The following is a 230,686-nucleotide window of genomic DNA, read 5'->3' as shown; positions in this document are numbered from 1 at the left end:
GGCGAGTGCCAGAAAACGCGCAAACCAGACATATCGCCTCGACTTCGGAAACACCAGCACCATCCGACCACCGGGCCGATTCCGTCTGACCTTGGTCCTCTTGCGAGATTTTCAGTAACTCGTCGAAAACAGGTACTCACCGCTGTTTGCGGTGAGTACCTGCCCTTTTTGGTGCCTGCATGCCATTCGACCAGCTCAAATACCGTTTGTGTTATTTGTGGCTAAAGTTTCCAAAGAACGCTTGAGTGTCGTACGGTACAACTGGCACTTTTTGGGGAAGAAGTGTCGCAGACAGGCTGATGTTGTTCGACGCGTACTTGTCGGTTGCCTCGTTCTCGAGGTGTCGACGGTGGCGTTCGTACGGCACGTCCAGGTCGACGAGCAGCTCTCGGGCTGTGAGCGACCCGTGCTTGGTCTGCGCATTCCCTCCCCGCACGGATCGGCGACCCAGCGGGCCGTGGCGTTACACGCGAGGGAGAGTTATTTGTGAGGCAAGTAACACGTGGCGGCGAGTCCCGTCGTGGTCCTTCCCGTAAATCGATGCGCCTGGCGCAACTGGTCATCGGATTCGGCGTCGTCGGATCCCTGATCGTCGGGACGCCGGCCATGTCCTCGGCCGTACCGCCACCGCCGCCGAATCCGAGTGACTCGGATATCGCCGCGGCAGATTCGCAGGTCTCGTCGAGCGTCGGCACCGTCAGCGCGCTCATCAATCAAGTCGCATCGGCAAACGAACAGTTGTCGGCACTCGACAACGAAGTTGCGATCAAGCGTGAAGACGTCAACAAGACTCTCGTGGATCTGCAGAACGCTCGCGGCGCCGCAGACTCCGCAGCGCAGGCCGTCGGAGTCACGAAACAAGCTCTGAAGGACGCGTCGGCGCAGATCGAGGTCGCTCAGACGGACTTCGACAAGTACGCACGCTCGAGCTACGTCAAGGGCACCAATACTGCGTCGATCTCGTCGTTCCTCGACGCCAAGGGTCCTGGCGACGTTCTCGACCGCGCGCAGGTCCTCAAGCTTCTCGCCAATACGCAGAGTGCAGTGCTCGACGGTCTCCAGCGAGCACGTACCGAGCAGGCGAACAAGGATTCCGCGACCCGCCAGGCCAAGCAGCAGGCCGATGCCGCCGCCGAGGTCGCCGCGCAGCTGAAGGATCTGGCGGAGCAAGCGATTCAGATCGCGCGCAACGCTCTCGATCAGCAGGTAGCCAAGAAGGCCGCGATCGAAGCCGAGCGCAACTCTGCCCAGGCTCAGCTCGACGCCGCCCGCAACGCCGTCGCCGGCTTGCAGGGTCAACGCCAGGCATACGCGACCTGGGACGAACAGCGCCGTGCCGAGGAAGCTCATCAGAAGGCTCTCGAAGCCGCTGCCAAGGAAGCGGCCGCTCAGGCCGCCGCCCGTGCCGCAGCCGACCAGGCAGCCAAGGATCGAGCTGCCGCACTGGCAGCGGCCCAGCGTCCGCACACCGCGGTCGAAGACCCGACTCCGACCGTCATACCGGACGACGACGACACCTGGACTGACGAAGAAACAGGGACCGACGAGGAAACAGGCACGGACGAAGAGACCGGCACCGACGAGGAAACGGTCACGACGCCCAAGCCCACCACCCCGAAGCCGACGACGCCGAAACCCACCACTCCGAAGCCTTCCGTTACCGGAAGCGCTGCAATCGAATCCGTCATCGACCGCGGAATGTCTCAGCTAGGCGTGCAGTATGCCTGGGGCGGCGGCGACGAGAACGGACCGACGCGAGGCATCCGTGACGGCGGCGTCGCTGACAGTTACGGCGACTTCAACAAGGTCGGGTTCGACTGCTCCGGCTTGATGATTTATGCCTTTGCCGGCATCGGGATCTCGCTGCCGCACTACACCGGCTACCAGTACACCGCAGGCACTCAGGTTCCGTCTTCGGAGATGAAGCGCGGCGACATGATCTTCTACGGCCCCAACGCCAGCCAACACGTGGCGCTCTACCTCGGTAACGGTCAGATGCTCGAGGCACCACAATCCGGTTCGAGTGTCATGGTCTCACCGGTTCGGTGGGGCGGAATGACGCCGTACGCCGTCCGTCTTGTGTCCTGACCGTCAGAGGAAATGCCGCTGACACCCGCATTGTCAGGGAAGTATCAAGTTCCCGACGTGGTGTTACGGCATCGAGCGCAACTACCTGGAATAGTTGACGGGGAACACGTTACTGTCGGTACTTTTCTAGGTGAAAGCGATGGATTCTTGGTGACCTCACGTGAAGATTCGGTCGGAACGGTCGACGTAAGCAAGGCGAGTGGAAGTGCGGACGGAGCAGCACCTTCCCTGGCAGCCGACGTTCAGACCTTGGAACGAGCGATTTACGAGGTCAAGCGAGTCATCGTCGGGCAGGACCGGCTTGTCGAGCGCATTCTCGTCGGACTTCTCGCCAAGGGGCACGTCCTCCTCGAAGGCGTACCCGGTGTCGCCAAGACGCTGGCCGTCGAGACTTTCGCGAAGGTCGTCGGCGGTTCGTTCTCCCGCGTCCAGTTCACCCCGGACTTGGTGCCCACCGACCTGATCGGCACGCGCATCTACCGTCAGGGCCGCGAGGAGTTCGACACCGAACTCGGCCCCGTCGTCGCCAACTTCGTGTTGGCCGACGAAATCAACCGTGCCCCGGCCAAGGTGCAGTCCGCGCTCCTCGAGGTGATGGCAGAACGCCACGTCTCGATCGGTGGCAAGCGGTACCACATGCCCGATCCGTTCCTGGTGATGGCGACGCAGAACCCCATCGAGAACGAGGGCGTCTATCCGCTCCCCGAAGCGCAGCGCGACCGCTTCCTGTTCAAGATCCTCGTCGATTACCCGACAGTGGAGGAAGAACGCGAAATCGTCTACCGGATGGGCGTCGCGGCTCCGGAGCCGCACCAGATCCTCGGTCCGGAGGAGTTGGTCAGGCTCCAACGCGTCGCCAGCAACGTCTTCGTTCACCACGCGCTCGTCGATTACGTTGTCCGGGTCATCGCCGCTACGCGTACGCCGCGTGAGGTCGGACTCGAGGACGTCGCAGGTTGGATCGCGTACGGCGCCTCACCCCGCGCGACGCTCGGCATCATCGCCGCGTCGCGGGCTCTCGCTCTCGTCCGCGGGCGCGACTACGTAGTGCCGCAGGACGTCATCGAGGTGATCCCGGACGTGTTGCGTCACCGCCTCGTTCTTTCCTACGACGCCATGGCCGACGAGGTGACTCCCGACGCCGTCATCGCCCGGGTGCTGCAGACCGTCGGACTGCCGCAGATCGCCGCGCGGCCGGTTCCTACCGTTCCCGGTCCGCCCCAGCAGGGCGCACCGCAAGCACCGCAGTTCAACGCACCGGGCACAGCTAACCCACAGGGCACAGCTAATCCGCAGGGCAACGGCGCGCCGATCGCGACCGCTGAGACGATGAGTCGCCCGCAGTGACCGAAGGCCGCGACGGTGGCCAGGCGACACCCGCCGGATCCACCGGTTCTCCGCCGTCGTTCCGATCCGGCGAGCTCAGCGACCCGAAACTCACCGCTGCGCTGCGCACCCTCGAGCTGACGGTTCGCCGCCGCCTCGACGGTGTGCTGCACGGCGATCATCTCGGCCTGATTCCCGGTCCGGGTTCGGAGCCGGGAGATGCCCGCGAGTATCAGCCGGGCGACGACGTGCGGCAGATGGACTGGTCCGTCACCGCACGGACGACGCACCCACACGTGCGTCAAACGGTCGCAGATCGTGAGCTCGAGACGTGGCTCGTCATCGACTTGTCCGCAAGTCTCGACTTCGGGACCGCCGGATGCGAGAAGCGCGACCTGGTCGTCGCCGCAGCCGCGGCGATCACTCACCTGACCAGTTCGGGCGGTAACCGCGTCGGCGCCATCATCTCGACCGGCGCACAGACAACTCGAATTCCGGCCCGCGGTGGGCGAATTCACGCACAGGCGATGCTCCGCAAGATCGCGACGACTCCGCACGCGCCGGACGGGGTACGCGGTGATCTGGTCGGCGCGATCGAAGCGCTCAGACGCCCACAGCGTCGGCGCGGACTCGCGGTCGTCATCAGCGACTTCCTCGGACCGATCGACTGGGAACGCTCGCTGCGCGCCATTTCAGGACGGCACGACGTGCTCGGTGTGGAAGTGGTCGATCCGCGAGACCTCGAACTGCCCGACGTGGGCGACGTGGTGCTCCACGATCCCGAGTCCGGCCGGACCAGAGAATTCACCACGACGCCGCAACTGCGCGCCGACTTCGCCAGAGTCGCCGCCGAGCACCGCGTCGAGGTCAGGCAAGCTCTACGTCGTTGCGGCGCACCGCTCATGTCCCTGCACACCGATCGGGACTGGATCGCCGACGTCGTGAGATTCATCTCGGCACGCCGACACAGTTATGGTGCCGGCGCCGGAACTGGGGGCGTTCGTTCGTGAGTCTTTCTCAATTCACCGCACCGTGGTGGCTGCTGTTCCTCGCTGTCATCGCCGCGTTGGTGGTCGGTTACGTACTCGTGCAGAAGCAGCGAGCCAAGCACACACTTCGGTTCACGAACTTCGCACTGTTGGAGAAGGTCGCGCCTTCGCGGCCCGGGCGGTGGCGTCATATTCCGGCGATTCTGATGGTCATCGCATTGGTGTTCTTCACCGTCGCCCTTGCCGGTCCGACGGCAGACAAGAAGGTCCCGCGAAACCGCGCCACGGTGATCCTCGTGATCGACGTGTCGCTGTCGATGCAGGCCACCGACGTCGAGCCGACGCGATTGGCAGCAGCGCAGGAAGCTGCGAAGTCGTTCGCCGACGGTCTGACTCCCGGCATCAACCTCGGGTTGGTCGCATTTGCCGGAACGGCTTCGGTTCTGGTGTCGCCCACCACGAATCGTGACGCGACGAAGGTCGCCATCGACAACCTCAAGCTCAGTGAGCGAACGGCGACGGGCGAAGCGATCTTCACCTCGTTGCAGTCGATCGACACGCTGTCGGCTGTTCTCGGCGGCAGCGACCAGGCGCCACCGGCGCGAATCGTGTTGCTGTCCGACGGTAAGCAGACCGTTCCCGAGAGCTCGGACGATCCGCGGGGCGGATTCACTGCTGCCCGTCAGGCCAAGGACAAGGGCGTTCCGATCTCGACCATTTCCTTCGGAACGACATACGGGCGAGTCGAGATCGAAGGAGACCGAATCCCCGTCCCGGTCGACGACGCGTCATTGAAGGAGATCGCCAACCTTTCCGGCGGAAGTTTCTTCACGGCATCGAGCCTCGAAGAACTGCGCCAGGTGTACGACACGCTCGAAGAGCAGATCGGTTTCGAGACGACACGAGGAGACGCGAGTCGACCGTGGTTGGTCCTCGGCGTCGTGTTCGCGACCGCTGGTCTGACGATTGCCCTGGTACGCAGGCAGCGTCTGCCCTGATCGAGAGCAGTTCCGAATTGTCCAAATACCGCTGGTACGCGGCCCGCAGAGAATTGATAGGTTGATCGCCATGTCTACCCCTCCCACGACAGTGGTTTCCGAACGGACCGTCACCACACCTCGCTCGGTGCTCGTCACCGGCGGTAACCGCGGAATCGGCTTGGCCGTCGCTCAGCGGCTCGCCGCAGACGGCCACAAGGTAGCCGTCACGCACCGCGGTTCCGGTGTCCCCGAAGGGTTGTTCGGCGTCGTGTGCGACGTCACCGACACCGAGTCGATCGACCGTGCGTTCAAAGAGGTCGAAGCGCACCAGGGGCCGGTCGAGGTCATCGTCGCCAATGCCGGCGTCACCGACGACACACTGATCATGCGAATGAGCGAAGAGCAGTTCACGAGCGTCGTCGACGCGAACCTCACCGGTACGTTCCGCCTCTCGAAGCGTGCGACCCGGTCGATGCTGCGCGCGCGTTTCGGACGGTTCATCTTCCTCGGCTCTGTGGTGGGTCTGGCAGGACAAGCCGGCCAGGTCAACTACGCCGCGTCCAAAGCAGGCATCGTCGGTATCGCTCGTTCCCTGACAAGGGAACTCGGCTCACGTTCGATCACCGCCAACGTCGTCGCTCCCGGGTTCATCGAGACCGACATGACGGCAGCACTGGGCGACGACGTCAAGGACAAGGCCACCGAGTTCATCCCGTTGCAGCGGACCGGAAAGCCGGAAGATGTTGCAGCAGTTGTCAGTTTCCTCGCCTCCGACGATTCGGCCTACGTCTCGGGTGCGGTCATCCCCGTCGACGGTGGACTCGGCATGGGGCACTGACCCGCTTTTCGTACACACACCTTTCTCGTACGTCTGAAATCAGGAGGACATCTCATGGGCGGCTTGCTCGAGGGTAAGACCATTCTTGTCACCGGCATCATCACCGATTCGTCGATCGCGTTCCACGTGGCCAAGGTCGCGCAGGAGCAGGGCGCGAAGGTACTGATCACCGGATTCGATCGTCTGCGCCTCATCGACCGCATCGCCCAGCGCCTGCCGCAGCCCGTGCCGCCGGCAATCTCGCTCAACGTCCAGAGCTCGGAGGATCTCGCCTCTCTCGCCGAGCGTGTGCGCGAGCTGGCTCCCGAGGGTATCGACGGCGTCGTCCACTCGATCGGCTTCGCTCCCCGCTCCTGCCTGGGAAGCCCGTTCATGGACGCGCCGTGGGAAGACGTGGCGGTCGCACTCGAGGTGTCCGCCTACTCGTACAGCGCACTGGCCAAGGCCTTGCTGCCGGTGCTCAACGACAACGCGTCCATCGTCGGAATGGACTTCGATCCGGCACGCGCAATGCCCTTCTACAACTGGATGGGTGTCTCCAAGGCAACCCTCGAGGCCGTCAATCGGTACGTGGCCAAAGAGGTCGGCGTCCGCGGCATCCGCTCGAACCTGGTGTCCTCCGGCCCGATCAAGACCCTGGCCGCCAAGGCCATTGCCGGCGACAGCACCGGTCCGGGCGCGGAGTTGGACAAGCTGAACACCGCATGGGACGGTGCTGCGCCCATCGGCTGGGACGTCGACGATCGCGAGCCGGTCGCCAAAACGGTCTGCACCGTTCTCTCGGATTGGTTGCCCGGCACGACCGCGTCGATCATCTACGTCGACGGCGGCTTCCACGCGATGGTCGGCTAGTAGCACCCCTTCTACTACGCAGGTGAGTACCCGGGTGACTCCCGCCGAACGGCATCGCGCAAGATTGAACTCATGACCGTAAGTATGGACATGCAGTTCGATGCTCTTCTCGTTTTGTCGTTCGGCGGTCCCGAAAAACCCGAAGACGTACGGCCGTTCCTCGAAAACGTCACGCGCGGTAGGGGAGTGCCACCGGAGCGGCTCGACGCTGTCGTCGAGCACTACATGCATTTCGGTGGAGTTTCGCCCATCAACGCGCTCAACCGAGACCTGATCGAACGGGTCGAAGGTGAGCTGGCAGCAGCCGGCGTGGATTTGCCCGTGTACTTCGGCAACCGCAACTGGCACCCGATGGTCGAAGACACCGTTGCCAAGATGCGCGAGGACGGTGTCCGCAACGCCGCCGTGTTCGCCACGTCGGCGTGGGGTGGTTACTCCGGATGTCGGCAGTACCACGAGGACATCGCCCGTGCCCGTGAGGCGGTCGGTGACGGCGCACCGACGCTGACAAAACTTCGCCAGTACTACGACCATCCGCTGGTCGTCGGCGCGTTCGCCGACGGCGTGCGCGCGGCCCGCGCAGAGTTGCCCGAAGCGACTCGCGATACTGCGCGCCTGGTGTTCACCGCGCATTCGGTACCGAGTGCCGCAGACCGCAATGCAGGGCCGCCGGCAGAGGGCGGAAACCTCTACAGTCGACAGGTCGCCGAGGCAGCGAAGTTGGTTGCCGAGGCCGTCGGCGTCGAGGATTTCGATCTGGTGTGGCAGTCGCGATCAGGCCCGCCGCAGGTTCCGTGGTTGGACCCCGACATCTGTGATCACCTGGATACGTTGTCCGCCAAGGATGTTCGCGCCGTGATCGTGTGCCCCGTCGGTTTCGTCTCCGATCACCTCGAAGTGGTGTGGGACCTGGACACCGAGGCCAAGGACAAGGCAGCCGAACTCGGGATGGATTTCGTTCGGGCAGCAACGCCCGGCCGCGATCAGCGTTTCGCGCAGCTGGTGCCCACGCTCGTTCGGGAACTGGCCGAGGCCGAGCAGCCACTGCGACTGGGGGTCGAGCCGCTGCTCGGCTCGACCACCAACGGTCTCTCGTGTGCAGTCAATTGCTGCGCGGCCGTTCAGCGTCCCCGCTGACCGTCCGACGCTCAGGTGTTCGGATGCTTGAGCTTTCCGCAGGGCCCGGGAACGGTGGACGTGCTGCGCGAGGTGAGAAGCGTCTCGACGATCTGTCGATCCTCGGGGCTCAGTGACGGGTCGATGTAGTTGAGTTCGGGCGCGCCCAGTTCGCGGACTCGCCCGGCGAGGGTCGCGACAAACGAGACGCGTTCTTCGTCGTCGTCGTTGACGTCGTGGATCTGCAGCACCGACACCGGAAACTTGCGCAGCGTCACAGGCAGGAAGCGGGCGCCGAGCACATGGTCGACGTTGAATCCCGCCCACTGCCCCTGGTTGGCCTCCACGCATTCGGCATCGGAGTGAATTGCGCTCTCGCCGATGTACTTACGTGCGGGCAGCATCTTCTTGGGGGCAAGTTCGGATGCGCCCTGCTGAAGGACGGGAAAGTCGCCGTCCGAGTACAACCAGGGCTGGTTGGCCATCTTGATCAACCGACCGGCGTCCAGATCCGGGAGATAGCGAGACTTGAGGAGAAACGCGACGCTGTCGACCGAGATGCCCAGCAGTTCTGCGGCCTTCTGTCGGCTCATCGCGAACGTCGGGGCATTCTTCGGGGCGATCTGGATCAAATTGACCATGCGAACTCCTGTAAGTGTTCAATTGTTGCGGGCTTGGTACAGCTGACATGACAATTCGCCGATTATCAACCTCTAGCTGATTTCCGACTTGTAGATGAGTCGGTTGTCACCATCCGAGTTCACGCAACCGGGGATCTCCGATCCCGAAGTGGTGGCCGATTTCGTGGATCACTGTTCGGCGAACTTGCTCGATCACCTCGTCTTCGGTGCTGCAGATCGCACAGATGGCCCTGCGGTAGATCGTGATGCGATCGGGAAGGACGCCGGCGTACGTGGTGGTTCTCTTGGTCAGTGGGATGCCCTGATACAGCCCGAGTAGCCCCGGTCGTCCACCTTCGAGTTGAGTTGAACGGTCACTGCGACATTGGCCATCTCCGCACCCAATTTCGGTGGCAGGCTGTCGAGCGCCCGCTTGACCATGTCCTCGAACTGGCTGTCGTCCACGTCGATCATCTGCCCATTGTGCGTGCGGGGGCGGGATCCGGGTGTGTCCATGTGGAAACAGTGCAGCTTACGGCTATGTTCATTGCGTGGCCGAAGACCTCTATCACCGTTACGAATTCACATTCATCGTTCATATGCTGACAGTCTCGCAAGAGCAGGCGATCGAAGAGAGCTTGGGCGGAAGGGTCGAGGACCGACGCGGGCTGCAGCTGCTGACGCTCACCTCGGAAGGTATGCGAGCGGCGACAACGGCTATCACCGTGGTGGACCAGTTGGTGGCTGCAGGCGTGCGTCCCCAGCGGACACATCCCGATCTGGTGTCACGTCAGGACATTGCCGACCGTGCGGGGGTGACGCGGCAAGCTGTCGGGCAGTGGGTGCGAGGGGTCCGGCAGGCGGCTACGCCTTTCCCGATTCCGTACAACTCGGTTGCCGGGGGGATCTGGTTCTGGGGCGACGTCCTGGATTGGTTGCGCCGTCAGGGGTACAGCCAGGACACCGGTTTGCGCTACCCGACGCTGGATGAACATATTCGCATCGACCGCCATATCGCGATCAATCACAAGACTGTGGGTTGATCGATCAAACGGTTTGCTTGAAAATAGCTATTGAAACAAACCGACGGTAGGTATAAAGTCCCTAAATACCTCAATCAATCTATCGGTGCGTCGGTCCTGCTCTGGGGGGAGTCTGGTCTGCGCTGCAGATACCCGAGCATGCGAGCAGGAATTCATGGTTTCGACCCCCGAAGTACGACCGATGCCCAAATCGGCCGCGCTCACGACTTCTGTGGCTATTTCCAGCGATGTAGCAACGGCTAAGCTACGTGAAGGTGTATCGGGCAGGGGCCGTCTGCGAGCGGCGACGGCGGCGCTGTTCCGGCGCTCACGCCCACGTACGACCTTCGCGCCACCGTTGAGCGTGCTTCTTCTCGTCACCTCCGACAACGGTCTCTCGCAGCGGGCCGGTCTTGTTCTTCGCGAGGCGGGACACCAAGTCCGTACAGCCGTCGTCGCCGACGCGGACGCAGTGCTGGCCGCGACTTCTTCGGGAGATTTTGACCTCGTCATCTGCCCGTTCTTGAAAGCCTATGTCCCGGAATCTGTTTGGCAGCGGTGGACAACGATCATCATCCATCCCGGCCCGCCCGGAGATCGCGGGCCGTCGTCGCTGGACTGGGCGATAACGGATGGCGAACCGATCTGGGGTGTCACGGCATTGCAGGCCGCTGAGGAACTCGATGCCGGGCCGGTGTGGGCGTGGCGGACGTTCGAACTCCGGAACGGGGCAACCAAATCCTCGGTATACAACGAGGAAGTCACCGACGCGGCGATGGAGTGCATTACGGAGGTCGTCGAACATTTCCGTACTCCTGACTTCCAGGCGATCCCATCGGACCTAGTTGCGCGGCCCGTGGCTTCGACCCGATCGAGGCCCAGCATGAAACAGGCCGATCGCGTTTTCAGCTGGGAGCAAGACGCGTCGAGCATCGTCCGCGCCGTCAACGCCGCCGACGGGTTTCCCGGCGTCGCCGTTCAGTTGGGGCTCGACCGGGTCTACGTCTACGACGCTCACCTCGATACCCACGTCGATGCAGCGCCCGGCACCATCGTCGAGTACTTCCACCAGGCAATACGTGTTGCCACCGGTGCGGGCTCCGTTTGGATCGGACATGCGCGGCTCGTCGGCGCCGGCAATGTCAAACTTCCGTCGACCGCGGTCGTACGTCCGGACGTGTTCGTTCCACAGGTCTGGGAGAGTCGTTACCCCGAGACCGACTATCACCGCGACGGCGAAATCGGATATATCTCGTTCCGCTTCTACAACGGTGCGATGAGTACGAAGCAATGCGCGCGACTGGCCTCCAGGCTCCGCTGGGCGATCGCGCAGGACACCAAGATCCTTGTCCTGACGGGTGACTACGACAGATTCAGCAACGGTATCCACCTCAACGTCATCGAGGCCGCGTCGGATCAAGCCGGAGAAGCGTGGGCCAACATCAAAGCCATCAACGAGATCGCGAAAGCGATCGTCACCTGTACGGAACAGGTTGTGGTGGCGGCATTCACAGGCAACGCCGGTGCCGGCGGGGTCATGCTCCCGCTTGGAGCCGACGTAGTCGTGGCCAGGGACGGTGTGGTTCTCAATCCTCATTACGCCACGATGGGCCTGTTCGGCTCGGAACTGCACACGTACACACTTCCGGCTCGGGTCGGCGAGCAGCAGGCCCGCAGTCTGCTGGCCGAGTGCAGTGCGATAGGCATCCGTCGAGCCTTGGACATCGGACTTGTCGACGCGATCGGCCCCAGGCGGCCGGATCTGTTCGAGGCGTGGTTGCGCGAGGTCGCCACCGACTTGCTCGAAGGAGATCGGCTGGAATCGATGCTGGAGCGCAAACGTCTTCGACTGGAACGTGATCCGGTGGAGCCCTACGAGGAGCGTGAGCTCGACGAGATGAAGATCGACATGTTCGGTGACCGCAACGGGTTTGCCGAGAAACGCCGGAACTTCGTGCTCAAGCTCTGATCGACACGCTGTTCGCCGACGCGACACGGGCAGTGCGAACAACGTCCCACAGTCGTCGCAGCAGGTCGTCACGCCTCTGCGCAGTGGACACGCTCGGGGCCTGGTTGGTCGATACCGACGCAGCCACGGTGAGAATGGCTGCCACGTTGTCGGCTGTGTCGATCACCTGTAGATGGCGAGGTGACAGTGTCGACGGCCAGCGGTGTCCGGCCTGTGCCTGCAGGGCTTCGGCGACCAGCGTACGAGCGTCGTTTCCAGGCATTCCGGTGGCTACGGCCGGAAGCCCGCCGAGCACCTCGGCTGCGTCCCGAACAGCTTGGCGCAGTTCGTATTCGGCTTCGCGGAGTCCGATCGATTCGGCGCTGCCCGCCACAGTGGGAATGGAGAAGACCGTCCATCGCAGGACGTCCGGGCCTTCCTTCGACGGCACGAGTCCGACTCCGGGCTTGCCGACGGCGCCGATCTGTATCCCTTCACCCGTTGCGATCGCAGCGCGCGCGAACTCGGTCCCGGTGGGCAGACCACGTACATCACCGGCCGTGGGAAGGACCAGGCGGACCTCGGCAGCCTCCGAGCGCGCGATTCTGAGCAGGGTGGGCACACCGGAAGCCGTGACTCCCGGCCACTCGAGATCGTGGCGGACCGCGGTTTCCGCATCGGCGGCGCCGATCAGGTGCATCGGTGCCCACGCGGCAAGGGCGTCGATGACGTCGTCCGGCGCAGCGTCGCCGGCGAGCCATGACGCTGCCCACACGGTGAGGGTTGCGCTGGGAGAACTCATGACCGTGAAGTTTAGTTCGGCGTGGCGACATGCGCGGCCCCGGCGTTGTGACCTAGCGTGATCCGGCGTGAGCGGTGGCAACGGATACGGTGACATTTTTGCGGGTCATACCCGCAAACAGAAGCGCGTGACGCCTGAAGTCGCGGCCGAGCGTGATCTTGTCGTCGAGGATGCGGCGACGGGATTCTGCGGTGCGGTAGTCGGTTTCGAGCGCACGTACGACGGCGATTTCGTGCGGCTCGAGGACGGTCGTTCCCGAACGCGGTTGTTCGCGATGCGCGAGGCGGCCTTCCTCATCGACGGCGCACCGGTCACCCTCGTACGCCCGGCCCCCAAGCCCGTGTCCACCAAACCCGCACGGTCGGCTTCGGGTTCGACGCGAGTCGAAGGCTTACGCGCCCGCACGGCACTGCCCAGCCGGATCTGGGTGGAGGGAGTACACGATGCTGCCCTCGTCGAGCGGGTGTGGGGTCACGATCTTCGCGTCGAAGGTGTTGTCGTCGAACATCTCGAAGGACTCGACAATCTGGGGGAGCGGCTTGCCGAATTCGGGCCTGGTCCCGGCCGCCGCGTCGGGGTCCTGGTCGACCACCTGGTCACCGGTTCCAAGGAAACCCAACTGACTCAGGGCCTCGGCCCGGACGTGTTGGTGACCGGGCACCCGTACATCGACGTGTGGGAGGCCGTTCGTCCCAAATCTGTCGGAATCGCCTCCTGGCCGAAGATTCCACGCGGCGAGGATTGGAAGACGGGAATCTGCCGCGAACTGGGCTGGGGGACACCTCAGGAGGGCTGGCGGCGGGTCTACAACTCGGTCGAGAGCTTCCGCGATCTGGAAGCTCCTTTGATCGGTGCAGTCGAACAACTTGTCGATTTCGTTACCGAGCCGAACTGACGTAGCGGCGGCCTGGGTCACACATTCTGGTTAGATGGTGTTGTGGCTGCACTTATTTGGCTGATCGGAGCACTGGTGCTCGCCGGGGCCGAAGCGCTGGTGGGGGATTTCTTCCTGCTGATGCTCGCCGGTGGGGCGCTCGCTACTGCCGGTGTCAGTGCTGTCACCGACTTCCCGGTGTGGGTCGACGCCGTCATGTTCGGAGTGTTCTCCGCCGCCCTCGTCCTGGGCGTGCGACCGATCATGTTGCGTCGCTTCGGTAGTCCGCCGCCGACCCCGACCGGAATACAGGCACTCGAAGGTAAGCACGCTCTGGTTCTGGAAGAAGTGGGCGAGCATTCCGGGCAGGTCAAGTTGGACGGCGAGGTGTGGACTGCCAGGCCGTACGACACCACCGAGGTGTACCCGCCGGGCACCAAGGTGACGGTGATGGAAATCAACGGCGCAACAGCAGTCGTCTGGAGGGGACCTTAATGGCAGCACTCATAGTGCTCGGTGTGTTGGTGCTATTCGTGATCTTGGTGGTCGCGAAGTCGGTAGCACTGGTACCGCAGGCAGAAGCCGCGGTGATCGAGCGGCTCGGTAGGTATTCGAAGACGGTGTCCGGGCAGCTCACGTTCTTGATCCCGTTCGCCGATCGTGTGCGCGCCAAGGTGGATCTTCGTGAGCGTGTGGTCTCCTTCCCACCGCAGCCGGTGATCACCCAGGACAACCTGACACTGTCCATCGACACGGTGGTGTACTTCCAGGTCACCAATCCGCAAGCTGCGGTGTACGAGATCAGCAACTACATCGCTGCCGTCGAGCAGTTGGCGACCACCACGCTGCGAAACGTCGTCGGTGGAATGACCCTCGAAGAGACGCTTACCTCGCGTGATTCCATCAACGGTCAGCTTCGTGGTGTCCTCGACGAGGCGACGGGTCGCTGGGGCCTGCGAGTGGCCCGCGTCGAGCTCAAGAGCATCGATCCGCCGCCCTCGATCCAGGAGTCGATGGAAAAGCAGATGAAGGCGGACCGCGAGAAGCGCGCGATGATTCTGACGGCTGAAGGTCACCGCGAATCCGCTATCAAGACCGCCGAGGGTGCCAAGCAGAGCCAGATTCTTTCTGCCGAGGGAAACAAGCAGGCCTCGATCCTCAACGCCGAGGGTGAGCGTCAGTCCCAGATCCTTCGTGCTCAAGGTGACCGCGCGGCCAAGTACTTGCAGGCTCAAGGCGAGGCCAAGGCCATCGAGAAGGTTTTTGCTGCAATCAAGTCCGGTAAGCCGACTCCGGAATTGCTTGCCTACCAGTATCTTCAGACGTTGCCGCAGATGGCGCAAGGCGATGCGAACAAGGTGTGGCTCGTACCCAGCGACTTCGGTGACGCGCTGAAGGGATTTGCCAAAACGCTTGGCGCGCAAGGGCAGGATGGCGTTTTCCGGTACGAGCCGCCGGCCGCCGAAGAGAATCTTCCCAATCCTGAGGACGATTCAGCCGAGGTGGCGGAGTGGTTCGAGACCAAATCCGATCCGGCTATCGCGGAAGCAGTGCGCGCTGCTGAAGTTGCTGCACGTACTCCCGTCGAAGACCCGGCAGCTGCGGTCAGGCACCGCCGTGAAAGTGCGCCCGAGCAGCCCGGATTCGTAGATCCCGCGCTGCCGCCGCAGAGTGAAAATCCTTGGCCCGGTCAGCTACCGCTGCCGTCCGAACGCGAAGAATTCCAGCAGAAGTACCCCTACCAGGATCAGCCGCCGGAGGGCGGCCAGCGCCAGTAGACGCCTCTCGTAGCGAACGTTGATCGGGACGGGCACTCATCACCTACGTGATGAGTGCCCGACCCGTTCCGCATACGGCGATCGCCCAGAGGACACTGACGAAGGTTCCCATGATGAACTGCTCGGACGCGTGCGGTTCACGAAGTTCCGGGTACCGCGCGAGCCCCTTGACTGCCAAGACGATCGCGATCCCCTCCGGCCAGGTTGCAAGAATCGACGCCGCCACCGCAAGCCGTTCGAGGATGCCGATCACACGTCCGCCCCGAAGAGGTCCGGCGTCCGGTGCCGGGCTCCCGTCCGGTTGGCGACGAGCGATCTTGAAGGTGGCAAGTACCAACGGTGCACCGGCCGTGGCGGCGGCAAGTACGCACAGGACAAGCGTCGCCCCGAGAGCGAAACCGGTGACCGGGGTCGTTCGGGTCGATGCCAGTGCGGCAACACCCAGCGCCGGAAGAGCCACCACGGACGACGCCCATTCGGGGACTTCCAGTCGACCACGACTGAGCGGTCCCAGTGCCGCTGCAACTGCTGGTGCCGCGGCGGCGACGGCGAGCGCGATCAACGCCAGAACGACCATGTATTCGAGCCCCCTGCTGTGTCGACGAGTTTGTACCGGTGCGAGCGTGAGCAGTCTAGGGCTGGAGTCTGACCAAAAGTCGTTCTGCGAGTCTGCGCCCGGCGAGTTCTGCGTGCCACCCGGCTGTCAGGAGTCGCTTGGACATGGCCTGTTTGGTGATTCCGAGGTGGGCCGCCGCGCTGACCTGAGTGAGTCCGCTGTCCATCAGGGCGATGGCTTCGCGTCCGTCCTTCGTCTGTCTCGTGACGATCGTTCCGAGCAAGGTGAACGCGGCATCGACATCTGCGGCGAGTTCGTCGCGTGAGCTGTCCGCCGGCGCCTGTTCGACGGCAATTCTGGCCGGAGCTCGCTTGGCTCGCTCGACGGCGATCCGAGCAGCTTCGAATGCCGGTCCGCGTCCGGCCCGGGTCTGCCGTGGGAGAGGCTGCTCGACGGGACCGATCCCGATCCCGACACTCCAGTGCTCGCGCCGAATCAGCTCGAGTGCGACGAGGACGAGTAGCGCCGGATCGTCGGTCACCGCTTGAATCTCGTCGCCCGCTGTGCGCTCGAACGGCCGCAGGAGCCTGCAATCGGCCATGTCGTCGATGATGTCCCCGACGCGGTCGACATCCCGTCGGCTACCTCGCTGATCCACCGTCAGTACAAACATTAGTCAATGCTAGATAGTTGACTTTCAATAGTCAATCGTTTTGGGTTGACTCAATCAAATCAACCTCTTGGGGTTGACCGTTGTCAACGATGGTTTCGCCCGGTGAAGGCTGACGGCGAGCGTCGAACACCAGACCGGCGATGCCGATCGCAATGCAGATCCCGGACAGAATCAGGAGACGAGGATCGGCTTCGCCGGAGAGTGCATCGCCCAGAACGACAATCCCAACAGTGCCGGGCAAGATGCCGACGACGGTGGCAAGGATGTAGGGCACGATCCGGATCGACGAAATGCCGCAGCAGTAGTTCACCACCGAGAAGGGGACAAACGCGATCAAGCGCAGAGAGCCGACGGCCAGCCACCCCCGCTTTTCGATCCGCTCGTCCACCCGCCGGATCGTCGGACTCGAAATCCGTTGCCACACGACGTCGCGGCCGATCGCGCGGACAAGGTAGAGGGCCAGAACGGCGCTCACAGTCGTTGCCGCCACAGTAAGGGCGATGCCGGTTGCCGAGCCGAAGAGAACCCCAGCGCTGAGCGTGAAGACGGTGCGCGGGAACGGCGCGACGGTGACTATCGAATGAACCAGGAAGAACACGAGGGGAAACGCCGGGCCAACCGAGTCCGCCCACTCGCGTACCTGAGACACCGTGGGATGTGGGGCGAGGAGGGCTGCGAGGAACAAAGCGAGCACTACCAGGACTATTGCGATCAATCTTCGGTCCAGCAGGCGTCCCATCACAGGTCACAAGGCTACCTGCGAACGGTGAACCAGGCCGACTGCCGACCCGCAATCGCGAGTCGAACATCGCCACGGGGCAGCAAAGCGACGTGCTCCAGGCGACAATGAAACGGCGCTGTGACGAAAACCACTAGGCTTTCGGAGCGGCCTTCACCTGCAGTCCCGGCCAGTGAAACGAACTCGCGGGTAACCCGCAAACATGCTGAACAATCGCTAGGTAAGGGCCGGTTACACGTGCACGAACGACCGAATCCGCACGTCGCCCGGCCGGTCGGAAAGTGGCCACGAACAGCCCTGTGAAGAACATGACGTGATCCTCACGATATCTGGGCTCAACCGCGGGTTAGCATCACAGAACTAACGAACAAATCCGATTATCGGTAAAGCGCTCACGCAAAAAATGAGAGGGAGCGGACACAGTGTCATTAGCTTCAGAAGCCGAGGCTGTCGAGCAGGCGTACGCGGAGTGGCAGCGCTCCGTAGCCGGTGTGCTCGCCAAGTCCCGCAGAGTCGACGCGGCAGAACTGGGCCCCGAGCCACAGAAACTGCTCGAAACCGTCACCTACGACGGTGTCACTGTCGCACCGCTCTACAGCCCACGCGACGAGCGTCCCGAGCAGAGCTTGCCGGGCACTTTTCCGTACGTGCGTGGCGTCGACGCTCACCGTGATGTCAATGCCGGTTGGTTGGTTTCCGCTGCATTCGGAACCGCCTCGGCGGCCGAGACCAATCGCGCCATCCTGGACGCCCTCGAAAACGGAGTCAGCGCACTCTGGTTGAAGGTGGGCGCCGACGGCGTTCCGGTCACCGACCTCGCCGCTGCGCTCGAGGGCGTGCTTCTCGACCTCGCACCGCTCACGCTCGATGCAGGCGCAGCGACAAACGATGCAGCCCGAGCACTCTTCTCACTCCTCGATGCACGCAGCGAAGCCGGCGACGGTGTCAGCGATCGCAGCAGTATCCGAGTTCACCTCGGTGCAGCACCGCTGACCAGTTCGTTCTCCGGCGCAGCCGACGTCGAACTTGCAGGCGCAGTCGAGTTGGCCGCCCTCGCCGCCGCTCGTGCGGAAACCGTGCACGCGATCACCGTCGACGGCACGGCCTTTCACAATGCGGGTGCCGGGGATGCCGAAGAACTCGGAGCCGCAATCGCCGCCGGCCTCGAGTACCTCCGTGCACTCACCGCCCAGAGCGGCCTGACCATCGGTGCTGCGTTGTCGCAGTTGGCTTTCCGCTACGCGGCAACCGACGATCAGTTCCAGACCATCGCGAAGTTCCGCGCCGCACGTCTCGTATGGGCACGCATCGCCCAGGTCTGCGGAGCTTCCGATTTCGGTGGAGCGCCGCAGCACGCAGTCACCTCCGCCGCGATGATGGCTCAGCGTGATCCCTGGGTGAACATGCTGCGCACGACCCTCGCCGCATTCGGCGCCGGCGTCGGCGGAGCAGATGCAGTGACTGTTCTTCCGTTCGACGTCGCCCTGGTCGACGGCACCCTCGGTGTCAGCAAGTCCTTCTCCTCGCGCATCGCGCGCAACACACAGCTGCTCCTGCTCGAGGAGTCGCACCTGGGCCGTGTCCTCGATCCGTCGGCCGGGTCTTGGTACGTCGAGGACCTGACACAGCAGATCGCCGCCACCGCGTGGGAGTTCTTCCAGGAAATCGAAGCAGCCGGCGGATATCTGGCGGCACTCGAAGCGGGAATCGTCTCCGGTCGCATCGCCGCTACCAAGGCCAAGCGCGACTCCGACATCGCACACCGCAAGACCACGGTCACCGGTGTCAACGAGTTCCCGAACCTCGGCGAAACGCCGCTGTCCGCCGAAGCCGTCGAGCCCGGCCAGTCCGTCGCCCGCTACGCAGCTGCATTCGAAGCGCTTCGTGACCGTTCGGACGCGTTCCTCGCCGCCGGCGGCGCCCGTCCCACTGCGCTTCTCGCGCCGCTGGGCTCGGTTGCAGAACACAACGTGCGCACCACGTTTGCGTCCAACCTGCTCGCTTCGGGTGGTATCGACGCAGTCAACCCCGGCCCGCTCGAGGTGGGCGCCGAAGCCATCTCCGCTGCAGTCAAGGCTTCCGGTGCCACCGTCGCCGTGCTGTGCGGCACGGACAAGCGCTACGGCGAGAGCGCCGCAGCGGCCGTCGCCGAACTTCGCGCCGCCGGCATCACCAAGGTGCTGCTCGCAGGACCGGAAAAGGCAGTCGCCGACGCGACCGGCGATTCTCGCCCGGACGGATTCCTCACCGCCCGCATCGACGCAGTGTCGGCTCTGACCGAACTGCTCGACTTCATCGAGACGGGAAGCTCCAAGTGACGACACGAGAGGTCAAGCACGTGATCGGCAGTTTCGCCGAGGTCCCACTCGAGGACCCGCAGTCTCCGGCACCCACACCGCCGTCGGTCGAGCAGGCCCAGGCGCTCATCGAAGACGGCGCCAACGCCAACAACTACGCCGCCGAGCAGGTTGTCTGGTCCACCCCCGAAGGCATCGACGTCAAGCCGGTGTACACCGGTGCGGACCGCACGGCCGCCGCCGAGTCGGGTTACCCGCTCGACAGCTTCCCGGGCGCAGCGCCGTTCCTGCGTGGTCCGTACCCGACCATGTACGTGAACCAGCCGTGGACCATTCGCCAGTACGCCGGATTCTCCACTGCCGCGGAGTCGAATGCGTTCTACCGTCGTAACCTGGCGGCCGGTCAGAAGGGCCTCTCGGTCGCCTTCGACCTCGCCACACACCGCGGCTACGACTCCGATCATCCTCGCGTTGCCGGTGACGTCGGAATGGCCGGTGTCGCAATCGATTCCATCCTCGACATGCGTCAGCTCTTCGACGGAATCGACCTCTCGCAGGTGTCGGTCTCGATGACGATGAACGGCGCCGTGCTGCCGATTCTCGCGCTGTACGTCGCTGCGGCAGGCGAGCAAGGTGTCACTCCGGACAAGCTGGCCGGAACGATCCAGAACGACATCCTCAAAGAGTTCATGGTTCGTAACACCTACATCTATCCGCCGAAGCCCTCGATGCGGATCATCTCGGACATCTTCGCGTACTCCAGCGCGGAAATGCCGAAGTACAACTCCATCTCGATCTCGGGCTACCACATCCAGGAAGCCGGAGCGACGGCCGATCTGGAACTGGCGTACACCCTCGCCGACGGCGTCGAGTACATCCGCGCCGGCCTCGACGCCGGTATGGACATCGACAAGTTCGCACCTCGCCTGTCCTTCTTCTGGGCCATCGGCATGAACTTCTTCATGGAGGTCGCCAAGCTCCGCGCCGGACGCCTCCTGTGGGCCGAGCTTGTTGCCAAGTTCGATCCCAAGAGCGCGAAGTCTCTCTCGCTGCGTACCCACTCGCAGACCTCCGGCTGGTCCCTGACCGCGCAGGACGTCTTCAACAACGTTCCGCGTACCTGCGTCGAAGCCATGGCTGCCACCCAGGGCCACACTCAGTCCTTGCACACCAACGCACTCGACGAAGCGATCGCATTGCCGACGGACTTCTCCGCCCGCATCGCCCGTAACACCCAGTTGCTGCTGCAGCAGGAATCCGGCACCGTGCGTCCCATCGACCCGTGGGGTGGCTCGTACTACGTCGAGTGGCTCACCAACGAACTCGCCAACCGGGCTCGTAAGCACATCGAAGAGGTCGAGGAAGCCGGCGGAATGGCTCAGGCCATCAACGAAGGCATCCCGAAGCTGCGCATCGAGGAAGCTGCCGCCCGCACCCAGGCACGCATCGACTCCGGTCGGCAGCCGCTCGTCGGCGTCAACAAGTACGTTCCCGACGAGGTCGACACCATCGAAGTTCTCAAGGTCGAGAACTCCAAGGTCCGCAAGGAACAGCTCGAGAAGTTGGTTCGTCTTCGCGCGGAACGTGATCCGGAAGCCGTCGAGGCCGCACTGGCGAACCTCACTCGCGCTGCCGCATCCACCGAAGGCGGCATGGAGAACAACCTCCTCGCCCTCGCTGTCGTCGCCGCCCGCGCGATGGCTACCGTCGGCGAGATTTCCGACGCCCTCGAAAAGGTGTACGGACGCCACCAGGCCGAGATCCGCACCATCAGTGGTGTGTACCGCGACGAGGCAGGAACGGTGAGCAACATCAGCAAGGCGATGGAACTGGTCGAGAAGTTCGCCGAGGACGAGGGACGTCGTCCCCGCATCCTCGTCGCGAAGATGGGCCAGGACGGTCACGACCGTGGCCAGAAGGTCATCTCCACGGCCTTCGCGGACATCGGATTCGACGTCGACGTCGGACCGCTGTTCCAGACCCCCGAAGAGGTCGCCAATCAGGCGGCCGACAACGACGTCCACGTAGTCGGTGTGTCGTCGTTGGCCGCCGGTCACCTGACCTTGGTGCCGGCGCTGCGGGAGGCTCTGGCTGCGGCCGGTCGTCCCGACATCATGATCGTCGTCGGCGGCGTCATTCCGCCCGGTGACTTCGACGAACTCTACGAGGCCGGCGCTGCTGCCATCTTCCCGCCCGGCACCGTCATCGCCGACGCTGCCAGCGGATTGTTGGAGAAGCTCTCCGCCCAACTGGGTCACGACAACAGCTGAGAAGGGGGTCACTGAAGATGGCACGTCAGCCCATCGACATTGATTCCCTCGCCGAGGCGGTGCGCGGAAATCAGCGTGCCGGCCTCGCTCGGGCGATCACCCTCGTCGAGTCCACCCGCGACGACCACCGGGCCCTCGCGCAGCAACTTCTACTGAAGTTGCTGCCGGAGGCCGGGGGAGCGCACCGGATCGGCATCACCGGCGTTCCCGGCGTCGGCAAGTCGACCTTCATCGACGCGCTCGGAATGTACTTGCTGGGCAAGGGACATCGGGTTGCGGTGTTGGCGGTCGATCCGTCGTCCACCCGCACCGGCGGCTCGATTCTCGGCGACAAGACACGCATGGCTCGGCTCACCGTCGAACCGAATGCGTACATCCGGCCGTCACCGACGTCCGGCACGCTCGGTGGTGTTGCCAAGGCAACCCGCGAGACCATCGTGCTTCTCGAAGCTGCCGGTTTCGACGTCATCCTGGTGGAAACGGTGGGTGTCGGCCAGTCCGAAGTCACTGTTGCCAACATGGTGGACTGCTTCACGTTCCTGACCCTCGCTCGTACCGGTGATCAGCTCCAGGGCATCAAGAAGGGTGTCCTCGAGCTCGCAGATCTGGTGGCGGTCAACAAGGCCGATGGCAAGCATGAGCGCGAGGCAAAGGGCGCTGCCCGCGAATTGGCGGGTGCGCTTCGCCTGATCTACCCGCACGACGCCATCTGGAAGCCGCCCGTCATCACGATGAGCGGTCTCGAAGGTGTCGGGCTGGACGAGTTCTGGGGAACTGTCACCAAACACCGTGAGGTGCTCACCGAAGCGGGACAGTTCGAGGAGAAGCGTCGCAAGCAACAGGTCGATTGGACCTGGACGATGGTCAACGATCAGCTGCTACGCAGGCTCTCGAGCAACGATCGGGTGCGTGCGATCCGGGCCGACGTCGAGCAGAGCGTGCGTGACGGTTCGCTGACGGCAGCGTTGGCGGCGGGGCGAATTCTCGACGCGTTCGACGGAAGCAACTAGCGCGGAAAGAACAAAATCCCGGGTATCCGAGCGCGGATACCCGGGATTTCTTCTGTGACGAGCTATCGTTCGCGTTTGACTGCAGGCTCGGTGAGTTCGGTCTCGACAGCGAGTTCGACTCCTGTGAAATCGCCTTCTGCCTCGGCCGGGGTGAGCGTGGACCGCTTCCACGCGTAGAACAGCAGCGCTGCCCACGCGCCGAGAATGGTCAGGTAACCGGCCACTGTGACCGCCCCGGTGATGTCGAAGGATTTGAACAGCTTCTGTGCGTTGGTCAACACGATGACGCCGCCCACCGCCGTTCCGAGCAACGTTGCAGGTACGCGGCTGACCAGCCACGCCGCGAACGGAGCTGCGATGACACCGCCGAGCGCGAGACCGGCGACAACGAGGAGGTTTCCCGCCGACTCACGTCCCAATCCGACAAGGAATCCCAGCGACGCGGCTGACGCGACCAGAAACTCCGAGGCGCTGACCGAGCCGATCACGGTGCGCGGCGCGGTCTTTCCTCGTGAGAGCAGCGTGCTGGTGGTGATCGGACCCCAACCACCACCGCCGGATGCATCGATGAAACCACCGAACAGGCCGAGTGGGGACAGGAAACGTGCAGTGTGCGGGGTGGTATGAGCGTCCGCGACGGCCGGTGGGCGGACCGAAAAGCGTAGTGCCACATAGATACCGATGGCCAGCAGGATCGTCGCCGTGATGGGTACTGCCGCTTCGGTGGACAGACCCGAGAGCACAGTTGCGCCGATGAATGCACCGACTGCGCCGGGCACACCGAGCTTGGCGACGAGCTTCCAGTCGATGTTCTTGAACTTCCAATGCGACACACCCGAAGCGAGGGTGGTGCCGACCTCGGCCAGGTGAACAGCGGCGCTGGCCTGAGCCGGACCGAGGCCACCGATCATCAACAGAGTGGTTGCGGTGACACCGAAGGCCATACCGAGGGCGCCGTCGACGAGCTGGGCGCCGACGCCGACAAGGGTGAACAAAAGAAGGTTGAACATGAGAACACAGACTCCGAGCGAAGAAGCGACAAAGTCAGGGGTGCAGGCAGCGAGAATCGCCGCTCAGCAACACGCCTGATCGAAGCATGCGCTACGACGAGTGGGCCAGAACGCCATCAATCCGAGCGCAAATGCCGGGGAGGCATCGTGGCTGGAAATCTGCACGTCAGGTCCTTTGTTCTCGTTCGTTGGTGTTCTGTCCATGCGAGCATAGCCGGTGCCCGGCTCGGTCAACCCACGACGCGGGCGTAATTTCCCACTCGGTGGACAAGTCGATCGAAGAATTCCGCCGGATCGGTGCTGACCGCGATATCCGCGTTGGGCTCACGCTGCCAGTGCCCGACCCAGTCCGCGACCGTCGTTCCGATCAGCAGTGGACTCTCGGTTTCGACATCTACCGTTGCCGGCTTCAGCGTCGCCAAGCTCGGATCGAGCGCGACGGCAGCAGCGAAGGGATCATGCATGTGAGCAAGAAATCCCTGGTCGTATTCACGATGGAATTCCATGTAGAACCGGATTGCGTCGGACATATGCCTGATCACGCTGTTGGACGCGGAACTGCGGACGTCGGGACCGTCGTCAGGCGAGATGATCTCTTCCGGGGTGCTCCCGGCAGCTTCGGCGAGCCGACGCACATGTTCGGGGAACATCTCGATGGATTCGGTGACGTTGAGGCCGCAGATGATCGGGCGCCGGTGCGCGGGTACGACGGAGAACGCGTCGAACACCTCCTTGGCGGCGTGCGGATCCACCGAGACGTTCCACTCCGCGGTCGGCGTCGTGTTGCCCGGATAGTTGAACGACCCACCCATCACTACCAGTCGCTTCAGCAGAGACGGCAGATCGGGTTCACGTCTGATCGCCAAGGCCAGGTTGGTGAGCGGCCCCGTCACCAGCCCGGTGAGTTGTCCGGGGTACTCCCGGACGAGATCCACCCAGAGGTCGGTGGCGGTTCGGACCGAGCGCTTGCGACCCGAATCGGGGAGGACCGCATGGCCGATTCCTTGCGGACCGTGAGTCTCCTCGGTGGTGCGCAACGGTATGACCAATGGCTCGCGGGCGCCGAGTGCAACCTCGATGTCCGGGGCGCCGCAGAGCGCAAGCCAGTTCAAGTTGTTGGCCGCGACCTGTTCCACCGGAACGTTGCCGGCGGTGCTCGCAATCCCCAGTATCTCGGCTTCGGGGCTGGCAAGGAGATAGAGAAGCGCCAACGAGTCGTCGATACCGGTGTCGACGTCGACGATGAGTTTCTGCATGTCACTCATCGGTGGCCACCAGGATCGTCGGGGAATGCAGGACGGGGAAGTTCACCGACCGAGCGATGAAGCACTTCGTGTGTGCGGGGCCGTGAAGCTCCTGGGCCTTCTCGACCATCGACGCCTCCGCGACCAACACCGTCGGATTCAACGTCACTTCGATGAACTGGCCGCCGCCATCGGATTCCTCGATCAAGCTGCCGACCGGCTGATCGCTGTAGTCGAGAACGACGACCCCAGCGGCAGCTGCCAGCCCGAGGTACCAGAGCATGTGGCACTGGGCGAGGGAGGCAACGAGCAGTTCCTCGGGGTTCCATCGCTGCGCGTCACCGCGGAACGAGGGATCGGAGCTGCCGAGAAGTTCCGGCTTTCCGACCGCGGATATTGCATGATTGCGCGAATATCCCTGCGTGCTGGACGTTCCGGTTCCCAGATCGCCCGTCCACTGAAGGTCGAGTGTGTAGGTATGTGACTTCACAGGTCCATCTTGCCCTGAATGTGCCGGTCCCTCAGTGTGCCCACTCCGCGCGATCCGATCCCCACGGATGGGCTGGTTCGGGGTAGTCCTCGAACTCTGCCAGCGCGGGTCGTGCGGTGGTCACGTCGGCATGGTTGACAACAACATTCAGGCCGGGAGCGGTCGGTAGACCGGGATGGACGGTTCGGCCGGGTGCGTCGAGAAGACGGGCGCCGGTGCTGGCCAATGACACGTCGACATCGCGGCCACGGCCGTCCTGCGAGCGCAGCGTCAACGCGTCGAGGATCCCCGCTGCCAAGAAGTATCCGGTCGAGTGGTCGAGTGCCTGCGCCGGAAGCGCACCAGGGTTCTCACCGCCCTCGAGGAACGAGATACCGGATGCGGCCTGCACGATGCTGTCGAAGCCGCGGCGATTCGCCCACGGACCTTCCCATCCCCATGCGCTGACGCGCCCGTGAATCAGGTGGGCGGGAAGATCCTGCCCGATGAGGGCTTCGAGTGCACCCGGCCGGTAGCCGGTGACCAGTACGTCTGCGGTTTCGAGGAGTTCTCGGAACGCTGTCGCTCCGGCCGAGGACTTCAGGTCGAGAAGCGCCGACCGCTTGCCCTGTCCACTGTCAAGGTGCTGCCATCCGATCTCGGGGATCGCCGGGGGATCGATCCGCAGAACGTCAGCGCCGACCAACGCCAGGGCACGCGTCGCGACCGGACCGGCGATGACGCGGGTCAGGTCGAGAACGCGTGGGCGCGTCGGATGCGTGCGGGGTTTTCCCTCGTCGCGTGCTCGGATGGATACCAGAGGCGCAGACCTCGCAGCTGCGCACTGCTCACTCAGGCGCCACTCGGTCTCGGTACGAACACGGACCGCGATGGCTCCGATCTCGGCGGCCTGCTGCTCGATCTCGATGGCGCTGAGTTCGGATATCCGTTGCGCCACTGCATCTTTGGGTGATCCATGATCGAGCTCGAGGACGGCGAGGAGGCGGTCGCGATGGTGCGGATAGTTGCCGTGCGTGCGGACCCAACCGTCGCGGGCGGCAAAGAACCCCGAGTGCTCGGAGAACCCGTTGATCGGCTCGCCGCCGATCCGGAACAGTCGATCGCTCGAGAAGGAGGCGGCGATGCGCTCGGGATCGAGGGTCCAGTGTCCGTCGCCCGGGCCGGTTGACCGATGAATCGCCGAGGCGAACGCCGCTACCGAGCCCGCAGCGAGGTCGAACACCGGCAAGTGCGCCGCAAGGAAACCCGCCGAGTCCGGGCATTCGATGTGCCCGCGTCGGTCGTCGGTGTGCACCCCGACGTCACGCTGGTATTCGTCGAGATAGAACCCGTACCCGTGATCCATGCGACGCCTTTCGGCAGTTCAGTAGCCGAGAAGCTCCCGGCACTTCTCTGCCAGCGTATCGCGGAGCGGCGCAGCACGATCCGCCAACTGTTGTTGCTGACGCACGTATTCGGCGCGGCCCGCGGGAGTTTCGATACGAATGGGGGAGTACCCGTACTCGGCAAGGTCGTATGGGCTCGCGCACATGTCGAGTTCACGGGCCAGGAGCGCGTGTTCGAAGCACCGCATCACCAGGTCGGAATCGACGAGTGGCAACAACTTGAAACTCCACTTGTACAGATCCATACCGGCGTGCAGGCAGCCCGGCTGTTCGTGATCGATCTGAGTTTCGCGTGCAAGCGGGAGCGAGTTCTTGGGGGCCGCGTCCGGTGTGAAGAACCGGAACGCGTCGTAGTGCGTGCATTTGAGTGGCAGGGATTCGACGACCGCGTCGGTACCGGCGAACCCGAGTCGCAGCGGCACCGACTGGTGACGGATTGCGTCCTCGCCGCCGCGATAGACCATCGCCCATTCGTGGAGGCCGAAGCAACCCAGCACAGCGGGCCGCGCAGACGTCTGATTCAACAGATTCCACACGAATTCGACTGTGTGACGCCGACGCTCCAGCACTGAGGCCTCGACCGTCGCGGTACCCGAATCGTCGACGCGGTAGCCGGAGAAGGCTGCGTATTCGGCGGCGTTCTCGAGCGCGACTCCGTACCCGGGGTGCCAGCGGCGCAGTTGAGCGGGTTTGAAGTTGTAGTACGTGAAGAGGAAGTCGTGCACCGGGTGAGAGATACCGGCGCTACGACGCGCTCGGTGCGGCTCGACGAGCTTCTCCACCTCCTCGAGGTGAAGCGCCCGCCGAGCCGTCCACTCGCTCTGCGCGAGTGCGAGTGAATGCACCGAACGTGTCATCGATCAGCTGTTTCTTTGTCCGGGAACAGCATCCGTGCCGCGGTGCGTGCCGTCGCGGACCGTTCCGACGTACTCCTCGAGGAGATCCTCGAGCGCGACGATACCGATCACCACTCCGTCAGCGTCCGTGACAGCGCCGAGGTGCGAGCTGGCCCGACGAAGGCCGGCCAACGCTTCGGCCAGCGGTGTGTTGAGCGGAACGATGGGCAGCGGCCGGATATCCGACGTCGGAACGACGGTGTCCGGTCCAGCGGCCTCGTCGAGCACCTCGTCGAGCACGTCCTTGAGGTGCACGTACCCAGCCAGCGATCCGTCGCTCGCTCGCACCGGGTAACGCGAGTATCCGGTCTCGATGACCGCACGCTCGATCTCACCCAGTGTTGTTCCCGACGGTGTGAGGGGAATGGTCCGCACCTTGTCGAGAGTGATCAGGACCTCGGAGACGGTCCGATCGGTCGATTCGAGTGCCTGCTTCAACCGCCGGTGTTCTTCGGCGTCGATCAGACCTTCGGATCGCGATTCACCGATCATCGCGGACAACTCCACCGCCGAGACCGTGACGTCGAGTTCGTCCTTGGGTTCGACGCGCAGAAGCTTGAGCACTCCGTTCGCGCACAGGTTGTAGAACGCGATGATCGGGCGAGCGATCTTGATGAACGCCAGATGCACGGGAACGAGCAGCATGGCCGTCTTCTCGGGGCCGGCCAACGCGATGTTCTTGGGCACCATCTCGCCGAGCAGGATGTGCAGCACGACGACGAGCGACAGCGCGATGGCAAACGAGATCGGGTGCAGCAATCCGTCGGGCAGGCCGACGGCTTCCATCGGCACCTCGAGGAGGTGCGCAATGGCGGGCTCGGCGACCTTACCGAGGAGGATCGAGCAGATCGTGATGCCCAGCTGAGCCGCCGCAAGCATGAGCGAGAGGTTCTCACCGGCCTTGATGACTGTGAGCGCCCGCTTCTTGCCTTGCGCGACCAGTGCTTCGAGACGGTCACGTCGTGCGGAGATCAGTGCGAACTCTGCACCGACGAAGAATGCATTGCCGGCGAGCAGCACGACGGTGAGGAGTACACCGAAGAGGTTATTCATCGTCGGACTCCTTCTTGCTGTCGTCTGCGGATTCGGGTTCGACGTAAGCGGGGACCGGCGTGATGGTCACCCGGTCGATACGGCGGCCGTCCATGCCGGTCACTCGTGCGATCCACTTTCCGCGCGAATCACCGGACGAGTCGACGTCGGGCAATTCCACCTCGTCACCCTCGTCGGGGATGCGGCCCAGTTCGGTGAGCACCAACCCACCGAGCGTGTCGTAGTCGCCTTCGGGAGCGGTGTACCCGGTAGCCGAAGTGACCTCGTCGATGCGAAGGAGACCGGAGCACGACCATCCGTCGCCGACGCGCTGCACGTCGAGTTCGGGTTCGTCGTGTTCGTCGCGCACATCGCCGACGATTTCCTCGATGAGGTCTTCCATCGTGACGATGCCGGCAGTTCCGCCGTACTCGTCGACGACGAGCGCAACCTGCATACCGTCGGAGCGGATTCGCTCCATGACGGTGTCTCCGTCCAGGCTCGACGGCACGACGGGAACACGTTGAGCCAGACTGTCGACGCGCGTCGTGCGCCGACGTTCGGCCGGAACGGTGAACGCGTGCTTGATGTGTACGACGCCGACCGTGTCGTCGAGATCGCCGCGAACGACCGGGAAGCGCGAATAGCCGGTCCGCGACGCCGTCACGATCAGGTCTGCGACGGTGTCCGAAAGTTCCAGCGATTCGATCTTCACTCGCGGAGTCATCAGCTCTTCTGCCGTGCGGTCACCGAACTGCAGTGAACGGTCGACGAGCATCGCCGTGCCCTTGTCGATGGACCCGCGCTGCGCGGACGTCCGCACGAGGGACCCGAGTTCCTGCGGTGATCGCGCGGAGCGCAATTCCTCCGCGGGTTCGATGCCCAGGCGTCGCACGATCCAGTTGGCGGTTCCGTTGAGGCCGTTGATGGCCCACCGGAAGATCAGCGAGAACCCTGCTTGCAGGCCCGCAGTCGCGCGGGCGGTGGGCATCGGCTTGGAGATTGCGAGGTTCTTCGGTACGAGCTCACCGAAGATCATGGAGAACGAGGTCGCGATCACGAGCGCCAAGATCAAAGACGTTGTCGAGGCCGCGGATTCACTGAGCCCGACGGCCTTCGTGACCGGTGTGATGAACCGTGCCAGGACCGGCTCGGCCAGGTAACCGGTGATCAGGGTTGTGATCGTGATGCCCAGCTGAGCGCCGGAGAGCTGGAACGAAAGAGTCTTGTGCGCGTGTTGAACCTGCCGCGAGCGTCGGTCGCCGCCACGAGCAGCTTCGTCGACGGTGCTGCGTTCGAGCGCGGTCAGTGAGAATTCGGCCGCCACGAAGAGGGCGGTGCCTGCAGTCAGCGCGATGAAGCCGACCAGGCTGAGAATGGTGAAAACGATGTCCATGTGTCATCGCCACCTGAGATGTGCACGGGGGCCGCCGGGTTTGTCTCCCGGCTCGCTAGAGGAGCCCTCCGAACCGGCGGAATCAGAAGATTCCTCGGATAATACGACGGGTGTAGCGCCGGGTAAGTGTGTGGGTGCCTCGGGCACCGGGTTCCTTTCGTCAGAGCCGAGTAGTTCTCGGCAGTAGCGGGCTCGGTCGGGTCGCCGAAGGGCACCCGACCGAGTTTTGTTTTCTGTTTACGGATCCAATGATACCGGCGGGTGCCCGGGAGTAGGGACCCGAGCACCCGCCGACAGTCACAGAACGTGGTTCACCAACCAGACGGAAGCGGCCGTCCTTCGGCAAATCCGGCGGCGGACTGCACGCCCAGAACGGCCTTCTCGTGCAGCTCCTCGAGAGAGCGCGCACCCGCGTACGTGCAGGTACTGCGCACGCCGGAACAGATCTGATCGATCAGGTCCTCGACTCCAGGGCGCTCGGGATCGAGACGCATCCGCGAACTGGAGATGCCTTCCTCGAACAATCCCTTACGGGCGCGATCGAAAGCCGTTTCGGTGGCTGTGCGAGCGGCAACAGCGCGCTTGGAGGCCATACCGAAGCTCTCCTTGTACGCGTTGCCCGCCTGATCGACTTTGAGATCGCCGGGGGACTCGTATGTGCCGGCGAACCACGAGCCGATCATGACGTTCGACGCGCCCGCCGCGAGGGCGAGTGCAACGTCGCGGGGGTGTCGAACGCCGCCGTCGGCCCAGACGTGCTTGCCGAGCTCACGTGCCGCTGCAGCACATTCCGCGACGGCCGAGAACTGCGGGCGTCCGACGCCGGTCATCATGCGAGTCGTGCACATGGCTCCGGGCCCGACGCCGACCTTGACGATGTCCGCGCCTGCGGCGATCAGATCACGGGTTCCCTGTGCGGAGACCACGTTGCCTGCAACCAACGGGACGCCGAGATCGAGCGCCTTGAGGGTGGTGAGCGCATCGATCATTCTCTGCTGGTGACCGTGAGCCGTGTCCACGACGATCACGTCTGCACCGGCGTCGACGAGAGCCTTGGCCTTGGCGCCCACGTCACCGTTCACACCGACCGCCGCAGCGACCCGGAGTGCGCCGCGCTCGTCGACTGCGGGGTCGTAGATGCCGGCACGAATCGCGCCGGTGCGGGTGAGGACGCCGGCAAGAGTCCCGTCTTCGTTGACGATGACCGCCAGCGGATCGTGCTTGGTTTCGAGCAGTTCGAAGACCTCACGCGGTGTGGCGGTGACCGGGGCCGTGACGAAGTCGGTGATCGCGACGGTACGGAGGCGAGTGAACCGATCGACATCCGCGCAGGCAGCCTCGGTGACGACACCGAGAGGCTTACCGTCCTCGACCACCACGACCGCGCCGTGAGCGCGCTTGGGAAGCAGCGCCAGCGCATCGGAGACGGCGTCGTCCGGACTCAGCGTGACCGGCGTATCGGCGACGAGGTGGCGGCTCTTGACGAACGCCACGGTCTCGGCGACAGCGTCGGTGGGGACGTCCTGCGGAATGATGACCAGTCCGCCGCGGCGGGCGACAGTCTCCGCCATGCGGCGGCCGGCGACTGCGGTCATATTGGCGACCACGACGGGAATGGTCGTTCCGGATCCGTCGGAAGAATTGAGATCGACGTCGAACCGAGAGGTGACCTCGGTCCGGTTAGGGACGAGGAAGACGTCGTCGTAGGTCAGGTCGTATGGGGGGCGTTGCCCTTCGAGGAACTGCACGTTTCACGAGCCTACCGTCGATTCCGCCGTAGCGCCCTCGGTATCGCGCGCTTGTGAGCGGGAGAGGGCGATCGTGGTCATGATCATGACGGCGACGGCGCACCCGATGAGAGCAATTCCGGGACCGTCGACGCGGAGGCGTTCGTCGAGCACTGTCATCCCCAGGAAGATGGCCGCGATCGGCTCGCCGATCGTCAGGGCGGGTAGCGACGCCGACAGCGGCCCGACCTGGAACGCGCGCTGTTGCAGGTAGACCCCGATTGCGCCCGAGGCGATCAGCGCCCACGTCTGCCATGCCGAAATCACCCCGACGACGCCGTGGCCGAGTAGGTCGGTGACGTACTTGGTGAATGCGACGGCGACGCCGTAGAAGATGCCTGCCGCAGAGCCGAGAAGCAGTGCGCGCCAGCCGCCGTCGAGTTTGGACAAGCCGCCGACAGTTGCGGCCACGGCCACTGCGACCGTAATCGTCAGGGGCACAGCCCAATCCGACCATGGAGCATTGCTGTCTCCCTCGGTGGGATCGCCGACGACGAGGAAGATCGCCAAGGAAATCGCGAGCATGATCGCCAGTGACCACGCGGAACGGGTGATGCGGATTCCCGAGAATTTGGCCGAGAGAGGCAGCGCGAACAGCAACGAGGTCACGATCAGCGGCTGCACCACCAACACCGAACCCAACGACAGTGCAACGGCCTGCATGACGTACCCGCCGCCGTCACCGATCAGCCCGGCCCACCACCGAGGACTGCGAATCAACGACGCCACCAACGCCTCGCCCTCGGGAACCGCGGACGCCGCCCGTTGCTGAGCGACCGAAGCGCACGCGAAGAGCAGTGCAGCGAGAAGTGCGCAGAGAACCGAGATCAGTGGAAGATCACCCATTCCCTCAGTGTGCGCGCTTGCCCGCCCGATTTCCGGCAGACGGCTTTCCTGCGCCGGGTGCGCCGCGACGCGGGGTCAAGCCCTTGGACGCCAGACGCTCCGAACGGGTCGGGACCGGAGTGCCGTCCGCACGGATCTTCTTCACACTCTTCGGATCGGTGACGCGCCGCGAGGAGGCGGCGCGCTTGTCGCCGTCCTTCTTCATCCGGCCTCCGGCAGCGGTCCGGCCTGCAGTGTCGTGTTCCTGACGGCCACGCTTGGCGGTGTGCTTGACGGCAACCGTCGTATCGGGAGCCTCGACCGGAATTCCCGTCGGCTCCATCGCACCGGTGATGCGCGTGAGTTCAAGATCGTCAGGACGAACCCGCACACCGTGAACCTTGATGCCTGCCTGCTTGGTCAACTTCTCGACCGAATCACGTTCTTCGTCGGTGACGATGGTGACGACGACGCCTGATTCCCCGGCGCGTGCCGTCCGGCCGGCCCGGTGCAGGTAGTCCTTCGCCTCGGCCGGGGGATCGACGTGAACGACGAGCGTCACGTCGTCGACATGGATTCCGCGCGCGGCGACATCGGTGGCGACCAGGACCGGTGTTGTCCCGTCGGAGAACGACGCGAGGGTCTTGGTCCGATTGTTCTGCGTCTTGCCGCCGTGCAGAGCCCCGGCCGAGACGCCGATCAAATGCAGTTGCTGCGCAAGACGATCCACACCGTGCTTGGTCTTGACGAACATGATGGTCCGCCCCGCGCGCGAAGCGATATGTGCGACAACGGATCTCTTGTCGTCGCGGTCGACGAAAAGCAGGTGATGCTCCATGGTCGAGACGGTCGCAACCGGGGGAGCAGTCGAGTGCGACGCCGGATTGCGCAGGTAACCCGCGACCAGATCGTCGACCTTGCCGTCGAGTGTCGCCGAGAAGAGAAGACGCTGACCGTCTTTCGGAGTCGTGTCGAGAATATTCGCAACCTCGTCGATGAAACCCATGTCTGCCATGTGGTCGGCTTCGTCGATGGTCGTGATCACGACGTCGTCGAGAATCACCGACTTCTGGTCGAGTAGGTCGAGTAGGCGCCCGGGGGTCGCGATCAGCAGATCGACGCCGCGGGCAAGGATGTCGGCCTGACGCTTGATCGGAACGCCCCCGACCGCATTTGCCACACGCAAACCGATCTCGGTAGCGGCGTCGTCGAGTGCCTTGTGGATCTGGATCGCCAGCTCACGGGTGGGAGCGAGCACCAAACCGCGCGGACGATTCCGCTTGCTCGCCCCACCCTTGAGGCGCACCAGCATCGGAAGCCCGAAGGCCAGAGTCTTTCCGGAACCCGTCGCACCGCGCCCGAGTACATCCCGACCGGAAAGAACATCGGGGATGGTTGCCGACTGAATGGGGAAGGGGGCATCGATGCCGCTTCGGCGCAACGCGTGCACCATCACGGCGGGGATTCCGAGGTCGACGAACGAACGCCCTTCGGTCGAGGTGGGCGAGTCGATCGTCGATTCCTGCATTTGTCCAGGCTACCGGGTATCGGTAGACGCAGATGACCGCATCTACCGATACCCGCTGTGAATCAGGCCTCGATTTCGCTGCGGTCACCGCTCCACAGTGTGTGGAACTTGCCCGGCTTGTCGATGCGCTCGTAGGTGTGCGCGCCGAAGAAGTCGCGCTGACCCTGAGTCAGGGCGGCCGGCAGACGCTCCGCGCGGAGACCGTCGTAGTACGACAGCGAGGACGCGAACGCAGGTACCGGAATGCCGAGCATCGTCGCGGTGGCGACCACGCGGCGCCAGCTGTCGATGCCTGCCTCGATGGCCTCGCGGAAGTACGGCGCCAGAATCAAGCTCGGCAGGCTCGGATCCGCGTCGAACGCGTCCTTGATGCGGTTGAGGAACTGCGCACGGATGATGCAGCCACCGCGCCAGATCGTCGCCAGGTCGGCAGGCTTGAGGTTCCAGTCGTACTCGGCGCTGCCGGCAGCGATCTGATCGAAGCCCTGCGCGTACGCCACGATCTTCGACGCGTACAGCGCGGCCTGGATGTCGGCGGCGAACTGCTCGGCGTCAGCAGGCTTGTCGCCGAGAGAGCCGGCAGCCAGACCCTGCGCCTGAGCTGCAGCGCGCTGATTGCGGCTACCGGACAGTGCGCGAGCAAACACGGCTTCGGCGATACCGGTGACCGGCACGCCCAGATCCAGAGCGGACTTGACCGTCCAGCGGCCCGTGCCCTTCTGCTCGGCAGCGTCGACGATGACGTCGACCAAAGGCTTGCCCGTCTCGGCGTCGACCTGGCGGAGCACCTCGGCGGTGATCTCGATCAGGTAGGACTCGAGGGTGCCCTTGTTCCACTCGGTGAAGACGTCGGCAACCTGACCGGCGTCGTAGCCCAGAGCGTCGCGGAAGAGGTTGTACGCCTCGCCGATGAGCTGCATGTCGGCGTACTCGATGCCGTTGTGCACCATCTTGACGAAGTGACCGCTGCCGTCGGGGCCGATGTGCGTGCAGCACGGGGTGCCGTCGACGTGAGCGGAGATGGACTCGAGAAGCGGGCCGAGAGCCTCGTAGGACTCCTTCGGGCCGCCCGGCATGATCGACGGACCGTTGAGTGCGCCTTCTTCGCCACCGGAGATACCGGCGCCGACGAAGTGCAGTCCGCGGGCGCGGATCGCCGCTTCACGACGGATCGTGTCGGTGTAGAGCGAGTTGCCACCGTCGATGATGATGTCGCCGGGCTCCATGGCGTTTGCGAGCTCTTCGATGACAGCATCGGTCGGGGCGCCGGCCTTGACCATGATCAGGACGCGTCGCGGCTTCTGAAGTGCGGCAACAAACTCCTCGACGGTCTCGGTGCGCACGAAATCGCCCTCGGAACCATGCTCGGCGATCAGGGCATCGGTCTTCGCGATGCTGCGGTTGTGCAGGGCAACGGTGTGACCGTGGCGGGCGAAATTGCGGGCAATATTCGAACCCATGACGGCCAGGCCGGTGACGCCGATCTGAGCTCGGGGTGATTCGGTGCTAGTGGTTGACATGCTTACAGCTTTCCCTCTCGGTCCGCGGCTGTGAAATCCTGCGCTGTGCGCAGCCGAAAACGGTGCGGCCGCGACGCGCGTGAACATCAGACCGTGCATACAAAACACGGATGCAGATCACTTTAATTGCAGTGACCTGCATCCGTCTCGATACAGCTTCGGGCACAGCCGGAAGGTTCTCAGTGTTCAGTTGTCGAGCCGCAGCTCAGCGCAGGTATTACCGCTGATCGCGCTTCGGGCCGTCGAATCCGTCATAGCTACGACGGTCGGTACGGCTGCGGAAGCCGCCACCGCTGGTCGAGGCTGCACGGTTGTCGCCGCCTTCGCGGTTTCCCTGGTATCCACCGGAGGAGCGGTTGCCCTGGTAGCCGGTCGAGGGGCGGCTGTCGCGGTCTCCGTAGGACGGACGGCTGTCACGGTTGCCCTGGTATCCACCACCGGAAGAGCGGTTGCCCTGGTATCCGCCGCGGCTCTCGCCGTCACGGTTGCCCTGGTAACCACCCGAAGAGCGGTTTCCTTGGTAGCCGGTCGAGGGGCGGCTGTCGCGGTCTCCGTAGGACGGACGGCTGTCACGGTTGCCCTGGTAACCACCGCTGGAGCGATCACCCCGGTATCCACCGGAAGAGCGGTTGCCCTGGTATCCGCCGCGGCTCTCGCCGTCGCGGCTTCCCTGGTAGCCACCCGAAGAGCGGTTTCCTTGGTAGCCGGTCGAGGGGCGGCTGTCGCGGTTGCCCTGGTAACCACCACTGGAGCGATCACCCTGGTATCCGCCGCGGCTCTCGCCGTCGCGGTTGCCCTGGTAGCCACCCGAAGAACGGTTGCCTTGGTATCCACCGGACGAGCGGTTGCCCTGGTATCCGCCACGGCTTCCACCACGATCACCGAAGGAACGCTCGCCACGAGAAGAGCTCTCGCGCAACGGTTCTCCGGTCGGCTTCTTGGCGCCGGTGATGCGAGCGAGTTCAGCAGAACCCGGGGTGACGGCAACGGCTGCGGCATTGACGCCGGCCATACCGGTCAGACGCTTGAACTGACGCTTCTGGTTGGGCAGCACGATGGCGACAACGGTGCCCTTCTCGCCGGCGCGAGCGGTACGACCAGCGCGGTGCAGGTAGTCCTTGTGGTCGGCCGGGGGATCGACGTGAACGACGAGGTCGATGCCGTCGACGTGGATTCCGCGTGCTGCGACGTCCGTTGCGACGAGGACCGGTGTGCGGCCGTTCTTGAAACGCTCGAGGACGCGGGTGCGCTGGTTCTGTGCCTTGCCGCCGTGAAGCGACTCGGCAGCGATGCCGACTGCGCGGAGGCGGTCGGTGATTCCCTCGCAACCGAGCTTGGTGCGGGCGAACATGATGGTGCGTCCGTCGCGGGCACCGATCTCGGCGAGGACTGAATCCTTCTGTCCACGATCGACGAGGAGGACGTAGTGCTCCATCGTGTCGACGCTTGCGCGGCCGTCTTCGGTGGAGTGGGTGACGTGGTTGGCCAGGAACTGACGAACCAGCGACTGGACCTCACGGTCGAGGGTTGCCGAGAACAGCAGACGCTGTCCGTCTGCGGGGGTCTCACCGAGGATCGAGCGAACCTCGGGCAGGAAGCCCATGTCCGCCATCTGATCGGCTTCGTCGAGTGCGGTGATTTCCACCGAGTCGAGGATGCAGGTGCCCTGACGCAGGTGGTCGCCGAGACGACCCGGCGTTGCGACGAGGACGTCTACGCCGCGTCGGAGCTGATCGACCTGCTTGGCGAACGGCGTTCCACCGACAGCGGGACGAACCGTGAGTCCGAGTGCGCCGGCGTAGGAGTTGAGGGAGTCGACCACCTGGAAAGCAAGCTCACGGGTGGGGACGAGCACGAGTGCGCGGGGACGCTTGGCGGCCGGGCGATCTTCGTGGCGTGAGAGGCGGGTCAGCATCGGCAGGCCGAAGGCGAGGGTCTTGCCCGATCCGGTCTGTGCGCGGCCGAGAACGTTGGTTCCGGCGAGCGCGTCCGGGATGGACTGCGCCTGGATGGGGGACGGGACGGTGATGGAGTTGCGCGCCAATGCGGCAACAAGCTGCTCGGGCAGGCCGATCTCGGCGAAGGTGATACCCGGCTCGGTGGCGACTGCTTCTTCGGCAGCGGGGGTATTGACGGTGGGGTCTTCGATGTTCTCGGAAGACGACATTTGGACAGCGTTGGTCACGCGGAAACCTCTCCGGACTACGGGCACGTCGCGGAGCGGAAGAAGCCATGCTGAAATACACGACACAGTTCGCAAAGGGACGAGCCAGGGCACATGTCACCTGGCAATCCGAACGCATACTGCGGGGAATTGGGCTGTGTGCCGTTATATGTTGACGGACCACGATGGTGGCCGTGGTCCACTCTACGCCACCGGGGACACCGAAGTCAGGTAGCCCCGCCTGTGACCTGCACTACTACACGGGGTTGCGCAGGTCAAGACTCAGTATGCGTTGAAAAGCAGTCGAAGTTCGGTGAGCCAGGGCACAGCCACCGCAACCGTGGGAACCACGAGAATCGCGACCGCCCCGAGGTACGCAAAAACTGCGATGCGGGGATCTGCGTCGTCGGCCGAGAGGCGTTGCACTCGGATGAGCGTCGACGGCCCGCCCGCTGCCATTGCCCCGCGGGGTGCCGTCGATCCGGCACACGCGACAAGCGCCCGCGCGAGGGGAGTGGGACCGGTAGCCCGCACGGCTGAATCGTCGGCGAGCAACTCCACCAGTAGCTGCACCGATCCCAGGGCCGACTTGCTACGAACGAAACGGGGGAACGCGTGGTTGACGGCAGTGAAAGCCTCGAGGACCAGATCGTGACGAGCTCGCAGGTGGGAACGCTCGTGCGTCAGGATGGCTTTGACCTCGGCATGATCGAGGTTCTGCAGAGTGCCTTGACTGAGAACCACGCGTTGACGCAGACCTGGCAGGCAGTATGCGATCGGTTCGTCGACGTCCAGTACCCGCAGATCGGGTGTGCGTTCCACCGACGCGGGCATGGCGCAGTCGTCGAGAAGGTCCACCAACACGCGGTGACGTGCACGGCGACGTCGGGTTCTCACAGCGACCTGGATGATCGAGAAGATCAGCTTCGCGCCGATCAGAAGCGTCAGGGCAAAAACAACCACGTACAGAATCCACAGCGGGAGCCCGAGTGCATCGATTTCGGCGGTCGGGGCCGTCGTCGGCCTACCGTCAGTGCCGGGAACGAGCAGCTGGCTGGCAATGGCCAGGCCCGAGCTGAATGCCGACAGCACCGCAGCAATTGCGACGGCTTGCCACAGAACCAACGCCGCGCGTGGAGCGCGGTAAGGCCACGTGGAGCGGCTCAGGAGTGCGGGAACCGGACCGGCCAGCAACAAGGCAAGCAGTCCGAAAACCAGTGCAGTAGTGGCGTTCATGTCCTACACATCATGCACGACGAAATCAGTTCGGCCTAGAAATTCCGGGCTGCGCAGCCTTTTTCGCGGACTCGCGCACCTCGAGGGCAGCGAGCGCCTCGCGGAGAGCATCGGCTTCGTCAGCATTGACCTGTCCCACGAAGTGGACGAGCGCCGCAGCGCGACCGCCGGACTCCGGAGCCTGGGCCAGCGCGTCGACCATCAGACTCGCGACCAGTTCTTCGCGCTTATTGACGGGAAGATAGCGATGTGCGCGATCGTCACGCTGCTGAATCACCAGATGCTTCTTCGCCAGGCGCTGCAGAACGGTCATCACCGTCGTGTACGCCAATTCGCGATGCGTCGCGAGTGCTTCATGCACCTGTCGCACAGTTTGCGGTTCCGATGTGGACCACAAATGATCCATCACCGCGCGTTCGAGTTCACCTAGACCTGCCATTCTTCGATTCTACGGACTTCCACGACGAAATACGTACTACTGGTAGTAGTAACCACCTCGGTGGGGGTGTGGTATTGGCCATAGTGATCTGCGTGACGGTTACGGTGGTGTGAGACGACGAAAGTCCCGACAATGACGATGCCCGATAATTGCAAGCCAACAGTCGATCCGCAGAAAGTAGCCGCACGTAGATGACGATCGACAGTTCGCCGGGCACCGAAGAATCGACATCACGGGCGCGGGTAGTCACGCAGAAAGCTGCCGGCATCATCCGTTTCGGCATTCGCGACGCACCGTTGACGGTCGTTCTACTTCTCACCATGTGGATCGTGGGTGCCGCAACCGGCAGCCTCGTTCACGGACCGTCCCGCGATCTCGAGCACACGATCGGTGCCGGAATGGGCTCGATCCAGCACGGCCGCATCTGGACTCCGCTCACGTCCGTGCTGTGGGCAGGAAACCTGCTCGGGTACCTCGGCGCGACCGTACTCCTGATCGCAGTCGCCGCACCCCTCGAACGCCGAATGGGAACGATCAAGCTTGCGATCGCCGGCGCAAGCACTCAAATCTTGGGAGTCCTGCTCGGGCTCGGCTGGGCGTCGTTTGCGAAGGTGTTCGATTCCAGTTGGGGATTCCGCCTCCACGTGGGCTCCGCGGTCGGAGCCAGTGCATGGATCGTCGGCGCTGCGATGGCCGCCAGCTCGAACATGGGCACCCTGTGGCGCCGTCGCATTCGCGTCGGAACTTTGGCGTTGACGATCACTTTGGCCTTGTTCAGTGGTCAGCTGCAAGACGTCATCCGATTCTTTGCCGCTGTGGTGGGTTTGGTGATCGGTCAGTGGATCGTCGGACGATCGGCGCGCGGTGAGCGCATCGCCGGGACACAGCGAGAGGGTCGCGTCCTGGTCGCCATCGTCGTCGCGGCGAGTGCGATCGGCCCGATGATCGCCGCATTGTCCCCGCAGGCGGTCGGCCCACTCGCGGTCCTCCGTGACCTCTTCCGCGGAGTTCCCTGGACTGTCGCCGAGGTTCGAGAACTGTGCGAGGAGTCCTCGTCGGATCCGGACTGCCGACGAGGACTCCTCGAGCTCAGACTCTCCGGTATCGGCCCGACTCTGCTCTCGCTGATGCCGTCGATCTTCGTTCTCGTGTTGAGTGACGGGCTCCGTCGTGGCCGCAGATTCGCCTGGATTGCGACAGTGTGTGCTCAGCTAGTCCTACTCGTCCTCTCGATCGGGAACTTCGTCATCAGGTTCGTCGACGCCGTCGACAGTGACAGCTTGTTCTACGGAATCAGCGATCCGAACGTGTACCGAACTCTGGTGCCGTTCCTGACACCGCTCTTCGTACTGATCCTGCTGATCGCGACACGTCGATACTTCGACGTCGCGGCCCCGGCCAAGACATACCGACGTCTCGGTGCTGCGATCGTGACCTTGCTCGCGGTCCTCGCCGTGATCTACGTCGGCGGCGGAATGCTCGCCAGGCACGGGTTCGATCGCGAGCCAACCGTAACGATGTTGCTCGCGGACTTCCCTCAGCGCCTTGTACCGCCCGTGTACCTGCAGTTGATCGATCCGCGTCTGCTTCCCGTGGACATCGAGTCGACGTTGCTCTTCGAGTGGACCGGCGTCGTGTTCTGGGGCGTCGCCGCCGTGTTGGTGTTCGTGAGTTTCCTCAAGCCGGTCAAGACCGCCGATCCCAAAGCCGCCGAACGAGCGCGATCCATGTTGATCGCCGGTACCGGCAGCCCGTTGTCCTGGATGACGACGTGGAAGGGAAACACATACTGGTTCAGCGCGGACGGTTCGAGTTACGTCGCGTATCGCGTCATCGCCGGTGTTGCTCTCACAACCGGTGATCCGGTCGGTCCTCCAGATCGCATGCGCACGGCGATCGAGGAGTTTGCCGAGTTCGCGTCGTCGAACGGTTGGATTCCCTGCTTCTATTCAGTGACCGACGACGCCCGAAGCATCACTGATTCCATGGGCTGGAGCGGCCTGCAGGTCGCCGAGGAAACCGTGCTCGACCTCGGACAGGTCGCGTTCACAGGAAAGCGGTTCCAGGATGTGCGAACAGCACTGAACCGGGCGAAGAAGTCCGGGATCACGGCCGAGTGGATTTCCTTCCCTCATGCACCTCTCGCGATCAAGGATCAGATAGTTGCGATCTCGGAGGAATGGGTGGCGGACAAGGGGATGCCCGAGATGGGATTCACCCTCGGCGGACTCGACGAGGTCGACGACGAACAAGTGCGGTGCCTGATCGCCGTCGACGAGGATCGCACCGTGCACGGTGTCACGTCGTGGCTACCGGTGTACCGCGACGGCAAAGTCGTCGGGTGGACACTCGACTTCATGAGGCGACGCTCCGAAGGATTCCGTCCCGCGATGGAGTTCCTCATCGCCTCCGCTGCACTGAAATTGGAGGAGGAGGGCGTCGAGTTCCTCAGTCTGTCCGGTGCACCGTTGGCAACAATCGCCGGTGACTCCGAGAGGAATGCGAACGAACCGGAGGCCACGACTTTCTCGGCGATGATGGACAGCGTGCTCGACCTACTCGGTCGCACCCTGGAACCGGTGTACGGATTTCGTTCGCTGTTGGCCTTCAAATCGAAGTTCCAGCCGCGGTACGTGCCGATGCACATGACCTTCGCCGATCCAGCCGCGTTGCCGAGCATCGGGAACGCGGTCGGACGGGCGTACCTGCCGACCGTGACGATCGGTCAAGGATTCAAACTTGTTCGGACGATTCTGGGTCGCTGATTCGCGATCGTCACGCAGGCTTTGCCGGCCCGCCGACGGCGCCGAACACGTGCCGGGTTCCGATCGGAACGATCAGCGGCCGATCCGAGACGGGATCGTCGATGACCGCAGCTTCGAGACCGAACACCTCGAGCAGAAGTTCCGCGGAAATGATGTCCTTGGGGACACCAGAAGCGACGACGGCGCCGTCGCGCATCACGATCAGATGATCGCTGTATCTGACCGCGAGATTGAGGTCGTGCAGAACCATCACCACGGTGCGCCCCATTTCCTCGTGGAGTTGATCCACCAGGTCGAGGACTTCCATCGAGTGCGCGAGGTCCAGATAGGTAGTCGGTTCGTCGAGAAGCAGAATGTCGGTTCCCTGGGCGAGAGCCATCGAGATCCAGGCCCGCTGGCGCTGACCGCCGGACAATTGATCGACGGGTCGATCGGCGAGATCCGAGACACCGGTCAGCTCCAGCGCTTCGGCGACCTCGCCCTCGTCGTCCGCAGACCACTGCCTGATCCACGACTGGTGCGGGTGGCGCCCACGTGAGACCAGATCGGCGACCGTGAGTCCTTCGGGCGCAACCGGAGTCTGGGGGAGCATTCCGAGCACCCGTGCGACTTCCTTGGTCTTCATCGAACTGATCGCCTTGCCGTCCAGGACGACCGATCCGCCCTTGGGCTTGAGCAGACGACCGAGCGCACGCAGGAGCGTCGACTTGCCGCAACCGTTGGGGCCGATGACCGTCGTGATCACGCCGGTAGGGATCTCGAGATCGAGTCCGTCGACGATGATGCGGTCCCCGTACCCGAGCGTCAGGTTCTTGGCGACGAGACGCGAAGGAGTATCGGTGGACTGGGCGATGGTGGTCATGCTGTGACCTTCCGATTGTTACGAACCAACAGGTAGAGCAGGAACGGACCACCCAGTGCGGAAGTCACGATTCCGACGGGGAGTTCCACAGGCAGAATTGTTCGAGCGATGACGTCGCTGCCGACCACCAGTACAGCACCGGTCAGCGCGGACGCCACGATGGGCGGGCCGGCAGAGCGCACCAGACGCATGGCGACCTGTGGCGCAGCCAGGGCGACAAAGCCGACCGGACCTGCTGCGGCGGTTGCGATGGCGGCCAGCGCCACGGCGGAGAGCAACAGTTTGGCCTGCGATGATTGCAAGCGAACACCGAGAGAGGTGGCGTTGTCGTCGCCCAACCGCAGCGCTCCCATGGTGAACGAAGCGATCACCGCGTAGCCGCCGACTACCGCGACAGCGATGGCTACCGGCCACATCTGATTCCAGGTGGCACCGTTGAGCGAACCGTTGAGCCACACCTGTGCGCGGGAAGCATCGTTGATGTCCGCCGAGATGAGAAGCCATCCCGTCGCTGCCACGAGCATGGCGTTGATGCCGATGCCGATCAGGATGAGGCGGAACCCCTCGACGCCCTTGCGCCACGCCAAGGCGTAGATCACCACTGCTGTCAGTAGGCCGCCGCAGAGTGCAGCCAACGGAATCCCCAGTGTGGCAAGCAGTCCCACGAACGAGCCACCCCCGCCGAGTACGATGAGTGCCACTGCGGCGGCACTCGATCCAGCCGTGATTCCGAGGATGTCGGGGCTGGCGAGGGCGTTGCGAGCGATCGTCTGGGTGACCGCACCGGCAATGCCGAGTGCCATACCGATGAAGAGCGCGGTGAGCGACCGAGGAAGTCGAAGGTCGAAGACGATCAGGTTCTGTGTCTTGCTGCCATTGCCGAGCAGGACCGAAATGACATCGGGGATCGAGATCGGATAGTCGCCGCGTCCGATGTTGATGCAGAGCAGAAGGAAGAGTGCGACCGCGAGCGCAATGCACACCGACACCGCGAGTGGACGGTAGACCAGCGAGAATCCACCGATACGAATCGACTTACGTGAGGGGACGGTCCGGGGGAGTACCCGGAGTTCTTGCTTGAGCGTCACAGACTTGCCAACTTTCTGCGGCGTACGAGAGCGATGAAGAACGGGGCGCCGAACAGGGCCAGGATGATGCCGACCTGCAACTCGCCGGGGCGCACGACTACGCGGCCGATGATGTCCGCGGTGATCAACATGACCGCGCCGAGCAAGCCCGCGTACGGGACCAGCCAGCGGTAGTCGGGTCCGGTGATGGCCCGGGCCACGTGGGGGACCACCAATCCGATGAACGCGATAGGTCCACACGCTGCGGTCGCGGCGCCGGTCAGCAGGGTGATCGCGATGATGCCGAGTGTGCGACTGAACGCGATGTTCGTTCCCAACGCTTTTGCGACGTCTTCACCCAGGCTGAGGACATTGAGACCAGGCGTACTCGCCAGGGCGATGACCAAACCGAGTATCAGGAAGGGGAGGACCTGCCAGAGAACGTCGAACCCGCGACCGGACACCGACCCGACTACCCAGAAACGGTAGGCGTCCAGACTGGTCTGGTCGAGGATGATCACGGCATTGGTCATGGCTTGCAGGAAGAACGCGACGGCTGCGCCCGCCAGAGCCAAACTCAGAGGACTCGCGCCGCCGTTTCCGATGGAGGACAAGCCGAAGACGACGATGCTGGCGACGAACGATCCTGCAAACGCGAACCAGAGGTACTGACTCGGTGCGGTGAAGCCGAAGAGATAGATCGCCATGACTACGAAGAAAGCCGCGCCGGCGTTGAGGCCGAGTAGTCCGGCATCTGCCAACGGGTTACGCGTGTGTCCCTGAATCAGGGCGCCGGCGATACCGAGTGCGATGCCGACGACAAGACCCAGGATGGTCCGCGGAGCGCGCAACGTTCGCACGATGATGTCCGTCTGGGTGCCGTCCGAACTGAAGATGGCGTGGAAGATCTCGGCAAACGTCAGGGGACGTGCGCCCACCGCGATGCTCGCGAGCATGACGAGCGCGAGAAGAACCGTGAGCACCGCGAGACCGATCAGCCGGCGTCGACGAGTTGCCCCGACGCTGTTGTCGCGCGCGAGTTCCTCGAACCCTTCTTCGCGCGCCGTGCTTTCACGGACCACCTCGATCCCGGTTCGATCGAACGGCCTGCGCAGAGCCCGGCGAACACCGATGGGCTGCTTTGTCTTCGCGTCACGCGTGACCAGACCTACCCATCCCTGTCCCGAGGTCCGGCCTGTGGCACCTTCGCGGAATCCCAGGTTCCACACGAGGAGACCAACGGCAATGGCTATTGCCGTCCCACCGAATACTGCGCGGTCGGCTTCGCCGCCACCGTTCTCGTCTCGGAGCGACTGAACGACGTACCAGCCGACGAGCAACGGAAGCAGGAACACCCCCGCGTCGAAAATCCCAGCTAGAACACGCATTCGGACAGGAGCCGGGCCGCGCGGCACTATGCGCCGTCCGTACGTCTCGCTGGGTCCTCGGGGATGTCCGTTCCCGAGCGGTTTGATCATCGTCACTGGCGGTTCGAGCTCCTGGTCTTTGTGCGCAGGGAATTCGCATCTTAGGTTACGGAACCCTATGTGGGTGTGCTCCCTGCGGGGCAAGTTCCTGTGAATATGCGGTGCCCAGCGTCACAGTTCTTTACTCTTGAATTATGGTGAGGCTAACCTACATTAAGAACCACAAGACAACTTCGGCCGATTGGAGTGCACGGTGACAATCACCTTGACCACCCAGCATGCGGATGTTCGTGAATTCGAACTCCGGTCGAACGCATTGAGCCGCACCAGCGTTCGCCTACGAGCACTCAACCCTGACTACCCGCGCGTCTACGCGGTTGCCGCCATGTCAGGTGAAGGCAAACGGCGTTGGTGGCAGTTGAGTGAAGGCTTGTGCGGGGATCGGGTGCATCAGATGTTCGCCCGCTCGCTCCAGGATCTCGACAGTGCCGAAGCTGCGGCGATACAGGTCGCAACATCACTGATTCACGCTGTGGTCGGCAGGGTTGCCGCATCGATCGTCTCCGAAGGTGCCGCTTGGGATCCAGGCCTCGAGAACCTGTTCATCCACATGGACAGCGACGGCGGTATCGACTGGGCCGGGGTGATCGACGAAACTCTACGAGTTGCGCCGAACGGACGGGAGTCCGGCAGTGACGGCGTCGTCGACATGCCGTGCGAAGAAGCGCTCCTCGTCTGGACCGCGCACCGTTGCCTGACCTCGCTACGGGCGATCTACGACGCCGTCTCCAGGTGTGCGCCCGTCGACCAGTTCAGATTCTGGGGCTTGGTAGGGGAGTCGATCCTGGGCGCAGCGGCATATGTCCCCATCTTGGCCGGCGGGGGCGAATCAGCCGCTCAGCGCCGCGGGCAGGGGCTGCTGGACGCTTTTGTCGCCGCCGGACTGCCCGTGCGTGCACGCCGCAAGGTCTCGCTGCGTCCTCGTTGGAACCAGTTCGACGAAGGGCTTGCTAAATTAGGTCAGCCTTGCCTATGATTGTGGAACACCACGCGGAGAGTTACACCCCGCGAGAGTGACGAAACTGCCGGACCGCGCCGGAGTCCTGAGGGCTGCAGAGACTCCCGGTCCTTCCCACGGCGGGTTTCACATCGAATGATGTGAAACCCGCCGGTTCTTTTTCCAGACCTGATTCCAAGCTCGAGTTACCTCTCGTGTAATCAGGTAGGGAGTGGCAGCCACACCGGCGCCAGAGAATCACAGATGGAGATGGCATGGTCGACACTGCTGAGACCGCAGAGATGATGAAACGGCTCGGAACGGGCTTCGACGCCACCATCGGCCTGGAATACACCGAACTGAGCCCAGATCGCGTGCGGGCGCAATGGACCGTCAAGCCCACGCTGCACCAGCCCGCCGGGATACAGCACGGGGGTGTGTACTGCTCGGTGGTGGAGTCTCTCGCCAGCGTCGGTGGCACCGTGTGGCTGGGCGAGCGAGGACACGTGGTCGGAGTCAACAACAACACCGACTTCCTGCGCGCAACGCGGGAGGGCACTCTCACCGCTGAAGCCACCCCGATTCATCGCGGACGCACCCAGCAACTCTGGGAAGTTCGCATCACCGACGAGAACGACCGACTCGTTTCCAAGGGACAGGTTCGCCTCGCGAACATCACCGAGGTGGCGAAGATCGGAAACTGACCACGCGGCAGTCGATCGAATGACGGAGGGCGGCTGCGGAGTTGAACTCCACAGCCGCCCTCCGCCGGTCACTCAGGTGTTGATCAGCCGGCGGCCTTCTGCTGCTTGCCGGCAGCCTTCTTGGCTTCGCCATTCGAAGCGCTGCCGGACTCCGTCGCTTCCTTGTTTTTCTTCTCCAATTCGCCCATCGCGTTTCGCGCGAAGACCTGCTGCTCGGTGGACGCCATCTGAGCACGGCCACGCCCGAAGAACGTCACCGCCCACGACAACAGCGTCGAGGCACGGGAACGGAATCCGACGAGGTAGAGGAGGTGAATTGCCAGCCAGGCAACCCACCCGATGAAGCCGCTGATCTCGAGCTTGCCCACCTTGGCTACCGCGCTGAAGCGCGAGATCGTTGCCATACTGCCCTTGTCGAAGTACTTGAACGGAACTCGTTCCGACGGTGACTTGCCGTCCAGTGACGCTTTGATCTGCTTGGCCGCGTACTTGCCACCCTGCATGGCAACCTGAGCCAATCCGGGCAGCTTGTCGAGCGACATCATGTCGCCGATGACAAAGACGTTGGGGTGCCCGGGCAGAGACAAGTCGGGATTGACCATGACGCGGCCGGCGCGGTCGGTTTCTCCGCCGCTCTGTTCTGCGAGCTGCTTGCCGAGGGGGCTGGCCTGCACGCCGGCGGACCACACCTTGCACTGCGACTCGATACGGCGAAGCGTGCCGTCCTTCTCCTTGATGATCAGACCGTCGTTGTCCACGTCGGTGACCATCGCGTCGAGCTGGATCTCGACGCCGAGCTTCTCGAGCGTCTCGGCAGCCTTGCGGCTGAGCTTCCCGCCGTACACGGGCAACACGGCAGGGGCGCCGTCGAGGAGCACGACGCGCGCTTCACGAGGATCGATCTTGCGGAACGCGCCGTCCAGCGTTCGACGGGAAAGCTCGGCGATCTGCCCGGCCAACTCCACGCCGGTGGGGCCGGCGCCGACAACGACGAAGGTGAGCAAGCGCGCACGCTCGGCGGGATCGTCCGACAGTTCGGCCTGTTCGAAGGCCCCAAGGATTCGTCCGCGCAGTTCGAGGGCGTCGTCGATCGTTTTCATTCCGGGGGCGAACTCCGCGAACTGGTCGTTGCCGAAGTACGACTGACCGGCACCGGCTGCCACGATCAGACTGTCGAACGGCGTAACAGTGACGCGTTCGAGCAGGCGCGAGGTCACGGTCTGATTCTCGAGATCAATGGTCTCGACCTCACCGAGCAGTACCTGTGCGTTCTTCTGCTTGCGCAGCACCAATCTCGTGGCGGGAGCGATGTCACCGACCGAGAGGATGCCGGTCGCAACCTGATAGAGGAGCGGCTGAAACAGATGGTGGGTTGTACGCGCGATCATCGTGATGTCGGCATCGGCTTTTTTGAGAGCCTGAGTGCCGAACAATCCTCCGAAGCCGGAACCGATCACCACTACGCGGTGGCGGTGCGGTTCAACCGACTGGATGCTCATTCCGTACTCCTCGAGTTCTAGGCGACAGTCCTACGGTAGTCCCACCGCGGCCGAGCTTCTCTGCGAGCAGTCCGACGCGCGCCGGTGTGTCCGAATCGATCAAGCGGCCTCGAGGGTGATCACTCCCGAGGTGATCGGCTTGGCCGGACCCCGGGGTGATCACCACTTTGTCGAGGTGTCAGCTACTGGCGGACGGACAAGATGAACAGTGCGATGCACCCGCCGACGAAAACCAGGATCGACAGGGCCACCGAGGCATACCCGACACCCACTCCAATTGCTGCCCAGTCCATGTGCCCAACCTCTCTTACGGTGCAATCCGGGATTCAGATCACATCTGCCTAGAGACATCACACCTCATCTGTCCCAACTTTCGAAACCCGGCACGCCCAACCGTTGACATGCAAGTAAATGCTTGCATATTGTGAAGTTGTGAACGACCGGATGAATGCAGCCTTCAAAGCACTGGCCGATCCCACACGAAGGCTTCTCCTGGACCGCTTGTTCGTAGCCAACGGTCAGTCGCTCGGCGAGCTGTGCGACAGCCTCGACATGAGTCGGCAAGCTGTCACTCAACACCTCACCATGCTCGAGGACGCCAATCTGATCAGCACGGTCCGACAGGGGAGGGCAAAGCTTCACTATCTCAATCCCGTTGCGCTCGAGGAGATTCGAGAGCGGTGGATCAACAAGTTCGAGGTACCGCGCCTTCGTGCGCTCAGTACCGTCAAAAGAATTGCGGAGGAAGCCATGACCGACAAGCCCAGTTTTGTGTACGTCACCTACATTGCGAGCACGGCGGACAACGTCTGGAAAGCGCTCACCGACGCACAGGCCACCGCAGAGTATTGGGGACACAGCAACGTCTCCGACTGGCAGCCGGGATCGACCTGGGAGCACCGCCGGATCGACGGTTCGAACATTGCCGATGTAGTCGGCACCGTAGTCGAGAGCAACCCTCCGTCGAGGTTGGTCACCACCTGGGCTGATCCGAACGGCGAACCGGGCGTCGACATCTCTCGGGTGAGTTTCGACATCGAAGCCTTCGGCGCGATCGTGCGACTGACCGTCAAGCACACCGATTTGGCGGACGAATCGGCTCGCATGGAGGTGGCCGGTGGATGGTCGGCGGTGTTGTCGAACCTGAAGTCCTACCTCGAAACCGGAAGCACTCTTCCGGTGGCGCCGTGGGAGATGCCGGCCGGCTGACGGTGATGGAACAGGACAAACGTGCTCCCTGTGCTGGAGGGAATTGTCGTACTCCCGTCCGAATTGCCGGCCCAGTCCAGTCTCAACTTCGCATAAGAACCAAATTTCGGCGGGTTCAGTCTGTAAAGTTGCCGGAAGGATGCTAGCGTTTTGCCCGACATCGAGTGAGGACGACCTCGTCTCGGACGCATGGGAGAAACGCTATGGGCGGCGACGCTTTTCAGAATGTTCCAGTTGATCGACGCAAGTTCGTCAAGACAGTTCTAGCGGCCTCGGCGGTAACTGTGCCAGTCGTGACGTCGATCAGCCTCGGTGGTGCGGCGCCGGCCTTCGCAGCCGGTGACACGCCGAATCTTTCCGGAGCGCCAAGTCGTGGCCAGCAGAATCCGAATCAACCAGGCGGCGAGCAACCAGGCGGGAATCAACCCGGTGGTAATACTCCGGGAGGGAATCAGCCGGGCGGAAACGAGCCGGGCAATCCCGGATCATCGGGAAGTTCGGGATCGTCAGGAAGTTCGGGTAGTTCCGGGAGTTCGGGACCGTCCGGAAGTTCCACAGGTTCCGGATCAACCGGTAGCTCGTCAGGTTCGGGTGGAACGACGACCGCCAAACCCACCGGGCCGACAGCGCCGACGGAGCCGACCGTCCCGACTGTGCCAACCGTACCGACGGTGCCGACCACTCGCACCGAGCCGACCTTCCCGACCCCTCCGACCCAGCCGACAAATCCCACGGAACCTACGTAGCCGACACGACGCGACTGGTTCCGAGGGGGAACACCGACGATGACAGAGTTCGACGTCGCGCTACACCGCGCTCTGAAGAAGTTTCAGAGCGCGGGGTCAGTTCAGGTGAAGGAGACTCCGCCACACGGAGAACCGGCCGATCTGACTGTCGCGATCGCGACCTACGACGATTTCGACGGCGCGTACTTCACGATCCACTCGATCCTGGTCCATCATCGCGAGGTTCTGGACAGAGTCGAATTCGTCTTGTTGGACAACAACCCCGAGGGGTTGCCGGCGCCGATGCTCGAATCGTTTGCGGGGTATATCGATCGGTTCCGCTACGTTCCGTTCACCGACGTTCGATCGACTGCGGTGCGGGACGTCCTGTTCCGCAAGGCAACAGGAAAGTACGTCCTGGTCCTCGACTCCCACGTGATCTTGGCACCGGGATCGTTGTCGGCGTTGCTGGCGTATTTCGATGCGGACCCGGAAACCGACGATCTGATCCAGGGACCGATGCTCTCCCAGGATTCCTCGCACATCGCGGCCACCCACATGGACCCCAAGTGGCGCAACGGGATGTTCGGCTCGTGGGGAGTTGATCCGCGAGCGAAGCAACACCCTGACGTGCCTTTCGAGATCGTCATGCAGGGCCTCGGCTCATTTGCCTGCAGGCGTGAGGCATGGCCGGGATTGAACTCGCACTTCACCGGATTCGGCGGTGAAGAGGGATACATCCACGAGAAGTTCCGGATCAACGGCGGAAAGGTCGTCTGCCTTCCGACATTTGGTTGGCACCATCGATTCGAGCGCCCGGCCGGTGTCCCGTATCGAATAAACTGGGAAGATCGTGTTCACAATTACCTGCTCGGTTGGAGTGAGGTCGGATGGGATCTCGACTCACTCCATCGTCAGTTCTCCAGGTACCTCGGTGATTCGTATCCCGAGATTCGTCGCCGTGCCGAGCTGAGCGTCCAGCGACCCGAGTTGGTCTTCGGTGGGGTGGTCGTTCTCAGCGACGACGGCCGAGTCGCTCCGTGGCGTTCATGCCTGGCGGAGGGCGAGTCGATCGAACTGACCGTTCACCGTGCCATTCCGGCGGAGGACGACGGTCCGGATGGGTGGAGGACGGTCTCTGCGTTCGTCGCCGGACTCGACAAGGCAATTCTGCTGGGCTGGAAGTCGGTGGTTTTTCTGGACGAGGCGCGCGTGATCGAACCCGCGGTTATGTACAAGCTACGGAACATCGTCGACGACCTCCCCGCCGAAGCCGATACGGCTGTCATCCACGCACACGGCGAAGATCTGGTCGGAGCTGCACTGATTGTTCGCGCGGCGACATACGGAACTTTGCGAGACGAACTCTCACGAAGGATCAACGGACCCGTGCCGTCCGACTTCTCACTGGCGGCTTATCTGCTCGAGCGAGGCGCAGTCGACGTTGTGCTCGATCGCCCACTGTCGCCTGTCCGAGTAGGGGGAGAACCCAACCCCGTTGTCGAGGATTCTCAGTCGGACCTCGGTGTTGCCGTCGTGAATCTCGATCTTGACATCGACAGATGGAAAGCGTCCTGGCATAGATTCATTCGCTTACCGCGCGTAACAGCGGTGGAAAGAGTGTCGGCTTTCGAGGACGCGATGAATCAGGACGCGGCCTTTGCCGTCTCGTGGCGTCGTGCGCTCGCTCGGGCGACTGAGAAGGGCTGGGATTCGGTCCTCATCGCTGCTGACGACGTCAGATTGCTGGATGCCGCCGCATCGATCCTTGGCCATGCCCGCGAAGAGTTGGATCACGGCGATTGGGATGTCGTCCACCTCGGACACGACCCGAAATCGAGGGACGGAGCTCTGCTCGACGGTTCGGCACTCTTGCGCACCAGTCCTGAGAACCGTGGAGTCCACGCCGTTCTCGTACATTCGCGCGCCTTCGAGCGAATTCTCGATGAGATTGCGGATCCGGAGTCAGATCCCGCAGCATTCGGACAATGGGCGGGTCACTACCGAACTCTGGGCGACTACCTGGTGGATGCGAGTGCCGGGGGAGCGCTCACGTGCCTGACGCTGTCGCCCGGCATCGCCTCCACACGCAGCCTGATTCGTTCGGGCGCAATCGAATCCGAATACTCACGACGCTTCGCACTGTGAGACCACCACCAAAACGAAATCGGATTCGCTGAATCAAGGAGATATCTTGACCGAACTACTCGAAGGTGTGAGACCGCAACGCTCTCAGACGGTGGAGAGCAACGATCTCACCGACGGTGTTGTGCTGTACGACAGTTCCAGCGAGGTTGCCCATCACCTCAACCCGGTCGCGACGTTGGTGTGGGAACTGTGTGACGGCCGGACCGTCAGCGAAATTGTCCAGGCCGTGGCAGAAGTGCTCGAGATCCCTGACGACGAGGCGAAGTCGGTAGTCAACGAGACGTACGGACAGCTGAGCACCTCTCGTCTGCTGGTGTGAGAATTCCGTGACAGGCAACCACGTACCACAATTCCGGGCGCACTACCTTTGGGTTGACGCGATTGTGCGCGGTTTCCGCATACCCGAGGTCGGTGTCGTCGAGCATCGGATTGCCAGCCCGTGGCCTGCGGACAACAACGTCGAAGTTCGGATTCAGCGGAATCGAGCGACATTCGGTCGCTGGGACGTCACCATCGAATCGACCATCGGCGGCAGCCATGAAACGCTGATCGGTCTGGACGGTCTCCAGCTCACGGAGAGCGTGTACCGCACGGTGCACCGGGATGTCATGACGGCCGCGCACGCCCGACAGTGGACACGCCTGCACGCCGCTCTGGTCGACTGCAACGGTGTGAGAGTGGCGATCGCCGGGCATTCAGGGGCGGGCAAGACCACCTTGGCGCTCGCCCTTGCCATGCGGGGTGCACAACTGCGTGCTGACGAAGGCGTCTTCATTCGTGGTACCGAAGCTGTGGGCTTACCGCGGCGGGTTCACCTCAAAGCCGGTACGTTCGACGTCCTCCCGGAGATCAAAGCGCACGATTCGCTGTATCTTCCGTACGCCCCGCCGGTGTGGGCGTTGGACCCGTCGACCTTGCCTGCTGAACGAAACGTCAGCTCGGCGGTTCGCGGAATCGACCTGGTGCTGATCCTCGATGGATGGGACGAGGGGCCGACTCGACTCGCTCCGATGCCCGTACCCCAAGCGATACAGTCGCTGGCCGAGCAATCCGCCCTGTGGTCCGACAATCACGGATTGACCCTGAGAAACATCGCTGCTCTACTCTCGAATGCCCCGTGCTACAGACTGATTCGACATCACGGCGACACCGGCGCCGACACCGTGGAGGAACTGGTGGCGTCATGCGTGACACCCGGTACCTGATTTCCATGTTGAAACCCGAGTGTGGGGCCGACGTCATCCGCTTGTGTTCGCAGCAGGATTGGCCCAGAGTCATCGACGCCGCTGTAAGGCACAAGGTATTGCCGCTGCTCGCCTCCCGAGCGGTCGAGGCCGGCTTCGCATCGGTCCTACCTGCGAGCTTCGCGGAAATGCTGTCGGAATCCTCGGCCACCGCATCGAGTCCGGAACTGACGCTGAGCCTTGTCCATCACCGAAACACCATAAGGATCTCGGACCTCGACGCGCAGCGAGTGGAACTGCAAGAGTTGTTACACAGCAACGGATTTCCGACGGTTGCACTTAAGGGTGCCGCCCTTCTCGAGCGAAAAATCTGGCCGAACCCGGCAGCTCGACGGATGACGGACATCGACCTTTTGGTCGTCGACCCTGCACATGCCGTTCCGGCCAACGACGCGATCCTCGATTTCGGCTACCGAATGGTCCGCCCCGACGAAGTGGACTCCGACTCCATCGATCACGACGATCACCAGGAACCGGCACTCCTTCGCGACGACCGTCATGGCTCCGTCGAAATCCATTCGCACTTACTTCCGAGGTTCGCCCGTCACGCGCTGACCCGGGAGGCCGCGGTCCGAGGAATCAGCTCGGAGGCGGAAGGATCCCGCCTTGCGATGGCCGACGTGACGCTGCACGTCATCGCTCACGCGCGGCTTGCCGATCGGGCCTTGATTCGAGCCGATTTGTCGTTGAACAGTGTCTTCGACGTGGGGTACCTGCTCACTTCCGAACCGGAACTCGCTGTGACGCTCTCCAGACGCCAGTTGCCACGCGATGTCCGTCGGGCGGTGAACGTCCACTGGGCGGCGGTGGAATCGATCTTCGGCGTCAGTACCGGAATGACGACCTTCCCGGCGCGTTGGTGGTGGCGATGGACGCTGTGGTTGGCGGATCGCCCACGCCTGCACTCGCTCTACCGCGATCTGGTCATGGTGCCGCTCTTTCTCGACCGTGATCGGCTTTCCATCCGGGACGGGCGCGACCTACGTGGATGGGACTTGGCGCGCTCACGCGTGTCCCACTTCGTCCGTCGTGCGAGGACTGCCGTCGAAGATGCCGGGGGAGCGGCGTGAAAGTACTGATCACGGGCGGAGCTGGATTTATCGGAAGCACCGTCGCGTCGAAGTGCGTCGACGCCGGGATCGATGTCGTGATTCTCGACAACCTGCTGACCGGCCGCGCCGAATTTGCGCACAGATTCCCGTTCTACTGCGGCGACATCGCGGACGAGAAACTGCTCGACAAAGTATTCGCAGATCATTCCGATATCGATGCGACAGTTCACTGTGCGGCCTTGATCGTGGTCGGAGATTCCGTGAGTAACCCGGCGCGGTACTACGAGAACAACGTATCCAAGTCGCTGACGCTGGTATCGAGTGTCCTTCGGAACGGGTGTGAGCGCTTCTTGTTCAGTTCCTCTGCGGCGGTGTATGCGCCGAGCGACGGTGGGTGTGTCGACGAACGTTGGGGGATCGCACCGCAGAGTCCCTATGCGCACAGCAAGGCTCAGTTCGAAACGATGCTCGACGACATTGCGGCGGCCACTGAATTATCGGCGATATCTCTACGCTACTTCAACCCGGTCGGGGCAGATCCGGATCTGCGAAGTGGTACACCATCGGCACGCCCGACCCACGCACTCGGAAAGCTGTTCGAATCATATTCGACAGGAACGCCTTTCAGGGTTACGGGAACGGATTGGCCGACGCGCGACGGATCCGGAGTGCGTGATTACGTTCATGTCTGGGACCTTGCAGACGCTCATGTTCGAGCACTGAAAAGGTTCGACCGGGTCACCGCTGAATCATCACGCATGACTGTGGTCAATCTGGGCAGCGGGCGGGGGACGACGGTGTGGGAGCTGGTACACACATTCGAGAACGTGTTCGGCGAAGATATCGACGTGGTCGCTGCCGGCCGACGCACCGGTGACACTGCCGGCGCTTACGCATCGAACGATCGTGCGTTGCGACTACTCGGGTGGGTTCCGACATTCACCCTGGAACAGGGGATCGAGGACACCGCGCGGTGGCTGGCAGTGCGGCCGCACCTGCTCAACTCGGTGTAGCCGAACGTCAGCCCGTCGGGTCGTCGTCAACGGTGATGTTGTTGCTACGTAGCCAGAAGGTGGCGTCCGGATTCCACCCGGCGAGCACAGTGGCCCCCGCGTTGGCCGACAACGGGATCGCGACACCTGGCGTGGTCAGATAAGCCATCATGGTCAGGTGCACGGCGTCGTAATCCGCGGACACCGAAACCCAGTCCGGAATGAACCAGTCACGGTATTCACCGGTCGTGTCGTACCACACGGAGCGACGTGAAGCGGGCACAGGCAGGGGATAGGTATCGACCAGATTCGCCCAGTCCTGCGGACCGGTGATCTCGTAGATCCGGGGCGCGCCGTAGATCCTTACCGGCTGCACCCGCGCCTCGTTCGAGGAGCTGTCTTCTTCGAGAAACACCCCGAGCGCCCCGATACCGTCGCGGGCCCTGGTTGTTTCGGTTGTACCGTTGGCAAACGGGATAGACCACCATTCGCCTCCGATGTGACGGTCCGGATCTTCGATCTGGTATTCCAGAAACTGACGTTCGTTGTCGAGTGCCTCAGCACGCCACTGTTCGAGGCCGTCCTCTGCACGGTAAATCCGCAAGGGTAGGTCCGACCAGCCGTAAATAGGGTTTCGCTTTTCAACCAGATTCTGGTTCAGAAGGTCAGCAGGCTCGGCCCACCAGGCAGTGTGTGGCGAGTCGAGTAGTGCTTGAGCGATCGGGCGCAATGCCGCGATCACCTCAGGGCGGACGAAGATCAGATCTTCTTCGTCCGGCGGCTCCCAGTAGCGTGCAAAATCTACGGCATACGCAAGACAGTGCAGAATCTCGAGCTCGGACATTTCTGCTGGCATGCGTAACCGACGTTCGCACAGAAGCGACGGCCACGTGGTGAACCGAGGACGAGTGCAACGGAATCCATGTGGGTAAAGCTAGCGGACAAGCTGACGGGGGACGTTCGAATATCCATTACTTGACATAATGTAGATTATCGGCAAATTCTCGACCTGGCGATATCGGCTCATGATCCGTTTCCTGCGTCGTCGATCCGTAGATGTATCTATCGACCATTCGCGTGCTTCCGCCCTGAACCGCTGGACGCATTGTGTGAGCTGATCATCTTGGCGTGCCCGTCGTCGGACAACCAATCGTCGATCGCCGTCCGACCCCGGCCGGCCACCGAGCAACCCTGCCGCTCAGGTGTCCAGGCCGCGCGGCAGGCCGCCTGACGCGGGTTGATGTTGATGGATGAGTCTCGTCCACTCCCAGCCACCCCGCCCCAATTCGTCACTGTGACGTATTGGGGACGACAGGCTGGAGGCGAGGTCAGTTCCATTGTCATCGCCACGGACTACTATCGCCGCATGTGTTGTATTCGACCGGCCGCTTCTCATGGTCAGTGGCCGCGATGAGCGACACACCCAAGGTCGTGCATCGCTGGCTCGCAGTGCCAGACCAGTTTGACCGATTCACGCGATTCTTGCGCGACAACGGAATTCTGATGCCGACTCGGATAGGCATCGGCGTATTGGTTTTCCTCCTGGGTATCACGATTCTGCTGAAGCGACTGGGCACTCATTCGGTACAGACCATCGGATTTCCGTTGGACGTCGTCGTCGCAGTGCTTGTGATGATCGGCGGAATTGCCTTGCCTGTCATAGCGACCACCCGTGAAAGGTCGTATTTCTTCGTCGTTGCCGGGGACTTCGCTGTTGCGGTGATCGTGCTGGCCGAGGCGAATCCGGATCAGAGATTGCTTGGATGTCTCGTCTTCGGGCTCGTCGGCTCGTACATAGCCTTCTTTCACAATCTTCGAACTCAGCTGTGGCACCTGCTGTTTTCCGGGGCGGTCATCGTTGTTGCCAGCATCGGCGTGTTCACCGATGTACCTTCTGGCCTTCCAGACGTCCTGGGACGCATTGCCTTTGCCATTCCTGTCATCACTGTCATACCGGTGGTCACGCAGATTGCTCTGGCGCTTCTGAGCAACGACGCTCAAAGCTCAGAACTCGATCCGTTGACGGACCTGCTGAATCGGCGCGGACTCGCACGGCGGACTTCCGAACTACTGCAAGCGAAATCCAGCCTCGACCAGTCTTTGCTGGTGGTGGTGATCGACATCGACAATTTCAAACACTTCAACGACACCTACGGTCACGACGTCGGCGACCGAGTCATACTGCGCACGGCCTATCGACTACACGACTGGGCCAGATCGGACGCGGCGATAGCGCGCATCGGCGGTGACGAGTTCGTCGTCGTTCAGATGATGCCGTTGCCGTACGTCGGCGATCTACTGGCCCGGATCGCGCCCATCATGAACTCCCCTACAGGCGAACCAATCTCGACGACAAGCATCGGCATAGCCATCCACAACGGCGCCTGGCCGGACGTACAAGCAGCAGAAAGTGGCGTTCACGATCTACATCGCCTCGCCGATTCGGCGATGTACGAAAGCAAGAGAATGGGTGGAAATCACGTCCACTCCATCGTTCTCACCGATCAACAGCTACAACAGCCACAACAGTCAGGCGGTCGTTCAGTCCTCTGAATCGTCGATCAGATGCATCGCGGCTTCCTCTGCCGACGCTGCGCCGCCGTCGATTCCGACGTCTCCGGCAATGAGTTCACTTTCCTCGTCCTCGTATCTGCCCTCGTCTTCGGCAACGAGACGCCCGACCCGACGGTTACCCACTTCGTCACCGTCCGGGAATTCTTCTTCCCGTTCGAATTCGTCGGCATCGGCGGGATCCTTCAAAGGATCTCCGAGCGACGCGTACGGATCGGGTTCTTCTTCGGCCAGGCGCTCGTCGAGGGTCTCCCCCGCTGATTCCTCGCTGCCGGTCAACCCGTGGGCATCAAGTCCCAGTGGGCGTTCCGGTGGTGAGATTCCCTCGTCGAGAATGTCGTCGACGCCTCGATCGATCAGAGTGTCTTCAGGTTGAAGCTGGTCGTCGGGATCGAGACTGTAATCGCCATTGCCGGCCGCGCCGGTGTCATCCGTGTCGCTCATACGATCAACGATGCCACGGGCACACCGAGTTGGCCATGTGCCGCGCCTGCTCGATACGTCACTCCGGAGACATTCAGCACGAACGCGGGGCCGGCACTCCGTCGAATCGGTCCTGTAGGTACTCGAATGCGGTGGGCAGACCGAGGACCGCAGTGGTGAGGTGGTCCGGGCTGGGGAACAGTTGGGATTGAATCGTGGCTCCGGCGGCGCAGTACCGCGAAATCGTGTTGACCACCGAATCGATGGGGATCAGAACGTCGTCGGGTGTGTGCCATTCGAACACCGGGGCAGTCGGCACACCCGGATAGAGTTCGACGCTGTTGTCGTCCATCACCTTTCGCACTTCAGGGCTGGACAGCAAGGATGTCGACGTCGACACCTGAGAGGCACTGCGCCCGGCACCGACCCTGAGGATGTCGTTGGTGCACGCGTTGGTGAGTTCGGCCCGCATCGACCGTCCGAGGTCGTTGAGTTGGTTGCTCAGCGGCAGTAGGTCGGGATACTCGCGTTCGAGGCCCATTGCTGCGGCGAATGCGAGGCCGAATGCCGGGTGCGGATCCTGTCCGAGGCCGTTTGCCATCTTGGACAGATTCATCGGGACGCCGCCCTCGGCTACACCGACAAGGTTGACCTCGGGTGCGTAGCTCGGGGCCAGTGCGGCCGCCCACGCGGTGGCCATGCCGCCGCCGGAGTAGCCGGCAATACCGACAGGGCTGGCGCCACTACGCAATTCGGGGACTTTCTGAACGGCGCGGATACCGTCGAGCGTGATCTGTCCGCCCAGGCGCGCGGCGCCGTACGCACTGTTGGGTCCGAGATGGTCGGGAAGGGCAATGGTCCATCCACGTTGCAGCGCGACGTTGAGGATGGGCGCTTCACGGATGACGATGTTGGGATCCGATGCGTAAAGCGCGCGAGATGGCGCACATCCCGTACCGAGTGCATTGACGATGTGCTGATACGAGAGCAACGGGCCGTCTTGTGCTTGATTCGGCGGGACCAGGATCGTGCTGACCGCTGCAATAGGCTTGTTCTCGGAGTTCGTGGACCTGTAACTGACCTGCCAGATCGCGACGCCGGGAAAGGTCATCAGGTCAGGGGCCCGGCGCACGGAGATCGGCGTGCCGGCGGTCCCCTCGGCCGCTGCTTGCGAATAGAACGGGTCCGGGTCCGGTGCCGGATATGCGGGATCGGCCTGTGCAGTCCCCCCGGAGAGCAGTGCGGCAGTCAGTACAGCGGCAGTCAGCATCGATCCGGTAAACACGCGTGTGGTTCGCAGTTTCAACGTTTTCCCCTCGTCCGGACCCACCCGGGGTCCATCACCCTGTGTTTTTCACTCATACCCATGTCGAACCTGATTCAGACACCCCACTGAGCGATAACTTCTCGCAATCGTACAGCTATGGTTGCCGCCGGACCCGGTTCGATCATCTGGTTGTGTTCGCAATCGACTTCGGTGACTCGGATGTCCCCTTCTACAAACCTTCGCCATTCGGCGACATCGTGTCCGTTCTCCGTAGATCTTCCGGCTACGAAGAACTCGACGGCTCCAACGTGGACAGGCGGTTGGTGCCGATTCGTCAATTCGACGGAGTGGGAGTAACCGCGACTGATCCGCGCCAGATGCTCCGCTTCGATTCCGATTCCGGCACCCAGGGTTTGCTCCAGCAATTCCGCCGCTTCTTCGAAGGTCTCGACCGTCTTGGATCCCGCCGGCATCGCGAGCCCGGCCAGTAGTTCGGAGACCGAGAGTTCTGCGGGCTGATCGGAATCCGACGACGGATAGCTGTCGAGTATCGACAGAGTCACGTCACGTCCGCTCCGAGTGAGGCTGTGTGCCACGGCGTGTGCGATCACGCCGCCGAGCGACCAGCCGGCCAGATGGATCGGGCCGGTCGATGCCACGGCTGCAATGCGATTCGCGTAGTCGTCGGCGAGTTCGGTCAGCGAGTCGAAGCTGGGCCCGCCGCTCAGGGACGGTAGCTGAAGACCGTAGACGGGTTGATCCAGCTCGAGATGCTTGACGAATTCTGCGTAACCCCAGGACAATCCGATACCCGGATGGACGAAGAACAGTGGTGCACGATCGGATCCGGCGCGCAGCGTGATCATCGGGGCGAGAAGATCCGACGAATCGTCCGGCGAGTGTGCGTCCATTCCGTCGGCAGCCCGGGCGACTCCGGCAGGTGTCGGATCCAGGAAAAGCGATTGCAACGGCACTCGCATCCCGAGACGCTTCTCGAGTTCGATGGTGATGCGAGTGGCCACGATCGACGTTCCGCCCAGTTCGAAGAAGTCGTCGTCGACGCCGATGTGCTCGTGCCCGAGCACGGTCTCGAAGATGTCGACGACCGTTCGTTCGGTGTTGTTTGTCGGCGGTGCGTACGGGACCGTGCGTCGCTCGAAGCTCGGGGTCGGCAGTGCCTTGCGGTCCAGCTTGCCGACCGGTGTCACCGGAATGCGGTCGACGACGACGATCGCGCCGGGAACCATGTGCGCGGGCAGGCGAGAAGACAGATGGCGGCGAAGCTCCCAGTCGTCGACGGTCTGTCCTTCCACGGGCTGGATGTAGGAGGCGATCATCGTCTCCCCCGACGGCGCTTCGTGCCCGAGTGTGGCGGCGAAGTAGACGGATGGGTGTGCCATCAGGACAGAGTCGATTTCGCCGAGCTCGATGCGGAATCCGCGGACCTTGATCTGGAAGTCGCTGCGGCCCAGGTATTCGAGGGTGCTGTCGGAGCGCCAGCGCACCAGGTCGCCCGTGCGGTACATCCGCTGGCCTGGTTCGCCGAACGGATCGGCGACAAATCGGTCGGCGGTAAGGTCGGGACGATTGTGGTATCCGCGGGCGAGTCCGGGGCCGGTCACGTACAGCTCCCCGATGACTCCCACCGGCACGGGCTTGAGGTGCCCGTCGAGGACCAGTCCGGCGAAGCCGATGGCCGGTCGTCCGATGTTGATGTCCTTGCCCGGCCGCATGGGTTCACTGACGCTGGCCTGGATGGTGGATTCGGTGGGTCCGTATCCGTTGAACATGCGACGGTCGCGGCCCCAGATGTCCACAAGTTCGGGTGGGCAGGCTTCGCCACCGACTGCGAGTACGCGGAGTTCGGGTAGCGCGGAGCTTTCGATCGAGCTGAGCGCGGTCGGAGTGATGAACGCGTGTGAGACGTGTTCGTCGGCAAAGATTTCGGCCAACTCGGATCCGCCGAAGACCGTCGGTGGGATGACGACCAGGCACGCTCCGCTGCCGAACGCCATCATGAGTTCGAAGACCGAGGCGTCGAAGCTCGGTGATGCCAGGTGAGAGATCCGCGAATAGGGCTGGACGTTGAATCTCTGATGTTCCTCGGCATTGAGGTTTGACAACCCGAGGTGGGTGACGATGACGCCCTTCGGCTTCCCGGTTGAACCCGAGGTGTAGATCAGGTACGCGGGATGCCCGTGATGCAAGGGGATCGTGCGGTCGCGATCGGTGATCGCGGCTGCGCTCTGGGCGTCGATCTCGTCGACGGTCTCGGCTTCATCGAGGACCATCCACTCGACCGTGTCGGGAAGTTGACTGCGGTGAGCGTCGTCGGTGATGCCGAGTACGGCCCGCGAATCGTCGAGCATGTGGTTGATGCGATCGTCGGGATAGTTCGGGTCGACCGGCAAGAATGCTGCACCGGTTTTCGTGACCGCCCAGATCGCGACGATCTCCGCGGTGGACCGCGGCAGACCCAGCGCCACAAAATCTTCGGGACCGACGCCGCGCCGACACAGCGCGCGCGCCAGCTTCGTCGATTCCTCGTCGAGCTCGCGGTAGGTCATCGACCTCTCGCGACTCGAGAGGGCTGGGGCATCCGGGTTCGAGGCGACTGCTTCGGCGAGGATCTCCGGCCACACCCGCGCTCGAGTCGCGGCGGCACCGGATGCCGGCACCAGGGCAGCTGTTTCGTCGGCGCCGAGGATGCCGATGTCGGCGATACGTGTTGCGGGTTCGCGTCCGACAGCGTCCAGGATCAGGCGCAGTCGGTCGGCAAACCGACGAATGGTGGCGGGTTCGAAGAGATCGGTTGCGAAGTCGAAGGCTGCGGACATCCCAGCCGGGATGCCGAACTCGTCGAACTTCTCGTCGACGATCAGCTCCAGGTCCTCCTTCGCGAATTTGGTTTCCACGGTCAGTCCGTCGATGTCGAGGCCGGGTAGGTGGAAATGTGCGGGTTCGTTGTTCTGAAGTTCGAGGGCGACCTGGAACAACGGTGAGTACGACGTGGATCTGGTTGGGTTGATGACGTCGACGAGCCGTTCGAATGGCAGGTCCGAGTTCTGGAATGCGGCCAGGTCGATTTCCCGGACGTGCTCCAACAGGTCGGCAAACGTGATGTCGGGATCGACGCTGGTTCGCAGGACCAGTGTGTTGACGAACATTCCGACGAGATGGTCGAGCGCTGCCTGACCTCGGCCGGCGATCGGTGTGCCGATGGTGACTTCGTCGGCGCCCGACAACTTGGACATCAGCACTGCGAGCGCGCCGTGCAGCGCCATGAACATCGTGACACCGTTTGCCCTGGTGAGGTCCGCGAGGGCGCGGTGGGTGTTCGCGTCGATGTCGAAGGTGAATCGGTCACCGTGGAAGGTCTGTTGCACGGGTCGCGGGTGGTCGGCGGGCAGTGCGATGACGTCGTCGAGTCCGGCGAGTTGCTCACTCCAGTAGTGCAATTGGCGACTGATGACGGATTCCGGGTCGTCTTCCGATCCGAGGACGCGATGCTGCCACAACGTGAAGTCTGCGTACTGCACCTCGAGTGGCGCCCACGTGGGCTCGGTCCCTGCCGTACGCGCCAGGTAGGCCGTCATCACGTCGCGTGCGAGCGGCGCCATCGACGATCCGTCGGCGCAGATGTGATGGACCACGACAAACAGAATGTGAACGGGTTCAGCGGTGTCGAGTCGGAACAGTGCCACGCGCAGCGGCAGGTCCACCGACACGTCGAAGCCGGTCGTGGCGAGTCGTTGCATGCGCTCCGCGAGCTCGTCCTCCCCCAACGTCATTTCACGGACCGGCGGTACTGCCTCGTCGACGGTGAGCACTTGCTGAATCGGATCGCCGCCGACGGCGGGGAACACCGTCCGCAGTGTTTCGTGCCGCTCGACGACGTCGGCGATGGCCTGTTGCATGGCCGTGACGTCGAGGTCACCGGTAAGGCGAACAGCTAGTGGGATGTTGTACGCGGCTGAGCGTGTGTCGAATTGGTTCAGGAACCACATGCGCTTCTGCGCCAACGAGAGCGGGACGCTGCCACTGCGCTCCATGGGAGTGAGCGGCACAGCGCCGACGGCAGTGACAGCGCTGGAGAGCCGTTCGGCGAGCTGAGCCGTCGTCGGTGCCTCGAACAGCACGCGCACCCCGACGTCGATGTTCAGTGCGGAGTTGAGCCGCGAGACCACGCGAGTGGCGATCAGCGAGTTGCCGCCGAGCTCGAAGAAATTGTCGTCGACGCCGACCCGTTCGACGCCGAGTACGTCGATGAACGCATCGGCGATCCGACGTTCGAGGCTGGTGCCGGGCGCCCGGAATTCCACACCGGTTCCGGTGAACTCCGGCGTCGGCAACGCTTTTCGATCGAGCTTGCCGACCGCGGTGCGCGGTAGCTCGTCGACGATCATGATGCTGGCCGGAACCATGTGCGAGGGAACACGTCCGGCGAGGTGCGCGGTGATCTCTGCCCCGGTCAGCGTCGATCCTTCCTCGACGGTGAGGTAGGACGCGAGAACTGTGGCGCCGGCCGGTCCGTCGACGCCGAGTGTCACGCAATTCGTGACACTCGCCATTGCGGTGATCTGGGCGTCGACCTCGCCGAGCTCGATGCGGAATCCGCGAATCTTGACCTGGAAGTCGCTGCGCCCGACGTATTCGATGGTGTGATCGCTTCGCCAGGAGACGATGTCGCCCGTGCGGTACATCCGGTCGCCTGGCTTGCCGAAGGGGTCGGCGACAAATCGCTCGCTGGTCAGGCCGGGACGCCGGTGGTATCCGCGAGCCAGGCCGATGCCGGCGATGTACAGCTCACCGGGAGCTCCGACGGGTACGGGTTGCAGGCGCGAATCGAGGATCATCTCGTGCACGCCGCGGATCGGTCCACCGATCGTGATGGGTGCGCCCACTGTCATGGGTTCGCTGATGTCTGCCATGACGGTTGTCTCGGTCGGGCCGTAGGCGTTGACGAATTCTCGTCCGGGAGCCCAGAGGCCGACGAGATGCGGCGGTAGTGTCTCTCCCCCGACGACGACGTGCCGGAACTCGTCCAGGCCGGCCGGGTCGACGGTGGCGAGCGCTGCCGTGGTGACGAACGCGTGAGTGACGTGTTCGCGGCGGATGAGACTTGCCAGTTCGGCGCCGCCGTAGATGTCGGTCGGGACGATCACCATGGTGGCTCCGACACCGAATGCCTGCAGGTACTCGAAGACGGCTCCGTCGAAGCTGGGGGTGGCGAAGTGCAGGGTTCGAGAGTGGTGATCTGCGTGGAATCGACGCTGCTGGTCGAGTGCGAAGCTGTCGAGTCCGGTGTGGGTGACGACAACTCCCTTGGGTCGGCCGGTGGATCCCGAGGTGTAGACCACGTAGGCGGCGTTGTCCATGACCACCGGTGCACGCCGTTCGTCCTGGGTGATCGGCAGCGTGCAACTGGTGGCGACGTCGTCGTCGAATGCCTCTTCTCCGAGCACCAACCAGGACACGATGGGTGGAAGTGTGTCGATGGCGTCGACGACGGTCAACCCGAACAGCACCTCGGAGTCGCTGAGCATGTGTTCGATTCGGTCAGCCGGATAGGTGGGGTCGACGGGGACGAACGCTGCGCCGGTCTTGGCCACCGCCCACACCGCGAGTACGGATTCGACGGACCTTTCGATGCCGATGGCAACCGACGTCTCGGGCCCGGCGCCGCGGCGAATCATGGCTCTGGCCAACTGGTTCGAGCGCCGGTCCAGTTCGGCGTAGGTCATGGAACGGCTGCCGGCCGAGAGCGCGATGCGGTCGGGATAGGTGGCAGAGACGTCGGCGAGAATCTCTGGGAGCGTTCGCGCGGAGCGCCCCGGGGAGCCGAAGACCGGCGCAAGATCACGGCTCTCGAACTCCGTGAGAACCTGCAGACGGGCCAGCGGCTGATCCGGTGCCGAGGCGAGTTGCCCGAGGACGATGCCCACGCGCTCGGTGATCTTGGCGACTTCGCGGGCGGAGAAGTGCGTCGGCAAGTACTCCATCTTCAGATTCAGCGTGTCACTTTCGGACGCCACCACGGCAATCGGATAGTGCGCCGAGTCGCGTCCGTCGATGCCGAGAACGTGCATTCCCGCGATGTCGGTTTCGGCGGTCAGGGCTGTCTCGTCGACGGGATACGACTCGAATACCGTCAGGGTGTCGAAGGAACCGGCGGCGCCGACTGCTCCGGCGATGTCCGACAGTCCGATGTGGTGGTGGTCGAGCAATGACGCTTGCTCGGATTGGACGCGAATGGCCAGTTCGGCGAGGGTTTCTCGGGCGTCGAGGCGGACTCGGACAGGCACCGTGTTGATGAACAGGCCGACTATCGATTCCACGCCGGGCACCTGTGGTGGGCGTCCTGAGACCGTTCCGCCGAAGACGACGTCGTCGCGTCCGAGAAGTTCGGCGAGCACGATTCCCCATGCCACCTGTACCAGGGTCGCCATGGTCAGACCGCGGCTTCGCGCGAACGCCCGAAGAGTCTCGGCTCGTTCGGTCGGAAGCGAGTACGAGTGGATTTCACTTGCCACGGTTTCGGCGGCGGTGTCTGCCCTCGAGAGGTGGGTGGACGTGTCGACGCCCCGTAGCGCTTCTTGCCACGCCCGTAGCGAAGTCTCGGGTTCTTGCTTCGAGATCCAGGAGAGATAGTCGCGATACGACTGAACTCGGGGCAGAATCTCGGGGTCACCGTCGGTTGCGTAGAGAGTGAGCAGGTCTCGAAGCAACAGCGGGGTGGACCAGCCGTCGAGCAGGATGTGGTGGTTCGTCACGACGAGGCGTGCTGTGTCCGGTCCGATTCGCACGAGCATGAAGCGGATCAACGGGGCTGTTTCCATGTAGAAACGATGAGCGCGATCGCGTTCGAGCAGCTGACCGAACGCGACTTCACTGTCTTCGGCCCCGGACAGGTCGATCTCGGCCCAGCCGATGTCGACACCGGAACGGATCACCTGCAGTGCCCGCCCTCCCGGTGCGGAGACAAATCCCGCGCGCAGGCTCGGATGACGATCAACCAAGGCCTGCGCGGCGCGGCGCAGGCGCGGCGCCTCCACCCGACCCCCGAGCTCGAGGGTCAGTTGCACCATGTACGGGTCGATTTCGGTTTCGTCGAACTGGGCGTGGAAGAGCATGCCCGACTGCAGAGGTGACAGTGACCAGATGTCGGTCAGGTCGGGGAACCTGCGCTCGAGCTGTTCGATGCTCTGTTGATCCGCGGTGACGAGATCGAGATCGGTGGGCGTGAGCTCGCGCTCGGAGTGTTCCTCCACGTATTCACTCAGTGCGCCCAGTGCACGGGCCCAGAGCTCCGCCAGTTCGGTGACTTCGGCCTCGCTGAGAATGCCGCGGGGGAAGGACCACGTAGCGCGCAGAATCGGACCGTGTGCGGTATCGGTCGTGACGGCGTTGATGTCGAGCACCGACGCGGCGGCCAATTCGCCGCTGTGCGCTTCGTCGAGGGTCACTTCCGAGATCGGCAGCCACGGCACTTCGCCGTGCTCGGGATCCGAGCCGGCAAATCGTCCGAGGTAGTTGAACGAGATCTGCGGCGTGGGCAGCTCACGAAGTTCCTCGTTTCGATCGAGGTACTTCAGGATGCCGAACCCGATTCCGTTGTCGGGCAGGCCGAGCAGCGTTTCCTTGACGAGTTTCACGGCGGAGCCGGCGGTTGATCCCCCGGCCAGTGCATCGACGACATCGAGTCCGGTGAGATCGATCCGGACGGGGAACAAGGTGGTGAACCAGCCGACCGTGCGCGAGAGGTCGGCGCCCGGTACGGCGTTCTCCTCCCGGCCGTGCCCTTCGAGGTTGACGAGCACGTCCCCGCTGCGCTGTCCGCGCGATCGACGCCAGGCGGTAACGGCAATCGCGAGAGCAGCGAGCAGCCCGTCGTTCACCGAGCCTCCGAAATGCTGAGGCACCGTCGAGATGACGTTCTCGGTCACGGAGGTCGGAACGTCGACGCTGACTCGGTCGACGGTGGCTCCGACATCGACGGCTGGGTCGAGCCCGCGTGCCCCGAGCAATGGCTCGTCGGTCCGCATTCTCGACCACAGGTCGATCTCGTCGCGTCGCAGCGCAGCGGTCTCGGCGAGCGCTGTCGCCCAGCGACGTATCGACGTTCCGCCCGGCGGAAGTATGGGTGTTTCTCCGTCGAACGCCGAGGCATAAGCAGTGACCAGGCCCGGTACGAGCATGCGCCAGGACACACCGTCGACCGCGAGGTGATGAAGGACCAGGAGCAACCGTCCGGCTTCGGCCCGGTTGCCGTTCGAGCTGACGGGATCCAACCAGACTGCGCTGATCATCTTCCCGTGCTCGGGATCGAGGCGGCTGGATGCGTCCTGCATCGCGGTTTCCGCAGCGGCGACGAATTCTTCGCCGCTGGTGGACACGATGGAGGTTCGGCGCAGGATGTCGGGGGCGGTGATGCTGCCTGGCTCGCGGATCTCGAGTTGGTGAGTCGCGGCGTCCAGGCGCGCCCGCAGCACGTCGTGACGATCGAGGATCGTTTGCAATGCTCGTTCCAGCGCGGGGCCGGAGACATCCGCGGGCAGTGCGATCAGCGCGCTCTGGCTGTAACTGCGGATCGTGCTCAGGTCACCGCGACTGCGTTCGACGAGCCACTCCATGATCGGCGTGAGCGGTAGCGGGCCGGCTCCCCCGCCGGGTAGCTCCGTGAGAACCGGTGCCGTTTCCGATGATTCGATGAGGAGCACTTTGGTGAGGCCGGCCACGGTCTTCGCTTCGAAGACGTCCCGCGGAGTGAAGACGAGGCCTGCGGACTTCGCCCGTGAGACGAGTTGGATCGACATGATCGAATCGCCGCCGAGACCGAAGAAGGAATCGTCTACTCCGATACTGCCCCGACCCAGCACCTCCGCGAAGAGGTCCGCGAGGACCGCTTCGGTAGCGGTGGCCGGCGCCCGCGTCGCCTCGGTTGTTCCCGTGACGGTGAAGTCCGGAGCCGGGAGGCTGCGTCGGTCGAGCTTTCCGTTGACCGTCAGTGGAAGCGATTCGAGGACGACGATCGCGGTGGGCACCATGTACTCCGCGAGTTCGGCGGCGACGAAGTCGGTCACCGTCGCTGAATCGACGGTACTGTCTGTTTCGGCGACCACGTACCCGACGATCCGCGGTGACGCTCCCTCTGTCCGAACAAGTGCTACCGAGGCCGCGACGCCGGGGCAGCGGAGCATTGCGGCTTCGATCTCTCCGAGTTCGATGCGGAAACCACGCACCTTCACCTGGAAATCACTGCGGCCCACGTACTCCAACTGCCCCGCGTCGTTCCACCTCGCCAGGTCCCCGCTCCGATACATTCGATCCCCCGAACTACCGAATGGATCGGGAAGGAACCGCACCGAAGTCAATGCGGGTTTCCCGAGGTATCCCCGAGTCACCTGATCACCGGCGACGTACATTTCGCCGACGACACCTGGTGGTACCAAGTTCAGTCGCCGATCGAGTACGTAGACGGACAATCCCGGTACTGCTCGCCCGATGATGCTCGCCGACGCGTGCTCGCTGTCGTTGCGGTCGAGTGCGATTCGACTGACGTGCACTGTCGTCTCGGTGATCCCGTACATGTTGACCAACGTCGGAGCCGTGTCGGCCCGCCTGTCGTACCACTTGCGCAACTGCCCGAGGTCGAGCGCTTCGCCACCGAAGACGACGTAACGCAGTGCAAGGTCGGGACCGGTGCCGTTCGGTGAGTACGCACGGTCGGCTTCGGCGAGTTGGTAGAAGGCGGTGGGCGTTTGGTTCAGGACCGTCACTCGCTCACGGCGGAGCAGTTCGTGGAACATGTCCGGTGATCTGGTCGTGTAGTAGTCGACGACGACCAGTCGGCCGCCGTGTAGCAGCGGCCCCCACAACTCCCAGACGGAGAAGTCGAATGCGTACGAGTGGAACATCGTCCACACGTCCGTGTCGTCGAACCCGAACGTCGGGGCGGTGTTGTCCATCAGAGTCAGGACGTTTCGGTGGCTGACCTGGACACCTTTGGGGCGCCCTGTGGATCCGGACGTGTAGATGATGTACGCGATCGCGTCGGGCAGAAGTGGTGTCGTCCGGTCCGCGTCGGTGATGCGATGGGGCGCGGAGTGATCGAGGCGTACCGCGATCTCCGGCGATCCGAGTTCGACGACGTCTATGCCGGATTCGATGATCTCCGAAGGTATGTCGCTTCGGAAGTCTCCGGTCGTGACCAGGCATACCGGCCGCGCGTCGTCGAAGAGGAACCGCATGCGCTCGGCCGGGTAGGTGATGTCGACCGGCAGGTATGCCGCTCCGGTTTTGATGACGGCGACGAGGGCGAGCACGAGATCGGTGGTTCTGGGCATCGCAACAGCCACCACGGATTCCGGACCGATACCGCGGCCGATCAGGAGCCGCGCCAGGCGGTTAGCGCGCCCGTCCAGTTCGGCGTACGTCATGGCGCCGTCGCTGTCGTTGACCGCGGTCGACGACGGATGTGCTGCAACAGCCTCGAAGAATCGGTCCGCGATGTTGTCCGCTGGAGCCGGTTCGGCGTGAGTGTTCCACTCGGTCAGCATCTGTCGACGCTCGTCGGCGCCCACGACGTCGATGTCACCGGTAGGAGTCGACGGCTCTCGCGAGACCGCCTCGAGGATGGTGAGCAGTCTGCGTGAGAACGAATCGATCAAGTCACCGTCGAACAGGTCTGTGGCGTAGATGAATTCGGCGTCGATTCCATCCGTTCCGCCATCCGCGTCGTAACGCTCGGTGACCGAGAGTTGCAGATCGAACTTGGCGACGGGTAGGTCGAACTCGACTCCCGAGACCGACAGCCCCGGCAATTCGAGTTGTGGGAGTGCATTGTTGCGGAACTCGATGAGGATCTGGAACAACGGAGTGTGCGAAGTCGAGCGTTCCGGGTCGAGTGCGTCGACCAACCTTTCGAAGGGCAAATCGGTGTGCTGGAACGCGCCGAGGTCGCCTTCGCGAACCTGGGCGAGGACGTCCTCGAACGACGCGTCGGGCGTGATCTGTGTTCGCAGCACGAGAGTGTTGACGAACATACCGACCAGGTGATCGAGTTCGGCCTCGCCGCGGCCGGCGACGGGTGTTCCGATGGCGATGTCCTCGGTACCGGCCAGGCGCGCCGCAAGTACCGCCAGTGCTGCGTGCATGAGCATGAACATGGTGGTGCCGTGCTCACGTGCCAGGTCGGTCAGCGCCCGATGGGTCTGCGGCGATACCGCGAACCGGTGGACCGAGCCGACCATGGACGGCTTTGCCGGACGTGGGAACGACGTCGGCAACGCGATCGGCTCGCCCAGTCCCGCGAGTCGGTCCTTCCAGTAATCGAGCTGACGGGTCAGAGCCGAGTCCGGATCTTCCTCGGAGCCGAGCACTTCGTGCTGCCACACAGCGAAGTCGCCGTACTGCACGGCCAGTTCCGACCAGTTCGGCGCACTGCCGGCACTGCGGGCCGCGTAAGCCGCTGCCACGTCCGCTGCGAGGGGGTTCATCGAGAACCCGTCGGCGACGATGTGGTGGACGACGATCACGAGTACGTGCCTGCGCTCGTCCCCGTCGACGCGCAGGACCGCGCAGCGAATCGGAACTTCGGCCGAGGCGTCGAAGCCTGCCGAGGCCAGCTCGAGGATTCGATCGGACACTCTGGCAGCAGTGACGATTTCCGGTTCCAGGATCGGCATGACCTCGTCGCTGGACATCACCTGCTGAACCGGCTGTCCGTCGATCGAGGGGAACTTCGTCCGCAAGCTCTCGTGGCGCCCCAGTACGTCCGCTACCGCGGCCTGCAATGCGGCGAAGTCCAGATCGCCGTCGAGGCGCACTGCCAGGGGAACGTTGTAGGCGGGGGACGTCACGTCGAACTGGTTGAGGAACCACATCCGCTTCTGTGCCAGTGACACGGGCAGTGGGTCCGGGCGGGATCGCCGAGTCAACGGTGGTCTGGGGTTCTCTCCGCGGCCGACGCTCTCCGCCAGACGCGAGAGCTGCCGAACTGTCGGAGACTCGAACAGTCCTCGAACGCCGATGTCGGTGCCGAGAAGTGCGTTGACGCGGGCGATGACGCGGGTCGCGGTCAGTGAGTTTCCGCCGACGTCGAAGAAGTGAGTGTCGATACCGATCGGAGACACTCCGAGCACGTCCTCGAAAACGCCCACCACCAGCCGTTCCAACTCGGTGGCCGGTGCAGTGAGTGTCTCGGCATCGGTGTCGAAACGAGGCGCCGGAAGAGCAGCCCGATCGACCTTGCCGACGCCCGTCAGCGGTAGTTCGTCGAGCACGACGACGCTTGCGGGCACCATGTGTGCCGGCAGTAGATCCCGTGCCGCCGCCCGGATGTCCTCGGCGCTCACCCGGCGTTCGTCGTCGCAGACGACATATGCCGCCAAGGCCTGCTCGTCGGAGGGTCCGCGCACCGCCAACGTGACCGCGTACTCCACGCCGGGCAGCTGACCCAACGCCGTGTCGACCTCGCCGAGTTCGATACGGAAGCCGCGGATCTTGACCTGGAAGTCGCTGCGTCCGAGGTACTCGATGGTGCGGTCGCTGCGCCAGCGCACCACGTCGCCCGTGCGGTACATCCGCTCCCCCGGCTCGCCGTACGGGTTGGCGACAAATCGTTCGCTCGTCAGTGGTGAGCGCCCGTGATAGCCGCGCGCGAGTCCGACTCCGGCGACATACAGTTCGCCGGGAACTCCGACGGACACCGGTTGAAGTCTGCGATCGAGGACGACCTCGCTGAATCCGCGGTTCGGCGGTCCGAGATAGACCTTCTCGCCGGCCGGGATGGGGTCGCTGAGGTTGCAGGAGATGGTGGTTTCGGTGGGTCCGTAGACGTTGACGAACGATCTTCCCGGCGCCCAGGTGCGCACCAGGTCCGCCGAGGGCGCCTCGCCGCCCACCGTGATGGTGGTCAGTTCGTCGATTCCCTCGGGATCCACCGACGTCAGCGCTGCAGGCGTGATGAACGCGTGGGTGACATGTCCCTCGCGGAGAACGTCGGCCAGTTCGGTTCCTCCGTAGACGGTGGTGGGAGCTACGACCAGTTCACCGCCGACGGCGAAGGCGAGCAGGTACTCGAGAACGGAGGCGTCGAAGCTCGGAGAGGCGAAATGCAGTGCGCGTGAATTCTCGGTGAGACCGTAGCGATGACGCTGTTCGTCGGCGAAGTTCTCGAGACCGGTGTGCGTGACGACGACGCCCTTGGGTCGGCCGGTCGAGCCCGAGGTGTAGATGAGGTAGGCAGTGTTCTCCAACCGCGGGGTTCCTCGACGCTCGTCCTCGCGTAGCGGCGCCGCGGATACTCCGGAGAGCCGAGCGATGCTCGTCGGGTCGTCGAGTTCGAGCCACTTCGTCACACCGCCGTCGCCGGGTCTGTGGGCAGCCGTGGTCAATCCGAGCGAGGATGCCGAGTCCTCGAGCATGAACGAGATCCGGTCACTCGGGTAGCGAGGATCGATCGGCACGAAGGCGGCGCCGGTCTTGGTGATCGCCCAGACCGCTGCGACGGATTCGAAGGAGCGTTCCACACAGATCGCCACCCGTGAGTCCGGGCCGGCGCCTTCCGAGATGAGCACGCGCGCCCACTGGTTCGACGCCTCGTCCAGCTCTCGATAGGTCATCTTTCTCTCACCACAGGACAGTGCGACCCGTTCGGGGAATCTGCTCGCGGTGTCCGAAAAGATGCGATCGAGTGTCCTGACCGAGCGGCCCTGCCGGCCGCGCGCGGGAACCAATTGCTGCACTTGCGAATCCGGCATCAGGCGCAGTTTCGCCAGCGGGAGATCCGGTTGCGCGGTGATCAGCTCGAGGGTGCGGAGCAGCCGGTCGGCGATCGCGTCGATGTCGTGATCGCCCAGGACTCCCGGGAAATACTCGAATTTGAGCCGCAGTCGCCCGTCTGCCGCAGAGGCGACGATCGCGAGTGGATAGTGCGCGGCATCCTCGGCGTCGTGGACGTCGAGAACGTGCATTCCGGCTATGTCGGTGCCGGAGGAGAGTCCACCGCGGTCGACGGGATACGACTCGAACACAGTCAGCGTGTCGAACGATGCAGCGGACCCCACAGCCGAAGTGATGTGCGAAAGCCCGACATGATGGTGATCGGACAACCGCGCCTGTTCCGCTTGGACGCGAACGCACAGCGCCGCCAGGGACTCTCTTGGATCGAGGCGAACTCGGACGGGGACGGTGTTGATGAACAAACCCACCATCGACTCGACGCCGGACACCTGGGGTGGTCGGCCGGAGACGGTTCCACCGAAGACGACGTCGTCGCGGCCGAGGAGTTCGGCGAGCACGATTCCCCAGGCCACCTGGATCAAGGAGGCTGTCGTCAGGCCACGGGAGCGGACGAATCCACGCAGAAGTTCCGTCTCACGTTCTCCGAGCGCTGTGGTCGTCGAGCGTGAGGTAGCGCCGTCCTCGTCGACGGCGTGAGTTCCGGTGAGCAGCGTCGGGTCGTCGAGTCCGCGGAGTGCGTCGCCCCAGGCCTCGATCGACACGCTGTCGTCGCGAGTGCTGATCCAGCTCAGATAGTCCCGGTAGGGGTGTACGCGTGGGATGGCACTGTGATCACTGTCTGTCGCGTAGAGCGTCAGTAGGTCGCGGACCAGCAGCGGCATCGACCATCCGTCGAGGAGGATGTGGTGGTTGGTCAGGATCAACCGATACGCGTCGTCACCGGTTCGCAGAAGCAGGAACCGCAGCAGGGGCGGAGTGGCCATGTCGAAGCCGCGGACCCGATCCGCATGGAGAAGCTCGCGTATCTCGGTCGCTTGTTCGGTGGGGGCCAACGGAGAGATGTCGATCTCGGTCCACGGCACGTCAACGTCTGCGTTGATCACCTGCACCGATCGTCCACCGGTGTCGGTCGTGAACGCCGCGCGTAGGTTCTCGTGTCTGTCGAGCAGTGCCTGTGCGGCACGGTGCAACCGGGACGCGTCGACGCCGTCGAGTTCGAGTGCGAGTTGGACGGTGTACGCGTCCACAGTGTGTTCGGCGTAGCGGGCGTGGAAGAGCAGTCCGGATTGCAGTGGTGAGAGGGACCAGACGTCGGTCAGTGTCGGGAACTCGCGCTCGAGGTGGTCGATGGAATCCTGGTCGAGGTCGATCAGGTCGATGTCCGACGGGGTGAGTCCCCCGCGTTCGCTGTGTTCGGCATAGGTGGCCAGCGCGCGCAACGCCTGCACCCAGAGGTCGGCGATGGCGCGAGCATCGCGCTCTGCCAGTACGCCGGTGGGATAGGCGATAGTGGCACCGATGTGCGGTGCGCCCGAGATCTCGGTGGTGACGACGTTGACGTCCAGGACCGAACCCACTGGCATCTCGGACCGCGCTGCCGCTTCCAGATCGACGTCCCGGGCCAGTGCCCAGTCCCCCAGTGACTCTCCTGCTTCGGTGCCGGAGAAACGGCCCAGATAGTTGAACGAGATCTGCGGTTGGCGGAGGTCTTCGAGTTCCGCTCGACCCACCTCGTCGAGGTAACGCAGAACTCCGTAGCCGATCCCGCTGTCCGGAACACCCAAGAGTTCTTCCTTGACACGCTTGAGCACCACCGCTGCCTCTGGGGCGCTGCTCATCACTTCCGCGATCTCGATGCCGGCGAGGTCGATCCGCATCGGGAAGACGCTGGTGAACCAGCCGACCGTGTGCAGGACGTCCGCACCGGGCACCACGTGAGCTTCGCGTCCGTGGCCCTCCATCGAGATGAGTACGTTGTCGGTTCGTATGCCCTGTGCCTGCCTCCACTGCGTCAGTGCCAGTGCGAGAGCAGCAACGAGACCGTCGTTGACTGATCCACCGAAAAGCGCCGGAAGCGTGGTCAGGACTGTGTCGGACAGTTCGACGGGTACGTCGGCGACAACTCGGCCGACCGAATCGAACGTGTCGAGCCGCGGGTCCAGCGGCCGGGTTCCGATCAGCGGGTCGGCACCTTCGAGTATCGAACGCCACCGGGGCAATTCGACTCTTCGATCGGGCGCGATGTCGCGGAGCGCATGCGACCAACGACGAACCGACGTGCCCGAGTACGACGGCTCCGGTTCCTCGCCTGCATCGATGCGGTGGAAAGCCGACGCAAGTTCCGGCACGAGGACGCGCCAGGAGACACCGTCGACGGCGAGGTGGTGGATCACCAGGAGCAGCCGGCCGGTGTTGCGCACGCCGGACAACCAGACGACCCGCACCATCACGCCCCGGCCGGGGTCGAGTTCTCGACGCGCACCGCCCAGTGCGTCGACGATCGCCGCGTCGAACACCGCGGTGCCCGGCTCGGCCTCTACCTCGATCACCCGGCAAATATTCTCGGCTGCAACAGATCCCGGCTCGCCGACAACAAGCCTGCGCTCGCCGTCGAGCTCGAGGCGTGCGCGAAGGATGTCGTGACGATCGAGAACAACTTGAAGAGCCGCGGTCAACTGCTCCACACTGTGAAGCCCGTGCGGCGCGTTGAGAAGAGTCGCTTGGGAGAACGAATCGAGACCTCGGAGATCGGAGCCGAGCCGGTCGAGCCACCACTGAGCCACCGGCATCAACGGCACGAGGCCCACGCCGTCTCCGGGAAGTTCCTCGAGCACCTCGGGTTCGTCGTCCTTGGTCGATGCCAGCAAAACCGCAAGACCGGCGACCGATTTCACCTCGAAGACGTCACGCGGGGTGAAGACGAGCCCGGCATCGCGGGCACGGGCGACGAGCTGAATCGACATGATCGAATCGCCGCCCATCGAGAAGAACGAGTCGTCGACGCCCACCGATTCGACACCGAGGACATCGACGAACAAGGCGGCCAGCGTGCGTTCGGTATCGGATTCGGCGGCCCGCGAGCGTGCCTGGGTTGCTCGCAAGTCGGGAACCGGCAGGGCTCGGCGGTCGAGCTTTCCGTTGGCAGTCATCGGCAGTTCGTCGAGAACGACCACGACCGCAGGAACCATGTACGGGGCCAGAGCCGAGCCCGCGAACGCGATGACGGCCTCGGGATCCACAGTCTGAGCGTCGTTGGCAGGCACGACGTATCCGACGATCCGTGCGGCGCCTCCGTCACGTTCGAGCGTGGTCACCACGGAATGTGCAACGCCGGGATAGCGAGCCAGAACTGCCTCGATCTCGCCGAGTTCGATGCGGAATCCGCGAATCTTGACCTGGAAATCGCCTCGACCCTGGTACTCGAGTTCGCCGTTCTTGTTCCACCTGGCGAGGTCGCCGGTTCGGTACATCCGTGTGCCCGCACTGCCCGCGGGATTGGGCACGAATCGTTCGGCGGTCGTGCCGGCGCGGTTTCGGTAACCGCGGGCGAGTCCGTCGCCGCTGACGTACAGCTCTCCCGTCACTCCGACCGGGACGCGGTGCAGGCGATTGTCGAGGACCCACGCGGTGATGCCGGTCGACGGGCGACCGATCGTGACTCGATCGGTCGGGGACATCGGCTCGGTGATGCTGGCGACGACCGTCGATTCGGTTGGTCCGTAGGCATTGATCATGATCCGGTGATCGCTGACCCAGGCGGCGACGAGGTCGGGTGGGCAGACGTCGCCGCCGGTTCCGATGCACACCAGCTCGTTCAGTCCGCTCGGATCGACCGTGGCCAGTGCGGCTGGTGTGATGAAGGCGTGCGTGACGTGCTGGTCGGCGATCAGACTCGTCAGTTCGGTTCCGCCGATGATGCTCGGTGGGGCGATGACCATCGTGGCCCCGGCACCAACAGCCATCAGGAGTTCGAGAATCGAGGCGTCGAAGCTCGGTGAGCTGAAATGCAGCGTGCGCGAGGTCGACTCGACGCGGAAGCGACTGCGTTCCTGCTCGGCAAGTGCCGAAAGCCCACGGTGAGTGACCATGACGCCTTTGGGGACGCCAGTGGAACCGGAGGTGTAGATGACATAGGCCGGGTTGTCCAGGGACACCGCAGCCAGCAGCTCCGAGGCACCTATCCGCTGATCACCGATCTGTTCGAGGGTTGCGAGTGTCTTTGCCTGATCGAGCAGAACGGCGTCTGCCTCGTCGGGGACGACACCCACATGCTCGGCGGTGGTGAGAACGACGCCCGCTCCCGAGTCGTTGATCATGTGGTGCACGCGGTCGACGGGATACGCCGGGTCGACGGGTACGAATGCAGCGCCGGACCGGGCAACCGCCCAGATCGCGACCACGGATTCCAGTGAGCGTGGTAATGCCAGGGCGACAACGGATTCCGGACCGACCCCGCGGCTGATCAACAGTCGTGCAAGCCGGTTGGCGCGGCGGTCCAGATCGGAGTAGGTCAGATGGCGGTCGCCGAAAATCAGTGCAGTCCTCTGCGGTTCGTCGACGTACTTCCGCTCGAGCAACGTCGAGAAGTGAACCTGCTCGGGAAGTTCCGGTGCGACGGCGCGAATCGTGTCGAGATCACTCACGAGATCGATGTCGCCGACCGGCGTGTGCGGTGACTCGGTGACAGCACCGAGAATCCGAACCAGGTATCGAGCGAAACCTTCGACGGTCGACTCGTCGAACAGGGCGCTCGCGTAGGTGAACCCGGCCTCGATTCCCGCCGGCCGGCCGTCGTCGTCGAAGGTCTCGGCAAGCGTGAGTTGCAGATCGAAATTCGAGACGGCGGATTCGAGTTCGAGGACCTCGACGTCCAAATCCGTCAGACGAACTGCTGGCCGAGTGGTGTTCTTGAACTCCAGCATCACCTGGAACAACGGTGAATGCGACGTCGACCGCTCCGGAGCCAGCGCATCGACGACGCGCTCGAAGGGGACGTCTGCGTGAGCGAAGGCGTCGAGGTCGGTGCTGCGAACTCTGGCCAACAGATCGGTGAACGAGGCGGCGGGGTCGACGTCGGCGCGCAGGACCAACGTGCCGACGAACATACCGACCATCGGATCCAGCAGGGCATTTCCGCGCCCGGCGATCGGTGAGCCGATCGTGATGTCTTCCATGCCGGACAATCTCGCCACGAGCACTGCGTATGCGGCGTGTACCGCCATGAACATACTGCTTCGGTGTTCGATCGCGGTTTCGCTCAGACGGCGGTGGATGCCGGCATCGATGTCGAATCGAACGACGCCGCCCGAGAGATCCTGCACACGCGGACGCGGTCGATCTGCGGGGAGCGCAAGAAGTTCGGGAACACTCGCCAGTTGACGTGTCCAGTACTCGAGCTGACCTGCAAGAGTGCTGTCCGCTTCGTCGATCCGACCGAGAGCCCTTTCCTGCCAGATGGCGAAGTCCGCGTACTGGACCGGAAGAGGAGACCAGTCGGGCGCCTCACCTCGATGCCTTGCCGAGTACGCGCTCATCACGTCGAACGCCAACGGTGCCATCGAGAATCCGTCGGCGCAGATGTGATGGACGACCACGGTCAGGACGTGATCTTCTTCGTCGACCTCGATCAGTTCCGCCCTGATCGGTGGAGCCTGCGTGACGTCGAAGCCCCTCGAGGTGAGACGTTCGATCTCCCCGAGTACCGCTTCGGCGTTTGCGGCGACAACCGGCAGCGCGCCCAACGCTTCACCGGGTTCGACGATCACCTGCGCCGGCACTCCCTCGATCATGGGAAACAGCGTGCGCAGCGATTCGTGGCGAGTAAGCACGTCGGTGATCGCGCCCTCCAACACGGCAACGTCCAACCGGCCTCTCAGCCTGATCGCTATGGCGACGTTGTACGCCGCGGACGTGACGTCGAATTGATTGACGAACCACATGCGCTTTTGTGCCAGCGACAGCGGGATCGTCTGTGGCCGCGGCAACGCCTCGAGCGGAAGGACTGCCGGTCCCCCTCGTGCCGTCGCGCACTCGACCGCCAACTGCGCAACGGTCGGCGCGTCGAACAACTCTCTGATCGACAAGTTCAACGACAGCGAATCGTTCACGCGCGCCACAGCGCGTGCAGCGACGAGGCTGTTTCCGCCGATCTCGAAGAAGTTGTCGTGAACACCGACTGCCCCGGATTCCAGAAGCTCCTCGAAGATCGCCGCCAACTGCGCTTCGAGCGGTGTTCGCGGCGCCAGATACGTCTGCGAGCTGTCGAAGCTGGGCGCGGGCAGAGCCTTCCGATCAAGCTTGCCGGTCGAACCGAGAGGGAACACGTCGAGGGCGATGACCACAGCGGGAACCATGTAGGCCGGAAGGAGACCTCTCAACTCGGTGCGTAGGCCGTCCGTGTCGATCGAAGTGCCGGTGTCGGCGATGACGTAGCCGACCAAACTGTCACCGACCACGTCGTCGTGATGGACGAGAGCAGCAGCTTGCGCGACACCGGGCAGCCTGAGCAACGCTGCTTCGACCTCGGCGAGTTCGATGCGCTGGCCGCGGATCTTGACCTGGAAATCGCGTCGACCGACATAGTCGAGCAACCCGTCGGCGCGCCACCGGACGACATCACCGGTTCGGTACATCCGGGTGCCCGAAGGGCCGTACGGATCGGCCACGAACCTGTCGGCGGTGAGATCGCTGCGCCCGAGGTATCCACGCGCCAGTTGCACTCCCGCCAGGTACAGCTCGCCGTGAACGCCGACCGGAACCGGATGCAGCCGCCCGTCGAGGACATAGAGCTGGGTGTTCCACACGGGCGCACCGATGGGAACGGTGACGGTCATGTCGGGGGTGAATTCGGCGGCGCTGACGTCGACGGCAGCCTCCGTGGGTCCGTACAGGTTGAACAGTCCCGCAGAACTCAGACGGGTGAACGCCTCCGCAGTGGTAGGCGCGAGGGCTTCACCGCTGCAGAACACCTGACGCAGGCTTGCACACTGCCCGGCAGTCGCGGCAGCGACGAATTCCGCGAGCATCGACGGAACGAAGTGCGCCGTCGTGACGCCTCTGTCGGCAATCAACGCCGACAGGTACCCGGGATCACGGTGCCCGTCCGGTTCCGCGATCACCAACTGCGCGCCGGTCTGCAGGGGCCAGAACAGTTCCCACACCGAGACGTCGAAGGTCACCGGGGTCTTGTGCAGCACCACGTCCGACGCGTGAAGGGGGTACGTGTCCTGCATCCACAGCAGGCGATTGACGATCGAACGGTGTGATACTGCAACACCTTTCGGTCGACCCGTCGATCCGGACGTGAAGATCACGTAAGCAGCATTGTCCGGGCGGAGGGGTCCGAGCCGATCAGCGTCGGTGATCGGCGCCGTCGTGGACACCTGACGATCGAGATCGACGTCCACGATCGGGACTCGCGCGGGAAGAGCGCCGTGGTCCTGGGGCCGGCTCAGCACGCAGATCGGTTCCGCGATGTCGAAGACGTACGCGATGCGCTCGGCGGGATGATCGGGATCCACCGGGACGTATGCCGCACCGGCACGGATCACGGCGTGGACCGCGACGAGTAGTTCCGGTGACCGTCGAATCGACACCGCGACGCGCATGTCCGGGCCGACCCCGCGGGCGATGAGGGTTCTGGCAAGTTCACCGACCCTCGCGTCGAACTCCGCATAGGTCAGTGTCCGCTCGCCGTAGACCAGCGCGGCCCCCTCGGGTGTCCGGGCTGCCTGCTCCGCCACCAATTCCGAGAGGGTGGTGATCGGTACGGCGTGTTCGGTGGCATTCCAACGCTCGAGGACCAGTTCCGCCTCGCCCGGAGCTGTGAGATCGACGTCGCCGACGACGGATTCCGGGTAGGCAGCTACCGCGTCGAGGAGCATCGTGAAGCGATCAGCGAGGCCGGACATGGTGTCCGAGTCGAAAAGCTGGCTGGCGTAGTTCAACTGGCCGTCGAGATGGTCGCCGCGGTCGGTGAGAATGACCTGAAGGTCGAACTTTGCCGCGCCCGTCGACAGTTCGTCGACCGTGACCTCGAGCTCGGGCAAAGTGACCTCGGTGGGAGCGGCGCCCTGCATCACCAGCATCACCTGGAACAGCGGCGCCTGGTTGTCTGCGAGGGATTCGACGAGTACGTCGTACGGCACTTCGGTGTGCTGCAAGGCCGCCACGTCGACGTCGCGGACGCGGGTGAGAATTTCACCGAAGGTGAGTCCCCCCTCGAGAACCGTCCTCAGCACCACCGTGTTGACGAACATTCCGACGACGTCGTCGAGAGCGCGCTCGCTCCGCCCGGCCACCGGAGTGCCGATCGTGATGTCGTTCGCTCCGGATTCTCGGCTGAGCAGGACGGCCAGCGCGGCGTGGATCACCATGAACACGCTGACGTCGCTGCGCGCCGCGATCTCGCCGACCCGGCGGTACGTCGCGGAGTCGATCCGGAAATCGAGATCGTCACCGCGGAGCGAGACACCCGCAGGGCGCGGATGATCCATCGGCAGTTCCGCGAGCTCACCGCGTTCGGTGAGCGTGTGCGACCAGAACCGCAACTGCTCGGCAAGAATCGAATCCGGGTCGGACGCTTCACCGAGCGCTCCGCGTTGCCACTCGCTGAAATCGCCGTACTGCACTTCGAGTGGCAGCCACGCCGGCACGCGTCCGCTCGCCCGCGAGGCGTACGCCACCATCACGTCACGAGCCAGCGGCGCCATCGACAGGCCGTCTGCTGCAATGTGGTGCACGACGAGGACCAAGGTGTGCTCGCGTTCGTTCACCTCGAGCAGAGTCGCGCGGATCGGCACCGATTCGCTGACGTCGAATCCCTCTCGCGCGAGCTCACTCGCCCGCGCCGAGGTCGCTGCGGCAGGCACCGTTTCCACCTCGAGATGATCGAACATCTCGTCCACACCGAGAACGTGCTGGACGGGGCCACGCGCACTCTCGGGGAAAACGGTCCGCAAGATCTCGTGTCGAACGATCACGTCCCGCAGCGCGGTGAACAGTGCATCGACGTCGAGATCGCCGGTCATCGAAACCGCGATCGGAATGTTGTACGCCGGCGAACTCGGATCGAGTTGATTGGTCAGCCACATTCGTTGCTGCGCCAGAGATACCGGTATCCGGTCAGGGCGATCGATACGCGTCAGTGCCGGGGCACGTGTGTTCCGCGAGTCCGCGAGGTCGGCACGTGCTGCCAGAGCGGAGACGGTCGGCGCCTCGAAGAGGTCGAGAACGCTCAGCGTCGTTCCGAGAGCTCCGTTGACTCGCGACACGACGCGGGTCGCGATCAACGAGTCACCGCCGAGGTCGAAGAAACTGTCGTCTGCTCCCGCCCGGGTGATACCGAGCAGATCGCAGAACACCGCCGAAATTCGCTTCTCGGTCGAGGTCTCAGGGGCACGGTATTCAGCCGACCCGCCCACAGAATCGATGTCCGGTAACGCTTTCCTGTCGATCTTTCCTGCCGGAGTCAACGGAATGGAGTCGAGGACGACGATCCGCGCCGGAACCATGTGGGCTGCCAACGAAGATCTCGCGTGGGCGACCAGCTCGGAGTTGTCGATGTGTGTGCCCGCAGCCGCCGTGACGTACGCCGCCAACAGTGTTTCCCCACTCGGGCCCGCAACTCCGGCGGTGACTGCCTGTGCGACGCTCGGGTGGCGGCGCAGCACGTCGTCGATCTCGCCGAGCTCGACGCGGAAACCGCGGATCTTGATCTGGAAGTCGCTCCGGCCGAGGTACTCCAGCTCACCCTCGCCGTTCCACCGCGCGAGGTCACCCGTGCGGTACATGCGCTCTCCCGCAACACCGTTGGGGTCGGCAACAAATCGTTCGGCCGTAATCGTGGCACGCGCGTGGTACCCGCGCGCCAAACCGACACCGCTCACATAGAGCTCGCCGGCGACACCGATCGGCACCGGTTGAAGCCGCGAGTCCAGGAGGACGGTTGCGGCTCCGCGCATCGGCTTCCCGATGGTGACGGGAACATCGCTGCTCAGCGGTCCGGTCAGAGTGGCGACGACGGTGGTTTCGGTCGGTCCGTACGCGTTGAACATCGAGCGTCCGTGTGACCACTGATCCACCAGCGCGGGTGAGCATGCGTCGCCGCCGGTCACGACCACTCGTAGATCCGGTAGGCCGGCGGGATCGACTGTTGCCAGCGCGGCCGGGGTGACGAAGGCGTGGGTGACCCGTCCGATACGCATCACCTGTGCCAGTTCGTCGCCGCCGTACACGGTGGGCGGCGCGATCACCATCGTTGCCGCGCCCCCGAAGGCAAGGAGGAGTTCGAGGACCGAAGCGTCGAAGCTCGGCGACGAGAAATGCAGGGTGCGGTCTCCAGGTTCGACTCCGAACCTGACTCGTTCTTCGTCGGCGAAGCTGCTCAGCCCGCGGTGACTGACCACGACGCCTTTGGGGACACCAGTGGAGCCGGACGTGTAGATGAGGTATGCCGGATCGTCGTAGCTCAGGCGCGTACGCCGCTCGGCGTCGTCGACCGGTGCATCGGAATGGTGCGAGGTGTCCAGTTCGTCGAGGAGCAGCCAATCCACCGAATCGGCGAGCCCGCCGTGGTGCTCCCCCACACTGATTCCGACTACAGCTCCCGAATCGGTGAGCATGTGCCGAATACGATCCTCGGGGTAGTGCGGATCGATCGGGAGGAAGGCACCGCCGGTCTTGGCCACCGCCCACGTCGCGGTCACCGATTCGAGAGACCTCGACAGCGCAAGGGCGACATAGGTGCCGGGGCCGACTCCCCTGTTGATCAGTTCACGGGCGAGTGTGTTCGACTCGGCGTCGAGATCCCGGTAGCTCACCTCACGATCACCGAAAACGAGCGCTGGGGCATCGGGGTTCACAGCCGAGGCCCGGCGGAGAATATCGGGGAGGGTCAACGGGGAGGACGCGGTCGCTCCCCGCGCCGGTACCAGGGACTCGCGCTCGAAGTCGTCGAGGAGATCGAGGTCTCCGACCGGCGTTCGCGGGGCTGCTGCTGCGCCTGCAAGGATCCGCACCAGTCGCGAGAGGAAGGCTCGGACCGTGGATTCGGCGTAGTGCTGCGTGGAGTACGCAACCTCGAGGGCGCCGGTATCTGCGTGGACGTCGATCGCCACGTCGAGGCCGGCAATCGTGGTCTCCTGCGAGCCGTCGTTGAGGTGGACGTGCAACTCGGGCAGTGCGGGGACACCTGCCGCCGATCGAATCGACAACGTATCGCGTTCTCGAGCAAGAGAACTCACGAACTCGTCGAACGGCGCCGCCGGATCGACCTCGCAGCGCAGGGGCAAGGTTCCCCACTCGGTCCTCGTTCCGATCAGCACGTCCCGGCGCTCGGTCGATCTCGACAGCAACGAAGCAAATGCGGCATGGACAACGGCAAAGAGGGAGACGCCTTCCGTGCGCGCAAGTTCGGCGACCGCGGGATCGAGTGGGACGCTCAGCCGATTCGTACCGGTGGGCTCCGATTCGGCGTCGATTCGCTCGAGGCCCAGTGTCTCGAGGTCCAGTGTGGAGCCCTCGTCGGAGTCCCCCAGGTATCTCGCCCAGAACCGCTCGAGTTCCCTGCGCTGTGCACTGCGCGCCCCTGCCTCGGCACTTGCCGGATGAATCCGGTTCATCGGCGTACCGGCCGGTGCTGCTGTCAGTTCTGCGACCAACTCGGTGAACGCCCGGTGGTGCTCGGCCAGTTCGTCGTGTCCGTAGCGATTGGGGTTTCCGCGAAAGTCGATCAACGTCTGCGCCGGATCGCCGCTCTGGTACACGTTGACCAGCAGATCCTCGACCGGACCCGACGTGACGATGTGATACTCACCGGTCAGTGGCCCGAGGGTTATCTCCTGCCGGAAGAGCATCACATTCATCATCGGGCCGGACAGACGCGCGTCGCCGACGGTCAGACCGGCATCACGCCGGATGTCCTCGAGGCTGCATCGCTGATGACGAAGCGCACCGAGAAGTTCGAGTTGCACGCGCCCGACCAGATCGTCGACACTTTCGTCCGGGTTTACGTGGATGTGTAGCGGCGCGACGTTGACCAGCATTCCGCCGGACCGCTGCAGCGGTGCCGTCGTCCTCGCGGAAACCGGCAGGTTGATCAGCACGTCGTCGTAGCCGGTACTGCGGGACAGGTAGCACGCCAGTGCCGAAATCAACACTGCGGCCGGAGTTGCACCGGAACGTGAATTCCACTCGTCCAAGGCAGCAAGGCTGTTCGCCGACATCGCGGCACTGACGAGTTCACTGCGTGCAGTCGGGGGTCCCTCACGGGTGGCCAACGTCGAACCGTGTTCGACGCCCGACACACGCTGGGCCCAGTACTCGCGGTCGGCTTCGAATCGGCTCGATTCGCGGTACTTCTGGTCGAGCTCGGACAGCGTCGTGACGTCGAGCGCCTTGTTCACCGCAGGCTCTCGACCTTCGACGGCTGCGGTGTAGATCGCCGCAATCCGATTGACGATCGTCATACCGCTGTATCCGTCGAGAGCGACGTGATGAATCCTGGTGTACCACAGGTAATCCCGATCACCAGTTTGAAGAATTGTCATCTCGACGAGACGATCGCGAGTCAGATCGAGCGTCGTCGCGTAATCGTTGTCCATCCACTCCGAGGCAGCCTGCCGAGGGTTCTCACGCTCGCGGAAGTCGAAGTAGTCGATGCCCGGGTCGATCGTGAAGTCCACGATCTGGCAGGGCTCCCCATCCGGGTACATCAACCGTAGAAACGGTGATTCGAACTCGTGGGCAGCCTCCACCGCGGCGCGACTGAGCAGTTGCATGTCCAAATCGCCGTGGAACTCGATGTACTGCGCGATGAAGTACGGGACCGTCGGGTGAAGTTGCTGCGCAAACCACATGCTGCGCTGCACCGCTGACAGGGGGAACGCTCCTGCCGGCAGGCTTCGCGATCCGGTGAGCGGGTCGATCCTCTTGTCGGTATCCATCACGACCACCCCCACACAGCGTTGTGACGATCAGCGTTGTCACGATCAGCGCCGGGAAGTGTGGCTCGGGGATTGAAGAGAAACATCGCACCGCCTCGATATCGAGTGGAAACCATGTGGCGATCCTGCGAGAGCGCAGCCGAAGGTCATCGACCTCGACGAAGGGTCGCTTCGAAGTCCGAACCTCCCCGAAGGTCCGAACTCAGGATCAAAATTTGTCGTCGTCAGGCGTCAGGAGCACCGCAGTGTTGCAGTGCTCGACGCAAGGCTAGAAACCGGTTGCCCACACCTGCTCTACCGGAAACGTTCGGCTTCGCGGGCAAGCTCGGTCAACCGTTCACACAACTGTGTGAGCTCTGAACTCTCTGCGCCCTCGGCAATTGCTGTCGCCACATCTTCGGCAGCGCATCGGACCTCGAACATCCGATCCACGAGTTCGACCGCTTCGACTGCGGTCAAGATGACGGCGTCAGCCGGGATCGACGTGCCCTTGACGGCATTGCGCTGCTCGTACGCACGCTGTCGACAAGACTGGCTGCAGTACCGGCGTCGACGACCGACACCGGTCACCGCGACCTCTCGACCACACCACACACACGGGTTTCCCGAACGCGCAGACTGCGGTGATCCGACGCGCGTGCTCTCAGCCATGAATCGACACTGTACTCGAGATTCGGACGCCTTCGATGAACGCGCACGGTACCCGGTAAGATGGAGAGGTTGCGTCTTCTCGCCACACGGGAACCAATCGGGTGCTCGTGGCGTTGTAGATGAGTGTGAGCGTCTACTCCCCAAGTCAGGGCGCCCACCAGCGGTGACGAACGAAGAGAGGACACCACCATGGCAGATCGCGTACTTCGAGGTAGCCGACTCGGAGCTGTGAGCTACGAGACCGACCGTGACCATGACCTCGCGCCCCGTCGTATGGCCAAGTACAAGTGCGAGAACGGCGAGATCTTCGACATCCCGTTCGCGGACGAAGCCGAGATCCCCGGCACCTGGTTGTGCCGAAACGGCCTCGAAGGCACCCTCATGGAGGGGACTGCTCCCGAAGCCAAGAAGGTCAAGCCTCCCCGCACCCACTGGGACATGCTGCTCGAGCGTCGCTCGGTCGAGGAACTCGAAGAGCTCCTCAAAGAGCGTCTCGATTTGCTGAAGGCCAAGCGTCGCGGCGCATGAACTAGCACTTCGATCAAGACCGTCCGGTTCTACACCGGGCGGTCTTTCTCGTTCTTCGGGGAGTGATCGTTCACAAGTCGACGTCATACTTCGGCCCTTCTTCGACGTGGCAACTTCAGGATGCTTCGCGGTCCTCAAAGACACTTCAGGGCAACGTCATTCAGCATCCAGGCGCACTCGCGGGCCGACAGTGCGCAAATCCTGGACTTGCGCTGGAGAACCATCGGCACTGCTTCGTGCACCAGTGTGAGCTGTATCCCCCACCCCGCGACACACCAAACTTCGGTAGACCAAACTTCGGTACACCAAACTTCGATACGGAGTGAACTGGTAGCCCAGTCACTCGGCCGGGTTGCTTGCCAAGTGACGATGGCAAGCAACCCGGCCGACTGGGGTGTGGGTGAATGATTTGCGGTGCTGAACGGTTCTTCCGCTACTTCCCGGTCACCGAGTGATGCTCTGTGCCGCGGTTCCTTGGCGGAGGCGGGTGATTTCGTTGCGTGATTCGACGACCTGGGGGCTGTCGTCGCCCTTGCTGACAGCTAGGTCGCTGCACAGATCCAGCGCGGCACGAACGATATGTCGTCGTTGGCGACGTTCGGTGCGAGTGGGTGCGGCTTTCGCGTAAGTGCGTTGTTGTCGCCATCCGCCGGCGGCTGTCACCTCGGCGTCGGTCAGGACGCCGGACTCGATTTCCGGGGCGAGAATGTCACGGACGAAGTGGGATTCACGTGGGTGCGCCCAGACGAACGCGATCCACAAGGCAGTGAACGCGAAGACGATGTCGCCGATCATGATGACGAACACGAGCGAACTGCTGCCGCCGGCGATCGCGAGCATGGAATCCCACACGCCGTGGATCAGGATGGGTGCCACGATCAACGCCAATCCGCGTCCGATCCGCCGGGGCTGGGCCGGGGTGCCGATCAGATAGATCACGCCGGCGCAGAAAAGGGCGGTGAACAGGGGATGAGAGACGATGTCGGAGTAGGTGCGGGTGGCGATGGAACCGAGCAGGCCGTCGGTTTGGTGGGCGCCGAAGCCCTGTGTTGCGCCGGCAATCGAGTACAGAAAGTCTTCGCTGGTCTGAAATCCCAAGCCGATGAAAGCACCGAGGAGCAGGCCGTCGGTTGCGGTGCGCACCAGGCGTGGTGCAAGCGCGAGGAGGACTACGATGCCGATGCCTTTGGCGGTTTCCTCCACGAAGGGTGCAGAGAGGCCCGCATGCCAGTCCTGAGCCCATACCTGCCCGAAAATCTTCGAGTAGAGCGAACCGACTGCTCCGTTCGCGGGTACTGCGATAGTGAACGTTGCTGCGGTGGCGCCCCAGATGAAGCCGGTGACCACTAGTCCTACGGGTTGGCGTTCGTAGCGGTCGATGTGCCGGAACCACCATGTCCAGACCGCGGCGCTGATGACGCCGACGATGCCGGCAACGAGGAGTGCGCGCCCGAAGTATCCGGCGAAGGGAGCAAACATCTGCCAGCCTTTGACGAGGCCGAATCCGCACATCCACAGGTATATCCAGAACACGACGTTGCGTGGCTGGAAGAAGTGAAATTTCTCGCCCCAGGCCGTCGTATCGAATGCGCGGGAGCGGGTTTCGAGGAGATCGGTGCTCACTTGGTGTCTCCCTCGTGTGTGCCGATAGAGGCGATCATGTCGGTGATTTCTCGACTGCGGGCGGCGATCTGATCGGGTGGGCCGACTACCTGTACCCGAATTCCCTTGCCGTCGACGACGAATGTGGTCACCGATCCGGCGGACCGCGGAGTGTCAAAGCTGACCTGGACGCCGCTCAGACCCCCGGCGGTGCTGATCGGCTGGCGCGCACCGGAGACCGCAAGCACGGAACTGCCGTTCGTCGCAAGACTCACGGCATCTGTTTGGGAGAGGAGCTCGTCGGCAGTTCCACTGAATGTGTCGGCGTCGACGCTCACGGTGACGGTGCCATCGGTCAACGTCACACGTGGGAGCGAATCGGACGCGCCATGTTGGTCGGTTCGGAAACCGCTGTCGACATTCCAGCCCGCAGGTACGGCGAAGGAGACCGTTTCGGTCACGGCCATCCGGTCTCCGGCGCCGGTTGGATCTTCGGAGGAGACAGCGGAATCGATGGCGGGCACGATCACGGTCCAGAGCATCCACACCGCCAAGATCGCGAGGGCGTGTGGGAAGACTCGTGTGTCGAATCCGAGGAAGCGGTGATCCGCTGGTGGACGTCTTCCGTGTAGGGGCTCGTGCTTGTGTGCAGTACTCGAAATAACGCTCAATTTCCCTCGTTTCCATTGCACAGCAGGTGCACTGACTATCGCAGAAACGGACAAATTCCGTGCATCAGCCGGCACCTGCCGGTCATCGAGACGATCGTGCACCAAGTTCCCGTAGGCGCGAGATCACCGAGAGCTCCTAGTCGACTGTGAATCTTCGCATCGCCAGATGTCCGAACACGCCGACCAGAATCAACGTGACGCCTGCGGTCACGGAAACGGAGTCGGTCACCAACCCCGCGATGCCGGTCACGGCTACGAACACCGGCAAAAAGTCGAACAGCCTGAAAATCGACTGCGGTGGTTCGGTTTCGAGGCCCTGAGCCTGAGCGGCCTTGTTCGGCGCATACTCGGGGTACCACTCGGTGAACGAGATCGCGAAGAAGGTTCCGAGCAACTGCAGAATCCATCCGGTCCAGAAGTTGTCACCGTCGTGCAGCAGTGCGTCTCCGAACAGGCCCACCACGGCCGACCAGGTGAAGGCGAGAGCCCACACCGCCGTAATGACGTAGTTGATGCGCAGAAACAGTGGCGTCGTCCAATACTCTTCAGGCGTCGACTCTTTCGCGTACTGCAAAGTGAAAGGATTGCGGAGCAGGATCGATCCGAAGGCAAAGACCACCAGCGCGATGTTGGTCAGTTCGCCTCCCCAGAGTTCGAACCACCGAATCGTGTTCGCCGACGCGAGGAGGCCGATGGCCGCCAGAACGCCGAAGAACACGACGTCGAAGACCTCCAACAGCTTCACGGTGCCGCCGCGCCGGTGACTGGCCGCCAAGATCAGCAGCGACAACCCGAGGGCTGCGGCCGCGGATTCCTCGAACCTTCCCGGCCCGGAGAGCAAAGACAGCAAGATCCACGGTGACAGGCCGGCGAGCGGTGACTGCAGAACCGCGTCGACGACACTGGTTTTGTGAACTGCATCCCGGGGCTCGGACTTGTCTGGCTCGGTTTTCTCAGGCTCGGTCACAAGAAGCCGCCTTACGCAGGAACGGGTGGCACAGCGAGTACCCGCGTAGGCGCTCCTCGGAACATCGGCAGCCCTAATATCCGATGCTCGGCTCAGATTGCCGCAGTCTCCTCGGGTGAGTGCTCAGCCTGATCTCGGCGCCGGGCCAGCACTGCCATGGCAATCGCGCCGACCGCGATGATGCTGAGCACGATCTCCGGCACCGGACCTACTCGGCTGGCAAGGGTGGAGCTGGTCGAGAGCGGCACCTTCGCCACCAGGGTCGCCGGCACGAACAGGTCGGTTTGCGAAGTCACCGCACCGTCGGGAGCGATGATGGCGCTGACACCACTGGTTGCGGCGACAACGACGGCGCGGCCGTGCTCGACTGCCCGCACACGCGACATTGCCAGCTGCTGATAGGTCATCTCGGTGTCCCCGAAAGTGGCGTTGTTGGTCGGTACCGCCAGCAACTGTGCACCGTTGCGCACAGATTCCTGGAACGCCCGGTCGAACGCCACCTCGTAACAAGTCGCGACACCGATGGGTACCCCCGCTGCATGGACAACGCCGTTGCCCTCGCCGGGAACGAAATTGCCCGCGCGATCGGCGTACGAGGAGAAGTTCCGGAAGAAGCTTCGGTAGGGCAGGTATTCGCCGAACGGCTGAATGATCTTCTTGTCGTGCTGTTCCTGAGGACCGTTGGCGCCGTCCCACACGATCACCGAATTGGTGGTCGTACGATCGGCGTTCACGAGTACGGTGCCGACAAGAATCGGCGCTCCGATCGCTTCGGAGGCCCGGGTGATGTCGGCAGCGGCATCGGCGTTTCGCAGGGGGTCGATGTCCGAGGCGTTCTCCGGCCAGATCACGACGTCAGGCTGATCGACGCGGCCCGCGTCCACCTCGGCAGCAAGTTTCACGGTTTCGGCGACATGGTTGTCGAGGACCTGCTTGCGTTGCGAGTTGAAGTCCAAGCCCAACCTCGGAACGCTTCCCTGAATGGCGGCGACGGTGATCGTTCGATCACCGGAATCCATGGTGGACAAGAACGGCGACACCACGAGAGCAATGATCACGGGCACGAGGGCAGCGGCAACAGCTCCGAAGAATCCTCGGTCCCATCGTTTGGCCGCGACAGCGACTGCAACTGCTGCCAAGCCGGTACCGGTCAGGGCCACCGCGAAGCTGAGCAGCGGCGCACCGCCGACACTCGCAAGAGGGAGGAGCCACCCTTCGGATTGACCGAATGCGAGCCTGCCCCAAGGAAATCCGCCGAAAGGAACGCTGGAACGAAGCCACTCGGTGAGCGTCCAGGTCGCAGCAATCCACAAGGGTGCCCATGGCAACCTCGCCACCAGAACCGCAAGCAGCCCGAACAGTCCGATGAACAACGACTCCACCGCGGCCAACGCGATCCACGGGACCGCACCTACGAACACACCGATCCACGGAAGCAACGGCACCAGAAATCCGAGACCGGCCAAGTATCCGTAACCGAAGCCGGCACGAAGGCGCAGTCCGCCGCGCCCGAAGTTCGTCAACACACACGTCAGAAGAGCGATCCCGACGGGCGCCAAGAACCACAGCGGGCGGGGTGGGAACCCTGCGAAGATCAGGAATCCACCAGCGGTCGCGTAGAGCGAACGTAGCCATGCGGAACCGGTGAGCACAGCGCTCACACGGGAGCGATCACCGACAGACGCCTCTGCGCCGGCCTCACTCACTCGACGAGCCGCGCTGATAGACGACGCGTCCGCGATGCACCGACTTGATGCAGACCGGAATCGGCACATCTTCCGCCAGCCTCGGCAGAGCGGGTACGCGCGAGCGCGGATCGGTAGACCATCGCTGAACCGAGTCGGCGGGTGCGCTCACTTCGAGTTCGCCTGCCTCCCACAACACGTAGGAGGCCGGTGCGCCCGGATTGAGGGTTCCCGCGGCGCCGTCCCGCACTCCGCCCGCGCGCCAGGCGCCGCGAGTTGCCGCGGAGAAGGCCGCACGCGGCGAGATTCCACTTCCGTCGGTGCGGTGCTGGACAGCGGCGCGCAGCATCGCCCACGGCTCGATGGGGGTGACCGGGGCGTCGGAGCTGAATGCGAGCGAGACACCCTTACCGGCAGCAGGTGCAAACGGATTCAACGCTGCTGCGCGCTCTACTCCCAGGCGCGTGGCGTAAAGACCGTCGGTGCCACCCCACAGTGCGTCGAACACCGGTTGGACGCTAGCGATGACACCCAAGGCGGCAAAGGTTTCCGCGTCGGCCATAGACATCATTTCCGCGTGCTCGAGGCGGTGACCCAACGCGGCGACCTTGGGGCCACCCAGTTCGTCGGCGACCCTGCGGAACGCGGCAGCTGCCGACGAGACGGCGCCGTCACCGATGGCATGGAACCCGGCCTGGACGCCCGCGAGGGTACAGGCCCGGATGTGTGCGGCGATCGCGTCGACGTCGAGGTAGGCATTGCCCGTCGAATCAGGTTGGTCTGCATAGGGTTCGAGCAACCACGCGGTATGCGAACCGAGCGAGCCGTCGATGAAGAGATCCCCGCCGAGTCCGTCTGCTCCGGTTTTGTCGAGGAGCGCGCGAGCATCCTCTTCGCTGTCGACACGCTCACCCCAGTAGCCCCGAACCTCCACGCCGTGATCGTGGGCCAACAGTTCCTGGAAATCGGTCAATCCCGAGATGTCCGGTCCCCCGCACTCGTGAACGGCCACGATTCCGCGTGAGGCGCAGAGATCGAGCGCAGCGGTACGAGCAGAAGCGCGCTGAGTTTCCGTCAGCAGATTCCGAGCGGCATTGCGCGCCAGGTGGTGTGCGTCGAACGTCAACGGGCCTTCGGCCGAGTATCCAGCGGTGTCGGCGAGGCCGGAGATCCCGTCGCGCAGTGCGCTCGAGCACGCGGCCGAGTGAACGTCGATCCGCGAGAGATACACCTTGCGGCCAGGGGCGGCCGCGTCGAGATCTGCGGTCGACGGCGGGGTCTGTTCGGCCCACTCGGTGTCGTCCCAACCGTGTCCCCAGATGACTGCGTCGGGATGGGCAGTTTCGGGGTTCGCGGCTGCGAATGTTCGTACTCGCGCGAGACATTCGTCCAGAGAGTTCGCGCCCACGAGATCGAGGCCGACGAGATTGAGTCCCAGTGCGGTGATGTGGACGTGGGTGTCGACGAACCCGGGAGTGACAAACGCACCACCCAGATCTTCGATCTCCGCGGCGGGGTGCAACGCCCGTCCGGCGCGCTCGTCGCCGACCCACACGACGGTGCCGTCGGTGATGGCGATCGAGGTCGCGTCAGGTGCAAATGAACTGTAGATCCGGCCGTTGACCAGCAGACGAGTAGTCACGAGCACCCAGTCTGCCTGTTAGTACTGCGGCCCCCGCGAACGGGTGGGTGTATCCGTGTCCAGAATCTCACCCTCGAGCACCAGTTCCTTGCCGTTGCTGGCGACGTACTCGGTGGTTTCGGGTGTCTCGACGATGATCTCGCCGTCGATCACCTCGCCGTTTCCGCGCATCCGCGCCGCGTAGCCGACGGTTCCGGCGAAGGCGTCACCACCGGCGGCAAATGCTGCTGCGCGCTTACCTGCCAGGAGCACTGCAAGCGGGCGCAGCGCCCAGCGGGTCGGCGGAATCAGAAGCAGCAGGCCCAGAACCGAAGTCACGAGTCCGGGTACGAACATCAACGCGGAGCCCGCCGCGACCAAGGCGCCGTCGGCGACCGCCAGTGACGGCGATCCCTCACCCCGCGTGGCCTTACGGAACCCGTCCATGACCCGTCGCCACTGCGAGCGCATGAGGATCAATCCGACAAGCGATCCGGCGAGAAACAGCAGCACTGTCCAGGCGACACCGATGGCGTTGCCCACGATGACCAAGGCTGCGATCTCGACGATCACGTAGAGGAGAAATACGGCGGCGATCATGACGTCCCCTTTCAGACGGTCTATTCGTTCAACGCTCGAGGGGCCGGTTTTTCTCCCGACAACGACGCAGAGGTGCAAAACAGGTGGGTGCTGTGAGTCACACGGGCCTTCTCTCACGCACGTGCGACTTGCCTGGCGTTAACTAACGCTCCGCTAACGATTCTAAACCTCAAGTTGACGTTGAGACTCTGCGCATGGTCAAGTCACTTCGGGCCGCATTTCCCGGCCTCATGAAATGAAGGAGCCCGACATGAGCCGACTCCCCGGCAAGACACTCGCCCGACGCATTCCCGCTGCCATCGCCGGCACTGCCGCCGTCGTGGCACTCACCGCCGGCAGCGCGATGATCAGCGCGGGAACCGCGGCCGCAGAACCGGTAGTACCCGAAGGAATTGCCGCACTGATCGCGCAGGCCGCAGCCATCTCCCCCGAAGCCTCTGCTGCTGTTCAGCAGTTGATCGGCACGGCAGGCGCTGATCAGATCACGACCGCTCTCGATCTCCCGGACATCGGCGTCACCAAGCCGCAGTCGTTCATGTACCCCGCACCGACGGTCGGGTGTGGCGTGGCCGGTGAACCCGTCACCGTCACCCTCAGCTCCGCACAGGCCGGTCCGAACTTCCCGTTGCCGCCGTGGGTCGAGGCCGACCATCTCCGTTTCCAGGCAATCCCGGGTTACGTCGGCATACCCAAGACCTCCGGGTTGAGTGTTGCCTGGATCAACGTCGGCACGTTCAAGGGCGGCATCGTCCCGTTGGACGAGAAGTTGCCCGTACTCGATACGCCGTTGCTCTCGAAGGTCGTCGACACCGGTGACGGCAAGGTGTTTGCCGCTCTGTTCGGCAATGTCGATTACGCAGACGGGAAGACCTGCATCGTGCTGCCAACAGTGGGCTCTTTTGATGCTTGAGCAGAGCGAAACGCTCGATCCCTGACAGGCGGCTGGCCTACGCGCCCGGAGTCACCAGTCCGGTCTCGTAGGCCAGCACCACAGCCTGCACACGATCACGCAGATCGAGTTTGGTGAGAATGCGTCCGACGTGCGACTTGATCGTCGATTCGGACAGGTACAGCTGCTGTGCGATCTCGATGTTCGACAGTCCCGTGGCCACGTGTCCGAGGACTTCGCGTTCGCGTTCGGTCAGGACGTCGAGAACCACCGGATCGCGCCGGGGCGCCGGACCGTCCACGATGAACCTCGACAGCAGACGACGTGTCACCTTCGGGGAGACAACCGCGTCACCGGCTGCCACGCTGCGGATAGCCGACACGAGGTCCTCGGGCGGGGTGTCTTTGAGAAGAAAACCACTCGCTCCGGCACGCAGGGCGCCGAGCGCGTGTTCGTCCAGGTCGAACGTCGTCATCACCAGGACCCTGGATTCGATCCCGGACGCAAGAATCTGCTCCGTCGCTTTCACCCCGTCGACAATCGGCATCCGCACATCCATCAACACGACGTCAGGCTTCAGCGCCACCGCCGCTGCGACCGCCGCGGCTCCGTCACCGGCCTCACCGATAACCGAGATGTCTTCATGTGCTTCGAGCACCATGTTCAGGCCCATCCGCATGAGTTCCTGGTCGTCGACTAGCAGCACGGTGATGGGCACGGCGTAAACCTATCGGGCCTGAGACGTCGGTGCCAATGCGATTGCGGCGAGCCGGTATCAATCGTGGATCTCGAGCGGCAGCTCTGCGTACACACGCCAACTGCCGTCGGGGCGTCGTCCGGTCTCGAGTGTCCCGTGCAGTACCGCCACCCGCTCACGCATTCCGACCAGTCCATTCCCCGAACCGTGGGAGAAGGTCGAACTCGACGTTCCGTTGTCGACGACCTCGAGCAGCACCGCGGTGTCGGTGCGGCGCACGGTGACTCGTGCCTTCGGATTTGCGCCGGCGTGACGGAGGACATTGGTCAGTGACTCTTGGACCAGGCGATGAATTCCCAGGCTGACTGAAGGACTGACGTCGTCGAGCTCGCCGGTCAGCTCGAGGCGCACGCCGAGACCAGCGGCACGCATCATCTCGACGACCTTGGCGATGCCGGCCGTTCCGTGTTGCGGCATCAAATCGCTACTGACCTCGGTGCGCAAAAGCGAGACGGTCCGGCGAAGCTCGGCAAGGGCGTCGCGTCCGGTGCTGGAGATGTTGCCGAGCGCCTTCTTGGCCAACGCGGGATTGGAATCGACCGCATACGACGCGCCGTCCGCCTGGACGATCATCACGCTGACCGCGTGGGCGACGACATCGTGGAGTTCGCGGGCGATTCGGGTTCTTTCCGTGGCCACCGCATCCTCGGCACGCCGATCCCGTTCGTATTCGGCCACTTCGAGTCTGGCGGCCACTTCCTCGTCGTAGGCGCGGCGGGCGCTCAAGAACTCGGCGGTGATCCAGGCCAGTGCATAGAGCAGGGTCGCAATGATGATCGTGAGGATCACGTCTTCGCGGATGACGAGCAACGAGAGTGTCATGTCCAGGGCAAGGAAGCACGCAAAAATCGCCCCGGTGCGTCGATCGACATACGCAACGAGTGTGTAGAGCGAGACCCCGAGCGCCAACAGGCCTGGATGTTCCGCAGCCGGATCCCCTGTCGCCCACATCATCAAGGTTGCGAAGTACGACATCGACAAAATGGACGCAGCGGACACACGCGGATATTTGCGACGCCACACGACGGGAAGGCAGATCAGAAATCCGACGACGAGCTGAGGCCACCGCTCCTCACGCGGCGAACTGACGAACGTAACTACCTCGAGCGCGAAGAACACGAGCGCCAGCGCGCTGTCCGCGATCATCGGCTTTCCTCGCAGCCACAGGCTGAACCTCCGCATGTGCTCAAGAGTGTCACAGCTGTGAAAGAGTCACCGCCGTGGATATTGCTGATTGGGGACTGCTGATGACGGCAGCGACGGCGGCGGGTTGGGTCGACGCCGTGGTCGGCGGCGGTGGATTGATTCTGTTGCCGGCGCTCTTTCTGGTCGCCCCGCAATTGACCCCACAGGCGGCACTGGCCACCAATAAATTGACGGCATTCACCGGGACGAGTGCTGCGGTGTACACGTTCTCCCGTCGAATCCCGATGGAGTGGCGGCAGATGGCGCCGGCAGCCGCGTTGGCTGCGGTGACGGCCGCGTGCGGGGCGGCGGCCGTTTCGCTGATCGACAAGAAGTACTTCATTCCGATCGTGATGGTCGTCCTCGTCGCCGTCGCCGTCTTCGTGACCATGCGTCCGACGCTGGGCACCACGATCGCGACCCATCGTCCGACGCAGCGCAAGACCGTCCTCGTCCTGCTGCTCTCCGCCGGACTCATCGGCCTCTACGACGGTCTGCTCGGACCCGGCACCGGCACCTTCCTCATCATCAGCTTCGCGACCTTCCTCGGAACCGAATTCGTTCGGAGCGCAGCGATGGCGAAGGTGATCAATCTCGGTTCCAATTTCGGCGCGCTCGCCTACTTCGCCGTCACCGGGCATGTCTGGTGGAGTTTGGGTTTGGCGATGGCGGTGTGCAACGTTCTCGGCGCGGTCATCGGTTCGCGGATGGCGCTGAGCAAGGGATCCGGATTCGTGCGGATCACGCTGTTGGTGGTCGTGATCGCCATGGTGATTCGCCTCGGATGGCAGCAGTTCGGCTGAGATCGGCGGTCGTCGGCTAGCGTCGTGTGCGTGACCGTCACCCGAGATGTCGATGCAGATTTCCTCGCCCTCCCGCTGCGAGCTGTCGCTGATGCGGCGCTGTCGGCAGCGAGAACGGCCGGCGCCCAGCACGCCGATGTTCGTGTCCACCGCGTGCTCACACAGTCGATCCGCTTGCGCGACGGCGTAGTTCAGGCGGTGTCCGACGGAGACGAGATCGGGGTCGCCGTCCGTGTGATCGTCGACGGCACGTGGGGATTCGCCTCGCACGCCGAGGTGTCCCCCGATGTCGCTGCTGCGCTGGCACGCCAAGCGGTCGAGGTCGCGAAGGCATTGCGCTCGCTCAATCGGGATCCGGTCACCCTCGCCGACGAGCCCGTCTACGCCGACGCGACGTGGGTGTCGCCGTACCTCGAAGATCCCTTCGCGACACCGACGGCCGAGAAGGTAGGCCTGCTGGTCGACTACTCCGGACGGCTTCAAGCCGCCGACGGCGTGGATCACGTAACGGCGAGTGTCCTCCAGGTCAAGGAGCAGACCTTCTACGCGGATCTGGCCGGTTCGTCGATCACCCAGCAACGGGTGCGTCTGCACCCCGAGTTCGAGGCGACCGCCGTCGACAAGTCGGCCGGCAGCTTCGAATCGATGCGCACCTTGGCGCCGCCGGTAGGCCGCGGATGGGAGTACCTCGGGGCGGAGAGCACATGGAACTGGGGCGATGAGCTCGCGCAGATCCCGGAGTGGCTGGCCGAGAAGACCAAGGCACCGACCGTCGAAGCAGGTCCGACCGACCTCGTGATCGATCCGACCAATCTGTGGCTCACGATCCACGAATCCATCGGACACGCCACCGAATACGACCGCGCGATCGGCTACGAAGCGGCCTACGCCGGTACGTCGTTCGCGACGCCGGACAAGCTGGGAACGCTGAAATACGGAACGCCACTCATGCACGTGACCGCCGACCGAAACGAAGAGCACGGCCTGGCCAGCGTCGGATTCGACGACGACGGCGTCGCCTCTCAACGGTGGGATCTGGTGGCAGAGGGAACACTGGTCGGGTATCAACTAGACCGCGTGTTCGCGCCGAGGCTGGGGCTGACGCGTTCCAACGGTTGCTCGTACGCCGACTCCGCACATCACGTTCCCATCCAGCGAATGGCCAACGTCTCGCTCTCCCCCGACCCTTCTACGGACACCTCGACCGCAGACCTGATCTCGCGAGTCGAGAACGGCATCTACGTCGTCGGTGACAAGTCCTGGTCGATCGACATGCAGCGCTACAACTTTCAGTTCACCGGTCAGCGGTTCTTCAAGATCCGTGACGGAAAGCTCGACGGTCAGGTGCGCGACGTGGCGTATCAGGCGACGACGACGGATTTCTGGGGCTCGATGGAAGCCGTTGGCGGTGAGTCGACCTGGCGCCTGCAGGGCGCGTTCAACTGCGGCAAGGCGCAACCCGGTCAGGTTGCGGCGGTCAGCCACGGCTGCCCGTCCGCTCTGTTCCGCGGAGTCAACATCCTCAATACTCGTTCGGAGGCTCAGCAGTGATCGATCCGCAGCAGGTCGTCGAGCGTGCATTGGCCGCGAGGACGGTAGACGAATCGTTGGTGATCGTGACCGATGCGAGTGAGGCGTCGCTGCGGTGGGCCAACAATTCGATGACCACCAACGGAGTTTCGCTGTCCCGGACGTGGACGGTGATCTCGATCGTGCGCGAGGGTGACATCGCGAAGGTGGGCACTGTCAGTTCCAGCAGTGTCGATCCGGAGCAGATTTCCGCGCTCGTACATGCAAGCGAAGAAGCTGCGCGCACAGCCACTCCGGCTGACGACGCGTCCGACCTGATCACGCAGTCGGCGGCAGAGACCGACTGGGACCTGCCGGCCGCCCTGACCGACATCGGTGTCTTTGCGCCGTTGGCTGCCGACCTGTCCACGGCCTTCGACGGCGGCGACCAGTTGTTCGGCTTCGCTCACCACCAGTTGCACACCACCTGGCTCGGAACCTCGACGGGCGTGCGACGTAGAACGGCTCAGGCCACCGGCTCCGTGGAGATCAACGGCAAGCGCGGCGACGCCAGCGCCTGGGTCGGATCCGGAACTGTCGATTTCAGCGATATCTCGATACCGAAGCTCTTGTCGCAGTTGACCACTCGACTCGACTGGGCGGGTAACTCCGTCAGTCTGCCTGCCGGCCGCTACGAGACAATTCTTCCTCCGTCTGCTGTGGCGGACCTGATGATCTATCTGATGTGGACCATGGAGGGTCGCGGCGCCGAAGAAGGCCACACCGCACTGTCCACCACCGGTGGAACCCGGATCGGCGAGAAGCTCGGATTGCCACTGACACTCACCTCCGACCCCGGCGCCGAGGGCTTGCAATCCGCGCCGTTCGTGATCACGACGTCGTCGAGTGAATCCGTCTCACTGTTCGACAACGGTATGGAGATCGAACCCGTCGACTGGGTCCGAGACGGCGTCGTCAATGCGCTGGCGTACCCGCGCCACGCTGCACGAGAATTCGGTCGACCTGTCGCAGTTCCCGGCGACAATCTCATCCTGACCGGTGGTGACGACACCTCGATCGAGGACATGATCGCAGGTACCGAGAAGGGTCTACTGCTCACAACCCTCTGGTACATCCGTGAGGTGGATCCGACGACGCTGCTGTTGACCGGACTCACCCGTGACGGGGTGTATTTGATCGAGGACGGCAAGATCGTCGGCGCCGTCAACAACTTCCGTTTCAACGAGAGTCCACTCGATCTCCTGCGGCGGGTCACCGAGGCTGGACGTACCGAGATCACGCTTCCCCGGGAGTGGAAAGATTGGTTCACCCGCACGGCCATGCCGCCCATGCGGATTCCCGACTTCCACATGTCCTCGGTCAGCCAGGCGCAGTGATGACGAAGGTCGTGATCGCCGGCGGCACCGGCGCTCTCGGCCGCCGGATCAGCGACGATCTCGCGGACCGTGGGTATGACGTCGTGGTCCTGACTCGCTCACCGAAACCTGGCAGGCACAGGCAGGTTCAGTGGGACGGTGTCACGGTGGGCGACTGGGCGGGAGAACTCGGCGGCGCCGCGATGATCAATCTGGCCGGCGAGTTGGTCGATCGCCGACCCACCCCGGCAAACATCGCACTACTCACCAACTCCCGGGTCGATCCGACCCGCGCGCTGGTCGAAGCGTCGAAACTACTGGCGAACCCTGTTCCGGTGTGGATCCAGGCGAGCACGCTCGCGATCTACGGCGATGCGGGTGAGGCACGATTGGACGAGGATTCTCCCCTCGCTGACGGGCCACCTCAGATGACCGACGTCGCAAAGGACTGGGAGGCAGCGGTCGAGGGTGCAAACGCGTCACGAGTGGTGATCCTGCGAACCAGTGTCGTGTTGGAGAAGGGCACACCGGCGCTCGAGCGATTGCTGTTGCTCGTGCGTCTCGGACTGGGCGGACGCGTCGCCTCGGGTAGGCAGTGGACCAGTTGGATTCACATCGAGGACTGGCTGTCGATCGTTCGTTGGGCACTCGAACCCGTTTCGGCTGCCTCGGGGGTGGTCATCGCGACGGCTCCGGATCCCGTCCGAAACTCAGAGCTGATGGCCGGGCTGCGCAAGCACCTTCACCGGCCACCTGCGCCGCCGACGCCCGCTTTCATGGTCAGATTCGGCGCGTTCCTTCTTCGCAGCGACGCTGCCCTGGGCCTGACGGGTCGTCATGCCGTATCGAAAGTGTTGGCGGACAAAGGCTTCCCCTTCACGTATCCGCGGTTCGATTCAGCGTTGGACGATCTGCTCGGCAACTGACGCGCGGTCAGGCTGCAGTGATGGCAAGTCCGATCGTTCCGGTCTTGCCGCGGCGCAGGAGACTGCCTTTCATGGTGATCCAGCCGAGGATTCCGTACCGACGTGCTATCGCGTCGCGAGCATGATCGGTGCCCGGTCCGTCGAGGATCTCGGCGACGGCGGCCACCGGTTCACCCTTGGGATTTCCCCGAGCGTCACACGCAGCGACGGTGACCGACGGGTTTCGCCTGATGCGCTTGACCTTGTAGGAATCGGTGACGGTCCACATGAGGAGCTTGTCGCCGTCCGGCGCGGCCCAGAGTGGAGTCGCCACCGGAGTTCCATCCTTGCGGAAGGTCGTGAGTAGGACGTACTTGGCCTCGGAGACGCGCTTGAAGTCGGGGTTCACTCCTCGAGGATAGGTGCGAGCGCCTCTCGCTGAACACCGACAAGATTCCGCGACTATCTGGTGACCGATCAGTACCACCCAGGAAGTGCCACTTATGCACGTTTTATCCGGTTCTTCATGACGTCAGACACGCCGTTTCGTCCCCGAACTCCATCTCGAGTTATTCTGAGGCAAACCGTCGAACTGGGGAGTCGAATTTACACATGCAGCGCCGTGACATGCAGCGTCGTGACTTTTTCAAAGCCGCCGGGGCGGGGGCGGCAGTTGCAGCCGCGGCGCCGCTCATGTCGACGTCGACCAGCCACGCCGCCCCCGCACCACTGCGGGCTCTCCCGATGGGTGCTGATCACTACCGCGCGCTCGTCCCCGAGTTGTTCGCACCATCTCCTACTCCCCCGGAGCATTCCGAAGCCATCGTCATCGGGTCCGGATTCGGCGCAAGCGCCACCGCCCTCCGGTTGGCGCAGAGCGGCACCCAGATCACCATCCTCGAACGCGGACTTCGGTGGCCCCACGATCCGCAACGGGAGATTCACACCTCCGACATGCTGGCCGACGGCCGCGGAGTCTTCCGGCGAACATCGTTCACCAACCTCACCGGACTCCCCGTGGCGTGCGACTACTTCAGCGGCGTCCTCGATGCCACCGACTACCAACACATCTCGGTCTGGCGCGGCGCTGCAGTCGGCGGTGGTTCCATCATCTTCACCGGCGTGATGATCGCGCCCGAGCGCCGATTCTTCGACGCAGTCTTCGGCAACTCCCTCGACTACGACGAGATGGCGTCCACCTGGTACCCTAAAGTGCGCCAGATGCTGCGTCTGAGCCCGTTGCCCGAAGACATTTACCAAACCCCGAACTTCGGTCACTCGCGTCGTTGGGATCAGGACGCTCGTCGTGCCGGATTCGATCCGCAGCGGATCGACGGGATCTGGAACTGGGACGTGGTGCGCTCAGAACTCGACGGCCGAACCCGAGCCTCGGCCACTGTCGGTGACAGCAACATGGGTAACTCCAACGGCGCGAAGTTCGACCTCACACAGAACTACATTCCCGCCGCCGAAGCCACCGGACGAGCCACCGTCTGTTACGGACATCAGGTGCTCGCGATCAGTCGCGAACGTGATGGACGCTACGTCGTCGACGTCGAATCGACGGATCCGACGGGTGGCGTTCTGGCCCGGAAGACTCTTACCTGTGACCGTCTGTTCCTCGGCGCCGGTTCGATCGGCACGTCCGAACTGTTGGTACGCGCCCAGGCGACGGGCGCGCTGCCCAACCTCAACGAACACGTCGGTAAGGGCTGGGGAACGAACGGCGACGCCGGGATGGTGCGCTCGTTCGGCTTCAGTGACGGCACTGCGCAAGCCGCACCGTCGGCATCACGCATCGTCGACGAGTCGGGAATGCCACTCTCCCTGGAAAATTGGTACGTCCCCGGCCTACCCGTCAACATCGGCATGCTCGGAACATTGGGGATGACCCTCGACTCGCAGCGCGCCGACTTCGCCTACGACGGCGGCTCCGATCGGGTGGTGCTGAACTGGCCGAAGAACGGCAACGACGCCACCGTCGAGGCACTCCGCGCCGTCCAGAACAAGATGGCCTTCGCCGGCACCACGCTGCCGTCGGCATTGCCGTTCGCGAAGGACGTCAATTCCTCGTTCACCGCGCATCCCCTAGGCGGTGCGGTTCTGGGCAAGGCCACCGACGGTTACGGGCGAGTCAAGGGCTACGACGGCCTGTACGTGATGGACGGCGCTGCCATTCCGGGCAGCACCGGCACCGTCAATCCGTCACTGACCATCACTGCTCTGGCGGAGCGGAACATCGCTCAGATCATCAAGTCCGGACGCTGACACACTTCAGCGCCCGGACCTGCCGGTGATTCTCGAGGTTTACTCCCCCTCGAGTTCGCCTTCGGTTTCGAGGTACACCTGACGCAAGCCGTCGAGTGTCTTCTGCTCGGGGTGCTCCCACATGTTGCGCTCGGCGGCTTCGAGGAGCCGCTCGGCGATTCCGTGCAAGGCCCACGGGTTGGACTGCGTCATGAACTTCTGGTTCTGCTCGTCCAGAACGTAGGTCTCGGCGAGCTTTTCGTACATCCAGTCCGCGACCACGTTTGTGGTGGCGTCGTACCCGAAGAGGTAGTCGACCGTGGCCGCCATCTCGAACGCACCCTTGTACCCGTGACGGCGCATCGCGTCGAGCCAGCGGGGATTGACCACGCGCGCCCGGAAGACACGTGCGGTCTCTTCCGAAAGTGTGCGTGTGCGAACCGATTCCGGTCGAGTGCTGTCGCCGATATATGCCTCGGGCGACTTTCCGGTCAGCGCGCGCACGGTGGCAACCATGCCGCCGTGGTACTGGAAGTAGTCGTCCGAATCGGCGATGTCGTGCTCACGCGTGTCGGTGTTCTTGGCCGCCACGTTGATTCGACGGTATGCACTGCGCATGTCGTCGGCTGCCGGGATTCCGTCGAGCCCACGGCCGTACGCGAAGCCGCCCCAGTTGGTGTACACCTCGGCGAGGTCGTCGTCACCGCGCCAGGTCTTGGAGTCGATGAGTTGCAGCAGGCCGGCGCCGTAGGTTCCGGGCTTCGAACCGAAGATGCGAGTGGTCGCACGCCTGGCATCGCCGTGCTCGGCAAGGTCGACCTGCGCGTGGGCGCGCACGTAGTTCTGCTCGTCCGTCTCGTCCAATGCGGCGACCAACTGAACAGCGTCGTCGAGCAGTGCGAGCACGTGCGGGAACGCATCACGGAAGAATCCGGAGATGCGGACGGTGACGTCGATGCGCGGGCGGCCGAGCTCTTCGAGATCGATGACCTCGAGGTTGACCACGCGTCGGCTTGCTTCGTCCCAGACAGGGCGAACACCGAGGAGCGCGAACACTTCGGCGATGTCGTCGCCGGAGGTACGCATGGCGGCGGTACCCCACACGGACAGACCCACCGAGCGCGGGTACTCGCCGTGATCGGCGAGATATCGAGCGGCGAGCGACTCGGCCATCGCCTGACCGGTCTCCCACGCCAGTCGTGAGGGAACTGCCTTGGGATCGACGGAGTAGAAGTTACGACCGGTGGGAAGCACGTTGATCAGGCCGCGCAGCGGTGACCCACTCGGGCCGGCGGCGATGAAGCCGCCGTCGAGCGCGTGCAGGACCTGCTTGATCTCGTTGTTCGTCTGTCGGAGGCGTGGAACCACTTCGGTGGCGGCGAACTGAAGGATCTTCACGACGGTCTCGTCGTCGCTGAGTTGTTCTGCCGCAGCGGGGTTCCAATCGGCGTCGTACATGCCGCGAACCAGAGCGTGCGCCTTTTCCTCGACGTCGTCGACACGGTTGCGGGACTCGTCGCCGTCTTCGCTGAGCCCGAGAGCTTCGCGCAGACCAGGGACACTCTGTTCGCCGCCCCACATCTGACGGGCACGGAGCATGGCCAGGACCAGTTCGATTTCGGCGTCGCCCTCGGGTGCGCGGCCGAGAATGTGCAGACCGTCGCGGATCTGGACGTCCTTGATCTCACACAGCCAACCGTCGACGTGCAGGAGCATGTCGTCGAACACGTCTTCTTCGGGACGCTCCGCGAGGCCGAGGTCGTGGTCCATCTTGGCTGCCCGCATCAGCGTCCAGATCTGCTGGCGAATGGCCGGCAGCTTAGACGGGTCCAGTGCGGAGATGTTGGAGTGCTCGTCGAGCAGTTGCTCGAGGCGGGAGATGTCGCCGTAGCTTTCGGCGCGGGCCATCGGCGGGATCAGGTGATCGACGAGAGTCGCGTGGGCGCGACGCTTTGCCTGTGTTCCTTCACCCGGGTCGTTGACGAGGAACGGGTAGATCAGCGGCAGGTCGCCCAGGGCTGCGTCGGTACCGCAGTTGCTGGACATGCCGAGTGTCTTGCCGGGCAACCATTCGAGGTTTCCGTGCTTGCCGAGGTGCACAACGGCGTCGGCGCCGAATCCGCCGTTGTCCGGTGTTGCAGCGATCCAGCGGTAGGCCGCGAGGTAGTGGTGGCTCGGCGGCAGATCCGGGTCGTGGTAGATCGCGACGGGCTTTTCACCGAATCCCCGCGGCGGCTGGACCATGAGGACGATGTTGTTGAATCGCAGTGCCGCGATGACAATTTCGCCGTCGGGATCCTGCGAGCGGTCGACGTACAGCTCTCCGGGCGCTGCGCCCCAGTGCTCTTCGACACCGCTGCGCAGTTCCTCAGGCAGGGTGGCGAACCATTCGCGGTACTTCGCTGCCGAGATGCGGATCGGATTGCCCTCGAGCTGCTCGGCAGTGAGCCAGTCAGGATCCTGGCCGCCGGCCGCGATCAGGGCATGGATCAGCGCGTCGCCGTCCTTCGCCGCCAGGCCGGGAACTGCGTCCGGGCCGTCGACCGGACCGAGGTCGTAACCGGCAGAACGCATTTCGGTGAGCAGGTCGATTGCGCTCGCCGGAGTATCGAGACCGACCGCGTTGCCGATGCGGGCGTGCTTGGTCGGGTACGCCGAGAGCATCAGAGCAACGCGACGCTCGGTGGTGGGAATGTGGCGCAGCTTGCCGTGACGGACCGCGATCCCGGCGACACGGGCGGCGCGCTCGACGTCGGGGACGTACGTGGACAGTCCGTCGGAGTCGATTTCCTTGAAGGAGAACGGGACGGTAATGATGCGGCCGTCGAATTCCGGCACCGCGACCTGGGTCGCGACGTCGAGAGGCGACAGTCCGTCGTCGTTCTCGTCCCAGGTGGCGCGGCTACTGGTCAGGCACAGCCCCTGCAGGATCGGGACGTCGAGTGCAGCGAGTGCGGCGACATCCCAGGCTTCGTCGTCCCCACCGGCGGACGCGGTAGCGGGCTTCGTGCCACCGGCAGCGAGAACTGTCACGACCATGGCGTCGGCGCGGCGGAGCGTGCTCAGAAGTTCGGCTTCAGCGGTTCGCAGAGATGCGCAGTAGATCGGCAGCGCGGTGCCACCGGCCTCGGCGACCGCGTCGCACAACGCCTGGATGTACCGGGTGTTGCCGGCCAAATGCTGAGCACGGTAGTACAGAACTGCGATGACCGGACCGCTCGCCGAGTCGAGATCGGGCGCGAAATCAGCGATGCCCCAGGAAGGCAGGTGAGCCGGCGGCTCGAAACCGTGGCCGGTGAGCAGGACGGTGTCGGACAGGAAGTGGTGCAGCTGTGCCAGATTCTGTGCGCCACCCTCGGCCAGGTAGTTGTGCGCCTCGGCAGCAACGCCGGCGGAGACCGTCGAGCACTCCATGAGGTCGGCGTCCGGCGCGTGCTCGCCGCCGAGAACGACTACGGGGAGTCCGGAGGCGAGGACCATGTCCAGGCCGTCTTCCCAGCTGCGACGGCTGCCGAGGATACGAACGATCACGAGGTCGACGCCGTCGAGCAAGGGCGGCAAGTCCTCCGAGACCAGCAAGCGTGAGGGGTTGGCCCAGCGATAGGAGACTCCGTCGCCGGCTTCCTGGCTGGCGCGGGCGCTCAGCAGATCGGTGTCGGACGTGGAGAGCAGAAGAATCACGGGTGAAGCCTTCCTGGGGTTTCGCGCCCCGTGGCACAGATCTGTCATCGACGGCGGTTGAGGGTCTGACTCGTGTTTCCGAGCGGAAACACGTCCCGCTCGAGCAACACTCACAGTGGCGCGACCGCACCGGACTTTCACCGGTTTCCTCAACTGCCGTCACTGGTGGTGGTGATGCTACCGGTCCGCAGAAGGCACTCATGACAGGTCGTACCCTGGAGCCATGCCCACGGACCGTTCACAGCCAGACGCGTGCCCGGGTGCACTGCAAGTTCACCACGCCGCCGACGGCGCATTGGCACGCGTGCGCCTACCCGGCGGACTCCTCACCCCCACCCAGTTGCAGACGCTCGCCGACGCGGCGCGCGATCTCGGCAACGGGCAGATGGAACTCACCTCGAGGGGCAACGTACAACTGCGCTCGGTCTCGGATCCCGAAGCCTTCGCAGCGCGAATCGCGTCGGCCGGCCTGCTGCCGTCCGCGACGCACGAGCGAGTGCGCAACATCCTCGCGTCCCCACTGTCCGGCCGTATCGGGGGCGTAGCCGACATTCGTGAACTGGTCCACCGTCTCGATTCGGCGATCCAAGCAGATCAAGCATTGGCGGATCTGCCAGGGCGAACCCTGTTCACCCTCGACGACGGGCGCGGAGACATCACCGGGCTACGGGGCGATTTCGGACTCCATGCGCGCAGCGCCACCGAGCATTCACTGGTGCTCGCCGGTCACCACACCACTCATCTCGTCCAGGCGGACGACGCCGTCGAATTGCTCCTCGAGGCGGCTCGATCATTCCTCGACGTCCGCGACAAGCACTGGCGCCTGGCCGAGGTTCCGGACGGAATCGAACGCACCCTCGAGCAGCTGGGTCTGAGCGCCGAGTCCACCGTTGCGGCGGACCTCACGCCGGATGCACGGCCCACTATCGGCTGGCTCGAGCAGCGCGACGGGACCGTAGCTCTGGGCGGCGGCCTGCGATTCGGGCTGCTCGACGCTCGGCTGGCCGAGTTCCTCGCCGCCGTCGACAAGCCCGTCGTCGTGACGCCGTGGCGATCGGTGCATATCTTCGACCTCGACGAATGGGCAGCCGAGCAGGTAGTCCGGGTGCTGGCACCCATGGGGTTGATCTTCGACGAGAACTCACCGTGGCTCGAGGTCACCGCCTGCACCGGAAGTCCGGGATGCGAGAAGTCGCTCGCCGATGTGCGCGCCGACGCGATCACCGCGGTCGAGCAGGCAGAACTTCCGGTTGTCGGGCGCCAGCACTGGGCCGGGTGCGACCGCAGCTGCGGACGTCCCCGCGGGGACGTAGCGGATGTGATCGCGACGGGTGACGGTTACCGGGTGAATCCGCCCGATCGGTGATGCCTCTATCGTGTGGCACATGATCGAGTACATCCGTGACGGCGCGGAAATCTATCGCCAGTCCTTTGCCACCATTCGGGCCGAAGCCGACCTGAGCCGTTTCCCGGCGGATGTCTCGCAAGCTGTAGTGCGCATGATTCATGCAAGTGGCCAGGTCGATCTCGTCGACGACGTCGCCTTCACACCCGGTGTCGTCTCGGCCGCGCGCGCAGCTCTGCGCGACGGCGCGCCGATCTTCTGCGACGCCCAGATGGTGGCTGCCGGCATCACGCGCAAGCGTCTGCCCGCCGGCAACGACGTCATCTGCACCCTCGGCGATCCGCGGGTTCCCGTGCTGGCGTCGACCATCGACAACACTCGCTCGGCGGCTGCTCTCGAACTGTGGGGAGCCAAGCTCGAGGGCGCTGTTGTCGCGATCGGAAACGCACCCACCGCACTGTTCCATCTCCTGAACCTCATCGAAGCCGGCGCACCCCGTCCGGCCGCCATCGTCGGAGGTCCGGTCGGCTTCATCGGCGCTGCCGAGTCGAAGGAAGCCCTCATCGAACACGCCAGCGGGATCGATCATCTCGTTCTCCGCGGCCGACGCGGCGGCAGCGCGATCACCGCCGCCGTCGTCAATGCGATTGCGAGCGAAGTCGAATGAGTGCAGGCAAGCTCTGGGGTGTCGGTATCGGCCCCGGCGATCCCGAATTGGTGACCGTCAAGGCTGCCCGCGTCATCGGCGAGGCCGATGTGGTTGCGTTCCACTCCGCGCGGCACGGCAAGAGCATCTCCCGCGGAGTTGCAGCGCCGTATATGCGCGAAGGACAGATCGAAGAACACCTCGTCTACCCCGTGACCACCGAGACCGTTGATCATCCCGGCGGATACCAGGGCGCGATGGACGAGTTCTACGAAGCAGCTGCCGAACGGCTGGCAGTTCACCTCGCGGCCGGTCGAACCGTCGCGTTGCTCGCCGCCGGCGATCCGCTCTTCTACAGCTCCTACATGCACATGCACAAGAGACTGGCCGATCGCTTCGACGCCGAAGTGATTCCCGGCGTCACCTCCGTCAGCGCGGCATCTGCTGCACTCGGAAAGCCGCTGGTCGAGGGTGAAGAGATCCTCACGATCCTGCCCGGAACGTTGCCGCAGGCCGAGCTGACCAGGCGGCTCAAGGAAACCGACGCCGCGGCCATCCTCAAGCTCGGACGTACCTTCCCACCGGTCCTCCAATCGCTCGAGGATTCCGGCCGCTTGGATGAAGCTCACTACGTCGAGCGCGCGAGCACCACACGTCAACGCGTCGAATCCGCTGCCGAGGTCGACCCGGACGGAGTTCCGTACTTTTCGATCGCCATCGTTCCGAGCCCGTCGAACAACCCTCGACCTGCGACCGAGTCTCGCGGCGAGGTGGTCGTGGTCGGACTCGGGCCGGGCGATACCGCCTGGACCACACCCGAAGTGGCGCATGAGCTTTCGTTGGCAACCGACCTCGTCGGCTACGGCCCGTACGTCGATCGCGTGCCGACGCGTCCGGGCCAGCGTCGCCATTCCAGCGACAACCGCGTCGAAGCCGAACGCGCCGCGATGGCGTTGGACCTGGCGAAGAACGGCGCCCGTGTAGCTGTCGTCTCATCGGGAGATCCCGGTGTATTCGCCATGGCTGCAGCAGTTCTCGAAGTTGCCGCCGAAGACCAGTGGCGCGGGGTCCCGGTCCGCATCCTTCCCGGCATGACGGCGGCAAACGCTGTCGCCAGTCGCGTCGGCGCTCCCCTCGGGCACGACTATGCGGTGCTCTCGTTGTCTGATCGCCTCAAGCCGTGGGATGTCGTCGCGCGCCGTATTTCGGCAGTTGCAGCCGCAGACATGGCATTTGCGGTCTACAACCCGGCGTCCAAGTCTCGGACGTGGCAGGTCCAAGCCATGAAGGACCTCGTGCTCGAGCACCGCTCCCCCGAGACTCCCGTCGTCATCGGGCGCGATGTTGCCGGTGCCGAGGAATCAGTTCGCGTCGTGACCCTCGGCGAGCTCGAGCCTTCCGAGATCGACATGCGAACTCTGCTGATCGTCGGCTCCTCGATGACGACGGTCGTCGAAACCGGTTCGGGCCGTCAGGTGTTCACCCCGCGGCGCTACCCGGAGTGAACGCCGCACGGCGATAGCATGGCCTCATGCCCGTCAACCGGACCCGGAAAGCCAGATACGCGCGTAGGCGCAAACGCCGAATGGATCTGATGGAGCACGACCTGTCCGTCGAGCAGTGGTCCGCGCTCAAAGCGGCCTGGGGTGGCTGCGCGTACTGCGGCGAGCCGGACGAGTCGCCGCAGCGTGACTGTGTGCTGGCGATCTCCCGCGGTGGGCGCTACACGCTCGACAACATCGCACCGGCGTGCCGCTCGTGCAATGCAAGCAAATGCAACAGCGAGGTCACTCTCTGGTTGCGGCGCAAGGGGTATGACGAGAAGGCCTTCCTCCTGCGACACGCGGAGATAGGTATCGAGATGAGGGCGCAGTTCTCGGAGCAGTCGTGACGGCCCCGGACGAGTTGCGCCTGATTCTCGACGAGCTCATGGAGTTCGAACCTCTGTTTCACCGAACTCGAGTAGCGATGTCACGAGACGAGTTCGATGCGGTCGTCGACCCGCAGTTCCGGGAGATCGGAGCCTCCGGCGCTCGATACACCCGCGACTACGTGCAGTCGGTAGTTGAGCGCCGACGCCTCCGCGGCGAGGTGAACGACGCCGCCGAACTCGGGTGGACGGCTGACCGGCCAGCGCTGAGCCGGATTGCGCCTGACACGTATCTGGTGACGTACCGGCTGGCGCAAGCGCAACGAGTTACCGAGCGATCATCCATCTGGCGGTTCACCGAGAATCGATGGAGCGTGTTGTTTCATCAAGGCACAGTCGTCGAAAGTGGTCTGGAAGCGTGAACGAATCGACCCCCAACCCCACCATTCCGCTTAGGATGGACATCACCTTCACCGTCTTCGTTCTTGCCTGGATCTTCATCACGATTAGCGCGCTCGTGGCGATCGTGCGCACCGATTTCGACCGCTTGGGGAGCAAATTCTGGTGGTCGGCACTGGTGATCGCGGTGCCTGTACTCGGTGCGCTCGTCTGGTTACTGTTCGGTCGACCCCCGCGTGACTCCAGGTCCCGAACCTGATCTACACCGACGGCCCGGCAGTAGTCTGAGTACGGTCCGGTGCTGTCACTCTGCGCGTATCAGGGGAGAACAACGAGATGAGACCACTTCGATACTCGATCAACGTCACCCTCGACGGCTGCTGCCATCACGAGGCGGGGCTTCCACCCGACGAGGAGTCGATGCGCTACTGGACCGCTCAGATGGAACGAGCCGATGCTTTGCTGTTCGGCCGGGTGACCTACGAGATGATGGAGTCGGCGTGGCGGCGGCCCGCAACGGGGGCGTGGCCTGACTGGATGGACGAGTGGGAGATCCCGTTCGCCGAGGCAATGGACCGGGCTAAGAAGTACGTCGTGTCGAGCACGCTGAGCGGGGTCGATTGGAATGCCGAACTCGTGCAAGGCGACTTGGGGTCAGCGATTCAACGGCTCAAGGAGCAGCCCGGCGAAGGTCTGTGGGTTGGCGGCGTGACACTCCCCCTGGCATTGGCAGACCTGGGACTGATCGACGAGTACGAGTTCGTTGTGCAACCGGTCCTTGCCGGACACGGACCGACGTTGCTCGCCGGTCTGCGCAAGCGCATCCAGCTCGAGCTCGTCGATCGCAACGAGTTCCAGTCGGGTGCAGTCGCCGTGCGATATCGGCCCACTCAAGTACCGCCCCCAGGTCAGGTATCGGACGGTTAGTCGACGCATGGCTGGACATGCGCGGTTGAAAGACATGTCGTCGCCTCAGGTCGGACACGAGAAAGTTTCCAGTCTTGTTCGATGTTCGGTATTGACCGGACACTCGGCACAGCACGAGCATTAGCCACCGAAGTCTCCGGACAACCCTCGACGAGATCGAAGCATCGAACTGGATCACGAACAAGTTCTTTCCGCCCGGCGGACCGTAAGGACATATGTCGCCATCGAGCGCCTCAGCAAAAATGGCCAAGCTGGACGGCTACTAGCGAGCGAAGGATCGAAATCGCCACCATCGCGAGCGCCACAAAAATGATCATCTGAAAAGCTTCGGTCAAATCGATGCAGGATTCGGTGACGCCACTACTTCGGGTCTTGCTGAGAAACGAAACCTGGTCGAGATCGTATCGGCGTCCGACACAGGCCGGACGCCGATACGTGTTTCACGTCAGCTCATGGGAGCGCCGGCGCTCCCGCCGAGGTGGCGGGCGAAGAACCGAGCCGAACTGTCGCGCTCGTAGTCGGGCACCGGATAGTGCCTGCCCGAGTAGGCGTGCAGCGTCTTCTCCGTCGAGCCGAAGGCATCGAACAACGCTACCCCTGACGTGCGGTCGTAATCCTTGTCGTCCCAAGGGATCCGGTACTCCACTGGGGCCGTGAGCTTTCGTGCCGCTTCGATGAGGGAGTCGTCCACAAAAACTCCACCGAAGCTCACGGCAGCGATCCTGGATTCGACCGGGGCCAACATCAGCCCGGTCACGACCCCTAGCGACACGCCGCCGAAGCCGATCGGAGCGTCGGCGTCGACGTCGGGCAGCGTTTGCAGAGCGTCGATGGTCGCCTGCCATTCCGGCACTGCACGCTCCGCCAGCGACCGGTTGTACTCGACGACGATCGGGGCGATCGGCTCGTGAGCCGCCCGGGCCTGGTGGATCGCCTCGACCCAGTGTTCGTCCTGCGCGTTGCGCGGCCGGTCGCCGTGTCCGGGCGCGTCGATCGCGGCGACTGTGAACCCGTGGGAGCTCACGCTGTGGAGTGCGCTGGCAACCAGTCCTGGTGCCTTCTTGTGCATGCCGCCGGAGTGCCCGGACAGCAGAAGGGGTGATTCGACAGATCCGGACGCGAGTGACCAGAGCACGCCGGTGATGTCGTCTACAACGAAATGGCGTTCAATGACACCGTTCGACGTTGTCTCGGAAGTGAATTCGATGGTCGGAGAATTGGATTGCATGGTGTTACCTTTCGGGATTGCCTACTCGAGGCGCTCCCGGCGACACCTACGTCAATCGCCGATCCGTGAACACGAGTGGGAGCACCCATATGGTTACTGCGTTCATGGGTCTCACCTCCTGGCGTGTTGTCACGGTCTCGCACAAGCTATCAACCCGAACCGAAGCTCGTCCAATCATTTTTCCAGCGCGCCCGGCAGCGGTCATACCCGCGATCGGGCGACGCTCTCGCGGACGGCACGGATGTAGCGGCGCGTGACAAACGCCTGTACTCGACGTCCGATCGGAGCGCCGAGACGCACCCACCACGTTCCGGGCTTGGAGAACGCAACGATCTCGATACGAACCGCTTGGCTGGCCTCGTCGAACTGGACGACAAACAATTCCTCCCCGCATTCGGGGTGGCCCGCGCGGGTTCCGTACGCGAAGCCCTTGCGATTGGGTTCGTCTACGACATAGACGATCCGAACGGGGATAGTCACCGGACCAAGTCCGAAAGTCGCATCCTGACCCGCCACGGCGGTCAGGGCTGCCGTCCGTACGGCCAGTCCGGCTCCGCGGTGCATTCCCCAATTCGCGACGGTTCGAGCGGCAACCTCGAAATCCTCCCGTCCGGATCCGACCGTCGCGCTCTCGTGAACGTGGTGATAGCCGGCGGGGAGAACGCCTGACGTTGCGCCCACCTCGAGGTACGTCAGCCCGCCCGGGCGGGACGCCATCATTGCTCGCGTCGGTGGCTGAGGATGTTGATCACGTGGCCGTCCGGGTCAGAAGCGAAGAACCTGCGGACCCCCCACGGCTCCTCGGTGACGGGATAGACGATGGTATCGCCGCGCTGCACCGCGGCCTCGTACGCCGCGTCGAGATCATCCACCTCGACGGAGACGTCCGGTACTACGGGCGCATGAGCGTCGTGTGTCATGACGCTGATCTGCAATGACGGATCCGTCGGCGAAGCCAACGTCACGATCCACCCGTGATCCATGACAACTTCGAGGCCCAGCACTTCGGTGTAGAAGCGCTGCGCGGCCTCGAGCGAGCTACTCGACAGATCCGAAACTATCCGCGTGACGGCCATGTCCCGCAGGCTACGCCGCCGCCGGAGTCCACCGCGACTTGACGAGGCGCTCGATGTCACCGGAAAGTTCGTCGCTGACGATCCCCGGAAGCAGGATCTGCCACATCTCGTCGACACGATCCGGAAGATCCGAGCGTCGGGTGAGAACGTTCGAAACCAGCTGTACCCCCGTGAATGCCGAGGGCATGAACCTGCCGAACGATTCTGCGCTGACCGATTTTCGGATTTCACCTTCCGCCTGAGCTCTGGCGGTGAGATCGGTGATTGCCGAGATCCATTCGGCGTACGGTTCCACCGGCCCCTCGTACGTGCTCAGTTCCAGCGTGAGGCGAATGCCCGCGCGAACGATCGGCTCGTCGACAATCTGGCGTGCCATTTCGTGCGTGAGCATGATCATCTGTTCCAACGGGTCCTTGCCCGTCGCGGAAATCGCCTGCACCGACTCGATCGAGAGCCGATGCTGTTCGGCAATGATGAACTGCGCGAGCTCGTCCTTCGACGCGAAATGGAAATACAACGCGCCCTTGGTAGTACCGGCCCCCGAGACTATGTCGGCCATGCTGGTGCTGCCGTAACCAGTCTTCTCGAACTGCGCGGCCGCGCCGGCAACGATTTGCTGCCGAGTCAGCTCGGCGCGTGCTTGCTTGACCACTGAATCCCTCTCGTCCTCCAAAGGCCCCCGCCCAGCAAACCCCACGGTTCGCGCCACATTCCAGCTATACCCAAAAACTTCACAATTGCCCCACATTACCAGCGCTCCTTCCATTGCTTCAATTACGAATGCAACAAAGTCGCTGGTCAGACGTCCGATTTAGAGGGAATCTCCTCTCCCCAACGTGCTTTCGTCAACCCGCGCACGGTCCACCAACTCTCCGACGAGGAGCGTCAACTCCATCATCTGGTCGGTGATTTCCTCACGCAACTGCGTTGCATCCGCCTCGGAAATCGCGCCGGACTTGGTATCGAAAGACATCAACAACTCGATATTGGTGCGAAGTGCAGTCAAAGGAGCCAGAAGGTCCTGGCCCGCTTCGGTGATCAGACTTCTCTGGCGTGCCCGCGATTCCGACAACGTCCCGAGCATCCGATTGAAACTGACTGTCAACGACGCCAACTCGTCGTCACCGGTCACCGGGATCGGCGCAAGATCATCCGTTTCGGCGACCCGCCGCGTCGCCGCAGTAAGTCGCGCGATCGGCCGTAATCCTGTGCGTGCCACAGCATCTCCGGCCGCGTAAGCTAGGGCGATTCCGGCCGCCCCGAGTGCCGCCAACACCACTGCCAGTCGCTTGAGTACCGAACGCGTCGGCCCCAGGGATTGCGCGACAACCAAAGTCTGGCCCGCAACCGAGGGCTCGACCAGAATTCGATACGCATCAACGGTCGCGATTGTCTGCGACGAATTGCCGTCTGCGATCGACCTGATGGCGTCTGCGCTGGTGCTGAACGGCGGCAGACCGGGAGTCGCCGTCACCAAGGCGCCGTCGGCAGTAAGAAGCCCCACCGCCTGGATGACCGCTGTATCCGCGCCGGCCGTCAATCCCAGAACCGGTGTGACACCGCCGAAATTGACGGTATCGGTGATCGCGTCACTCGTGCGCTCGAGTTGCCGATCGACGTTGCCTTGCAAATACGCGTTGAACACTATGTACACCGCCGACGCCGACACGATCACCGCGATCGCCACCAGGCCTGCAGTCAGCAATTTCACGCGAGCATGGAGCGTCCGCACGTGAATTCCCGATGGTTTTCGACGGCTCATTCCGGGAACCGACACTCTCATGCGCGGTCCCGCAGTGCGGCGTCGAAAAATCCCAACATCCCTCCAGTATGGTCACGGAACCTTAGACGAACCTGAAGCGAACGCGATGTCGGCCTCACAGCGCCGTTCCACGACCGAAAGCCGTGAGCCAGTCCATCGCCTCGGCTTCGGTATCGAATGCCGGGACGGTCGCCGGGATCGGTGGTCGTTCGACGACGATCACCGGGATCGACAATTGCCTGGCTGCGGCGATCTTTGCGTACGTCTGCTCGCCGCCACTGTTCTTGGTGATCACGACGTCGATGCTGTGAGTTCGCATCAGATCGACTTCCGCTTCGATGTCGAATGGACCACGTGCGAGCAGCAATTGCGCGTGAGGCGGCAATGTCCCTGAAGGCGGATCGATCGAGCGCACGAGAAACGAGACGCTCTTCACGCGGTCGAACGCCGAAACTCCTTGCCTCCCGATCGTCAGAAAAGCGCGTGAGCCGACCGTCGGCACCAACTCTGCGGCGTGATCGAGATCGTGTGCCGGAAGCCAAGTGTCACCGAGTTGCTCGCGCCAGGGCGGGCGTCGGTACATGGCGTACGGCACGGAATTCGCAAGGCACGCTTCGAACGCATTCTGGGTGATGCGAGCGGCAAACGGATGCGTGGCGTCGAGCACTGCACGAATATCATTGGCCGACAACCACTCCGACAGCCCTTCGGCTCCCCCGAACCCGCCGATACGCACTTCCCCCTCCGGCCATCGAGGATCACGAACCCGGCCGGCCAGCGATGTGACAACCTCGAGGTCGGCTGAACCGGCCAAGCGAGAAGCGATCACTCGACCTTCGCCTGTGCCGCCGAGCAGGAGTACGCGGCGACGAGTACCTGTCGAGGTCAGTGTGTGCTTCTCTCGCGCGCTGCCGAGTAGAGGTAGCTGTCCGGAAACCCCTCCGCAGTCAACACTCGGCCGACGATCACGACGGCCGTCTTCGTGATGCCGGCCGCATGAACAAGTTCGACGATCGTCTTCAAAGTGCCTCGAACAACGATCTCCTCGGGCCGTGAGGCGAAGGCGACCACCGCGACCGGGCAGTCCTCGCCGTAATTGTCGGCCAACTCGGATGCGATCTGTTCGATGCGATGAGCGCCGAGGTGAATCACCATCGTCGCGCCGCTGCGGCCGAGGGACCGCAGATCCTCGCCCTCCGGCATTGCCGTCGACAAGGTGGAGACTCGGGTGAGAACAATGGTCTGCGAGACACCTGGGACAGTCAGCTCGCGCCCCAGCGCGGCTGCAGCCGCGGTAAATGCAGGAACACCGGGAATCATGTCGAAATCGACTCCTGCGGCGTCCAGGCGACGAGCTTGCTCTGCCACTGCACTGAAGATCGACGGATCACCGGAATGCAAACGCGCGACGTCCAGCCCAGCGGAATCCGCTTCGACAAGAATCGCGGTGATCTCGTCCAGGCTCAGCCGAGCAGTGTCCACGACCTGAGCTCCGACCGGGCACCACTCGAGCAACTCCGCTGGAACAAGGCTGCCTGCGTACAAGCACACAGGGCTCGCAGCGATGATCCGTTGCGCGCGGACAGTGATCAAATCTGCCGCACCGGGACCCGCACCGATGAAATGAACGGTCATTGTGTGGATTCCTCCGGCGTATCTGTGTCTGCGCCTGCAGACGGCTGACGTTTTGTGACGGACCATTGGACCACCGGAAGTTGCGGTCGCCAAACGTTGAACGTTCCCAACGACTCGGCGCGCTGCACCTGAAAGCGTCGAAGCGTCCCACCATGGCGACTCATCCAGCCGAGCAGCAACGATTCGGACTCGGCGGTCACGGCGTTCGCGACCAGACGACCACCCACGCTCAACTGCTCCCAGCACGCTTCGAGCATTCCCGGTTGCGTGACGCCGCCGCCGACGAACACCGCATCGGGACGTCGAGTTTCGTCCGCAAACGCCTCCGGCGCGGCCCCTTTCACGTTCAACGCGGGCACGCCGAGATTGAGTGCATTGGCACCGATCTGCGACACGCGGCTCGCCACCTTCTCGAATATTGTTGCAGTGCAACGTGGGTGAGTTCGCATCCACTCGATGGCGACGGTTCCCGACCCACCGCCCACGTCCCAGAGGTGTTCTCCCGGCGCCGGGGCAAGCGCGCACAACGTCAACGCACGGATCTCCTGCTTGGTCATCTGACCGTCGCCGACAAAAGCAGCATCCGGTAGCCCCGGGATTCGAGTCAGCCGCAAGAGAGGGTCGGCCGCGATGCACTCGACGGCCAGAACGTTCAACGCGTCCACGTCCTCGTCCGCGTGATCCCACTCGTCTGCGACCGTGACGGTCCGCGATTCCCCGGCCCCGCCCAGCTGGGCCAGCACGGTCACGATCGATCGACCGAAGCCCGCGCCGGACAACAGACGTGCCACCTCCCCCGGTGTCGAGCGCCCGTTGCTCAACACCAGCAGTCGCGCACCGTCAGTCACGGAAGCCAATACTGTCGCGGAGTCTCGGTTGACCAGGCTCACGACGTCGATCTCGGCCGATGCCCATCCCATTCGCGCGCTCGCCAACGCCGCCGACGACGGGTGGGAGATCACTCGCACGTTGTCCGCGCCGAGCAGCCTGACCAATGTGACACCGAGACCGTGGAACATCGGGTCACCGCTGGCGAGCACGCATACTCTGCGGTCCGCGTTCTCGGCGAACATCGACGGCAACGCCGGAATCATCGGAGACGGCCAGGTCAGCCTGGTGGGCGCACGCCGTGCCCCGAGATGTGTCGCCGGGACCAAGTCCAATTGGCGCGGCGACCCCATCAGGACCTCCGCGCCCAGGATTGCGCCCTTTGCGCTCTCGGACAGCCCATCCCAGCCGTCGGCGCCGATGCCGACGATCACCACCGGGTGTGTGGTCATCGCGGCATCCGGCGCCAGATCGTCTGAGGCAGAAGCCGCATGACGAAGAACACCGGCTGCAGAATTCGCGGTACCCACACACGCGTCGCCCCGGAGTTCAGTCCCCGCACGACGGCGTCCGCGACCTGCGACGGAGTGCTCGACATAGGGGCAGGCGACATTCCCTCGGTCATCTTGCCGATGACGAACCCGGGCCGTACCAGCATCAATTGGACGCCCGAACCGTGCAGCGCGTCGCCGAGGCCGCTGGCAAAACCGTCCAAGCCGGCCTTTGCGCTCCCGTAGACGTAGTTGGCGCGGCGAACCCGGACGCCGGCGACGGACGAGAACACCACGATCTTTCCGGTTCCCTGTCCGCGCATGATCTCCGCGAGATGCGTGAGGATGCTGACCTGAGCCACGTAGTCGGTGTGCACCACCGCGACCGCGTGCGCCGCGTCGGTTTCGGCACGCGCCTGATCGCCGAGAATCCCGAAGGCCAGCACTGCAATCGAAATCCGGCCGTGCTCGGCCACTACGGCGCCCAGGAGGTCTCCGTGCGTGTCGACGGCGTCGGCGTCGAACTCGACGGTGGAGACGTCGACAGCGCCGGCGTTTTTGAGCATCTGCTCCTGCTCCGACAGCTCTCCGCTGCGTCTGGCAGCCAGAACGATGTTGCGGCCTGGCGCGAGCCTGACCGCGATCTCGAGGCCGATCTCACTTCGTCCGCCGAGGAGCAGTACCGTCTCGATGTCATTCACGTTCGCACCCGCAGTCACCGCTCCAGTGTCCTGGATTACCGTCGTGGCATGACGCTCACCCCCTCCAACACGCCATCGTCACAGCAGACTCTCACCGAAGACGGGCTGAAGTTCGTCGGTGAATACCACCTCGCGACACTCACGACGTTGCGTCCGAACGGCACCCCACACGTCGTTGCCGTCGGGTTCACCTGGGACCAGGAAGCCGGAAAGGCGCGCGTGATCACCAGCGGTGGCTCACAGAAGGCGATCAACGCAGCGCGTGGCGGATACGCCGCCGTCAGTTCGGTCGACGGTGGCCGCTGGCTCACGCTCGAGGGGCCGGCACGCGTGCTCACCGACGCGGACTCCGTGGCCGACGCCGTTCGGCGCTATGCCGAGCGGTACCGCCAGCCACGGGTCAATCCCGCGCGCGTGGTCATCGAAATCGACGTCACACGCATACTCGGGTCCGCTGCGTTCAAGAAAAGCTGATCAGGCGAGGACAGTCAGGCCGTGCGGACGGTTGTTGAACGACTCGCAACCGTCGGCGGTCACGACGACGATGTCCTCGATACGGGCACCCCAACTGCCGCGGAAGTAGATTCCCGGTTCGATGCTGAAGGCCATACCTTCGACGAGTTCGATGGTGTTGCCCTCGACGATGTACGGCTCCTCGTGCACGGACAGCCCGATACCGTGACCGGTGCGGTGAACGAATACCTCTGCAAGCCCTTGTGCGGCAAGCACTTCGCGGGCTGCAACGTCCACGGATTCTGCGGAGATTCCTGGCCGCACCGAATCGACCGCAGCCTGCTGCGCCGCCTCGAGTACCGCGAACTGTGCGGCAACCTCCGCGGACGGCTGCCCCATGCTGTACGTGCGAGTGGAGTCCGAGTTGTATCCGGGCTCGACCGGTCCGCCGATGTCGATGACCACGATATCGCCGCTCTCGATCACCCGGTCCGAAACCTCGTGATGCGGATCGGCGCCGTGCGGGCCCGAACCGACAATCACGAACGCGGCCTCGGTGTGCCCCTCTTCGAGAATCGCCGCCGAAATCGCTTCGCCTACTTCAGCTTCCGTACGTCCGACGACCAAGAACTCGGCCATGCGGGCGTGAACACGGTCGATGGCCGCACCGGCTCGCCGCAACGCCTCGATCTCGGCGCCGTCCTTGACCATCCGCAATTCGCGCAAGACGCCGGTGGCGAGAATCGGCAACGCGCCCAAGGTGTCTGCGAGCGGGATCAGATGCAGCGCAGGCATAGCATCCGTCACCGCCACCTTCGCGCCGGTCGGGAGTTGCGCCGCCACAATCGCATACGGGTCGACACCGTCGACCCAGTCGAGGACGGTCAACCCGAGATCGCCCACTGCCGATTCCTTCAGCGACGCCAACTCCAACCGAGGAAGTACGACGGATGCCTTCGCCGTGTCCGCGGCGATGACCAACGCGGTCAAGCGCTCGAACGAGTCAGCCCGAGAACCCGTCAGGTACCGCAGATCCGGACCGGGAGTCACCACCAGACCGTCGAGACCTGCTGATCGAGCCAACTCGGCGGCACGAGCGATACGTGCGCCGTACACGGCGCTGGAGAATCGGGAATCCTGTTCGGCTGGAGACGTCATGGCTTACAGGTTAGTGCCGACTGGCAGGATGGTGACCATGAGTGGGCCATTGCTTCTCCTCGACGGTGCCAGCCTGTGGTTTCGTGCGTTCTACGCACTGCCCGAGTCATTCGTCGATCCCGACGGAAGACCTGTCAACGCGGTGCGCGGATTCACCGACATGGTTGCTTCCCTGATCACCAAACACCAGCCGAGTCGTCTCGCGGTGTGCCTGGACTTGGACTGGCGACCGCAGTTCCGCGTCGACGCCGTTCCGACGTACAAAGCACATCGCGTCGAGGAAGGCTCTGACGGTGCGTCCGAAGAAGTTCCGGACACGTTGACGCCTCAGGTCGACATGATCATGGACGTGCTCGCTGCAGCGGGTATCGCGACGGCGGGTGCAGTCGGACTCGAAGCCGACGACGTACTGGGAACGCTTGCCGCCACCGAGCGCGAAGATCTCACCGTCGTCGTCAGTGGTGACCGAGACCTACTGCAGGTCGTCACAGACGAGTACGTGCCCGTCCGTGTCCTGTACGTGGGCCGTGGCCTGTCCAAGGCGGAACTCTTCGGACCGGTCGAGGTTGCGGAGAAATACGGAGTACCCGGTGACCGTGCGGGCGAGGCTTACGCCGAACTCGCGGTACTGCGCGGAGACGCCTCCGACGGTCTACCCGGCATCAAGGGTGTCGGTGAGAAGACTGCGTCGACACTGATGCTCCGTTACGGCTCGTTGGCCGGACTTCGGGCGGCCGCAGCTGATCCTGAATCGGATATGGCCAAGGGGATTCGCGCAAAACTGACCTCACCTGAGGCAATGGCTTACCTTGATGCTGCGTTGCCGGTCGTACGAGTGGTTCGCGACGCGGACGTTCAGTTCTCGAAGGACGACCGACTCCCGGCGACCCCCGTCGATCCCGCACGCCTCGAGGAAGTGGCGGCCTCGCTGAACATCGAGCGCTCGGCCGGCCGGCTTGCCGCCGCGCTCGAGGCTGCGGCGGCAAGCCGTTCCGACCAATAGGGCGTCAGCTCGGGCGGCTGACCTCGTACGTGCCGTTGTCGTCGACAAACGTCACGGTCACGTTCGACTTCACACCCGCGATCGAAAGCGTGCAGGTGAACTTGTTGCCTGACTTGACTTCCTGGTCCGCGGGGCACTGAACGTTGCTCACGTTCTTCGCCCCGTAGGACTCGGTGACGATCTTCTCGACGCCGGCCTGAGCCGCGCTCTGATCGAGTGTGTTCTTGCCGAAGACTCCGAACACCAGGGCCACCACGACAGCGGCAAGAACGACGAGAACGCCGATCGCACCGAAGATCAGGGGCTTCTTCGACTTACCCGACTGGTTTCCGGGCGCACCGGGACTCGGGAACGGCTGAGCCTGGTTCCACTGGTTCTGCTGTCCCGGAGTCTGCCCGGGGGCCGTGGCGCCCCACGCCTGCTGCGGTGCGGCAGCCGGAGGCTGACCCCACGCCTGGGTTGCGTCAGGTGACTGCTGTTGCCCGGGCTGACCCCACGGCTGTGCGGGAGGTTGTTGCTGGGGTTGTCCCCACGGCTGTTGCTGGCCGGGTTGTCCTTGTCCAGGCTGTTGCGGCTGACCGTACGCAGGCTGACCACCCGGCTGGCCGTAGGCAGGTTGTCCCCACGGCTGTTGCTGGCCGGGCTGCTGACCGGGCTGCGGTGTTTGACCAGGCTGACCCCACGGCTGTTGCTGGCCGGGCTGCTGACCAGGCTGCTGTTGTCCGCCCGGCTGCTGAGGATTCTGCCCCCACTGCTGCTCGTTCGGCTGCTGCTGATCACCAGGACCCCATTGCCGATTCGGATCGTTCGGTCCGTAAGGCCCGCTCATGTTCGCCTCCCACTCGAAATACCAGTCTGCGAATCAAACCACATAGTTGCGGTCATGCTGCGTCGACAGCAACTACCCCGCGACGAATTGCAGCTACCGCCCGCGCCGCAGTCTTCGCGACGTCGGCATCCGTCGAAGTCAGGCGGACCTGATCGAGGAGATCGATCACCTGACGACACCAACGTACAAAGTCACCCGCAGACAGCGCACGACCCTGCACTCCGGCCGCGATCAGTGCGTCGACAAGCGAGTTCTCGCTCGCCCAGTGATAAACGGCAGTGACGAATCCGAGATCCGGTTCCCGCGTCGGCGGCAGCTTGTGGCGAATCTCGTCCGACCGCAGCTCGCTCCACAATCGTTGAGTGTCGTTGAGGGCGTGACGAAGCGCCGCTGTCGGCACCCGATCCACGGTGTCCCCGTCCCGACGTGATTCGTAGACCACCGAGGACACGACGGCCGCCAGCTCGGCCGGGCTGAGACCTGTCCACGCCCCGGTCCGCAGGCATTCGGCGACCAGAAGGTCGCTTTCCGAGTAGATGCGGCTGAGTCGTCGTCCGGATTCGGTGACTTCGGGCGCTGCTTCGGCAGTCATGTACTCACGCTCTTTGAGTAGCGCAATGATGCGGTCGAACGTCCGAGCCAACGAGTTGGTGGTGGCCGCAGCCTTTTCCCTCATCGACTGCGTTTCCCTGGCCAGCCGGTTGTAGCGCTCACCGATCCGGCTCAGATGTTCACGATCGGGCCAGCTGTGGCACGGATGCGAGCGAATAGCACGTCGCAAAGTAGCGACCTCGGCATCTTCGGATGCGCCCGCCTTGTGGCGCTTCTTTCGCCGGGGGGCACTGATCCCGGTACTACGCAACGCCGAGGCCAGATCGCGCCGGATCCGGGCGGTGTGGTGATCGACATGCTTGGGCAGTCGCATCTTTCCCAGAACGTCGGCTGCTTCCGGGAAATCACCCGAGGAGAGTCGGCCGGCCCACTGGTCGGCCGTCAGAACCAGCGGACGCGGGTCCTTCGGATCGTTGTCCGGGACGAGGACCACTGCCACCCCGGAATGACGACCGATGGGAATTGCGATCACGTCACCGCGGGCGAGTGCACGGAGGGACTCCACCGCATCTCCGCGTCGGTCTTCGCGGCCCTTACGTTCGAGCGCGCGCTCGCGCGCACTGAGCCGCTCACGCAACGACGCGTATTCGAAGTATTCGCCGTCCGCACCGCCGAGTTTCTCCTGCAAACCCTTCAGTGCTTCTTCGTTCCGCTCGATGCCACGCACCAGACCGACCACCGAGCGATCCGCTTGGAACTGCGCGAAGGAACGTTCGAGCAGCTTCCGTGAATCCGCCGCGCCCATGCGTTCGACGAGATTGATCGACATGTTGTACGAGGGGCGGAACGAACTGCGGAGCGGGAACGTCCGTGTCGACGCCAAACCGGCGACATCCGTCGGCTCGACCCCGGGCTGCCACAGGACCACAGCGTGGCCTTCGACGTCGATGCCGCGTCGGCCGGCCCGACCCGTCAGCTGCGTGTACTCCCCCGGCGTCAGTTCGGCGTGCGATTCACCGTTGTACTTGACCAGACGTTCGAGCACCACCGTGCGTGCCGGCATGTTGATGCCGAGGGCCAGTGTCTCGGTCGCGAAGACCGCCCGCACGAGACCCTTGACGAACAGTTCCTCGACTGTCTGGCGGAATGCCGGCAGCATGCCGGCATGGTGAGATGCCAGTCCGCGTCGTAGTGCCTTGCACCAGTCCCGATATCCGAGAACTTCGAGATCCTCTTCGGGTAGTTCCCCGGTGTGTTTCTCGATGATGGTGTCGATCTCGCGGACCTGCTCCGGCGAAGTGAGATCCAGTCTGGACCGCAGGCACTGTGCAAGAGCCGCATCACAACCGGCGCGGCTGAAGATGAAAGTGATGGCCGGGAGCAGTCCGGACTGATCGAGCTGAGCGATGACGTCAGGTCGTGGCAAGGGCCGGAAATCGTTGGAACTCTGGTAGCTGCCGCGTCGTCCGCGGCCACGCGGCTGCCAGCTCTCGACGCGTTCGAGAGCCTGACGCTGCTTGACGTGGCGAACCAGATCCTGGTCGACGAGCACGGTCTTCGGCCCGGCAGCAGGATGACTACGACTGTCGAAGAGATCGAAGATTCGCCTACCGACCATGATGTGCTGCCACAGCGGGATCGGCCGAGTCTCGTCCACGACCACAGTGGTGTCGCCGCGGACGGTTTCCATCCAGGCACCGAATTCTTCGGCATTGCTCACGGTCGCCGACAAACTCACCAGGCGTACGTCCTCGGACAGGTGCAGGATCACTTCCTCCCACACCGCCCCACGGAACCGGTCGGCCAGGTAATGCACTTCGTCCATGACGACGTGCGAAAGTCCGCGCAGTGCCTCGGAGTTGGCGTAGAGCATGTTCCGCAGGACTTCGGTGGTCATGACGACCACCGGTGCGTCGGAGTTGATACTCGAATCACCCGTCAGCAGACCGACTTCGCTGGGGCCGTACCGCTCGACGAGTTCGGCGTACTTCTGATTGCTCAACGCTTTGATCGGCGTCGTGTAGAAACACTTGCGGCCCGCCGCCAGAGCCAGGTGGACAGCGAACTCGCCGACCACGGTCTTGCCTGCACCGGTCGGCGCGCAGACAAGGACGCCGTGGCCCGCTTCGAGCGCAACGCATGCCTTCACCTGGAATGGATCGAGTTCGAACTTCAGGCTGGACGCGAACGTGCTCAGTTCACTCTTGTTCATAACCACCTCGTCAGGGTTTCACACGCCGCCGACGTGGTGGCACGGCGCTCAGAGAGTGTCAGTGAAATCCTGGCCGGGCGCGTTGTCGCCGGCGGTGTCGGATTTCTCCGCGACCGGAGCCTTGGACTTGGACTTACGTCCGAACAATCCACTCGATTCGGCCTTGGGTTTGGTCGGATTGTCGAAAGCCTCGTTCAGATCGGACGGAGCCGAGATGGAGGAAGCTTCCTCGTCGGACAGTGCGCCCCAGTCTTCACCGGCGCGTTTGGCCTTACGTTTGTCGTTGAGGCGAGCGATCTGGACCGCGACCTCGAAGAGAAGCGTCAGAGCCAGCGCGAGCGCCAACATCGAGAACGGATCCGACCCTGGCGTGGCAACTGCAGCGAATACGAAGAGCCCGAAGATCAATCCTCGACGCCAGGCCTTCAAACGCTCGTACGTCAGAATGCCGGCAAAGTTCAACACGACGACGAGCAGTGGGATTTCGAAGCTGACGCCGAAGATGAGCAGCAGATTGATGATGAAGCCGAAGTACTCCGAACCACTGAGCGCGGTGATCTGGACGTTGTCACCGATGGTCAGGAGGAAGTGCAAAGCCTTCGCCACGACGAGGTACGCCAGGATTGCGCCGAGAATGAAGAGAGCGGCACCTGCGGTGACGAATCCGACCGCGTAGCGACGCTCTTTGGCGTAGAGGCCCGGGGTGATGAATGCCCACAATTGGTAAAGCCACACCGGGCAGGCAAGAACGATGCCGGCGGTGAGCGCCACTTTGAATCGCAGCATGAACTGCTCGAACGGCCCGGTCGCCAGCAATCGGCACGCGTCGTCGGTGCTGAGGTTGGCGCGACTCTCGGACGGAAGCTCACAGTACGGTCCGCGAAGCAGATCGCCCAGACTTTCGAGACCGAGTATCGAGTGTGAATACCAGAAGAAGCCGAACGCCGTGGTGATGATCACGCCGAGGAATGCGAACAACAAACGAGTCCGCAATTCGTACAGGTGGTCGACCAACGACATGGTGCCGTCTGGGTTGACCTTCCGCTTGCGGTTACGCGGGTCTAACGGAATACGCACTGTGCATCCTGGTCTTGGTCAGCAGACAACCGGGGTGAACGAATATTTCACCCCGGCTAGAACGCAGTGTGTACTAGAGCGGCTTGACTTCGGTCGGCTGCGCAACAGGTGCTGCTGCACCGTTTGCGACCACCGCGGTGTTGGCCGTCGGCAACTGTGCCGGAGCAGGCTGTGCGACCGGCGCGCTTGCGGGCGCCGCATCGTCGTTCTGCATTTCCTTGACTTCGCTCTTGAAGATGCGGAGGGAACGACCCAGACCGCGTGCTGCATCGGGAAGCTTCTTCGACCCGAACAGAATTACGACGACAACAGCGACAATCAGCCAATGCATCGGCTGCATTGCACCCATAACGACCTCCCATGATCAGATTCCTCGATGCTACCGGACACAACCGGCGCTCGGAGGTGCCAAAGCACTTACTTCAGCTACCTTTTACCTGTTTGTTTCCTGCGAACTCACTGAACGTGAAGTTTCCCGAAGTTTTACGAACCGATTACGTCATAGGCGTCGAGCGCCGCAACGGCTCGATCATGGACTTCGGAGACCAGTTCCGGCGGATGAAGGACCCGAACGCCCTCACCGAATCCCAACACCAGCCTTGCCATCCATTCAAGTGTTCCGAAACTCATCGTCGCCTCGACCGACCCGTCGTCGTTCACGTGCAAGACGTCCAACGGGTAGTAGTCGAGCATCCACACCCACTCTTTGGTGATGAACAACCGCGCTTCCGGAAGGGAACCGTCGCCGCTGAACAATTCGAGATTCGAATCCTCCTCGAGGGCCTGCGGCGGCGGGTCGGCGGGCTCGTCGAGTTGGACGGCGGCGTCGATCCGATCGAATCTGAACAACCGCACGCCCTCGGCTTGACGGCACCACGCCTGGAGGTAGCTGTAGTTGTCGACCAACACGATACGAACGGGGTCGACGATGCGCTCGGAGACCGCGTCACGCGAGGCCGAGTAATACGTCAATCGCAGGGCGGTCTTGTCTGCGAGCGCGGCTCTGACCGTCGCGGCTATCGGGTCTTCGGCGATATCCGGCGCAGGCGATGTGTCCCGGTCCTGACCGATGGCTCGTGCCGCGGCCGAGCCTGCTGCGTCCTCGATCTTCGCGATGGCACGCTGCGCCGAGGACGGATCGACCATGCCCGGCATTTCCACCAAGGACCGCAGGGCGATCAACAACGCCGTCGCCTCCGTCGAGGTGAGGCGCAACGGGCGATCGATCCCGGCCGAGAACGTGACCTCGATACTTTCCTCGGAGAAGGACAGGTCGATGAGATCACCGGGACCGTAACCGGGCAGTCCGCACACCCACAGTTGATTGAGGTCGGTCATCAGTTGAGTGGTGCTGACACCGAGCTCCTCGGCGGCCTCGGCGGGACTGATGCCAGGATTCGCGATGAAGTACGGCACGAGGTTGAGCAGCCGTGCCAACCGCGACGACAGTCGATTGCTCATCTGTTTTCCCCCTGTCCATGGCCGGTGATCGGGCTCGCCGCGGCGGCGCGCAGCTTCGCGACGACCTCAGCACGCAAATCCGGTGGGTCCAGCACCAATGCGTCCAACCCGTGACCGGCGATCAACCGAGCGGTCCATTCCCAGGATCGAACGGGGATGGCCAGCACGCTGCCGTCGCGATCGGTCAACCGCCGTTCGGACGACGACGTCGCAAGCCGCCGAAGCTCATGGGCGCGGCCGTCTGCGACCCATACCGTAGCCGTCCCGGTCACGACGCCCGAACCGGTCACGCGATCGACGACCTCGCGAAGGTCGACACCTTCAGGTTTGTGAACCGAACCGGCCGGGCCGAACTCCCTGACGTCGTCACCGATCCGTGAGAGCCGGAAGGTCCTCACCGCATCACGGTCGACGTCGTGCCCGACCAGGTACCACTTGCCGTTGTGCGTGACGACGCCCCACGGCTCGACGGTGCGTTCGGTGAACGGCTCGTTCAATGCGCCGCGGTGCTGAAAATGAACTGCTCGGCCGGCGTCGACCGCTGCAAGAAGCTTGCCGAGCGCGGGCTCCGAACCGCGGGTGCGCGCGGGAATCGCGGTGACCGGGGCGGCACTGACTTCTGAGTCGACCTGGACGCCGGCCGCTCGGAGTTTGAGTAGTGCACTCTGGGCTGCCGAAATCAGTTCCGGCGACTCCCACAACTGCACCGCGACGGCGACTGCAGCAGATTCCTCGCTGGTGAGGTCCACGTCCGGAAGCTCGTAGGCATTGCGATTGATCCGATACCCCTCGACGGTCGAGAACCGTCCTGCCAGACCGGTTTCCAACGGGACACCCAGGTCACGAAGTTCGTTCTTGTCGCGCTCGAACATGCGACTGAACGCTTCGTAGTTCGCGGAATCGTTGTACCCGGCCACACTGTCACGGATTTTCTCCGCCGTGAGGAACTGTCTGGTGGACAGCAACGCGATCACCAGGTTCATCAACCGCTCGATTTTTGATGTCGCCACGCCGAAATCCTAGTGGCTATCCGATAACCGAACGCGCGCCGGACACTTTCGTGCCCGGCGCGTCGCCGCAAAACAGACCTGCTGTGTTGTAAATCGTGAAATTGGGTGACCTACATCGAAGCGATCAAACGCTCGACACGCTCGTCGACGGAGCGGAACGGGTCCTTGCACAGCACCGTTCTCTGTGCCTGATCGTTGAGCTTGAGGTGAACCCAGTCGACTGTGAAGTCCCGGCCTGCTGCCTGGGCTGCGGTGATGAAGTCGCCCCGCAATTTGGCGCGCGTGGTCTGCGGCGGATTCTCGACGGCGTCGTCGATCGTCTCGTCCTCGGTGACCCGCTTGACCAAGCCCTTGCGCTGGAGAACGTCGAAGACGCCCCGGCCGCGTTTGATGTCGTGGTAAGCCAAGTCGAGCTGCGCGATCTTGGGATCGGACAGGTCGAAACCGTGACGGTCCTGGTAGCGCTGGAACAGCTTGCGCTTGATGACCCAGTCGATCTCCGTGTCGACCTTCGCAAAATCCTGAGCTTCGACGGCATCGAGGGTGCGACCCCACAGGTCGACTACCTGCTCCACCTGCGGGTCCGGTTCGCGGTTACGCAGATGTTCGACTGCCTTGGCGTGGTATTCGCGTTGAATATCGAGGGCACTGGCCTGACGTCCACCAGCAAGGCGAACCGGCTTTTTACCGGTCACGTCGTGACTGACCTCGCGGATGGCACGAATCGGGTTGTCCAGCGCGAAATCGCGGAACGACACCCCGGCTTCGATCATCTCGAGCACCAGTGCGGCAGAACCGACCTTGAGCATCGTCGTCGTTTCGGCCATGTTCGAATCGCCGACGATCACGTGCAGGCGGCGGTACTTCTCGGCGTCCGCGTGCGGTTCGTCGCGGGTGTTGATGATCGGACGCGAGCGAGTCGTAGCCGACGAGACGCCCTCCCAGATGTGTTCCGCGCGCTGCGAGAGGCAGAACGTCGCGGCCTTCGGAGTCTGCAGTACCTTTCCGGCGCCGCAGATCAACTGGCGCGTGACGAGGAACGGCAACAAGACATCCGAAATGCGGGAGAACTCACCGGCGCGCGCGACGAGAAAGTTCTCGTGGCAGCCGTACGAGTTTCCGGCCGAGTCGGTGTTGTTCTTGAAGAGATAGATGTCGCCACCAATACCCTCCTCGGCGAGTCTCGCCTCGGCGTCGATCAGCAGTTCTTCGAGTACACGCTCACCGGCACGGTCGTGATTGACCAGCTGGATGAGGCTGTCGCACTCGGCCGTCGCGTACTCCGGGTGCGAACCCACATCCAGGTACAAGCGAGCTCCGTTACGGAGGAAGACGTTGGAGCTGCGACCCCACGACACGACACGACGGAAGAGGTAACGAGCAACCTCGTCGGGGCTCAGTCTCCTGTGCCCGTGAAAGGTGCAGGTAACGCCGAATTCCGTCTCGATACCCATGATTCGTCTCTGCACACTTCGACAGTACAACCAGAATGCGAGGTTCACCCGTGTACTTCGATCGCGTCGTAAGTCACGACTCGACAACGTCGGGCGGCAGCATAGTGTGACGGTGTGAGCCTTATTCGCCGAAAAGTTGTCCGAAGCGACGTCAAAGTCATGGAAAGCACTGGAGCACTGCGCCCTTCCGTGCTCGACCCGACCATGCGGTTTCTCTCCAGAGCCGCCGATCACGGCGTTTTGTGGATGGTTGTCGCCGCCTTGCTCGCGATGATCGGCGGGCGGCCCCGTAGGGCAGCAGCACGCGGGCTGCTCGCACTGGCCGGTTCCAGCGCGCTGGCCAACGGCATACTCAAGCCCCTCTTTCCCCGCCGACGCCCACCGGCACGCGTCTGGCTGAGCCCGAAGCGAGGCGTCGACATTCCGACGTCGTCCTCGTTCCCCTCTGGACATTCGTCTTCGGCCGCGGCATTCACCGCGGCAGTGGCCATGGAGTCCCCGGTTGCTGGAGCTGCTCTCGCACCACTGGCCGCAGCAGTGGCGTACTCACGCGTTCACAACGGAGTCCACTGGCCGTCCGACGTCTTCGCAGGCCTCGCGGTCGGCGGTGCTATCGCTGCCGGCACGCGTCGTTGGTGGGCGGTACGCGACGAAGAGCCCGCCGAACTCGGACCCGAGTGCGTGGTTCCCGCGCTCCCGCGCGGAGAAGGCTTGTTGGTCTTCACCAATCCTGGTTCAGGCTCCGAGGACGACGGGATCGTGGAATCGATTCGAGAACTACTACCTGCGGCGATCGTCTACGAGTTCGACGCGGACATCGACTTCGACATGCAGATCGATGCCAAGATCCCCGAGCTCTCGCCGAAAGCGTTGGGTGTATGCGGCGGCGACGGAACAGTGGTCACGGTCGCGACCGCGGCGACAAAGCACGAGCTACCACTTGCGGTTTTTCCCGGCGGAACATTGAACCATTTCGCCCGCGACGTCGGGGCGGTGAATGTCGAGGAGACCGCACAGGCAGTCGAGTCCGGTCAGGCGGCATTCGTCGACCACGCGGTGGTGCGCACGGATTCCGGAGTGACTGCACGGTTTCTCAACACAGCCAGCCTCGGTGGATACCCGGATGCTGTGCGCCTGAGGGAAAAATGGGAACCGCGTTTCGGTAAGTGGCCGGCCGCAGGAGCCGCGATGATCCGGGTTCTCGCAGCGGCGGAGCCGATGACGGTGACCATCGACGGGAAGCGGACCACAATCTGGATGCTGTTCGTCGGAAACGGGCGATACTCCCCCGCCGATCAGGTGCCGATGTCGCGTCCGGAGATGAACCGTGGACTACTCGACGTCCGCTATCTGCGCGCGGACAAGAAATTCTCGCGCTCACGTCTGCTGTTTGCGGCTGCCACAGGAACATTGGGCAGCTCGCGGGTCTACGTTCGCGAACTCGTCTCGTCGATGTCGGTCCGAGTCGCCGATTCACCGGTAGCCATCGCCACCGACGGTGAAGTGGTGGCAGACGCGCGCCGGTTCGATTTCGACACCGAACCGGGCGCGGTGGCCGTCTACCGAGTCACTCAGTAACTCCAGACCTGCAGTAACTCCCCGACCTACGGAGTATCTACGAGGGTGCGTCGCCGTTTGCCGGCGGCGCATCCTCGACTGCTGCCGGAGCTGGAAGCATCTCTTCCAAAACCGTTCCAGCGATCCGTTTGAACGCACGGCGTGGACGATTGCTGTCGAGTACGGCAACCTCGAGTGCACTCACATCGAGAGTTCGTGGTTCCGCCTCAGTGGTTCCGGCCGGTGCCGGGCCGCCCTTTTGGAGCGCCCCGACTGCAATCCGCACTGCGGATTCGAGGTCGAGGTCTCGCTGGTACGACTCGCGCATCGCCGTCACGATCGGTTCGGTCGTGCCGCCCATGACCACGAATTCCTGCTCGTCCGCGATGGATCCGTCGTACGTGATCCGGTAGAGCTGAGCCGGCGTACTGCTTCCGAAGCGACCGATCTCGGCAACACAGATCTCGACCTCGTACGGCTTGGGCTGCTCGGTGAAGATCGTTCCCAGGGTTTGTGCGTACGCATTGGCGAGCGAACGCCCGGTGACGTCCCGACGGTCGTACGAGTACCCACGCATGTCTGCGTGGACGATGCCCGCGCGGCGCAGATTCTCGAACTCGTTGTACTTGCCCACTGCCGCGAATCCGAGACGGTCGTACAGTTCGCTGACCTTGTGCAGAGCACGCGACGGATTCTCGGCGACAAAGAGCACTCCGTCGCGGTAGGTGAGAACGACGACGCTGCGCCCGCGGGCAATTCCCTTGCGCGCCAATTCCGAACGATCGCGCATGATCTGTTCGGCTGATGCGTAATACGGCATCGTCATAGCGCAGACTCCCCTTCCGGACTCGCGGTCGCCGTGCGAGCCGCGACGATCTCCCTGGCGATCTCGGCAGCCCTGGTGGGCAACAACTCCACAGCGCCGGCCGAGGTGATGGTGACCGCCGTCGGATAGATCCCTCGTGTCAGATCAGGACCACCGGTAGCCGAATCGTCATCTGCCGCGTCGTAGAGCGCCTCGACGGCGAACCGAAGCGCGGTGTCCTCGTCGATTCCCGGTGAATACAGCTTCTTGAGCGCCGATTTCGCGAACAGGGAGCCGGATCCGACTGCGTGATAGCCCGCGCGCTCCTCGTATCGCCCACCGACGACGTCGTAGGAGACGATGCGACCGGCGGTGGACGGATCGACCGCGTCCAGGTCGTAACCCACGAGCAGTGGCACAACCGCCAAACCTTGCATCGCTGCTCCGAGATTTCCTCGAACCATCGACGAAAGTCGATTGGCCTTGCCGTCGAACGTGAGTGGGACGCCTTCGATCTTCTCGTAATGTTCGAGCTCGACCGCGAAGAGCCGGACCAGTTCGATTGCGATCCCGGCCGTACCGGCAATACCCGCAGCCGAGTAGTCGTCCGTGACGTACACCTTCTGCACGTCACGGCTGGCGATGAGATTGCCCATCGTCGCTCGGCGATCACCCGCGAGCAGAACACCACCCGCATAGCTGATCGCGACGATGGTGGTGCCGTGCGGAGCTACGTCTCCCCCGCCCATGACAACACCTCCTGTGTCGGCGAAGCGGTTCTGCGGAAGATGCTCCGGTGCATGCACCCGAAGGTATTCCGAGAATGACGACAGATTCGAGCCGAAGCTCAACCGTGTGTCCCCGTCTGTGATCCGGGGCGCGCGATCCACCGTCACTGGCCGCCCTTCTGGACGTAGGCACGGACGAAGTCCTCGGCGTTCTCTTCCAACACGTCGTCGATCTCGTCGAGCAGGTCGTCGGTTTCTGCAGCGAGCTTCTCGCGACGTTCCTGGCCGGCACTGCCGTCGCCACCAGTGGTTTCGTCGTCTTCGCCGCCACCGGCACGCTGCGTCTGTTCTTGAGCCATCGCCGTCGACCTCCTTGTGTGAAGGGAGCTCTCGCGAGCATCCTGTTCGGCCCAGCAGAGTCGGTAACTGATCCCGCTCGGACCTTCACCCTACCGAGCGGCACCGACAGGTGTGGAGAGACGCGACGGCGAGCCGCATCGGCTGATTTCAGTGAGTGAGCTGATCAACCAGTTCCGCGGCGCTGTCCACGGAGTCGAGCAACGCTCCGACGTGCGCTTTGGTACCTCGAAGCGGCTCGAGGGTGGGGATACGGATCAACGATTCACCGCCGAGATCGAAGATGACCGAATCCCAGCTCGCGGCCGCGATATCGGCACCGAATCGGCGTAGGCACTCGCCCCGGAAGTATGCGCGAGTGTCGGTGGGAGGGTTCGTGACCGCGTCGAGAACCTGCTGTTCGGTGACAAGCCGCTCCATGGAGCCGCGAGCAACCAGGCGGTTGTACAGGCCCTTGTCGAGTCGCACGTCGGAGTACTGCAGATCCACCAGATGCAATCGCGGCGCCGACCACGCGAGTCCCTCACGATTGCGGAACCCTTCGAGCAGACGCAGTTTGGCCGGCCAGTCGAGGATGTTCGCGCACTCCATGGGATCGCGCTCGAGGAGATCGAGAACCATCGCCCACTTGGCGACGATATCGTCCGCTCGCGGATCACGATCGGTCTCACGGTCGAGGAACTTCGAGACACGTTCGAGGTAAATGCGTTGCAGCGCAAGCCCTGTCAGTTCACGTCCGTCGGCCAGCGCAACGGTCTTGCGCAGAGTGGGGTCGTGACTGATGTGGTGGACGGCCGTGACCGGACGCGCCAGTTGCAGATCGGTGAGGTCGACACCTGCCTCGATCAGGTCGAGTACCAGCGCCGTTGTTCCAACCTTGAGGTACGTCGACATCTCCGCGAGGTTCGCGTCACCGATGATGACGTGCAGGCGGCGATACTTGTCCGCATCCGCGTGCGGTTCGTCGCGGGTGTTGATGATTCCGCGCTTGAGAGTGGTCTCGAGGCCTACTTCGACCTCGATGTAGTCGGATCGCTGCGAAAGCTGGAATCCGGCCTCGTCGCCGGACTGCCCGATACCCACACGACCGGAACCGCAGATCACCTGCCGGGACGCGAAAAACGGCGTCAATCCGGTCACTATCGAGGCGAACGGGGTCTCACGTGAGCAGAGGTAGTTCTCGTGCGTGCCGTACGAGGCACCCTTGCCGTCGACGTTGTTCTTGTACAGCTGGAGCCGAGGCGCACCCGGCACGCTGGATGCGTGCCGCGCAGCCGCTTCCATGACGCGTTCGCCGGCCTTGTCCCAGATCACGGCGTCGAGCGGGTCGGCGACCTCGGGCGCCGAATACTCCGGATGTGCGTGGTCGACGTACAACCGTGCCCCGTTGGTGAGAATCATGTTCGCGGCGCCGATCTCGTCCGCGTCGATCACCGGCGCGGGACCGCTCATTCGCCCCAGATCGAAGCCTCGGGCATCTCGCAGCGGAGATTCGACCTCGTAATCCCAGCGTGTGCGCTTGGCCCGTGGCACGCCCGCTGCGGCGGCGTAGGCAAGCACCGCCTGGGTTGAAGTGAGAATCGGATTCGCCGACGGCTCACTGGGTGAAGATATTCCGTATTCGACCTCGACACCGATGATCCGCTGCATGACACAAGAGCCTATGTGATTGCGGCGCGGCACCCACAGGCGTGGCACAGTTGGAGGAATGCACCAACCTCTCACCGCAGACCTGAATCCCGCGGACGAGGTAGTCGCCGTGTACGACCGGACGGGTAATCCGATCGGCCGAGCACCACGTTCCGTCGTCTACTCGGGTGGGCTCTGGCACGCGAGTGCGGGCGTCCTGGTTCGTACCGGGGACGGCTCCCGCATCTACGTCCATCGCCGAACCGACACGAAAGCGGTGTTCGGGGGCTATCACGACTGTCTTGCCGGAGGTGTCGTCGATCCAGGTGAGACGCCGCAGGAAACTGCGATCCGTGAAGTCGGTGAAGAACTCGGAATCTTCGGAACGGCAGACCAGCCACTCCAACTGACGGAGATCGCTCGAAAATCCTGGGACGGCGAGTGGAACAACTCTCCGTTGCGCTGTCACCTGTTTGCGTTCGAACTCAGATACGACGGGCCGATGGCACATCAGCCCAGCGAGATCGCCGAAGGTTGGTGGTGGACGCCGAACGAACTCGGCGCCCACCTGCAGGACCCGTCGTGGCCGTTCGTTCCGGACTCACGCGCGCTGCTGGCCGACTATTGCTGGAGCTGAACACCGCTGGGACTGCACACTGGTGGGACCTGTGATCAGCCCGGGGTGATCGCCGAGAGCCAAGCAGCGAACGCGCTGGGGTTGCGGGTCTGCGCGAGAACGCGACCGGGTCCGGTGAAGTCGAAGACAAATCCTTCACCGGACTTCATCGACTGAATGGTGCGCCCCTGAACGGCGCGCCGCATGTTGAAATTCATGCCGAGGTCGTAGGCGACCACGTGACCAGTATCGATCGTGACTGTCTCGCCTGGCTGCAAGTCGATGACGTCGATCGCGCCGTAGACGGCCAGCACTACTTCACCGTCGCCACTTGCCCGCAGGCCGAAGCCTCCCTCACCGCCGAAGAGGTTGGACATGCCGCCCCACTTGGACTCGACCGTCACACCGTAGGAGTTGGCCAACCAGGTTCCACGGTTGAGGAAGAACGGGCGATCAGAGGTGATGGTCAGCGGGATCAGATCTCCGGGAAGCACACCAGTCACGTCGACCCAACCACCTTGCGGCGGAGCGGTATACGTCGTGACGAAAAATGATTCGCCGCTCAGCATCGACCGCTTGAGTCCCTGCAGGACGCCGCCCTGCGCCTTCGCTTCGAGAACTACGCCGGCAGAATGCGCGAGCATCGCCCCGCTCTCCACGCGCAGCGGTTCGCCGGGCGCGAGGTAGCAGCGAGCGACTGTGGACGACGGATTGTGTCGAAGATGTATCTGCACGGCGGGACTCTAAACCAGCGCGACCGACCGGTCCAATCGCAACGAAGTCAACGGCAGCGACGCAGAGATCGGGCCGACAACTCTCGCGGAGTGGCCGGCCCGATCGATGTTCGTTTCGTTACAGGTACTGGCCCGTGTTCGACTCCGTGTCGATCGCGCGGCTCGCACTGGCGTTCTTGCCCGTGACGAGAGTGCGGATGTAGACGATCCGCTCACCCTTCTTGCCCGAAATACGTGCCCAGTCATCAGGATTGGTGGTGTTGGGCAGATCCTCGTTCTCGGCGAACTCGTCGACGATGGAATCGAAGAGGTGCTGCACACGCAAGCCCGGAGCACCGGTGTCGAGCACAGACTTGATCGCGTACTTCTTGGCGCGGTCGACGATGTTCTGGATCATCGCCCCCGAGTTGAAGTCCTTGAAGAACAGAACTTCCTTGTCGCCGTTGGCGTACGTGACCTCGAGGAAACGATTCTCTTCGCTCTCCGCGTACATGCGATCGACGACGCGAACGATCATCGCCTTCAAGCATGCAGTGCGATCTCCACCGAACTCGGCGAGGTCGTCTGCATTGATCGGCAGACCGTCCACCAGGTACTTCGAGAAGATGTCCTGAGCGGATTCCGCGTCGGGGCGCTCGATCTTGATCTTCACGTCCAGTCGGCCGGGACGCAGGATGGCCGGGTCGATCATGTCCTCACGGTTGGAAGCGCCGATGACGATGACGTTCTCGAGCCCTTCCACACCGTCGATCTCGCTGAGCAGCTGCGGAACGACCGTTGTCTCCACGTCGGAGGAGACTCCCGAACCACGGGTACGGAAGATCGAGTCCATCTCGTCGAAGAAGACGATCACCGGAGTGCCCTCGGACGCCTTCTCACGAGCACGCTGGAAGATCATCCGGATGTGACGCTCGGTTTCGCCGACGAACTTGTTCAGAAGTTCCGGGCCCTTGATGTTCAGGAAGTAGGACTTGGCGTCCTTGCTGTCCTGACCGCGGGCTTCGGCGATCTTCTTGGCCAACGAGTTGGCGACGGCCTTGGCGATGAGCGTCTTGCCGCAACCAGGCGGACCGTAGAGCAGTACACCCTTCGGCGGCCTCAGTGAGTACTCGTGGAACAGATCCTTGTGGAGGAACGGGAGTTCGACGGCATCACGGATCTGTTCGATCTGACGCCCGAGACCACCGATGTCGTCGTAGTGAACGTCCGGAACTTCTTCGAGAACCAGATCTTCGACCTCGGCCTTCGGGATGCGCTCGAAGGCGTACCCGGCCTTGGTGTCGACGAGCAACGAGTCGCCCGGACGCAGTTTCCTGGTCGGAGAATCGGCGTCGTACGCGATGATGTCGGCTTCGGGGTCGGCGAAGACGGCTGCCAACGGCGCTGCGAGCCAGACGATGCGCTCTTCGTCGGCATGGCCGACCACCAGTGCGCGCAAGCCGTCGTCGAGTACCTCACGGAGCGTGCTGATCTCACCGACCTGCTCGTAGGTGCCGGCCTCGACAATGGTGAGTGCCTCGTTGAGGCGAACCGTCTGCCCGAGGGCGAGGGTGTCCGTGTCGATGTTCGGTGAGCACGTCAACCGCATCTTGCGACCCGACGTGAACACGTCGACGGTCTTGTCCTCGTGTACCGAGAGAAGGACTCCGTAACCGCTCGGCGGTTGACCGAGTCTGTCGACTTCTTCACGAAGCGCGATGAGCTGCTGACGGGCCTCTTTGAGGGTGTCCATCAACTTGCTGTTTCGGATGGACAACGAGTCCACCTTCGACTCCAGCTCACGCACCTGCTCCGGCGATTGTGCAAGTTGTCGGCGCAGTACTTGTGCTTCCACTCGTAGCGCGTGGAGTTCTTCTGCTGCCGCAACCGAATCCGGGTTCTCTGTCGAGCTCATGTGCGTCTCCTCCCAGTGCGATCCATCAACGCTACCGGCATAAGGCCCCAACTGTCGCCAGACACGGTGCGCGAGTGCGAATTCACACTTGCGCGCGGACCGTGCCGACTGGTCTCGAGCCAGAATTTGGTCATGTTAGCCTTGCCTACAAGATGGAGACAGCGCCTGTCTCTCTTTACAACGAAAGGTAACGCTGTGATCATCCGCAAGACTCTCATCAGCGCTTGTGCTGTCGCTGCCGTCCTGACCATGGGTGCATGCAGCTCGAACGACAACAAGGATTCGACGGCTGCAAGTTCGACTTCCGCCGCCGCCTCGAGCACCACGGCCAAGGCCTCGGCTTCCGCCACGACGTCAGCTGCCGCTGCCGCAGCGGCTCCGACGGCCGAGGAGCTCAACGCTTCGCTCGTCGCTCTGATCGATCCGGCCAAGCCGATCGAGGAGAAGACCGCTCTGGTGGTCGACGGAACCAAGCGTCAGGCCAACATCGAGACGATGAGTGCTGCGCTGGGCGGTAACCCTGCCTACGCGATCACGTTCAACGTGGACAACGTCAAGGTCGATGGTCAGACCGCAACCGCAGACGTCGCCGTCGTCAGCCCGCACGGCGCCGCCCCGGCCACCCCGTGGACCTGGGAGCTCGAAGACGGCTCCTGGAAGCTGTCCGACACCTCGGCATGCGTGCTCCTGGAAATGGGCCGCGCTTCCTGCACCGCATAACTTCCAGCTACTACAAGAGCGGCGATCCGGATACCGGATCGCCGCTCTTGTTGTTTTCGTGTGACTACTTGGCCGCGGTGTTCGAGCCCTTGCCCGCACGCCGCTGCGGCTTCGGGGTGACAGTTCCTTCGGCGAGACGACGAGCGCTCACGAGGAACGCGGTGTGGCCCTGCATCCGATGTTCGGGGCGCACCGCCAATCCGACGACGTGCCAACCGCGCACGATCGATTCCCACGAGCGGGGCTCGGTCCAGCATTCTTGCTCCCGCATCGCCTCGACGACCTTCGAGAGCTGAGTAACGGTCGCGACGTAGACGATCAACACGCCGCCCGGCACGAGTGCCTTCGAGACGGCGGGCAGGACGTCCCACGGGGCCAGCATGTCGAGGACGACGCGATCGACCTTGCCTCCGTGCGCTTCCGGATCGAACTCGGCGAGATCGGCGATGGTCAGTTCCCAGTTCGGCGGACGTTCCCCGAAGAAGGTCTCGACGTTGCGAACCGCATGTTCGGCATGATCGTCGCGGACCTCGTAGGAGATGACCTTGCCCTCGGGTCCGACGGCACGCAGCAGCGAGCATGTCAGTGCGCCGGAGCCGGCTCCGGCCTCGAGCACGCGTGCTCCTGGGAACACGTCGCCTTCGTGGACGATCTGAGCTGCGTCCTTCGGGTAGATGACCTGGGCACCGCGCGGCATGGACAGCACGTAGTCCACCAGCAGGGGGCGCAGTGCGAGATAGGGCGTGCCGTTGACCGACTTGACGACGCTGCCCTCGTCGGCACCGATCAGATCGTTGTGAACGATTCCGCCCTTGTGGGTGTGGTATTCGCGGTTCGCCTCGAGAACGATCGTGTAGTGGCGTCCCTTGCCGTCGGTCAGCTGTACTCGGTCGCCGACGCGGAACGGACCTGACGGCCGCTTGCCCGGCGCAGTGAGATCAGCTTCTGGAAGGTCTTGTTCGGGAATCTCGGCGACAGCGGACTGCGCAACCTCATCCACTTCGGTCGTGCCTTCTTCTGGTTGCAGCTCGTTCGCCATGCGCAGATGATCCCTGTTCGCTTGTTTCCGGTGTCCTCGCCACCGGCTCCGACGGAGTTGTCGGACCAACCGCATAGCCTGCCAGGTGTGAGCTCTGTCGAATTGCCAACCCCCACTCCAACGGGTGCAACATCACACGAGCGCCCGCGTAGTCGGCCGGCGCTCTCTCCGTCTCGGGCGGGTGACTACAAACAATGCCCCCTGCTCTATCGCTTCCGAGCAGTCGACAGAATTCCGGAAACGCCAACCAGAGCCCAGGTCAGAGGCACCGTCGTACACGCGGCACTGGAAGCACTGTTTGCACTCCCGACCGGTCACCGGGTTCCCGATCGCGCAGCCGAACTCGTCCGTCCCGCGTGGGAACGTGTCAGTGCCGAGTCTCCCGAGGCCGCTGACCTTGTTCCGGAGGGCGAGCTGGATTCGTTCCTCGACGAAGTCGGCAAGCTCGTCGCGACGTACTACACGCTCGAAGATCCCACTCGATTCGATGCCGAGGCGTGCGAGGTCTACGTCGAGACCGAATTGGAGAACGGCGTTCGACTCCGCGGCTTCGTCGACCGGATAGACGTTGCACCGACGGGTGAGGTGCGGGTGGTCGACTACAAGACCGGAAAAGCGCCTCGCGAGTTCACCGAATCCAAGGCGCTCTTCCAGATGAAGTTCTACGCGCTCGTACTGCTGCGCACTCGCGGAATCGTTCCCGCACAACTGCGCCTGATCTATCTGGCCTCCGGCTCGATTCTCACGTACGCCCCGGATCACGACGAGCTCATCCGATTCGAGCGAACCCTCTCCGCCATCTGGAAAGCGATCCTCGCAGCAGGTGCGACCGGAGACTTCAGACCCAAGCCTGGCAAACTGTGCGACTGGTGCGATCACAAGTCACTGTGCCCCTCGTTCGGCGGAACACCTCCGCCGTATCCAGGTTGGCCGGACCTGCTGAGCACCGAACCTGTTGCCGCAAAGGAGAATTCATAACATGACGGACAGTTCGTACTACCGCTACCTCGGAACGACGGAGGAAGGGCACGAGCGGTTCGCGAGCACGCAGGCAACTGTCAGCATCTGGGGCCCGACACTGCAGCACGGCGCTCCCCCGTCGGCGCTGTTGGTACGAGCCCTCGAGCGGTGCGGTGCGCGCGACGAAAGCCGTCTGACGCGCGTCGTCGTCGAGATTCTCGGACCGATTCCGATTGCCGACCTCGAAGTCCGGTCCTGGATCGAACGACCCGGTCGCCGAATCGAATTGATCGTCGCCGAACTGTGGGCAACCACCGCCGACGGATCTGCACGCGCGGTTGCGCGCGGTACGGCGTGGCGGATGGAGACGGTGGATACCGGCGACGTCGTCCACGTAGTCGATCCCCCGCTCGAACCCCGCGACAGCGGCACCCCGGGCGTTCTCGAGGGTCTGTGGAGCGTCGGCTATCTCAAGACCCTCGACTGGTCCTGGATTGCTCCGATCGGGTGCGTGGGAACCGGCAAGGTATGGGCGCGCCCCAAGCCAGAGCTGGTCGAGGGTGAGAAGATGTCTGCTCTCGAGCGTTTGTTCGCGGTGGCCGACATCTCAAACGGGGTCGGCGCCAAGCTCGACCCGGAGCACTGGACGTTTCTCAACACAGATCTCACGGTGCATATCTTCCGTGTGCCCGAGGGAGAGTGGGTCGGTGTCGCCGCCGAAACCACAACGGGTCCGGACGGCGTCGGCATGTGTGCGGGCGTGCTCTACGACGAGCAGGGTGCCGTGGGCCGTATCGCCCAGACTTTGCAGATTCGCGCCCGTTCCTGATTTCCAGGAACGGGCGCGAATGCGCGTAAATCTATTCAGGCAGTGATCAGAAAGCGCGTACCGAGCGGATGTTCGACGCGAGGATGGCCTTGGCACCGAGTTCGGCCAAGGCATCCATCACCTGGTTGTGTCCCTTGATCGGGACCATCGCGCGAACCGCGACCCAGTCGGGATCGGCCAACGGTGAGAGGGTCGGCGATTCCATACCGGGAGTCATCTTGATGGCGTCGTCGAGGATGGTGCGCGGGCAGTCGTAGTCGATCATCAGATTCTGCTGCGCGAAGACAATTCCGCGTACGCGTTCGATGAGCTGGTTGCGGGCGGGATCGTCCTGCGGAGCGCCGGTGCGCTCGATCAGGACACCTTCGGAATCGCAGAGCGATTCACCGAAAGCCACGAGGTTGTGTTGGCGGAGAGTACGACCCGATCCGACCACGTCGGCGATCGCGTCGGCGACGCCGAGCTGAATCGAGATTTCCACTGCTCCGTCGAGACGGATGACGGTGGCGTCGAGTCCGCGATCTGTGAGGTCCTTACGGACCAGGTTCGGGTACGACGTTGCAATGCGCAGGCCGGACAGATCCTCGACGGCCCAGTCCTTGCCGGCCGGTGCTGCGTAACGGAACGACGAACGGCCGAAGCCCAGTGACAGACGCTCGGATACGGGAGCACCCGAGTCGCCGGCGAGATCACGACCGGTGATGCCGAGATCCAGCTCACCGGAGCCGACGTAGATCGCAATGTCCTTGGGGCGCAAGAAGAAAAACTCGACCTGATTGGCCGGATCGAGGACTGTCAGATCACGGGAATCGGTGCGTCGACGGTAACCGGCCTCGCTGAGAATCTCGGCGGCGGACTCGGACAGTGAGCCTTTGTTGGGAACTGCTACGCGCAGCATGGTGGATGTCCTTTCGGAAGGTGTGGGTGACGTGAGACGACGTGAATCGGAAGCCCTGGACGAGCGAGACGGAGTACATCTCGCTGGTCAGCTCCGATCACAGATGTCGGTACACGTCCTCGAGGGTCAGTCCGCGACCGACCATCAACACCTGCGTCCAGTACAGCAGCTGGGAAATTTCCTCGGCTAGCTGCTCATCGCTCTGGTATTCCGCAGCGATCCACACTTCACCGGCTTCCTCGATGACCTTTTTGCCCTGAGCATGCACACCGGCGTCGAGGGCGGCGACAGTGCCGGACCCCTCGGGGCGAGTAGCAGCGCGCTCGGTCAATTCGGCGAACAAGGATTCGAAGGTCTTCACGGGTAGCCATTCTTTCACGAGGACGGAAGCGGTTTTCACACGCCCACGAACAGCGGTGTTCACAGGCCTGCGTCGAGGCTGCGCGAACTCACGAACCTGCGGGTCTGCCCGGTGATCGGATCCGGGTACTCCAACGCTCGCGCCAACAATCGCAACGGAGTCGAGAAGTCACCGGGCACTGCGGGCAGATACTCCGGATAGTAGTTGTCACCGACGATCGGGACGCCCAGCGAGTTGAGGTGCAGCCGAAGCTGATGGGTCCGGCCGGTCCGTGGGAGCAACCTGTATCGCCCGAGCGTCCGGCCGGCCGAGTCGGTGATCACCTCGATCAGTTCGATCGAGGTCTCACTGTTCGGTTCGCCCGCGATTTCGGTAGCCGTCATCTCGCCGTGAACTTTGTTGATGCGGCTGCGCACCGTGCGAGGGAAAGTCAGTTCCGAATCGAAGCCCGCAATCGCCTCGTACTCCTTGACGATCCGCTGCTCGGCAAAAAGTTCCTGGTACGGCCGTCGTAGGTCCGGTGTCACGGTGAACACGATGACACCCGCCGTCATCCGGTCGAGGCGGTGAACTGGCGCAAGATCCGGAAGGTCCAGGTCACGACGCAGGCGCACGACTGCGCTTTCGACGATGTGCGCTCCCCGTGGAATGGTCGCCAGGAAGTGCGGTTTGTCGATCACGAGAATCGAGTCGTCGCGGTACAAGATCTCGATCTCGTGCGGAACCGGAATCTCGGGGGCCGGCTCGCGGTAGAAGTACACGAACCGGGTCGGCTGATAGGGCGTTCGGCTCGTGATCTTCCGCCCGTGCTCGTCGACGACGTCCCCGGCGCTGACGAGGTCCGCCCACAGGTCCCGCTCCCCGGGGTGCTCGCCGACCAGGTGCTCGAGGACGGTACGCGCCGACGACTCCGCCGGCATCCGCAGCCGGTCAGGTCCGAGACCGTTTCGGATCGGCAACGGAGCCTTGGGCACAGCTCAGTCCTGCTCGAGGTCTGGTGAACAACTCTCGCAGAGCAATTCGAGGGTTCGGCCGTCGCCGTCGATCCGGTTGCGGTACCGCGGGGTCGGAGTACCACAATCGACACACACGCCGAGTGTCTTGGCTTCGGATGAGAACTCGATGTTCATCCGCTTGTCGAACACGTACAGGGAACCGTCCCAGAGGCCGCGGTCGCCGAAAGTCTCGCCGTAACGGACGATTCCGCCGTCCAACTGATAGACCTCGTCGAAGCCACGTGAGCGCATCAGCGAAGACAACACCTCACAGCGCACTCCGCCGGTGCAGTACGTGACCACGGCTTTGCCCTTGAGATGGTCGTATTTGCCACTGTCGAGTTCGTTGACGAAATCCCGAGTGGTGGCGACGTCCGGAACTATCGCATCTCGGAAACGGCCGATCTCGGCTTCGAAGGCATTGCGCCCGTCGAAGAACACGACGTCGTCACCGCGAGTGTCGACGAGTTCGTGTAGTTCCTTGGGCACCAGGTGAACTCCTCCGCCGACCACACCGTTCTCGTCGACTTTCAGCTCGTCGGGGGCACCGAACGTCACGATCTCCGAGCGTGCCTTGACACTCAGACGAGGGAAATCGTTCCCGAGGCCGTCCGACCACTTGATGTCAGCGGTACGGAAGGGTTCGTAACCACGCGTACCACGGACATATCGCTTGACATCCTCGATGTCTCCGCCGACCGTCGCGTTGATCCCGTGCGGCGAGACGATGATCCGGCCCGTCAGGTTGTTGGACTCGGCCAGGCTGTGCTGCCACAGCTTGATCGCTTCCGGGTCCGCCAACGGCGTGAACTGGTAGAAGAGAACAATTTTCGGAATAGCCACAGCAAATCCAGCCTAACGTGCCGCGCTCGAGTGAACGTCGTGAAGATCGTGAATGGACAAGTCCAACAGGGACTCTCGAAACACGCGTCCAGGGCCGGCGGGGACGTCGACCTCACACGGAACGACGAGCACCGCGCAACCCGCAGCGCTGGCCGACGCCGTGCCGGTCGGCGAGTCCTCGATCGCGAGGCACTGCGCCGGCTCGAGTCCGAGCAGATGCGCGCCGCGCAGGTACGGATCCGCTGCCGGTTTCCCGTTGGGGACCTCGTCGCCACACACCGAATGGTCGAAGAACTCACGGCCGAGCATGCCGAGTGCCCGATCGACCAGAACTCGCTCGGTGTTGGTGACCAGTGCAGAACGCAGACCACCGTCACGCACGGTCGACAGTGCGTCGCGAGCACCCGGCCGCCAGGTCACGCCGTCCTCGAACAGATCGCCGACGCGGGTGTACATCCAGTCCTTCGCCTCGGCGATGGCATCGGGATGCTTCTCCAGGCCGAGAGCGTCGAACACCGTCGCAAGGGCGAAGGGGCTCGACGCACCGATGACGGCAACGCGTGTCGCTTCCGTCATCGGTCCGCCCAGGCGTAGGGACAGCTCACGAAGCGCGATGTCCCACAGCTTCTCCGAATCGAGCAGGGTGCCGTCCATGTCCCACAGGACACCACCGAGCGTTGATTCGGATACTTCGGTCAACAACTCAGACATTGAAATACTTTGCTTCCGGGTGGTGCAGGACAAAAGCGTCCGTGGACTGCTCGGGATGCAGCTGCAGCTCCTCGGACAATTCGACGCCGATTCGTTCGGGTTCGAGCAACGCAACCAACTTGGCTCGATCCTCGAGATCCGGGCACGCGCCGTATCCGAACGAATAACGAGCGCCGCGGTACTCGAGATCGAAGTAACCGGCAACCTCGGTGGGATCCTGCTCCGCGACGGTGTGACCCTCGGGAAGCACTAGCTCTTCACGGACGCGTCGATGCCAGTACTCGGCCAAAGACTCCGTGAGCTGGACACCGATTCCGTGAACCTCGAGGTAATCGCGGTACGAGTTCGATGCGAACAACTCGTTGGCGAAGTCCGCGATCGGCTGACCCATCGTCACCAACTGGAACGGAAGAACGTCGACCTGCCCGGTGGCCTCGGCGTCCTTGCGCGAGCGAACGAAGTCCGCGATGCACAGGAAGCGGTCGCGGTGCTGGCGCGGGTAGGTGAACCGGAACCTTTCGGGTGCATCCGGTTTCGGCTCGGTGAGCACGATGACGTCGTCGCCCTCCGAGATCGCCGGGAAGTACCCGTACACGACCGCGGCATGCGCGAGGATGCCCTCGGACGTCAACCGATCGAGCCAGTACCGAAGTCGCGGACGGCCTTCCGACTCGACCAGTTCCTCGTACGTCGGACCGTCGCCCTTGCGCTGACCGCGAAGGCCCCACTGGCCGAGGAAAAGAGCGCGCTCGTCGAGCAGCCCCGAGTACTCGGACAGCGAGATTCCCTTGACGATGCGCGAGCCCCAGAAGGGAGGTGTCGGCACCGCGATGTCGGTTGCGACATCGGAACGCTCCGGCAGGACCACGGGAACCGCTGCAGCCTTACGCTTTTCGGCGATGCGCTTGGAACGCTCGTGACGTGCCTTACGCTCGGCAGCCTTCTCGCGAGCAGCGATGGCCTCCGGGCTGTCCGGCGCCGGGCCGCCACCACGCTTGGTCGTCATGATCTGGTCCATCAAGTTCAGACCCTCGAAGGCGTCGCGGGCATAGCTGACGTCGCCCTCGTACACCTCCTGCAGGTCGTTCTCGACGTAGGAGCGCGTGAGCGCCGCACCACCGAGCAGAACCGGGAACTTCTCGGCGACTCCGCGTGCGTTGAGTTCCTGGAGGTTTTCCTTCATCACGACAGTGGACTTCACGAGCAGTCCGGACATGCCGATCACGTCGGCTTTCTTGTCCAACGCGACGTCGAGGATGGTCGCGATCGGCTGCTTGATACCGATGTTGACGACCTCGTAGCCGTTGTTGCTCAAGATGATGTCGACCAGGTTCTTGCCGATGTCGTGAACGTCGCCCTTGACGGTCGCGATCACGATGCGACCCTTGCCGTCCTCGTCGCTCGCTTCCATGTGCGGTTCGAGGAATGCCACGGCAGCCTTCATGACCTCGGCCGACTGCAACACGAACGGCAACTGCATCTGTCCGGAGCCGAACAGCTCGCCGACGGTCTTCATGCCCGAGAGCAAGGTCTCGTTGATGATGGCCAGCGGAGGCTTGATCGTCATCGCCTCGGTGAGGTCGTCGTCGAGGCCGTTGCGCTCGCCGTCGACGATGCGGCGTTCGAGCCGGTCGAACAACGGAAGTCCCGCCAGTTCCTGCGCACGGGACTCGCGCGCCGACGCAGCCGAGACACCCTCGAACAGAGCCATCAGCTTCTGCAGCGGGTCGTACCCCTCGCTACGACGGTCGTAGACGAGGTCGAGTGCGGTTTCACGCTGCTCGTCAGGAATTCGGGCCATCGGCAGAATCTTGGACGCATGAACGATCGCCGTGTCCAGACCTGCCTCGGTGCACTCGTGCAGGAACACCGAGTTGAGAACCTGCCGTGCGGCCGGGTTCAAACCGAACGAGATGTTCGAGATACCCAGGGTGAAGTGGAGTTCCGGGTACGCAGCCTTGAGCTGACGGATGGCTTCGATGGTCTCGATGCCGTCGCGTCGCACCTCTTCCTGACCGGTGGAGATGGGGAAGGTCAAGGCGTCGACGATGATGTCGGACTCGGCGAGTCCCCAGTTTCCCTTGATGTCCTCGATCAGACGCTTGGCGATGGCGACCTTCGTCTCGGCGGTGCGAGCCTGGCCCTCTTCGTCGATGGTCAGGGCGACGACCGCCGCGCCGTGCTCCTTGACCAGAGTCATGATCTTGTGGAAACGCGATTCGGGGCCGGCGCCGTCTTCGTAGTTGACGGAGTTGACGGCGCAGCGGCCACCGAGGTGCTCGAGGCCGGCTTGCAGCACGGCAGGCTCGGTGGAGTCGAGCATGATCGGCAGCGTCGAGGACGTCGCCAGGCGGCTGGCAAGTTCCGACATGTCGGCGGCACCGTCGCGGCCCACGTAGTCGACGTTGAGGTCGAGCATGTGTGCGCCGTCGCGGGTCTGGTCCTTGGCGATGTCCAGGCACTTCTGGTAGTCCGCGGAGAGCATCGCCTCGCGGAAAGCCTTGGAGCCGTTGGAGTTCGTGCGTTCGCCGATCATCAGGATGCTGGCGTCCTGCTCGAACGGCACCGCCGAGTACAGCGAAGAGGTGCTCGGCTCGTGGATCGGCGTGCGCTGGGCCTTCTCGACCTGACGAACCGCGTCGGCGACCGCGCTGATGTGCTCGGGCGTCGTACCGCAGCAGCCACCGACGAGGCCGAGTCCGAACTCGGAGACGAAACCACTGAGGGCTTCGGCCAATTCGTCGGCAGTCAGCGGATACTCGGCGCCCTTGGGACCGAGCTGCGGCAGGCCGGCATTGGGCATGACCGACACCGGCAGCGTGGAGTACTTGGACAGATGACGGAGATGTTCACTCATCTCGGCCGGCCCGGTGGCGCAGTTCAGACCGATCATGTCGATACCGAGTGGCTCGAGTGCCGTCAGCGCCGCACCGATCTCACTGCCCAGGAGCATCGTTCCGGTTGTCTCGACCGTCACGTGCGTGATGATCGGCAACCGCAGTCCGAGTTGCTCCATCGCACGCTGGCTGCCGAGGATTGCAGCTTTCACCTGAAGCAGGTCCTGGCAGGTTTCGACGAGGATGGCGTCGGCGCCACCGTCGATCATGCCGAGCGCAGCTTCGGTGTACGCGTCACGCAGGACTGCGTACGGTGCGTGTCCCAGGCTGGGGAGCTTGGTTCCCGGTCCCATCGAGCCGAGTACGAATCGGGCCATGCCGTCGCGGCCTGGTCCCATCTCGTCCGCTACTTCACGGGCGAGAGCAGTGCCTTTTTCCGCGAGTTCGCGGATCCGGTGAGAGATGTCGTAGTCGGCGAGGTTGGGCAGGTTGCAACCGAAGGTGTTGGTCTCGACGGCATCGGCACCAGCGGCGAAGTACGCACGGTGGATGTCTTTGAGCACGTCGGGACGGGTGTCGTTGAGGATCTCATTGCACCCCTCGAGGCCGAGGAAGTCGTCCAGGGTGAGGTCCGCGGCCTGCAACATGGTGCCCATCGCTCCGTCGCCGATGACAACGCGCTGTTTCAGCGCATCAAGCAGGGCAGAGTTAAATGGGGCAGACATGCCGTCCAGAGTAGTGGGCGCACCGACAAGCTCTGGCCGTAGGCTGGGTGGGTGAGTCCAAGTGAGTTCCCCGTCACTCCCGACGGCCCGGTCGATTTCGATGATTCCGCGGCCTTCGAGAGCCCTGACGGCTTTGCCGTCGACAGCAGCGACCGCCTCGAGGGCGACATCCCTGTCCTACGTGATCCCATCCTCGTTGCAGCTTTCGAGGGCTGGAACGACGCCGGTGACGCAGCCAGCGGTGCGGTCGAACATCTCGAGCTGATCTGGGATGCCCAGCCGCTCGCCGAACTCGATTCAGAGGACTACTACGACTATCAGGTCAACCGCCCCACAGTCCGGCAGGTCGACGGTGTCACTCGCGAAATCGTTTGGCCGGCAACACGTTTGTCGGTCTGTTCGCCTCCTGGCAGCGAGAGCGACATCGTCCTGCTTCGCGGGATCGAGCCCAACATGCGGTGGCGCAGTTTCTGCGAGGATCTGCTCGAGCTGATCGACCAACTGAACGTCAAGACGGTCGTCATCCTCGGCGCCCTGCTCGCCGATACTCCGCACACCCGACCGGTCCCGGTGACGGGCACGGCCTACAGCAGTGAATCCGCCGCCCGATTCAACCTGGAACAGACGCGGTACGAAGGCCCGACGGGCATCACCGGGGTTCTTCAGGACGAGTGCGTTCGTGCTGGTGTACCCGCCATTTCGTTCTGGGCGGCGGTTCCGCACTACGTCTCGCAGCCACCGAACCCGAAGGCCACAGTGGCCCTCCTTCAACGAGTCGAGGATGTTCTCGACATCGAGGTCCCACTCGGGGAGCTCCCGGCTCAGTCGGAGGATTGGGAGGAAGCGGTCAACGAAATGACCGCGGACGACGAGGAAATCGGCGAATACGTGCGCACCCTGGAAGAACGGGGAGACGCCGAAACCGACATCAGCGAAGCAATCTCCAAGATCGACGGCGATGCCATCGCCGCGGAATTCGAGCGCTACCTCAGACGGCGAGGCCCCGGCAGCTTCGGACTGTGAGCAAGAACACTCCAGAAGGAGGCGGAAGTACACAGCGCCCACTGCGCCTCCGGCTTCAGCTGATCGCGCTGTACGCCGGCGGGTTCCTCGGCCCGTTCGGCGGCGGCGTGGTTGCTTCGATCCTTCCCGAGATCGGTGACGATCTAGGGGTCGGTCCGTCGGCGGCCGCCTCTTCCCTCACCGCGTACCTGCTCCCCTTCGCCGCTCTGATGTTGGTGTCGGGGACACTCGGGACGCGGTGGGGCAAGGTTCGGACGGTGCGCATCGCTTACGGCGTCTACGTCCTCGCGTCGTTGGCATGCTTCGTCGCCCCGACACTCGAGATCTTCCTTGCCGCCCGGGTACTGCAGGGCTCCGCGAACGCATTCACCACGCCGCTACTGCTTGCCTCGTTGGCGGCCGCAACACCGCAGGCACGGCTGGGTCGAGCCCTCGGAGCCTTCGGCGCTTTCCAGGCCGCAGGGCAGTCGTCGGCTCCGTTGATCGGCGGACTGGCGGCCGAATTCGACTGGCGTCTGGCCTTTCTCGTCATCGCAGTGGTCGCGGGCATTCTGGGAGCCGTCGGACTTCCGAAGTCCGAAGCACCGGCAGCGACCACTCCCGCCCGTCTCCGCGATGCATTACGCCCCGAAGTGCTCCGCATCGGTATCGCTGCATTGCTCGGCTGGGGCGCCCTCGGTGGACTGAGCTTCCTGCTCGCCTTCCGCTTCGAAGACGAGTTCGGGCTGTCCCCCACCGTCCGCGGCCTACTGCTCACCGTCTTCGGCGTGGCCGGCATCCTCTCGGCCCGGCGCATCGGAATCCTCATCGATCGCATCGGCGCACGCTCCTCCGTGATGATCGGCGCCCTGGGCGGAGCAGTTCTGGTCTCCGTCGTCGGCCTTGCCGGCTTGGTGCCGGTGATCGCGATCGCATGGTTTGTCGCAGGCGTCGCGAGCCAGTTCGTGCTGGTCGGCGTCAACGCGGCGGTCCTCGGATCCGCGGGGCCGAACCGTGGCGGCGCCGTGTCCGTCGTCCAAGCGATGCGCTTCGGCGGTGCCGCTCTTGCTCCCCTGGCCCTGACACCGATTTACGACTCTTCGCCTGCCGCGAGCTTCCTGATCCCCGCACTACTGCTCGCCGTCGTCGCTCCCCTGATCATGCCGAAGCAACGCTGATCGATCTCGGCAATTTCGAATGTGAAGTTGTGTAGGTAGTGAGTTTCTCGGCGAAAGCGACCACCGTTGTCGCGAGGCTGTCAGGGCGAACATTATTCGGAAAATCTTGTGTTTCCGTCGTCGACAGATATTGATACCATTGGAACATGAGCGAATCTGAGTCGGAACCGGAACGGCCGATCGACATTTTTCGGCGATCGGTTGCCGTCATCGAAGAAAATTTGCCTCCTACCTGGTCTTTGTCGACGCAGCGCTCCCCCGACCTGTCCGAGGCGCCACTCCGACTCGACCTCCGCTCCCCTGACGGCTCGGTGGCCAAATTCGGCGTGTACGCCGCTCACGGTGTCCTGAGCAGCGACGTTCCCGGTATCGCCGATCGCTTCCCCACCGGTCAATCGGGCTTCGTGTGCGCAAAATATCTGTCCGAGCCGGTTCGCCGGCAGCTCGATTCCCACGCGATCTCGTACGCAGACGCCACGGGCAACGTGTCGTTGACCGCTGATCGACCCGCCGTCTGGGTGCGTGGACGCGGAGCCGACGCCGATCCGTGGCGGGGGCCCGGACGTCCTTCCGGACAGTTGACGGGCGATCCGTCAGCTCGCGTCGTGCGTGCGCTTGCCGATTTCGCGGCGCCACTGGCGATCACTGCCTTGGTGCGCCTGGCCGGTGCGTCGACGGGAGCAACCTATCGGGTGGTTCAGACACTGTCGGATCGTGAACTGGTGACCAGGCTCCCCCGCGGTGGGATCGGTGACGTCCGCTGGCCGAAGATGCTTCGTGAATGGGCGGCTGAGGCCGGGGCCAAAGCGCCGACGCCTCACGGCTTTCACGCGCCGGACGGGTTGGAAGCACTCTTCGATCAACTGCGTCAGCTCAGCGGTCACATCTACGCCGGTACCGCCTCGGTGGCCGCCGCACCCTTTGCTCGGTACGCGCCCACTCGACGTGCCCACTTCCATGCCGACAACGTCGATCAGTTCGCCGACGCTCTCGGACTACGGCGGGTGGAATCCGGCGGTGACGTGTGGATCACCGCTCCCCTCTCACCGTCTGCCTTCGACCGATTGCTCACCCGCGACGGCATCCGCATCGTCGCCCCCAGCCAAGCGTTCGCCGATCTGCTGGTCGGCCCGGACTCCGACGAGGCGGCGGCCGAGCACCTGCTCACATGGATGATCGAGAACGAATCGCAGTGGCGACGCGCCGCATCCCCTGCTACGGATCGCCCGTAGGAAAAAGAGGGGGCGTCTCTCGCCTACCCTGTCATGGTGGAAGAAACGAGTGCGCCCGATTACGCCGCGTACGCCGACACCAATCGACTGAAGCTGTTTTCGTTCACGATCGCGGAAAAACGGGCCGAGTACCTCTGGGTACTTCGTGCCTTCGACCATGCTCGCGCCAACTACACCGTCCTGCTGCATGCCGGAGCCGTCGCGCAAATCCTCGAGAAGATCGGTGGATCGGATCCGGCGGCCGATCTGTCGGCAGCAGAGGTCACTCCCCTGTTGGATCAGCTCCACGTGTGGGAGATCCTCGAGCGCAGCTACGACGGCACCCGCGCGGCCACGCTGGCCGAGTACCGCAATCGCCACTTCGTCTACCAGTTCGGTCAGGCCGGATACCAGGTCTATCGATCAGTCGAAGACGTTCTCGCCGCACGCCTGGACTCGGCGTCGCTCTCGCGTCTCGCTTTGCCGGACCTGCTCGCAGACATGTCCGAACTCGCCGAGGCCAACCGAAGCTCCGACGGCGATCTGATCTTCCGCAAGCTCAAGCGCCTCGACTCGACACTCTCCGACATGGCTGATCGAGCCGCGCACTTCTATCTGACCCTCGGGGACCTCGTACGGACCACGGAGATCACTCCGCAGGCTTTCCTCACGCACAAGGACGCTCTGCTCACGCACATGCGGGAGTTCAGCTCCGATCTGGCGCGCTACGCCCCCAAGCTCAAGGAAGCGATCGAGCACGTCGAATCCACCGGGGTCGATCGCATGATCCGCCTCGCCGCCGCCAGTGACGAACGGGTGTTCGTCCCGATCACCGAACGCGAAGACGACTGGGCTGCGCGTTGGCGAGGATTGACCGCCTGGTTCGTCTCCGCGGAATCGGGGATCAGCGAGTCCGAGCGTCTACGTGAGGGCACGATGAGCGCGATCGCCGCGGTTCTGGCGCTCCTTCGCCGGGTCACGGAAACCCGTCGCGGCGGCGTCAGCCGTGAGAGCCAGCTCCGGCACCTCGCCGGCTGGTTCGCCACCACGCCGTCCGAAGACGCAGCTCATGCTCTGTTCCAGGCAGTGTTCGACCTCGGTCGTCCACGCCATCTCTCGATGGTGCATCCGGACGCCGACATCATTTCGCACTCACGCTCGTGGTGGGAGGCACCGCCGGTCGAGATCGCGCGAACACTCGCCGAAACCGGCCGCCCGCCCTCACCCGGCTTGCCGAGCAAAGTCGCCCGCAACGACGGCAGCATCCGCCGCCTGCGCGAAGAGCAGTTGGCGGCGCAACGTACGCGCAGTGCCGCGGCGCAATCCCTCGCGTCGAACGGTGTTTATCAGCGCGAACTCAACGAGCAGGAGACCGAAGTTTTGCTGAGTCTGCTCAATGCAGCACTGACCGCGCGCGTTCCGGTGGTGGGACGCGTCAAGAGCTCCACCGGTAGTGAGAACGGGGTGAAGCTGACGCTCAGTCCCTCGGACGGTTCGACCACCATCAAGACTGCTCGCGGACGAATGCATCTCGACGGCATCGAGGTCAGTGTTCGATGAGAGCTCGCGAGATCACGCCCCTAGCCCTCGATTCGTACCAACGAGCGGCGCGTGTGATTCTGTCCAATCACCTGATCACCTCGACGTACCCGGATCGAATTGCGTTGCCGCTCTTGCGCCGTTGGGCCACCGAGCTACGTGACGACTTACTGGAGCTGTTCGGATACCGCCTCGAGGTGACAGAGACCACCGCTCGCCTGTTCACGGTGTCGGATCGGCTCAACCCGTCGGCACCGGCCCGAACTGCCTCCGAGCGAACCTTCGATCGCACGCGTTACGCCTACCTGGCATTGTGCCTGGCCGCGTTGGGCCGCGCCGGGAACCAGATCACGTTGTCGGAGTTGGCGGATCACGTCGCGGCCGATGCTGCACAAGTCGACGGCGTCGAACTCTCCACCGATCGTGCGTCCGACCGCGACGCCTTCGTCGACGCAGTGGGCTGGCTCGGAGTCAGAGGCGCCATCGCCCTCGCCGACGGTGACGCAAACGGCTGGGCGTCCAATCCCGAAGCGGGAGAAGCGCTCTACGACATCGACCGTTCCGTCGTCGTAGCGCTGTTCCGTCCACCGCGCGCCCTGCAGCACCTACACTCCATCCGCGGACTCCTGGCCGTCGAGACCTCGAGCGCCTCCGAGGACGACGGAATTCCTGTGGACGCGAAAGAGATCGGACGCCGAGTGCGTCGGGCTCTGGTCGAGCGGCCGGTCGTACTGGCCGGTGAACTCGATCAGCACGAATTGATTGCGTTGGCGCAGCCCAAGACCGCGTCGGAAGTCGAACTACTGACGGGGTTGGTGGCCGAGCGCCGCGCCGAGGGAATCGCGATGATCGATCCCACCGGCCGACTCTCCGACGTCCGCTTCCCGAGCACCGGAACGATCGCTCAGGTGGCACTTCTCCTGGCCGGCGAGATTGCCGACCGCGTACTCGACGTCGACGCTCCTGAACTGCCGAAACTTCCGATCCCGCACGTGTCGGACGATCACCTGATCGAACAACTCGATGCCGCCATCCCCGAGGCCGGGATCTTCGAGGACCTCGCCGACGAGGACGACGACTTCGTGCTGCCCGCCGGCGAACCGGCCGAGCCACCGCCACCCGTCACGTACCCGAAAATCGACGACGACTGGCTCGCTGACAAGGTCACCGAGTTGGTGGACCAGTTCGGGCGAACTTTCGCGGCGCAGTGGCAGGCCGATCACAACGGGCTGCGCAAGCAGGCGCTCGGGTTGCTGCAACGTCTGCGCCTGACGCATGCGGTCGACGGCGGCGTACTGGTGTTGCCCGTCCTTGCCCGGTACCGCGACGTCGTGGTCTCCGTGCGCGAACGCGATCCTCAGATCGACTTCGCGGTGGACAACTCCGCACCGGATCCGGTCGACGAATTCGGCCCCGAACCTTCCCCCAACGGCGAACTATCAGAGGTAGAGAACGTATGAGCAACGCCCGCTTCCGACCTACTCGGGCTGGAATCATCAACCTCTGGGATTACCGAGACCAAGAGTTCTCGTTCGCCGACGGTCGACTGGTTCTGCGGGGACCCAACGGATCCGGCAAGACCAAGGCCCTCGAGGTCCTGTTCCCGTTCGTCTTCGACGGCCGCATCGAACCGCGGCGCCTCAATCCGTTCGCCGGTGAAGAGCGCACGATGAAGTCCAACCTGCTCTACCGGGGCCAGGACAGCGCGCACTCCTACGTGTGGATGGAGTTCTGCCGCGGCTCCCTCGAAGATCCCGAGTCGGTGACCGTGGGAATCGGCATGCGGGCAACCCGAACCAACGACAAGGTCACCCGCTGGTACTTCGTCGCCGACGGCCGCGTCGGAGTCGACTTCTCGCTGATCGGCAACGACGATCGTCCTCTCACCAAGAAGCAGTTGGCCGAACAACTCGGCAGCGATTCCATCACCGACCGTCCCCTCGACTACCGCACAGCCATCGACGCGCGAATGTTCGGTCTCGGAGTGCAGCGCTACGACCAGCTGATCAATCTCATTCTCACACTTCGCCGTCCCCAGCTCGCGAAGAACCTCGACCCGAAGGGCCTTTCGCAGGCACTCACCGACGGTCTCCGTCCACTCGACGATCAGTTGGTCCTCGAAGCTGCGCGTTCGTTCAGCGACATGGAGGAAGTCGGCCGCGCGCTCGAGGGGCTCGCGGCCGCCGATCAGGCAGCCCAGAGTTTCATCGGGGTCTACACCAAGTACCTGCGTCAGCAGTCTCGCGGAGAGATCGAACAGGTCAGCACCCGCCTCGCAGCGGTCACCAGAGGTGTTGCCGCCATGGACGAGTCGTCGCTCGCCCAGACCCGCAGCCGTGAGGCGCGGGCAGCAGCCGAGGAGCGCTTCAACCAGGCCGAGCAGGCACTCGAGAACGCGCGCGCCAATGTCGAAGCACTGCAACGCTCGAGCGCGTACGAAGGCAAACAGCAACTCGACGACCTCGCCCAGGCCGTCGCGACGCTCAAGCTCTCGACCGAGCAGCAGGCAGACAAGTCCCGGAAAGCGCAGGCCGCACTCGCTCAACGCGGCGACGAAGCCGACAAGGCTGCATCGTCGGTCAAGCGTGCGGCCGAAGCACTCTCGCGCGCCGAGGACGAACTTCAGGCAGCAGCCGAGGACGCCGGCATCGTCTGGACTCCCCTGCCCGACGGCTCACGCAGTGACCAGATCACGGCAGCAGTCCGTGGCCATGCCGAGGAGCGTGACGGTGACGTACGCGTCGTCCGCACCGCACTGGCGACCGTCGAGAAGGCGGCGACCGAACGAACCCGGGCCGAAAACAGCTCTCGCCGTGGACAAGAGCTGCTCGAAGCGTCCAAGGCGGCTGTACTTGAGGGCGAAGCTGCCGTGGAACTCGCACGCAGTCAGTGCGCCAGCGGGCTGCGCGCGTGGTGGACCGATCACTCCTCCCTGTTTTCGGCTGTCGGCGCCGACACGTCGCTGTTCGAGGCTCTCGACGCGGCGCTCGCCGAAGTCGGCGACGAAGACGCTCCGGCGCTGTCCGCAGTTCTCGCCGAGCACACCGAAGCCGGCACCGAGACGCTGCGCGAGCGTCGACGTGAGGCCGAAGCTGAAATATCTGCCTCACACGCCTCCATCGCGGCTCTCAAATCCGAGCGCAAGGCCGTCTCGGCGGAACACGACGACGCTCCGCCTGCCTTCCACGCACGCACCGACAACCGCAGTGAACTGGGTGGTGCACCGCTATGGCAGTTGGTGCGCTTCGCCGATTCCGTCGAACCAGACGTGGCCACGGGAATCGAATCCGCACTCCAAGCGGCAAATCTGCTCGACGGCTGGGTCTGCCCGGACGAGAAGATTCCCGAGCACGTCAGCGAGCAGTTCCTGACGGCTCTGACCGTCAAGCAGCGTCCGAAGGGACGAACGCTGGCCGACGTCCTCGAGGTCGAAGGCAATGCCGACGTACCCGACGCTCGGGTACAGGACATTCTCGCGTCGATCAGTCTCGTCGAGGCGCCGGGCGACTCCGACGCAAGCGTCGCGATCGGCGTCGACGGCCGCTTCTGGCAGGGCGTCGCGCGTGGCCGGCACGTCAAGGCCGACGCCGAGTACATCGGCACCACAGCACGGGCGCGTCGACGCGAGGCTCGGATCACCGAGATCGACGCGGCTCTGGAAGAACTTGCCGCGGCAGTCGATACGGCCAAGGCACTGGTGGCGCAGACCAACGAGCAACTGAGCCGGATCAACTCTGCGGCAAAGGAATTGCCGAAGACAGGTTCGATCCTGCGCGCACTCAAGACGGTCACCGAATCCGCCGGCGCACTCCGTACTCGCTCGGAGGCCACGGAAACGGCACAACGCGAACTCGATGCGGCGATCGCTGATCTCGCGGCGAAGGAAAAGCAACTCCGAGCGACGGCGTCGCAGCACCGGACGCCGCATATCGGCCGTGAACTCGACTCCCTCGCGGCGGCGATCCGTCATTTCGAGAAGCAGGGGGAACTGGCGCTGCGCTGCCGACGGGAGCATGCCAAGGAAGTCGAACTCGAACGCGAGTCTCGCGACCGTCTCGACGAATCACGCGCCAATGCGGAGGAATTCGCCGAGGAAGCCGCCATCGCCGAGGAGAGTCTGCTCCAGCAGGTGCAGCGTCTCGAGACGCTGCGCGACACCCTCGGTGCCAGCGCCGAGCAGATCGACCTGGACCTGGCAAAAGCCCGCGCGAAGATCGAAGAATGCAAGGTCGAACAGCGTGCGGCGCGAAAGGCGTACGACGCCGCCGTCCTCCAGATCGGCACGGCGGAGGGTGCGTACAACACCGCTGTCGAGACTCTTCGGCACACCCTGACCGAAACCCGCAGTGATGCAGAGCGACTCGCACCCTACGCGCGCCCGGACCTTCTCGAATTGTTGGGCGTCAAGGAACATCTGAGCTGGCCGGCAAGTTCAGCGGCGTGGATGAGCCCCGATCAGTTGGTCTACCGCATCCAGAACGAAGATCGCAGCGAGGACGCGGCCCACCCGCCTGTCCTCCCCGAAGACGTCGACAAGTTGTACCGAGCGCTCGAGGCTGCGACCTCGGCAGTCCGAGTCACCGACGGAGCCCGCAAGGCAACCCGCACGGCACTGACCTCGGCGTTGCAGGACTTCGACGCCCAACTCGCAGCGGCCGGACAGGACTACCGTCTGCAGTGGGATGCACCGGATGGGCTGACCGTCGTACGAGTCCAGGACGATCAGGGCTATTCGTCGATCGGCGAGTTCGCAACGCGGATCCACGACGCTCGCGGCGATCAGGAGCAGTTGCTCACCGAATCCGAGCGTCGCATTCTCGAAGATGCCCTGTTGACCGGATTGGCTCAGCAGATCCACGAGCGCACGGTCGACGCACGCGAGTTGATCGCACAGATGGGCACCGAGATGCGTGAGCGTCGGATGTCCTCAGGCAATACCATCGGCGTTCACTGGGTGCTCGCCGACAACCTCGACGACAGCTCGCGGGCGATCTCCAAGCTGCTGGATCGAGACGCGTCGGCCCTCGGCGTCGATGAACTAGCTACTCTGCGAGCACATTTCGCGACGCAGATCCGTACCGCCCGCGCGGCGCACCCCGAACGCTCGTACCCGGAGATTCTGTCCTCGGCGCTCGACTACCGTCAATGGCGCGTGTTCTCGTTCACCCTCATCAGCGGTGAGGGCAAGGAAGACCGTCTTACCGTCGCGCGGCACAGCGCGCTGTCCGGTGGCGAGCAGTCCGTCTCGCTGCACCTTCCTTTGTTCGCCGCGGCGCACGTCATGTTGGACTCGGCCGACCCGCACGCCCCGCGTCTGCTGGCACTCGACGAGGCCTTCGCCGGTGTCGACGACAACGGTCGCAGCGAGCTTCTCGGCTTGAGCGTTCAGTTCGACCTGGACCTCTTCATGACCGGCTACGACCTGTGGATCACATACGCAGACGTCCCCGGGTGTGCGCACTACGACCTCGCGCACTCCACGGCCGAACAGGCGGTCAGCGCCGCGCTGCTGGTCTGGTCGAACGGTGAGCTGCTTGCCGAGCACGACGGAACGGATCTGGCGAGGGCATTGGGCTCGCCGCTACGGCGCCGGGTGCCGACACCCGCCGAAGGTGCGTTGGACTACGCCTAGAAACTGCTGTGCGCCTTTATTAACCGCCCGCGGTTAATAAAGGCGCACAGCAGGGGTTCAGCGAAGCGAAATACCCAGTAGGGCGTCGACGGCATCGGCGAACTCGCCGGGTGCCTGCGTGTCGGATCCGCCGCCCTCGATGGCGCGGCGGGCCCAACCGTCGAGCGCGTCGAGCGCCTTCGGGGTGTCGAGATCGTCGGCCAGGTGCTGACGCAAACGCGCAACAGTGTCGGTGGCAGACGGCGCAGAACCGAGAGCCGCGGCCTCGCGCCACACCTTCAGGCGCGACTGAGCATCCGCGAGGACCTGATCAGTCCACGCGCGATCCTGGCGGTAGTGGCCGGACAGCAGTCCGAGACGGATTGCCGCTGGGTCCACCCCCTCACCGCGCAGCTTGGAGACGAAGACCAGGTTTCCGCGACTCTTCGACATCTTCTCGCCGTCGAGACCGATCATGCCGGTGTGCACATAGTGCCGCGCGAAACGGCGATCACCCGTTGCCGATTCGGCATGCGCCGCCGAGAACTCGTGGTGCGGGAAGATCAGATCGCTGCCACCGCCCTGGACGTCGAAGCCGGAGCCGATGCGGTTGAGTGCAATGGCCGCGCACTCGATGTGCCAGCCGGGGCGCCCCGGCCCGAAGGGTGAGGGCCACGAGGGCTCGCCCGGACGCTCCGCACGCCAGACAAGTGCGTCGAGAGGATTGCGCTTTCCGACGCGATCGGGATCTCCGCCGCGTTCGGCAAAGAACTTCTCCATCGTCGCGCGGTCGTAGCCCGACTCGTAGCCGAACTGCTCGGTCGCGTCGGCACGGAAGTAGACGTCAGGGAACTCCGCGTCGTCGACGATGTACGCGGCGCCGGACGCCACGAACTTCTCCACCAACTCGACTACTTCGTTCACCGATTCGACGGCGCCGATGTAGTCCTTCGGCGGAAGCACACGCAGCGCTTCCATGTCCTCGCGGAAGAGAGCCGTCTCACGCATGCCGAGGACGATCCAGTCCTCGCCGTCGCGATTGGCTCGCTCGAACAGCGGGTCGTCCACGTCGGTCACGTTCTGGACGTAGTGGACATCGTGTCCGGCGTCGCGCCAGATGCGGTTCACGAGGTCGAACGTGAGGTACGTGGCCGCGTGGCCGAGGTGGGTGGCGTCGTACGGGGTGATGCCGCAGACGTACATCGTCGCCTTCTTGCCCGGGGTGACGGGGCGAACCTGACGGTCGGCTGTGTCGTACAGCCGCAACGGCGGCCCCTGACCGGGAACGGACGGGAGTGCGGTATCGGACCAAGACTGCATGCTGCCGAGCCTAGTGGAGACTGCTCTGAGGCTGGGAAGGTGCTGGCTGATCCTGCTCCGGTTCGGGCGTCGACGCGAGCTTGCTCGGCCACCAGATCTTCTGACCGATGTCGTAGGTCAAGGCCGGGACCAGCAAGGATCGGACGATCAGAGCGTCGAGCAGGACACCGAACGCCACGATGAACGCGATCTGGGCGAGGAACAACAGAGGGATCACCGCCAACGCCGAGAAGGTTGCTGCCAGAACAACTCCGGCAGATGTGATCACCCCGCCGGTCACCGTGAGTCCCCGCAGAGCACCCGCCCTGGTGCCGATCTTCAGCGCTTCCTCACGCACCCTCGTCATGAGGAAGATGTTGTAGTCGATTCCCAGAGCCACGAGGAACACGAACGCAAAGAGCGGGACCACCGGATCCGCGCCGGGGAAACCGAAGACGTGGTCGAACACCAGCGACGAAATGCCCAGTGTCGCAGCAAACGAGAGCACAACGGTGCCCATGAGAAGCAGCGGTGCGAGAAGCGAACGCAGCAAGAGCGAGAGAATCACGAACACCACGATGATCACCACGGGAATGATGAGTGTCCGGTCCCGTGTCGAGGTGGTCTTCGTGTCGAGGTCGGTCGCAGTGACGCCACCGACCAATGCGTCGGCGCCCTCCACTGAGTGAACTGCATCACGCAGTCGCACGATGGTGTCTTCGGCCTCGAGCGAGTCGGCAGCGTCAGTCAACGTCGCCTGCAGGGAGACTCGCCCGTCGACAACCAGAGGCGCTCCCCCGTTCTGCACGACGCTTACGTCGCTGACACCCTCCACGCGACTGGCTGCCGCAACGGCATCCACTTGGTCTGCATTCGCGATGACCACGGCCGGTGAACCCGAACCCGCGTCGAAGTGCTCGCCGAGAATCTCCTGGCCTGCAACCGAATCGACATCGAGCAAGAAGATGTCGGACGACGAGACACCGCTGGCTTTGAACTGCGGCATCATCATCGCGAAGATCACCAGCACCAGCGTCGACGCCACCCAGAAGCGGCGCGGATGCCTACCGATTCGAGCAGCGAGCCCGGCCCAGAACCGGTGATCGTTCGCCTCGTCGTGGTGCTCGCGGTCGGCATCGAACTTCGGCTTGGTCGGCCAGTACGCCGTCCTCCCGAACAGAACCAGGACAGCAGGTAGGAAGGTCATCGATGCGAGGAAGGACGCGGCGATACCGATGGCGGCCACCGGACCGAGTCCGCGGTTCGAGTTCAGGTCGGAGAGCAACAGGCACAGAACGCCCGCGATGACCGTTCCTGCAGACGCTGCGACAGGTTCGAGCGTCGCGCGCCACGCAGTGCGCATTGCTGCGTACTTGTCCTTCTCGATCCGCAATTCTTCCCGGTAGCGAGAGACCAGCAGTAGCGCGTAGTCGGTGGCGGCACCGAACACGAGGATGAACAGGATGCCCTGGCTCTGACCGTTCAGTGCGATGACGTCCGCGTCCGCGAGCAGATACACGAGCAAGCTCGACAATCCGAGTGCGAAGATCGCCGAGAAGATCACCACGAACGGCAGGATCGGGCTTCGGTAAACGATGATCAGGATCACGATCACGACGGATCCGGCTACCAACAACAGCAATCCGTCGATACCGGCGAATGCTGCCGACAGATCCGCAACCTGCCCAGCGGGGCCCGTGACCTTGACTGTCAGTCCGTCAGGGCTCGACTCCAGCGCCGCGCGCAGCGCTTTCACGCTGTCCTTGACTTCGAGGGTGCTGTCGACCGGCAGGAACATCTGGAGTGCCTGGCCGTCGGCCGACGGGATCGGCGGCGATGAGGCGTCGCCGAATCCTTCGGTACCGACGAACGAATCGACGGTCTGGGAAAGGAAGGTCGAGTCGGCGGGCTCGAGGCCACCCGGTCGTTCCGCCACGATGATGGCCGGCACGAAGCGCGTGTCCGTGAAGCTCTCTTGAAGCTTTGCCACCTCGGTCGCTTCGGCCGACGCGGGCAGGAACGACGTGTTGTCGTTCTGCTGCACCGTGCTGAGCTTTCCGGCGAACGGACCGCCGAATCCTCCGATTGCCAGCCAGCCGATCACGAGGAGAGCTGGCACAATCCATCGAAGGCGACGAACAGGACGATTTTGTACTGGTGTGCTCACTGGGTCTCCAGGGATCGGCAGCAGAGGACTTGCCGACTATTTTGTTCAGCATGCTGAGTAATTGCAAACGGAAGGCAGAAAAATGAGCAGCGACGGCCTGGACGACTGGCCCACCGGCCGGCTGTTGTCCACCGCTGCACGCCTGGTGGAGCACTCGTGGGAGAAGGTCTTGCGGTCTCAGGACATGACGCACGCGGGCCTGATCGTGCTCCACTCGATCGCCGGTGGGGCGGCGTCTCAACGCGACATCGCGAAGAACGCCCGCGTCACCGATCAGACGATGAGCCGCACGATCGACCGTCTCGAACGAGCGGGTTACGTCACTCGTGACACCGATCCGAGGGACGAGCGTCGGCGCGTGATCGCGATAACCGACGCCGGAAGACTGACGTACGAGCGACTACTGACGCTCGAGAAGGAAGATGCGGCGTTGACCGTCGGCGTCGGGGATGTCGCCGCGCTGCGCGAACAACTACTGCGATTGGTTCGCTCACCCGGATTGACGGCAACTCGCGAACAGCAGGAAACGTCTCGCGACTAGAAGGCCGGCCAGGGAATCGTTCGATGGCCGTTCGGCTCAGGCATCACAGCGGACTCGGCGAACTGCATCGCCCGCACCGCCAAGGCCACGATTTCCTCTTCGGTGATCAGTTCGGACAACTCGTCGCCGAGATCCCCGTCGAGAGTTGTCGCGAATTCGGCGACGTCGGCGATCAAAGCACCGGGTACGGGCTGCCCGGCCCACCCCCACAACACGGTCCGCAGCTTGTTCTCCGAGTGAAGACAGATTCCGTGATCAACGCCGTACACCGAGCCGTCGACGCCTTCGAGAGCGTGACCACCTTTGCGGTCGGCGTTGTTGATGAGGACGTCCAGAACGGCCATTCGCTGCAGCCGTGGATCGTCCGCATGGATCAGGGAGACTGGTTCACCCTCCGAGTCGAAGGCCTGCAGGACCTCGAACCACCCCGGCGGAACATTGCCGGGACTGCACAGGTCCACCATCTCGAGTCCGCCAGATCCATCCGCGCGGCGATCGACGGTGTCGATCCATCGCTGCACCATGCCTGGACCGAAGGGGCCGTCCCGCAACACTGTTCGCGGAATCACTCCCCAACCCAGCGCCTCGGACACGCGGTACGACGCGACCTCACGCCCCGCCAGAGTGCCGTCCGGGAAATCCCACAGTGGGCGTTCACCCCGGACCGGCTTGTAGACCACGCGGGTGGACTTCTCCCCCAGAGTTGACTCACATACCAGCGTGGCGTTGCTCGCCGTGGTGATCTGACCGATCAGAGTCAGATCACCCTCGAGCAGCACGTCCGGCACACCAGGTTCGGACACGACGTCAGACCTCGTCGTCGTCTGCGTCGTCGATCGCGAAACCGAAGGACTCGCCGCGTCGGTACCCATTGGTGCGGATGCAGACGTGCCCCTCGGGCGCCAACGGTTCACCACACAGCGGGCACGGCGCGCGTCCCGCCGCGATGACGCGTTCGGACCGCAGCGAAAACTCGCGCGCTTGCTCCGGAGTCAGGAACACACGGACCGCGTCCGGACCGTCGTCGGCGTCGTCGAGGACAACCGATTCGTCGAACTCCGTCTCGCTGACGGCAAGCAGCTCCACGACGACCGCGCCGGCATCGGCGTCCCAACCGAGCCCCATCGTGCCGACCCGGAACTCCGCGTCGAGCGGTGTGACCAGCGGGCTGAGGTCGGAGACGTCGTCGGCTTGTGGCGGAACCTCGGTTCCGAAGCGTCGATGTACCTCTTCGAGGAGTAAGCCCATGCGATCGGCGAGGACCTGAACCTGCTGCTTCTCGAGCAGCACACTCACCACCCGTGATTCGTGCACGGCCTGGAGATAGAAAGACCTGTCACCGGGTTCGCCCACCGTTCCTGCGACAAATCGGTCAGGAGTGCGAAATACGTGAATCGCGCGCGACATTGCACCTCCTCGAGTTCGAGCAGAACATCACTGAATACCCATTATCCGTCACAGCTCACGCACCGACCTCTCCGCCGGGGACGGACTCCTGCGCGGGAGCCGAACCGTTGGTCGCGGCCTTCGCTGCACCGATCGCGGCGAGCACGTCTCCGGTGTCGTTGACGCGAAGAACGAACGGCAGTGTCGCCGTGTAGCGAATCACACTGACCGAGGCGGGCTCGGCGACGATGCGCTGGAACGAATCGAGATGCATCGCAAACGCGTCGGCGAGAACCGATTTGATGACGTCACCGTGCGTGCACGCGATCCAGACGACGTCCTTGCCGTGTTCTTCGGCCAGCCGTGCGTCGTGCTCTCGGATCGCGGCAACGGCTCGCGCCTGTACCTGGGCCAGCCCTTCACCGCCGGGAAACACTGCACCGGAAGCGTGGCGCTGCACCACTTTCCAGAGCGGTTCTTCCAAGAGTTCCTTGAGCGGGCGACCCGTCCAGTCGCCGTAATCGACCTCGATGAGGCGATCCTCGACCACCGGCGTCAGACCACGGTCGACGGCAATGGGGCCGACCGTCTGCTCACACCGCAACAGCGGCGAGCGGACGATCTCCGCGATGTCCAGACCGACCAGCCGATCGACGACGCCTTCGGCCTGTTTCCGGCCGTGGTCGTCGAGTTCCACACCCGGCGTTCGACCGGCCAGGGTATGGGCAGTGTTGGACGTCGACCGCCCGTGCCGCAGTAGGACAACTGTCATTCCACAACCCTAATGGGGCGGTGGCCGCACGGACGGGTGGTCGACGTCGAAACGGGCCCTATGTCGCGGACACGACCCCTGTGGCCAGCAACGCAAGGACGACTACGCCGAGAGCGATTCTGTATCCGACGAACCAGTACATGGAGTGATCGACAACAAATCGAAGCAGCCAGGCGATCGCTGCGTAACCGACCGCGAAGGCGATGACGGTTGCCACCAGCAACTGCGGACCGCTCGCGTTCAGACCCTCACCGGCCGGCTCGAAGGCATCCGGGAGGCTGAACAAACCGGAGGCGAGAACTGCCGGAATCGCCAACAGGAACGAGTAACGGGCTGCGGCCTCACGGGTGAGTCCGAGGAAAAGGCCGGCACTGATCGTGCCACCCGAACGTGAGACACCCGGGATGAGCGCGAGCGCCTGAGCCGAACCCATGATGATGCCGTCGCGCGCTGTGAGCGATTCGATCGGGCGCGTCTTGCGTCCGTAGTACTCGGCAGCAGCGATGACGAGCGCGAACACGATCAGCATCGTGGCAATCAGCCACAGATTGCGTGCGCCGGTACGGATCTGGTCTTTGAAGAAGAACCCGAGGATGCCGACCGGGATGGTGCCGATGATGACGTACCAGCCCATCCGGTAATCGAGATCGCCCCGGTGCTCGGCATTGAACACACCTCGGAACCAGGCAGTGATGATCCTCACGATGTCGCGTGCGAAGTAGATCAGGACCGCCAACTCGGTGCCGAGCTGCGTCACCGCGGTGAACGACGCGCCGGCGTCACTGCCGAAGAATATCTCCGACACGATTCGCAAATGTCCGGAAGACGAGATGGGCAGGAACTCGGTCAAGCCCTGCACGAGGCCCAGGATCACGGCCTGGAGCCAGGTCATCGCTTCGCCCATCACTCACCGATCCCGGCTGATTCGAATGGGGTTACTGCACACAGGTTTCGTGTGTCGGGTTCACGTTTCACCGGCGCCACGCTACCGGGGCCCACGGCGCCGCGCCGCGCCCGGCACGTCCGTGTCCGAATACCCCGACTCGAGGCGAGCGCCTACTAGTCTGCACGTGGTGAGATCTCTCGGGTGCCGCACTTGCGCACACGAGTCGGGCGCGAGATGCAGGCGGTTATGAAGCACAGATCTGTCGGAACGAGCGGACTTCGGGTCTCGCGACTTGGGCTCGGCACACTGACATGGGGACGCGACACGGACGGCGACGAGGCTGCTGCGCAGCTACTCGCGTTCGCCGAGGCCGGCGGAACCCTGGTCGACACCTCGCCCGCCTACGGCGCCGGTGCGGCGCAACGAATCCTCGCCGAGTTGCTCGACGACGTCGTTCCACGTGACGAACTCATCATCAGCTCGAGCGCCGGCATCGACCCCACACCGATCGGCACCGACCGCGTCGACTGCTCGCGGCGCGGATTGCTCCGCCAGCTCGACGCGACTCTTCGTGAACTCGGAACCGACTTCCTCGACATGTGGCAGGTCGCAACCTGGGATCCGCTCACGCCTGTCGACGAGGTTGCAGCAACCCTCGACTACGCCGTCTCGAGCGGCAAGGTGCGGTACGTCGGAGTTCGCGGCTACCTCGGCTGGCAGCTCGCGACGGCCGTAGGAGCCGGTGGCGCAACAACACTCGCCGCGACGCAGGCCGAGTACTCGTTGCTCGCACGCGGCGTCGAGGAAGAATTGTTCGCAGCGGCGGCCCATCACGGCGTCGGAGTGTTCGCCGCAGTACCCCTCGCTGGCGGTGTGCTGACCGGCAAGTACCGCGACGGCATTCCCGTCGATTCCCGCGGCGCCGACGAAGCACATTCGCAGGATGTGCAGAGCTATCTGACCGATTCCTCGATCCGGGTGGTCGACGCAGTCGTTACCGCTGCCGACGGTCTGGGTACTTCCCCACTGGCGGTGGCACTGGCCTGGGCGCGCGATCGCGCCGGGGTGGCCAGCGCCGTCGTCGGCACGCGTGATCTCGCCCAGTTGACAGGAGTACTGGCAACCGAAGAATTGGAACTTCCGAAAGCGATTGCCGCGGCTCTCGACGATGTGAGCGCTTGATCTGTCCCGCTGATCGAAATACCGGAGGTATCGTGTTGGCGAGGGCAGGCTAACCTAGTAGGCAACGCTTGACTACAGCCTCAGGAGAATCAATGACCACGCTCGACGTAGACAGCCTTTCCGCAGACGCAGGCCCAGCGTTCTCCGAACGAATCAAGACCGAGACGGACGCAGCACACCGCGAGACGGAGCAGTCGCGATTCGTAGGCGCACTACTCGGCGGTGAGCTGACCACGGCTGGCTACGCCGCACTTCTGGGACAGACGTACCTCGTCTACACGAGCCTCGAAGAGGCCGGCCGCACACACGCCGACAACGAGTTGGTCGCCCCGTTCCTGTCCGAGGATCTGTTGCGCGTGGCTTCACTCGAAGCCGATCTCGAGTTCCTCGGCGGACCGAACTGGCGCGACGAACTCGTGGCCCTGCCGGCAACCGAGCGTTACATCGCCCGCCTGAAGGAGGTGGCGTTCGATTGGCCTGCCGGCTTCGTCGCACATCACTACCTTCGGTACATGGGCGATCTCTCGGGCGGACAGATCATCCGCCGGATGCTCGAACGCGCCTACGGATTCGAGACCGACGGACTTCGCTTCTACATCTTCGAAGGCATCCCCAAGCCGAAGCCTTTCAAGGACGACTACCGCTCGAATCTGGATGCACTGCAGATTCCCGCCGAGGAACAGCAGCGTTTCATCGACGAGGTGAATCTGGCGTACCGCCTCAACGGCGACCTGTTCGCCGACCTCGAAGGCGACATCGAGAGCTACCTCGTCAAATGATGAAGCGCTTGGCCGCGGCGGCTCTGGTCGCAGCAGCCGGTTTCGGTCTGGTGGCTTGCGGGTCCAGCGACACTTCGACGACATCTCAGGGTGCCAGGACCGCGGTACTCGAAGATTCCAGCCCGGTTCCCGTGTCCGACAACCCGACCGCGACACTGCCCGTGACGGTGAAGAGCTTCGACGGCGTCGACGTGACCATCACCGACAACAGCCGGATTGTTGCGGCCGACCGCTACGGGACGCTCGCGACGACGACGGTGGCGCTCGGCCTCGGTGACAATCTCGTCGGCCGCGACACCGCCGCCAAGTTCCCCGCGGTCGCGGACGTGCCGGTTGTCACGGTCGGCGGCCAATCGCTCAACACCGAGGCAATTCTCGACCTCAATCCCACCGTTGTTCTCACCGACACCAGTATCGGGCCCAAGAGCGTCCAGGATCAGTTGCGCGCCGCCGGTGTTCCCGTCGTCTTCTTCGATCCGACCCGAACACTCGAGGGTGTGCCAGGACAACTCCAGGCCGTCGCCGACGCGCTCGGCGTCCCTGCCCAGGGCGCGGCGCTGGTCGACCGGACCGAATCGGAAATCGCTGGAGCTCGTGACCTGGTCCCCACCGAGGGCGATCCACTGAAAATCGCATTCCTCTACATGCGCGGATCGGCCATCACCATGATCGGCGGTGAAGGGTCCGGAGCAGATTCCTTGATCGAGGCACTCGGCGCCACCGATGCAGGAACCGCCTCGGGCATCACACAACAGTTCGTGCCCATCACCAGCGAAGCGCTCATCGCCGCAGCGCCTGACGCCCTGCTGATGATGACGGACGGATTGGCATCGATCGGCGGAATCGACGGCCTCGAAAAGGTCCCTGGCATCGCTCAGACGCCGGCTGGAAAGAACAAACGAGTAGTCGACATGGCGGACGGTGTACTGCTCAGCTTCGGGCCGAACACCGGACGCGTCATGGCGGCACTCGCCGAAGCGATCTACGAGCCCGGTGGATCGTGAGCAAAGATTCGTGAGTGCTGATTCGTGAGTACAGAGACAGGTAGTTCCGAAGCAGGTAAGACTGTGTCCGCAGCCGAGGATTCACACGACGTCGGGGGCGCCGACAAGTCGGCGTCTGGCCCCGCGTCGCGGTCGCGGGTGAGTGCGGTTCTGGTCAGCTTGACTCTCGCCCTGGTGATCGTCGCGGTACTGTCGGCGTGCATCGGCCAAGTTCCGACGTCGCCTCTCGAGGTTTTGGGCAGCATCCTGCATCGCATCGGGCTCGACCTCGGTCCGATGCCCGCCCATCCCAGCGGTGAAGTGACTTTGTGGGAGGTTCGTTTCCCCCGCGTCGTGCTCGCCATCTGTGTCGGCGCGGCGCTGGGATGTTCCGGTGCGCTCCTGCAGGGTGTGTTCTCCAATCCGCTCGCAGAACCCGGAGTGATCGGAGTGTCTGCGGGCGCGGCAGTTGGCGCGAGTGCTGTCATCGTCGTCGGGGGAACGTTCGTGGCCGGCTGGGCCGTTGCTGCGGCTGCGTTCGTCGCCGGGCTGGTCACCACCGCGGCGGTCTACCTGCTGGCTCGGCACGAAGGCCGAACCGAAGTAGTGACGTTGGTGCTGACGGGCGTCGCGATCAACGCGTTCGCCGGCGGGCTCATCGCGTTCTTCACCTTCGTCGCCAGCCCGTCCGCTCGCGATCAGATCGTGTTCTGGCAACTCGGCTCACTCAACGGCGCTTCCTGGAACGCAGTCCTGATCGTGGCGCCGATGACCGTCGTCGGGATCGCCGCGACCATGATGATCGCCCCACGTCTCGACCTGCTGGCGCTCGGTGAACACGCGGCCCGTCATCTGGGCGTCAACGTCGAACGGCTTCGCCAGTTCGCGGTACTGATCGTCGCTCTCTTGGTCTCGGCGAGTGTTGCCTTCACGGGAATCATCCTCTTCGTCGGCCTGGTCGTTCCGCACCTGATGCGCATTCTCGTCGGACCTGGCCACCGCGCGCTGATTCCGGCGAGCGCCCTCGCCGGCGCACTGGTTCTGCTTGTCGCAGATCTGGGCTCGCGGTCGCTGATCGACAACGCAGACCTGCCCCTCGGAATGCTGACCGCTCTGGTGGGCGGCCCCTTCTTCTTCTGGCTTCTCCGACGCACGCGCGCGCAACAGGGCGGGTGGGCATGAGCAGCCTCGTAAGAAACTGGCGCGAACTGTTCGGCCGCGTCACCCCCGAACCGAAGAGCCCAGCCGTCGGTGATGTCACCCTCGAGGCGCGCGACATCACAGTCGAACGCGGTGGTCGGCAGATTCTGGAAGGCGTGTCCATCGAAGTCCGGGCAGGCGAGCTAGTCGTTCTCGTCGGACCGAACGGCGCCGGTAAGTCGACTCTTCTTGCGGCGTTGGCCGGTGATCAGCCCGTCATCGCTGGGCGGGTGGACGTTGACGGCACCGACCTCACTCAGTGGTCGCCGATCGACATGGCGCGCCGACGCGCGGTGCTCCCCCAGAAACACACCATCGGATTTTCGTTCAGCGCTCGCCAGGTGGTTCGTATGGGACGTGCGCCATGGACCGGAACTCGCCGAGAAGACCGCGACGGCGCTGCTATCACCGCGGCGATGAAGACCTGCGATGTCGAGGGGTTCGCCAATCGGCCGTTCGCCGTGCTGTCCGGCGGCGAGCAAGCGCGGGTCGCGCTGGCCCGGGTACTGGCACAGGAAACGTCGACCATCCTGCTGGACGAGCCGACTGCAGCTCTCGACCTCGGACACCAGGAAGCGGTGATGTCCGTGGCGCGCGCTCGCGCTGCGGACGGCGATGCCGTCGTCGTCGTTTTGCACGACCTCGCGTTGGCAGCGGCGTACGCGGATCGGATCGTCGTGCTCGAAAACGGCCGCATCGCCGCTGACGGTCCCCCGGAATCGGTGTTGCACGAAGAGCTTCTGACCCGCGTCTACGGTTATCCGGTCGAGGTGTTCCCGCATCCGACAACCGGAGCAACCCTGGTCATCCCGCGCCGAGAATTCACCGAACAGAATCGATGATCGATCCCAGCCTGTTCAGGACGGCTCTCACCGTCGGCAGGCTGCGGCCGTCTCCCTCGCGAACTCCGTCACCGGGACCGGGCTGTGACCAATCAGCCTCCGTGGACAGAACTGCGTCGCGGACCACACCGGCGATGCTTCGCTCGTCGGTCAGATCGATGTCGGTCACCGATCGCTCCGCGGTGGCGACAACGTCTGCAGGGGTCGGCACACTGTGCTCGCAGTATTCGCCGTATACCTCGACGAACAGCATGCTCTTTCGTACGCGGAACGCGAAAGTTCGACCGTCGGACCTGCCGAAACCGTGTGCGTGAGCGCCGACGGTGAGGTCCTCGATCTCGAAGCCCGGCCGCGCCGGTTCGGGCGACTGCGCGCCGGAATCGGTGGGTTCTGTGGGAATCACAATGATCTCCTCGGTGATTGCAGCGTCAACCGCAATCGCTGTTCGTACGGTATCGCGTCAAGGGTGTGAGCGGAATGGTCGGTAGTTCCTCGACGCGATGAACGGCGCCCGACTGCGATCAGGGATGATCGATGACAGTCGCACTGCGTGAAGAACAGATGACAAGAAAAAGAGGAACTACACATGGCTCGCCTAGGGATCCGCACCACTGCAGCAGCAATGGGGGCGGCGGTTCTGCTGGTCACAGGATGTTCTTCCGGAGATCGCGGAGACGACCTCATCACGATCGATCCCGCAACGGCAGCGGTCTCACCGGCCACCACCAGCACCCCGGACGGCGTGGTTCACCCGTATTCAGGTCTGATCGATTCCATCACATTCGACCCGATCACGCGCAGCGCTGTTCTGGTTGCCAACGACCCACGATCGGTGCTGGTCGTTCCTTCGGACAGTTTGGCCGGCGCCGACCCCGCCTCTGCAGGTCGTCCGACAGCCCTGGATTCCGACGTACGCGACGTTTCGATCGGCTCTGACGGTAGCGCTCTTCTGTCGATGGATCGCCAGGTCGTGAAGCTGAATCTGACTTCGGGCGAACGGACGTCCATCCCGGTAGACGGGCAGGCGAATTCAGCGGTCGAACTCAACGACGGCCGCATCGCGATCGGCACGGACAATGGTTCAGTTCACATCGTCGACCCGAAGACCGATCAGTCACAGACGGTTTCGGGATTCGCATCCGTCGACGAACTCGCGGTCACCGGCGACAACCTGAGCGCCCTCGATCACCGTCAGACCTCGCTGACGGCGATCAATCTCGAAGACGGCAAACTCGGCGTCGCTCTTCGCGCCGGTGAGGGCGCAACTCATCTGGCCACCGATCGCTTCGGACGCATCCTTGTCACCGACACCACCGGGAACGAACTGCTCGTCTTCACTGCCGATCCGCTCCTGATGCACCAGCGCTACCCCGTCGGCGAGTCGCCGTACGCCGTCGCCTACGACGAGGCCGCGGATCGGGTGTGGGTGACACTGACCGCGACCAATGAAGTGGTCGGCTTCGATCTGTCGTCCGGCATCCCCGTGGAGACCGGACGGTTCAAGACGGTGCGACAGCCGAATTCGTTGGCCGTAGACTCTTCCAACGGCAATCTGATCGTCGGATCGGCAACCGGTGACGGGCTGCAGGTCATCCCGTCACGGGAGAACTGATGGAAAAGCGTACGCGCGGGATCCCCGCGCAGTGGGAGACGTCGGACGACAAGTTCGACTATGTGCCCCTTCGACTACCGCCGAACGTTTCGCGGGTCACGGCGTCGATGCGTCTGGCGATCTCCGCCGAGTTCGGCGGATGGGAACTCTCCCGAGTCCGTCTCTACCCCGACGGCAGTCGTCGCGTGCTCCTCAAGCGAAAGAAGACGCCGCTGCACGTGACCGATCCGGACGGCATTCAGCACTGATCGTCCAACAGACGACCAGGGCCCGCCGCTGTCGAAACCGCTGACAAAATCACACCATCGAAGAGCTGGAGAATCGTGTACCAACTGCTGCTGAGCCTGATGTTCCGGGTCCCACCGGAACGCATCCACCACATTGCCTTCACCGCGATGAAACTGGTGACACGGTTCGCTCCCCTTCGCTGGCTGGTCGCAAAAGTCCTTGTCGTCGACGACCCGGTTCTGCGGAGTCAGGCATTCGGTCTGACGTTCCCGGCACCTCTCGGCCTCGCCGCAGGATTCGACAAGGACGCCACCGGCGTCGACGCCTGGGGCCCGTTGGGATTCGGTTTCGCCGAGGTCGGAACAGTGACGGCCCAGGCTCAGCCCGGTAACCCCGCGCCGCGTCTCTTCCGTCTTCCGGCCGACCGCGCTTTGATCAACCGGATGGGCTTCAACAACCACGGCGCTGGTCACGCGGCGAATTTCCTGCGACAGCGCCGCGTCACGGTCCCGATCGGTGCCAACATCGGCAAGACCAAGATCGTCGAAGCCGCCGACGCCGCTGCCGACTACACCGCCAGCGCGCAGCTTCTGGGTCCGCTGGCCGACTTCATGGTCGTGAATGTCAGCTCGCCGAACACGCCCGGACTCCGTGATCTGCAGGCCGTCGAATCACTGCGCCCGATCCTGCAGGCCGTGCTCGACACCGTCAGCGTGCCGGTACTGGTGAAGATCGCGCCCGACCTCTCGGACGAGGACGTCGACGCGGTCGCCGATCTGGCAATCGAACTCGGGCTTGCCGGAATCGTCGCGACCAACACCACGATCCGTCGCGACGGTTTGAAGACCCCGGACGCCGAGGTAGCTGCACTCGGCGCAGGCGGGCTGTCCGGTGCACCGGTCGCCGAGCGCTCACTCGAAGTACTTCGGCGCCTGTACGCCCGAGTGGGCGACAAGATGACCATCATCTCGGTCGGCGGTATCGAGACGGCCGATCAGGCGTGGGAACGGATCCTCGCCGGCGCGACACTGGTGCAGGGATACACCGGCTTCATCTACGGCGGACCGTTCTGGGCTCGCAGCATCCACAAGGGGATAGCCAAGCGGGTCCGCGCAGCGGGTTTCTCGTCGATCGCCCAGGCTGTGGGAGCTGAGAACCCTCGCTAGAAACTGCTGTGCGCCTTTATTAACCGCCCGCGGTTAATAAAGGCGCACAGCAAAGTGACTATTCGACCTCGAACGTCCCGGTCAGGGTTGCACGCGCAATCGCGTGATGGAACACGTTGAAACCGAGGAACGCCGGCGACGAATCAGGGGTGACTCCGTCGAGCGTCTCCACGTCGAGGGCATGCACCGCGACGATGTAGCGATGCGGACCGTGCCCGGGAGGCGGGCCTGCACCGATGAAACCGAACCCACCACCGTCGTGGCGGAGGGTGACGGTTCCGGCGGGCAGGACATCGCTGTCCGCCGCGCCGGCACCGGCGGGGAGCTCGGTGACGGAAGCGGGGATGTTCGCCACGGCCCAGTGCCAGAACCCCGACGCAGTCGGTGCGTCCGGATCGAACACCGTCACGACGAAGCTCTTCGTCTCGGCCGGAAAGCCGGACCACGAGAGCTGCGGTGAGATGTCTTCGCCACCGGGGACACCGAAGGCTCCACTGGCCTGAGCAAGCTTCAGCGGCTGGCCCGCAGTGATGTCGTCACTGGTCAGCTCGAAACTCGGCAACTTCGGCAATGGTTCGTACGGATCGTGCGCCATGCGAATCCTTTCTGTGACAAGAGAGCTCGATGTGCGTCGAGCTCACGGATCTATCTACGTGCTCGTCAGGAATTGAGCAGGAAATGTTCCAGAACACGTGTCCCGAACAGTAGTGCGTCCACCGGAACTCGCTCGTCGACGCCGTGGAACAGCGCGCTGAAATCCAGCTCGGGCGGCAACTGCAAAGGTGCGAAGCCGAAGCAGCGAATGCCCAGTTTCGCGAATGCCTTCGCGTCGGTTCCGCCGGAGAGCATGTACGGAACTGTGCGAGCCTCCGGATCGTGGGCGAGGATCGCCTCGTTCATGGCGTCTACGAGGTGGCCGTCGAACGTTGTTTCGTACGAATCCAGCTTGGTGATCCACTCGCGGGTCACGTCGGGACCGATCAGTTGGTCCACCGTGCGCTCGAATTCGGCCTGCCGTCCCGGCAGCACGCGGCAGTCGAAGACCGCCTCGGCAGTCTGCGGAATGACGTTCGCCTTGTATCCGGCCTTGAGCATCGTCGGGTTCGCCGTGTCACGGAACGTCGCCCCGATGATGTTGGCGATCGTCCCCAACTTCGCGAGAGTCCCGTCGATGTCGGGTGATCCCGGATCGAAGTCCAATCCGGTCTCCTCGCCGACGGCGGTCAGGAACTCCGCGACCGAATCCGAGATCACGATCGGGAACTGGTGGGCAGCGAGCCTCGAGACCGCGCCGGCGAGTGTCGCGACTGCGTTGTCGTCGTGGAGGAAGGAGCCGTGTCCGGCGCGTCCCTTGGCAGTCAGACGCATCCAACCGAGGCCCTTTTCCGCAGTCTCCACGAGGTAGAGACGGCGGTCGGTTCCGTCAGGCCGCGGAACCGTCAGCGAGAAACCGCCGACCTCACCCACGGCCTCGGTCACTCCCTCGAACAGATCCGGGCGGTGCTCGACCAGCCACTGGCATCCGTACTTTCCGCCCGCTTCCTCGTCCGCCACGAAAGCGAACACCAGATCACGCGGCGGTACGACGCCTTCCGCCTTGAACTGTCTGGCGAGGGCCAGGATCATCCCGACCATGTCCTTCATGTCCACGGCGCCGCGCCCCCAGACGTAACCGTCCTGGACGGTGCCGGCAAAGGGATGGACGCTCCAGTCGGCGGGCTCGGCCGGAACTACGTCGAGGTGACCGTGAAGCATCAACGCACCACGACCCGACTCGGCTCCCTTCAAGCGAGCAAAGACATTTCCTCGGCCGGGTGCTCCGGACTCGACGTATTCCGTCTCGTAACCGACTTCTTGAAGCTGCGCGGCAACCCACTCCGCGCACGCACGCTCGCCTTTGGTGGTTTCGAGTTCTCCCGTGTTCGAGGTGTCGAAGCGGATGAGGGAACTGACCAGTTCGACTACTTCTGCTTCGGCTCTGCTCGGATTCGGATTATTCGGGGTTGTGGTCATTCCACTTTCCTACCATCGAATCAAACGACGCGGGCGACCGGAATGCCCCGCAACCTGGCGATTTGGGGCAGCTCACCTAATCGGATACTCTTTCCCAGCACCGAGAAATCGGGGCCGAGTCCGAGTGGCGGAATGGCAGACGCGCTAGCTTGAGGTGCTAGTGTCCTATTAACGGACGTGGGGGTTCAAGTCCCCCCTCGGACACTCGAATACAGCAGAAAGACCCCAGCCTGATCAGGCTGGGGTCTTTTTGCTGTGCGCCTTTATTAACCCCCGGCGGTTAATAAAGGCGCACAGCAGTGGGGCGATTTGGGACCTGGGGATGGCATCGGATACTCTTTCCCAGCACCGAGAAATCGGGGCCGAGTCCGAGTGGCGGAATGGCAGACGCGCTAGCTTGAGGTGCTAGTGTCCTATTAACGGACGTGGGGGTTCAAGTCCCCCCTCGGACACTCTGTGTTGAGACAGACAGGAAAAGCTCCGGTTCATCGAACCGGAGCTTTTCTCGTAATTGGCGAAGTTCCCGCACCAGGGAACAGTCCGCGCGAGCGGCGATCGAGATGGAACAGAAGTTCGAAGTGGATACAGACACCAAGAAGTCGGATGCACTGCAGGCAGATTCGCTGGAAACAGCCGATTCAGAATCTGCTCGAGCCGAACTCACCGGACTCGACCCCGCAGAACTCGAAATCTGCCTGAAGGTCCTTTCCGAAGCCGCCGAACTCGACGACGAGCATCCCGATTCGATCACCATGCAGCGCGCTGTCGGCCATCTGTTCAAGCGACTCAAGAAGAAGCGTCGCCTCGCCTCGCGCGCAGCCGTCAACGAAGCCGACCGCCAAGTGGTCGCTGCGACTGCCACCGGTTCACCCGATCGCATCGACGACGAGACCGCAGGCATTCCGATCAAGTCGAACACCGCCGGCGCCTCCGCCGGCACGCTCATCAAGGCGCGGCCGTGCTACATCTGCAAGCAGCGCTACACCGCAGTCGACGCCTTCTACCACCAACTGTGCCCCGAATGCGCTGCCACCAGCCGCAGCAAACGTGATGCCAGCACTGATCTCACCGGCCGAAGCGCACTTCTGACCGGCGGCCGCGCGAAGATCGGCATGTACATCGCGTTGCGCCTGCTGCGTGACGGCGCACATCTGACCATCACGACACGATTCCCCAACGACGCGATCCGCCGATTCAAAGCGATGGAAGACAGCAACGACTGGATTCACCGTCTGCGCATCGTCGGCATCGACCTCCGCGACCCCGCCCAGGTTGTTGCACTCGCGGATTCCGTTGCCGCACAGGGTCCACTCGACATCCTCATCAACAACGCCGCGCAAACCGTCCGACGCTCCCCCGGTGCTTACGGCGCTTTGGTGGACGCCGAGTCCGGCGCACTGCCTGCCGGTGAACTGCCCGATGTCCTGACCTTCGGCAAGACGAGCGACGCTCACCCCGCGGCTCTGGCCGGATCGCTGTCGGACGTCGCAAGCATCACCTCCGGAAATCTCTCCGCCGACGCGGTCAGTTCACTCGCCCTCGTCGCCAAATCGGCTTCACCCGATCGAATCGAGCAGGGCATCGCCATCGACGCGGGCGGGCTGCTGCCCGACCTCGCGCACACCAACAGCTGGGTTCAGACCGTCGAAGAGGTCGATCCGATCGAGCTTCTCGAAGTCCAGCTCTGCAACTCGGTCGCGCCCTTCATCCTCGTTTCACGCTTGCGCCCGTCGATGGCCGCGGCAGCTGCACGACGCAAGTACGTCGTGAATGTCTCCGCCATGGAAGGCCAGTTCAGCCGCGCGTACAAGGGCCCTGGCCACCCGCACACCAACATGGCCAAGGCAGCACTGAACATGCTGACCCGCACCAGCTCCAAGGAAATGCTCGACGACGGCATCCTCATGACCGCCGTCGACACCGGTTGGATCACCGACGAACGCCCGCACTTCACCAAGATGCGGTTGGCCGACGAAGGTTTTCACGCACCACTCGACCTCGTCGACGGTGCCGCCCGCGTCTACGACCCCATCGTTCAGGGTGAACTGGGCGTCGACCTGCACGGCTGCTTCCTCAAGGATTACAAACCTTCGCCGTGGTGATCGGCAGCACGCCGCATTCGTGATGGGCAGCACCCAGCCGCCCCGATGTGGCGATCTCGTCACCCCCAAACCCCCGTGTCGAGTAGCTCATTTCAGGTAGAGCACAGCATTGCAGGCGATAATGGAGCCGACACTGCTCACCGACTCGGAGGAACCATGACGATCGCCGTCGTACACAAGGACAGCCCGGAAGGCCGTGCCGCAATCGTGGCCGCTGCACGGGAATCCGTGGGTCGAAGCGAGGAACTGCTGGTTCTGCACGTCCTGGACGACGTCAACATCGGAGGCACGGTCAACCTCGGAGACACCGAGGACGATCGGGCCGCTCTTCGCGGCGAGATCCAGTCAGCGCTCGACGCCGGTGGATTCTCGGAGACGAAGTGGGATCTGCGCACCACCGAGCACGACGGCGATCCGGTTACCGCGCTCGTCGACCTGGTCCACGACGCGGGTGTCGATCTCCTGATCGTCGGAACACGCCGGATGTCCCCCATCGGCAAGTTCCTCCTCGAACGCCCGCTGCAACGCCTGTTGCTCGAAGTCGAGGCTCCGATCCTCGTCGTCAAGGAGCCCCTCCCCGCCGAGTGACCGCGGTCACATCACTTTCGACTACTCGTTTGTAGGCTGGCTCCATGACTGGAACCTCGCCCGCCCGAGAACTCGACATCATCGTCTACGGAGCGAGCGGCTTCGTCGGTAAGCTTCTCGCCGACTACCTCGTCAAACATGCTCCCGAAGGCACGAAGATCGGCCTCGGTGGCCGCTCCCTCGAAAAGTTGGCAGCCACTCGCGCCGATCTGGGTACTGCCGCTGCCGATCTCCCCTTGATCATCGCCGACGCCGACGACGCAACCGCACTGAAGGCACTCGCCCAGCGAACCCGGGTCGTCGCCACCACGGTCGGCCCGTATGCCAAGTACGGCCACGCCCTTGTTCACGAATGCGCCTCCGCCGGAACTCATTACGTCGACCTGACCGGTGAGGTGCTGTTCCACCGCGAGAGCATCGACGACAACCATGAGCTGGCGGTCTCGACCGGTGCCAAGATCGTCCATTCCTGCGGATTCGATTCCATCCCTTCCGATCTCGGAGTTCACGTCCTGCACGAGAAGGTCGCCGCCGACGGCGCCGGCGAGCTCACCGACACCACCCTGGTGGTCACGGCCCTGCGCGGCGGCGTGAGCGGTGGCACCATCGATTCGCTTCGCAACCAAATCGACGTGTCGAAAGACGATGCGCGCCTGCGGAAACTTGCTGCCTCGCCGTACTCGCTGAGCCCCGATCGTGATCGGGAGCCCGAACTCGGACGCCAGAGCGACGTGAGCGTAATCGACGGCAAGAAGATCGATCCGTCGTTGAAGGGGTGGAAAGCGCCGTTCGTGATGGCGTCGTACAACACACGAGTCGTCCGTCGCAGCAATGCGCTCCGAGAGTGGGCGTACGGCAAGAAGTTCAAGTACAGCGAGGTGATGAGCGTCGGCTCATCGGTGGTGTCACCGGTGATTGCGGGCGGCGTGGCGGTCGGCCTCGGCGCGCTGGTCGCCGGACTCGCTCTACCTCCGACACGTTTCCTTCTCGACAAGGTCTTGCCGGCTCCCGGTGAAGGTCCGAGCGAGAGCACCCAGAAGAAGGGCCACTTCACGCTCGACGTGTTCACCACGACCACGACCGGCGCCCGATACACATCACGAGTGAAGGCGAAGGGCGACCCGGGATACAGCGCGACGGCGGTAATGCTCGGCGAATCTGCGTTGTCGTTGGCGAAGGACCAAAAGGCTCTTCCCCCGGCCACCGGCGTTTTGACTCCAGCGACAGCGCTCGGCGACGTCCTGGTCGAGCGTCTACGCGCGGCTGGTTTCGAGATTTCCGCGCGCAAACTCTAGACAGAACGAATTTCACTTGATCGTTTCAGCTCTTCGCGCCCGATTATCGCAGCTCAGGGCGCGGACAGCGGTGGGAATACTCCCAGGTAACATTGATGTTGGTTCATGGCATCCATATGTGATGCTCCGCTTTCGGAAAAGTGAGGCTATTCATGACTGAGCGCGTTCAGGTCGGCAGTCTTCAGGTTGCCAAGGTTCTCTACGACTTCGTGGTCGAGGAGGCTCTTCCCGGCACCGGTGTAGACGCCGAAACGTTCTGGGCCGGCGCCGACAAGGTCATCACCGAGCTCGCACCGAAGAACCGCGACTTGCTTGCCAAGCGTGACGATCTGCAGGCTCAGATCGATCAGTGGCATCGCGATCACGCCGGCGCTCCCATCGACGCCGCCGCGTACAAGGCGTTCCTGCAGGAAATCGGCTACCTCCTGCCGACGCCTGCCGAGTTCTCGGTCACCACCGCGAACGTCGACACCGAGATCACCTCGACGGCCGGCCCGCAGTTGGTCGTGCCGATCCTCAACGCGCGCTTCGCACTCAACGCGTCCAACGCCCGCTGGGGTTCGTTGTACGACGCGCTGTACGGCACCAACGCCATCTCCGAGGAGAACGGCGCCGAGAAGGGTTCCGGCTACAACAAGGTCCGCGGCGACAAGGTCATCGCCTGGGCGCGTGAATTCCTCGATGCGGCAGCACCTCTCGCGTCGGGATCGCATGCAGATTCAACCAAGTACGTTGTCGACGGCAGTGAACTGAAGATCACGTTGGCAGACGGTGCTGTCACCACGCTCGCCCAGCCGGAGAAGTTCGTCGGCTACCTCGGCGAGAAGGACGCACCGACGAGCATCCTGCTGCTCAACAACGGGTTGCACGCCGAGATCCAGATCGACGCGTCCTCCCCGATCGGCAGCACCGACGCCGCCGGCGTCAAGGACGTCGTTCTCGAATCCGCCGTCACCACGATCATGGACTTCGAGGACTCTGTCGCCGCTGTCGACGCCGACGACAAGGTTGTCGGCTACCGAAACTGGTTGGGTCTCAACCGTGGTGACCTGTCCGAGGAGATCAAGAAGGGCGCCAAGTCCTTCACCCGCACGCTCAACGGCGACCGTAAGTACACCGCAGTCGACGGCAGCGAACTCAGCCTGCACGGTCGTTCGCTCCTGTTCGTCCGCAACGTCGGTCACCTCATGACCAACCCCGCGATCCTCGACGCCGACGGCAACGAGGTCCCCGAGGGCATCCTCGACGCCTTGATCACCAGTGCCTGTGCAGTGCACGGCCTCTCGATCAGTGACGCCAACGGACCGCTCGACAACAGCCGCACCGGCTCGATCTACATCGTCAAGCCCAAGCAGCACGGTCCCGAGGAAGTTGCCTTCACCACCGAACTGTTCGGCCGTGTCGAGCAGGTCCTCGGGCTTCCGGAGAACACGCTCAAGGTCGGCATCATGGACGAGGAGCGTCGTACGACGGTCAACCTCGCCGCCTGCATCAAGGAAGCCGTCGACCGCGTGGTGTTCATCAACACCGGCTTCCTCGACCGCACCGGCGACGAGATCCACACCTCCATGGAAGCCGGCGCGATGGTGCGCAAGGCCGAGATGAAGAAGCAGAAGTGGATCGGCGCCTACGAGGACTGGAACGTCGACACCGGTCTGGCCTGCGGTCTGCAGGGCAAGGCTCAGATCGGCAAGGGCATGTGGGCCATGACCGAGTTGATGGCGGACATGCTCGAGCAGAAGATCGGTCACCCCAAGGCCGGCGCCAACACCGCGTGGGTACCTTCGCCGACCGGCGCAACGCTGCACGCGACGCACTACCACCGCGTCGACGTGTTCGCTGTTCAGGACAGCCTGAAGGGAAAGCCGCGTGCGAGCGTCGACGACATCCTGACCATCCCGCTCGCTCCCAGCACCGACTGGACGGACGCGGAGAAGAAGGAAGAGCTCGACAACAACTGCCAGTCCATCCTCGGCTACGTGGTCCGTTGGATCGACGCGGGCGTCGGCTGCTCCAAGGTTCCCGACATCCACGATGTCGCGCTCATGGAGGATCGCGCCACGCTGCGCATCTCGAGCCAGCTACTCGCCAACTGGCTGCGTCACGGCATCGTCAGCGAGAGCGACGTTGTCAGTGCACTCGAGCGCATGGCCCCGGTTGTCGACCGTCAGAACGAGGGCGACGCCGAGTACCGCAACATGGCACCTGATTTCGATTCCAACATCGCGTTCCAGGCTGCCAAGGAACTCATCCTCGAAGGCGCGAAGCAGCCCAGCGGATACACGGAGCCGATCCTGCATCGCCGCCGCCGCGAGTACAAGGCCGCCAACGCCTGATTTCACCTTCTTCGAACTCGAAGCTGAACCCGAACAGCCTCGGCACCGCTCCCGGTGTCGAGGCTGTTCGCGTAGGCCCCGAAGTTTCGTCACTAGACTGGCCGAGGACACAGTCCGTTCAACAGACATTCTTCGAGTGACCAAGGTAGGGCAAGGTACGTGGGCGAACATCGCGGCGGGTCAGGCGCCAGAGGTATCAGTAAGGGGCCGATTCTCGTCGTCGTGCTGATCGTCTTGATCGTGGCAGGCTTCTTCGGATGGAAGGCCCTCAGCAACCGGATCGACGATCAGGGACAGCAGGCAGCCGGTACGTGCGTCGAGGGCAACAAGACACTCGACGTCACCGCGGATCCGTCCATAGCCCCACAGGTCGCGGAACTGGCGAAGCGGTACACCCAGACCTCGCCGGTGGTGCGTGATCACTGCATCGCCGTCGTGGTGCACGGTGCGCCGTCCGCGTCGGTCTCGACGGCACTCGAAGCCGGTCCGGCGGCCCCCTGGGACGACGCAGCATTGGGACCACGTCCCTCCCTGTGGATCCCGACGAGTTCGTTCGAACTCGCGCCACTGTCGGGCAAGGCCGTGATCAACGGTGATCCTCGCTCGCTCGCGAGTTCCCCGATCGTTCTGGCAGCCGGTCCCGAGACCGCGGCAGCATTGGCCGGCGCAGCATCGAGTTGGAAGTCTTTGCCTTCCGATCTGACGGTCGCCCTGCCGGTCGGAAGTACCGAAACCTCGATGGCTGCACAGGCGATCGCTGCCGACGTCGCCGATGCGGGTGCCGGTCCGGTCACGTCGGATCAGGCGAAGTCCGCTCAGGTCAACGCTGCGCTCAGTGCACGGGCGTTGCAGTTCCAATCCTTGCCGACTCCCCCCTCGTCCACCGCCGAAGCCCTCGGAGCACTGAGCGCCGGAACACCGGATTCGGTGAAAGCCGTTCCGGCCACGGAACAGTCGATAGCGCAGAGCGCGAACGCGGCGATGACGACGTACTCTCCCGCCGGCGCAACGCCAGTCGCGGACTATCCGGCGGTCATCGTCTCGGGCAGCGGGATCGACGAAACCGCGTCGCGCGCAGCGGCACAGTTTGCCGATTTCATGCGTGAGCCGAATCAGTCGCAGTTGTTCGTCGGCGCCGGTTTCCGGGTCGAGGGCCAAGACCTTCCCGATCTCGGGGCGGTGTCCCCGGCCAAGATCTCGTCCACGTTGAAACCGGCTTCGGCGGAGACCGCAGCGGCGCTCGGTGACATAGTCGCCAACCCGGTCTCGCCGCGTAGTGCCACCATCCTGATGGACACGTCGGCGTCGATGGGTACCGACGACGGTGGCACTACCCGCTTGGCGAACGTTGCCTCGGCGGTGAATACCCAATTGGGTCGCAGCCCTGACGCTTCGGACATCGGCCTTCGCGAGTTCAGCACGGGCACCGACGGAAAACCGTCCGAGCGCATCCTGGTTCCGGGCGGTTCACTGTCCGAGCCGAATCGGCGTGCCACGATCACCGATTTCCTCAACGGGCTTCGGGCCGGCGGAAAGACCTCCAAATACCCGGCGCTTGCCAGCTCCTACAAAGCCGCCGTGGACGGTTTCGACGCGGGGCGAGTCAACTCGGTGCTGCTGATCACCTCGAGTACGCCTGACGAATCCACCACGACGCGAGCCGAACTGCTCAGCGCGATCGCCGCTGCGGGCAATCCGTCGCGTCCGGTACAGGTCGACGTGATCGTCGTCGGTGCGGGCGACGACGTCTCCACACTCCAAGACGTCTCGGATCGGACGGGCGGCACATTGGTTCGGGTCGATTCGACGTCCGACCCCGCTCTCGCGGCCGCAGTGACCAAGATGCTGTCCTGATGGGGCGCGTCGCGGTTTTTGCAGTCCTTCTCGCCCTTCTGACCTGGTTCCTGCATCGCCGACTCGTTCGCGCCACCGGCATCCCGAGGCGATGGGCTCGTCTCGCCGACACTGCGCTTGTCGTCTTGGCGGTCTCGACGCTCGTCGGGGTCGGCAGCGGCGAAGTCTTCTCGACGTCCTGGGCGCGACCGATCGGATTTGTCGGATGGGTCTGGCTGGCTTCGTGGCTGTATCTGATTCCCGGACTGCTCGTGATCGGCCTGTTCGCCGGGATCGGTCGACTACGTGCACGCCACACGGATACCACGACCGAAGTCGACCCAGCCAAGCGTCGTACGTTGCAGTTGGCTACAGCAGCAGTCACTCTCGCGGCGATCGGCACCGCCGGCTACGGCGTCTACGAGGCGTCGGGCCCCAAGATTTCCCGCGTCCGCGTGCCGCTCGCTCGCCTACCTGAGGGCTTCAACGAATACCGGATCGCCTTGATCACCGACCTGCACGTGGGACCGGCCCGCGGGGTCGACTTCACCCGCAAGGTGGTCGATATCGTGAACTCGCAGAATGTCGATCTGATCGCGATCGGCGGCGACCTCGTGGACGGAACCGTCGCGAAAGTTGCTCCCGATCTTGCTCCGCTCGCCGATCTTCGGGCGCCCGACGGAATCTTCGGAGTCAGCGGAAACCACGAGTTCTACGCCGACGACGGCGGCAAATGGCTCGACGTGTGGGAGACATTGGGGATCACCACACTTCGCAACAGCCGCACCTCGATCCAGCATGGCGGCGATACCATCGACATCGTGGGCATCCACGACTACACGTCGCCGGCCCCGTACGAGCCGAACCTGACTGCCGCGCTCGCAGGTCGCGATCCGAATACTTTCGCCTTGCTTCTCGCGCACGAACCGCGTCAAGCGATCGAGGCATCCGAGATGGGTATCGATCTGCAACTGTCCGGGCACACTCACGGCGGTCAGATGTGGCCGCTGCGGTATCTCGTTCCGCTGCAGCAGCCTTCGGTGCAAGGCTTGGACAGGGTCGGAAACACAGTGCTGTACACGACGCGTGGCGCCGGGGCTTGGGGTCCGCCGGTACGCGTCGGCGCCCCGCCGGAGATCACTGTTCTCGAACTCGTACGCGAGAGGTGATGATCTCCGGCGGGCACACGCCTTAGTTGCCTGCGAACGCTTCGATCGGCGGGCAGGAGCAGACCAGGTTGCGGTCGCCATGTGCACCGTCGATACGACGCACGGACGGCCACACCTTCGGGCGAGCCTTGCCACGCGGGAAGACGGCGATCTCACGCGAGTACGGGTGATCCCACTGCGCTGCAATGCTTCCCGCAGTGTGGGGAGCACCGCGTAGCGGGTTGTCCTCCACCGTCCACTCGCCCGCTCCGACGCGATCGATTTCGCCGCGAATGGCGATCATCGCCTCGCAGAACTCGTCGATCTCTTCGAGGTTCTCGCTCTCGGTGGGCTCGACCATCAGTGTGCCGACCACGGGGAAGCTCATGGTCGGAGCATGGAAACCGTAGTCGGCCAGACGCTTTGCGACGTCGTCGACGGTGACGCCGGTGTCCTTGGTCAACCCCCGGAGGTCGAGGATGCACTCGTGCGCGACCATGCCGTTCTCGCCGGTGTAGAGAACCGGGAAGTACTCGTCGAGTCGACGCGCGATGTAGTTGGCCGACGCGATGGCGGTCAGGCTGGCGCGGCGCAGGCCCGCAGCACCCATCATCCGGATGTAGGTCCAGGTGATGGGCAGAATGGACGCACTGCCGTACGGCGCTGCCGAGATCGTTCCTCCACCACCGAGTTCGGGGGCCATCGGGTGTCCGGGCAAAAACGGCGTCAAGTGTGAGCGCACACCGATCGGGCCGACGCCGGGTCCGCCGCCGCCGTGCGGGATGCAGAAGGTCTTGTGCAGATTCAGGTGGCTGACGTCGCCGCCGAATCGGCCCGGACGGGCAAGGCCGACAAGCGCATTGAGGTTGGCGCCGTCGACGTACACCTGGCCACCGGCGTCGTGTACCGCTGCACAGATGTCGGAGATCTCGTGCTCGTAGACACCGTGTGTTGAAGGGTAGGTGATCATGATCGCGGCGAGACGCTCGGCGTGATCGGCGATCTTCGCGCGCAGATCGTCGACGTCGACGTCACCGTTGGGACGGCAGGCGACAACCTCGACGCGCATCCCGGCCATGACGGCAGAAGCCGCGTTGGTGCCGTGAGCACTCGACGGAATGAGGCAGGTGTCGCGGTGGTCGTCGCCCCGGCTGAGGTGGTAGTTGCGGATCGCGAGCAGGCCCGCGTACTCCCCCTGGCTGCCGGCGTTGGGTTGCAGGCTGACGTTGTCGTAGCCGGTGACCGCGACCAGCCAGTCTTCGAGATCCTTGATGATCTTCAGCAGACCGGGTGCGTCCGACGTGGGCGCGAACGGATGGATCGCATTGAACGCGGGCCAGGTGATGGATTCCATCTCGGCGGTGGCATTGAGCTTCATGGTGCACGAACCCAGCGGGATCATGCTGCGATCGAGGGCGATGTCCTTGTCGGACAGCGCGCGCAGATAGCGAAGCATTGCCGTTTCCGTACGGTAACGGGTGAAGGCTTCGTGCTGCAGGTAGTCGGAGGTGCGCCCCTGAGCAGCCGGAACCGAATTGCCCTCGGCTTCGATGGCGACAACAGCATCCTCGATCCCGAACGCGTCGAGCACGGCAAGGACGTGGTCGGCGGTCGTGGCCTCGTCGCAGGAGATACCGACATGATCGGCATCGACCAGACGCAGGTTGATCCCGGACTCCTTGGCCGCAGCGACGACGTCGGCCGCCTTGCCCGGAACCTGAGCGAGCACGGTGTCGAAGAACGAATCGTGGACGACGGTCACGCCGCCTTCGCGCAGGCCGTTTGCCAACGCGTGTGCGCGGGCAGCGACGCGCAACGCAATCGCCTTGAGTCCCTCGGCGCCGTGGTAGCTCGCGTACATCGCAGCGAGGATGGCGAGGAGCACCTGAGCGGTACAGATGTTGGACGTCGCCTTCTCTCGGCGAATGTGCTGCTCACGTGTCTGCAGCGCCAGGCGGTACGCCTTGTCTCCGTCGGCGTCGATGGAGACGCCGACCAAGCGGCCGGGCAGCTGACGCGCATGCTTGGAGTGCACGGCCAGGTAACCGGCGTGCGGTCCGCCGTATCCCATGGGAACACCGAAACGCTGGGTGGTTCCGAAGCACGCATCCGCGCCGAGCTCACCGGGTGAGGTGATGAGCGTCATCGCGAGGAGGTCTGCGCCGACGGCAACCAGTGCGCCGCGCTCGTGAGCTTCCGCGATGATCGAGGTGTAATCGACGACTCGTCCCGAGGCACCTGGGATCTGGGCGAGGACGCCGAAGAAGTCACCTTCCGGAAGACCAGCGGTGAGGTCCGCAGAGACGATCTCGATTCCGAGCGGCTCGGCGCGAGTCTCGATGACGGCGAGGGTCTGCGGGTAGAGATCGGCGTCGACGACAAATCGTGGGGACTTGCTGCGGTTCGCGCGGCGCAGGAGCGTCATGGCTTCGGCAGCGGCGGTGGCCTCGTCGAGCATCGACGAGTTTGCCAGTTCCATGCCGGAGAGATCGGCGACCATGGTCTGGAAGTTGAGGAGGGCTTCGAGACGGCCCTGGCTGATCTCCGGCTGATACGGGGTGTACGCGGTGTACCAGGCCGGGTTCTCGATGATGTTGCGCAACAACACCGGCGGCGTCAACGTGTCGAAGTAGCCGAGGCCGATCATCGACGTCGCGACGGTGTTCTGGGCTGCGAGTGCAGTCAGTTCGGCAAGTGCCTCGTGCTCTCCGACCGGAAGCGGCAGAGCGTCGAGTCCGGCAGCGATGCCGTTCGGGGCAGCGTCGAGGATGACGGAGGGAACGGCCTTGGTTGCCAGTTCGTCGAGTGAATCGACCCCGACGAGTTCGAGGATGCGCGCGAGTTCCGCGGCGTTCGGACCGACATGGCGGTCGGCAAATATACGGCTTGCAGCGTCGATCACGACAACTCCCAGACAGATCGGAGGATCAGGACACACACCGAACTGCGGTGTGTTCCTCCCCCTCTGTCGCATGCTCGATTCCCGAGCGCCTGAGAGATTCGGTAGTGATCCGCCGAAGGCGGAAGCCACAGCCTTTCCCCGTCGGCGGGTGGGTTGTCCCACCGCTTTCCAGAGGCGTCGGAGCCCGTACGGTCCTTGGTGCCTGAGAGATTGACGGGGAGGTATTGCTCCTTCGGCGCCCTGATCCCGCTCACGACTGACCTTTGAGACAAAGACTGAAACAAAGACAAGTTCGGTGAATCGGTATCCGAGGCTCTCCCGTACGCCGGCGACGCAGGCTCAGTCTAGTTGACCGAAACGCCTACCTGCACCGTGGCATCCTCCAAAGAGATGTGACGTACGTTATCCGGTTTTGCGGCTGGCGCGATTCTTGCGTCGCGAAGCCAACTCGTCTTCCGGGTTGGGATCACTTTCGCCGCCGTCGGCCCGCTCGGCGGGGAAGTCGGCGATCGTTCCGGTGAGTTCACGCATCGCGCCACTGACTGCGATGCCGAATACGCCCTGCCCACCCTGGAGGAGGTCGACGACCTCTTCGGGGGACGTGCATTCGTACACGGTGGTGCCGTCGGAGAACAGAGTGATGTTGGCAAGATCGCGGACGCCACGCTTACGGAGGTGATCGACGGCAACGCGGATGTTCTGCAGTGAGATGCCGGTATCGAGCAGACGCTTCACGATCTTCAGAACGAGAATGTCCTTGAAGGAGTACAGACGTTGGCTTCCGGATCCGGCAGCGCCACGGATCGACGGAACAACCAACGACGTCCGTGCCCAGTAGTCGAGTTGGCGGTACGTGATCCCGGCGATCTGGCACGCACTGGGTACTCGATATCCGACGAGGTCGTCGGGGATGGAATCGTCCGGGAACAAGCCCGGCTGCAGCTCTTCGGAAGACATTTCTGCAGTCGCGGCACTACCGGCTATGCCCGTCCCGCGCTCATTCGACTGTTCTTCCACTGCCGTCTCCCTCTCGCTTCGCCATCATGTAACCAACCTGTGCTATCAGCAGTCACGAGAATCCCGTGCCGACCGAACTTTCAGATGTGAATCCAAGGCAGGTAATTCCATGAGTGGACTTACCCAGAGTACGCCTCGATCGACAAGGCGAGAAGATCTCCACCGCACGCAACGGTAAGTCCAGGAGGGTGCATGGTCAACGCAACACGCCGACCGAGACTCAACCTCTACTTGAGAGTTGAAGACTAAAGTCCGCAACCAGTCAATTCAGGCTAACCATCAGTGGCTTTGAAATCGTCCGGCGAGATGGTGTCGAGGAATTCCTTGAACTTCTCGACCTCGTCTTCGCGCTCGTCGGGAATGACCAGACCGGCCTCGGCGAGAACAGCCTCCGACGCGAAGATCGGAACGCCGATGCGCAGGGCCAATGCAATCGAGTCCGACGGACGTGCCGAGACAGTGGTCTGCTCGTCGAAGACGAGATCCGCGTAGAAAGTGCCCTCTTGCAGGTCCACGATCCGAACTTCCTTGAGGCTCCGACCGAAAGATTCGATCAAGATCTTGATCAGGTCGTGAGTCAGCGGCCGCGCCGGCTCGACTCCCTGTTGTTCGAGAACAATCGCGGTAGCTTCGGTTTGCCCGATCCAGATCGGCAGGTACCGATCGCCGTCGGACTCTCGCAGCAACAGGACCGGCTGATTCTGAGGCTGCTCGACACGAACTCCGATCACACGCATTTCGCCCATCGAGCTTGCCTCCAACCTGACGTGATCCAGCCGACCGACTCCGATGCGGTCGTACTGAAATTCTATTCGAGTGTGCCCCGCTGATCGAGGAACTCAGCGATCGAGACTTCCCCGAACTGCCGATTTGACCAGACACGTGTGCAAAGTCAGTGACAGAGCGGCCAGCTCCCGCACCATTTCCTCGGCACGATCACGTGCTCCGGCGTCACGACCCTTGGCAACCGGTCCGGCGATCTGAGTCACCAGTCCCGCTTCGCGATCAGCAGCCAACTTGAACGCGCGCAGATGGCGAACCTCCAAGCCGTACTCGGACATCGCCTTAGCGGTGCGCGCCAACGTCACGGCATCCTCGTCGAAGAAGCCCGCCGCGCCGGGAACGACCAAACCGGTGCGGATCAGATCGGTCAGAAACCGATCGTCGATGTCGGCGCGCGCGAGAAGATCCTGACGACCGACTCGAACTTCGCGATCGACCCGGAACGCCTCGGGTGAGACATCGCCCGTAGCGATCGACAGGACGCGAGCACGACGAGGCGCAGGAACTTCTGCACTCACCGTCGCTGCGCCACTGTCGATCGCTTCGAGTTGTTCTTTGATCACTTTGAGCGGCAGGTACTGATCGCGTTGAGCGGTCAGCACGAAGCGAAGACGCTCGCAGTCCTCGACAGAGAATCTGCGGTATCCCGACGGTGTCCGTTGCGGGCTGATCAAGCCCTCGGACTCGAGGAAACGGATCTTCGAAATCGTCACGTCGGGAAAATCTGGACGCAACCGATCCAGCACGGAACCAATCGACATTCCGGGCTGGCTCTGCTGCCGCACTGCCGTCATTAGCTACCCGCACCTGCTGACGACTCGCCGACCTGCGAACCGCCGGCACGAGGGCCGGTGAGGAACACCAGACGGAACTTGCCGATCTGAACCTCGTCACCATTCGCGAGAACTGCCGAATCGACAGGTTCACGGTTGACGTAGGTGCCGTTGAGGCTTCCGACGTCGACGACGTGGAAATCTGCATCTTCCTGACGGAACTCGGCGTGACGACGGCTGACGGTCACGTCGTCGAGGAAGATGTCACTGTCCGGGTGCCGACCTGCCGACGTCGTCGGCTGATCGAGCAAGAAGCGGGATCCTGCATTCGGTCCCCGCTTGACCACCAGAAGTGCGGCTCCGGCGGGAAGTCCTTCCACGCCCGAAACCGGCTGCTCGGCGGCCGGTGCTGCAGAGGAGGTGTTGTCGAGCTCATTGAGGAAGTCCGCGCGGAAAACCGAAGTGGTCTCCGCCGGCGACTCCCCATAGCCCGCGTCGTTACCGTTCTCGCTCACTGTTTCTCCTCCTGGGTCAATCATCCAGATCATGAATCACTGGACTACGCAGTGCACTTTCTTCACGAGCATCTTTCACAGTCACGTTCGATACGGCCCTGCGCCCCGACTCGGCACATGCGTACCTAACGACCGTACCCTGCGCAGACCGCCGTGTGCAGCGAGACAGGCCGCGACACAACGCGAGTTGGCCGGTCCACGCGCAGGTTTTCTACTCGGACGTGAGTCCCTTGTATGCCTCCGCGTCCAGAGTTGCCGCGAGTGCGGCGTCGAGTGTGGCCTCGTCAGCAACCTCGAGTTCGACCAACCAACCCGTGTCGTACGGGTCGGTGTTGACGAGGTCGGGCTGTCCGTCCAATTCACCGTTCGCTGCAAGAACTTTCGCAGTGAACGGAGCAAAGATGTCGGAGACGCTCTTGGTCGACTCGACCTCACCGAGCGATTCACCGGCGGTCACGTCTTCGTCGACAGCGGGAAGCTGGACGAACACGACGTCACCGAGCTGCGACTGAGCAAAGTCGGTGATACCGACTCGAACTGAGGTCGGGCCGGTTCGCTTCACCCACTCGTGCTCCGCGGTGTAGCGCAGATCGGTAGGTGTATCGAGCTCACTCACAGTGGCTTCCTTTCACAGGCCGTCCGAAAGTCGGACGCAAAAAGATCAATTTCCGGGTTGAGCGTATTGGCGCGGATTCAATTGTCGCAAGACGGAGATCGTGACCTGCTGCGATTGCTCGACGGACGACGTTCCGCCATTGCGTGCGACATTGTCGAAGACGCCTCCGGGAATGTTCAACGCTGCCGCCAATGTCGGCGGATCTCCGATCGCGGTCACAGTGTACGGCTGCTCGATCCGGGTTCCGTCTAATTCGATCTCGCCGCCGCGCCCACTCACCCACGAGTTCACGCCGATACGAATGGGTTCGCCGTTCGCACCTGCGATCGAGATGGCTTCGGCACCGGCAGCACGCAGTTCCTGGATGAGATCGAGAATCACTTCCGATCCGACGCCGCCCGCCGGATCTGTCAGGGTCATCGTCACACCCGGTCCAGTGGCCGGAGCGGTCCCCACTTGAATGGAGAGTGAGGTCAGCCGCGCCCGCGCCTCGTCCAGCGCTGCTCCCGTGTTGCCACCGGCTTCCAAAGTGGCAAGCGATTCCTGAAGATTCGCGACTTCCTGCCTCAGCGCGGCTTCGCGCCGATTCAAATTGTCGAGAACCACCAGGAGGTCGGCAGGGCGCGCGGCGTCGAGTGAATCTCCGGCCACTGTGCTGCGTACCTGTGTGGCAATCGCAACGCCGAGCACGCCCAACAGCACAGCAGCGAGGATTGCGAAGACGACGTTGGTGCGGTGTTTGGACGGTGAACGCAACTCGTGACGACCTTCACCCGCAGTGGTGACGGGAGGTTCTTCTTCCGGTTCGGTCGTGGAATGTTCCGCCATGACTCACGCTCCGAACAGTCGGCGTCGCAATGCCGCTGCGTTGCCGAAGATCCGGATACCCAACACGACGACGATCGCCGTCGAGAGTTGAGTACCGACACCCAACTGATCACCGAGCCAGACGATCAACGACGCGACGAGCACGTTGAAGACGAAGGAAACCACGAACACCTTCGCGTCGAAGATTTCGTCCAGATACGCGCGTAGTCCACCGAAGACGGCGTCGAGCGCCGCAACGACAGCGATCGGAAGATAGGGCTGGATCACGTCGGGCACCTGCGGGCTGAAAACTACGCCCAGGACGATGCCGACGACCAGTGCTGCGAGTCCGTACAGGGCGGAACCGGCCTTCATCGAACTCCTTCTGTCACTTGGGTTCTGTGGGTTCTGTTGCCACTCGGACGGCGCGAGGCGCCGCAGGCGGCAGAGTCAACGAATCGTCTTCGGCCACCGCGAAACCGACTCCGTACAGTTGCGAGACGCTAGACATTCTCACGTAGGCGTCGCTGACGACGAATTTCCGCTGCAGTGCTCGCGTGTCTCCGATCGCCTCGACGAGGTACGGGGAGAAAACAGGTTGGTTGTCGACGAGCATCGCGCCGCCCGCCTGACGGATGGTCACCGTCGGCCCGATTCGCACGCCGCCGACGGCGATCGCCTCCGCTCCCCCAGCCCACAGGGCGTTTACGACGGTCTGCAGATCGCGATCGAGGACAACTGTCTTACCGCCGACACTCCGTTGCGACGCATCCGAGAGGTTCGGGCGTCCGGCCGGGTCCGTCAACGTCACCACCAGTCCCTCCCCGTGAACAGCTTCGGCTCCTGCGCCGGATTCGACCGCTCGCAGTTGGTCGAGGACGGCGCTGCCGCGTGCATCGCCTTCGAGCGCCACGCCGCGCGCGGCGTCGACGGCGCCGCCGAGTGAATCGCGGGACGCGGCCAGTGAATCGATTCGATCCTCCGCATCACGGACCTTCGCCACCAACTCGCTTCGAACCTCTTCGGTGCCGGTCACCTGCTTCGTCGCTTGAACAGCCGAGACCGTGACGATGAACCCGATCAACAGTGCGCCGAGGGCCAGCCACGGCCCCGTCTTCGAGGATCTGTTCTTGGTGTGCTCGTGCTGGCGTTCGAATGCAGTTGCCTCGTAGCCCGGGTCGAGATGTTCGGTCATGAGTGACCGAAGCAGCGACGGTACCGGGTTACGACGGACGTCCTCCCCGGTCGACTTCATCGGGGCACGACCTCGTGGGTTCGCGCAACGTCAACGGCCTTGAGCACGTAGATCGCGGCAGTCCACACGTACAGGACGGTTCCCCAGATCAGGAAAGCGAAACCGAAGGCATGGGTGAACGGTCCGATGGCCCAGTCTCCGTGCCCGGCAAGAATCAACGGCAGAGCGAACATCAGTAGGAAGGTCGCAGCCTTGCCGAGATAAACCACCTCGGGCGGCGGCAGGCCACGCCTGCGGTAGATCGGCAGCGTCAACGCAAGCAGAAGATCACGGCCGATGAGTATCGCTGCGACCCACCAGGGAATGAAATCGCGGGCGACGAAGGTGACCAGTGTCGTCACGACGTACAGACGATCGACCAGCGGGTCGAGAAGCGCTCCCAGACGCGAGGTCTGTCCGAGCACTCTGGCCAGCTTGCCGTCGAGCCAGTCGGTGAACCCGCTGAGCATCAGCAGCGCCAATGCCCAGCCGTCCGAGTGCGTGACGAGCAGCAGGTAGGCGAACAGCGGCAGAGCGAGTAGACGCACGATACTGAGCACGTTGGGAACAGTGAGAATCCGATCCGTGGGGATCGGTTCTTGTTCGCCAGAGTTCACTGCACACACCTCGCGTCGTTCGATTGCCGTGCGGCCAGCTTTCCACAGCACGACGGACTATTCGCCGAGGCGCCGTAGCCTGAACTGTCCCGAGCGTGTCGAGCTGCCCCTATCTCCAGGCGAACACCGGCTGCTCGAGCTTGTCGATGCGCGTGTGCCGTCCGTTCAGCACTTCGCGGAACTGATAGATGACGGCTCCGGTCGGCGCATGGATCAGGCTCGTTCGGAACGGCCATTGGATCACCGGGTTCGGTGACTCCTCGATGGTGACGAAGCGCGAGTCCACGTCAAGCTCCTCCGACGTGACGGCATACACCTGGGCCACCTCGTCGGGATTGGGTACCAGTCCCCCGATGTCGTCGCCCGACCACATGACGAACGGCCGGATCACGAATCCCGAACGAGTGACGTAGTCGTCGAGCCGGCCGATGATCTTCGACTCGGGAACGTCGACACCCAGCTCCTCGGAAAGTTCCCGAACCGCTGCCTGTTCGGACGACTCGCCCGGGTCGACGCTTCCGCCCGGCAACGCGAATTGACCGGGGTGGGCGCGCATCTTGCTCGGCCGCTTCGTCACCGGGAACACTGGTGTTCCGTCCGCAGTCCGCATGACGACGATGACCACCGACGCCGAGCGCCTTCCGTCCAATTCGACCGACCGAGGTTCGAAAGCGGCAAGTGAGGCGACCACGTGGTCCCGATTCAGTAAATCTCCGTTCACCATGGCTCGACAGTAGCGCCACGAGACTGAGACCCTCAGCCAGTCTGGTCCATTTTGGCCGCTTCGCCTGATTATCGGTCTGTATTCCTGTCATGCTGAACAGGCAGAATCCACCGTGCGGCATGGCGAGAAGAGAACCTCGATGGCTGAGCAGTCCCAGACCCCCACCCCGCAGACCGACCAGGGCGCGCCGGGCGCGTCGAATCGGGCCTCTCGCTTTGCTTCCGACACGCTGAGCGTCCTGCGGCGTGTGCCGTTCACCGCGAGCGTCGTGCTCACCATCACCGTCGTCGGGATCGCGACCGGCGCCCTGTGGAATCACGTCCGTACCTATTCGTGGTTCGACGACATCGCCTACGGAGTTCCTGCCCTGCAGGAAGGCAAGTGGTGGACTCTCGTCACGGGGTGGTTCTTCGGATTGACGCCGGGTCAGTATGTTTCGATCATCGTCGTTTTCGCCTTCGCGGTCGGCTGGTGCGAATGGCGCCTGGGAACCAAGAACGCGGCCATCGTCACGATCAGCGGTCAGTTGGCGGGCGAACTCGGTGCATCGCTCCTCCTCTGGGCGGGCAGCCACACCGACTGGGATTGGGCTCGCAACCTCGCCACCCACCGCGACGTCGGTGTCACCACCGCAATCATCGCCGCACTCGCCGCGACCACGGCAACACTCCGCTCGCCCTGGCGAATGCGAGTCCGCGCCATTCTGTGTGCGTACATTGCGATCGCGTTCCTCTTCGAAGGCCGCCTCGCCGACGTGCAGCACCTCATCGCGGTCGCGATATTCCTGCCGGTGGGCGAGAAGTTCTTCGGCGACGGAGAGCGCGGGTTCATCCCACGAACGCGACGCGAGATCCGCCTGCTCGGATTCATCGGCCTGCTCCTGATCGGCGTGGTCGAGATCGCCGTCTGGCTGTTCCCCGGAAGCGGACCGTTCGGGCCGACGGAAGCCGAAACCGGTTCGGGCTGGACGGCATTGATCGACGTGGTCATCGTTGCCCTGATCGCGGACCAGTTGCGACGAGGTCGCCGCTGGGCCTGGTGGGTTGCCGTGGTGTTCGGTTCACTGACGGTCTTGGCCACCGCCCTCGTCCTCGTCTCGGTCATCTTCTTCGACTACGAGAGCGCCGGCGCCGTCACGGTCGGTACCGCGCTGCTCTGGCTTCTCGAACTCATCTTGTTGATCAAGGGCCGCCACGCTTTTCACGTACCGATGCGGCGCAAGATTCGAGGCGGGCCGTTGTCCGGGAACGATCCGCGCGCCGCCGCTCGGGAACTACTCAAACGACACGGCGGCGGAACCATGTCGTGGATGACGACGTGGGACGGCAACAGTTACTACTTCGGCGAGTCGGGTGAGAGCGTCGTTGCATTCCAACGGCATGTCGGTGTCGTCGTGGTCCTGGCCGATCCGATAGCGAGCCCCGACCGACTTGCCGCAGCGGTCGACGAATTCACGACGATGTCCGAAGCCAACGGCCTCACTCCCTGCTTGTTCTCCGTGGGGAAGGAGACAGCCGACGCCGCCACCCGGCGTGGCTGGCGCACCGTTCAGGTCGCCGAAGACACGATCGTCGACCTACCAGAACTGCAGTTCACCGGTAAATCCTGGCAGGACATCCGCTCGGCGCTCAACAAGGCCAAGAAGGACGACATCACCTTCCGGATGACAACATTGGCCGACGAGCCGTTCTCCGTATTGGCTCAGGTGCGCGCCATCTCCGAGGAATGGGTGGGCGACAAGGGGCTACCCGAGATGGGGTTCACCCTCGGAAGCGTCGAGGAGGCGCTCGACCGCGACGTCCGGGTCGGCTTGGCCGTCGACCCGACCGGAAGCATTCACGGCGTCACCTCGTGGTTGCCGGTGTACGGCGAAGGCGGCGTGGTTCGGGGTTGGACACTCGACGTCATGCGTCGACGTCCCGACGGGTTCCGTCCGGTGGTCGAGTTCCTCATCGCATCGTCGGCCCTCGAGTTCAAAGAACAAGGTGCCCAATTCGTCTCACTGTCCGGAGCACCGCTCGCCCGCAGCGACGACGGCGCCGACGCCGCATCGATGGACCGCCTGCTGGACATGCTCGGAGCCGCGATGGAACCGCTCTACGGCTTCCGGTCTCTTCACGCGTTCAAGAAGAAGTTCAAGCCGAGGTACGAACCCGTTTTCCTGTGTTTCCGCGACGAGGCCGACCTGCCTCGGATCGGAATCGCACTGACGCGTGCCTACCTGCCCGACGCAACGGCTCCTCAGCTGATCAAGCTCGCCACCAGCAAGAGTTGACGCCGTGCGGTCCTGGTTCGAGCACACGGTCGTCGACACCGGCAGGCTCCCGCTGTTCTTCCTCCTACTCGCCTTTGTCCTGACGTTCCTGTTCATCCGCTTCAGCGTCCGGATGATCCGGGCCGAGGTCTCGTGGTGGCCAGGCAATGTCACGCCCGGTGGAATGCACATCCACCACATGGTTTTCGGTTTGATGATGATGCTCGTGTCCGGCTTCGCCTTCATCGCTCTGGCCGACTATCACACCCCGATCGCCAATTGTGTTCTCGCGTCGGTGTTCGGTATCGGCAGCGCGTTGGTCCTCGACGAGTACGCGCTCGTGTTGCATCTGCGCGATGTCTACTGGGCCGAGGAGGGTCGCTCGTCCATCGACGCGGTGTTCGTTGCCATCGCGATCTCGTTCCTTTTCCTTCTCGGGGTCCACCCGATCGGGTTCGCGGGAGAGTTCGACCCGTACGAGCAGGACCGTAGCCTGGCGACGTTGATCGGCGTTGTCGTCGCGATCGTCATCCAACTCGGACTCGCCGTGATCACGTTGATGAAGGGCAAACTCTGGACCGGCTTGATCGGGCTGTTCTTCACCCCACTTCTGTTGATCGGAGCAATTCGGTTGAGTCGCCCGGGTGCCCCGTGGGCGCGCTCGCGTTACCGCGACAAGCCGGCGAAGATGAGCCGGGCAGTGGCCCGTGAACAGCGTTATCGCGAGCCGATGATCCACGCGAAGATCTACGTTCAGGAAACGGTGTCGGGAAGTTTCGGTTCCACTCCCCCGCCCCCACCACCGCTCCCCGTCGTCGACACCACAACCCCCACGTCGAAGGTCGGATTGTCGCGGCGGCTCTCGGACAGAATTCGCTGGCGTCGAACTCGCCGACGACTACGAACAGTCCCCGTCTGGTGTCTCCCGGTGATCCTCGTCGTCCTGTCCGTCGTCACCGCGAACATCCTCGTCGGGATCGACGGAGACCTGGTCAGCGACGGCGACGTCGGTACCATTTCCGAGGGCGTCGACGCCGGGGCCACCGCGACGCTGCTCAGCGTCATCGCCGGCGGGATGATCACTCTCACCGGTCTGGTGTTCACCGCCATCACCCTCGCAATGCAGTTCGGCGCCTCGCAGATTTCGGTGCGGGTGGTCCCGATGCTCGCGCAGCAGCGGGTGATGCGGTGGTCGATCGGCATGTTTCTGGCCACGTTCGTCTTCTCCTTGATCATTGCGCTCGATCTGGCGCTCGATTCGGAGAATTCCTCACCGACCATCTCCACGGCGATCGCACTGCTTCTGGCATTGGCCAGTGCGATCCTGTTCATCGCGTTGGTGGCGAAGGTCGGGTCGATTCTCAATTCCAGTCGGTTGCTGCGTTGGATAGCGGCCCAGGGCCGGAGCGCGACGATTCGTGCCTATCCGCTGTACGAGGACTTACCCTCGGGCGCACCGAAACCCAGTCAGCCACTTCCCCTCCACCAACCGCACGAGTCCGAAACCTCCGAGAGCGCCGACGCACTGGTGATTCGCCTGCGCCACCTCTCACCCGACGGCCGGATTCTGCTGGCGATCGATCTCGCACGCCTGCAGCGGTTGGCCGGCCGCTGGGACGTCTCGGTCGAGGTCGTCCCCAGCATCGGCGAGTTCGTCGCCCAGAACGCGCCCCTCTTCGAGGTACGCGGACCGTCGCTGAAGGTACGCCCGGACACTTTGATGTCGTGCTTGATCTTCGGTGACACGCACAGCCCGGTCGTCAGCCCCGGTGCAGCGCTTCAGTCGATCGTGGACATCGCGCTCAAGGCACTGTCACCCGCCATCAACGACCCGGGCCGAGCCGTCCAGGCTCTCGACCACATCGAAGATCTTCTGGTACTTCTCGCCCCGCGGGTCCGCTTCGACACGTCAACCTCGGATCTCACGCTGATCAGAGGGCAGCAACGCACCTGGACCGATTACGTGTCCGTCGCCACCGACGAGATCCGGCACTTCAGTACCAATTCCGCGCAGGTCCAGCGTCGTCTGCGCGCGGTATTCGCGACCTTGCTCGAAGCCTGCCCGCCGGACCAGCACCCTCCGCTACTCGAGCGCGTCGACGCACTCGATGCGCAATTGACCCGAGAATGGACCGGCGCACTCGACCTTCGGCTCGCGAGTGTGGCGGATCCGCAGGGATTGGGCTCCGAAGCCGGGGCGACCGGAAGAATTCACCCGCTGATCATCGGGTCTTCGGAACTTCCGGACGATCGTTCATCCGGGCAGACCGAGTCGCGTTCCCAGCCAACCTAATTGACTCGCCAATCCAGCCGACCACACCTGGAAGCTGTGCCCTCCGTCGACCTCGGCGTACTGGACGTCCATCCCTGCGGCCTTTGCGGCTTCGTAGAGCGTTTGAAGACCTGGGCGGTAGTCGTTGTCCTGTTTGCCGACCACGAACACCCCGGCGCTGTCGGGGAACTTCTTCTCCCGGAGCAGATCCTGCGGATTCACTGCCACGAACGCGGCGTCATTGCCGCCGAACGCTGCATCGACCGTCTGCTTGCGATCGCCGAGTGTGGGTTCGATCTGACCGGACAGATCCAGGAACGTCGGATACACCGCGGGGAAGTTCGTTGCCATCTGGAACGCGCAGGTACCGCCGTAGGAAAGTCCCCCGATCGCCCACTTCCTCGGGTCGGGATCCACCTGGAGGTTCCCGCGCACCCAGTCGGGAACATCGCGCGAAAGGTACGTTGCGACGTTCCCGAGTTGAGAATCGACGCAGAGCGGATTCGCCAGTTCCGACCCGGTCCCGTCAGCAACGACGACAACGGGAGCCAAGCCCGAATGCGCAGCGGCGTAGGTGTCCATGGTCTGGACGAGACGTCCGCCCTGTAGCCAGTCCTCGGGCGCGCCTGGTTGGCCGGCAAGCAGGACCAACACGGGCAACTCCGGTCGCGGGTTGGTGAAATACGCGGGCGGTAGGTAGATCTCGGCGTCGCGGGCGCTGAATCCGGAGACCGTCCCCGCAATCGTGACCGTGCTGACCTTGCCCGCCGACGGCATGTCCGCGGGAGCCTTCCATTGCGAAACCGGTACCGCCCCGTCCTTGCCGTCGTCCAGGTCGGCGAGTGAAACCTTCTCCGCGTCCGAGAGTCCCAGCGCTGTTCCCAACGTCGGATACGACTGGAACTGCAGATTCACGTGAGCCGCGCTCGACACGACCACCAGGAGCACCGAGACCACGGTGAGCACGCGACCGTCGATCCGCGTCGCCGCAAATACCCGCGAGCCACCCAGCAGCACGCCGAGAATGCCCAACCCGATCCACACGTAGACCGGACGGGCAATCGGATCGGGGAACGGGTGCCACACCTTCTCGATCAGCCAGTACAGCACGAGAGTGATCGCGATTGCCGCGACGATGCAGACCGGAATCGAGATCAGCACGTGACGCCTCGATCTCGAGAAGATCAGCCAGAGAAGTGCCAGAATTCCGAGCACCGTCACCACGGGCGGAACCGGGCCCGTGACCAGCGACAGATCCGTGATCGTGTGCACGTCGTCTCCTGTCGCAGCCCTGTTTAGACAATATCCAAGAACAGGACATTTCGGAGCTGATGGCGTCAGATCACCGCGTTCGACGCCTGGGCACGTAGGTCTCGGGCCAGGTGATCCCGACGCTCGAGAACAAGCCTCCGCAGCGACGCGGGCGCCTCAGCATTGGCCTGGATCCAGGAATCGACAGCAGAGGTGTCTTCAGCTGCCGGGAAGAGTCCGTTCACCAACCGTCGGGCGATCTCGATGCTGCGTTCGGACCACCACTTCCCCAGGGACGAGAAGTACTCTGCCGCATATCCCTCGATCAACGACGGGTCCGTGCCCGAACGGAATCCGGCGATCGTCGCATCCAGGCGGTCGTTCGAGAGTGAGCCGTCAGTGGTCGCCGACGCCCAGGCAGCCGCCTTGGTCTCGGCATCGGGAATCGACGCCGCGGCGCGGACGTACGCCGTTCGACCCGCTGACGTGCTGTCCTTGCTCAGCTCACCGTCGAAGTCGCTCACACTCGCATGGCCGGTCGCCGACAGGGCGATCCACAATGCCCACCGCAGATCAGGATCGAGAGCCAGTCCGACCGGCCCCGGGCAGGTGCCGTCGAGTATCGACCGCACCTCGTCGGCGCGAGCATCGTTGACCGCTGCAGCGGCCGACAGAGCCCGTGCCCATGCCAGCTGTCTTCCGGACTCCGGTTCGGCTTCGAACACCGCCTTCCAGGTCGTTTCCAACCAGCCTGCACTTACATTGGGCCGCAAGCTTTTCGGAACGTAGTGAAGAACCGCGTATTGGGCATCGGTCAGGATCGAGCTGAGAATCGCAAGATCTGTCTCCGCGGGAGCGAATCGTTCCACCATGTCGAGGTACCGGAACACCGAGAGCTGCGCATCACGCACCGAGTTCCACAGCGACGACCAGATCACCCCGCGCGCAAGCGGATCGCTCACGCGGTCCAGGGATGCCTCGACAGTGGACAGAGATTCCGCGTCCAATCGCACCTTGGCGTAGGTGAGGTCTTCGTCGTTGAGCAGTGTGAGTGCTCCGGGCGGAAGGTCGACCGACGTGCGTGATTCGGTGATGTCGAGTTCGACGCGTTCGGTGCGAACAAGGTCTCCGGACTCGTTGTAGTCGTAGATTCCGACTGCGAGCCGATGCGGCCTCGGGTCCGTCTGGACCAGGTCTGTTCCGTCGAGCGACAGCGTGGACACTCCGGTGGTCTGCAACCAGATTCGGGCCCATTCGCGCACATCACGTCCGGAAGTCTCCGTGAGCACGTCGAGCAGATCAACCAGCGTGGTGTTCCCGAAGGCGTGGGCCTTGAAGTACCGTCGTGCCGCTTCGAAGAACGCGTCACGGCCGACGAACGCCACAAGTTGTTTGAGGACACTGGCGCCCTTGGCGTAGGTGATTCCGTCGAAGTTCAGCTTCGCAGCTTCGAGATCGACGATGTCGGCGACGATGGGATGAGTCGTCGGCAGCTGATCTTGGAGGTACGCCCACGCTTTTCGCTTGATGGCGAATGCCACCCAGGCATCGGTGAAGCGAGTGGCTTCGGCGCTGACCAGCGATCCCATGAAATCGGCAAAAGATTCCTTGAGCCACAGGTCGTCCCACCAGACCATGGTCACGAGATCGCCGAACCACATGTGCGCCATTTCGTGCAGGATCGTGTTGGCGCGGCGCTGATGCTGCTCGTCGGTTGCGGAGCCGCGGAACACGTATGCCTCGGTGAAGGTCACCAGTCCCGGGTTCTCCATGGCGCCGAGGTTGTACTCGGGGACAAAGATCTGGTCGTACTTGCCGAACGGATACGGATAGTCGAAGTACTCGGCGTAGAAGTCCAACCCCTGACGGGTGATGTCGAAAACGTTGTCTGCATCGAGGTGTGGAGCCAACGACGCCCGGCACAGCGCACCCAACTCGACAGTGAGTTCGCCGCGACTCCACGACGACGCCACGCGGTGATACGGCCCGGCCGCGATCGCGGTGATGTAGGTCGAGATCGGCAGCGACGGGGCGAAAGTGACGCGTTGTGCACCGTCCACGGAGAGAGTCTGGGTCGCGGGCTGATTCGACAGGACTTCCCAGCCGTCAGGTGCTGTCACCTCGAATGTGAAGGGCGCCTTGAGGTCCGGCTGCTCGAAGCAGGCGAAAACACGCCTGGCATCGGCGGGCTCGTATTGCGTGTACAGATACGTCTGATCGTCAGCGTCGTCGACAAATCGGTGCAGCCCTTCACCGGAACGGCTGTAGTTGCCGTGAGCTGCCACCCGAACGACGTTCGATCCGCCGAGTCCGCGCAGCACGATCCGGGATCCGTCGTACTCCACCGGAATCGACGCACCGTCGACGTCCACGGAATCGACTGCAGCACCGATGAAATCGAGCCACGTGGACTCCACCGAGGACGTCAGATCAATTGTCGTGACCGTCGAAAAGGTCTTCACGGCGGAGTCGACCGCCGATCGCAGATCCAACTCCACCCGGTAACCGGCGACGGAGATGGCTCGAGATCGTTCGGCGACTTCGCTTCGATTCAGGTTCGCAGTACTCACGCACTCGATCCTGCCAGGCCGCGCGCGGCGATGTGAGCCGCCGTGCGCCTATCCCTTGAACGCGCCCTGCCAGACGGTGTCGAACGGCGTGTGCGCCGAGACGCGGCCTTCGATGCCCGCCGTGACGAACTTCTTTGCCAGAGCGACGGCTTCTCCCACGTCGGCGCCTTTTGCCAGCTCCGCGGTCACTGCGGCGGCCAGCGTGCAACCGGCACCCGAGACGCGCTCTTCGCCGACCTTGGGGGCGGAGAGAACAGTCACGTCGGTCCCGTCGAACAACACGTCGACGGCGTCGCCACCGGCGAGTTCGACACCGCCCTTTGCGAGCACGTACTTGGGTCCGAGATCATGGATACGACGTGCGGCCTCGATGAGGTCGTCGACGCTTTCGATGCTGTCCATTCCGGCGAGGGTGCGTGCCTCGAACAGGTTGGGTGTGACGACGGTGGCGAGCGGGAGGATCGAATCACGAAGTGCTGTATCAGTATCGAGAGCCGCGCCGGGCTCCTGGCCCTTGCAGATCAGGACCGGGTCGAGGACGACGTGGCGCCAGGACTGCCGACGCAGGCCCTCTGCCACAACCTCGATGGTGGCGGGCGTGCCCAACATGCCGATCTTGACGACGTCCAGATCGTGAGCCGCAGTGGCAGCCTCGATCTGATCAGCGATCACGTCAGGAGCGATCGGTACGAAGCGATGACCCCAGTTGTTCTTGGGATCGAACGAGACGATACATGTGGTGGTCGCTACGCCGTAGACGTCCAATGCCTGGAACGTCTTCAGGTCGACCTGCAGGCCGGCACCGCCAGTCGCTTCGGACCCAGCGATGACATAGGCGAGGTCAACCACAGCACAATCTCCTTCTTCGGACTTTCGAAACGTGCGTGGATGGCCACGAACGCGGGACCCAGTTTATCAACCGTTCCGACGTCTGGTTTTCGGCTATGCGGGCACCGGAGTTCCCCACGCGACGTCGTTGTCCTCGTATCCGAACGGCGGACCGACGAACTCGCCGCCGCAGGTGATCAGCGCGAGGGTTTCGGGTCCGTCGAGGCTGTTCAATCGCCCGACCGGCAGCTCGCCGTCCTTGCTGTAGTGATCGACCGCATCGATACGGTAGTTCCAGGTCTGTCCCCCGGCGCCCGCCACGGTCACGACCGAGCCGATTTCCAGTGTCGAGAACTTCTTTCCGAAACCGTCACCCTGATAGATGTCGTTGATGTGTCCGGTGATCACCACAGTGCCCGCGCCGGAGCCGGGAAATGCCGAATCTGCCCACCATCCGATCTCACTGACATCCTCGGGCGGAATGAGCGAGCCGTCCGTCGTCGTCTTGATCGGCAGGATGTCAGCGGTGCTGTTGCCTGTGCGCAGCGTGGTCGGGACATCCGGACCGTCGACCACCGCGCGAATCTCTGGCGGCAAATCTTGTTGGCCGGTCGCGAGGACGCGGGTCGGCGAGTCACCGTCGTCGGAACATCCGCCGATCAAGAGCATTGTCGCCACTACTGCAGCGGCCCACGTTCGGCTGGCCGTGGATCCAGGTGCCGCTGTCACGGACGAGAAGTCGGGCCGGACGGAATCTGGGCAATTGGTACTCGGTTTCCTACGTCACGACCGGGAAGTGCGTCACCGGAATCCCCACCGTTCCCACCGGAACCGTCACCACCGCTGCCGTTTCCGCCACCGCTTCCATTCCCCCCGCCCCCGCCGCCGGGGCCGGGGCCGGGGCACTCACCTCCCGGATCGGTGGTGTCGCCTGCCAAGACAATCTTGACTGCCGAGAGGTTGACCGTCTGGTTCTGCGCGACTTGTCCAGGAGTTGTGACGTCGAATGCGAGCTTGGCACGTACGGGGATGACCGAACCGTCGTCAGCGTCGGTGACCGTTGACCCTGACCGGCCGAGATCTTGGGTCAACGTCATTCTGGAGATCAAATCCTGATCTCCGGTCAAGCCGGCGCCGTCGATCCGAAGGGTCCCTCGGACGGGACTTCCGTGGGCTCTGATCGTCACCGATGCGCGAAACTCGAGGATGTCTCCCGGCACTGTCCGCCACGCCTCGATCGAGTTGATTTTCGTTCCAGGCGATCCAGTCGAGATGTCGTACCAACCGTCGATCACGGCCGGATCGAGTGACATCGAATTTTCGTTGATTTCCGAGTTGCACGCGCGGGTGAGCGAAACGGGGGCAGCCGATCCCACTGCGGGGAGTGCTGTCGACACAACGGTCGCCAAGACGAAGGCCGTCGCGGTGATGCCCGCGGTACGCCTGCCGAAGATCGTCATTCTCTCGCTACCTTTTTCCGCGGACCGTAGCTTCCGGTCAATTCAGTCAAAATACCAGTACAGCTGGACAAATAGGTCGAATTCCGTGCCGAATTCCTCTTGTTTTCTGTGAACTTCGGTTACGAGCAATTTCTCCGCACACGCGTTCCGGCAAGGGGTACATCGGATCAACAGGGGTCAGAAGTTACATTTCGCCCGCACATCGGAGCAGATCGCACTGATTTCTCACCGCATTGGACAGGTATTTCCGTTTCATAGCGGTCAGCCGGTGGAACAACGATCACTACAACGAGCGTGCCGGGCACGTGTCCGGTCGCCCCCCACCGAATCAAGGGAAACCGTCATGTCGGATACAACATCAGTCAAGCAGGGTTTCGCGGTAGGAACATCGATCGGGGCAGCCGTCATCTTGGTGACGGTCGGCATCGCGCAGTTCTTCCAAGGACTCGCTGCCGTCGCCGAAAACGAAGTGTTCGTAGTCGGGATCGACTACGTCTATCAGTTCGACCTGACGACGTGGGGTTGGATCCATCTCGTGCTGGGCGCGCTCGTCGCTCTCGTCGGGCTCGCACTGTTCACCGGAGCGGCCTGGGCGCGGGTGTCGGCAGTGGTGATCTGCGCGATCTCGATCATCGCGAACTTCTTGTGGCTGCCGTACTACCCCTGGTGGTCGACTCTCATCATCGCGCTGAACATCGTCGTGATCTGGGCTGTGTCGACATGGAAGCCCACCCAGACGACGCACGCCGCTGCGCATGCACCGTCAACGCCGACTCGATCTGCTTGAGTTGAAAGTATGTGTAGGTGGATGGCGTATTCCGGAGAGCCGATACTGGCCCATGACTTGCTGTTCAGGCCACAGCACTCGCTGATCGACCAGAGCCTGCATTCTCAACTCGGGGCCACGACGACAAATGGCGACGGCTTCGGAATCGGCTGGTACGGGGAAGGCCCCCAACCGGCAGTTTTCAAGAGCATCGAACCCGCGTGGAACGACTCGAACCTGCGCGAAGTCACCTCCCAATTGCGCACCCCTCTGCTGTTCGCTCACATCCGCGCCTCGACGGGAACTGCAGTGCAGCGCAGCAACTGTCACCCGTTCCGGCACCGGCAATGGTTGTGGATGCACAACGGTTCACTACACGGATTCCACGACATGAAACGGGAATTGGTGACTGCCATTGATCCGTCGCTCTTTCCGGATCTCGAAGGATCGACGGACTCGGAAACCTTGTTCTTCCTCGCGCTGACGTTCGGCCTGACCGACGATCCGTTCGAAGGTGTCGCGAGGGCCGTCGGATTCGTCGAGCACACGGCCCGCTCGCAGGGAATCGACAATCCGGTTCAGATGACCGTCGCCACGTCGGATGGCATCTCCACCTGGATCTTTCGCTATTCCAGCGAGCACCAGTCGAGGTCGTTGTTCTTCTCCACCGAGATTTCCATGTTGCGCAAGCTCCATCCTGAGGTGGATGCCCTGCACCATCTGAGTGAGGAGACCCGAATCGTCGTCTCCGAGCCTCTACGTGACCTTCCCGGCGCCTGGAACGAGGTTCCCGAATCCGCCGCAGGCGTCATCCGGCCCGGACGGGACGAGATGCGGAGCTTTGTGCCGATCCCACCAGCCTGATTGGGTCATACAACCAGTCATAGCTATGAAATAGCTTGCATTCGAAGCGCTTTCACGAAAACTGAGACAACGGAAACTCGGCACACTAGTCACGCGAGAGGATGAGCCGGAACGCCAAGCGAGCCTTCTCCGTATCCGGAGTGCCACCAGTGAGCAAATCGTTGTAGATGAACGACTCACCCACGCGAACCAGCAGATATGCCATGTCCTCGACGGGCAGGTCTGGCCGAATCTGCTCCGGTATTTCAGCTTCGATCAGCCTTCGCACGGATTCGACCATCGTGCCCTGAATCGGCCCCAGTCCAGTTGTGAGTATGCACAACGCCTTTTGCGGTTCCCGAGTCAAATACGTCCGGAAGAATTCGGTCTCGATTGTCGCCCGTGCATGGTAAGTGAGGACGTCGACAACCCTTGACGCTCCGCTTCCACCGCACTCCTCGAGGCCCATTCGCCACGTTCGGCGCGCCAGCGAATCGAGCACGTCACCGGTAATTGTGTCGCGATTCCCTGCACGCCGGAACAAGGTGGTCCGATCCACCCCCAACTCGGTGGCCAAAGCGTTCACATCGAGCGGTTTTCCGGCTGCGAACTGTCGTCGGGCGGCACTCAACGCTTCCGCGCGGATGTCACGTGTCTCGGCCATGGAGTGAATGTATCGCTGACGACGTGCTGGTCGGTAGCCGGAGGCGATCAGACGGCGCCATCGACGGCAATCGTTGCAACATTCATTGACTTTGTTGCAGGTGAGTGTTTATTGTTCCCCGGTACGTGATTCCAGTCACAACAATTCAGTTGTTTACGGAGGAATGCGATGAACGATCACACGTGGACGACCCGACGATGAGCCCACTTCTGCAAGTACGAGACCTCACGGTTGACATTGGGACAGAATCGATTTCGAACAGACTCCTCGACCGCGTGAGCTTCGAGTTGGGGTCGGGCGAAATCACCGGCCTCGTAGGAGAGAGCGGGAGCGGAAAGACACTGACCGGACTCGCTCTGCTCGGTCTCTTGCCCCGTACGGCAACAACCAGCGGAAGCATCCGTTTGGAAGGACAGGAACTTGTGGGTCTGCCCGCCGCCGAGTTGAGGAAAATACGCGGTCGCGACGTCAGTATGGTCTTCCAGGACCCGAGTTCGGCTCTCAACCCCTCCGTCAGCATCGGTCGCCAGATCGTCGATGTGTTGAAGGCCCACCGCGACATCACGAAAGTCGATGCGGAGGACGTGGCTACAGATCTTCTCCACCAGGTCGGTCTGGCCGACCCGAGCAGAACCTTGAAGTCGTTCGGGTACGAGCTTTCCGGCGGGATGTGTCAGCGGGTGATGATCGCGATGGCCCTGGCATGCGGTCCGAAGTTGCTGATCGCGGACGAACCGACAACAGCGCTCGACGTCACCATCCAAGCTCAGATTGTCGATCTCCTTCGAGAACTGGCCGAACAGCGCGATCTTGCCGTGTTGTTGATCAGTCACGACCTCGCGGTTGTCGCCGAGGTCGCGGATCGAGTCATCACCATGTTTCGCGGCGAGATCGTCGACGTCGCGCCACGAGACGTGCTGCTTCGGCGGCCCGCGCATCCCTACACGTTCAGCCTTCTCGAGGCGGCACGCTCGACATTCGAAGAAGTCTCCTCCCAATCGCCCAAGGCGCGAGGCGATTTCACCACCAAAGCCCCTGCTGACGGCGTGGGTTGCCGATACGTCGCCCGGTGCAACTCCTCCGAGGAGCTCTGCATATCCGATCATCCACTTCTGATCGGATCACCGGAATCGGCAACAAGATGTCACCGCAGCGACGAACTCGAGTTGCTCGGACTGGTGAGCTGATGAGCAACACCGACGTCATCGTCGACGTTAGGAATCTGGCAGTCGAGTACGGACGCGGACGCAAAGCTCTTCGCGCGGTCGACGACGTCAGCTTCTCCGTACAGAGGGGCGAAACCCTTGCGATAATCGGTGAATCAGGATCGGGAAAATCCTCGACGGCTCACGCTCTCGCGGGTCTGGTGGCTACGGCCGCAGGCTCCATCACTATGAATCTCGACGACCCGGCGTTCGGCAAGGGTGGATCTTCCCATCTCATTTTTCAAAACCCTACGTCGGCCTTGAACAATCGGATGGCCTCATGGGCTTGCGTAGCCGAGCCGATGGCGCCAGGGCGTCTGCGCATCCCACAGTCCTTGCGGCCGAAAGCCGTCGAGCTGTTGCGTCGGGTCGGTCTCGGCGCTGAGCTTGCCGACCGCCTCCCGACCCAGCTCTCCGGTGGCCAACGCCAACGCGTGACCATCGCTCGTGCACTTGCCTCCAAGGCGCCACTGATTCTCTGCGACGAACCTGTTGCCTCCCTGGATGTTTCGCTTCAGGAAGAGGTGTTGCAACTTCTTGCCGATCTCCGAGAAGAACATGACCTCACGTACATCTTCATTTCGCACGATTTGGGTTCGGTGGCACGGATCGCCGATCGCGTCGCGGTGATGTACCTCGGCCGAATCGTCGAGATCGGACCGGTTGCCACGGTCCTGAGGACTCCATCGCACCCCTACACGCAGGCGCTTCTCGCCGCGGCCCCGCACATCGAACTCGAGCGGCGCAGTCGTCGGAAAGCATTGGTGCGGGGCGAGTTACCCGACCCACGGAATCCACCCTCGGGCTGTCGATTCCGCACCCGCTGCCCGTTTGCGATGGATCGCTGTGCGTCGGAAGCGCCGTCACTTCGCGCGGCCTTGAATTCCGCACACAGCTCCGCCTGCCATCTATCGTCCCCGGCCACATCGACCGGAATCTCCAACCCGCCGCAGTAAATGCGTGCCGCGTCAGTCTCCCCCCTTCCGAGAAGACCAAAGCGAAAGTCCACCATATGAATCCGCGTCTGTCTTTGCGATCCCGATATCCGATCACACGCTTCCAGAATCATGGGAAAAGTGGCCCACGTGTGCTGGTGGCTGCGTTTGCACTTTCTGCTCTTGTGCTCAGCGGCTGTTCGAGCAGCGCCACCGGTACCGCCGGCGATACCGGACCTGCCGATTCGAACGCCGAACTCAAGGTCGCGACATCGCACGTGCCCGCCTCGCTCGACCCGTGTGCGGGAAACATCGGATACGACATCGACTACTTACAGTTGATGTATGCACCACTGATCGATGCGGAACCTGCCACCCAGAAGTTGCGGCCCGGAATCGCCAGCGAGTGGGGCTTCTCCGGACCGGACAACCTGACGTTCGAGATGACGTTGCAGAACGGCTTGACCTTCCACGACGGTACAGCTGTCGATGCAGCAGCCGTCAAGGCAAGCATGGAACACTGCTTGAGTCTCGGAATCGTTTCCGTCCCGACGATCAAGAGCATCGAAGCAACGTCCCCAGATCACGTCACGATCTCGTTGAGTTCACCTACCTCCGGTTTACCAGGCTGGCTCAACGGCAGATTGGGAATGGTGGTCTCCCCCACTGCGCTGGCAGCAGCAGGGGCAGACTTCGCCAACAAGCCTGTAGGCGCAGGGCCGTACACATTCACCAGCGCAGTCCCGAACAGTTCATACACATTCAGTCGATTCGACGATTACAAACCGGCAGGTCCACCCAGCCCCCAGCTCGCCAAGATCCAGATCCAGGTGATCTCCAATCCCACAGCGCTGACAAATGCCCTGACATCGAACGCTGCGGATTTTGCATACGGGCTCACACCGTCGAGTGCTCCGATCCTCGAACGGAATCCCAACCTGAACGTCAGTCACGACCCGAGACTCGGAGTTGCGCTCGTCGTGATCAACAACAAGAACCCTGTGGTTAACGACGTCCGGGTTCGTCTGGCGATGCAGTATGCGCTCGACCGCAAGGCAATTGCGCGAGCCGCACTGGACAGCTCGGAAGGAACTGCGGCGTTCGGTCAATATCCTCCCGGTTCGCAGTTCTACGACGAGGAAACCGAAGATGCATGGCCGTACGACCCGGAGAAGGCCAAATCGCTGCTAGCGGAGGCGGGGTATCCGAATGGGGTCACCGTGCGCGGACTAGCAGGCAACCTACCGCCGTACTCGACCAACGCGGTCCTTGTCGGAGAACAATGGGAGAAAGTCGGCATCAAGGTCGACTTCGTCGAAATGAGTGGACCTCAGGCGATTACGGAGTTCGTCGCACACAACAGCGCGGACGTCTTCAGCGTGGGATGGCCCACGCGAGCATCCGCACCGCTCAATTTCGAAGCCTCTCTGGGTTCGCGATCGTACTTCCGGCAGAATTCCGTCCCCAACGAGGAGTTGGAGAAGTTGATCGCACTGTTGAACAACACGTATGACGAAACCGCTCAGCTCGACATCGTCAAACAGATCAATCAAGTCGTGATCAAGTCCGCTGAGTACGTACCGTTGTACTTCACTCCCGACGTGGTCGCCTACACGAAGAACGTCCACGGGGCCGTTCCCGCACTGAACGGCTCCCCCAATCTGACGTACCTCTCGAAGTCATGACGACGACCGTTGTATCGCAAGAGAATTCGTTGGCCCCCGAGCCTGAGAGCGTTCCGACCCGAAACCCTCACCGATCGCCGGTGAATCCTTACATACGGATGATCGGCGTCCGGTTCGCACAGATAATTCCTACCGCGATTATCGCTAGTTTCATAACCTTTGCCCTTATCCGGATAATCCCCGGTGGACCAGCCGAGGCACTTCTCGGTCCGAACGGCAGCGATGAAGCGATCGCGGCACTCAACGAGCGCCTCGGATTGAATCAACCTCTGCTGGTCCAGTACTGGAACTGGGTGGTGTCGGCTCTGCACGGAGATCTGGGAACGTCGCTACAGAACAGCGCCCCCGTCGGCCCACAGATCCTTGCGCGCCTGCCGGCGAGCGCCGAGCTCGTTGTACTCGCACTGTTACTGTCCGCCGTCGTCGCTATACCGCTCGGTGTGTGGACCGCGACGCGGCAGGGACGACGCAGCGATGGTCTGACCCGCACGGTTTCGGGGATCGGACTCGCGGTACCGGACTTCTTCCTCGCTATCGTGCTGGTCGATGTCTTCGCCCTCGGTTTGGGAGTTCTACCGGTGCTCGGCTGGGTTCCTCTCGAGAACAGTGTGATCGACAACCTGAGCCATTTGGTCCTACCAGCAACGGCGCTCGCTGCCGGCGCAGCATCGATTGCGGTTCGGCAGACCAGGGCTGCGATGATCGAGACACTGTCAAGTGACTACGTACGAACTGCGCGTGCGATGGGTATCGACGAGCGGAAGATCGTGTGGCGCTACGCGCTACGAAACATCGTTCCCACGATTGTCACTGTCTATGGATTGCTTGCCGTGGCGATGCTGGGTGCGACGGTCATTCTCGAGCAGATCTTCGTGCTGCCGGGCCTCGGGAGCGCTCTCGTCATTGCGATCGACACGCGAGATTATCCGATGCTTCAAGGCATTGTGTTGCTGTTCGTCGTGATCGTGCTTCTCGTGAACATCCTGGTCGACGTCGTCAACAACATGATCAGCCCACAATTGAGGAAGGGAACGATCTCGTGAGCCAACTCGCGCTGACCACCGCAGGCGAGACCCGCTCCAAGTGGGCTCTCCCTCGACTGCACCCCGGATTATGGCTCAGCTACTGCTTTCTCGGAACGCTGATAGCGGCGTCCGTCTTGGCCTCGTTCGTGGCTCCGCACAGTCCGACCGATCAGAACCTGACCAACACGTTCGCCGGTCCGAGTGCACAGCACCTGCTTGGCACTGACGGCTTCGGTCGTGACGTGCTCAGTCGATTGATCTGGGGAGGACGCTCCGCCTTCTTCGGCGTCGCGATCGCTGTCGCTGTCAGTCTGCTGTTGGGAATTCCGTGGGGGTTGATCGCCGGATATTGGCCACGCTGGATCGGCGCGTCACTCCTCCGGGTGGCGGACGCATTGCTGGCATTCCCAGGTTTGGTTCTCGCAGTGGCTATTACCGGTGTTCTGGGGCCGAGCCTGATCACGTCGATGTCAGCGCTCGGAGTCGTCTATGCACCCACAATTGCAAGAATTCTGGCTGCCGGGGTCAGCGAAACGAGGAACCGAGACTTCGTTCTGAGCGCGCGACTCTCAGGATGCCCGCCGCACGTAGTGCTCCTGCGTCATCTTCTTCCGCACGCAATCGGGCCGGTTGTCGTTCAGGTGACCGTGCTCACCGGCCTGACTTTTCTCGCGCAGGCGGCACTCTCATTCCTGGGGTTGGGAATACAGCCCCCCACTCCGAGTTGGGGCGGTGACCTATCCGATGCGTACCTGCACATCTTGAGTGCACCACAACAGATTCTCCCCTCCGGCATTCTGATTTCATTGGTCGTCCTGGCCGTCTACCGAGTGGGTGATGCCGTCCGGGACCGCATGTATGTCAGAGGGAGATAGCCGGCGTAGAACAACCATCCGACTCGACTGTTCGAAGACCACACCACCAGCATGAAGGACTATCGATGACCTCGATCGCACCAGAAACCGCGCGCCGCGTCTTCCGTGGAGCCGAACCGATACACGGCATGATCTACTTCACCCCTTTCGGCGCGGAAGCATATGCCGCACTGGGCTTTACACACCCTCGAATGGGCTACTTCGCTTCGCGGTCTGCGCCCATGGGCGCAGTAGCGGCTGAAGTCACCATCGCTACGTTCTTCAACTTCAACCCCGAACTGGTACACGCGGTGCTGCCGGAAGCCTGGACAATCGCCACCCCCGAACAGATCCTCACCGCTCGACTCGACGCTGTCGACCGTTCGCTGCGCAAGGCCTGGGGAGAACATGTCGACGGCACCGAAGTTCGCGAAGCTGCCGAACTCGCACGTCGAGCCGCGGAACGCGCCTGCAACAGACCACAAGGGCGACCCCTGTTCGGTGGGCACGCATCATTGCCGTGGCCTGAGGAGCCTCATCTCGTGTTGTGGCATGCCCAATCCTTGCTCCGGGAGTTTCGCGGAGATTCTCATGTCGCACTTCTTCACGCCGAGGGACTCAACGGTGTCGAAGCGTTGGTAGTCCACGCCGCAACCGGTGATGTTCCTGCTGCTGCTCTGCAAATGAGCCGGGCATGGGACAACGATCAGTGGGCGGAAGGCGTCGAAGGTGTGCGGGCGCGTGGATGGCTCGAAGACGGCCCCGAGCTTCACCTGAACGAGGTGGGTCGCGATCGCCGGAAGCGGGTTGAGCATCAGACCGATGTGCTGGGGTCGTACCCGTACGAGGCGATCGGAGAGACCGGATGCAGTCGACTGATCGAAATCTCGGAACGTCTCTCCGGTGAAGTGATCGATGCAGATCTCGGATTTCCGGCAGCACTGGCAGCACGTCGCCGATTGCGTGCGTGACAGCAGGTCGTGAGTGTCGAACGTGGCTGGTGGTGATACGACGAGGGTGTCACCACCAGCCCCTTCACACAATTATCGCCGAAGTCGGCTGCGCCCCCAATCTGCACAGTGAGAAGGCATCCGGATGAGACTGCCGTTGTGCCGAATTCTCCGGCGGGATGGGTCAAGATGGCTAGATGTGGAAACAGGCACTTGGGTTTGCTTTGTTCGGTGCGACCGTTGCCATCGTCACGGCGGCGCTGACACAGGGATCGGCACAGGCGTCCGCCACGATCACCCTCTTTTCGGGTGGCACCACAATCTCGGGCTTCGCGGGTGAATCGCAATGGACCTGGCCCATCGAGGCTGCGGTGATCGGCGCCCTTCTGGGCGCGCTGACCGGGTTCGTGCTCCGCCTCGCGGGCGTGCGAATCTCCGGAGGCCAGGACAATCGAATGGTTCCAACTGTGGTGGCAGGCCTCGCAGGCGTCACGCTTGGGTTGACGCCCCTGTTGGTCTTGATCGGCATGGCATTCACCGGGTCGGTTGATATCGGATGGTCCCCGCTCCTGGTCTATGCCGTCAGCGGTCTCCTGGCGTATGGCATTTCGGTCGCCGCCGTGTTCGGAGTCCTTCGCGCTGCCGGGGATCGACTTACTGTTCGCACGACGCGAGCGGTGGCGGCGATGCTTCCGGTCGGGGCGTTGGCGGCGACGACTGTAGGTGTCGGTACTGCGTGGAGGCTGGGCTTTTCCACCACCACTCCCACCTGGATCGCGGTCGTACTGCTGGTCGTTCTCGTATTGGCCATGACGTTCGTTGCGGCCCGGGCGTGGGCTCTACGGATTCAGCCTCGTGACTTACCAGAAGTCGCATAGGCAGTGGGACGATTGATTCGGACGGGTGCATCGAGATGAGGGGCGAACGAATCTTCGCGGGACTCGTCGTCGGCCTCCTACTGGGACTGTTCGGCTACCTGCCATTGGTACTCCTGTGGCAACATTTCGCCGATGTCCCGAAGCCGCAGCTGTATCCGAACCGTTCGTTCACGTCGTTCGGGCCCAACCCACCACCACTCACCTACTGGATAAGTTGGGCGGCGCCTGCCGCCGTGTTCGTCTTGCTCGGACTTATGACTATTCCCAGTCGTACCGGCCGGCAATTTACATTGCCATTGGTGCTCGCGTTCCTGCCGGTCGCGGCAATGGTGGCGTGGTTCTGGATCTCGATGGAACTGTTCTTCAGCCCCGACTGATCACTCACTCGGCTGCGTATCGCGAACCCCACTGCGCGCACGCGCAATGGCGCCCTTGTTGCGCAATGCGATCCCCTGATGCACCGCAGCAAGTACCAATGCCAGCACTGCAGCAGGGAGGCTCCCCACCATCGACAGCAGAGAAGGCATATCAGAGCTGAAAGCTGCAAAGAAACCCAATACTGCAGCGCAAAGCATTGTCGCCGAGACGATCCAGGAAACTAATGGTCGTGGGATCACGGCTGGAATGACGCGCAGATATGCCATGTCCTCGACGGGCAGGTCGGGCCGAACCTGCTCTGGTATTTCGGTTTCGATCATCCTTCGCACGAATTCGACCATCGTGCCCTGAATCGGCCCCAGTCCAGTTGTGAGTATGCACAACGCCGTTTGCGGTTCGCGAGTCAATTGACGGAAACACCCCAAAACCGCAGCCGGCACGAACGCTGCCAATGCTGCACCGATCCAATTACCCAGTACGACGTCGGCGTCGGACCCGGCGTCGCCAATGGATCAGCAATGTCCAACGCGCGGGAAGTGCGGGAGCGCCAGAACTGGAAATAGAAAGAGCCCCAACGCTAGTCCCAGGACGACGCCCCGCCACACGCTCAATCTCCGGCGGCGAGGCGTCTCCTGGTTGCTCATGTTCTACCTGGCTCCGGTTCCCGACTCGACAGTTCCGTCGCCGTAGACGAGGTACGGGCGGCCTGCCAGATGGCGTGGTCGACCTCCCACGCAGTGACTACCCGCCCTGTTTCCTCGCTCAGCACCTGAGCGATGTCACGAAGGAGCAAGCGCGCGGAATCCGGTGTTGTTTCCGCTCCGTGGCGAGCGAGCCACCGCAACACCATCCGATCGGGTTTGACCGTGTCCTGGTGCCCGATCAGCATCCACAGATAGCCGCGGCGCACACCCGCACCGCCCTCACCGGGAACTTTCCGCAACGCAGATTCGACCGCGTCGAGCCGGACTGTGTCGGTCAGTAGCCGGCGGGCATCGTCGAGGGTGAGCACTCCGTGTTCACGCAACACCTCCGCGTACCGAAGAACCGCGTCAGCCTTACATATGCCGCCACGTGTCGAAGTGTTCTGCCGGTTCTTCGTCGTCTCCACCAGCGCTTCCACCGAGGTGTAGCGATCGAGAAATGCATCGAGCGGGACCGGATCTGCCGCCTCCGGCACCGACATCTCCACGGACGGTGATTCCACATCGAAGTCCGCCGCAACCCGACGGACCACGGGCACAACGTGATTGTCGTAGTGCGCACCGATGCTGTAGACCGCGTCGAGCACACAGAAGCTCACGCTCACCCACCGACGCTCCCGGGGCTTAGGGTCCAGCTCACGAACAGCGGCCACCAGCCGCGCAATGCCTTCATCACTGTGCATGCGGCGTACCGTAACCGACCAGGCAGACACACCTACACACCACGCCTGCCCATTTCACCCATGTTGTCGTCGTGGGCGTCCCACGAAATGCGCCCCACACCAAACAAATACCGAAACCTACTGACACACAACATTATTCAAGTACACCCAAAATGAGCCCCACCCGACGCGGCACCACTCCCCACACCACCGAACCCGAACACCCCGCCGGCAACCAAAACCGCCGGCGCCCCACACACCCACAACAACCGCCCCTGGGGACGGATCATTCACAAGGGCGGCTGGGAATCGCAGCACGCACCACCATCTGCGCAACCGACTCGGGGCCACCAAAGCAGCGACATCGGATCCACGCAATGATGGGCGAATCGCCGGAGCAGGCGTAGTCACCCCAGCAGTTGTGACGCCGGAGGTGTCGGGGTCGGTGCCTGTCACAGTCGAGGTACCGGAATCGTCAGCGCATTCCGCAACAAGGCTCGCGAAGGTGCCCGATGTGAGGATTGGCACCGCGCCAGCCTTCCGGCGGCGTCGGCCTACTACTTCGGGGGTCATCGCACACATCTTGCGGTCGGTGTTCAAGCTTTTGAGGCTCGAGGTCGGAGACGATCCTGCCCGCTGAGAAGCTCGATGCCGTGCTTGTACAGCGCCTGCCTCACAGCGGGGCGACCTGGGAAATGACTACCATCGTGAGATGAGCTATGACTTCTGGCTTTTGCCCGCCGAGCACTGCCAAGACGCCGCAGCTGCCCGTGCCTTCGCACTGGCCCAGGACGAGGCCGACGAACCGGCGACATTGATCGCCTCCAACCTTGCCGCGGACATCAGCGCAGACCTGACGGAAGAACAGGGCTTCTTGTCGGTTACTCCATTGAGTGGAACCGGCACCGCGGTGTTTGTTCCATCTCCGTGGCGACGCATACAGGATGCTCGCGATGTGATGGTGCCTCGAGCATTCGCCGCCGACTATGGCATGTATGACTCACAGCTCGACATAGTGCTGAGTCCGCGCGGGTCGGTCGCCGGCAGGTTCTCGACCTCTCGCGAAGGGACCTTTCCCACGATCACTCCAGATTTAATCGACCACTTCGTTGGAGCAATGAAAGTGGACGATTTCGTCGTCGTCGAAACCAGTGACGAGGTCTACATACAAACCACACGCATCGATATCAAGGCCTTCGCCGTTGAGCACCGAGCAGGATCTGCAGACCAGCATTTCGGTACCGAAGCGGTAAAGGCGCCGGAGGTCGTCGACATGATGAAAGCGTGGCTGACGAGTGGCGATGTCGCGATCACCGATCAACACTCGTGGACCAAAACTGCTCTGTAACAAGAAGTCCCAAATGGAGCACAGCCGGTGTCGGCTGCCGCCGACTACGACCGGTAGATGCGGGACCTGGGCGATTACGATCGAGCATTTGGAGTCCAATTCCCTTGTACTGCATCGTGTAATGATGATTGGTGCAATGATGGGCGCCGCGTATTCGGGAACCGGCGCCGCGGCTGGCCGAGCAGGCACGCAGCGACGGATGGAGTCACGAGGACTACCTTGCGGCCGTGCTGTCGAGAGAAGTCACGGCTAGAGAATCGTCCCGTACTCAGAACCGGATCCGATTGGCCGGATTCCGACGCGAAAATCATTGGAGGAGTCCAACTTCGACTATCAACCGTCACTCAGTCGAGAGATGGTGGCATATCTGGGAACTGGAGTCTTCTTGACGCAGGCGCGCAATGTGGTGCTTCTGGGGCCGCCGGGCACTAATAAAACGCTTCTGGCGATCTGGTTGGGGATCAAAGCGGCTCAGTCCGGACATCGCGTTTCATTCGCTACCGCCGTCGATTGGGTGACCAGCCTCAAAGCCGCACACACCGGAGGAAAGCTACCTGCAGAGTTGGCGCGGCGACGGCAAATAGGGTTGATTCTCGTCGACGAAGTCGGCTACATCCCGTTCGAACAGGATGCCGAATTCGTAGCTTGTTATCCGATCCCCCTGATGGCCCTCTTATTGCGTCGGCGCCGCAGCAAACCCCTCGACCAGGGACCACGCATGAGGCTCGCCCACACGGGCGACGGTCCCGATCGCGGCACCGTCGGCCACTCCAGCTCATCGCGTTCCCTTCGACGGAATCGGCAGTTCGCCCGACAGCGGCGACTCAGGTCGAACCACTCACTGCACGCAGCACGAACCTCACCCACCGCAGCGCCAGACGGCCCGTAACGTCGAGGTGTAGGCATCCGGGATCACTTGCCCGGCATCTACCGGCCTCGTCGGTCCCCTGCATTGCGTGGCCGTCGAGGTCGCCCGCACCCCGCCCGCAACGTGCACGGACGAATACGTGCAGGACTCGACCCGTAAGGCTCCAGAGAGTAGGGAAATGTTGGCGAGAATCTGCTCCCGAATCTCGTTCGCCTCTGCAACCCGGGCACACTTCATCGGGCGGGTTCGCGCGCATCTCGTGGCGCAGCTGAGAAAGGCAGTTTCGAGAACCACGCCGCTGATCTGGGGGGGTAGCGCCATCCTGTCCCAGCTCTGTGATTGCGAACCCTTGACTACGCTGCATGCCGGCCGCGGCGCTTCGCCGACAAACAGGATGGACACGGAAACCGCTGCAGTACAATGACTTCTGTTTCTTGCAGTGGACACTGGTTCCGTCAGAGGTAAGTGGTGAGGATGTTGTCCATGCACCGCTCTGCCATCGCGGTAATCGTCAGAGCGGGATTGACCAGAGCAGACGCCCCAGGAAGCAGCGCGCCGTCGATCACGAACAGATTCGAATATCCCTCGACCTTGCCCTCGAAATTACAGGCCTGCCCCATCACCGCGCCGCCCAGTCCATGCCATGTGCAACCTGAACCGAAATCCCCCAAGCGGGTGTAAATGGGGATTCCCGTCACGGGCGAGCGGAATCGGGTTTCGGTGCGGTCGTGGAAACGGCCCGCAAAGTTCCGCGCGCGTGCATCGACGTCACTGTTCGCCTCACCATAGGGATAGTTGAGTTCGGCTCTACCCGAAGCGGGGTTGTAGTCGATGCTGCCACGCTCATTGGTGATGACCTGGATCAGATTGGCCATAGTGCTGCCACCTGCGATATCAGGGAAAGGAGAAGCCTCCCACGAGATGGAGACCGGCCCCTCAGGGTTGTCGTCGTCGTACATAACCGCGGCACCGGGTCCGCCTTGTTTGGCACCGCAGTCGCGCCGCAGCAACGTTCGCGAGAGGAGGAAGTCGCCGTTGGTTCCGTATCCCTTACCGACCTGGTCATTCAACCGAGGCAGAGTGCCCTTCGCCTTCGCAGTGACCAAAAGAGAGGTGGTGTAGAACGAACCAGCAGCCATGAACACATAGTCAGCAACAACTGTCGTACGCTCGAGCACCGCACCCGACTCGTCGATTCTGTTGACCGACACCTCGAAGCGGCCTTGCCCGGACACCTCCCGGATTTCGGTCACCTCGTGCAGCGCACAAATCATCACATTTCCGGTTGCCTCTGCGGCCGGCAAGTAATTGCGGTCGACGCTGTTCTTCGCGCCGGAATTACTGCCGTACGGACCTTCGCTGATCGAGTACGACGCAGGCGCGCGCCCTCCCAACTCGTCGCGGACGACATCCCAGTCCACACAGAAATCGTGAAGTACCGGTTCGCCACCGAAGTCCTCGATGTAGTCGAGCCAGGCGCGCGCCGCGGTAGTTGGGGTGGGCGAGTAGATCCGCGGGCAACGGCGAAGCGCCCAGCATCCCCTTCGCGCGGGGGTAATAAGTACGGTCCATCTCTCCGTAGTCGATCTGCGTAGGAAAGACCTGGACGAAGTCCTGGCGCCGAGGCTGCGGGGCAAATGCACCAAATGCGAGCGACCCGCCACCGACTCCAGAGCCGTAGAGGGCGTCGATCCCATTGCCCCGCACTCGATCGATGAGACCGGGGTAGCGGTCGATGTGCGTGAACTTGGTCAGCGGATTAATCGGCGGATGATCTGCAAACCATGCAGAGCGGCGATCAGGCTCGTTGATCGTGCAAAACGTGGAACCAGCGGGGTCGATCGGCCACCGGCGCCCGCGTTCGAAGACCGTCGTCCGTACACCCGCCTGCCCCAGTCGCAGCGCAGCCACCGCCCCACCGAATCCACTACCGATCACCACCGCAGTCTTCTCTCGGCGCATCTGCACAGGCGTTTGCGCCTGCGCGCCCGCCGGCGACCCGAGAGCTTGACCAGCAGCGAACGCCCCGAGGCTGAGCGCGGCACCTCGAAGGGCGGATCGGCGATTCAGCGTTGACGGATAACGCGATTCGTTGATGGGCATGCCGGAAATGTACACGCTTTCGCACCTGATGGGAGGCCACCGCGACTCAAAAGTGAACTGCCCTAGCAATTCCGGACGGGACGCCGATGTTGCAAGCGGTTCACTCGCCTCGCCGTCACGCACCCAGTAGAGATGAAGCAGACCGTAACCGTCGACGCGCCGGGTCGGATCAGCCGTGTAGGACGCCGCTCGAGGATCTGTTCTCCTCGCCGCGGCCCGCGGATTGAGTCGAGGCTACCGAGGTCCTACAGCCGAAAGCTCAGCGGTACAGGGAGCAATAGGCGTCGACGGACGGCACCTCGACCCACTTCGACCAACGATCGCCCCAGCGGTGCCGCCATGACCTGGTAATACGACAGGTCCCCCGCTTCCTTATGCCGCTGGCGACATAGTTTCCTGAGACACCGCTTGCGCATCCGATGACCAAAATCACTGATACACAACATCACTCAAGGCCATTCGAAGTCGTGCCTCATACCGCCGCTCCCGGCGCGTGCCACTCCCCCACACCACCGAACCGGAACACCCCGCAGCCGGCACCTAAATCCGCCGGCGCCCCACACACCCCCAACAACCACCCCGGGACATGCCATCACCGCAGTTCAAAGGCATAAAGCGCACACTGGGACGCCCGCACCACTCCCGAGCACAAGGCGCGATACCCCGTGGCAGGCTTAACGGTGGCACCGGGGCTGCGCACTGTACAACTAACCAATGAGGAGCTACGCCAATCGCCATCACACACTGATCGTGCTCACCGTGATGGTTGTTGTAGTGGGCTCGCTGTGGTGGACGAAAACGATCGCCTTCACCCGATCACTAGCCATTTCCTTCAGTTCCGAACCGTCCGAGCTCGTTCCGCGCGGTGGCCCCGCGGACATCACTCCCACAATCGTCGCCAGCTTCCCGTTCTCCGAAGAGACAGTGAGCCTCGTCGCGGACAGAATCGTCAACACCCACGGCGGCAACACATCCGACTACGAATCAACCCTCACCATCACCGACACAATTGATTTCGCCGGAAAAGTCGTGACAGCACGCGGACGAACACCGCTGTCCACCCAACGGATGGCGAACTACGGCGCACAAGCACTGAGCGAGCTAATCAACGAAGCCACCTTCGCACGGACAGGCCAAGCAAACGTTTCCTTCATGGTGCTCACCCTCTAGATCACCGCTGCCGTCAGCCGAGCGCGCAGGTCGGGTGCCCGGTCACCGTGAAGGTGAGTCCCGCCGCTCCCCATACGCCAACACCGCCATCAACCCCACAATCACAACGGTCTCCGCCCACGGAAGCCACGACGGCACAAACCGATAAGAGAACAGCACGAAGACGCAGGTAACCAGCGTGAGAACACACACGACACTTAAAACGACACGAAGCACCCACCGGGCCCACTGCGCAGCTCTCCCGTATGTCGTCACCCACGCACCATAAGCCTAGAAGCGAAGTGATACCGCTACCTGCTGTTCAATCCGGCGAATGCGATCCGACGAGGAGTGATGGCCGGGGCCCGTTGGGCCCCGACGTTCTGATTCTGGAGTCCACCAGGCTGTCTGACGGCCGGAACGCTCGCCTGCCGAATACCCGGTGGGTGCTCCTGGCGAGACATTTTCGGCGATCGCCGAAAATGTCCTTTCGGCCGAACTTTCATTCCAAGGAAAATAACTTTATCCAGACATCCCTTTGAAGTATTCGGCATATATCTATAATTCCCCAATGAATGACCCTCCGGTTAATAAGTTTAATTCGATACATACGGCAGTTGCCATTTCCCTTGTAGGAGATTTATCTTTATCCATCGACCGCACCGACTGAAACGGGCGTCGAACTGCATTTACCTAGGCCCACACACGGAGACACGGACCCCCTCAACCTTCTTGACCTGTATAAACTGCGAAATTGGGTGAGGCTCGCCAACTCCCGGTAGTCGCGCCCGAATCAATAAAGACCAAAAGGGTTGCATTTCCCGAATGCACTCGCTAATCTCGGAAATACGCCCAGCGAAACGAAATCGACTACCGGACGAATCGTTAGCTGACAGCTCACCTCTCCTCGAGAGACTGATTACCGATAATCCTACAAGGGAGACAAATATGCGAAAAATGAAGCTCATCGTGGACGGATTCAACTGTATAAACGGCGTCGAGAACGTCCTCCCATGGGGAGTCGAGGCCAACACCGTCAACCTCGACTTCGGCCGGTTAGCAGACATCATCGCAGCACGGATGCAGGAACCGACGATCGCTGCCGAGATCACCGTCCACGTAGGGATCACCGACACGCTCCGCGATCCCGGCCGCTACCGCCACGAACGTGCACGCTACGACCGGTGGGGACGCGACGGCCGCGTCACCGTCCGGACTCGGACCCTCGCCTTCAACGCCGCCACCGGCAAGAGCACCGAAAAGGGCGTGGATACGGCGTTGGCGATCGACCTGATCCGATCACAAGAATCCGGAAAGTACGACGACGTCAACTTCTTCAGCGCCGACAAAGATCACGCCCCTGCATTGGAAGAAGCCTTCAGGCCATTCGGGGCGCGAGTCAGCCTCTCCAGGTGGGAAGGGCAGACCGGACTCTGGCTGCACGACAAGAAGATCTGGTGCCACAACCTCAACGCCACTGACCTGGCCAAATGCTCCATCAACCACTACAACAAGGCGGCAGCATGACCACCACCGGAGCTCCCGACGCAGACACCCTCGGCTGCGCGCACCTACTCTCCGACTACCTCAGCGAGCAGAACACCCAAGCCCTACCTGACACAGCCAGGCAAGCCACGGTCGTGACCGCCTACGCCGAAACCGTCTGGGCGCGTCTCGAACCCCACATCATCGGCGCAATCAACGCGGAGCACACGAACCCACGCGAGTCCGACGTCTGGGTCGCCGGCGAAGGATACTTCCTGGGCATCATCGCAACGAGGGCTGAGCAAGTCATCGACGCAGTCCTGGCAGCGGGAGCACTACACTGGGCTGGACGGGGCGCTCCAGAATGGGCAGTCCTCGAACAAGGCGCTGATGTTCTCTCCCGCCTGTGGACCCTGACCGAATCACCGCAGGTCGACACCCACTTGTGCGAAGCGCATGCCAGTACAGCCAGCTGGACCGAATTATCTAGCTACAGCACGACATTCGGGTCACCGGTTCGACTGCACCCTCTGCACATGGAGTTCCGTTCCGGGATGGTGTTCGACACCCGACACTGGGCGGAGAGCGAAATCGATGCCGGCCCTCCTGGGGAAGATTTTGTGCTCGACATCATCGCAGCCGGCGCAGCGAACGCACGCTGCGCCATCCCCAGCACCCCAGTGACACGACCAGACCTCTCTGCAACACAGCACCGTTCAATTGCCCAGCATCCACACGGCGACGAGGTCAGCCGACTACAGGCCCATGCCGCCGCCGAGCTCGTCACCCAAGCTGCCACTGCACTGTGCAGAGCATTCCACCACTCCACAGGAGACCACACATGGATGAATTTCAGTCAGGACATCACACCCTGGCTGGTCGCTACAGCCGGCACATGATCGGCCAAGCGTGAGCACCGCTGCACCGGCCCTCGCGTACTCGCGGGTGGAGTTGACCGAACTTTTTCTCGAGGCCCTCCCCGAAGACGGGAGTACCCGCTCGAACAAGGCAGTCCGCGAAGACCTCGGCATCGAGAACCCGGAGTTCTACTTCTCTCTCCGCGACGAACTCCTCGTTGGGGGCCTCGTGTGTCTGGGCCGCGGGCAGGGTGGCACGGTTCGGCGAGTCATCGACGTGCCGGCCGAGGTCGCTGTCGCACCGTTTCCCATTCAACGTGAAGGGAGTTTGTACGAGCCGATGGCCGAGGTGATCCGCGGTCCACGCTCCCGGGACCTGCGCTCCGATCTGGTCGGCGTCGAAGTCACTGCGTATCAAGGCCGTAGGAATACGGGTGGTTTGTGGTCACGTCCGGACATCACCTCCGTCGAGGTCCGCGCATTCGGGTACGTTCCCGGGAAGTGGGTCGACGTCACGACTTTCGAGGTCAAACCAGCGGACAGCATCAACGTCTCCGCTATCTACGAGGCCAGAGCGCACCGCACGTCAGCGACACACGCGTACGTGGTCCTGCACGTCCCGGAGGGGACCGTCCCCGACTCTCCGCTCGACGACATGTTGGCTGTTGCGCGGGGGCAGCAAATCGGAGTCATCACAGTCGAGGATCCGGCTGACTATGACACCTGGAATGAACTGGAGGTCGCGCCTCGCGTCGTCCCCGATCCGGCACTTCTGGACAACTTCATCGCAACACAACTTTCACCTGCCCTGCGTGCCAAGCTCTCCCGCAGCATCCGCTGACGTGTGACCTGCCCCAACTTTCGTTACCCCTGCCGATGTGAAGACCAAGCCGGAGCGGATGGGTTCTCGAAGCATAACTCGTACTCGATCGGTGAACACATAATCGATCTGCGCATGCCACCTCTGAATCGAACCGGAGTTTCCGGAGACTTCATCCTTTGGGAAAGATGGAGTCACGTCGTCAGCAACGAACAAAAGGTACCCGCCCGAACTGCGTGAGCGGGCAGTGCGGATGGTCGCAGAAGTCCAACACGAGTACCCGTCCGAGTGGGCCGCAGTCGAATCCGTGGCCGACAAACTCGGTATCGGAACAGCGCAAACGCTGCTCAACTGGGTCCGGAGAGCGCAAACCGACGTCGGGATGCGTCCCGGCGTGACGAGCGAAATGGCAGCGGAGATGCGCAAGCTTCGCGCTGAGAATCAGGAACTCAAGCGTGCCAACGAAATCCTGAAGTCGGCATCGGTTTATGTGGGTGATCGATGTCAAGTGCCCGTGTCGTCGAGTCGCTGGATAAGTCCGTCGAAGACCTTCTGCCGCCCGATCTGGCCCTTGTCTGCGG

Annotated in this window: 186 protein-coding genes, 2 tRNA genes, 1 pseudogene and 2 riboswitches (1 of these 191 cut by a window edge); of the genes and pseudogenes, 89 read left to right on the top strand and 100 right to left on the bottom strand. The window is 63.3% G+C overall.

Annotated elements, in window-relative coordinates:
• The 8 genes from ABH939_RS15960 to ABH939_RS15925 form a co-directional block, all read left to right on the top strand.
• Positions 1-89, top strand: partial view of a DUF6676 family protein gene (locus ABH939_RS15960; RefSeq protein ID WP_404649802.1) — the final stretch only. The gene continues 502 nt to the left of window position 1, outside the view; 89 of the gene's 591 nt are visible here — the last part of the coding sequence; its start codon lies off the left edge, out of view; the stop codon is at positions 87-89.
• 451 nt (positions 90-540) lie between these two features.
• Complete coding sequence (locus ABH939_RS15955; protein ID WP_003944866.1) at positions 541-2,088, top strand: NlpC/P60 family protein; 1,548 nt, start codon at positions 541-543, stop codon at positions 2,086-2,088.
• A 150-nt stretch (positions 2,089-2,238) separates the two neighbouring features.
• The gene (locus ABH939_RS15950; RefSeq protein ID WP_003944917.1) at positions 2,239-3,435 is read left to right on the top strand and encodes a MoxR family ATPase; all 1,197 of its coding nucleotides are present in this window, start codon (positions 2,239-2,241) and stop codon (positions 3,433-3,435) included.
• Positions 3,432-4,424, top strand: a complete 993-nt coding sequence (locus ABH939_RS15945) for a DUF58 domain-containing protein (RefSeq protein WP_030536393.1) — start codon at positions 3,432-3,434, stop codon at positions 4,422-4,424. The genes ABH939_RS15950 and ABH939_RS15945 overlap by 4 nt, the downstream gene beginning before the upstream one ends.
• Positions 4,421-5,401 carry a VWA domain-containing protein gene (locus tag ABH939_RS15940; protein WP_166502284.1) on the top strand — a complete coding sequence of 327 codons (981 nt, stop codon included), beginning with the start codon at positions 4,421-4,423 and terminating at the stop codon, positions 5,399-5,401. The genes ABH939_RS15945 and ABH939_RS15940 overlap by 4 nt, the downstream gene beginning before the upstream one ends.
• Positions 5,402-5,471: 70 nt before the next feature.
• The gene (fabG1, locus tag ABH939_RS15935) at positions 5,472-6,221 is read left to right on the top strand and encodes a 3-oxoacyl-ACP reductase FabG1 (RefSeq protein WP_007727875.1); all 750 of its coding nucleotides are present in this window, start codon (positions 5,472-5,474) and stop codon (positions 6,219-6,221) included.
• 54 nt (positions 6,222-6,275) lie between these two features.
• Positions 6,276-7,073 carry an NADH-dependent enoyl-ACP reductase InhA gene (inhA, locus tag ABH939_RS15930; RefSeq protein ID WP_003944803.1) on the top strand — a complete coding sequence of 266 codons (798 nt, stop codon included), beginning with the start codon at positions 6,276-6,278 and terminating at the stop codon, positions 7,071-7,073.
• An 84-nt stretch (positions 7,074-7,157) separates the two neighbouring features.
• Positions 7,158-8,210: a ferrochelatase gene (locus ABH939_RS15925; RefSeq protein ID WP_007727874.1), complete on the top strand. Its 1,053-nt coding sequence runs from the start codon at positions 7,158-7,160 to the stop codon at positions 8,208-8,210.
• Positions 8,211-8,221: 11 nt separating this feature from the next.
• Here the strand turns inward: ABH939_RS15925 and ABH939_RS15920 are convergent, their stop codons facing one another.
• Positions 8,222-8,830: a transcriptional regulator gene (locus tag ABH939_RS15920; RefSeq protein WP_007727873.1), complete on the bottom strand. Its 609-nt coding sequence runs from the start codon at positions 8,828-8,830 to the stop codon at positions 8,222-8,224.
• 106 nt (positions 8,831-8,936) lie between these two features.
• Positions 8,937-9,283 (bottom strand): annotated as a pseudogene (locus ABH939_RS15915) (metallopeptidase family protein).
• A gap of 77 nt (positions 9,284-9,360) precedes the next feature.
• Here ABH939_RS15915 and ABH939_RS15910 point away from each other — a divergent pair.
• Complete coding sequence (locus ABH939_RS15910; RefSeq protein ID WP_404649801.1) at positions 9,361-9,852, top strand: hypothetical protein; 492 nt, start codon at positions 9,361-9,363, stop codon at positions 9,850-9,852.
• 154 nt (positions 9,853-10,006) lie between these two features.
• Complete coding sequence (locus ABH939_RS15905; RefSeq protein ID WP_404649800.1) at positions 10,007-11,800, top strand: enoyl-CoA hydratase-related protein; 1,794 nt, start codon at positions 10,007-10,009, stop codon at positions 11,798-11,800.
• On the opposite strand, the gene ABH939_RS15900 is transcribed toward ABH939_RS15905, so the two are convergent.
• Positions 11,790-12,581: a hypothetical protein gene (locus ABH939_RS15900; protein WP_007727857.1), complete on the bottom strand. Its 792-nt coding sequence runs from the start codon at positions 12,579-12,581 to the stop codon at positions 11,790-11,792. The two genes, ABH939_RS15905 and ABH939_RS15900, sit on opposite strands and share 11 nt — an antisense overlap.
• 67 nt (positions 12,582-12,648) lie before the next feature.
• On the opposite strand from ABH939_RS15900, the gene ABH939_RS15895 reads away from it, so the two are divergent.
• The 3 genes from ABH939_RS15895 to ABH939_RS15885 are packed head-to-tail and all read left to right on the top strand — an operon-like array spanning position 12,649 to position 15,233.
• Positions 12,649-13,476, top strand: a complete 828-nt coding sequence (locus ABH939_RS15895) for a DUF3097 domain-containing protein (protein ID WP_042919794.1) — start codon at positions 12,649-12,651, stop codon at positions 13,474-13,476.
• Positions 13,477-13,518: 42 nt separating this feature from the next.
• A complete protein-coding gene (locus ABH939_RS15890; RefSeq protein ID WP_003944877.1) occupies positions 13,519-13,950 on the top strand; it encodes an NfeD family protein in 432 nt (143 codons plus the stop codon).
• Positions 13,950-15,233, top strand: a complete 1,284-nt coding sequence (locus tag ABH939_RS15885; RefSeq protein ID WP_404649799.1) for an SPFH domain-containing protein — start codon at positions 13,950-13,952, stop codon at positions 15,231-15,233. The genes ABH939_RS15890 and ABH939_RS15885 overlap by 1 nt, the downstream gene beginning before the upstream one ends.
• Positions 15,234-15,276: 43 nt before the next feature.
• Here ABH939_RS15885 and ABH939_RS15880 read toward each other — a convergent pair whose 3' ends face one another.
• From ABH939_RS15880 to ABH939_RS15870, 3 genes are read right to left on the bottom strand one after another with little or no spacing between them, the layout of a single operon-like run.
• The gene (locus tag ABH939_RS15880; protein ID WP_003944797.1) at positions 15,277-15,810 is read right to left on the bottom strand and encodes a hypothetical protein; all 534 of its coding nucleotides are present in this window, start codon (positions 15,808-15,810) and stop codon (positions 15,277-15,279) included.
• A 55-nt stretch (positions 15,811-15,865) separates the two neighbouring features.
• A complete protein-coding gene (locus tag ABH939_RS15875) occupies positions 15,866-16,462 on the bottom strand; it encodes a hypothetical protein (RefSeq protein WP_042449124.1) in 597 nt (198 codons plus the stop codon).
• 31 nt (positions 16,463-16,493) lie between these two features.
• The gene (locus tag ABH939_RS15870) at positions 16,494-17,201 is read right to left on the bottom strand and encodes a TVP38/TMEM64 family protein (RefSeq protein ID WP_058038785.1); all 708 of its coding nucleotides are present in this window, start codon (positions 17,199-17,201) and stop codon (positions 16,494-16,496) included.
• Between the two features lie 422 nt (positions 17,202-17,623).
• Here ABH939_RS15870 and mutA point away from each other — a divergent pair, with 422 nt between their 5' ends.
• The 3 genes from mutA to meaB are packed head-to-tail and all read left to right on the top strand — an operon-like array spanning position 17,624 to position 22,778.
• Positions 17,624-19,519 (top strand): methylmalonyl-CoA mutase small subunit, encoded by a 1,896-nt coding sequence (gene mutA, locus ABH939_RS15865; RefSeq protein ID WP_404649798.1) that lies wholly within the window; start codon positions 17,624-17,626, stop codon positions 19,517-19,519.
• Positions 19,516-21,768: a methylmalonyl-CoA mutase gene (scpA, locus tag ABH939_RS15860; protein ID WP_404649797.1), complete on the top strand. Its 2,253-nt coding sequence runs from the start codon at positions 19,516-19,518 to the stop codon at positions 21,766-21,768. The genes mutA and scpA overlap by 4 nt, the downstream gene beginning before the upstream one ends.
• 17 nt (positions 21,769-21,785) lie before the next feature.
• Positions 21,786-22,778 carry a methylmalonyl Co-A mutase-associated GTPase MeaB gene (gene meaB, locus ABH939_RS15855; RefSeq protein ID WP_003945003.1) on the top strand — a complete coding sequence of 331 codons (993 nt, stop codon included), beginning with the start codon at positions 21,786-21,788 and terminating at the stop codon, positions 22,776-22,778.
• Positions 22,779-22,840: 62 nt separating this feature from the next.
• Here meaB and ABH939_RS15850 read toward each other — a convergent pair whose 3' ends face one another.
• From ABH939_RS15850 to ABH939_RS15785, 14 genes are all read right to left on the bottom strand, one after another.
• Entirely contained in the window at positions 22,841-23,788 is a 948-nt protein-coding gene (locus ABH939_RS15850) for a sulfite exporter TauE/SafE family protein (protein ID WP_404649796.1), read from the bottom strand.
• A 230-nt stretch (positions 23,789-24,018) separates the two neighbouring features.
• Positions 24,019-25,053 carry a nucleoside hydrolase gene (locus tag ABH939_RS15845; RefSeq protein ID WP_333829222.1) on the bottom strand — a complete coding sequence of 345 codons (1,035 nt, stop codon included), beginning with the start codon at positions 25,051-25,053 and terminating at the stop codon, positions 24,019-24,021.
• Positions 25,046-25,522, bottom strand: a complete 477-nt coding sequence (locus tag ABH939_RS15840) for an OsmC family protein (RefSeq protein WP_404649795.1) — start codon at positions 25,520-25,522, stop codon at positions 25,046-25,048. Before ABH939_RS15840 ends, ABH939_RS15845 begins: the two co-directional genes overlap by 8 nt.
• A gap of 31 nt (positions 25,523-25,553) precedes the next feature.
• A complete protein-coding gene (locus ABH939_RS15835; RefSeq protein WP_404649794.1) occupies positions 25,554-26,867 on the bottom strand; it encodes a CoA transferase in 1,314 nt (437 codons plus the stop codon).
• An 18-nt stretch (positions 26,868-26,885) separates the two neighbouring features.
• On the bottom strand, positions 26,886-27,764 hold the full coding sequence (locus ABH939_RS15830; protein WP_341514294.1) for a 3-methyladenine DNA glycosylase: 879 nt from the start codon (positions 27,762-27,764) through the stop codon (positions 26,886-26,888).
• 3 nt (positions 27,765-27,767) lie between these two features.
• Entirely contained in the window at positions 27,768-28,856 is a 1,089-nt protein-coding gene (locus ABH939_RS15825; protein WP_341514295.1) for a hemolysin family protein, read from the bottom strand.
• Positions 28,849-30,231, bottom strand: coding sequence for a hemolysin family protein (locus tag ABH939_RS15820; protein ID WP_003944847.1), 1,383 nt, complete (start codon positions 30,229-30,231; stop codon positions 28,849-28,851). Before ABH939_RS15820 ends, ABH939_RS15825 begins: the two co-directional genes overlap by 8 nt.
• Before the next feature lie 311 nt (positions 30,232-30,542).
• Positions 30,543-31,979 (bottom strand): GuaB1 family IMP dehydrogenase-related protein, encoded by a 1,437-nt coding sequence (locus ABH939_RS15815; protein ID WP_042919784.1) that lies wholly within the window; start codon positions 31,977-31,979, stop codon positions 30,543-30,545.
• 3 nt (positions 31,980-31,982) lie between these two features.
• A complete protein-coding gene (locus ABH939_RS15810; RefSeq protein WP_003944968.1) occupies positions 31,983-32,864 on the bottom strand; it encodes a DMT family transporter in 882 nt (293 codons plus the stop codon).
• 4 nt (positions 32,865-32,868) lie between these two features.
• Positions 32,869-34,371 (bottom strand): DEAD/DEAH box helicase, encoded by a 1,503-nt coding sequence (locus tag ABH939_RS15805; protein WP_404649793.1) that lies wholly within the window; start codon positions 34,369-34,371, stop codon positions 32,869-32,871.
• 62 nt (positions 34,372-34,433) lie between these two features.
• Positions 34,434-35,891 carry an NADP-dependent phosphogluconate dehydrogenase gene (gndA, locus tag ABH939_RS15800; RefSeq protein WP_007730904.1) on the bottom strand — a complete coding sequence of 486 codons (1,458 nt, stop codon included), beginning with the start codon at positions 35,889-35,891 and terminating at the stop codon, positions 34,434-34,436.
• Between the two features lie 217 nt (positions 35,892-36,108).
• Positions 36,109-38,076, bottom strand: coding sequence for a DEAD/DEAH box helicase (locus tag ABH939_RS15795; protein WP_404649792.1), 1,968 nt, complete (start codon positions 38,074-38,076; stop codon positions 36,109-36,111).
• 261 nt (positions 38,077-38,337) lie between these two features.
• Positions 38,338-39,291, bottom strand: a complete 954-nt coding sequence (locus ABH939_RS15790) for a M56 family metallopeptidase (RefSeq protein WP_007730909.1) — start codon at positions 39,289-39,291, stop codon at positions 38,338-38,340.
• Between the two features lie 25 nt (positions 39,292-39,316).
• Positions 39,317-39,730, bottom strand: coding sequence for a BlaI/MecI/CopY family transcriptional regulator (locus ABH939_RS15785; protein WP_003944876.1), 414 nt, complete (start codon positions 39,728-39,730; stop codon positions 39,317-39,319).
• 191 nt (positions 39,731-39,921) lie between these two features.
• Here ABH939_RS15785 and ABH939_RS15780 point away from each other — a divergent pair, with 191 nt between their 5' ends.
• A complete protein-coding gene (locus tag ABH939_RS15780) occupies positions 39,922-42,495 on the top strand; it encodes a bifunctional lysylphosphatidylglycerol flippase/synthetase MprF (protein WP_404649791.1) in 2,574 nt (857 codons plus the stop codon).
• Between the two features lie 10 nt (positions 42,496-42,505).
• Here ABH939_RS15780 and ABH939_RS15775 read toward each other — a convergent pair whose 3' ends face one another.
• The 3 genes from ABH939_RS15775 to ABH939_RS15765 are packed head-to-tail and all read right to left on the bottom strand — an operon-like array spanning position 42,506 to position 45,902.
• On the bottom strand, positions 42,506-43,357 hold the full coding sequence (locus tag ABH939_RS15775; RefSeq protein ID WP_003945031.1) for an ABC transporter ATP-binding protein: 852 nt from the start codon (positions 43,355-43,357) through the stop codon (positions 42,506-42,508).
• The gene (locus ABH939_RS15770; RefSeq protein ID WP_003944960.1) at positions 43,354-44,445 is read right to left on the bottom strand and encodes an iron chelate uptake ABC transporter family permease subunit; all 1,092 of its coding nucleotides are present in this window, start codon (positions 44,443-44,445) and stop codon (positions 43,354-43,356) included. Before ABH939_RS15770 ends, ABH939_RS15775 begins: the two co-directional genes overlap by 4 nt.
• Positions 44,442-45,902, bottom strand: a complete 1,461-nt coding sequence (locus ABH939_RS15765; protein WP_404649873.1) for a FecCD family ABC transporter permease — start codon at positions 45,900-45,902, stop codon at positions 44,442-44,444. The genes ABH939_RS15770 and ABH939_RS15765 overlap by 4 nt, the downstream gene beginning before the upstream one ends.
• Before the next feature lie 202 nt (positions 45,903-46,104).
• On the opposite strand from ABH939_RS15765, the gene ABH939_RS15760 reads away from it, so the two are divergent.
• Together ABH939_RS15760 and ABH939_RS15755 are read left to right on the top strand one after the other, a co-directional pair.
• Positions 46,105-46,887 (top strand): hypothetical protein, encoded by a 783-nt coding sequence (locus ABH939_RS15760; protein WP_003944809.1) that lies wholly within the window; start codon positions 46,105-46,107, stop codon positions 46,885-46,887.
• A gap of 236 nt (positions 46,888-47,123) precedes the next feature.
• Positions 47,124-47,552, top strand: a complete 429-nt coding sequence (locus ABH939_RS15755) for a PaaI family thioesterase (RefSeq protein WP_003945020.1) — start codon at positions 47,124-47,126, stop codon at positions 47,550-47,552.
• 83 nt (positions 47,553-47,635) lie between these two features.
• Here the strand turns inward: ABH939_RS15755 and ABH939_RS15750 are convergent, their stop codons facing one another.
• Positions 47,636-49,051 (bottom strand): NAD(P)/FAD-dependent oxidoreductase, encoded by a 1,416-nt coding sequence (locus ABH939_RS15750; protein WP_003944885.1) that lies wholly within the window; start codon positions 49,049-49,051, stop codon positions 47,636-47,638.
• Between the two features lie 411 nt (positions 49,052-49,462).
• Between ABH939_RS15750 and ABH939_RS15745 the strand changes: the two genes are divergently transcribed.
• A complete protein-coding gene (locus tag ABH939_RS15745; RefSeq protein WP_081604857.1) occupies positions 49,463-50,260 on the top strand; it encodes a metalloregulator ArsR/SmtB family transcription factor in 798 nt (265 codons plus the stop codon).
• Between the two features lie 451 nt (positions 50,261-50,711).
• On the opposite strand, the gene ABH939_RS15740 is transcribed toward ABH939_RS15745, so the two are convergent.
• On the bottom strand, positions 50,712-50,993 hold the full coding sequence (locus ABH939_RS15740) for a hypothetical protein (protein WP_042450929.1): 282 nt from the start codon (positions 50,991-50,993) through the stop codon (positions 50,712-50,714).
• A gap of 52 nt (positions 50,994-51,045) precedes the next feature.
• Between ABH939_RS15740 and ABH939_RS15735 the strand changes: the two genes are divergently transcribed.
• Genes ABH939_RS15735 through galE form a run of 5 tightly spaced genes read left to right on the top strand, consistent with a single transcriptional unit; the run spans position 51,046 to position 56,442 of the window.
• A complete protein-coding gene (locus ABH939_RS15735; protein WP_404649790.1) occupies positions 51,046-53,133 on the top strand; it encodes a glycosyltransferase in 2,088 nt (695 codons plus the stop codon).
• Between the two features lie 46 nt (positions 53,134-53,179).
• Complete coding sequence (locus tag ABH939_RS15730; protein WP_007732082.1) at positions 53,180-53,452, top strand: PqqD family protein; 273 nt, start codon at positions 53,180-53,182, stop codon at positions 53,450-53,452.
• A 7-nt stretch (positions 53,453-53,459) separates the two neighbouring features.
• The gene (locus tag ABH939_RS15725) at positions 53,460-54,338 is read left to right on the top strand and encodes a hypothetical protein (RefSeq protein ID WP_242430719.1); all 879 of its coding nucleotides are present in this window, start codon (positions 53,460-53,462) and stop codon (positions 54,336-54,338) included.
• Positions 54,317-55,447, top strand: a complete 1,131-nt coding sequence (locus ABH939_RS15720; RefSeq protein WP_204855825.1) for a nucleotidyltransferase family protein — start codon at positions 54,317-54,319, stop codon at positions 55,445-55,447. Before ABH939_RS15725 ends, ABH939_RS15720 begins: the two co-directional genes overlap by 22 nt.
• Entirely contained in the window at positions 55,444-56,442 is a 999-nt protein-coding gene (galE, locus tag ABH939_RS15715) for a UDP-glucose 4-epimerase GalE (protein ID WP_081557879.1), read from the top strand. The genes ABH939_RS15720 and galE overlap by 4 nt, the downstream gene beginning before the upstream one ends.
• A gap of 7 nt (positions 56,443-56,449) precedes the next feature.
• Here galE and ABH939_RS15710 read toward each other — a convergent pair whose 3' ends face one another.
• Positions 56,450-57,277 (bottom strand): hypothetical protein, encoded by an 828-nt coding sequence (locus ABH939_RS15710; protein WP_404649789.1) that lies wholly within the window; start codon positions 57,275-57,277, stop codon positions 56,450-56,452.
• A 647-nt stretch (positions 57,278-57,924) separates the two neighbouring features.
• On the opposite strand from ABH939_RS15710, the gene ABH939_RS15705 reads away from it, so the two are divergent.
• The gene (locus ABH939_RS15705) at positions 57,925-58,974 is read left to right on the top strand and encodes a diguanylate cyclase (RefSeq protein ID WP_256082814.1); all 1,050 of its coding nucleotides are present in this window, start codon (positions 57,925-57,927) and stop codon (positions 58,972-58,974) included.
• Here ABH939_RS15705 and ABH939_RS15700 read toward each other — a convergent pair.
• The 4 genes from ABH939_RS15700 to ABH939_RS15685 all read right to left on the bottom strand — a co-directional run bounded on the left by ABH939_RS15700 (position 58,963) and on the right by ABH939_RS15685 (position 88,023).
• Positions 58,963-59,436 carry a DUF5709 domain-containing protein gene (locus ABH939_RS15700; RefSeq protein ID WP_007732075.1) on the bottom strand — a complete coding sequence of 158 codons (474 nt, stop codon included), beginning with the start codon at positions 59,434-59,436 and terminating at the stop codon, positions 58,963-58,965. The two genes, ABH939_RS15705 and ABH939_RS15700, sit on opposite strands and share 12 nt — an antisense overlap.
• A 73-nt stretch (positions 59,437-59,509) precedes the next feature.
• Positions 59,510-60,685, bottom strand: coding sequence for a lipase family protein (locus ABH939_RS15695; RefSeq protein ID WP_404649788.1), 1,176 nt, complete (start codon positions 60,683-60,685; stop codon positions 59,510-59,512).
• A 110-nt stretch (positions 60,686-60,795) separates the two neighbouring features.
• Entirely contained in the window at positions 60,796-87,372 is a 26,577-nt protein-coding gene (locus ABH939_RS15690; RefSeq protein WP_404649787.1) for a non-ribosomal peptide synthase/polyketide synthase, read from the bottom strand.
• Positions 87,373-87,666: 294 nt separating this feature from the next.
• Positions 87,667-88,023 carry a hypothetical protein gene (locus ABH939_RS15685; RefSeq protein WP_050655267.1) on the bottom strand — a complete coding sequence of 119 codons (357 nt, stop codon included), beginning with the start codon at positions 88,021-88,023 and terminating at the stop codon, positions 87,667-87,669.
• A 189-nt stretch (positions 88,024-88,212) separates the two neighbouring features.
• Here ABH939_RS15685 and ABH939_RS15680 point away from each other — a divergent pair, with 189 nt between their 5' ends.
• On the top strand, positions 88,213-88,551 hold the full coding sequence (locus ABH939_RS15680; RefSeq protein WP_003944971.1) for an RNA polymerase-binding protein RbpA: 339 nt from the start codon (positions 88,213-88,215) through the stop codon (positions 88,549-88,551).
• Positions 88,552-88,995: 444 nt separating this feature from the next.
• Here ABH939_RS15680 and ABH939_RS15675 read toward each other — a convergent pair whose 3' ends face one another.
• The 6 genes from ABH939_RS15675 to ABH939_RS15650 all read right to left on the bottom strand — a co-directional run bounded on the left by ABH939_RS15675 (position 88,996) and on the right by ABH939_RS15650 (position 95,697).
• Positions 88,996-90,174: a PrsW family intramembrane metalloprotease gene (locus ABH939_RS15675; RefSeq protein ID WP_003944910.1), complete on the bottom strand. Its 1,179-nt coding sequence runs from the start codon at positions 90,172-90,174 to the stop codon at positions 88,996-88,998.
• Positions 90,171-90,824: a hypothetical protein gene (locus tag ABH939_RS15670; protein WP_228232700.1), complete on the bottom strand. Its 654-nt coding sequence runs from the start codon at positions 90,822-90,824 to the stop codon at positions 90,171-90,173. The genes ABH939_RS15675 and ABH939_RS15670 overlap by 4 nt, the downstream gene beginning before the upstream one ends.
• A 136-nt stretch (positions 90,825-90,960) precedes the next feature.
• Positions 90,961-91,791: a hypothetical protein gene (locus tag ABH939_RS15665; protein ID WP_047270554.1), complete on the bottom strand. Its 831-nt coding sequence runs from the start codon at positions 91,789-91,791 to the stop codon at positions 90,961-90,963.
• A 92-nt stretch (positions 91,792-91,883) separates the two neighbouring features.
• Positions 91,884-93,452 (bottom strand): apolipoprotein N-acyltransferase, encoded by a 1,569-nt coding sequence (gene lnt / locus ABH939_RS15660; protein WP_064688459.1) that lies wholly within the window; start codon positions 93,450-93,452, stop codon positions 91,884-91,886.
• A 37-nt stretch (positions 93,453-93,489) separates the two neighbouring features.
• On the bottom strand, positions 93,490-95,124 hold the full coding sequence (locus tag ABH939_RS15655; protein WP_404649786.1) for an amidohydrolase: 1,635 nt from the start codon (positions 95,122-95,124) through the stop codon (positions 93,490-93,492).
• A gap of 12 nt (positions 95,125-95,136) precedes the next feature.
• Positions 95,137-95,697, bottom strand: coding sequence for an FxsA family protein (locus ABH939_RS15650; RefSeq protein WP_003944915.1), 561 nt, complete (start codon positions 95,695-95,697; stop codon positions 95,137-95,139).
• Between the two features lie 250 nt (positions 95,698-95,947).
• Here ABH939_RS15650 and ABH939_RS15645 point away from each other — a divergent pair, with 250 nt between their 5' ends.
• Positions 95,948-96,607, top strand: coding sequence for a hypothetical protein (locus tag ABH939_RS15645; RefSeq protein WP_007729826.1), 660 nt, complete (start codon positions 95,948-95,950; stop codon positions 96,605-96,607).
• 37 nt (positions 96,608-96,644) lie between these two features.
• On the opposite strand, the gene ABH939_RS15640 is transcribed toward ABH939_RS15645, so the two are convergent.
• Complete coding sequence (locus ABH939_RS15640; RefSeq protein ID WP_003945024.1) at positions 96,645-97,304, bottom strand: response regulator transcription factor; 660 nt, start codon at positions 97,302-97,304, stop codon at positions 96,645-96,647.
• A gap of 57 nt (positions 97,305-97,361) precedes the next feature.
• A complete protein-coding gene (locus ABH939_RS15635; RefSeq protein WP_063316393.1) occupies positions 97,362-98,525 on the bottom strand; it encodes a sensor histidine kinase in 1,164 nt (387 codons plus the stop codon).
• Between the two features lie 38 nt (positions 98,526-98,563).
• On the opposite strand from ABH939_RS15635, the gene ABH939_RS15630 reads away from it, so the two are divergent.
• Genes ABH939_RS15630 through ABH939_RS15615 form a run of 4 tightly spaced genes read left to right on the top strand, consistent with a single transcriptional unit; the run spans position 98,564 to position 103,142 of the window.
• On the top strand, positions 98,564-99,331 hold the full coding sequence (locus ABH939_RS15630) for a TSUP family transporter (RefSeq protein WP_030536361.1): 768 nt from the start codon (positions 98,564-98,566) through the stop codon (positions 99,329-99,331).
• Between the two features lie 30 nt (positions 99,332-99,361).
• Positions 99,362-100,882, top strand: coding sequence for a TldD/PmbA family protein (locus tag ABH939_RS15625; RefSeq protein WP_003944822.1), 1,521 nt, complete (start codon positions 99,362-99,364; stop codon positions 100,880-100,882).
• On the top strand, positions 100,879-102,237 hold the full coding sequence (locus ABH939_RS15620) for a metallopeptidase TldD-related protein (protein ID WP_058226726.1): 1,359 nt from the start codon (positions 100,879-100,881) through the stop codon (positions 102,235-102,237). Before ABH939_RS15625 ends, ABH939_RS15620 begins: the two co-directional genes overlap by 4 nt.
• Positions 102,237-103,142 carry a TIGR01777 family oxidoreductase gene (locus ABH939_RS15615; RefSeq protein ID WP_063316392.1) on the top strand — a complete coding sequence of 302 codons (906 nt, stop codon included), beginning with the start codon at positions 102,237-102,239 and terminating at the stop codon, positions 103,140-103,142. The genes ABH939_RS15620 and ABH939_RS15615 overlap by 1 nt, the downstream gene beginning before the upstream one ends.
• Before the next feature lie 7 nt (positions 103,143-103,149).
• Here the strand turns inward: ABH939_RS15615 and ABH939_RS15610 are convergent, their stop codons facing one another.
• Positions 103,150-103,530 carry a PPOX class F420-dependent oxidoreductase gene (locus ABH939_RS15610; protein ID WP_054188250.1) on the bottom strand — a complete coding sequence of 127 codons (381 nt, stop codon included), beginning with the start codon at positions 103,528-103,530 and terminating at the stop codon, positions 103,150-103,152.
• Between the two features lie 203 nt (positions 103,531-103,733).
• On the opposite strand from ABH939_RS15610, the gene ABH939_RS15605 reads away from it, so the two are divergent.
• Positions 103,734-105,389, top strand: a complete 1,656-nt coding sequence (locus ABH939_RS15605) for a GMC oxidoreductase (protein ID WP_404649785.1) — start codon at positions 103,734-103,736, stop codon at positions 105,387-105,389.
• A gap of 39 nt (positions 105,390-105,428) precedes the next feature.
• On the opposite strand, the gene ABH939_RS15600 is transcribed toward ABH939_RS15605, so the two are convergent.
• On the bottom strand, positions 105,429-109,049 hold the full coding sequence (locus tag ABH939_RS15600) for a cobaltochelatase subunit CobN (RefSeq protein ID WP_404649784.1): 3,621 nt from the start codon (positions 109,047-109,049) through the stop codon (positions 105,429-105,431).
• Between the two features lie 63 nt (positions 109,050-109,112).
• A riboswitch (cobalamin riboswitch) is annotated at positions 109,113-109,198 on the bottom strand.
• A gap of 74 nt (positions 109,199-109,272) precedes the next feature.
• Between ABH939_RS15600 and cobG the strand changes: the two genes are divergently transcribed.
• The 7 genes from cobG to ABH939_RS15565 all read left to right on the top strand — a co-directional run bounded on the left by cobG (position 109,273) and on the right by ABH939_RS15565 (position 114,236).
• Positions 109,273-110,415 carry a precorrin-3B synthase gene (gene cobG / locus ABH939_RS15595; protein ID WP_230358677.1) on the top strand — a complete coding sequence of 381 codons (1,143 nt, stop codon included), beginning with the start codon at positions 109,273-109,275 and terminating at the stop codon, positions 110,413-110,415.
• Positions 110,416-110,434: 19 nt separating this feature from the next.
• Complete coding sequence (locus tag ABH939_RS15590; RefSeq protein WP_007729839.1) at positions 110,435-111,061, top strand: precorrin-8X methylmutase; 627 nt, start codon at positions 110,435-110,437, stop codon at positions 111,059-111,061.
• Positions 111,058-112,545, top strand: coding sequence for a precorrin-3B C(17)-methyltransferase (cobJ, locus tag ABH939_RS15585; protein WP_029255380.1), 1,488 nt, complete (start codon positions 111,058-111,060; stop codon positions 112,543-112,545). The genes ABH939_RS15590 and cobJ overlap by 4 nt, the downstream gene beginning before the upstream one ends.
• A gap of 26 nt (positions 112,546-112,571) precedes the next feature.
• Positions 112,572-112,931 carry an HNH endonuclease gene (locus tag ABH939_RS15580; protein WP_065455757.1) on the top strand — a complete coding sequence of 120 codons (360 nt, stop codon included), beginning with the start codon at positions 112,572-112,574 and terminating at the stop codon, positions 112,929-112,931.
• The gene (locus tag ABH939_RS15575) at positions 112,928-113,332 is read left to right on the top strand and encodes a hypothetical protein (RefSeq protein WP_099698327.1); all 405 of its coding nucleotides are present in this window, start codon (positions 112,928-112,930) and stop codon (positions 113,330-113,332) included. Before ABH939_RS15580 ends, ABH939_RS15575 begins: the two co-directional genes overlap by 4 nt.
• A complete protein-coding gene (locus ABH939_RS15570; RefSeq protein WP_099698326.1) occupies positions 113,329-113,568 on the top strand; it encodes a PLDc N-terminal domain-containing protein in 240 nt (79 codons plus the stop codon). Before ABH939_RS15575 ends, ABH939_RS15570 begins: the two co-directional genes overlap by 4 nt.
• 77 nt (positions 113,569-113,645) lie before the next feature.
• A complete protein-coding gene (locus tag ABH939_RS15565) occupies positions 113,646-114,236 on the top strand; it encodes a dihydrofolate reductase family protein (protein ID WP_099698325.1) in 591 nt (196 codons plus the stop codon).
• A 445-nt stretch (positions 114,237-114,681) separates the two neighbouring features.
• Here the strand turns inward: ABH939_RS15565 and ABH939_RS15560 are convergent, their stop codons facing one another.
• The 9 genes from ABH939_RS15560 to ABH939_RS15520 all read right to left on the bottom strand — a co-directional run bounded on the left by ABH939_RS15560 (position 114,682) and on the right by ABH939_RS15520 (position 121,975).
• Complete coding sequence (locus ABH939_RS15560) at positions 114,682-115,464, bottom strand: alpha/beta hydrolase (RefSeq protein ID WP_099698324.1); 783 nt, start codon at positions 115,462-115,464, stop codon at positions 114,682-114,684.
• 201 nt (positions 115,465-115,665) lie between these two features.
• Positions 115,666-116,181, bottom strand: a complete 516-nt coding sequence (locus ABH939_RS15555) for a DUF1990 family protein (protein WP_210378462.1) — start codon at positions 116,179-116,181, stop codon at positions 115,666-115,668.
• Positions 116,181-116,540 carry a VOC family protein gene (locus tag ABH939_RS15550; protein ID WP_047270531.1) on the bottom strand — a complete coding sequence of 120 codons (360 nt, stop codon included), beginning with the start codon at positions 116,538-116,540 and terminating at the stop codon, positions 116,181-116,183. Before ABH939_RS15550 ends, ABH939_RS15555 begins: the two co-directional genes overlap by 1 nt.
• Positions 116,541-116,550: 10 nt before the next feature.
• Positions 116,551-117,192 (bottom strand): ScbR family autoregulator-binding transcription factor, encoded by a 642-nt coding sequence (locus ABH939_RS15545; RefSeq protein ID WP_019748499.1) that lies wholly within the window; start codon positions 117,190-117,192, stop codon positions 116,551-116,553.
• A 159-nt stretch (positions 117,193-117,351) separates the two neighbouring features.
• Positions 117,352-118,251: a HAMP domain-containing protein gene (locus ABH939_RS15540; protein WP_225320034.1), complete on the bottom strand. Its 900-nt coding sequence runs from the start codon at positions 118,249-118,251 to the stop codon at positions 117,352-117,354.
• Positions 118,252-118,417: 166 nt separating this feature from the next.
• Positions 118,418-119,191 carry a cobalt-precorrin-6A reductase gene (locus ABH939_RS15535; protein WP_050655277.1) on the bottom strand — a complete coding sequence of 258 codons (774 nt, stop codon included), beginning with the start codon at positions 119,189-119,191 and terminating at the stop codon, positions 118,418-118,420.
• A complete protein-coding gene (gene cobM / locus ABH939_RS15530; RefSeq protein ID WP_003944967.1) occupies positions 119,188-119,937 on the bottom strand; it encodes a precorrin-4 C(11)-methyltransferase in 750 nt (249 codons plus the stop codon). Before cobM ends, ABH939_RS15535 begins: the two co-directional genes overlap by 4 nt.
• A complete protein-coding gene (gene cbiE, locus ABH939_RS15525; protein ID WP_312639157.1) occupies positions 119,934-121,217 on the bottom strand; it encodes a precorrin-6y C5,15-methyltransferase (decarboxylating) subunit CbiE in 1,284 nt (427 codons plus the stop codon). Before cbiE ends, cobM begins: the two co-directional genes overlap by 4 nt.
• Positions 121,214-121,975 carry an SDR family NAD(P)-dependent oxidoreductase gene (locus ABH939_RS15520; protein ID WP_051649467.1) on the bottom strand — a complete coding sequence of 254 codons (762 nt, stop codon included), beginning with the start codon at positions 121,973-121,975 and terminating at the stop codon, positions 121,214-121,216. The genes cbiE and ABH939_RS15520 overlap by 4 nt, the downstream gene beginning before the upstream one ends.
• 30 nt (positions 121,976-122,005) lie before the next feature.
• On the opposite strand from ABH939_RS15520, the gene ABH939_RS15515 reads away from it, so the two are divergent.
• Entirely contained in the window at positions 122,006-122,431 is a 426-nt protein-coding gene (locus ABH939_RS15515) for a PPOX class F420-dependent oxidoreductase (RefSeq protein WP_058038803.1), read from the top strand.
• On the opposite strand, the gene ABH939_RS15510 is transcribed toward ABH939_RS15515, so the two are convergent.
• Positions 122,432-123,568, bottom strand: coding sequence for a Xaa-Pro peptidase family protein (locus ABH939_RS15510; RefSeq protein WP_058038804.1), 1,137 nt, complete (start codon positions 123,566-123,568; stop codon positions 122,432-122,434).
• Between the two features lie 37 nt (positions 123,569-123,605).
• On the opposite strand from ABH939_RS15510, the gene ABH939_RS15505 reads away from it, so the two are divergent.
• Entirely contained in the window at positions 123,606-124,571 is a 966-nt protein-coding gene (locus ABH939_RS15505; RefSeq protein WP_058038861.1) for a 5'-3' exonuclease, read from the top strand.
• A gap of 4 nt (positions 124,572-124,575) precedes the next feature.
• Here the strand turns inward: ABH939_RS15505 and ABH939_RS15500 are convergent, their stop codons facing one another.
• The 7 genes from ABH939_RS15500 to pafA all read right to left on the bottom strand — a co-directional run bounded on the left by ABH939_RS15500 (position 124,576) and on the right by pafA (position 133,181).
• Positions 124,576-125,400 (bottom strand): DUF4333 domain-containing protein, encoded by an 825-nt coding sequence (locus ABH939_RS15500; protein WP_003944884.1) that lies wholly within the window; start codon positions 125,398-125,400, stop codon positions 124,576-124,578.
• Between the two features lie 52 nt (positions 125,401-125,452).
• Positions 125,453-128,164, bottom strand: coding sequence for a DEAD/DEAH box helicase (locus tag ABH939_RS15495; RefSeq protein WP_404649783.1), 2,712 nt, complete (start codon positions 128,162-128,164; stop codon positions 125,453-125,455).
• Between the two features lie 48 nt (positions 128,165-128,212).
• Positions 128,213-129,241 (bottom strand): twin-arginine translocase subunit TatC, encoded by a 1,029-nt coding sequence (gene tatC / locus ABH939_RS15490; protein WP_003945030.1) that lies wholly within the window; start codon positions 129,239-129,241, stop codon positions 128,213-128,215.
• 73 nt (positions 129,242-129,314) lie between these two features.
• Positions 129,315-129,590 (bottom strand): Sec-independent protein translocase subunit TatA, encoded by a 276-nt coding sequence (gene tatA / locus ABH939_RS15485; RefSeq protein WP_003944836.1) that lies wholly within the window; start codon positions 129,588-129,590, stop codon positions 129,315-129,317.
• A gap of 134 nt (positions 129,591-129,724) precedes the next feature.
• Positions 129,725-130,702: a helix-turn-helix transcriptional regulator gene (locus tag ABH939_RS15480; protein WP_404649782.1), complete on the bottom strand. Its 978-nt coding sequence runs from the start codon at positions 130,700-130,702 to the stop codon at positions 129,725-129,727.
• Positions 130,699-131,712 (bottom strand): YafY family protein, encoded by a 1,014-nt coding sequence (locus tag ABH939_RS15475; RefSeq protein WP_063316384.1) that lies wholly within the window; start codon positions 131,710-131,712, stop codon positions 130,699-130,701. The genes ABH939_RS15480 and ABH939_RS15475 overlap by 4 nt, the downstream gene beginning before the upstream one ends.
• A 110-nt stretch (positions 131,713-131,822) precedes the next feature.
• Positions 131,823-133,181 carry a Pup--protein ligase gene (gene pafA / locus ABH939_RS15470; RefSeq protein WP_007729869.1) on the bottom strand — a complete coding sequence of 453 codons (1,359 nt, stop codon included), beginning with the start codon at positions 133,179-133,181 and terminating at the stop codon, positions 131,823-131,825.
• Positions 133,182-133,325: 144 nt separating this feature from the next.
• Between pafA and ABH939_RS15465 the strand changes: the two genes are divergently transcribed.
• Entirely contained in the window at positions 133,326-134,744 is a 1,419-nt protein-coding gene (locus ABH939_RS15465; RefSeq protein ID WP_172827081.1) for a bifunctional phosphatase PAP2/diacylglycerol kinase family protein, read from the top strand.
• Between the two features lie 37 nt (positions 134,745-134,781).
• Here the strand turns inward: ABH939_RS15465 and prcA are convergent, their stop codons facing one another.
• From prcA to dop, 4 genes are all read right to left on the bottom strand, one after another.
• Positions 134,782-135,549 carry a proteasome subunit alpha gene (gene prcA, locus ABH939_RS15460; RefSeq protein WP_003945006.1) on the bottom strand — a complete coding sequence of 256 codons (768 nt, stop codon included), beginning with the start codon at positions 135,547-135,549 and terminating at the stop codon, positions 134,782-134,784.
• Positions 135,546-136,424, bottom strand: a complete 879-nt coding sequence (gene prcB, locus ABH939_RS15455; protein WP_058038807.1) for a proteasome subunit beta — start codon at positions 136,422-136,424, stop codon at positions 135,546-135,548. The genes prcA and prcB overlap by 4 nt, the downstream gene beginning before the upstream one ends.
• A complete protein-coding gene (locus tag ABH939_RS15450) occupies positions 136,421-136,615 on the bottom strand; it encodes a ubiquitin-like protein Pup (protein ID WP_003944925.1) in 195 nt (64 codons plus the stop codon). The genes prcB and ABH939_RS15450 overlap by 4 nt, the downstream gene beginning before the upstream one ends.
• A gap of 148 nt (positions 136,616-136,763) precedes the next feature.
• A complete protein-coding gene (gene dop / locus ABH939_RS15445) occupies positions 136,764-138,263 on the bottom strand; it encodes a depupylase/deamidase Dop (RefSeq protein WP_404649781.1) in 1,500 nt (499 codons plus the stop codon).
• Between the two features lie 58 nt (positions 138,264-138,321).
• Between dop and ABH939_RS15440 the strand changes: the two genes are divergently transcribed.
• Positions 138,322-138,879 carry an NUDIX domain-containing protein gene (locus tag ABH939_RS15440; protein WP_003944781.1) on the top strand — a complete coding sequence of 186 codons (558 nt, stop codon included), beginning with the start codon at positions 138,322-138,324 and terminating at the stop codon, positions 138,877-138,879.
• 35 nt (positions 138,880-138,914) lie between these two features.
• On the opposite strand, the gene ABH939_RS15435 is transcribed toward ABH939_RS15440, so the two are convergent.
• Both ABH939_RS15435 and arc read right to left on the bottom strand, forming a co-directional pair.
• Entirely contained in the window at positions 138,915-139,592 is a 678-nt protein-coding gene (locus ABH939_RS15435; protein WP_003944961.1) for a TIGR00266 family protein, read from the bottom strand.
• A 118-nt stretch (positions 139,593-139,710) separates the two neighbouring features.
• The gene (gene arc / locus ABH939_RS15430; RefSeq protein ID WP_003944870.1) at positions 139,711-141,486 is read right to left on the bottom strand and encodes a proteasome ATPase; all 1,776 of its coding nucleotides are present in this window, start codon (positions 141,484-141,486) and stop codon (positions 139,711-139,713) included.
• 195 nt (positions 141,487-141,681) lie between these two features.
• Between arc and ABH939_RS15425 the strand changes: the two genes are divergently transcribed.
• On the top strand, positions 141,682-142,206 hold the full coding sequence (locus tag ABH939_RS15425; RefSeq protein ID WP_075833235.1) for a hypothetical protein: 525 nt from the start codon (positions 141,682-141,684) through the stop codon (positions 142,204-142,206).
• A 64-nt stretch (positions 142,207-142,270) separates the two neighbouring features.
• Here the strand turns inward: ABH939_RS15425 and ABH939_RS15420 are convergent, their stop codons facing one another.
• Positions 142,271-143,245, bottom strand: a complete 975-nt coding sequence (locus tag ABH939_RS15420) for a tRNA (adenine-N1)-methyltransferase (protein ID WP_223304531.1) — start codon at positions 143,243-143,245, stop codon at positions 142,271-142,273.
• 87 nt (positions 143,246-143,332) lie between these two features.
• On the opposite strand from ABH939_RS15420, the gene ABH939_RS15415 reads away from it, so the two are divergent.
• Both ABH939_RS15415 and ABH939_RS15410 read left to right on the top strand, forming a co-directional pair.
• Complete coding sequence (locus ABH939_RS15415; protein ID WP_370852750.1) at positions 143,333-144,223, top strand: RecB family exonuclease; 891 nt, start codon at positions 143,333-143,335, stop codon at positions 144,221-144,223.
• Position 144,224: 1 nt separating this feature from the next.
• Positions 144,225-145,034, top strand: coding sequence for a thioesterase family protein (locus tag ABH939_RS15410; protein ID WP_075833237.1), 810 nt, complete (start codon positions 144,225-144,227; stop codon positions 145,032-145,034).
• A 46-nt stretch (positions 145,035-145,080) separates the two neighbouring features.
• On the opposite strand, the gene hisG is transcribed toward ABH939_RS15410, so the two are convergent.
• The 6 genes from hisG to metH all read right to left on the bottom strand — a co-directional run bounded on the left by hisG (position 145,081) and on the right by metH (position 152,404).
• A complete protein-coding gene (hisG, locus tag ABH939_RS15405) occupies positions 145,081-145,932 on the bottom strand; it encodes an ATP phosphoribosyltransferase (RefSeq protein ID WP_003944905.1) in 852 nt (283 codons plus the stop codon).
• 97 nt (positions 145,933-146,029) lie between these two features.
• On the bottom strand, positions 146,030-146,293 hold the full coding sequence (locus ABH939_RS15400) for a phosphoribosyl-ATP diphosphatase (RefSeq protein WP_003944933.1): 264 nt from the start codon (positions 146,291-146,293) through the stop codon (positions 146,030-146,032).
• Between the two features lie 59 nt (positions 146,294-146,352).
• Positions 146,353-147,213 (bottom strand): pseudouridine synthase, encoded by an 861-nt coding sequence (locus ABH939_RS15395; RefSeq protein WP_075835288.1) that lies wholly within the window; start codon positions 147,211-147,213, stop codon positions 146,353-146,355.
• Positions 147,214-147,270: 57 nt separating this feature from the next.
• On the bottom strand, positions 147,271-148,131 hold the full coding sequence (locus tag ABH939_RS15390) for a rhodanese-related sulfurtransferase (protein WP_042450983.1): 861 nt from the start codon (positions 148,129-148,131) through the stop codon (positions 147,271-147,273).
• A 12-nt stretch (positions 148,132-148,143) separates the two neighbouring features.
• Positions 148,144-148,842 carry an HAD family phosphatase gene (locus ABH939_RS15385; protein WP_007729900.1) on the bottom strand — a complete coding sequence of 233 codons (699 nt, stop codon included), beginning with the start codon at positions 148,840-148,842 and terminating at the stop codon, positions 148,144-148,146.
• Entirely contained in the window at positions 148,835-152,404 is a 3,570-nt protein-coding gene (metH, locus tag ABH939_RS15380; protein ID WP_047270513.1) for a methionine synthase, read from the bottom strand. Before metH ends, ABH939_RS15385 begins: the two co-directional genes overlap by 8 nt.
• 168 nt (positions 152,405-152,572) lie before the next feature.
• Here metH and ABH939_RS15375 point away from each other — a divergent pair, with 168 nt between their 5' ends.
• The 6 genes from ABH939_RS15375 to ABH939_RS15350 all read left to right on the top strand — a co-directional run bounded on the left by ABH939_RS15375 (position 152,573) and on the right by ABH939_RS15350 (position 162,966).
• Entirely contained in the window at positions 152,573-153,427 is an 855-nt protein-coding gene (locus tag ABH939_RS15375; protein WP_223257810.1) for a PAC2 family protein, read from the top strand.
• A complete protein-coding gene (locus ABH939_RS15370; RefSeq protein WP_404649780.1) occupies positions 153,424-154,584 on the top strand; it encodes an MFS transporter in 1,161 nt (386 codons plus the stop codon). Before ABH939_RS15375 ends, ABH939_RS15370 begins: the two co-directional genes overlap by 4 nt.
• Before the next feature lie 146 nt (positions 154,585-154,730).
• Positions 154,731-155,816, top strand: coding sequence for a hypothetical protein (locus ABH939_RS15365; RefSeq protein ID WP_007733759.1), 1,086 nt, complete (start codon positions 154,731-154,733; stop codon positions 155,814-155,816).
• A gap of 33 nt (positions 155,817-155,849) precedes the next feature.
• Positions 155,850-157,355 (top strand): TIGR02677 family protein, encoded by a 1,506-nt coding sequence (locus ABH939_RS15360; RefSeq protein ID WP_404649779.1) that lies wholly within the window; start codon positions 155,850-155,852, stop codon positions 157,353-157,355.
• Entirely contained in the window at positions 157,352-158,794 is a 1,443-nt protein-coding gene (locus ABH939_RS15355) for a TIGR02678 family protein (protein WP_054187391.1), read from the top strand. The genes ABH939_RS15360 and ABH939_RS15355 overlap by 4 nt, the downstream gene beginning before the upstream one ends.
• Complete coding sequence (locus tag ABH939_RS15350; protein WP_322943166.1) at positions 158,791-162,966, top strand: TIGR02680 family protein; 4,176 nt, start codon at positions 158,791-158,793, stop codon at positions 162,964-162,966. The genes ABH939_RS15355 and ABH939_RS15350 overlap by 4 nt, the downstream gene beginning before the upstream one ends.
• A 57-nt stretch (positions 162,967-163,023) precedes the next feature.
• Here ABH939_RS15350 and mshC read toward each other — a convergent pair whose 3' ends face one another.
• Positions 163,024-164,265 (bottom strand): cysteine--1-D-myo-inosityl 2-amino-2-deoxy-alpha-D-glucopyranoside ligase, encoded by a 1,242-nt coding sequence (mshC, locus tag ABH939_RS15345; protein WP_204855840.1) that lies wholly within the window; start codon positions 164,263-164,265, stop codon positions 163,024-163,026.
• Between the two features lie 10 nt (positions 164,266-164,275).
• Positions 164,276-166,366, bottom strand: coding sequence for an MMPL family transporter (locus ABH939_RS15340; protein WP_370852732.1), 2,091 nt, complete (start codon positions 166,364-166,366; stop codon positions 164,276-164,278).
• 127 nt (positions 166,367-166,493) lie between these two features.
• On the opposite strand from ABH939_RS15340, the gene ABH939_RS15335 reads away from it, so the two are divergent.
• A complete protein-coding gene (locus ABH939_RS15335; RefSeq protein ID WP_042450996.1) occupies positions 166,494-166,952 on the top strand; it encodes a MarR family winged helix-turn-helix transcriptional regulator in 459 nt (152 codons plus the stop codon).
• Here ABH939_RS15335 and ABH939_RS15330 read toward each other — a convergent pair.
• Genes ABH939_RS15330 through ABH939_RS15315 form a run of 4 tightly spaced genes read right to left on the bottom strand, consistent with a single transcriptional unit; the run spans position 166,949 to position 170,014 of the window.
• On the bottom strand, positions 166,949-167,755 hold the full coding sequence (locus ABH939_RS15330; RefSeq protein ID WP_030537533.1) for an SCO1664 family protein: 807 nt from the start codon (positions 167,753-167,755) through the stop codon (positions 166,949-166,951). The genes ABH939_RS15335 and ABH939_RS15330 overlap by 4 nt on opposite strands.
• A 4-nt stretch (positions 167,756-167,759) precedes the next feature.
• Positions 167,760-168,359: a DUF3090 domain-containing protein gene (locus ABH939_RS15325; protein ID WP_003946200.1), complete on the bottom strand. Its 600-nt coding sequence runs from the start codon at positions 168,357-168,359 to the stop codon at positions 167,760-167,762.
• 55 nt (positions 168,360-168,414) lie between these two features.
• Complete coding sequence (locus tag ABH939_RS15320; protein ID WP_003946173.1) at positions 168,415-169,110, bottom strand: histidine phosphatase family protein; 696 nt, start codon at positions 169,108-169,110, stop codon at positions 168,415-168,417.
• A 58-nt stretch (positions 169,111-169,168) separates the two neighbouring features.
• On the bottom strand, positions 169,169-170,014 hold the full coding sequence (locus ABH939_RS15315) for an undecaprenyl-diphosphate phosphatase (RefSeq protein WP_030537531.1): 846 nt from the start codon (positions 170,012-170,014) through the stop codon (positions 169,169-169,171).
• A gap of 228 nt (positions 170,015-170,242) precedes the next feature.
• Here ABH939_RS15315 and ABH939_RS15310 point away from each other — a divergent pair, with 228 nt between their 5' ends.
• The 5 genes from ABH939_RS15310 to ABH939_RS15290 all read left to right on the top strand — a co-directional run bounded on the left by ABH939_RS15310 (position 170,243) and on the right by ABH939_RS15290 (position 174,982).
• Positions 170,243-171,178, top strand: coding sequence for an aldo/keto reductase (locus tag ABH939_RS15310; RefSeq protein ID WP_003946175.1), 936 nt, complete (start codon positions 170,243-170,245; stop codon positions 171,176-171,178).
• 92 nt (positions 171,179-171,270) lie between these two features.
• The gene (locus ABH939_RS15305) at positions 171,271-171,957 is read left to right on the top strand and encodes a heme oxygenase (biliverdin-producing) (protein ID WP_003946162.1); all 687 of its coding nucleotides are present in this window, start codon (positions 171,271-171,273) and stop codon (positions 171,955-171,957) included.
• The gene (locus ABH939_RS15300; RefSeq protein ID WP_042450998.1) at positions 171,954-172,961 is read left to right on the top strand and encodes a hemin ABC transporter substrate-binding protein; all 1,008 of its coding nucleotides are present in this window, start codon (positions 171,954-171,956) and stop codon (positions 172,959-172,961) included. The genes ABH939_RS15305 and ABH939_RS15300 overlap by 4 nt, the downstream gene beginning before the upstream one ends.
• A 63-nt stretch (positions 172,962-173,024) precedes the next feature.
• The gene (locus ABH939_RS15295) at positions 173,025-174,122 is read left to right on the top strand and encodes an iron ABC transporter permease (protein WP_030537529.1); all 1,098 of its coding nucleotides are present in this window, start codon (positions 173,025-173,027) and stop codon (positions 174,120-174,122) included.
• Positions 174,119-174,982 carry a heme ABC transporter ATP-binding protein gene (locus tag ABH939_RS15290; protein WP_007733386.1) on the top strand — a complete coding sequence of 288 codons (864 nt, stop codon included), beginning with the start codon at positions 174,119-174,121 and terminating at the stop codon, positions 174,980-174,982. The genes ABH939_RS15295 and ABH939_RS15290 overlap by 4 nt, the downstream gene beginning before the upstream one ends.
• Here the strand turns inward: ABH939_RS15290 and ABH939_RS15285 are convergent.
• Entirely contained in the window at positions 174,963-175,385 is a 423-nt protein-coding gene (locus tag ABH939_RS15285; RefSeq protein ID WP_007733387.1) for a hypothetical protein, read from the bottom strand. The two genes, ABH939_RS15290 and ABH939_RS15285, sit on opposite strands and share 20 nt — an antisense overlap.
• Positions 175,386-175,568: 183 nt before the next feature.
• Between ABH939_RS15285 and ABH939_RS15280 the strand changes: the two genes are divergently transcribed.
• The 3 genes from ABH939_RS15280 (at position 175,569) to ABH939_RS15270 (ending at position 177,988) form a co-directional block, all read left to right on the top strand.
• Positions 175,569-176,594 (top strand): hypothetical protein, encoded by a 1,026-nt coding sequence (locus ABH939_RS15280; protein WP_064688177.1) that lies wholly within the window; start codon positions 175,569-175,571, stop codon positions 176,592-176,594.
• Positions 176,594-176,842, top strand: coding sequence for a DUF5703 family protein (locus ABH939_RS15275; protein WP_003946171.1), 249 nt, complete (start codon positions 176,594-176,596; stop codon positions 176,840-176,842). Before ABH939_RS15280 ends, ABH939_RS15275 begins: the two co-directional genes overlap by 1 nt.
• A gap of 75 nt (positions 176,843-176,917) precedes the next feature.
• Positions 176,918-177,988 (top strand): quinone-dependent dihydroorotate dehydrogenase, encoded by a 1,071-nt coding sequence (locus ABH939_RS15270; RefSeq protein ID WP_003946149.1) that lies wholly within the window; start codon positions 176,918-176,920, stop codon positions 177,986-177,988.
• 58 nt (positions 177,989-178,046) lie between these two features.
• Here the strand turns inward: ABH939_RS15270 and ABH939_RS15265 are convergent, their stop codons facing one another.
• Together ABH939_RS15265 and ABH939_RS15260 are read right to left on the bottom strand one after the other, a co-directional pair.
• Entirely contained in the window at positions 178,047-178,583 is a 537-nt protein-coding gene (locus ABH939_RS15265; RefSeq protein WP_007733394.1) for a YbhB/YbcL family Raf kinase inhibitor-like protein, read from the bottom strand.
• Between the two features lie 65 nt (positions 178,584-178,648).
• The gene (locus tag ABH939_RS15260) at positions 178,649-180,001 is read right to left on the bottom strand and encodes a M20/M25/M40 family metallo-hydrolase (RefSeq protein WP_003946170.1); all 1,353 of its coding nucleotides are present in this window, start codon (positions 179,999-180,001) and stop codon (positions 178,649-178,651) included.
• Positions 180,002-180,119: 118 nt separating this feature from the next.
• Here ABH939_RS15260 and ABH939_RS15255 point away from each other — a divergent pair.
• From ABH939_RS15255 to ABH939_RS15220, 8 genes are all read left to right on the top strand, one after another.
• Positions 180,120-180,205 (top strand) — tRNA-Leu (locus tag ABH939_RS15255).
• Between the two features lie 162 nt (positions 180,206-180,367).
• Positions 180,368-180,453 (top strand) — tRNA-Leu (locus tag ABH939_RS15250).
• Between the two features lie 108 nt (positions 180,454-180,561).
• Positions 180,562-182,103 carry an SDR family NAD(P)-dependent oxidoreductase gene (locus ABH939_RS15245; protein ID WP_391591223.1) on the top strand — a complete coding sequence of 514 codons (1,542 nt, stop codon included), beginning with the start codon at positions 180,562-180,564 and terminating at the stop codon, positions 182,101-182,103.
• A gap of 156 nt (positions 182,104-182,259) precedes the next feature.
• The gene (locus tag ABH939_RS15240; RefSeq protein ID WP_003946198.1) at positions 182,260-182,691 is read left to right on the top strand and encodes a universal stress protein; all 432 of its coding nucleotides are present in this window, start codon (positions 182,260-182,262) and stop codon (positions 182,689-182,691) included.
• 44 nt (positions 182,692-182,735) lie between these two features.
• Positions 182,736-183,986: a trans-acting enoyl reductase family protein gene (locus tag ABH939_RS15235; protein WP_042451005.1), complete on the top strand. Its 1,251-nt coding sequence runs from the start codon at positions 182,736-182,738 to the stop codon at positions 183,984-183,986.
• 152 nt (positions 183,987-184,138) lie between these two features.
• A complete protein-coding gene (locus ABH939_RS15230) occupies positions 184,139-186,322 on the top strand; it encodes a malate synthase G (RefSeq protein ID WP_404649778.1) in 2,184 nt (727 codons plus the stop codon).
• Between the two features lie 159 nt (positions 186,323-186,481).
• Positions 186,482-188,176: a VWA domain-containing protein gene (locus tag ABH939_RS15225; protein ID WP_404649777.1), complete on the top strand. Its 1,695-nt coding sequence runs from the start codon at positions 186,482-186,484 to the stop codon at positions 188,174-188,176.
• Complete coding sequence (locus tag ABH939_RS15220; RefSeq protein ID WP_404649776.1) at positions 188,176-189,324, top strand: metallophosphoesterase; 1,149 nt, start codon at positions 188,176-188,178, stop codon at positions 189,322-189,324. Before ABH939_RS15225 ends, ABH939_RS15220 begins: the two co-directional genes overlap by 1 nt.
• Before the next feature lie 22 nt (positions 189,325-189,346).
• Here the strand turns inward: ABH939_RS15220 and gcvP are convergent, their stop codons facing one another.
• The 11 genes from gcvP to ABH939_RS15165 form a co-directional block, all read right to left on the bottom strand.
• On the bottom strand, positions 189,347-192,205 hold the full coding sequence (gcvP, locus tag ABH939_RS15215) for an aminomethyl-transferring glycine dehydrogenase (RefSeq protein ID WP_404649775.1): 2,859 nt from the start codon (positions 192,203-192,205) through the stop codon (positions 189,347-189,349).
• A gap of 53 nt (positions 192,206-192,258) precedes the next feature.
• A riboswitch (glycine riboswitch) is annotated at positions 192,259-192,387 on the bottom strand.
• Between the two features lie 220 nt (positions 192,388-192,607).
• Positions 192,608-193,162 carry a MerR family transcriptional regulator gene (locus tag ABH939_RS15210; RefSeq protein ID WP_021344354.1) on the bottom strand — a complete coding sequence of 185 codons (555 nt, stop codon included), beginning with the start codon at positions 193,160-193,162 and terminating at the stop codon, positions 192,608-192,610.
• Positions 193,163-193,494: 332 nt separating this feature from the next.
• Positions 193,495-193,968 (bottom strand): bifunctional nuclease family protein, encoded by a 474-nt coding sequence (locus tag ABH939_RS15205; RefSeq protein WP_003946194.1) that lies wholly within the window; start codon positions 193,966-193,968, stop codon positions 193,495-193,497.
• A 93-nt stretch (positions 193,969-194,061) separates the two neighbouring features.
• On the bottom strand, positions 194,062-194,799 hold the full coding sequence (locus ABH939_RS15200) for a MerR family transcriptional regulator (protein WP_003946161.1): 738 nt from the start codon (positions 194,797-194,799) through the stop codon (positions 194,062-194,064).
• Positions 194,799-195,293 carry a glycogen accumulation regulator GarA gene (gene garA, locus ABH939_RS15195; RefSeq protein WP_003946166.1) on the bottom strand — a complete coding sequence of 165 codons (495 nt, stop codon included), beginning with the start codon at positions 195,291-195,293 and terminating at the stop codon, positions 194,799-194,801. Before garA ends, ABH939_RS15200 begins: the two co-directional genes overlap by 1 nt.
• Before the next feature lie 211 nt (positions 195,294-195,504).
• Positions 195,505-195,909: a glycine cleavage system protein GcvH gene (gcvH, locus tag ABH939_RS15190; RefSeq protein ID WP_003946160.1), complete on the bottom strand. Its 405-nt coding sequence runs from the start codon at positions 195,907-195,909 to the stop codon at positions 195,505-195,507.
• A 45-nt stretch (positions 195,910-195,954) separates the two neighbouring features.
• A complete protein-coding gene (locus ABH939_RS15185; RefSeq protein ID WP_007731994.1) occupies positions 195,955-196,737 on the bottom strand; it encodes a DUF881 domain-containing protein in 783 nt (260 codons plus the stop codon).
• A gap of 3 nt (positions 196,738-196,740) precedes the next feature.
• Positions 196,741-197,091, bottom strand: a complete 351-nt coding sequence (locus ABH939_RS15180; RefSeq protein ID WP_003946178.1) for a small basic family protein — start codon at positions 197,089-197,091, stop codon at positions 196,741-196,743.
• A gap of 13 nt (positions 197,092-197,104) precedes the next feature.
• On the bottom strand, positions 197,105-197,971 hold the full coding sequence (locus ABH939_RS15175; protein ID WP_003946177.1) for a DUF881 domain-containing protein: 867 nt from the start codon (positions 197,969-197,971) through the stop codon (positions 197,105-197,107).
• Positions 197,968-198,567 (bottom strand): CDP-alcohol phosphatidyltransferase family protein, encoded by a 600-nt coding sequence (locus ABH939_RS15170; RefSeq protein ID WP_030537518.1) that lies wholly within the window; start codon positions 198,565-198,567, stop codon positions 197,968-197,970. The genes ABH939_RS15175 and ABH939_RS15170 overlap by 4 nt, the downstream gene beginning before the upstream one ends.
• A gap of 109 nt (positions 198,568-198,676) precedes the next feature.
• Positions 198,677-199,291 (bottom strand): CoA pyrophosphatase, encoded by a 615-nt coding sequence (locus ABH939_RS15165; RefSeq protein ID WP_070161064.1) that lies wholly within the window; start codon positions 199,289-199,291, stop codon positions 198,677-198,679.
• A 139-nt stretch (positions 199,292-199,430) separates the two neighbouring features.
• On the opposite strand from ABH939_RS15165, the gene ABH939_RS15160 reads away from it, so the two are divergent.
• Both ABH939_RS15160 and ABH939_RS15155 read left to right on the top strand, forming a co-directional pair.
• Entirely contained in the window at positions 199,431-201,566 is a 2,136-nt protein-coding gene (locus ABH939_RS15160; RefSeq protein WP_404649774.1) for a bifunctional lysylphosphatidylglycerol flippase/synthetase MprF, read from the top strand.
• Positions 201,567-201,570: 4 nt separating this feature from the next.
• A complete protein-coding gene (locus tag ABH939_RS15155) occupies positions 201,571-203,838 on the top strand; it encodes a DUF2254 family protein (RefSeq protein WP_404649773.1) in 2,268 nt (755 codons plus the stop codon).
• On the opposite strand, the gene ABH939_RS15150 is transcribed toward ABH939_RS15155, so the two are convergent.
• The 5 genes from ABH939_RS15150 to ABH939_RS15130 form a co-directional block, all read right to left on the bottom strand.
• Complete coding sequence (locus ABH939_RS15150; protein ID WP_099698224.1) at positions 203,800-205,089, bottom strand: esterase family protein; 1,290 nt, start codon at positions 205,087-205,089, stop codon at positions 203,800-203,802. The genes ABH939_RS15155 and ABH939_RS15150 overlap by 39 nt on opposite strands.
• Before the next feature lie 65 nt (positions 205,090-205,154).
• Positions 205,155-207,638, bottom strand: coding sequence for an aminopeptidase N (gene pepN, locus ABH939_RS15145; protein ID WP_099698223.1), 2,484 nt, complete (start codon positions 207,636-207,638; stop codon positions 205,155-205,157).
• A 48-nt stretch (positions 207,639-207,686) separates the two neighbouring features.
• Entirely contained in the window at positions 207,687-208,487 is an 801-nt protein-coding gene (gene thiD, locus ABH939_RS15140) for a bifunctional hydroxymethylpyrimidine kinase/phosphomethylpyrimidine kinase (RefSeq protein ID WP_003946192.1), read from the bottom strand.
• Positions 208,488-208,580: 93 nt separating this feature from the next.
• Positions 208,581-209,195 (bottom strand): class F sortase, encoded by a 615-nt coding sequence (locus ABH939_RS15135; RefSeq protein WP_311093570.1) that lies wholly within the window; start codon positions 209,193-209,195, stop codon positions 208,581-208,583.
• Positions 209,192-209,926 (bottom strand): hypothetical protein, encoded by a 735-nt coding sequence (locus ABH939_RS15130; RefSeq protein ID WP_007731975.1) that lies wholly within the window; start codon positions 209,924-209,926, stop codon positions 209,192-209,194. The genes ABH939_RS15135 and ABH939_RS15130 overlap by 4 nt, the downstream gene beginning before the upstream one ends.
• A gap of 343 nt (positions 209,927-210,269) precedes the next feature.
• On the opposite strand from ABH939_RS15130, the gene ABH939_RS15125 reads away from it, so the two are divergent.
• The gene (locus ABH939_RS15125) at positions 210,270-210,713 is read left to right on the top strand and encodes a hypothetical protein (protein ID WP_311093572.1); all 444 of its coding nucleotides are present in this window, start codon (positions 210,270-210,272) and stop codon (positions 210,711-210,713) included.
• A 21-nt stretch (positions 210,714-210,734) separates the two neighbouring features.
• Positions 210,735-211,556, top strand: a complete 822-nt coding sequence (locus ABH939_RS15120; protein WP_099698222.1) for a class II glutamine amidotransferase — start codon at positions 210,735-210,737, stop codon at positions 211,554-211,556.
• 85 nt (positions 211,557-211,641) lie between these two features.
• Here the strand turns inward: ABH939_RS15120 and ABH939_RS15115 are convergent, their stop codons facing one another.
• A complete protein-coding gene (locus ABH939_RS15115; RefSeq protein ID WP_021333511.1) occupies positions 211,642-212,199 on the bottom strand; it encodes a QsdR family transcriptional regulator in 558 nt (185 codons plus the stop codon).
• Between the two features lie 275 nt (positions 212,200-212,474).
• Between ABH939_RS15115 and ABH939_RS15110 the strand changes: the two genes are divergently transcribed.
• From ABH939_RS15110 to ABH939_RS15075, 8 genes are all read left to right on the top strand, one after another.
• Entirely contained in the window at positions 212,475-213,386 is a 912-nt protein-coding gene (locus ABH939_RS15110; protein ID WP_404649772.1) for an ABC transporter ATP-binding protein, read from the top strand.
• Positions 213,386-214,360 (top strand): oligopeptide/dipeptide ABC transporter ATP-binding protein, encoded by a 975-nt coding sequence (locus tag ABH939_RS15105; protein ID WP_404649771.1) that lies wholly within the window; start codon positions 213,386-213,388, stop codon positions 214,358-214,360. Before ABH939_RS15110 ends, ABH939_RS15105 begins: the two co-directional genes overlap by 1 nt.
• A gap of 137 nt (positions 214,361-214,497) precedes the next feature.
• A complete protein-coding gene (locus tag ABH939_RS15100) occupies positions 214,498-216,024 on the top strand; it encodes an ABC transporter substrate-binding protein (RefSeq protein WP_404649770.1) in 1,527 nt (508 codons plus the stop codon).
• Positions 216,025-216,104: 80 nt separating this feature from the next.
• Positions 216,105-217,067 carry an ABC transporter permease gene (locus ABH939_RS15095; RefSeq protein WP_158510646.1) on the top strand — a complete coding sequence of 321 codons (963 nt, stop codon included), beginning with the start codon at positions 216,105-216,107 and terminating at the stop codon, positions 217,065-217,067.
• Positions 217,064-217,924 carry an ABC transporter permease gene (locus tag ABH939_RS15090; RefSeq protein ID WP_020969703.1) on the top strand — a complete coding sequence of 287 codons (861 nt, stop codon included), beginning with the start codon at positions 217,064-217,066 and terminating at the stop codon, positions 217,922-217,924. The genes ABH939_RS15095 and ABH939_RS15090 overlap by 4 nt, the downstream gene beginning before the upstream one ends.
• Positions 217,925-217,989: 65 nt before the next feature.
• Complete coding sequence (locus ABH939_RS15085) at positions 217,990-218,874, top strand: SCO6745 family protein (protein WP_063316365.1); 885 nt, start codon at positions 217,990-217,992, stop codon at positions 218,872-218,874.
• A gap of 176 nt (positions 218,875-219,050) precedes the next feature.
• Positions 219,051-219,731 (top strand): hypothetical protein, encoded by a 681-nt coding sequence (locus ABH939_RS15080; protein WP_063316364.1) that lies wholly within the window; start codon positions 219,051-219,053, stop codon positions 219,729-219,731.
• A 35-nt stretch (positions 219,732-219,766) separates the two neighbouring features.
• On the top strand, positions 219,767-220,108 hold the full coding sequence (locus tag ABH939_RS15075; protein ID WP_404649769.1) for a hypothetical protein: 342 nt from the start codon (positions 219,767-219,769) through the stop codon (positions 220,106-220,108).
• On the opposite strand, the gene ABH939_RS15070 is transcribed toward ABH939_RS15075, so the two are convergent.
• Together ABH939_RS15070 and ABH939_RS15065 are read right to left on the bottom strand one after the other, a co-directional pair.
• On the bottom strand, positions 220,109-220,549 hold the full coding sequence (locus ABH939_RS15070) for a QsdR family transcriptional regulator (RefSeq protein ID WP_404649872.1): 441 nt from the start codon (positions 220,547-220,549) through the stop codon (positions 220,109-220,111). It lies immediately after the preceding gene.
• Positions 220,550-220,749: 200 nt separating this feature from the next.
• Positions 220,750-221,496 carry a hypothetical protein gene (locus tag ABH939_RS15065; RefSeq protein WP_404649768.1) on the bottom strand — a complete coding sequence of 249 codons (747 nt, stop codon included), beginning with the start codon at positions 221,494-221,496 and terminating at the stop codon, positions 220,750-220,752.
• A gap of 691 nt (positions 221,497-222,187) precedes the next feature.
• On the opposite strand from ABH939_RS15065, the gene ABH939_RS15060 reads away from it, so the two are divergent.
• Complete coding sequence (locus ABH939_RS15060) at positions 222,188-222,823, top strand: hypothetical protein (RefSeq protein WP_404649767.1); 636 nt, start codon at positions 222,188-222,190, stop codon at positions 222,821-222,823.
• 310 nt (positions 222,824-223,133) lie between these two features.
• Complete coding sequence (locus tag ABH939_RS15055; protein WP_404649766.1) at positions 223,134-223,712, top strand: ATP-binding protein; 579 nt, start codon at positions 223,134-223,136, stop codon at positions 223,710-223,712.
• Positions 223,713-224,146: 434 nt separating this feature from the next.
• Here the strand turns inward: ABH939_RS15055 and ABH939_RS15050 are convergent, their stop codons facing one another.
• Together ABH939_RS15050 and ABH939_RS15045 are read right to left on the bottom strand one after the other, a co-directional pair.
• Positions 224,147-225,112, bottom strand: coding sequence for a GMC oxidoreductase (locus tag ABH939_RS15050; protein WP_404649765.1), 966 nt, complete (start codon positions 225,110-225,112; stop codon positions 224,147-224,149).
• Positions 225,030-225,794 (bottom strand): NAD(P)-binding protein, encoded by a 765-nt coding sequence (locus tag ABH939_RS15045; RefSeq protein WP_404649764.1) that lies wholly within the window; start codon positions 225,792-225,794, stop codon positions 225,030-225,032. The genes ABH939_RS15050 and ABH939_RS15045 overlap by 83 nt, the downstream gene beginning before the upstream one ends.
• A 714-nt stretch (positions 225,795-226,508) precedes the next feature.
• On the opposite strand from ABH939_RS15045, the gene ABH939_RS15040 reads away from it, so the two are divergent.
• The 5 genes from ABH939_RS15040 to ABH939_RS15020 all read left to right on the top strand — a co-directional run.
• Entirely contained in the window at positions 226,509-226,964 is a 456-nt protein-coding gene (locus tag ABH939_RS15040; RefSeq protein ID WP_404649763.1) for a hypothetical protein, read from the top strand.
• A 936-nt stretch (positions 226,965-227,900) separates the two neighbouring features.
• Complete coding sequence (locus tag ABH939_RS15035) at positions 227,901-228,470, top strand: hypothetical protein (RefSeq protein WP_404649762.1); 570 nt, start codon at positions 227,901-227,903, stop codon at positions 228,468-228,470.
• The gene (locus ABH939_RS15030; protein ID WP_404649761.1) at positions 228,467-229,327 is read left to right on the top strand and encodes a hypothetical protein; all 861 of its coding nucleotides are present in this window, start codon (positions 228,467-228,469) and stop codon (positions 229,325-229,327) included. Before ABH939_RS15035 ends, ABH939_RS15030 begins: the two co-directional genes overlap by 4 nt.
• A 10-nt stretch (positions 229,328-229,337) precedes the next feature.
• Entirely contained in the window at positions 229,338-230,126 is a 789-nt protein-coding gene (locus ABH939_RS15025) for a hypothetical protein (RefSeq protein WP_404649760.1), read from the top strand.
• Between the two features lie 232 nt (positions 230,127-230,358).
• The coding region (locus ABH939_RS15020) for a transposase (protein WP_404649759.1) at positions 230,359-230,686 on the top strand (328 nt) is incomplete at its 3' end.

This window comes from Rhodococcus sp. 27YEA6 (assembly GCF_044908235.1).
Taxonomy (GTDB): Bacteria; Actinomycetota; Actinomycetes; order Mycobacteriales; family Mycobacteriaceae; genus Rhodococcus_F; species Rhodococcus_F qingshengii.
The sequence above is the reverse complement of the archived record's forward strand: the minus strand, read 5'-3'. Positions and strand labels throughout refer to the sequence as shown.

What these genes read in the sequence shown, in the direction of transcription:
- ABH939_RS15955 (WP_003944866.1), top strand. Translation starts at nt 541, where the DNA reads ATGCGCCTGGCGCAACTGGTCATCGGATTCGGCGTCGTCGGATCCCTG.
- fabG1 (WP_007727875.1), top strand. Translation starts at nt 5,472, where the DNA reads ATGTCTACCCCTCCCACGACAGTGGTTTCCGAACGGACCGTCACCACA.
- inhA (WP_003944803.1), top strand. Translation starts at nt 6,276, where the DNA reads ATGGGCGGCTTGCTCGAGGGTAAGACCATTCTTGTCACCGGCATCATC.
- ABH939_RS15925 (WP_007727874.1), top strand. Translation starts at nt 7,158, where the DNA reads ATGGACATGCAGTTCGATGCTCTTCTCGTTTTGTCGTTCGGCGGTCCC.
- ABH939_RS15920 (WP_007727873.1), bottom strand. Translation starts at nt 8,830, where the DNA reads ATGGTCAATTTGATCCAGATCGCCCCGAAGAATGCCCCGACGTTCGCG.
- ABH939_RS15905 (WP_404649800.1), top strand. Translation starts at nt 10,007, where the DNA reads ATGGTTTCGACCCCCGAAGTACGACCGATGCCCAAATCGGCCGCGCTC.
- ABH939_RS15900 (WP_007727857.1), bottom strand. Translation starts at nt 12,581, where the DNA reads ATGAGTTCTCCCAGCGCAACCCTCACCGTGTGGGCAGCGTCATGGCTC.
- ABH939_RS15885 (WP_404649799.1), top strand. Translation starts at nt 13,950, where the DNA reads ATGGCAGCACTCATAGTGCTCGGTGTGTTGGTGCTATTCGTGATCTTG.
- ABH939_RS15880 (WP_003944797.1), bottom strand. Translation starts at nt 15,810, where the DNA reads ATGGTCGTTCTGGCGTTGATCGCGCTCGCCGTCGCCGCCGCGGCACCA.
- ABH939_RS15875 (WP_042449124.1), bottom strand. Translation starts at nt 16,462, where the DNA reads ATGTTTGTACTGACGGTGGATCAGCGAGGTAGCCGACGGGATGTCGAC.
- ABH939_RS15870 (WP_058038785.1), bottom strand. Translation starts at nt 17,201, where the DNA reads ATGGGACGCCTGCTGGACCGAAGATTGATCGCAATAGTCCTGGTAGTG.
- meaB (WP_003945003.1), top strand. Translation starts at nt 21,786, where the DNA reads ATGGCACGTCAGCCCATCGACATTGATTCCCTCGCCGAGGCGGTGCGC.
- ABH939_RS15850 (WP_404649796.1), bottom strand. Translation starts at nt 23,788, where the DNA reads ATGTTCAACCTTCTTTTGTTCACCCTTGTCGGCGTCGGCGCCCAGCTC.
- ABH939_RS15845 (WP_333829222.1), bottom strand. Translation starts at nt 25,053, where the DNA reads ATGAGTGACATGCAGAAACTCATCGTCGACGTCGACACCGGTATCGAC.
- ABH939_RS15835 (WP_404649794.1), bottom strand. Translation starts at nt 26,867, where the DNA reads ATGGATCACGGGTACGGGTTCTATCTCGACGAATACCAGCGTGACGTC.
- ABH939_RS15830 (WP_341514294.1), bottom strand. Translation starts at nt 27,764, where the DNA reads ATGACACGTTCGGTGCATTCACTCGCACTCGCGCAGAGCGAGTGGACG.
- ABH939_RS15825 (WP_341514295.1), bottom strand. Translation starts at nt 28,856, where the DNA reads ATGAATAACCTCTTCGGTGTACTCCTCACCGTCGTGCTGCTCGCCGGC.
- ABH939_RS15820 (WP_003944847.1), bottom strand. Translation starts at nt 30,231, where the DNA reads ATGGACATCGTTTTCACCATTCTCAGCCTGGTCGGCTTCATCGCGCTG.
- ABH939_RS15810 (WP_003944968.1), bottom strand. Translation starts at nt 32,864, where the DNA reads ATGGGTGATCTTCCACTGATCTCGGTTCTCTGCGCACTTCTCGCTGCA.
- ABH939_RS15805 (WP_404649793.1), bottom strand. Translation starts at nt 34,371, where the DNA reads ATGCAGGAATCGACGATCGACTCGCCCACCTCGACCGAAGGGCGTTCG.
- gndA (WP_007730904.1), bottom strand. Translation starts at nt 35,891, where the DNA reads ATGTCAACCACTAGCACCGAATCACCCCGAGCTCAGATCGGCGTCACC.
- ABH939_RS15790 (WP_007730909.1), bottom strand. Translation starts at nt 39,291, where the DNA reads ATGAACGCCACTACTGCACTGGTTTTCGGACTGCTTGCCTTGTTGCTG.
- ABH939_RS15785 (WP_003944876.1), bottom strand. Translation starts at nt 39,730, where the DNA reads ATGGCAGGTCTAGGTGAACTCGAACGCGCGGTGATGGATCATTTGTGG.
- ABH939_RS15780 (WP_404649791.1), top strand. Translation starts at nt 39,922, where the DNA reads ATGACGATCGACAGTTCGCCGGGCACCGAAGAATCGACATCACGGGCG.
- ABH939_RS15775 (WP_003945031.1), bottom strand. Translation starts at nt 43,357, where the DNA reads ATGACCACCATCGCCCAGTCCACCGATACTCCTTCGCGTCTCGTCGCC.
- ABH939_RS15765 (WP_404649873.1), bottom strand. Translation starts at nt 45,902, where the DNA reads ATGATCAAACCGCTCGGGAACGGACATCCCCGAGGACCCAGCGAGACG.
- ABH939_RS15755 (WP_003945020.1), top strand. Translation starts at nt 47,124, where the DNA reads ATGGTCGACACTGCTGAGACCGCAGAGATGATGAAACGGCTCGGAACG.
- ABH939_RS15750 (WP_003944885.1), bottom strand. Translation starts at nt 49,051, where the DNA reads ATGAGCATCCAGTCGGTTGAACCGCACCGCCACCGCGTAGTGGTGATC.
- ABH939_RS15745 (WP_081604857.1), top strand. Translation starts at nt 49,463, where the DNA reads ATGCTTGCATATTGTGAAGTTGTGAACGACCGGATGAATGCAGCCTTC.
- ABH939_RS15735 (WP_404649790.1), top strand. Translation starts at nt 51,046, where the DNA reads ATGACAGAGTTCGACGTCGCGCTACACCGCGCTCTGAAGAAGTTTCAG.
- ABH939_RS15720 (WP_204855825.1), top strand. Translation starts at nt 54,317, where the DNA reads ATGCGTGACACCCGGTACCTGATTTCCATGTTGAAACCCGAGTGTGGG.
- ABH939_RS15710 (WP_404649789.1), bottom strand. Translation starts at nt 57,277, where the DNA reads ATGCCAGCAGAAATGTCCGAGCTCGAGATTCTGCACTGTCTTGCGTAT.
- ABH939_RS15705 (WP_256082814.1), top strand. Translation starts at nt 57,925, where the DNA reads ATGCCGACTCGGATAGGCATCGGCGTATTGGTTTTCCTCCTGGGTATC.
- ABH939_RS15700 (WP_007732075.1), bottom strand. Translation starts at nt 59,436, where the DNA reads ATGAGCGACACGGATGACACCGGCGCGGCCGGCAATGGCGATTACAGT.
- ABH939_RS15695 (WP_404649788.1), bottom strand. Translation starts at nt 60,685, where the DNA reads ATGCTGACTGCCGCTGTACTGACTGCCGCACTGCTCTCCGGGGGGACT.
- ABH939_RS15690 (WP_404649787.1), bottom strand. Translation starts at nt 87,372, where the DNA reads ATGGATACCGACAAGAGGATCGACCCGCTCACCGGATCGCGAAGCCTG.
- ABH939_RS15685 (WP_050655267.1), bottom strand. Translation starts at nt 88,023, where the DNA reads ATGGCTGAGAGCACGCGCGTCGGATCACCGCAGTCTGCGCGTTCGGGA.
- ABH939_RS15680 (WP_003944971.1), top strand. Translation starts at nt 88,213, where the DNA reads ATGGCAGATCGCGTACTTCGAGGTAGCCGACTCGGAGCTGTGAGCTAC.
- ABH939_RS15650 (WP_003944915.1), bottom strand. Translation starts at nt 95,697, where the DNA reads ATGATCGCCGCCGTATTTCTCCTCTACGTGATCGTCGAGATCGCAGCC.
- ABH939_RS15645 (WP_007729826.1), top strand. Translation starts at nt 95,948, where the DNA reads ATGAGCCGACTCCCCGGCAAGACACTCGCCCGACGCATTCCCGCTGCC.
- ABH939_RS15635 (WP_063316393.1), bottom strand. Translation starts at nt 98,525, where the DNA reads ATGCGGAGGTTCAGCCTGTGGCTGCGAGGAAAGCCGATGATCGCGGAC.
- ABH939_RS15615 (WP_063316392.1), top strand. Translation starts at nt 102,237, where the DNA reads ATGACGAAGGTCGTGATCGCCGGCGGCACCGGCGCTCTCGGCCGCCGG.
- ABH939_RS15605 (WP_404649785.1), top strand. Translation starts at nt 103,734, where the DNA reads ATGCAGCGCCGTGACATGCAGCGTCGTGACTTTTTCAAAGCCGCCGGG.
- cobG (WP_230358677.1), top strand. Translation starts at nt 109,273, where the DNA reads ATGCCCACGGACCGTTCACAGCCAGACGCGTGCCCGGGTGCACTGCAA.
- ABH939_RS15590 (WP_007729839.1), top strand. Translation starts at nt 110,435, where the DNA reads ATGATCGAGTACATCCGTGACGGCGCGGAAATCTATCGCCAGTCCTTT.
- cobJ (WP_029255380.1), top strand. Translation starts at nt 111,058, where the DNA reads ATGAGTGCAGGCAAGCTCTGGGGTGTCGGTATCGGCCCCGGCGATCCC.
- ABH939_RS15580 (WP_065455757.1), top strand. Translation starts at nt 112,572, where the DNA reads ATGCCCGTCAACCGGACCCGGAAAGCCAGATACGCGCGTAGGCGCAAA.
- ABH939_RS15565 (WP_099698325.1), top strand. Translation starts at nt 113,646, where the DNA reads ATGAGACCACTTCGATACTCGATCAACGTCACCCTCGACGGCTGCTGC.
- ABH939_RS15560 (WP_099698324.1), bottom strand. Translation starts at nt 115,464, where the DNA reads ATGCAATCCAATTCTCCGACCATCGAATTCACTTCCGAGACAACGTCG.
- ABH939_RS15555 (WP_210378462.1), bottom strand. Translation starts at nt 116,181, where the DNA reads ATGGCGTCCCGCCCGGGCGGGCTGACGTACCTCGAGGTGGGCGCAACG.
- ABH939_RS15550 (WP_047270531.1), bottom strand. Translation starts at nt 116,540, where the DNA reads ATGGCCGTCACGCGGATAGTTTCGGATCTGTCGAGTAGCTCGCTCGAG.
- cobM (WP_003944967.1), bottom strand. Translation starts at nt 119,937, where the DNA reads ATGACCGTTCATTTCATCGGTGCGGGTCCCGGTGCGGCAGATTTGATC.
- cbiE (WP_312639157.1), bottom strand. Translation starts at nt 121,217, where the DNA reads ATGACCACACACCCGGTGGTGATCGTCGGCATCGGCGCCGACGGCTGG.
- ABH939_RS15515 (WP_058038803.1), top strand. Translation starts at nt 122,006, where the DNA reads ATGACGCTCACCCCCTCCAACACGCCATCGTCACAGCAGACTCTCACC.
- ABH939_RS15510 (WP_058038804.1), bottom strand. Translation starts at nt 123,568, where the DNA reads ATGACGTCTCCAGCCGAACAGGATTCCCGATTCTCCAGCGCCGTGTAC.
- ABH939_RS15505 (WP_058038861.1), top strand. Translation starts at nt 123,606, where the DNA reads ATGAGTGGGCCATTGCTTCTCCTCGACGGTGCCAGCCTGTGGTTTCGT.
- ABH939_RS15500 (WP_003944884.1), bottom strand. Translation starts at nt 125,400, where the DNA reads ATGAGCGGGCCTTACGGACCGAACGATCCGAATCGGCAATGGGGTCCT.
- ABH939_RS15495 (WP_404649783.1), bottom strand. Translation starts at nt 128,164, where the DNA reads ATGAACAAGAGTGAACTGAGCACGTTCGCGTCCAGCCTGAAGTTCGAA.
- tatA (WP_003944836.1), bottom strand. Translation starts at nt 129,590, where the DNA reads ATGGGTGCAATGCAGCCGATGCATTGGCTGATTGTCGCTGTTGTCGTC.
- ABH939_RS15480 (WP_404649782.1), bottom strand. Translation starts at nt 130,702, where the DNA reads ATGAGCAATCGACTGTCGTCGCGGTTGGCACGGCTGCTCAACCTCGTG.
- ABH939_RS15465 (WP_172827081.1), top strand. Translation starts at nt 133,326, where the DNA reads ATGGAAAGCACTGGAGCACTGCGCCCTTCCGTGCTCGACCCGACCATG.
- prcA (WP_003945006.1), bottom strand. Translation starts at nt 135,549, where the DNA reads ATGACGATGCCGTATTACGCATCAGCCGAACAGATCATGCGCGATCGT.
- ABH939_RS15450 (WP_003944925.1), bottom strand. Translation starts at nt 136,615, where the DNA reads ATGGCTCAAGAACAGACGCAGCGTGCCGGTGGCGGCGAAGACGACGAA.
- dop (WP_404649781.1), bottom strand. Translation starts at nt 138,263, where the DNA reads ATGCAGCGGATCATCGGTGTCGAGGTCGAATACGGAATATCTTCACCC.
- ABH939_RS15440 (WP_003944781.1), top strand. Translation starts at nt 138,322, where the DNA reads ATGCACCAACCTCTCACCGCAGACCTGAATCCCGCGGACGAGGTAGTC.
- arc (WP_003944870.1), bottom strand. Translation starts at nt 141,486, where the DNA reads ATGAGCTCGACAGAGAACCCGGATTCGGTTGCGGCAGCAGAAGAACTC.
- ABH939_RS15420 (WP_223304531.1), bottom strand. Translation starts at nt 143,245, where the DNA reads ATGGCGAACGAGCTGCAACCAGAAGAAGGCACGACCGAAGTGGATGAG.
- ABH939_RS15410 (WP_075833237.1), top strand. Translation starts at nt 144,225, where the DNA reads ATGACGGACAGTTCGTACTACCGCTACCTCGGAACGACGGAGGAAGGG.
- hisG (WP_003944905.1), bottom strand. Translation starts at nt 145,932, where the DNA reads ATGCTGCGCGTAGCAGTTCCCAACAAAGGCTCACTGTCCGAGTCCGCC.
- ABH939_RS15395 (WP_075835288.1), bottom strand. Translation starts at nt 147,213, where the DNA reads ATGCCGGCGGAGTCGTCGGCGCGTACCGTCCTCGAGCACCTGGTCGGC.
- ABH939_RS15385 (WP_007729900.1), bottom strand. Translation starts at nt 148,842, where the DNA reads ATGTCTGAGTTGTTGACCGAAGTATCCGAATCAACGCTCGGTGGTGTC.
- metH (WP_047270513.1), bottom strand. Translation starts at nt 152,404, where the DNA reads ATGTCTGCCCCATTTAACTCTGCCCTGCTTGATGCGCTGAAACAGCGC.
- ABH939_RS15365 (WP_007733759.1), top strand. Translation starts at nt 154,731, where the DNA reads ATGAGCGAATCTGAGTCGGAACCGGAACGGCCGATCGACATTTTTCGG.
- ABH939_RS15360 (WP_404649779.1), top strand. Translation starts at nt 155,850, where the DNA reads ATGGTGGAAGAAACGAGTGCGCCCGATTACGCCGCGTACGCCGACACC.
- ABH939_RS15355 (WP_054187391.1), top strand. Translation starts at nt 157,352, where the DNA reads ATGAGAGCTCGCGAGATCACGCCCCTAGCCCTCGATTCGTACCAACGA.
- ABH939_RS15350 (WP_322943166.1), top strand. Translation starts at nt 158,791, where the DNA reads ATGAGCAACGCCCGCTTCCGACCTACTCGGGCTGGAATCATCAACCTC.
- mshC (WP_204855840.1), bottom strand. Translation starts at nt 164,265, where the DNA reads ATGCAGTCTTGGTCCGATACCGCACTCCCGTCCGTTCCCGGTCAGGGG.
- ABH939_RS15335 (WP_042450996.1), top strand. Translation starts at nt 166,494, where the DNA reads ATGAGCAGCGACGGCCTGGACGACTGGCCCACCGGCCGGCTGTTGTCC.
- ABH939_RS15325 (WP_003946200.1), bottom strand. Translation starts at nt 168,359, where the DNA reads ATGTCGCGCGCGATTCACGTATTTCGCACTCCTGACCGATTTGTCGCA.
- ABH939_RS15320 (WP_003946173.1), bottom strand. Translation starts at nt 169,110, where the DNA reads ATGACAGTTGTCCTACTGCGGCACGGGCGGTCGACGTCCAACACTGCC.
- ABH939_RS15315 (WP_030537531.1), bottom strand. Translation starts at nt 170,014, where the DNA reads ATGGGCGAAGCGATGACCTGGCTCCAGGCCGTGATCCTGGGCCTCGTG.
- ABH939_RS15310 (WP_003946175.1), top strand. Translation starts at nt 170,243, where the DNA reads ATGAAGCACAGATCTGTCGGAACGAGCGGACTTCGGGTCTCGCGACTT.
- ABH939_RS15305 (WP_003946162.1), top strand. Translation starts at nt 171,271, where the DNA reads ATGACCACGCTCGACGTAGACAGCCTTTCCGCAGACGCAGGCCCAGCG.
- ABH939_RS15300 (WP_042450998.1), top strand. Translation starts at nt 171,954, where the DNA reads ATGATGAAGCGCTTGGCCGCGGCGGCTCTGGTCGCAGCAGCCGGTTTC.
- ABH939_RS15290 (WP_007733386.1), top strand. Translation starts at nt 174,119, where the DNA reads ATGAGCAGCCTCGTAAGAAACTGGCGCGAACTGTTCGGCCGCGTCACC.
- ABH939_RS15280 (WP_064688177.1), top strand. Translation starts at nt 175,569, where the DNA reads ATGGCTCGCCTAGGGATCCGCACCACTGCAGCAGCAATGGGGGCGGCG.
- ABH939_RS15275 (WP_003946171.1), top strand. Translation starts at nt 176,594, where the DNA reads ATGGAAAAGCGTACGCGCGGGATCCCCGCGCAGTGGGAGACGTCGGAC.
- ABH939_RS15265 (WP_007733394.1), bottom strand. Translation starts at nt 178,583, where the DNA reads ATGGCGCACGATCCGTACGAACCATTGCCGAAGTTGCCGAGTTTCGAG.
- ABH939_RS15260 (WP_003946170.1), bottom strand. Translation starts at nt 180,001, where the DNA reads ATGACCACAACCCCGAATAATCCGAATCCGAGCAGAGCCGAAGCAGAA.
- ABH939_RS15245 (WP_391591223.1), top strand. Translation starts at nt 180,562, where the DNA reads ATGGAACAGAAGTTCGAAGTGGATACAGACACCAAGAAGTCGGATGCA.
- ABH939_RS15240 (WP_003946198.1), top strand. Translation starts at nt 182,260, where the DNA reads ATGACGATCGCCGTCGTACACAAGGACAGCCCGGAAGGCCGTGCCGCA.
- ABH939_RS15235 (WP_042451005.1), top strand. Translation starts at nt 182,736, where the DNA reads ATGACTGGAACCTCGCCCGCCCGAGAACTCGACATCATCGTCTACGGA.
- ABH939_RS15230 (WP_404649778.1), top strand. Translation starts at nt 184,139, where the DNA reads ATGACTGAGCGCGTTCAGGTCGGCAGTCTTCAGGTTGCCAAGGTTCTC.
- ABH939_RS15220 (WP_404649776.1), top strand. Translation starts at nt 188,176, where the DNA reads ATGGGGCGCGTCGCGGTTTTTGCAGTCCTTCTCGCCCTTCTGACCTGG.
- ABH939_RS15210 (WP_021344354.1), bottom strand. Translation starts at nt 193,162, where the DNA reads ATGTCTTCCGAAGAGCTGCAGCCGGGCTTGTTCCCGGACGATTCCATC.
- ABH939_RS15205 (WP_003946194.1), bottom strand. Translation starts at nt 193,968, where the DNA reads ATGGGCGAAATGCGTGTGATCGGAGTTCGTGTCGAGCAGCCTCAGAAT.
- ABH939_RS15200 (WP_003946161.1), bottom strand. Translation starts at nt 194,799, where the DNA reads ATGACGGCAGTGCGGCAGCAGAGCCAGCCCGGAATGTCGATTGGTTCC.
- ABH939_RS15185 (WP_007731994.1), bottom strand. Translation starts at nt 196,737, where the DNA reads ATGGCGGAACATTCCACGACCGAACCGGAAGAAGAACCTCCCGTCACC.
- ABH939_RS15180 (WP_003946178.1), bottom strand. Translation starts at nt 197,091, where the DNA reads ATGAAGGCCGGTTCCGCCCTGTACGGACTCGCAGCACTGGTCGTCGGC.
- ABH939_RS15175 (WP_003946177.1), bottom strand. Translation starts at nt 197,971, where the DNA reads ATGAAGTCGACCGGGGAGGACGTCCGTCGTAACCCGGTACCGTCGCTG.
- ABH939_RS15165 (WP_070161064.1), bottom strand. Translation starts at nt 199,291, where the DNA reads ATGGTGAACGGAGATTTACTGAATCGGGACCACGTGGTCGCCTCACTT.
- ABH939_RS15160 (WP_404649774.1), top strand. Translation starts at nt 199,431, where the DNA reads ATGGCTGAGCAGTCCCAGACCCCCACCCCGCAGACCGACCAGGGCGCG.
- ABH939_RS15130 (WP_007731975.1), bottom strand. Translation starts at nt 209,926, where the DNA reads ATGACGATCTTCGGCAGGCGTACCGCGGGCATCACCGCGACGGCCTTC.
- ABH939_RS15125 (WP_311093572.1), top strand. Translation starts at nt 210,270, where the DNA reads ATGTCGGATACAACATCAGTCAAGCAGGGTTTCGCGGTAGGAACATCG.
- ABH939_RS15120 (WP_099698222.1), top strand. Translation starts at nt 210,735, where the DNA reads ATGGCGTATTCCGGAGAGCCGATACTGGCCCATGACTTGCTGTTCAGG.
- ABH939_RS15115 (WP_021333511.1), bottom strand. Translation starts at nt 212,199, where the DNA reads ATGGCCGAGACACGTGACATCCGCGCGGAAGCGTTGAGTGCCGCCCGA.
- ABH939_RS15105 (WP_404649771.1), top strand. Translation starts at nt 213,386, where the DNA reads ATGAGCAACACCGACGTCATCGTCGACGTTAGGAATCTGGCAGTCGAG.
- ABH939_RS15085 (WP_063316365.1), top strand. Translation starts at nt 217,990, where the DNA reads ATGACCTCGATCGCACCAGAAACCGCGCGCCGCGTCTTCCGTGGAGCC.
- ABH939_RS15080 (WP_063316364.1), top strand. Translation starts at nt 219,051, where the DNA reads ATGTGGAAACAGGCACTTGGGTTTGCTTTGTTCGGTGCGACCGTTGCC.
- ABH939_RS15075 (WP_404649769.1), top strand. Translation starts at nt 219,767, where the DNA reads ATGAGGGGCGAACGAATCTTCGCGGGACTCGTCGTCGGCCTCCTACTG.
- ABH939_RS15065 (WP_404649768.1), bottom strand. Translation starts at nt 221,496, where the DNA reads ATGCACAGTGATGAAGGCATTGCGCGGCTGGTGGCCGCTGTTCGTGAG.
- ABH939_RS15060 (WP_404649767.1), top strand. Translation starts at nt 222,188, where the DNA reads ATGAGCTATGACTTCTGGCTTTTGCCCGCCGAGCACTGCCAAGACGCC.
- ABH939_RS15045 (WP_404649764.1), bottom strand. Translation starts at nt 225,794, where the DNA reads ATGCCCATCAACGAATCGCGTTATCCGTCAACGCTGAATCGCCGATCC.
- ABH939_RS15040 (WP_404649763.1), top strand. Translation starts at nt 226,509, where the DNA reads ATGAGGAGCTACGCCAATCGCCATCACACACTGATCGTGCTCACCGTG.
- ABH939_RS15035 (WP_404649762.1), top strand. Translation starts at nt 227,901, where the DNA reads ATGAAGCTCATCGTGGACGGATTCAACTGTATAAACGGCGTCGAGAAC.
- ABH939_RS15030 (WP_404649761.1), top strand. Translation starts at nt 228,467, where the DNA reads ATGACCACCACCGGAGCTCCCGACGCAGACACCCTCGGCTGCGCGCAC.